Annotated in this window: 153 protein-coding genes, 3 tRNA genes and 1 riboswitch; of the genes, 64 read left to right on the top strand and 92 right to left on the bottom strand. The window is 49.5% G+C overall.

Features of this window, described 5'->3' with window-relative positions:
- From ACFQNF_RS15535 to ACFQNF_RS15480, 12 genes are all read right to left on the bottom strand, one after another.
- A partial coding sequence (locus tag ACFQNF_RS15535) for a hypothetical protein (protein WP_380188837.1) occupies positions 1–217 on the bottom strand: 217 nt, incomplete at its 3' end.
- Between the two features lie 2 nt (positions 218–219).
- A complete protein-coding gene (locus tag ACFQNF_RS15530) occupies positions 220–951 on the bottom strand; it encodes a DUF3304 domain-containing protein (RefSeq protein ID WP_380188836.1) in 732 nt (243 codons plus the stop codon).
- Entirely contained in the window at positions 948–1,127 is a 180-nt protein-coding gene (locus ACFQNF_RS15525) for a hypothetical protein (RefSeq protein ID WP_380188835.1), read from the bottom strand. Before ACFQNF_RS15525 ends, ACFQNF_RS15530 begins: the two co-directional genes overlap by 4 nt.
- A 10-nt stretch (positions 1,128–1,137) precedes the next feature.
- Entirely contained in the window at positions 1,138–1,548 is a 411-nt protein-coding gene (locus ACFQNF_RS15520; protein WP_380188834.1) for a hypothetical protein, read from the bottom strand.
- Positions 1,549–1,550: 2 nt separating this feature from the next.
- Positions 1,551–2,270 carry a DUF3304 domain-containing protein gene (locus tag ACFQNF_RS15515; RefSeq protein ID WP_380188833.1) on the bottom strand — a complete coding sequence of 240 codons (720 nt, stop codon included), beginning with the start codon at positions 2,268–2,270 and terminating at the stop codon, positions 1,551–1,553.
- 420 nt (positions 2,271–2,690) lie between these two features.
- The gene (locus ACFQNF_RS15510) at positions 2,691–3,464 is read right to left on the bottom strand and encodes a DUF4123 domain-containing protein (protein ID WP_380188832.1); all 774 of its coding nucleotides are present in this window, start codon (positions 3,462–3,464) and stop codon (positions 2,691–2,693) included.
- Positions 3,461–6,106: a type VI secretion system tip protein TssI/VgrG gene (gene tssI, locus ACFQNF_RS15505; RefSeq protein ID WP_380188831.1), complete on the bottom strand. Its 2,646-nt coding sequence runs from the start codon at positions 6,104–6,106 to the stop codon at positions 3,461–3,463. The genes ACFQNF_RS15510 and tssI overlap by 4 nt, the downstream gene beginning before the upstream one ends.
- A gap of 127 nt (positions 6,107–6,233) precedes the next feature.
- Positions 6,234–7,322 carry a type VI secretion system protein TssA gene (gene tssA, locus ACFQNF_RS15500; RefSeq protein WP_380188830.1) on the bottom strand — a complete coding sequence of 363 codons (1,089 nt, stop codon included), beginning with the start codon at positions 7,320–7,322 and terminating at the stop codon, positions 6,234–6,236.
- Positions 7,319–11,119 (bottom strand): type VI secretion system protein, encoded by a 3,801-nt coding sequence (locus tag ACFQNF_RS15495; protein ID WP_380188829.1) that lies wholly within the window; start codon positions 11,117–11,119, stop codon positions 7,319–7,321. Before ACFQNF_RS15495 ends, tssA begins: the two co-directional genes overlap by 4 nt.
- 3 nt (positions 11,120–11,122) lie before the next feature.
- Positions 11,123–11,842 carry a DotU/TssL family secretion system protein gene (locus ACFQNF_RS15490; protein WP_380188828.1) on the bottom strand — a complete coding sequence of 240 codons (720 nt, stop codon included), beginning with the start codon at positions 11,840–11,842 and terminating at the stop codon, positions 11,123–11,125.
- Entirely contained in the window at positions 11,835–13,196 is a 1,362-nt protein-coding gene (gene tssK, locus ACFQNF_RS15485; protein WP_380188827.1) for a type VI secretion system baseplate subunit TssK, read from the bottom strand. Before tssK ends, ACFQNF_RS15490 begins: the two co-directional genes overlap by 8 nt.
- Before the next feature lie 474 nt (positions 13,197–13,670).
- Positions 13,671–14,060, bottom strand: a complete 390-nt coding sequence (locus ACFQNF_RS15480) for a hypothetical protein (RefSeq protein WP_380188826.1) — start codon at positions 14,058–14,060, stop codon at positions 13,671–13,673.
- A gap of 300 nt (positions 14,061–14,360) precedes the next feature.
- On the opposite strand from ACFQNF_RS15480, the gene tssB reads away from it, so the two are divergent.
- The 8 genes from tssB (at position 14,361) to ACFQNF_RS15440 (ending at position 24,879) form a co-directional block, all read left to right on the top strand.
- A complete protein-coding gene (gene tssB / locus ACFQNF_RS15475) occupies positions 14,361–14,927 on the top strand; it encodes a type VI secretion system contractile sheath small subunit (RefSeq protein ID WP_380188825.1) in 567 nt (188 codons plus the stop codon).
- Between the two features lie 16 nt (positions 14,928–14,943).
- Complete coding sequence (gene tssC, locus ACFQNF_RS15470) at positions 14,944–16,422, top strand: type VI secretion system contractile sheath large subunit (protein WP_046352863.1); 1,479 nt, start codon at positions 14,944–14,946, stop codon at positions 16,420–16,422.
- Between the two features lie 212 nt (positions 16,423–16,634).
- Positions 16,635–17,135, top strand: coding sequence for an Hcp family type VI secretion system effector (locus tag ACFQNF_RS15465; protein ID WP_046352862.1), 501 nt, complete (start codon positions 16,635–16,637; stop codon positions 17,133–17,135).
- 220 nt (positions 17,136–17,355) lie between these two features.
- Positions 17,356–17,802 (top strand): type VI secretion system baseplate subunit TssE, encoded by a 447-nt coding sequence (gene tssE / locus ACFQNF_RS15460; protein WP_380188824.1) that lies wholly within the window; start codon positions 17,356–17,358, stop codon positions 17,800–17,802.
- Between the two features lie 346 nt (positions 17,803–18,148).
- Positions 18,149–19,936 (top strand): type VI secretion system baseplate subunit TssF, encoded by a 1,788-nt coding sequence (gene tssF, locus ACFQNF_RS15455; protein WP_380188823.1) that lies wholly within the window; start codon positions 18,149–18,151, stop codon positions 19,934–19,936.
- A 566-nt stretch (positions 19,937–20,502) separates the two neighbouring features.
- Complete coding sequence (tssG, locus tag ACFQNF_RS15450; protein ID WP_380188822.1) at positions 20,503–21,597, top strand: type VI secretion system baseplate subunit TssG; 1,095 nt, start codon at positions 20,503–20,505, stop codon at positions 21,595–21,597.
- Positions 21,594–24,158, top strand: coding sequence for a type VI secretion system ATPase TssH (tssH, locus tag ACFQNF_RS15445; protein ID WP_380188821.1), 2,565 nt, complete (start codon positions 21,594–21,596; stop codon positions 24,156–24,158). The genes tssG and tssH overlap by 4 nt, the downstream gene beginning before the upstream one ends.
- Before the next feature lie 34 nt (positions 24,159–24,192).
- Positions 24,193–24,879 (top strand): hypothetical protein, encoded by a 687-nt coding sequence (locus ACFQNF_RS15440; protein ID WP_380188820.1) that lies wholly within the window; start codon positions 24,193–24,195, stop codon positions 24,877–24,879.
- A gap of 165 nt (positions 24,880–25,044) precedes the next feature.
- On the opposite strand, the gene ACFQNF_RS15435 is transcribed toward ACFQNF_RS15440, so the two are convergent.
- Positions 25,045–26,637, bottom strand: a complete 1,593-nt coding sequence (locus tag ACFQNF_RS15435; RefSeq protein WP_380188819.1) for an FAD-binding oxidoreductase — start codon at positions 26,635–26,637, stop codon at positions 25,045–25,047.
- Positions 26,638–27,087: 450 nt separating this feature from the next.
- Here ACFQNF_RS15435 and ACFQNF_RS15430 point away from each other — a divergent pair, with 450 nt between their 5' ends.
- From ACFQNF_RS15430 to ACFQNF_RS15415, 4 genes are all read left to right on the top strand, one after another.
- Positions 27,088–27,549, top strand: a complete 462-nt coding sequence (locus ACFQNF_RS15430; protein WP_380188818.1) for a transposase — start codon at positions 27,088–27,090, stop codon at positions 27,547–27,549.
- The gene (locus tag ACFQNF_RS15425) at positions 27,516–27,941 is read left to right on the top strand and encodes a hypothetical protein (protein WP_380188817.1); all 426 of its coding nucleotides are present in this window, start codon (positions 27,516–27,518) and stop codon (positions 27,939–27,941) included. Before ACFQNF_RS15430 ends, ACFQNF_RS15425 begins: the two co-directional genes overlap by 34 nt.
- Before the next feature lie 33 nt (positions 27,942–27,974).
- The gene (locus ACFQNF_RS15420; protein ID WP_380188816.1) at positions 27,975–29,981 is read left to right on the top strand and encodes a type VI secretion system Vgr family protein; all 2,007 of its coding nucleotides are present in this window, start codon (positions 27,975–27,977) and stop codon (positions 29,979–29,981) included.
- A gap of 254 nt (positions 29,982–30,235) precedes the next feature.
- Positions 30,236–30,754: a toxin-antitoxin system YwqK family antitoxin gene (locus ACFQNF_RS15415; RefSeq protein ID WP_380188815.1), complete on the top strand. Its 519-nt coding sequence runs from the start codon at positions 30,236–30,238 to the stop codon at positions 30,752–30,754.
- A gap of 245 nt (positions 30,755–30,999) precedes the next feature.
- On the opposite strand, the gene ACFQNF_RS15410 is transcribed toward ACFQNF_RS15415, so the two are convergent.
- The 4 genes from ACFQNF_RS15410 to ACFQNF_RS15395 all read right to left on the bottom strand — a co-directional run bounded on the left by ACFQNF_RS15410 (position 31,000) and on the right by ACFQNF_RS15395 (position 33,903).
- On the bottom strand, positions 31,000–31,269 hold the full coding sequence (locus ACFQNF_RS15410; RefSeq protein WP_380188814.1) for a hypothetical protein: 270 nt from the start codon (positions 31,267–31,269) through the stop codon (positions 31,000–31,002).
- Between the two features lie 95 nt (positions 31,270–31,364).
- On the bottom strand, positions 31,365–31,760 hold the full coding sequence (locus ACFQNF_RS15405; protein ID WP_380188813.1) for a DUF4280 domain-containing protein: 396 nt from the start codon (positions 31,758–31,760) through the stop codon (positions 31,365–31,367).
- 192 nt (positions 31,761–31,952) lie between these two features.
- Positions 31,953–33,035 carry a 4-hydroxyphenylpyruvate dioxygenase gene (gene hppD, locus ACFQNF_RS15400; protein ID WP_380188812.1) on the bottom strand — a complete coding sequence of 361 codons (1,083 nt, stop codon included), beginning with the start codon at positions 33,033–33,035 and terminating at the stop codon, positions 31,953–31,955.
- 82 nt (positions 33,036–33,117) lie between these two features.
- Positions 33,118–33,903 carry a phenylalanine 4-monooxygenase gene (locus ACFQNF_RS15395; RefSeq protein WP_380188811.1) on the bottom strand — a complete coding sequence of 262 codons (786 nt, stop codon included), beginning with the start codon at positions 33,901–33,903 and terminating at the stop codon, positions 33,118–33,120.
- 156 nt (positions 33,904–34,059) lie between these two features.
- Here ACFQNF_RS15395 and ACFQNF_RS15390 point away from each other — a divergent pair, with 156 nt between their 5' ends.
- The 5 genes from ACFQNF_RS15390 to ACFQNF_RS15370 all read left to right on the top strand — a co-directional run bounded on the left by ACFQNF_RS15390 (position 34,060) and on the right by ACFQNF_RS15370 (position 43,211).
- Positions 34,060–34,533, top strand: a complete 474-nt coding sequence (locus ACFQNF_RS15390; RefSeq protein ID WP_046352850.1) for an Lrp/AsnC family transcriptional regulator — start codon at positions 34,060–34,062, stop codon at positions 34,531–34,533.
- Between the two features lie 219 nt (positions 34,534–34,752).
- Positions 34,753–35,178 (top strand): NfeD family protein, encoded by a 426-nt coding sequence (locus ACFQNF_RS15385; protein ID WP_380188810.1) that lies wholly within the window; start codon positions 34,753–34,755, stop codon positions 35,176–35,178.
- Positions 35,178–36,128 carry an SPFH domain-containing protein gene (locus tag ACFQNF_RS15380; RefSeq protein ID WP_380188809.1) on the top strand — a complete coding sequence of 317 codons (951 nt, stop codon included), beginning with the start codon at positions 35,178–35,180 and terminating at the stop codon, positions 36,126–36,128. Before ACFQNF_RS15385 ends, ACFQNF_RS15380 begins: the two co-directional genes overlap by 1 nt.
- A gap of 22 nt (positions 36,129–36,150) precedes the next feature.
- Positions 36,151–37,083: an exopolyphosphatase gene (locus ACFQNF_RS15375; protein WP_380188808.1), complete on the top strand. Its 933-nt coding sequence runs from the start codon at positions 36,151–36,153 to the stop codon at positions 37,081–37,083.
- 212 nt (positions 37,084–37,295) lie between these two features.
- Entirely contained in the window at positions 37,296–43,211 is a 5,916-nt protein-coding gene (locus ACFQNF_RS15370) for an AAA family ATPase (RefSeq protein WP_380188807.1), read from the top strand.
- Between the two features lie 145 nt (positions 43,212–43,356).
- On the opposite strand, the gene nudB is transcribed toward ACFQNF_RS15370, so the two are convergent.
- The 8 genes from nudB to ACFQNF_RS15330 all read right to left on the bottom strand — a co-directional run bounded on the left by nudB (position 43,357) and on the right by ACFQNF_RS15330 (position 51,281).
- Positions 43,357–43,821: a dihydroneopterin triphosphate diphosphatase gene (gene nudB, locus ACFQNF_RS15365; protein ID WP_380188806.1), complete on the bottom strand. Its 465-nt coding sequence runs from the start codon at positions 43,819–43,821 to the stop codon at positions 43,357–43,359.
- Positions 43,822–44,251: 430 nt separating this feature from the next.
- Positions 44,252–46,156, bottom strand: coding sequence for a phospholipase effector Tle1 domain-containing protein (locus tag ACFQNF_RS15360; RefSeq protein WP_380188805.1), 1,905 nt, complete (start codon positions 46,154–46,156; stop codon positions 44,252–44,254).
- Positions 46,157–46,166: 10 nt separating this feature from the next.
- Positions 46,167–46,613 carry a DUF3304 domain-containing protein gene (locus tag ACFQNF_RS15355; RefSeq protein ID WP_380188804.1) on the bottom strand — a complete coding sequence of 149 codons (447 nt, stop codon included), beginning with the start codon at positions 46,611–46,613 and terminating at the stop codon, positions 46,167–46,169.
- 114 nt (positions 46,614–46,727) lie between these two features.
- Positions 46,728–46,910 carry a hypothetical protein gene (locus ACFQNF_RS15350; protein ID WP_380188803.1) on the bottom strand — a complete coding sequence of 61 codons (183 nt, stop codon included), beginning with the start codon at positions 46,908–46,910 and terminating at the stop codon, positions 46,728–46,730.
- Between the two features lie 17 nt (positions 46,911–46,927).
- Positions 46,928–47,173 carry a DUF3304 domain-containing protein gene (locus ACFQNF_RS15345; RefSeq protein ID WP_380188802.1) on the bottom strand — a complete coding sequence of 82 codons (246 nt, stop codon included), beginning with the start codon at positions 47,171–47,173 and terminating at the stop codon, positions 46,928–46,930.
- A gap of 113 nt (positions 47,174–47,286) precedes the next feature.
- Positions 47,287–47,733: a DUF3304 domain-containing protein gene (locus ACFQNF_RS15340; RefSeq protein ID WP_380188801.1), complete on the bottom strand. Its 447-nt coding sequence runs from the start codon at positions 47,731–47,733 to the stop codon at positions 47,287–47,289.
- An 87-nt stretch (positions 47,734–47,820) separates the two neighbouring features.
- Positions 47,821–48,642, bottom strand: a complete 822-nt coding sequence (locus ACFQNF_RS15335; protein ID WP_380188800.1) for a DUF4123 domain-containing protein — start codon at positions 48,640–48,642, stop codon at positions 47,821–47,823.
- A complete protein-coding gene (locus tag ACFQNF_RS15330) occupies positions 48,639–51,281 on the bottom strand; it encodes a type VI secretion system Vgr family protein (protein ID WP_380188799.1) in 2,643 nt (880 codons plus the stop codon). The genes ACFQNF_RS15335 and ACFQNF_RS15330 overlap by 4 nt, the downstream gene beginning before the upstream one ends.
- Positions 51,282–51,528: 247 nt before the next feature.
- On the opposite strand from ACFQNF_RS15330, the gene ACFQNF_RS15325 reads away from it, so the two are divergent.
- From ACFQNF_RS15325 to ACFQNF_RS15315, 3 genes are all read left to right on the top strand, one after another.
- Positions 51,529–52,737 carry an aminotransferase class V-fold PLP-dependent enzyme gene (locus ACFQNF_RS15325; RefSeq protein ID WP_380188798.1) on the top strand — a complete coding sequence of 403 codons (1,209 nt, stop codon included), beginning with the start codon at positions 51,529–51,531 and terminating at the stop codon, positions 52,735–52,737.
- 321 nt (positions 52,738–53,058) lie between these two features.
- Positions 53,059–53,463, top strand: coding sequence for a SufE family protein (locus ACFQNF_RS15320; protein ID WP_380188797.1), 405 nt, complete (start codon positions 53,059–53,061; stop codon positions 53,461–53,463).
- Between the two features lie 53 nt (positions 53,464–53,516).
- The gene (locus ACFQNF_RS15315; protein WP_380188796.1) at positions 53,517–54,266 is read left to right on the top strand and encodes a basic amino acid ABC transporter substrate-binding protein; all 750 of its coding nucleotides are present in this window, start codon (positions 53,517–53,519) and stop codon (positions 54,264–54,266) included.
- Positions 54,267–54,403: 137 nt separating this feature from the next.
- On the opposite strand, the gene ACFQNF_RS15310 is transcribed toward ACFQNF_RS15315, so the two are convergent.
- Positions 54,404–56,089: an ABC1 kinase family protein gene (locus tag ACFQNF_RS15310; protein ID WP_380188795.1), complete on the bottom strand. Its 1,686-nt coding sequence runs from the start codon at positions 56,087–56,089 to the stop codon at positions 54,404–54,406.
- A 454-nt stretch (positions 56,090–56,543) separates the two neighbouring features.
- Between ACFQNF_RS15310 and ACFQNF_RS15305 the strand changes: the two genes are divergently transcribed.
- On the top strand, positions 56,544–57,443 hold the full coding sequence (locus ACFQNF_RS15305) for a C40 family peptidase (RefSeq protein ID WP_380188794.1): 900 nt from the start codon (positions 56,544–56,546) through the stop codon (positions 57,441–57,443).
- Between the two features lie 247 nt (positions 57,444–57,690).
- A complete protein-coding gene (locus tag ACFQNF_RS15300; protein ID WP_380188793.1) occupies positions 57,691–58,026 on the top strand; it encodes a hypothetical protein in 336 nt (111 codons plus the stop codon).
- Positions 58,027–58,155: 129 nt separating this feature from the next.
- Here ACFQNF_RS15300 and ACFQNF_RS15295 read toward each other — a convergent pair whose 3' ends face one another.
- The gene (locus ACFQNF_RS15295) at positions 58,156–58,569 is read right to left on the bottom strand and encodes a hypothetical protein (protein WP_380188792.1); all 414 of its coding nucleotides are present in this window, start codon (positions 58,567–58,569) and stop codon (positions 58,156–58,158) included.
- A gap of 325 nt (positions 58,570–58,894) precedes the next feature.
- Here ACFQNF_RS15295 and ACFQNF_RS15290 point away from each other — a divergent pair, with 325 nt between their 5' ends.
- From ACFQNF_RS15290 to ACFQNF_RS15220, 15 genes are all read left to right on the top strand, one after another.
- Positions 58,895–59,035, top strand: coding sequence for an NUDIX domain-containing protein (locus tag ACFQNF_RS15290; protein ID WP_380188960.1), 141 nt, complete (start codon positions 58,895–58,897; stop codon positions 59,033–59,035).
- Positions 59,016–59,219 (top strand): hypothetical protein, encoded by a 204-nt coding sequence (locus ACFQNF_RS15285; protein ID WP_380188791.1) that lies wholly within the window; start codon positions 59,016–59,018, stop codon positions 59,217–59,219. The genes ACFQNF_RS15290 and ACFQNF_RS15285 overlap by 20 nt, the downstream gene beginning before the upstream one ends.
- A 233-nt stretch (positions 59,220–59,452) precedes the next feature.
- On the top strand, positions 59,453–60,229 hold the full coding sequence (locus tag ACFQNF_RS15280; RefSeq protein ID WP_380188790.1) for an EAL domain-containing protein: 777 nt from the start codon (positions 59,453–59,455) through the stop codon (positions 60,227–60,229).
- 213 nt (positions 60,230–60,442) lie between these two features.
- Complete coding sequence (locus ACFQNF_RS15275) at positions 60,443–60,595, top strand: hypothetical protein (RefSeq protein WP_380188789.1); 153 nt, start codon at positions 60,443–60,445, stop codon at positions 60,593–60,595.
- 104 nt (positions 60,596–60,699) lie between these two features.
- Complete coding sequence (locus ACFQNF_RS15270) at positions 60,700–61,092, top strand: NUDIX hydrolase (RefSeq protein WP_380188788.1); 393 nt, start codon at positions 60,700–60,702, stop codon at positions 61,090–61,092.
- A 57-nt stretch (positions 61,093–61,149) separates the two neighbouring features.
- Positions 61,150–62,319 (top strand): acyltransferase family protein, encoded by a 1,170-nt coding sequence (locus tag ACFQNF_RS15265; RefSeq protein WP_380188787.1) that lies wholly within the window; start codon positions 61,150–61,152, stop codon positions 62,317–62,319.
- Positions 62,320–62,496: 177 nt separating this feature from the next.
- Complete coding sequence (locus tag ACFQNF_RS15260) at positions 62,497–63,894, top strand: sensor histidine kinase (RefSeq protein ID WP_380188786.1); 1,398 nt, start codon at positions 62,497–62,499, stop codon at positions 63,892–63,894.
- Positions 63,891–64,073 (top strand): hypothetical protein, encoded by a 183-nt coding sequence (locus ACFQNF_RS15255; protein ID WP_380188785.1) that lies wholly within the window; start codon positions 63,891–63,893, stop codon positions 64,071–64,073. The genes ACFQNF_RS15260 and ACFQNF_RS15255 overlap by 4 nt, the downstream gene beginning before the upstream one ends.
- Before the next feature lie 17 nt (positions 64,074–64,090).
- A complete protein-coding gene (locus ACFQNF_RS15250; RefSeq protein WP_380188784.1) occupies positions 64,091–64,594 on the top strand; it encodes a hypothetical protein in 504 nt (167 codons plus the stop codon).
- A complete protein-coding gene (locus tag ACFQNF_RS15245; protein WP_380188783.1) occupies positions 64,591–65,940 on the top strand; it encodes a sigma 54-interacting transcriptional regulator in 1,350 nt (449 codons plus the stop codon). Before ACFQNF_RS15250 ends, ACFQNF_RS15245 begins: the two co-directional genes overlap by 4 nt.
- Before the next feature lie 1,014 nt (positions 65,941–66,954).
- Complete coding sequence (locus ACFQNF_RS15240; protein ID WP_380188782.1) at positions 66,955–67,413, top strand: hypothetical protein; 459 nt, start codon at positions 66,955–66,957, stop codon at positions 67,411–67,413.
- Between the two features lie 442 nt (positions 67,414–67,855).
- Complete coding sequence (locus ACFQNF_RS15235) at positions 67,856–68,113, top strand: hypothetical protein (protein ID WP_380188781.1); 258 nt, start codon at positions 67,856–67,858, stop codon at positions 68,111–68,113.
- A 278-nt stretch (positions 68,114–68,391) separates the two neighbouring features.
- Positions 68,392–68,763, top strand: a complete 372-nt coding sequence (locus ACFQNF_RS15230; protein WP_380188780.1) for a lysozyme inhibitor LprI family protein — start codon at positions 68,392–68,394, stop codon at positions 68,761–68,763.
- Between the two features lie 197 nt (positions 68,764–68,960).
- Entirely contained in the window at positions 68,961–72,062 is a 3,102-nt protein-coding gene (locus ACFQNF_RS15225) for a response regulator (protein ID WP_380188779.1), read from the top strand.
- A gap of 398 nt (positions 72,063–72,460) precedes the next feature.
- Positions 72,461–72,859: a ribosomal maturation YjgA family protein gene (locus tag ACFQNF_RS15220; protein ID WP_380188778.1), complete on the top strand. Its 399-nt coding sequence runs from the start codon at positions 72,461–72,463 to the stop codon at positions 72,857–72,859.
- Between the two features lie 6 nt (positions 72,860–72,865).
- Here the strand turns inward: ACFQNF_RS15220 and ACFQNF_RS15215 are convergent, their stop codons facing one another.
- Complete coding sequence (locus tag ACFQNF_RS15215) at positions 72,866–75,547, bottom strand: hypothetical protein (protein WP_380188777.1); 2,682 nt, start codon at positions 75,545–75,547, stop codon at positions 72,866–72,868.
- A 609-nt stretch (positions 75,548–76,156) separates the two neighbouring features.
- On the opposite strand from ACFQNF_RS15215, the gene ACFQNF_RS15210 reads away from it, so the two are divergent.
- On the top strand, positions 76,157–76,714 hold the full coding sequence (locus ACFQNF_RS15210; RefSeq protein WP_380188776.1) for a hypothetical protein: 558 nt from the start codon (positions 76,157–76,159) through the stop codon (positions 76,712–76,714).
- Positions 76,715–77,001: 287 nt separating this feature from the next.
- Here the strand turns inward: ACFQNF_RS15210 and ACFQNF_RS15205 are convergent, their stop codons facing one another.
- From ACFQNF_RS15205 to ACFQNF_RS15170, 8 genes are all read right to left on the bottom strand, one after another.
- Positions 77,002–77,796 carry a substrate-binding periplasmic protein gene (locus ACFQNF_RS15205; protein ID WP_380188775.1) on the bottom strand — a complete coding sequence of 265 codons (795 nt, stop codon included), beginning with the start codon at positions 77,794–77,796 and terminating at the stop codon, positions 77,002–77,004.
- 189 nt (positions 77,797–77,985) lie between these two features.
- Entirely contained in the window at positions 77,986–78,876 is an 891-nt protein-coding gene (malG, locus tag ACFQNF_RS15200) for a maltose ABC transporter permease MalG (RefSeq protein ID WP_380188774.1), read from the bottom strand.
- Positions 78,876–80,399, bottom strand: coding sequence for a maltose ABC transporter permease MalF (gene malF, locus ACFQNF_RS15195; RefSeq protein WP_380188773.1), 1,524 nt, complete (start codon positions 80,397–80,399; stop codon positions 78,876–78,878). Before malF ends, malG begins: the two co-directional genes overlap by 1 nt.
- A gap of 336 nt (positions 80,400–80,735) precedes the next feature.
- The gene (gene malE / locus ACFQNF_RS15190) at positions 80,736–81,935 is read right to left on the bottom strand and encodes a maltose/maltodextrin ABC transporter substrate-binding protein MalE (protein WP_380188772.1); all 1,200 of its coding nucleotides are present in this window, start codon (positions 81,933–81,935) and stop codon (positions 80,736–80,738) included.
- Positions 81,936–82,023: 88 nt separating this feature from the next.
- Positions 82,024–83,133, bottom strand: coding sequence for an ABC transporter ATP-binding protein (locus ACFQNF_RS15185; RefSeq protein ID WP_380188771.1), 1,110 nt, complete (start codon positions 83,131–83,133; stop codon positions 82,024–82,026).
- Positions 83,134–83,136: 3 nt separating this feature from the next.
- On the bottom strand, positions 83,137–84,753 hold the full coding sequence (locus ACFQNF_RS15180; RefSeq protein ID WP_380188770.1) for an alpha-glucosidase: 1,617 nt from the start codon (positions 84,751–84,753) through the stop codon (positions 83,137–83,139).
- Between the two features lie 413 nt (positions 84,754–85,166).
- Positions 85,167–86,465, bottom strand: a complete 1,299-nt coding sequence (locus ACFQNF_RS15175; protein WP_380188769.1) for a maltoporin — start codon at positions 86,463–86,465, stop codon at positions 85,167–85,169.
- Between the two features lie 684 nt (positions 86,466–87,149).
- Positions 87,150–88,163 carry a substrate-binding domain-containing protein gene (locus ACFQNF_RS15170; RefSeq protein WP_380188768.1) on the bottom strand — a complete coding sequence of 338 codons (1,014 nt, stop codon included), beginning with the start codon at positions 88,161–88,163 and terminating at the stop codon, positions 87,150–87,152.
- A gap of 139 nt (positions 88,164–88,302) precedes the next feature.
- A riboswitch (yybP-ykoY riboswitch) is annotated at positions 88,303–88,419 on the top strand.
- Positions 88,420–88,511: 92 nt separating this feature from the next.
- Here ACFQNF_RS15170 and ACFQNF_RS15165 point away from each other — a divergent pair.
- Complete coding sequence (locus ACFQNF_RS15165; protein ID WP_380188767.1) at positions 88,512–88,769, top strand: hypothetical protein; 258 nt, start codon at positions 88,512–88,514, stop codon at positions 88,767–88,769.
- A 26-nt stretch (positions 88,770–88,795) separates the two neighbouring features.
- Here ACFQNF_RS15165 and ACFQNF_RS15160 read toward each other — a convergent pair whose 3' ends face one another.
- Positions 88,796–89,245, bottom strand: coding sequence for a hypothetical protein (locus ACFQNF_RS15160; RefSeq protein ID WP_380188766.1), 450 nt, complete (start codon positions 89,243–89,245; stop codon positions 88,796–88,798).
- Between the two features lie 770 nt (positions 89,246–90,015).
- Between ACFQNF_RS15160 and ACFQNF_RS15155 the strand changes: the two genes are divergently transcribed.
- On the top strand, positions 90,016–90,507 hold the full coding sequence (locus tag ACFQNF_RS15155; RefSeq protein WP_380188765.1) for a hypothetical protein: 492 nt from the start codon (positions 90,016–90,018) through the stop codon (positions 90,505–90,507).
- A gap of 99 nt (positions 90,508–90,606) precedes the next feature.
- Here ACFQNF_RS15155 and ACFQNF_RS15150 read toward each other — a convergent pair whose 3' ends face one another.
- The 5 genes from ACFQNF_RS15150 to ACFQNF_RS15130 form a co-directional block, all read right to left on the bottom strand.
- Entirely contained in the window at positions 90,607–91,449 is an 843-nt protein-coding gene (locus ACFQNF_RS15150) for a bifunctional transcriptional activator/DNA repair enzyme AdaA (protein WP_380188764.1), read from the bottom strand.
- Between the two features lie 22 nt (positions 91,450–91,471).
- Complete coding sequence (locus ACFQNF_RS15145; protein WP_380188763.1) at positions 91,472–92,236, bottom strand: SDR family oxidoreductase; 765 nt, start codon at positions 92,234–92,236, stop codon at positions 91,472–91,474.
- Positions 92,237–92,586: 350 nt separating this feature from the next.
- Complete coding sequence (locus ACFQNF_RS15140; RefSeq protein WP_380188762.1) at positions 92,587–93,807, bottom strand: uracil-xanthine permease family protein; 1,221 nt, start codon at positions 93,805–93,807, stop codon at positions 92,587–92,589.
- Between the two features lie 174 nt (positions 93,808–93,981).
- Positions 93,982–94,611, bottom strand: a complete 630-nt coding sequence (gene upp, locus ACFQNF_RS15135; protein ID WP_380188959.1) for a uracil phosphoribosyltransferase — start codon at positions 94,609–94,611, stop codon at positions 93,982–93,984.
- A 363-nt stretch (positions 94,612–94,974) separates the two neighbouring features.
- A complete protein-coding gene (locus ACFQNF_RS15130) occupies positions 94,975–95,058 on the bottom strand; it encodes a DMT family protein (RefSeq protein ID WP_380188958.1) in 84 nt (27 codons plus the stop codon).
- A 100-nt stretch (positions 95,059–95,158) separates the two neighbouring features.
- On the opposite strand from ACFQNF_RS15130, the gene ACFQNF_RS15125 reads away from it, so the two are divergent.
- Positions 95,159–96,217, top strand: a complete 1,059-nt coding sequence (locus ACFQNF_RS15125) for a L,D-transpeptidase Cds6 family protein (protein WP_380188761.1) — start codon at positions 95,159–95,161, stop codon at positions 96,215–96,217.
- A 6-nt stretch (positions 96,218–96,223) separates the two neighbouring features.
- On the top strand, positions 96,224–97,492 hold the full coding sequence (locus ACFQNF_RS15120; protein WP_380188760.1) for a L,D-transpeptidase family protein: 1,269 nt from the start codon (positions 96,224–96,226) through the stop codon (positions 97,490–97,492).
- Here the strand turns inward: ACFQNF_RS15120 and tilS are convergent.
- The 3 genes from tilS to fliW form a co-directional block, all read right to left on the bottom strand.
- Positions 97,489–98,799, bottom strand: a complete 1,311-nt coding sequence (gene tilS / locus ACFQNF_RS15115; protein WP_380188759.1) for a tRNA lysidine(34) synthetase TilS — start codon at positions 98,797–98,799, stop codon at positions 97,489–97,491. The two genes, ACFQNF_RS15120 and tilS, sit on opposite strands and share 4 nt — an antisense overlap.
- 140 nt (positions 98,800–98,939) lie before the next feature.
- Positions 98,940–99,908, bottom strand: coding sequence for an acetyl-CoA carboxylase carboxyltransferase subunit alpha (locus ACFQNF_RS15110; protein WP_380188758.1), 969 nt, complete (start codon positions 99,906–99,908; stop codon positions 98,940–98,942).
- A 139-nt stretch (positions 99,909–100,047) separates the two neighbouring features.
- Entirely contained in the window at positions 100,048–100,464 is a 417-nt protein-coding gene (fliW, locus tag ACFQNF_RS15105) for a flagellar assembly protein FliW (protein WP_380188757.1), read from the bottom strand.
- Positions 100,465–101,107: 643 nt separating this feature from the next.
- Here fliW and ACFQNF_RS15100 point away from each other — a divergent pair.
- The gene (locus tag ACFQNF_RS15100) at positions 101,108–101,899 is read left to right on the top strand and encodes a transporter substrate-binding domain-containing protein (protein WP_380188756.1); all 792 of its coding nucleotides are present in this window, start codon (positions 101,108–101,110) and stop codon (positions 101,897–101,899) included.
- A gap of 340 nt (positions 101,900–102,239) precedes the next feature.
- On the opposite strand, the gene ACFQNF_RS15095 is transcribed toward ACFQNF_RS15100, so the two are convergent.
- From ACFQNF_RS15095 to ACFQNF_RS15085, 3 genes are read right to left on the bottom strand one after another with little or no spacing between them, the layout of a single operon-like run.
- The gene (locus ACFQNF_RS15095; protein WP_380188755.1) at positions 102,240–102,608 is read right to left on the bottom strand and encodes an alpha/beta hydrolase; all 369 of its coding nucleotides are present in this window, start codon (positions 102,606–102,608) and stop codon (positions 102,240–102,242) included.
- Positions 102,584–102,790: a hypothetical protein gene (locus ACFQNF_RS15090; RefSeq protein ID WP_380188754.1), complete on the bottom strand. Its 207-nt coding sequence runs from the start codon at positions 102,788–102,790 to the stop codon at positions 102,584–102,586. Before ACFQNF_RS15090 ends, ACFQNF_RS15095 begins: the two co-directional genes overlap by 25 nt.
- Positions 102,791–102,807: 17 nt before the next feature.
- Positions 102,808–103,038 (bottom strand): hypothetical protein, encoded by a 231-nt coding sequence (locus tag ACFQNF_RS15085; protein ID WP_380188753.1) that lies wholly within the window; start codon positions 103,036–103,038, stop codon positions 102,808–102,810.
- Between the two features lie 224 nt (positions 103,039–103,262).
- Between ACFQNF_RS15085 and ACFQNF_RS15080 the strand changes: the two genes are divergently transcribed.
- Positions 103,263–103,616, top strand: a complete 354-nt coding sequence (locus ACFQNF_RS15080) for a helix-turn-helix domain-containing protein (protein WP_380188752.1) — start codon at positions 103,263–103,265, stop codon at positions 103,614–103,616.
- A 452-nt stretch (positions 103,617–104,068) separates the two neighbouring features.
- On the opposite strand, the gene ACFQNF_RS15075 is transcribed toward ACFQNF_RS15080, so the two are convergent.
- The 3 genes from ACFQNF_RS15075 to ACFQNF_RS15065 form a co-directional block, all read right to left on the bottom strand.
- Positions 104,069–104,971: a hypothetical protein gene (locus tag ACFQNF_RS15075; protein WP_380188751.1), complete on the bottom strand. Its 903-nt coding sequence runs from the start codon at positions 104,969–104,971 to the stop codon at positions 104,069–104,071.
- Positions 104,972–105,163: 192 nt separating this feature from the next.
- On the bottom strand, positions 105,164–105,589 hold the full coding sequence (locus tag ACFQNF_RS15070) for a PRC-barrel domain-containing protein (RefSeq protein ID WP_380188750.1): 426 nt from the start codon (positions 105,587–105,589) through the stop codon (positions 105,164–105,166).
- Positions 105,590–105,989: 400 nt separating this feature from the next.
- The gene (locus tag ACFQNF_RS15065) at positions 105,990–107,999 is read right to left on the bottom strand and encodes a M13 family metallopeptidase (protein WP_380188749.1); all 2,010 of its coding nucleotides are present in this window, start codon (positions 107,997–107,999) and stop codon (positions 105,990–105,992) included.
- A gap of 251 nt (positions 108,000–108,250) precedes the next feature.
- On the opposite strand from ACFQNF_RS15065, the gene flgM reads away from it, so the two are divergent.
- Positions 108,251–108,535: a flagellar biosynthesis anti-sigma factor FlgM gene (flgM, locus tag ACFQNF_RS15060; RefSeq protein ID WP_380188748.1), complete on the top strand. Its 285-nt coding sequence runs from the start codon at positions 108,251–108,253 to the stop codon at positions 108,533–108,535.
- Complete coding sequence (locus ACFQNF_RS15055) at positions 108,536–109,000, top strand: flagella synthesis protein FlgN (protein WP_380188747.1); 465 nt, start codon at positions 108,536–108,538, stop codon at positions 108,998–109,000. It abuts the gene before it with no gap.
- Here ACFQNF_RS15055 and ACFQNF_RS15050 read toward each other — a convergent pair.
- From ACFQNF_RS15050 to leuC, 6 genes are all read right to left on the bottom strand, one after another.
- Entirely contained in the window at positions 108,997–109,497 is a 501-nt protein-coding gene (locus ACFQNF_RS15050) for a C40 family peptidase (protein ID WP_380188746.1), read from the bottom strand. The two genes, ACFQNF_RS15055 and ACFQNF_RS15050, sit on opposite strands and share 4 nt — an antisense overlap.
- Positions 109,498–109,517: 20 nt before the next feature.
- A complete protein-coding gene (locus tag ACFQNF_RS15045) occupies positions 109,518–110,039 on the bottom strand; it encodes a GNAT family N-acetyltransferase (protein ID WP_380188745.1) in 522 nt (173 codons plus the stop codon).
- A gap of 97 nt (positions 110,040–110,136) precedes the next feature.
- On the bottom strand, positions 110,137–110,871 hold the full coding sequence (nagB, locus tag ACFQNF_RS15040; RefSeq protein ID WP_380188744.1) for a glucosamine-6-phosphate deaminase: 735 nt from the start codon (positions 110,869–110,871) through the stop codon (positions 110,137–110,139).
- Between the two features lie 94 nt (positions 110,872–110,965).
- The gene (leuD, locus tag ACFQNF_RS15035) at positions 110,966–111,604 is read right to left on the bottom strand and encodes a 3-isopropylmalate dehydratase small subunit (protein ID WP_380188743.1); all 639 of its coding nucleotides are present in this window, start codon (positions 111,602–111,604) and stop codon (positions 110,966–110,968) included.
- Complete coding sequence (locus tag ACFQNF_RS15030; RefSeq protein WP_380188742.1) at positions 111,601–111,729, bottom strand: entericidin A/B family lipoprotein; 129 nt, start codon at positions 111,727–111,729, stop codon at positions 111,601–111,603. The genes leuD and ACFQNF_RS15030 overlap by 4 nt, the downstream gene beginning before the upstream one ends.
- 10 nt (positions 111,730–111,739) lie before the next feature.
- On the bottom strand, positions 111,740–113,146 hold the full coding sequence (gene leuC, locus ACFQNF_RS15025) for a 3-isopropylmalate dehydratase large subunit (protein WP_380188741.1): 1,407 nt from the start codon (positions 113,144–113,146) through the stop codon (positions 111,740–111,742).
- A gap of 127 nt (positions 113,147–113,273) precedes the next feature.
- Between leuC and ACFQNF_RS15020 the strand changes: the two genes are divergently transcribed.
- Both ACFQNF_RS15020 and ACFQNF_RS15015 read left to right on the top strand, forming a co-directional pair.
- Complete coding sequence (locus ACFQNF_RS15020) at positions 113,274–113,705, top strand: ribonuclease domain-containing protein (RefSeq protein ID WP_380188740.1); 432 nt, start codon at positions 113,274–113,276, stop codon at positions 113,703–113,705.
- Positions 113,696–113,977, top strand: a complete 282-nt coding sequence (locus tag ACFQNF_RS15015; RefSeq protein WP_380188739.1) for a barstar family protein — start codon at positions 113,696–113,698, stop codon at positions 113,975–113,977. The genes ACFQNF_RS15020 and ACFQNF_RS15015 overlap by 10 nt, the downstream gene beginning before the upstream one ends.
- Before the next feature lie 229 nt (positions 113,978–114,206).
- On the opposite strand, the gene ACFQNF_RS15010 is transcribed toward ACFQNF_RS15015, so the two are convergent.
- From ACFQNF_RS15010 to ACFQNF_RS14970, 9 genes are all read right to left on the bottom strand, one after another.
- Positions 114,207–118,091 carry a translocation/assembly module TamB domain-containing protein gene (locus ACFQNF_RS15010; protein ID WP_380188738.1) on the bottom strand — a complete coding sequence of 1,295 codons (3,885 nt, stop codon included), beginning with the start codon at positions 118,089–118,091 and terminating at the stop codon, positions 114,207–114,209.
- Between the two features lies 1 nt (position 118,092).
- Positions 118,093–119,889 (bottom strand): autotransporter assembly complex protein TamA, encoded by a 1,797-nt coding sequence (locus ACFQNF_RS15005; protein WP_380188737.1) that lies wholly within the window; start codon positions 119,887–119,889, stop codon positions 118,093–118,095.
- Positions 119,890–120,647: 758 nt separating this feature from the next.
- A complete protein-coding gene (locus ACFQNF_RS15000) occupies positions 120,648–121,211 on the bottom strand; it encodes a chalcone isomerase family protein (protein ID WP_380188736.1) in 564 nt (187 codons plus the stop codon).
- A gap of 73 nt (positions 121,212–121,284) precedes the next feature.
- Positions 121,285–122,490 (bottom strand): acetyl-CoA C-acyltransferase, encoded by a 1,206-nt coding sequence (locus ACFQNF_RS14995; RefSeq protein ID WP_380188735.1) that lies wholly within the window; start codon positions 122,488–122,490, stop codon positions 121,285–121,287.
- A gap of 222 nt (positions 122,491–122,712) precedes the next feature.
- On the bottom strand, positions 122,713–125,082 hold the full coding sequence (locus ACFQNF_RS14990) for a 3-hydroxyacyl-CoA dehydrogenase/enoyl-CoA hydratase family protein (protein ID WP_380188734.1): 2,370 nt from the start codon (positions 125,080–125,082) through the stop codon (positions 122,713–122,715).
- Positions 125,083–125,166: 84 nt separating this feature from the next.
- Complete coding sequence (locus ACFQNF_RS14985; protein ID WP_380188733.1) at positions 125,167–126,471, bottom strand: OmpP1/FadL family transporter; 1,305 nt, start codon at positions 126,469–126,471, stop codon at positions 125,167–125,169.
- A 231-nt stretch (positions 126,472–126,702) separates the two neighbouring features.
- Positions 126,703–129,237, bottom strand: a complete 2,535-nt coding sequence (locus tag ACFQNF_RS14980; protein WP_380188732.1) for an acyl-CoA dehydrogenase — start codon at positions 129,235–129,237, stop codon at positions 126,703–126,705.
- 13 nt (positions 129,238–129,250) lie between these two features.
- Complete coding sequence (locus ACFQNF_RS14975) at positions 129,251–129,898, bottom strand: TetR/AcrR family transcriptional regulator (protein ID WP_046352783.1); 648 nt, start codon at positions 129,896–129,898, stop codon at positions 129,251–129,253.
- A 150-nt stretch (positions 129,899–130,048) separates the two neighbouring features.
- The gene (locus ACFQNF_RS14970; RefSeq protein WP_380188957.1) at positions 130,049–130,459 is read right to left on the bottom strand and encodes a YchJ family protein; all 411 of its coding nucleotides are present in this window, start codon (positions 130,457–130,459) and stop codon (positions 130,049–130,051) included.
- A 96-nt stretch (positions 130,460–130,555) separates the two neighbouring features.
- On the opposite strand from ACFQNF_RS14970, the gene ACFQNF_RS14965 reads away from it, so the two are divergent.
- Positions 130,556–131,221, top strand: coding sequence for an HAD family hydrolase (locus ACFQNF_RS14965; protein ID WP_380188731.1), 666 nt, complete (start codon positions 130,556–130,558; stop codon positions 131,219–131,221).
- 83 nt (positions 131,222–131,304) lie between these two features.
- Here the strand turns inward: ACFQNF_RS14965 and ACFQNF_RS14960 are convergent, their stop codons facing one another.
- Entirely contained in the window at positions 131,305–132,267 is a 963-nt protein-coding gene (locus ACFQNF_RS14960; RefSeq protein ID WP_380188730.1) for a D-2-hydroxyacid dehydrogenase, read from the bottom strand.
- 33 nt (positions 132,268–132,300) lie between these two features.
- On the opposite strand from ACFQNF_RS14960, the gene ACFQNF_RS14955 reads away from it, so the two are divergent.
- The gene (locus ACFQNF_RS14955) at positions 132,301–132,852 is read left to right on the top strand and encodes a DJ-1 family glyoxalase III (RefSeq protein ID WP_380188729.1); all 552 of its coding nucleotides are present in this window, start codon (positions 132,301–132,303) and stop codon (positions 132,850–132,852) included.
- Positions 132,853–132,909: 57 nt separating this feature from the next.
- Here ACFQNF_RS14955 and ACFQNF_RS14950 read toward each other — a convergent pair whose 3' ends face one another.
- From ACFQNF_RS14950 to ACFQNF_RS14930, 5 genes are all read right to left on the bottom strand, one after another.
- Positions 132,910–133,725, bottom strand: coding sequence for a CheR family methyltransferase (locus ACFQNF_RS14950; protein WP_380188728.1), 816 nt, complete (start codon positions 133,723–133,725; stop codon positions 132,910–132,912).
- 61 nt (positions 133,726–133,786) lie between these two features.
- Complete coding sequence (gene ubiD, locus ACFQNF_RS14945; RefSeq protein WP_380188727.1) at positions 133,787–135,310, bottom strand: 4-hydroxy-3-polyprenylbenzoate decarboxylase; 1,524 nt, start codon at positions 135,308–135,310, stop codon at positions 133,787–133,789.
- Positions 135,311–135,335: 25 nt separating this feature from the next.
- Positions 135,336–136,232: a D-hexose-6-phosphate mutarotase gene (locus ACFQNF_RS14940; RefSeq protein ID WP_380188726.1), complete on the bottom strand. Its 897-nt coding sequence runs from the start codon at positions 136,230–136,232 to the stop codon at positions 135,336–135,338.
- Between the two features lie 42 nt (positions 136,233–136,274).
- Entirely contained in the window at positions 136,275–136,694 is a 420-nt protein-coding gene (locus ACFQNF_RS14935; protein ID WP_380188725.1) for a MaoC family dehydratase, read from the bottom strand.
- Between the two features lie 238 nt (positions 136,695–136,932).
- Positions 136,933–137,802 carry a dienelactone hydrolase family protein gene (locus ACFQNF_RS14930; protein WP_380188724.1) on the bottom strand — a complete coding sequence of 290 codons (870 nt, stop codon included), beginning with the start codon at positions 137,800–137,802 and terminating at the stop codon, positions 136,933–136,935.
- A gap of 368 nt (positions 137,803–138,170) precedes the next feature.
- Between ACFQNF_RS14930 and ACFQNF_RS14925 the strand changes: the two genes are divergently transcribed.
- Positions 138,171–138,995 carry an enoyl-CoA hydratase/isomerase family protein gene (locus ACFQNF_RS14925; protein WP_380188723.1) on the top strand — a complete coding sequence of 275 codons (825 nt, stop codon included), beginning with the start codon at positions 138,171–138,173 and terminating at the stop codon, positions 138,993–138,995.
- On the opposite strand, the gene ACFQNF_RS14920 is transcribed toward ACFQNF_RS14925, so the two are convergent.
- The 10 genes from ACFQNF_RS14920 to ACFQNF_RS14875 form a co-directional block, all read right to left on the bottom strand.
- Positions 138,952–139,125 carry a hypothetical protein gene (locus ACFQNF_RS14920; RefSeq protein ID WP_380188722.1) on the bottom strand — a complete coding sequence of 58 codons (174 nt, stop codon included), beginning with the start codon at positions 139,123–139,125 and terminating at the stop codon, positions 138,952–138,954. The genes ACFQNF_RS14925 and ACFQNF_RS14920 overlap by 44 nt on opposite strands.
- Before the next feature lie 142 nt (positions 139,126–139,267).
- Positions 139,268–141,100 (bottom strand): SurA N-terminal domain-containing protein, encoded by a 1,833-nt coding sequence (locus ACFQNF_RS14915; RefSeq protein ID WP_380188721.1) that lies wholly within the window; start codon positions 141,098–141,100, stop codon positions 139,268–139,270.
- 128 nt (positions 141,101–141,228) lie between these two features.
- Positions 141,229–141,305: transfer RNA gene (locus ACFQNF_RS14910), tRNA-Asp, on the bottom strand.
- 29 nt (positions 141,306–141,334) lie between these two features.
- Positions 141,335–141,410: transfer RNA gene (locus ACFQNF_RS14905), tRNA-Val, on the bottom strand.
- A 147-nt stretch (positions 141,411–141,557) separates the two neighbouring features.
- Positions 141,558–141,830, bottom strand: coding sequence for an HU family DNA-binding protein (locus tag ACFQNF_RS14900; protein WP_046352775.1), 273 nt, complete (start codon positions 141,828–141,830; stop codon positions 141,558–141,560).
- 84 nt (positions 141,831–141,914) lie between these two features.
- Positions 141,915–144,329, bottom strand: coding sequence for an endopeptidase La (lon, locus tag ACFQNF_RS14895; protein WP_380188720.1), 2,415 nt, complete (start codon positions 144,327–144,329; stop codon positions 141,915–141,917).
- Between the two features lie 166 nt (positions 144,330–144,495).
- A complete protein-coding gene (gene clpX / locus ACFQNF_RS14890; RefSeq protein ID WP_046352773.1) occupies positions 144,496–145,749 on the bottom strand; it encodes an ATP-dependent Clp protease ATP-binding subunit ClpX in 1,254 nt (417 codons plus the stop codon).
- Positions 145,750–145,877: 128 nt separating this feature from the next.
- Positions 145,878–146,510 (bottom strand): ATP-dependent Clp endopeptidase proteolytic subunit ClpP, encoded by a 633-nt coding sequence (gene clpP, locus ACFQNF_RS14885; RefSeq protein WP_046352772.1) that lies wholly within the window; start codon positions 146,508–146,510, stop codon positions 145,878–145,880.
- Between the two features lie 84 nt (positions 146,511–146,594).
- Complete coding sequence (gene tig / locus ACFQNF_RS14880; protein ID WP_380188719.1) at positions 146,595–147,902, bottom strand: trigger factor; 1,308 nt, start codon at positions 147,900–147,902, stop codon at positions 146,595–146,597.
- 490 nt (positions 147,903–148,392) lie between these two features.
- Positions 148,393–148,477 (bottom strand) — tRNA-Leu (locus ACFQNF_RS14875).
- A gap of 236 nt (positions 148,478–148,713) precedes the next feature.
- Here ACFQNF_RS14875 and gspL point away from each other — a divergent pair.
- The 6 genes from gspL (at position 148,714) to ACFQNF_RS14845 (ending at position 153,690) form a co-directional block, all read left to right on the top strand.
- A complete protein-coding gene (gene gspL, locus ACFQNF_RS14870; RefSeq protein ID WP_380188718.1) occupies positions 148,714–149,772 on the top strand; it encodes a type II secretion system protein GspL in 1,059 nt (352 codons plus the stop codon).
- A gap of 11 nt (positions 149,773–149,783) precedes the next feature.
- Complete coding sequence (gene gspM, locus ACFQNF_RS14865) at positions 149,784–150,251, top strand: type II secretion system protein GspM (protein WP_380188717.1); 468 nt, start codon at positions 149,784–149,786, stop codon at positions 150,249–150,251.
- On the top strand, positions 150,248–150,967 hold the full coding sequence (gspN, locus tag ACFQNF_RS14860) for a type II secretion system protein N (RefSeq protein WP_380188716.1): 720 nt from the start codon (positions 150,248–150,250) through the stop codon (positions 150,965–150,967). Before gspM ends, gspN begins: the two co-directional genes overlap by 4 nt.
- Before the next feature lie 63 nt (positions 150,968–151,030).
- The gene (locus tag ACFQNF_RS14855) at positions 151,031–151,369 is read left to right on the top strand and encodes a P-II family nitrogen regulator (protein WP_046352769.1); all 339 of its coding nucleotides are present in this window, start codon (positions 151,031–151,033) and stop codon (positions 151,367–151,369) included.
- Positions 151,370–151,645: 276 nt separating this feature from the next.
- The gene (locus ACFQNF_RS14850; RefSeq protein WP_380188715.1) at positions 151,646–152,320 is read left to right on the top strand and encodes a hypothetical protein; all 675 of its coding nucleotides are present in this window, start codon (positions 151,646–151,648) and stop codon (positions 152,318–152,320) included.
- Between the two features lie 113 nt (positions 152,321–152,433).
- The gene (locus tag ACFQNF_RS14845; RefSeq protein ID WP_380188714.1) at positions 152,434–153,690 is read left to right on the top strand and encodes a hypothetical protein; all 1,257 of its coding nucleotides are present in this window, start codon (positions 152,434–152,436) and stop codon (positions 153,688–153,690) included.
- Positions 153,691–154,227: 537 nt separating this feature from the next.
- Here the strand turns inward: ACFQNF_RS14845 and ACFQNF_RS14840 are convergent.
- The 6 genes from ACFQNF_RS14840 to ACFQNF_RS14815 form a co-directional block, all read right to left on the bottom strand.
- A complete protein-coding gene (locus tag ACFQNF_RS14840) occupies positions 154,228–155,769 on the bottom strand; it encodes a M28 family metallopeptidase (protein WP_380188713.1) in 1,542 nt (513 codons plus the stop codon).
- 82 nt (positions 155,770–155,851) lie between these two features.
- A complete protein-coding gene (locus tag ACFQNF_RS14835) occupies positions 155,852–157,660 on the bottom strand; it encodes a M4 family metallopeptidase (protein ID WP_380188712.1) in 1,809 nt (602 codons plus the stop codon).
- 555 nt (positions 157,661–158,215) lie between these two features.
- The gene (locus ACFQNF_RS14830; RefSeq protein ID WP_380188711.1) at positions 158,216–159,448 is read right to left on the bottom strand and encodes a glycosyl hydrolase family 18 protein; all 1,233 of its coding nucleotides are present in this window, start codon (positions 159,446–159,448) and stop codon (positions 158,216–158,218) included.
- An 80-nt stretch (positions 159,449–159,528) separates the two neighbouring features.
- A complete protein-coding gene (tadA, locus tag ACFQNF_RS14825; RefSeq protein WP_197433068.1) occupies positions 159,529–160,008 on the bottom strand; it encodes a tRNA adenosine(34) deaminase TadA in 480 nt (159 codons plus the stop codon).
- Between the two features lie 194 nt (positions 160,009–160,202).
- A complete protein-coding gene (gene recN, locus ACFQNF_RS14820; protein WP_380188710.1) occupies positions 160,203–161,858 on the bottom strand; it encodes a DNA repair protein RecN in 1,656 nt (551 codons plus the stop codon).
- A 269-nt stretch (positions 161,859–162,127) separates the two neighbouring features.
- Positions 162,128–163,003 (bottom strand): NAD kinase, encoded by an 876-nt coding sequence (locus ACFQNF_RS14815; protein ID WP_380188709.1) that lies wholly within the window; start codon positions 163,001–163,003, stop codon positions 162,128–162,130.
- A 345-nt stretch (positions 163,004–163,348) separates the two neighbouring features.
- Between ACFQNF_RS14815 and hrcA the strand changes: the two genes are divergently transcribed.
- From hrcA to ACFQNF_RS14790, 5 genes are all read left to right on the top strand, one after another.
- Positions 163,349–164,362 carry a heat-inducible transcriptional repressor HrcA gene (gene hrcA, locus ACFQNF_RS14810; RefSeq protein WP_380188708.1) on the top strand — a complete coding sequence of 338 codons (1,014 nt, stop codon included), beginning with the start codon at positions 163,349–163,351 and terminating at the stop codon, positions 164,360–164,362.
- Between the two features lie 205 nt (positions 164,363–164,567).
- Positions 164,568–165,617 (top strand): lytic murein transglycosylase B, encoded by a 1,050-nt coding sequence (mltB, locus tag ACFQNF_RS14805; protein WP_380188707.1) that lies wholly within the window; start codon positions 164,568–164,570, stop codon positions 165,615–165,617.
- A 374-nt stretch (positions 165,618–165,991) separates the two neighbouring features.
- Positions 165,992–169,657 (top strand): DUF2339 domain-containing protein, encoded by a 3,666-nt coding sequence (locus ACFQNF_RS14800; RefSeq protein ID WP_380188706.1) that lies wholly within the window; start codon positions 165,992–165,994, stop codon positions 169,655–169,657.
- Positions 169,648–170,973, top strand: coding sequence for a DUF3999 domain-containing protein (locus tag ACFQNF_RS14795; protein ID WP_380188705.1), 1,326 nt, complete (start codon positions 169,648–169,650; stop codon positions 170,971–170,973). Before ACFQNF_RS14800 ends, ACFQNF_RS14795 begins: the two co-directional genes overlap by 10 nt.
- A 3-nt stretch (positions 170,974–170,976) precedes the next feature.
- A complete protein-coding gene (locus ACFQNF_RS14790) occupies positions 170,977–171,717 on the top strand; it encodes a class I SAM-dependent methyltransferase (protein ID WP_380188704.1) in 741 nt (246 codons plus the stop codon).
- Here the strand turns inward: ACFQNF_RS14790 and ACFQNF_RS14785 are convergent.
- From ACFQNF_RS14785 to ACFQNF_RS14770, 4 genes are all read right to left on the bottom strand, one after another.
- Positions 171,683–173,794 (bottom strand): lamin tail domain-containing protein, encoded by a 2,112-nt coding sequence (locus tag ACFQNF_RS14785; protein ID WP_380188703.1) that lies wholly within the window; start codon positions 173,792–173,794, stop codon positions 171,683–171,685. The two genes, ACFQNF_RS14790 and ACFQNF_RS14785, sit on opposite strands and share 35 nt — an antisense overlap.
- 369 nt (positions 173,795–174,163) lie before the next feature.
- Entirely contained in the window at positions 174,164–175,852 is a 1,689-nt protein-coding gene (gene recJ / locus ACFQNF_RS14780) for a single-stranded-DNA-specific exonuclease RecJ (protein ID WP_380188702.1), read from the bottom strand.
- 355 nt (positions 175,853–176,207) lie between these two features.
- Entirely contained in the window at positions 176,208–177,206 is a 999-nt protein-coding gene (locus tag ACFQNF_RS14775) for a hypothetical protein (RefSeq protein WP_380188701.1), read from the bottom strand.
- A gap of 323 nt (positions 177,207–177,529) precedes the next feature.
- A complete protein-coding gene (locus ACFQNF_RS14770; protein WP_046352755.1) occupies positions 177,530–178,378 on the bottom strand; it encodes a PA4780 family RIO1-like protein kinase in 849 nt (282 codons plus the stop codon).
- Between the two features lie 231 nt (positions 178,379–178,609).
- On the opposite strand from ACFQNF_RS14770, the gene ACFQNF_RS14765 reads away from it, so the two are divergent.
- Positions 178,610–179,092 (top strand): NanQ anomerase/TabA/YiaL family protein, encoded by a 483-nt coding sequence (locus tag ACFQNF_RS14765; protein WP_380188700.1) that lies wholly within the window; start codon positions 178,610–178,612, stop codon positions 179,090–179,092.
- A 443-nt stretch (positions 179,093–179,535) separates the two neighbouring features.
- Positions 179,536–181,542: retention module-containing protein (locus tag ACFQNF_RS14760; RefSeq protein ID WP_380188699.1), on the top strand; the 2,007-nt coding region annotated here is incomplete at its 3' end.

Genomic DNA, 181,542 nt, shown 5'->3' with positions numbered 1-181,542 from the left:
CATAAACCTCATATAGGCGAGCAATATTGCTATGGCTAAAATTTTCAGTTGAGTAATATTTATTATTATTTGTGCCATCAAAAAAGAAGCCGAGGAAGATGTCTTGATCGCAGGAGGTACAAGCGTAATCACCGGAGTTTTTGTCTCGCTCTATCTGCTCCGATTTTGCAAAGGAAAGCGGCTCAGCTCTGCAAAGTTCAGTAAATCTCGCTACCATAATTATTCTTCCTGATAATTTATTTCACACATCGCTTTATTTATCTTCATTTCTTTCAAACAATAATCACGCATCTCCACACAATCTTGAGCGGTCCAGTTTGAAGTATTTTCAGGATCACTAGCCGTTCTAATTTTATTAGATTGACATGACGCTCGAAATTCAGCCGCAATTTGTTCCTTCGACCCCAGCCGATACTTCGGCAAATGCTTCCGACACTCTTTCTCCGACAATCTTGCCACACAAGCCGTTAACGCCCCCGCTTTCTCCCTTCCCGCCCAATTGGCATGCCCCGGCTCTACCGGCGAGGCGATTAGCTCCACTTCATGATTGGGATAAAACAACACATAGAGATCACCAGGTGCGCTGTAACGCGGAAGCTCCAGCGTGCGCTCTTGCCTAATCGGCGAAATTTCCTTGGCGCTTCCCTCCTCCCAAGACAAATGATATTTCAAGCCAGGCCGCCATTTTTTAGGCAGCAAAGTGCAACAATTCTTAGCGCCAGGCCCCTCTAACAAACCAACAATCGCACCTCCAACGGCATTATTACTCGCGTCCTTCAAGGTGTATTGCACATCGAGATCATGCTGATAATTCACCGCATCCACCGACACAGTCACGCTATTCGCGTCAACACGCTTCCCCACCGCTTCAGACTCTGCGGGGCGGCAAGCGCTCAGTGCAAGAAGAATCACCCAGTAGCCGAAATGCGCTTTTACCTTAATTAATTTCATTGTTTTGCTCTTATAAAATACGGCGAACCAAGAATGGCCTCATGCAAATGATTAGTAAGCTGCAACAAAGCCCAATCAACCCTGACTTCACCGAATAGTGCAGCGACTTCACCGCCCTTATTGGAAAGAAGATCAACTGAATATTCAGCGACCTTGGCATACGCAGCAGAGAGCATGGAGCTTTTCTCAGCAGACGAAGTGATATCGCCTAGGCGTGCCCACGCCAGGAATATAGGTTTTTCGATAAAAACACCGCTCACCCTGCGGAACCGCCTTAGGCCAGTCTTTATCTTCATCCTTCTTAATGTCCTTTAGCTTTTGCGCTTTAAGCTCTGGCCTGCTGATTTCCAATTTATCTGCGCTTGGAAAGCCTGCATAAACCTCATATAGGCGAGCAATATTGCTATGGCTAAAATTTTCAGTTGAGTAATATTTATTATTATTTGTGCCATCAAAAAAGAAGCCGAGGAAGATATCTTGGTCGCAATCGAGACAAGAAAGATCACCGAGGTTTTTTGATGCAACTTGGTATTCCACACCCTCTAATTTAATAGGATTAGGTCTATTAATAAGCGATTCAGCAAATCGTACCGACATTATTAATCCTTATAAGTAGGTTTACACATCGCTTTATCAGAAACGGCCCATTTCTCATAACATTCCTTTTGCATTTCTTCACAAGCTTGGCGATTTATAGCTTCATTGGAAGATTGAATAATTGCATCTTCTTGACATGTATCCCGCATCCCAGCAGCAACAGCATCGGGAGATCTAGGCCGATACTTCGGCAAATGCTTCCGACACTCTTTCTCCGACAATCTCGCCACACAAGCCGTTAACGCCCCCGCTTTCTCCCTTCCCGCCCAATTGGCATGCCCCGGCTCTACCGGCGAGGCGATTAGCTCCACTTCATGATTAGGATAAAACAGCACATAAAGATCGCCAGGTGCGCTGTAACGCGGAAGCTCCAGCGTGCGCTCTTGCCTAATCGGCGAGATTTCCTTGGCGCCCCCCTCCTCCCAAGACAAATGATATTTCAAGCCAGGCCGCCATTTTTTGGGCAGCAAAGTGCAACAATTCTTAGCGCCAGGCCCCTCTAACAAACCAACAATCGCGCCTCCAACGGCATTATTACTGGCATCTTTTAAGGTGTATTGCACATCGAGATCATGCTGATAATTCACTGCATCCACCGACACCGTCACGCTATTTGCGTCAACACGCTTCCCCACCGCTTCAGACTCTGCGGGGCGGCAAGCGCTCAGCGCAAGAAGAATCACCCAGTAGCCGAGATGGGTTTTTGCTTGAATTAATTTCATTTTTTAACTCGACCTATACGTAGTTCGGCATAAGTGATCAGACATTTTTAAATGCAAACGCATGATTGAACAGTGCAAGATGTTATGCCAAAGGACTTATATCCAGCACTCACTTAGCAAAACGCTGCTTAATTCAATTCCCTCATTCCCGCGCAGACAGAAATCTATCCTTCGCACTGGATCCCCGACAAAAACATTCGGGAATGACGCGTCAATCAGCGTTTCCTTAGTGCTAGCAGCCTGTCGGACTTAGCATCAGTCGGCTGCAAAATCACCTGATTGGCCCATATTTCACCCAATAATTGATAGATAACTCCTTATTGGCGCTGCAAATCCGGCAAAATCTGGTCTCAACCATGCAATTTTTCGCTGCGACCGCCTAAGTCCGACAGGCTGCTAGGGTTTGCAAAAAAATACCATTTAAGCAGAGGTGATCTCAATAAATTTCTCAATACAATAAGCCCGCAGCTCGGCAAAATCAGTCATGCCTGCCGTATGGGCTTCACTGCAAAGCTGTTTTACCAGCGTATATATTTGTGATTCGCTCATAATCAATTCGGCAGTTAGCCCCAGTTTTCTTAATTGCTGAATAATCTGATCAGGCTGAGAAACATCAAGCATCAGGGTGAATTGCTGCTCTGTAATACAAAGAGGAGAATCATTAGGCTTTAATTGATCGCACCCCTTTAATTCAACCATCTCCGCCGCGCGATTAAAATAAATTCCAGAATAAAAAGCGCCCATAAATTGCGCCCTCTGCTCATCCTGCATGGCATCTAGCAAATTAGGCAAGATACGTGTATCTGCATAGCGCAGCATATAGCTGAGTTTTTCCGGCAGAATAGTTACATCGGTATAACTTGCAAAATGGCCATACATCACCTCAGGCTCTAAAGCGCTTAGCCAAAAACTCAGCATCGGCTGCTCGTTTGTTGCTTTCAATAACACATCCATTTGATTTTCAATATGGGCTATATCCTCAAAATGACACAGGATGGGCGATATATCGATATCTACCCCTTCATCTTGATACAAAGAAACCCATCTGATTTTATTTCTCAGTTTTTTTATTAATCGTGGATCAAAGCTGTGATCAATTAATGCATAAACATAAAATGTTTCAGACTCCAAAGATGAAAGCCAAGCCTGAATATTTGCTTTAGTTTCTGCTGGATAAGCATCAATATTTTTCATAATCGAGTCGCAAAAGGGCTACCTGCAGCATTTGCTTTTTGCAGGCAGGATTTACAAATTGTATTAGGAAAAGCAGGCAAAATCGGGTTCATTTTCGCTGGCCCACTCACATCATGATTCGCGCCCTTAATGCTCACTTTCCCTGGGCAATGAATCTCGATATTGCCGCCTTTTAGCCGGATATAGCCGCCACCTGCCGTGACTAAAATTTCATCTTTAGCCGAAACACTGAGCAGCCCTTTGCAAGCCGTCACTTTTAGGTCTTTATCGCCGGTAATTTCAATATCGTCGCTTTGTGCTTGCAGCTGGATTTTGCCTTTGGCTGCGATGATTTTCAGCGCAATTTGGTCTTTTACCCCCGCTACAAATAAGCTGATATGTTGGCCGACGTTGTGTATCCAGCGGCGGCCGGAGGTTTGATTTGTGTCTCTTTGGGCGACTAGATCAAGGTTTGTGCCTGCGGTCATCGTTTGGCTTTGCGGGCTGGTGATCGCTACGCCATCCTCGCCGTGTAGCAGGATGATTTTTTGCTGGCCTGCTTGATCTTTGGATTTGCTCTTGCCGTTTTTGTCGGCATTACTTCCCGCTTCAAAGCTTTTGCTGGCGTGAACAAGGTGGTGCAGATGGCCGGTAGTGGCTTTATCGCCTGCGCTATTGTCTGGCTTGACGGTTTTATCGCCATCGCCGGTTTCGATGGTGTCGGCGAGTTGATTGGTCGCCGTTTCGCCTAGGCTTTGCGCCAACGCAAAGGCAGATTCGAGCTGGCTTTGCGCGGGTGTGTGGTCGAGTTGTTTGCCAGATGCGCCGTTTTTGGCTTCGGTGCTGATCAGCAGGCCATTAGCGCGGATTGCGCCTTGTTTGTCGGTGTGCAGCTCGAAACCTTCGCCGCGTGGCTCGCCTTTGCCTTCGCTTCTTGGATGAATTAAGTAACCAAGGTTGAGCTGGGTTTTACCGTGCTCACTGGATAATTTAGTGCGCACTTCGCCTTTGGTGTCGTCAAACAGCAGCTCACCATATTGGCCGCCCTCAAACTCTTTAGTCTTGACACCAGAGAGCGTTTTATTGGCGGGCAAAGCACCTGCGCCGCTAAAATTTGGCACTGAATGGTTACCGTTATAAACAGTGCCGGTGACAATCGGGCGGTCGATATCTCCCTCTATAAAGCTTACAGTCACCTCCATCCCCACCCTAGGGATAAATTGATGACCGAAACCTGCGCCCGCCGATGGATAGGCGACGCGAACCCAGCAGGACGACTTATCGTCTAGGTTTGCGCCGAATTCGGGATGTTCTGCGGCACGCTGCCAGTGCAGCTGCAGCTTAATTCGCCCTAGCTCGTCGGTATGGACTTCTGATCCAGCAGGGCCGACTACGGTGGCCGTTTGCACGCCTCGGCTTTTGGGCTTGCTGTGTTCTGAATGAGCAAAATTAGGCGCAATCGGCTGGCCGCGTCTTTGGGCGGTGAAGTCAGCCTGATAGGGTTTGGCGGCGTCAGCAACCAGTAGGCTAGGCGCAACTAGGCCAAGTTGCTGGGTTAAATCCGCTGGAAAATTATTATTGGCCGTGAATTTCAGCTCGGTTACGACGAATTCTCTTTGTTCGGCGGCATCATATTCGTGGGCGGGGTGATCTTCTAGGCGAAACCACTGCCCTGCTTGCAAACTGCGCAAAGTGCCGGAGCCGGTGAAAGATTTCTTTTGCGCGTCCAACGCTTGCTGACGAAGCCTTGCGTAGTGGCTTAGGTCCTCAGCATCACTGGCGTAATAGAGCGCTTGCGGATCGTAATCTTCAAAGCTAGCTTGTAGCTGTTGCCCACCGTCGCCTTGGTCGATATAACTTTCATCAAAGCTTTGGTTTGTCATGGTGGTTTTGTAATCAAAGCTCGCCAAAGAGACCGAGCTACTGCCTACTTGACGCTGGCTATTCCACTCGGTGAGTGCATCACTCTCTTCAACCGCCTCAGCTCGGTGAAAGCGAACCAATGATTCTTGTGCCTCTGGAATCGCAAAGGCGTCGTCAAAGATCAGCAATTGGACCTGTGGATTATCTCCAGCCAGATGCTCAAACCGCCATGCCAAGCCTTCTTCCGCCAATAGTCGTGTGATGAAGTCGAAGTCTGATTCTCGGTACTGCATGCAGTAGGATCGCGGTGCGTGCGTGCCAGATAGCTTGAAATCCAGCGTTTGCACCGATGCAAATACAGGGTTTTTGGCCTGATGCTCGGCCATTACCTGCTTCACAATATCAACGATGGATAAATCCTGAAAAACGCGAGAAGTGCGGCGGTATCTGAGCAGCGCAAAAGGTGGCTCTACGGTGATGGAATATTTAGCAAAGCCACCATCCGAGCCTAGTAATTGCGCTTGGGAAATGACACCACAACGGGCTATCTCTCCGCCATTGGCATCAGCCACCGATAAAACAACCGGCAAACCAAGCAAGGATTTAAGCTCAAGCGCAGCGTCGGGAGATAAGCAATCGACTTGATAGCGGTAAGCTTGGTTAATCCCCTCGCTGCCTTCAACTCGTTGCGGCAACAACTGCTCGCCCCATGCCCCGCCGGTCCCAAGTTGCAGGGAAACAAGCCGCTGGTTTTGTGAAAAAGCAGCAGCAAATGAGGCAAGAAGCTGATCAGTGCGCATGGGCTTTTTCTCAATAACAATTAATCAAGCATCATAACAGACGCCTTGCCACTCTATTTAAAAATTACAATAGACTGATATTTTTAAGTAATAATCATACATTATACGTAAGTAAATACACTTACACTCAAGGCAACACCCCCAGCAAGGACCAGAGTCTTCTGGCTTCTGCATCACTCGAAATCAACTCGGCCAGTAAATCTCTGAGCGGCTTATTGCCCCACTCCACGCTGCGATAGATCAGATAGGGCACGGGGCTGTGGGGCTCGGTTCGGGCAAGGTAATCAGCAATCAGCTGCAACTGCCGATAGGCTTCTTCGCGGCTGGCGGGCTGTAAAAACGGCAGTGGCTCAGGCTTTTTTTCTACCGAGCTAGGCAGCACAATATCGGGGACAATTTGCAGGGGCTGTGGATGCATAGCTAGCCAATCCTTCAGAATAATTTCAAGCTCCTGCATCAGCAGAAACAAGGGCTGAAAAGTGGGCGCATCGTTGCCCATTTTCTGATCGCAAGTTTGCGATAATTCCATTATTTGCGTCAGGCCATGAATAATAAAGCCGTGAGCGCTGCGTAAGATATTAACGTCCACAGCACGAATAGCATCATTCACTTTTTGCGTGGTTTTTTTGGCGGCTTCAAGCAAAGGAAGCGCTGATTTACTGGTGGCTTTCCCCTGATCCAATCCTAAATGCTTTTGCCACACTCGCCAATCCGCCAGGGTAAAGCCATCCAGATCGCTACGCTGATCCAGCACCGGCAAGGGCATACGAGATAAAAGCAAGGTGCTATAAGCATGCACGCCCCAAGCTAGCGGCCCTGTGCGATAGCTCATATCGCCATCTTGCGGCAAAGGATGCACCGTATCCCAGTAACGCTGGCACAGCCCCAAGAGCAGGCTAATCGCCGCGCTTAAGCCTTCAACCCCGCGTCGGTGCATCCAGGCCTCACCCAGCCAAACGGCCACCGTTAGATCTTTGCTACGGCTTTGTAAAATCTGCCGGCCTAGTTTTTCAACCGTAGACCAATCGCCGCGCTTCACCTCGGCCTGCCAAATACCGGTAGGCAGGCTGGTATCGTCTTCCCTTTTGGCTTCGCGCAGCAAATCGTATTCCGCTTCGTAGCGGATTGAGATACCGCAAGGCGCATCCTGCGAAATAGGCTGCAGCAGCGATTCCAGGCTACCTTGTAAACCGCCGGGCTTAATTTCTACGTTCATGGAGCCCCCAATAACTTATCAGAATCAGGCAGGACAATCTGTCTGAAAGGTGAAGCTGGTGCTTTCAGCGGCAAGGCATTCAGCAGCTGAACCGGCAACAAGGCTTTGGCTCCTACCGCGCTAATGCCAAAACGGGCAAACATTTGCGCCCTAGGCTTATCTTTAGCCTGCCCCCCGATTGGCAAGCTAAATAATAAGGCGGGATAGCTGTATTCCTCCTGCAAAACCATGCCGGGCGGCGCGCGGTGGTTACGCAAAAATCGCAGCAAAGACCACGAACCTGTATAACGCCACTCGGCACCTTGCTCGAATACCATTAAGGCTGGCTGACTGATTTCTTCCAGCGGTCGCTGCGCAGAATCTGCCGCCCAGCGCAGAGAAAAATTCAAAGGCTGCCCAACCAGCCAACGCAATTTGCCGCGCTCGCCCTGCGGATAACGCTGGCGCTGCGTACCCACGGTCAGCCCCCACTCAATCACCTGATCTGCCCCCTGCTCTTTATCTTTATCACTACGCCATTGCACATCCAGATCAAGACCTGCAGGCTGCGGCTGCTCTACCGTGCCCCGCAACAAAATCGGCCCAAGCAATTCACGGGTATATTGCAAGCCTTGTAGATAGAGCTTTGCGGCTTCCTTATGCACCGAATCGCTCTCATCCAGCCCCGCCTCAGCAGCAGGCAAGTGGGTATCAATTAAACGCAGCAAAGTCGTTACCCGCTCGATCTCTGCATCGGGCGCATTAGCATTGGCCGCAAAGGGGAAGCGCCCGGCTACATACAGATTAAAATAGGCTGATAACTGCTGCCAGGCATAGGCGCTGCTTTGGCTACGTAGCCCGCTACAGCGATCATTAGCCATTTGCACTAGGCGCTGGGCACGCTCTGCAAACAAGCTTGATCCGGCGGGCAACTCCAGCTGCTGCAAAACGCTATGGCAGCTACTGACGTCCATCTCATTTAAATCTTTGCTAATGATCTGAGTCAGAAATGCAGGCCCGCTGTCCGGTGCTTTTTCCTTAAATTTTTTCAGCTCCGCCGCCACCACCCGCCAACGGGCAAATGCTTGTAAATCTTTGCTACCCATGCTTTTCTGATGTGCATTCAGCCAATCCAATACGCTTTCTTGTTTGGCAGAAAGTGCACTGATTTGCTCAAGCTGCCGCTTCAGATATTGCTGTAACTCCAGTGAATTATTGACTTTAAATGCTTTAAAGCTTGCATTTTTCTTACCATCCCACCAAGAAAATGTCGCTTGTTTAGGCTGATAAGGTGCCATCTCCACCTGCTGTGAATCAGCCTGACGCAGCACAGCCAGTGCGCGCTCGTTCATTTCTCTCACAAACTCATTGGCTAGATCTGTTCGGCCCAAATCAAGCAAAGCGGCCTTTATTTCTGGCGCAGCACGAATTAAACCATCAACACTATCAACCGCATTTCTTTGCCCAAGATCATCAACAGCATGCCCGCCCATCATAAACCACATGGCATTTGCCGCGCTTTTACTAGCAAAACTACTTAAACCAAGCCGATAGGCATCGGGCACTTTGGCCAAGGTTTGCGTCTGATAGCGCTGCCTTTCCTGATAAATAGACAAAGCCTCTACCAGCCTTGCCTCGCTCATTTCCTTTAAACTGCCCGCCACCGCCTGTGTACCTGCCGTGTGTGCTTTCACCACAAAACTCTGCTGTAACAAGTAGGTAATCGCCGCTTGCAATTGCAACACGTCTTCTTTTAGGCCCACCTCCCCACGTGCGGTCAGCGATGATTCGCGGTTTGACCAGCGCTCCTTAAATGCTTTACGCAGCATGGCCGAGTGCGCCTCTATTTTTTGCACCAGCTCTTTGCCAATAAAACGACTTGTCCTTGCCTGATTAAGCATATCACTGTAGCCGGGCACCAGATCCTGCCCGGAGGCACTACTCCAAGCTACATTGGTCGCAGCAATCAGTTGCCTAAGTAAACTGATTTGCTCATTTAAATGTTTCAGCTCTGCATAGTTGTTCCGCTCCCCTCCCTGTAAAGCGCTTAGTTCTTGTTGCACGCTATCGGCCGTTTCAATAAAAGTGGCGTCGGCATACAGGCGGTTTAACCAGCCCTGCATCAACTCCAAAAAGTGCTGCTGCGCTTCTTGAGTGGCTTCTTCCAATTTAAGCGGTCTCCCCATCCACAAGGCATACTGGCTTAAAATCACCTCTAGGCGGTTACGCAGTGGCAAGCGCTCCGGGCGAAAATCGCTGTCCCATAAGCGATTAGACAGCTCGCTTAACTGAGCCAGCGCATCTGCCCCCCCGCGTAAAGCCCGGTGATACGAAGCCATATTCTGCTCCAGCGCTTTGGCCTGCTGCACCAAGCGTTGCGCGCTTAAATAGCGCGGCCATGTTTCCGGGCTAGCTGCTTCATCGCGGCTCTTTTTCTCTATGCTCTCGCCTTCGAGCTGCATCGTCTTTAAATCAGCCTGCAGTTGCCCATACACAGGTAAAAACCATTCGGTTTGTAAAAACCCCGCTACCTTTTCTGCCAATGACTGATCAAAATTTGACAATAAAGACCCAGGAAAAACTGCATTTTCAAAATCCAAGCGAGGCACCGCAAACAATGCGCGCCACAGGGCAACAGCAGACTGCCCGCCCAGATCGCTCTCGGTTTGCGATGACTCATTGCCTAAGGCGCTCAGCGCCCGATTTAAAACAATGGCGTCTTGCCGCGCCTGCTGCCAAACCCAGACCATCGCCAGCAACCACAATGAGCAAAAGATCACGGCAATCAGGCGGGCCAGACGATACCAGCGCTGCCGTAGCGCCAAAATCCGCACAATAGGCTGCGCCAGGCCACGCTCTGCTGCAATACGCTGGCGTAAAAGACGGGCAGCAAACACCGGTGTATCAGGCAAGGGCTCTGGCTGCGGTGCAAAAACATCGGTTTCACTCTGCGGATGAGCGTAGCTGGCCACAAAATACACACCGCGCAAGACAGGCGCATCGCCCATGGCATTCGTTTGAAAAGCAGCCTCACCCAAAGTGTGCAAAGGCAAGCGCAACACATCCAGCTGCCTTGGCAGCAAATACAAACTATCGCTTACGCCCCCGTTTAAAGTGGCGATCTCAGCAATACAATCACTTAGCTGCCTTTGTATCTGGCCGATAGCACTATCAAGATGATCCCGCTGATAAGCCGCACTTAAAGGTAATACCGACGACCAGCCCAGCACGCCTTCCTGCGCCTGATCGGGCAGCGATTCAATCAGCTCATTCACACCATTTAAATCTTGTAAGCCCGTAATCAACCAATACACAGGTAACGTTTGCCCCAGCCTTTGCTGTGCATCCTGAAACTGCTTGCATTGCGCTACATCCAGTACGGCATCCTTACGAAGTAAACGCTCGGCAGAAACCGCCCAAATCACCGCATCAATCGGCCTTTGCCCCCGCACGCGAAGCAAAGAAGCCAATAAGCGCCGCCATGTTGATAAAACCGCCAAAGCGCCTTCTGCCTGCTGATACATATCATGCGGCGGCAGCAGCACAACGGCATCGCTGCTATAGCAAAAACGCCCAAACCAAGCGGCTTTTTCTGCTGTTTTTAATTGCCAAGCGCGGCATAAAGACTCGCTATTTTTTTGGTCATCCCCCAAAAGCAGCAGCCAAGGCACTTGATAGCGCCCTTCTATGCTGCATTCTTTCTCCATTTGCCGCACCGATTCAATAAAGCTTCGGCCTAGGCGATCAGCCTTATTCCGCCACAGCCACAGCAAGACCAACACCACAATAACAATCAGCAAAATCATCAGCAGCTTCACGGCTTAGCCTCGCAACTGCGGATGTGCAATATTGATATGGGTATAAATATCGCGCCAGAACAGCTGGCTAATCCCCAACATCACGATCAAAAGCAAGGCCAGTATCAGCAGCAACCTAAAACTATCTGGCAACATTTTTCGCTCTGTCAGCTGCAAGGGCTGGGCCACACTATCGCCCTCCAGTACTTTACCCAGCAGCTGCACATCTGGCTCGCGCTGATAAACCTGCGCAAATAAGGCGGTACACCACGCTTCAAACCGGCCAGGGTCCCGGCGCAAGCGCCCTCGAAAACCCAGTACCAGCGTCATAAGATAAACAGCGGCTAAATCGCGCTCACCTGCGTCTTGCCTTGTCATCAGCCGCGAGATTTCATCGGGCAGCGTTTCACCTGCGGTGCGGGTATTAAATAAGCGAAACTCCAAGGGTGTTATCTGCCAACCCGCCTGCCCGCTCCAATCGGCAAACAGCAAAACTTCATCGAGCAACGCAACAAAAGCGTATTGCACCGCCTGTGCCTGCACCGCATTGGCCGCACCTGCCTGTGTCATCACCGTTCGATAGACACGGCGCGCTAATACGCTGCCTTCTTCGGTAACACGTAGCAATAAAGTGTCAGCAGGCTCTGCGCTGCTTAATAAGCCTGGCGCAAGCAGCAGCCAGTCTTCCCATACCTGACAGAACGCCTGCTTAAGTGGCAGCGGATAACGGGAATATTCAGTCATGATTTGCCTCGCTCAGCGTTGGAATATCATCGCTGGCTTCTGGAACAAAAAGGACAATTTCTAAAGGCTCGGCAGCCATAGAGGATGACAGCACGGCAATGCAAAGCAGCTCGTCAGGCTTAAACCACTCGCCAAACTCATACAAAGTAAACAAGCGGGTATCTTCGCCCACGCTATAACTGGCCTGCTCCTGCCGATCAAGAGGACGGTGTAAAATGCCGCGCATTCTTTGCTTTTGCAGGGTTTCCAGCTGCGATACAGAAGCAATCACACTTCGATCCAACCAAAGACGCGCCGCGTCTTCTGGCAGGCCATCGGGCATTTGCACACCAATAATCCACTGATGGCTATGTTGCAGTGGCGCAGGGGGTTGAATCACAAAGCCAGAGCCGCTGGTTTCAAATACACAGCGCCGGTAACCGGCCTTAATCCTTGCTACCGACTTAGATAAAAAGTCGATGATTTCATCAAAACACGCCAGCAATTCCTCGTAATTAAAGGCACGAAACGAAGGCACACCCGCCAAAGGATTAAGCGCGCACGCCAGGCCAGCGATGCCGCTTAAAATCAAGTACAGGCTTAAAGGATGAGCTACCCGGCTATCCAGAGCGCTCTGCAACTCGGGCAATCTTGCCCATAGCGCGGCCAGTTGGCGATCTAATCTGGCCATATCGCCCTCATTATTCGCCTGCTGTGCCTGCCTTAAACGGCCGGAAAGAAAAGCACATTTTTCCCGCATTTCCGTGCAGATTGTGGCGATGCGCTTACCCAGCAAAGATTCTGGCAACACTCTGGCCTGAGGCGGGAAATATTCTTTTTTAGCAAAACCACCCGCGCCTTCTTCAACCCGCAGCAGGGGCAAGCTCACACCATCAGCGCGATGTTGCTCATCCAAAATAGCCAGATTAGGCCGCCAGAGCGTTAAGGTAGCGGGCGATTCCTTACTGACTAAATCTGGAATATCATCGCTCTCCAGCGAAACATACCGCCGCCCGCTGCTATCTAAAGCGCCCGCCCTATACAAGGGCGGCACAAGCAAATAAAGGGTGCTGATATGCTGCGGGGCAGCGGCAAGTAGCGGTTTAAAATCAAGTTCTAGTGGTGGATGAACTCCGGGCTTGATGCAAAGCCACAGACCATCAGGCAAGATGGCCTCCAGCGCCAGCACGCGTAATGTGCCGCTAATTAAAGCCGTTTCATCGATTTCCACATTCAGCACACCCCAGTAATAAGGCTGTGCCATTGCGGCATACTGCGCAGCCAGTATTTCGGCGCGCAAAGACTGCTGCTGAAAGTGCTGTGGCAAGAGCTGCATGCCCTCAGACCAGCAAATAGCTTCCGGAATGTGCGCCACGTGATCCCCTGAATGGTGATTTGTTTTTTTATCTTAAGCAGAAGGTCATTCCTAGGGGGTGCTTACCCCCGTACTCATTAACCATTGCTCGCGGGTTTCACCCGCCCTACGCAATTTGCACGATATAAGCTCTACTTAAATTGATATGTATCCCGCGAAATAAACAGTGATCTAAACCCAAGCAACTAAATATAAAACTGACTTCCTGCTTAATGCCGTTCGCTTAAGGCTTTTGACCTTAGCCTCCCCCTTTGTAAAAGGGGGATTGAGGGGGATTTGACTCAGCGACAAGAGTCGTCCGAACAGTGCAGAAATCCCCCCTAGCCCCCTTCGACGAAGGAGAGAAGCAAGGTTGTGGCTTAAGTGAACGGCATTAGACTCACTACCCCTTATTTTTCTCCGTGAAACTCCGTGTTCTCTGTGCCCTTTGTGGTTCAAGGTTTGGGTTTTTCTGCACATAACAAATCAAACGCCTCACTCCCCACTCACCCAGCGCACGTCCTGGCTGTCTAAATACAAAATTACATTTTTCTGCTGATCCAGCCTAAGCCGGTGCATGCCGGGTGAGCTGTAGCCTGCGTAAACTAGCACCACCGATCCTCGCTGCCCCTTTAAAGGCGCATCGGTGATATCTAATCGCTGTCCTGGCACAAGCTCTCTGCTCCAGACGTAAAGCGCCAGTGGAAAATCACGCTGGAGTTGGGCGCGTTGTTCAAACCATTGTGAAGCGGGCAGGATAAGCAGTTTTTTTAGCAGTTCCTCATCATCCACCGCCACCAAATCAATCGGGATAGGCGTGTCCTCATTGGCTAAGCTGGCCACAGAAAACGACACGCTGCTTAGCTTAATGCTGGGCTTAAACATCGAGCAGCCCCCCACCGCCAGGCATAAGGCCAGCACCCGCATAACAGCAAAGAGTTTAAGTGAACCCTGCACAGCGCCCGTCCAATAGCTTACAAAAACTTGTATTAATTATTTCTTATTATAGAAATAACTTTCTTAAAACTTCCAACTAAATGTTTGCATTTACAAGAATCGTCTTCTAGATTCAACAAACCAAGCGATAAATTAAGCCGCCAGCTTTAGTGTTCCTTCTATGTAAGAAATTACGCCCTTCCAAGGTGGAACCTTCTCAACCCGGCAGCTTACAACTATGAGGCCGTCATGACAGAAAGCACCCAACACAAACTGGATCGCGTTCGCCCTCCCCGCGTACAAATCACTTACGACGTAGAGATTGGCAATGCGATTGAGAAAAAAGAACTTCCGCTGGTGGTCGGCATTCTGTCTGACCTCTCCGGTCAGCCCAAGGCACCGCTGCCTAAATTAAGCGAGCGACGCTTTATCAATATTGATAGAGATAACTTTATTGAAGTGCTCGAATCCATCAGCCCAAGGCTGGCCATTCAGGTGGATAACACCATTGCTGGGGATGGCAGCAAGCTCAATATCGAGCTGAATTTTTATGAGCCAAAAAGCCTAGACGATAAAAATGCAGCCGCCAAATCAACCGACTTCAATCATTTCGACCCAATCAGCATCGTGAATAAAGTAGCGCCGCTGAAAAAGCTGTTTGAGGCCCGTCAACGCCTGAGGGATCTCTTGGGCAAGCTTGATGGCAATGATGATTTGGATAAATTATTGCAAGACGTGGTTGCCAATACCGAGGGGCTGAAAGAAATTCAATCTGCCCTACCTGCTACCCCAGAGCCTGCCCCTGCAGCCGCTTAATTGACGGAGAATCACCATGCCAGAAACACAGCCAGCAGCAGCGGCAGGCGGAGCAACTGCCACGCTCAGCCTGCTCGACAGTATTATCAAAGACGGAAAAATGGCGCTGGATGAAAGCCAGAAAAGCCATGCCACCGATTTGCTAGGCGAATTTGCCACGCAAGTGCTCGATGGCGTCATGAAAATTGATAAAGATACGGTGGCGATGATTAACCAGCGTATTAAAGACATCGACGAGCTGATCAGCACCCAGCTGAATCAAATCATGCATCACAAAGATGTGCAGGAGCTGGAAGCCTCTTGGCGCGGCCTGCATTATTTAGTGATGAACACCGAAACCGGCACGCGTCTTAAGCTGCGCCTGATGAATGTATCGCGCAAAGATCTGCAAACCGATCTGGAAAAAGCGGTTGAATTTGACCAGAGCGCTTTATTTAAACAGATTTACGAAGAAGAATACGGCACCTTTGGTGGCCACCCTTTCAGCGTATTGGTGGGCGACTATAAATTTGGCCGTCATCCGCAAGATATCGCGCTCTTAGAAAAACTATCTAATGTGGCCGCTGCCGCACACGCGCCCTTTATCGCTGCAGCCAATCCTAAGCTCTTTGATATGAGCAGCTTTGCCGAGCTGGGCCTGCCGCGCGATCTGGCTAAATTATTTGAAAGTAGCGAGCTGATTAAATGGCAAAGCTTTAGGGCCAGCGAAGATTCCCGCTATGTGTCACTCGTCTTGCCGCATGTATTGCTGCGCCTGCCTTACGGCCCGGACACCCTGCCCACCGAAGGCATGAATTATGTGGAAGACGTAGACGGCACCGACGCCAGCAAATATCTATGGGGCAATGCCTCATGGGCGCTGGCACAACGCATCACTAATGCATTTTCACTCTATGGCTGGTGCGCGGCGATTCGTGGCGTAGAAGGCGGCGGCGCAGTAGCGGGCCTGCCATCGCATACTTTTTCTACCGCATCGGGTGATAAAACACTGAAATGCCCAACCGAAGTGCCAATTACCGACCGGCGCGAAAAAGAGCTGAACGATCTGGGCTTTATTGCACTTTGCCACAAAAAGAACACCGATCTGGCTGTGTTCTTTGGCGGGCAAACCACCAACAAACCCAAGACCTACAACACCCCGCAAGCCAATGCCAACGCCAATATCTCCGGCATGTTGCCCTATGTGTTAGCCGCATCCCGCTTTGCCCATTACATCAAAGTGATCATGCGGGACAAAATCGGCAGCTTTATGACGCGAGACAATGTTCAAAGCTATCTGAACAACTGGATCGCCGATTACGTGCTGATCAACGACAACGCCCCGCAAGAAATCAAAGCGCAATACCCGCTGCGAGAAGCCCGTGTTGACGTGACCGAAGTAGCAGGCAAGCCTGGCTCCTACCGCGCCACCGTCTTTTTACGCCCGCACTTTCAACTGGAAGAGCTCACCGCATCCATCCGACTGGTAGCAGAACTGCCACCGCCTGCGGCTTGAGGTGTTTGTAGGGTGAGCGTGCCCGTTTTGCTTTTCGTAGGGCGGGTGAAACCCGCCGTTTTCCTTATATTTCATGCCAGAGTCCGGCGGGTTTCACCCGCCCTACGAGGCTCATTCGATACGCATAGGCCACTGTGCCCACGGCAAGCTAAACCACGGCGGGTTCCACCCAAGCCGTCAATCAACACCACCATCACAGGGAGCTTTAAACAATGGATGCCATTATTCTCGACTTGGGTGCGGACATTAAGGGCGAGTGCATGCTCGAGGGCTATGTCGACAAAATTGAAGTGATGTCGTACAGCCACAATGTAGCCATGCAAGTCACCAATGACGTCAGCAACTCTGAACGCACCTCGGGCAAACCGCATATTGGCGAATTTACCACCACTAAATTTGTGGATGCCTCCACCCCGCTACTCAATCAATACTGCTGCGCGGGTAAAGACATCCCCGAAGTCAAAATCACCATTGGCCGCAATGCCTCGGACGATAGCGGCAAAATTGTGGCCTTTATTGTTTACACCCTCACCAATGCGCTGATTTCCAATGTCAGCGTAAGCGGTGGCACAGGCGGCAAACCGGTTGAAACGCTTTCTTTAAACTTCACCAAAATCAAGTGGGAACTCACCACGCAAAAAGACAGCGGCGATAAAGAAGGCACGGCAGCAAGCACTTGGGACTTGACCTCTAATAAGCTGATTAAAGGTTAAGAATTAGGTTCGTGTTCACTTCCCGCTACGAAATGTCGTCATTCCCGCGTGTCTTTGGCGGGAATCCAGCTGCGCGGCTGGATCCCCGATAAAAACGCTCGGGGATGACGATGTTCCTTATTGGGATTTATTTCATCCTAAGCATAAATATCCACATATTGTAAGGATGGCTTTAAGCGTGACTGCAAGCTGCATTCGCGCTTAAAGCCCTAATTGGCCTATGCAAACCAAACCATTTCGAGTGCCTTTGTTTGAGCGTCTGCAAGACGACGCGCCACAAAGCGCAGAAACCACCCCGCACCGCCAGTATGGCAAAGCGGCGGTAATGGCATCGATATGCCATGAGCTTTCCCGAATCCTGAATACCCGCCGTGAAAGCGCGCCCAGACTAAGCGAACACAGCATTATCGACTACGGCATCGCCGACTGGAGCGGCTTTAAAACCGGCTTTGATGCAGACCGCCGCCAGTTTATCCGCGATATCAAACAAGCCATCAGCGTGTTTGAACCACGGCTAAAAGACGTACAGATCGAAATATTCAGCACCGATGGCCGAAGCGCCGCCCTCAGCATCTGCGCCGAATTACGCGGCACACAAAATGAGCGGGCGGTGCTGTGTATTAAGCAAACAGAAGATGGGATCAGTGTTGAAGAAGTAGACGCATAAGGCGCGCATCGCGAGCCGTAGGGCGTATTCGAAGCGCAGCGCAATACGCCTACATAAGCTTGATGGACTTGTTCCCCCCTTTGAAAAAGGGGGGCTAGGGGGGATTTGAAATTGCATGACTTTACAAAAAGGCAGCCGCTCATTCAAAGGCAAATCCCCCTCAATCCCCCTTTTACAAAGGGGGAAGCTACTGCACTGAAGTGCCGCCTAAAGTTGTGTTGATACTTATGCATATACGGCGTACTGCGCTTCGCTTCGAGTACGCCCTACATATGGCGCTTCGAAATACGCCCTACATATGGCGTTTCGAGTGCGCCCTACATTACGACGAAGCATTGAGGTTTAAATGAGCGATTCAATTGACGCTGTTTTGCTTGATTACTACCAACGTGAGCTGACTTGGTTGCGCCACGCCGGGGCGGATTTTGCTGAGCGGTTTCCTAAGATTGCCCATCGCTTGGAGCTGTCCGAATACGAATGCCCAGATCCACATATCGAGCGCCTGCTCGAAGGTTTCGCTTTTTTAAATGCCCGCCTGCAACGCCAGTTAGATGATGATTTTTCGCAGCTGAGCAGCGCATTATTAGAAGAGCTCTACCCCTACGCCATCCGCCCCATGCCGTCCTGCGCCATCGCCTGCTTTCAGGCTGATGCCAGCAAAGGCAATGTCAATAGCGGGCTTGAAATCAAGCGCGGCACGTCGCTGTTTGTAAACCACCAGCGAAGCGAGCAGGAAACCGACAGTATTTACTTTAGAACCACCGCCCCGCTCACTGTCTGGCCTTTGCAAATTGATGAAGCCATCTTGCTGGATGCCGAAGAAACCCAAAAACTCACCGGCCTTGCCAAGGCGCAATCGGCGCTGAAAATCCGTATTCATTGCAATGCGGCTGAAGGCTGGCCAGCACTTACACTTAACACGTTAAAAGTGCATTTGGCTGGCTCGCCGCTGACTGCCGCAGCACTTTACGATTTGCTCGGCGCGCGCAGCATGGCCGTGTTTAGCTTACTAAAAAACAAAATCGCCCTCATCAAAGGCTTACCAGAAGCCTGCGGCTTTAATGAAGATGAAGCGCTTTTACCCAGCGAAAGCGGCGCACTTGCCAGCCACCGCATGCTGCTTGAATACTTTAGCTGCCCGGCCAAGTTTGCATTTTTTGAGCTGCCGATCAGCGTTCCTGCCGCCACTGAGCAAGATTTAGAAATCATTATCGCGTTTAACACCGCCCCAGCCAGCCGCCTTAGCCTGCAAGCCAGTGATTTGGCCTTGGGCTGCGTGCCGGTGATTAATCTATTCCCCCGCACTTCCGAGCCTTTACGCCCCAACGGTAAAACGCGTGAATACCGCATCGTGGCCGATAGCCACAGAGAGCACGCCACCGAGATCTATGCCATCGGCCAAGTACGCGCCAGCAAAGCCTACGGCGCGCAAATTGTGCCACGCTATTTTGGCCTAAACCATACTGACGCCAACGGCTGCTTCTGGCACGCCAGACGCGTAGACGGCACAGGCCAGCGGCGCGGTAGCGACATGCTACTCACTTGGGTGAACGCGAATTTCCTAGCTACCGATCCGCCCGCCCCCACGCTGAGTGCCGAGCTACTTTGCACGAATCGATTTTTAGCCGAATCGCTGGCAGCAGGCACGACGCTAGCCTTTGAGCAGCCCGGCCCTGTCGCCAAAGTGCGCCTAATGGCCGCGCCCACCCCGCAGCTGCCTTACGCCAGCGCCGCACAATGGCGCTTGGTTTCGCAGCTTTCACTCAATCACTTGTCCTTAATCGAAGGCCCGCAAGCCCTTGCCGCGCTACGCGAAATATTAAACCTCTACAACGTCGGCCACAGCGCCGCCACCCAACAGCAAATAGCCGGAATTCGCAGCATCCACACCCAGCGCACGGTGGATCGAGTCGGCCAAGAAGCATGGCGCGGCTGGCGCAACGGGCTGGAAGTCAGGCTGGAACTAGACGCCAGCCAGTTTGCAGGCAGCAGCCGAGTCTTATTCTCCGGCGTACTCGCCCAATTCTTCGCCCAATACGCCAGCGTAAACCGCTTTATCCGCACCGTATTGGTAGAAAAAGACCGAGAAATAAAAACATGGCAACCACTGATTGGGGATCCCTTGATTCTGTGAATTTATATGGAAAAACCCAAGTCTTGAACCACAGAGAACACAGAGAACACGGAGAAAAACGGAGTTAAAAGCAAACCTTATATTTTAGGTTTGCTTTGAGTTTGAATGTAATCAACGAAAAAACGCAAAAAACGCGCTCTCTGCACGGGGCTTTTAATCCTCCCCTTGAAACACGCCGAAGCGAGGAACAAGCGGGCGGGGTTTCGGCGAGGACTGTTTGAGCGAAGCGAGTTCCGCAGTCGCCGCTCGATTGTCCGCAGATGAGGGGCCTTCGTGTTTCGTGGGGTCGCCTTCTTTTGGTTCTTTTCTTGGCGAAGCAAGAAAAGAACGCCCCCGCGGTGGCTACCGCTCCAAAACACTGTGCCGAAGGCACTAAAAAGGTTTTTTAAGATTTTTTGATTTTAATTAGCGAACACGAAACATCCGAGAAAGACCAAAAACGGCGGTTTGCACCCGCCCTACGATGATTCAAAACTTGCACGTGCGCGGCCATCCGATGAGAAACATCTAACTGGATGCGCACCCCATAAACCATGAGCTACGCCGCATGCAAAGCAGAAACCAACATGCCCGCTAACACCCTCATCAACGAGCTCTTCGCTGCGCCCTATCGCTTTGAGTTTGCTCAAGCGCTGGCGCTGCTGGAGAAATGCTACCCGCGCAAAACGCCGCTAGGTACGGGGCTGGATCCTCGTCAGGAAACGGTGCGTTTAAGCGGGCCGCTCTACCCACTGTTTTACCCCAGTACACTGGCCACACTGAGCAAGACAAACCATAGACTCAGCTTCAGGGCCAGCCATAAAACCTTCAAACTCACCCTCAGCAGCAAGCCTGTAAAGCGGCGCTCGCACGCCAGCCAGCTTGAATTACAAGCCTGCCACTTTGGCCTGGGCGGCCCCGATGGCCCGCTGCCTTATGCTTATCAGGAATGGCTGCAAGGGCGGCGCTTACAAAAAGATCATGCTCCAGCGGCTTTTTTAGATTTATTTCATCAGCGTATCCTTGGCCAGCTGTATCGGGTGCAAGGCAAGCACCATATTGCCGCGCCTTTTACCGCGCCGGATCGCAGCGCCGTGCAGCCGCTGCTGCGCGCACTGGCTGGCATCCTGCCTAAAGCCTTGCATCATCGCCAGGATATTAGCGATCAGGCCTTACTGGCGCGCGTGCCCATTCTTGCTAATCGCCGCCGCTCGGTAGAAGGGTTTCAAGCACTTGCCGCCAGCTACTGGGGTGACACGCTGACGATCAGGCAATTTGATGGCGCATGGAGCAATCTGCCCGCATCGCACCTTAGCCTGCTAGGAGCAAAAAATAATACGCTGGGGCAAAACGCCGTGGCGGGGAAGAGGATTTGGGATGAGCACGCAGGCATTACGCTCACCATTGGCCCGCTGTCTTTAGACAAATATCTGGCCTATCTACCCACCGGCACGCTTTACGGCAAGCTAATGGCGCTGGCAGCGTTTTATTTTGGGCCAGAGATGCGCTGCAGGCTGGTGTTAAAACTATCCCCCGATGCCAAAACCGCCAGCGACGGCCCTCATTCCACCCCGCTATCCAAAACCGCCACGCCCTTTTTACTCGGCCAAACCACATGGCTGGGTGGATCGGCCCTTATTGCTCGGCAATGCCAGATTGCCCCTAAAACGGCGGCCCTATGAGCCTAGATTTAAGCGCCCTGATTGCCCTGCTGAATACGCCCTGCCGCGAAGCACTGGAACGCGCCGCCCAGCGCTGCCTTGTGCAAACACATTTTTATATCGAGATAGAACACCTACTGCTGGAGCTGATCGACATTGAAGCAGGCGATCTAGCCGCCATCTTGCCGCGCTGCGGCATTAGCCGCGATGCGCTCAGTGCCGAAATCAACACCGCGCTAGAGCGCTTTAAACGCGGCAACACCCGCACCCCGGCCTTTGCCACGCACACCGTTAAGCTATTAGAAAGCGCCGTGGTCTATGCCACCGTCAGCCACAATCAGCGGGTGCGCTCCGGCATGCTGCTGCTGGCTATTTTAGAGAACGAAGAACTACGCAGCCTGCTGCTCAATGGCGTCTCTTCCTTACTCAGCATTAACCGCGATACGCTGCGCAGCGAGCTAAGCAACTGGAGCGCCGCCTCCTGCGAAGCGCCGCCATCTCTTGCCAAAGAAGTGGGTCACGCTGCCGCTCCAAACCCAAACAACACCCCTAATACACCAGAAAACAGCGTACTCAACCAGTACACGCAAGATCTTTGCGCCGATGCGCGCGCGGGCAAAATTGATCCGATTGTGGGACGCGATGGCGAAATCCGTCAGGCGATTGATATTCTGCTGCGGCGCAGGCAAAACAACCCCATTTTGGTGGGCGCACCCGGCGTGGGTAAAACCGCTGTGGTGGAAGGACTGGCGCTCAGAATCGCCGCAGGCGAAGTACCGCCTGCGCTTAAAAACGTAGCGCTTTTGGTACTAGATTTAGGGCTATTGCAAGCGGGGGCAAGCCTTAAGGGCGAATTTGAGCAGCGTTTAAAAAGCGTGATCGAAGCGGTAAAAAGCTCGGCTACGCCAATTATTTTGTTTATCGACGAGGCGCACACCCTGATCGGGGCAGGCGCTGCCGAAGGGCAAAATGACGCAGCCAACCTGCTCAAACCCGCGCTGGCCCGTGGCGAGCTACGCACCATCGCCGCCACCACATGGCTGGAATACAAAAAATACTTTGAAAAAGACCCTGCCTTGGCAAGGCGCTTTCAACTGGTGCAAGTAGAGGAGCCCGACGAAGCCACCGCCATTGAAATGCTGCGCGGCGTGGCAGCCGAGCTGGAGCAGCACCACGGCGTATATGTGCTGGACGCCGCCATTTGTGACGCGGTAAAACTATCACACCGCTATATCACTGGCCGCCAATTGCCAGACAAAGCCATCAGCGTGCTCGATACCGCCTGCGCCCGTGTGGCGCTGGCCCAGCACGATGTGCCACCGCAGCTGGAAAGCGCCCGCCACCGGCAAAACGCCATAAACGACGAGCTAAACCGCCTTGAGCGCGAGCAACTCACCGGCGCGCCGCACCAGGAGCGCATCGCCGGCTTGCAGGCCGAGCATGGCCAGCTTAAAGCGCAGATTCAGGAATTAGAAAACCGCTGGCAAGAAGAAAAAGCCGCCGTGGTGGAGCTGCTCAGCGCCCACGCCGCCTTAATCAAATTATCCAAGCAACAGCCGCGCAGCAGCGATGAAGAAGAGCTATTTATCGACCTGCCCGCCACCATCAAACGCCTTGAAAGCGGGCTGGATACCATACGCCAAGACGACACCATGGTGCCCGCCCATGTGGATTCGCGCACCGTCGCCGCCGTGATTGCGGGCTGGACCGGCATTCCGGTTGGCAAAATGCTGGCAGACGAAGCTTACGCCATCCGCACATTAGCTAAACGCATGGGGCAAAGAATCGTCGGCCAGCAAAGCGCACTGGATACCATCGCCAGCCGCATCCAAGCCTACCGCGCTGGCCTGACCGACCCAGCCAAACCAGTTGGTGTGTTTCTACTTCCTGGCCCCACCGGCGTTGGCAAAACCGAAACCGCCTACGCACTGGCCGACGCGCTCTACGGCGGCGAGCGTAATCTGGTGACCATTAATTTGTCTGAATATCAGGAAGCGCACACCGTGAGCCAGCTCAAGGGCGCACCGCCCGGCTATGTGGGCTACGGCAGCGGCGGCGTGCTCACCGAAGCGGTGCGGCGCAAACCTTACTGCGTGGTGCTGCTGGACGAAATCGAAAAAGCCCATCCCGATGTACTGGAGGCGTTTTACAACGTATTTGATAAAGGCATGATGGAAGACGGCAGCGGCCTTGTTGTCGATTTTAAAAACACTGTCATCCTCGCCACCAGCAATGTAGGGGCCGAGCTGATTATCGACACGCCCCCGCAGGCTTTCGCCACCGCCCAATTCGCCGACGATCTGCGCCACACCCTGCTGCAATCCTTCCGCCCCGCCTTTTTAGCCCGCATGACCGTCGTGCCCTACCGCGCATTAGACGACGCCATTCTCTGCGAAATAATAAAAACCAAATTAGAAAAATTAAAAAAACGCTATATGGATGCGACGGGTAAAACTTTTGAATTTGAAAGCGGGATTGTGGCGGCGGTATTAGCCCGATGTCGGGGAGCGGGGGCGAGGGATGTAGATAATGTGTTGATGGGAGAAGTGGTGGGGAAATTGGCGGAGTGGGTGGTGGGGTAGACTGGCTATTAAATTTAATTTATGGAGAGCGATTATGAAAAAAATATTGAATGAAAATTCGTGGGTATCTATTTTGGTTCAAGGTGCCAACAGTAATGGGGATAGTACTGGAAGTGGATGGTATGGTTGTAGTGGGCATGCTCTTCTTGCAATTAATAAGTATGGGGGGGGGGATCCTGTGGAGTATGAGGTTTTCCATTTGGTCGGCAATCGAAACTCATCAAGCGGTAGTGGGCATGTAATTTGCAATACCGCTTCAATTGAAAGGTATCGTTGCGACAACAACGGAAAAGCTTCTTCTTGTGGAGGGGCATCGCCAAGAGATTCAAATGCTCATTATTCATTTACAGAAAAGCGAAATTGCTTTAAGGATTACGCAAGATGGTATGATAAGGAGGTAAATAAGCGATTGGATATCATTGAGTCTGAAAGAATAACCATAAGTGAAGGGGCAGCTGCTAGATTGATAGATATGTGTCTGTATCAATGCGAGTGGCCACATTCGGATGTGCTGGGGCATGGATCTGGAGTAGGTAGCTTTTCTCTAATTGGTGGGCAGGTGAAGATGGGGACGAATTGTATCTCGTGGGCTTATCATATGTTGAGACGGATCGGAGTAACTTTTGATTGGAAATTATATGGAATGTCATTCGTGTCCCCGCGAAAAGCAATTGAAAGCGGAGGGCGTCTTCAATATGACGGTCTAGGATATTTTTTGTAAAAAAAGACCTCGGGGTCAGGTCTTACATTTGACATTTCTTCGTAACTTCTCAATAACCCGTGGCAAGAATAATTGGGGCCAGAGCAAGATACAAATTTTCATGCTCTGACCCCGGTTATTTACTCAATGTTTTGTCCGGAGTTACAAAGTAGCACTACCCCATATTTATTTCACCGGAATCGACTGCGCGTGGTGGAAGAAATTTTGTGGGTCCCATTGTTGCTTCACTTGCACCAGATTGCGCTGGCCTTTGCGGAAGTTGTCGAGGAAATACAGCTCTAGCGCCTGATTCACATCGCCTTGGGTATGGGTGCCCAAGTCGGAGTCCGGGTAATTGTAATAGCAGCCATCCACAACCCCGCGCGGGTCATTGGCCGGATTGGGCGTGCCACCATATTCGGCATACACCGCTTGGTAAAAGCCATTAATCCAATCTAAATGCAGCTGCTCCTGCTCCCGATACTGCGCTAAATGGCTCTGGCCCGGGAAGGCGGCATTATTCCAATATGTTTGGTATTGCAGCTTCATGATCGAGCTGCGTTGCGGCACTGCTGTTGCGCTGCTGCCCAACTCGTTGATCGCGCCGCCGTAACTATCGACTTGCAATAGACTTTGCGCCAGGTCGTTTTCTTTCATGCCAGCGGGGGTGTAATTAAGCCAGTGGTAAATCGCGGCCACTTGCTCCTCTGGAAAGGCCGCTTTCATATAGGCCGATTTGTACTTGCCAAATTGATTTGGCCCTGAGCCATTCAGGGTTTGTAGTGCTTCCAGATAGGTTAAATGCTGGGCGTCTGCGCTGGCGGGGCGCACCGACATCCAACCGGGATGGCCACCCATAGGCTGGCGAATTACGGTGGTGGGGGCGATACGGTCAAAGCGTTGCTGCACCTGCTGGATGCGGGCTTGGGCATGCTGACAATGCTGATGAAAAGTGGAGCCCGCGGGTGAAGCAATTTGCAGCAACAAGCCAATTTGCTTGGCCGACACATGGTTTAATTTGAGTAAGCTGAAATCGTTCAGCGGCATGGTTGCGACAAAGTCAGCATATTCGGCCAGCAGCCGGGCGAAGTTTGCCTCGGTCATTTGGTCCCAGTCCCAGGCCACAGTCCAGATCGTGGCATGCTCTGGTGCATCGGGCAGAGTGGCAAAGTAATAACGCACAATCACCCCAAAATTACCGCAGCCCGCGCCTTGCAAGGCCCAGAATAAATCACGCTCGGCTTGGTTGCTGCTTTGATTGGAAACATGGCGCAATTGCGCCCGGCCATGCGCGGCATCCCAGGTGACAATATCGACGGCGCTGAGATGGTCAACGGTTAGGCCATGCAAACGCGACAGCAGGCCATAGCCGCCCCCGGTAATATGTCCACCTGCCCCCACCGAATAGCAAGAGCCAGCAGGCAAGGTTTTGCCAAAACCATTGAGCAGCGTACGGTACACGCTCCAGTTTTCACATCCGGCATCGATATAAAAAGAATTGCGTTCGGCATCAAACCCCAGTTGATTCAAGGCGGACATGTCAATTACGGCCTTGGTGCTGTCGTTGTAAACAAAATTTTCATAGCAATGGCGGCCCGATGTCACTTTCACATCGCGCCCATATTCGCTTAACGCAGCCCCCACACAATCGGCCACCTGCTCATATTGAGTCGGCACATAAACGGCTTGCAAGCTTGGTGCAAACCAACGCCGGTCAAAACCTTGCTGATCACTCAAAATTAACGGTTGATTACGGCCACGAGTCGGTGCTTGCGTCATGATGTCACTCCTATTCGGGTTGAATTTATATTCAAGTTGTCGATTTGTAAGCTAAAGAACTCAATCCCGCTCGCTGTTAATGTGGCGCCCAAGAAGTGTGCCGGAATTGCTTGCGGATCAAATTCATGTCGTCAGTCGGTCGGTCGGTAACGCAGGCCAAGCAGAGCCTTGTCGGGCTAAAAGCTCGACTTTTGAAAGAGTGATAGACCCAAGCTTGTGTTGCCGTGTATGGGAAGGAGTTAATTACAAAAACACGAGATTAATATAACAATATCAATAAGAATTATTAATATAAGATTACCCATTAATTTCTACAAGAGAAAAATATTCAACGTTGCCAGTTGGCTATGCCGACAAGGCTGAAAAAAACCTCGGGGTCAGGTCTTACATTTGACATTCCCCCTCCCGCATCTATTCTTATTACTAAGTTAGATAGGCAAGGAGAACGGAATGTCGCGGCCTTTGCGGGTGGAGTTTGCCGGGGCGCTGTATCACGTTACGGCACGCGGTAATGCGCGTGCCGCTATTTATTTGACGGATGAAGACAGGATTGAGTTTCTTACACTGCTTGCCGACACCGTTGCACGGCATAATTGGTATTGCCATGCCTATTGCCTGATGGACAATCATTATCATTTATTGATTGAAACGACTCGCCCCACTCTGTCGAAAGGCATGAAATTTTTAAACGGGACGTATACCCAATCATTTAACCGCACACACAAACGGGTGGGCCATCTCTTTCAAGGGCGATACAAGGCCATCCTGGTGCAAAAAGACACTTATCTATTAGAGCTTGCGCGCTACATTGTGTTGAATCCCGTGAGGGCAAGAATGGTCACGAGCCAGAACAATGGCCGTGGAGCAGCTATCGGGCGATGGTGGGTGCAGCGCTTGCGCCTGAGTGCTTAAGCACCGATTGGGTATTGGGTGGATTTGCCCAAACGAGACAAGCCGCCCAGCTAGGCTATATCCGCTTTATTCAAGCAGGAAAAGGTCAGCCTTCCCCTTGGGAACAACTCAAAAACCAGATTTTTCTTGGCGACGATGCATTCGTCGAAGAGATGCAGTGCAAGATTGATCCAGAGCAGTCGCTGCTGGATATACCAAAAAAACAAAAACTAGCACCCATTAAACCTTTGCAATGGTTCGAAGAGCACTACCCAAGCCGAGCCGAAAGCATGGCTGCGGCGTACTTGAGCGGGCATTACACGCTTACACAAGTTGGCGCGCATTTTGGCGTAAGTTACGCTACAGTCAGCCGTGCCGTAAAAAGCAAAGTGAGTGTCAAATGTAAGACCTGACCCCTTCCAAGCTTTTCAGTTAACAGGATGCCCATGACCCGCCCCACCGACACCGCCACTTCCATCTCCCTCGCCGCCTCTGCCCTTGCGGATCTTTACCCCGATGGTGTGTTAGGGGATGAGGGTTTGAATCAGCTTGGTTCACTTACGCTGGCGGGCTACAGCGGCACAACGCTGACAATGGATGCGGCGATTGCCACGCATATTACGGCCACCCTGCGCCACGATACTAAAACGCGGCCGCTGGATTTCTTGTGCGCGGAGATTCGGCAATTGCCAGGCGACGCGACGGTGGATAAATACAGCCTAACGCTGCGCCCTTGGCTGTGGTGGCTAACGCTGGCGAGTAATAACCGCGTGTTTCAGGCCAAAAGCGTGCCGGATATAGTAAAAGCGGTGTTTGCCGTACATGGCTTTAGCGATTATTCGCTGAAACTTGATGCCACTTATGATCCGCGCGAATACTGCGTGCAATATGGCGAGAGCGATTTTGATTTTGTTTCCCGCCTGATGGAAGACGAAGGCATTTTTTGGTTTTTTACCCATGAAGACGGCAAGCACACGCTGGTGCTGGCCGATAGCAACGATGCCTTCCCCGCCTGCCCAAACGCCAGCACCATTGCCTGGCTGGGGCAGGATATGGGCGCAAGGGAGTTGCACGGCATCCGCAGTGGCGAGCTGTGTCAGCAGGCGGTTTCTACCGCTTACAACACCAGCGATTACGAATTCACCACCGCCAGCACTTCGCTTTACTCGCAAACCAAGGCGGTGGATGGCGCGCGCTCGGTGTACGAGCATCCGGGTGGCTATACCGCCAAAGCCAAAGGGGACGCGCTGGGCAAAATTCGCGTGGCCGGTTTACGCAGCCAAGAGACGCGCTTTATTGGCGAGAGCGATTGCCGATGGCTGATCCCCGGCCACACTTTTACGTTAAGCGGCCATGATAATGCGTCGGCCAATATTGAATGGGTGGTCACCGCCGTCACACACGACGCCAGCCATGCCCATTATCGGAATCGCTTTAGCGCCATCCCCAAAGCAACGCCCTACCATCCGCCAAGGCTCACCCCCAAGCCGCGCATGCATACGCAAACTGCCTTGGTGGTGGGCAAATCAGGGGAAGAAATCTGGACCGACGAATATGGCCGCATCAAGATTCAATTCCCATGGGATCAGGACGGCAAAAAAGACGAAACCAGCTCCTGCTGGGTGCGGGTCATGCAGGCATGGAGCGGCAAAGCCTTTGGCGCGCAATTTATTCCCCGCATCGGTCAGGAAGTGGTGGTGACCTTTATTGATGGCGATCCAGATAAGCCACTCGTCACCGGCTGCGTCTACAACGGCGACAACAGCCTGCCCTACGCCCTGCCCGCCAATCAGACGCAATCGGGCATCAAAACCAATTCATCCAAGGGCGGTGGTGGCTTTAATGAGCTGCGTTTTGAGGATAAAAAAGACGCCGAAGAAGTGTTTCTGCAAGCGCAAAAAGACCTTAAAACCAACATCCTCAACGACGCCACCCACACCATCGGCCACGATGAAATCCGTACCGTTAAAAACGACCGCACCCGCACCGTGCAGGAAGGCAACGACGCCACTACCATCGACAAAGGCAATCGCACGCTAACGGTAAGCACAGGCGACGAAACCACCGACATCAAAGGTAAACGCAGCGTGAAAGCAGGCGGCGATGAAACGCGTGAAGTGGGCGGCAATCTGGAGCAAAAAGTCACAGGCAATTACACCATCACTGTTGACGGTGATCTCAGCATTAAAGTCAGCGGCACCATCAACATAGAAAGCAGCGGCGCCTACACCGCCAAAAGCGGCGCAGCCCTCACCAATCAGGCAGCCACATCACTCACCAACAAAGCCGGCACGGCACTAACCAATCAGGCAGGCACATCGCTGGATAACAAAGCCGGCACCACCCTCACCAACGACGGCGGTGTTAGTCTGATGAACAAAGGCGGTGCAGAACAAACCGTCGACGGTGGCGGCATGCTGACCATTAAGGGCGGGCTGGTGAAGATTAATTGATGCTTTCTGGTGAGTTAAAAATAAAACCCAAATCTTGAACCACAGAGAACACGGTTTTATAGGGTGTACAACGACGCAGTCGTTGCGCACCAAAAAACGGTGCGCAAGAAAAACGACTTGCACACCCTATGAAAATCAGCTTTTTTGCTAAGTTTTGTCTTTAGTGATGCCTATTGTGGGCACAAGGACGTGCCCACCCTACTGAGGTTTTGTAGGGCGGGTGAAACCCGCCGTTGCTCAAACATGGAGATCACATGCCCCAACCCTTTGAACTAGAACGCGGTAGCAGCAAGCTGAGTGGCGCAATGAATGAAGGCGCGCTGGATGGGCCGTTTAAGGTGCTGGATGCAAAAAAACCCCTCGCATCCATGCAGTATAAAAAGGGCGAGCTGCACGGGCCGATGCTGATGATGCACCCCAATGGCAAGATTTCGGCACAGCTTCATTTTCAAAAAGGCTTCTTGCACGGCCCAGCCAAATTTTTCTCGTCACAAGGCGCTTTGCAGCGTGAATGCGGCTACCAGCAGGGGCAATTGCAAGGCGTATGTAAAAATTATTTTAATAATGGCAAAGTCGCACAACTGGAGCACTACCAAACAGGGCTGCTACACGGTGAGCAGCTGCGCTTTCACCCCAATGGGCAAATTGCCGAGCGTCAGCATTTTAAAAACGGGCTAAGCGACGAAGAAGTTCAGCAGTTTGCAAGCGACGGCAAACTGCTTGGGGAAGATGGCAAGCCCATATCTAAAATAAAAACATGGCTAAAAACATAGGGTACGGTTTACTCGAATCCTAGCTGCTTTCGCTTGTGTATTCTTAGGGCGGAGCAATACGCGGGTTGCACCCGCCCTACGATGATTTAATGCTTGTAGTTTCTAGGATGTACAACGACGTACGGAGCGCATAGAGCGGTGCGCAAGAAAAACGCCTTGCACACCCTACATAAAACCAAACTTTGCTTTGCGCTTACCTTGATAAGATTGAGCTATATCCACCGATGATTTAAACAGGCAAAAAACTAAAATAGCTTTTTAAGCAAGCGATAATAGCCAACAGGCGCGGCCGATTGGCGGCCTGTGCTGCGTGTTGCACTGCATTGAATCAGCCACTGGCTATTGGCAGCTAGCAGCTGCTGATTAATGCCATCAATCACCGCACTGGGGTTGATGACCTTGGCCTTGCTGATTAGCTCAACGCTGGTGCATTGGCGCTGTTTTTGCAGCAAAGCACAGACACGCTGCTCGTCTGGATTGAGATTAAGCTGACTAAATGGATTTGTTGTAGGCATAAAGTAAGTAAGGCTTTTTTGGGCTGGCTATTGTGGCATGGCAATGCAGAGATGCACAGCCATCGGGTCAAAGCAGTTAATCCATACACGCCCCATCAAGGCACCAAATCCTGCATTTGCCCCGCCATCGCAATTTTAATGACCCCACCCCAAGTACACATCAAAGTACCGCTCGCACTAAGCGCAGGCATAGGCCCGACCAAGACCGTTGGCGCGCCGCCGGGTATCCACGGTGCAACGGTCATCGGGATACAAGGCATAGGCGTCAACACGCCCAAAGCCGCGGCCGTGGCGGCGATCACAGTAGGGTTGGCCATGCTCATGCAAGTGCCAAAAGGGGCGACATTCACAATGGGAATGTAATCCATCAAATTAGCCGCAGGCATGCCCCCCACCATCACCTGATTAAGGGGCAACACAATCAAAGTGCCGGGCGCTGCGCCAAAGCTGCATTGCAAAGAGGCACCGCTGCAAACCTGTGGGCTACCCATTTTTTCTCCTTACATGCAAATATTTGCAATACCTGTAGGGAGGGTGAAACCCGCGTATTTTTCAGCATTGCTCGCGGCTTGCTCCCGCCCTACACTTCCTTATTATCGGCAAATGAAAGCAAAAGTCAGATTTAAAAATAAAAAACCGCCACAAACGATCGCGTGTGGCGGTTTTTAATACATGCAAAAAACTTACTCTGCGCTTAATACACCACGACGAACCTGATCATCTTCAATCGATTCAAACAGCGCTTTAAAGTTGCCTTCGCCAAAACCTTCATTGCCTTTACGTTGAATAATTTCAAAGAAAATCGGCCCGATCACAGTTTCGGTAAAGATTTGCAGCAAAATGCCGCCGCCTTCAGTTGGCGCGCCGTCAATCAAAATACGGTTTTTGCGCAGACGCTCTAAATCTTCACCATGGCCTGGCAAGCGCGCATCAGTGCGATCGAAATAGCTATCTGGCGTATCTAGGAAACGTGTGCCACTGGCTTTTAATGCTTCTACTGTGGCGAAAATATCGTTACTGGCCATCGCGATATGTTGAATGCCTTCACCTTGGTACTGGCGCAGAAATTCTTCAATCTGGCTTTTATCATCAGACGATTCGTTAATAGGAATACGGATTTTGCCGCAAGGGCTGGTCATGGCGCGGGAAACGAGGCCAGTCAGCTTGCCTTCGATATCGAAATAGCGAATCTCGCGGAAATTAGCGATGTTTTCATAAAAGCCCGACCAGACATCCATATTGCCGCGCATTACATTATGAGTAAGATGATCAACCTCGTATAAGCCAACACCCGCTGGATATTGATCCACGCCTTCGAGCGGCACGAAATCAACATCATAGATATTCTGGTCTTTGCCATAGCGATCAACAAAATACAGCGCCGAGCCGCCAATCCCTTCCACCGCAGGAATATTGAGTTCCATAAAGCCAATCGGGCGGTTATAAGGCTTAGCGCCATGTGCAATCGCATATTGATACGCACGATCTGCATCTGCTACGCGCCAAGCCATCGCACAAGCGGACGGGCCATGAATGGCGGCAAATTGACTAGCAGGTTGTGTTGGCTCGCCATTGACGATGAAATTAATTTCACCTTGGCGGAATAAGCTGGCGTTTTTGCTTCTGTGTCGCGCAATTTCCACAAAACCCAATGATATAAACAAGGCCTTCAGATTATCTAATGCTTCCTGAGTATTGCCTGTGTATTCAACAAACTCAAAACCATTGGTTTCAAGTGGGTTAATGCTTGGTTTTTCCATTTTCATCTATCTCTCCATAGGTGAAACCCGAATATAAAAATGCCGTGATTCTATTTATAAAATATCACCACGGCATCGCCATATCGGGTTAATTTAGACCGTGCTTAGCGGTCCATTTTGAAAAATCGTTTTCCAATGCATCAAAGCTTTCAATTACAAATAAATCTTCCTGCATATGCCAGATGTCATATGCGGTTTCTGCCACTTTTTCTATATCAAAAGCGCGTTTACGTGTTTGATCAGACAAACTAAACATCACTTCCTGTGGGGACGATGCAATACCCGCACCAAAGATATGCAGGCCATTGGCCTCTTGAATTAAACCAAATTCAACCGTGTACCAATAAAGGCGCGGCAACCACACTTTAGCGGGGTGATCCAACTCAAAAGCGCGCACACCGGCCTTGCCAAATGCTTCAAAGAAAGCAGCAAAACGAGGGTGAACCAAGAGTGGCGCATGCCCCAATAAATCGTGAAACATATCAGGCGCAGGGGTATAGCCAATTTCATCCGGCTTACGAATAAAATCGGTCGAGGGAAAAATACGCTGGGCTAATAATTTAAAAAAATCTTCATCCGGCACAATGCCCGATACACGGGTGAGTTTCCAACCAGAGAGCGCTTCTATTTTGTCGCTGATTTCCACCAGGCTTGGAATACGGTCACAGGGAAATCCCACTTTCTCAATGCCCTCTAAAAAAGCATGGCAAAGGCGGCCCGGCAAAACCGCTTGTTGATTAGCAATCAGGGTGGCCCATGTTTGATGCTCAACGTCGGTGTATTGCGGAATTGGGTAAGAATGGATGTCTAACACGGCGTCCGGCACGGACAATTGCATATCAGCACGTAGGGTTGCTGCTTCATCGGTATACACAAGACTTCTCCTAAATGGTATTTTTCACAGCAACTGCTCTACACTAGCTTTTCATTTTACAAAAAGTGGCGAGCAATTTTGTTTCTAAAATGCCAATAAAATAAATATTTATGCAATTTAACACCAATTAAACATAAAAGAAGGGGAGATAACACCATGGAACTAGATAGGACTGATATTAAAATTCTTAACGAGCTTCAGTTACATGGCCGATTAAGCAATGTGGAGCTGGCAGAAATCATCGCTTTATCCCCATCTCCCTGCTTGCGACGGCTCAAACAGCTCGAAGATAGTGGCGTTATTCGCAAATATGTTGCACTTTTGGATCCACTTTTAATTGGCCTTGGTTTACAGGCTTTTATCCGTGTTTCGCTGGAAAAACGCGGGCATAGTCATCTACAGGAGTTTGCCTCTGCCATCCAAGAGTGGCCTGAAGTGGTCAACTGTTATGCCATGACCGGCGAGATGGATTATTTGCTGCAGGTGTATTTTGAAGACATGACGCACTTTTCTAAATTTGTGATGGGGCAGCTACTGCAACACCCCGGCATTGCCGATATCAAATCAAGCTTTGTGTTAAAAGAATTTAAAAACACCACCAACCTGCCTTTAAGCCATCTGAATCCATAAGACATGGGGCGTGTTGGGTAGGGAGCTGTTCCACCCCTACTCAGCACGCCCCATTCACTCCCTCATTACTTACAGCAAAAACAAAACACAAACGTCATCAAAAGCTTACATACTGTCTGTTTTCCATCAATAAGCTGATGGAAGTCTTCCTTGCTGCTTGCCAGAGCCTAGGTATTTCGGCTATACCAAAGCAGATATTCATATCAAAAGATACCTCGTATGAGTTTACAAACCCTCTGGCTGATTGCTGCATTGCTGCTTGCCGGGTTAGAAATGCTGACAGGCACTTTTTACTTACTGGCTGTGGCAATCGGTTTAGCCAGTGCCGCTTTAGCCGCATGGCTGGGCTTTAGCTTTACTGTGCAAGCCCTTAGCGCTGGCCTGATCGGCCTTGTGGCTGTCGCCATTTTGCGGCGCTGGCAGCGCCAGCACACCAGCGCCCCTGCTGAGATCAGCAGTGATATTGGCCAGCATGTCGAGATCGTGGCATGGCAGGGCGAACGACGCGCCCGGGTTCGCTACCGCGGCACATTATGGGATGCGGAGCTGGCTACCGACTCTGAAACCGGCCAAAACGATTACCTGATTATTGCCACCCAAGGCAACTCGCTTATTCTTAACCACTCACCACTAAGGCACTCCTAATGGAATTCGGATTTCCCCTTTTTTTCTTAGTTATCGCTGTTATTTTTATCGCCAAAACATTCAAAGTGGTGCCGCAGCAGCACGCCCTGATTATTGAACGCCTTGGTAAATTTCACGCCGTATTGCAACCGGGGTTGAGCTTTATTGTGCCCTTTATCGATCGCGTTGCTTACAACCTATCGCTTAAAGAAATTCCGCTCGATGTGCCATCGCAAATTTGTATTACAAAGGACAATACCCAGCTGCAAGTCGACGGCCTTTTGTATTATCAGGTTACCGATCCCAAGCTGGCTTCTTATGGCACCTCGGATTACGTGATGGCAATTATGCAATTAGCGCAAACCACGCTGCGATCTGTGATCGGCAAGTTAGAGCTCGACAAAACCTTTGAAGAGCGGGACGACATCAATGCTGCGGTTGTGAATGCGCTTGATGAAGCAGCACGCAGCTGGGGCGTAAAAGTATTGCGCTACGAAATCAAAGACCTCACCCCGCCTAAAGAAATTTTGCACTCTATGCAGCAGCAAATTACTGCCGAGCGCGAAAAGCGTGGCCGTATTGCGCAATCTGAAGGGGTAAAGCAAGAACAAATCAACTTAGCCACCGGCCAGCGCGAAGCCTCTATCCAGCGCTCCGAAGGCGAGCGCCAGGCAGCCATTAATGCTTCTGAAGGTGAAAAACAAGCTGCCATTAATCAGGCAGAAGGTGAAGCCGAAGCACTACGCTTAGTTGCCCGTGCCACAGCCGAAGCCATTCATATGGTGGCACAAACCATTAAACAACCAGGCGGCTTAGAAGCGGTTAATTTAAAAGTAGCCGAGCAATATGTGGCGGCCTTTGCCAATATTGCTAAAGAAGGCAATACCATGCTGCTGCCCGCCAATGCCAGCGATGTGGCGGGCATGGTTGCTACCGCAATGTCCGTGATTAAACCCCCAGTACAGCCTTAATTTACCGAAGGAAAATAGCGCCATGTCAGAACCCAAATACCGCCTCGTCACCCGCAGTGATTTCGATGGTTTAGTCTGCGCGGTGCTATTAACCGAGCTTGATATGATTGACGATATTTTATTCGTACATCCTAAAGATATGCAGGATGGGAAAATCGCCATTACCGCCAACGACATCACCACCAATTTGCCTTATGTGGCAGATGCTTACCTCTCTTTTGATCATCATCTGTCCGAAACGATTCGTACCGTGGGTGAAAAAACCAATCATATTATCGACCCCAAAGCGCCTTCTGCCGCCCGTGTGGTCTATGACTATTACGGCGGCAAAAGTGCCTTCCCTAAAATCAGCGAGGAGATGATGATTGCGGTAGATAAAGCCGATTCGGCCGAATTTACCCGTGAAGAAATCCTCACCCCCAGAGATTGGGTGCTGCTTAATTACTTAATGGATTCACGTACAGGCTTGGGGCGCTTTAAGAATTTCCGAATTTCCAATTACCAGCTGATGATGGATTTAATTAAATACTGTGGCAACCATGGCATTGACGACATCCTTGGCCTGCCTGATATTCAAGAGCGTATCGAAGTTTATTTTGAGCACGCTCCGCAAGCCAAAGAGCAGCTGATTAACTGCAGCCGTATTTACGATAATTTGGTTGTCCTTGATTTACGCAATGAAGAAACGATTTATGCCACCAATCGTTTTATGATTTATGCGCTCTATCCCCAATGCAATATCTCGATTCATATGCTGTGGGGTTTGCACCAGCAAAATACCGTTTATGCCACTGGCAAATCAATTATTAACCGCAGTTCGCAAACGAACATTGGTGAGCTGATGCTGGAATACGGCGGCGGCGGCCACGAAAATGCAGGCACTTGCCAAGTAGCAAACGAAGACGCCAACCGTGTGCTGCGAGAGCTGGTACTTAAAATTACAGCGGACGGCTGATTTGTAGGATTACTGCGTGAGTACGCACCATGTACTCACGCAGCACGGCGTTTTATCCATGCGTTTCCCTCATAACGTTTTTGGTGCAAATCAAGACCACATTCAATGAATAGGCCTACTGTAGTGCGGAACGTGGCTCCACGCATTTGCTGCCTTTCCAAAGTCCGCCCCCGCCCTCACCCAAGACCCCGCTTTTCCCCAAGGGAGCCAGTGTGGATATTCCCGGCTACAGTCTAAAAAACACACTTTATCAAGATGTGGCAGGAAGCATGGTCCGTGCTGTTCATGCAGATGGCAACGCCTGCATTTTACGCATCGCCTCACTCCCCCGCGCCAGCATCACTTTAAAGAGCGAGCGAGATTTACTCGAGCAAATCCAAACCAAACACACACCCAAGGTGCTCGATTTATTTAAGCATGGTGCGTCTATGGTGCTAGTGCTGAGTGATTGCCCCGGCCGCACTTTAGAAGATTTAATGAGCGAAACCGGCCACACAACCGGCACCACGCTGCAACTTGCCATCACACTGGCCAGAAAACTACAGCGCACCACCGCCATTGCCCAAGCACTGGCCTCCCTACATGCCAGCGGCAAACCGCATGGCAGGCTCTGGCCCGATCACATCATTATTGCGCCAGACCATACCATCCGTTTTGTGGGCATGGCGGACGGTGGCGAAGCCGATCCACAAAAACACCGTGCAGCGTATTTCTCGCCAGAACAAACTGGGCGCCTGCGCTCAGATGTTAACCCACGCAGTGATTTTTATACCTTGGGCGTCATTTGCTACCGGATGTTTACAGGGCAGTTGCCCTTTAATAGCAACGACACGCTTTCTTTAATCCACGCCCACCTCGCAAAAATCCCCACCCCGCCCAACGAGATATCTGACACCCCGCCAGCGCTCTCCGCCATTATTATGAAGCTACTGGAGAAAATCCCAGAGAAGCGTTACCACACCGCGGTAGGGCTGGCCCACGATTTGCAGCGCTGCACCGAGCGGCTTTCAAACGGCTTAACCAGCCCTTTTCAGCTGGGGGAGGACGATGAGCCCGGCGTGCTTCACCCGTCGAACACTCTTTACGGCCGGGATCATCAGCGATTAAGCCTGCTGAATGCCTTTTCGCGCAGCCAGACTCAGGCGGCTGAAGTGGTGCTTATTTCCGGCTATTCGGGAATAGGAAAAAGCTCGCTGGTGCAATCGCTAAGACCCGATATTATTATGGCGGGTGGCTTTTTTATTGAAGGAAAATTCGATCAGTACCAACGCAGCATTCCCTATGCCGCCCTTTCCACCGCCTTTGATAAGCTGATCCGGCAGTGGCTGGCAGAGCCTAATACCGAACACTGGAAAAACAGGGTTCTCGCCGCCGTAGGTAGCAATGCACAAATTCTGATTGATGCAATCCCTGCCTTGCAATGGCTGATTGGCCCGCAAGCCCCGGTTGCAGAGCTTGGCCCTGCTGAGCTGCGCCATCGCTACAACAAAACACTGGTCGACTTTATTCAGGGTATTTGCCATCAGCAATCACCCCTAGTGTTATTTCTGGACGACTTACAATGGGCCGATCCTGCCAGCCTTGATTTAATGGGCCAGCTACTGACCAATACCCACAATAAGCACTTACTGCTGATTGGTGCCTACCGAAACACTGAAGTCCTCTCAGGCCACCCCCTGCTGCTCGCCCAAGCCGAATGGCATACCCAGAATGTGCGCAGCACCTTGCTTGAGCTGGCCCCGCTTACACCAGCCCAAGTCAACGATTTTCTCATCGATGCGCTGCATACAGGGGAACACACCTTTGCACTGGCCAACCTGATCCATAAAAAAACCGGCGGTAATCCTTTTTTTATTGGCAAGCTATTACGCACGCTGGTAGACGAAGCCTTTATTTATTGGGATAGAGAGACGCGTGCCTGGGTATGGAGCGTCGCCCGCCTTGCCACCCATAATGTGGCAGAAAACGTTGTCGATCTGGTGATCGAGCAATTGCACCGCCTACCTGCTCATGTACAAGAATTAGCCAGCGCAGCTTCCTGCTTTGGCAATTTATGCAGCCTGCCAGATTTAGCCGCCATTACCGGCCTTAGCCAGGCCAAAACACATGAAAGCTTGCAAGTATTGCGCCAAACAGAGCTGATGACCGAAATCCCCAGTGAAGCAGGCAAGCCCAAACAAATTCGTTTTATGCACGACAGAGTGCAGCAAGCCGCCTATTCGCTACTCAGCGAAAGAGAGCAACAAGCTACGCACATCCGCATTGCACAGCACTTGGTCAAGGCCAATAACGGCGCACATTTTCAAGAACAGCTTTTTACCATTGCCCAGCAATTTAGCGCGGGCTTAAATGTTTTTCTTAAAGCGGCAGACCCTGAGCAAAACCGCTATCTAGCAGATATATTTTTGCAAGCCGCCAGCAAAGCCTTTGCTTCTGCCGCCCACAGCAGCGCCAGACTCTTTGCAAACAATGCACAGCTGCTGCTGAGCGAAGAGCACTACTGGGAAAACGATTACCCGCTACTCTTGCGCCTTCACTACATACAGGCAGAAGCGGCTTTTCTTTCTGGTGATTTAGCCACCTCTGAAGCCATCATCCATGCAGCCAGACCCCGGCTACGCACTGTGCTGGAAAAAGCCGCGTTTCAAAACCTGCTGATCACCGGTAAAACGCTTTCTGCCGATTACCTTGGCGCAATCGAAGCGGGCCGGGAAGCACTAGAATTATTAGGCTTGGCTTGGCCTAACGATCCGGAAGCAGCGTTTCAAGAAATACTGGCTCAGATTGAAGAAAAAATGCAGAATCGCCAGCCTATAGAGCTGCTGCAATTACCGCTACTGAGCGACCCAACCCAGCAGCTCATTCAAAAAACCCTGCTCAATCTCGACACCTCCACCTCTTTTGGCCACCCGCGCTACTATCCCTTTATTATTTCCCGCATGGTACTGACCGCGCTGGAGCACGGCAATTCAATCGAGATTTGCAAGGGCTACGGCACATTTGGTGTATTGCTGGGCAGCCTGTTTGGGCAACGCCAGCGCGGCTTTGAATTCGCCAGTCTGGGATACCAGCTCATCACCCCTTTGGACGCAATGGCGCTCAAATGTAAAACCGGCTGGCCCTATGCGGTAGGCTGCCTGCCCTGGGTTAAACCGCTACATGATTCATTGCCACTGATTCAAGACAGTATTAATGCAGGGCTAATGACCGGAGATCAGCAATTTACTGGCTATTTATATTGTGCAGATGTACTGCATCGCTATATCAGCGGCTTGCCGCTCTCTAAATTAAGCGAGCGCATCGAACAAACTTTGCAATCATCACTCGCCAATAAAAACCAGTGGGCGATTGACACCCTCAATGCCTTACGCTTTTCTGTTGCGGCCTTTACTGCAGAAACATGGGATGGCACCACGTCCAATGAAGCGCAATTTGTTCAGGAGTGCGAACAAAACGACAGCCGCTCATCGCTGTGCTTTTATCATATTTACCGCGCCCAGCGCATGCTGTTTGCAGGCCATTATGAAGAAGTGATTTTGCATGCTCGCCAGGGGCTGGCACTGTGCCGCTACATCATGGGCTTTATCGCCAATTTTGATGCGCACTGGTGCTTAGCCATGGGGCTGGCGAACCGAGCACCATCAGAAAGCCAAAAAATAGAAATACAAAACCATCGTGAGCAGCTGGCCGCATGGAGCAACGATTGCCCTGATAATTTCTCACATAAATTGCTCTTACTCGACGCACAAATTGCCCTGCTGCAAGGCCAACACGAAGCCGCGCTTTTATGCTGCCACCAATCCATTACCGCCGCACGCAGCCAGGGCTTTACTCAGGATCTTGCGCTGGCAGAAATCCATACCTGTAAATTATGGGTTGAACACGGCTACCCGGTTTACGCCACCCACCACCTTAAAAATGCCATTTCAAATTTGCAGCACTGGGGCGCCATCGGACTTGCCAAAACACTGCGCCATGAATTTAGCTCGGTATGGCAACTGATCCCCCCTGAAGAAGACGTTTTTCATGGCCGCGCGCTCTCTTCGGCAGGCGTACTCAAGGCCTCGCAAGCTATCGCCAGCGAGCTGGCTCTTGATCCGCTACTGGTACGCCTAACCGAGCTAATGATTGAAAGCGCGGGTGCCACAATGGGTGCGCTGATTCTGGCGGAAGACGGACAGCCCAGGCTAAAAACGGTAGGCATTATCGAAAACGATGCCATCACCGTGCGGCCCAGAAACAGCCTCAGCCTGCCGGTTGCCGCATCGATTTTGCAATATGTCTGGCGCACTTTAGAAACCGTGGCCCTTGATGACGCGGGACTGGATGAGCGCTTTCAACGCGATTCTTATGTGCACAATACGCGGGTTAAATCGGTACTGTGTGGCCCCATCATCAAGCAAGGCGTGCTGCTTGGTGTTTACTATCTGGAAAACCCGCTCTCGGCAGGCGCATTCACCACAGCAAGGCAAGAAGTCATCCATGCCCTATCCACCCAAGCGGCTATTTCAATGGAAAACGCACGCCTCTACGACGAGCTGGAAAGCCGTGTAGAGATTCGCACCCAAGAATTAAGCGCTGTCAACCAGCACCTGGAAAACGAGCTAGCAGAAAGAAACCGCATCGAAAAAGCACTCAGAGAAAGTGAATCACGCTTTCGCGCCATTGTAGAGAGCATGCTGACGGGCTATATGAAAACCGAACTAGCCAGCGGCAAAATTCTCGCCATAAACTCGGCCATGCTCGAAATTATCGGCGTAAACGGCACAGAAGCCTTGCTGGGAGAATGCGCCCACCGCTTTTTTGAGAGCGCACAAGAACATAAGCACCTGCAAGAAATGATTCTGAAGCATGAAAGAGTCAGCCGCTACGCCATCAAAATTCGCAATAAAAGCGGCAAAATACTGGATGTACTCACCACCAGCCGTCTGCTGTACAACGCAGAGGGCGAGCCCAGCCATATTGAAGCCACCATGATGGATATCACCGAACTCAATCATGCCAAAGAAGCGGCAGAAGCCGCCACCAAAGCAAAGAGTGCTTTTCTGGCCAATATGTCGCATGAAATTCGCACACCGCTTAACGCCATCCACGGCATTGCCCATTTGCTGAAACACACCGCCTTAAATGAAAAACAAAATGATTATTTACAAAAACTCACTCAATCGACCAATACACTCATTGCCCTGATTGACGATATTCTTGATTTTTCTAAAATTGAAGCCGATCGGCTCGATTTAGAACAAGAAGTGTTTTCCTGCCGCAGTATTGTGGATCAGGTGGCTTCTATTCTTAAATTCAGAGCCGAAGAAAAAGGGCTCAGCTTACTGCTTAGCCTGCCTGAGCATTTTGCCGAATGGCGCAAAGGGGATGCGCTTCGTTTAACCCAGATTCTAATTAATTTATTAGGCAATGCCATTAAATTTACCCAGCAGGGCTGGGTGCATTTAGAGCTTAGCTGCCCCACCGAAACACGGATGCTGTTTACCATTACAGATCAGGGAATCGGCATGACAGACGCACAGATAAACCGGCTGTTTCAGCCTTTTATTCAGGCAGATAATTCAACAACGAGGCAATTTGGCGGTACAGGGCTAGGGCTGTCTATCAGTAAAAAACTAGTCAAGCTGATGGGGGGCGATATTACAGTAAGCAGCCAGCCCGGCAGAGGAAGTCAGTTTAGTTTTTATGTGGAATTAGCCCTTGCTGAGGAGGTGCTGGATACGCCAAGCGAAAGCATAGAGCAGGCAGAAAGCTTTGAAGGCAAGCATGTTCTGGTGGTGGACGACGTGGCCATCAATCGCCTTGTTGCCCGCGAGCTGCTATCGCTGCTTAAAATCAGCTGCGATGAGGCCAATAATGGCGAAGAAGCACTCGCCAAGCTAAGCAGCCATCACTACGACTTAGTATTTATGGATTTGCAAATGCCCATTATGGATGGCTTAGAAGCCACCCGGCAAATGCGGGCAAGGGGCGATCAAACCCCGGTGATTGCCTTAACTGCCGATGCGCTGGAATCGCATAAAAAAACCTGTGCCGAAGTTGGCATGGACGACCACCTCGCCAAACCAATCATCCCTCTGCAGCTCAACACCCTGCTCAAAAAATGGCTCCTCAACAAGCCCTGAACCCCTCAAAAAAACCCAAATCTTGAAACACGGAGTACACAGAGAACACGGAGTTTCACGGAGAAAACCTTACTCTTGTTTTTCTCCGTGGCCCTCTGCGTCCTCCTTTTCCTCCGTGGTTTGAGATTTGGGTTTTATATTGAAGCTAGTGCGCGCAGCGCTCTGGCAGGCTGCGGATGGCATCGGCATTGGATGGCGAAAACACCATTTCGGCAGCTTGCGACCAGCTTACCCATTTAAAGCGGCGATGCTCGCCTTCGGCAAGCGTAACTTCCAAAGCGATGGGGACTTCTAAGCTAAAAACATGCTCAGTATTGTGAGTGGTGCCGGGGGCATAACGGTGACGCCAGATCTCGAAAATTTCGAAATCGTGACTTTGCTGCCAATTGCGTAATGAATACATACAGGCATCGATGCCGGTTTCCTCAAAAACTTCGCGCCGCGCCGTTTGTTCCAGCGATTCATCGCCTTCCCGGCTGCCTGTTACCGATTGCCATGCCTCATTAAAATCAGTCCGCTCCATAAGCAGCACCTGTAAATCAGGCGTGTGAATCACAATCAGCGCAGATACCGCTTGCTTGTATAGCTTCGATGCAGTTTGAGTAGTCATGACAAAGTAAAAAGTCCGTTGAGAAGCAAAGCTTAAACCATGCAAGCGCCCACTCACAACTTCATCGAGTAAAAAGCGTTAAATAAAGGGTCATCAGTTCATTACTACAAGCACCTCGATAGATGCATCATTCCCCCACACAAGGAATGGCACTTCAATGCGCAGTCCTCAATCGATTCAAATTCCAAAATTCACTGGTGCGCATGGCAGACCAGCGGGCGGGGTAAATGATGAGATCAATTCGTAATATTAAAACATTCAAAATAAAAAAAAGATAAACTACCTGATATAGCTCAATTACTAACTTTGTAGAGCGAGAGGAAGCCATATTTAATACGGGTTAAACATTGGCCCCCCCAAAAAATATTCATAACGAGCTATGCTGTTACGGCACACCAGCAACAGGGTCTGCTGACCCTTGCCGAGGCATTTAGCGGTTAATTTTATTTGCTGCTTCTGCAACCAGCTTTAAATGACTTAGCTCAAAAAAATCCTTTTCTAGATTTTCTTCAATAGGAGTCATAATGCGGTGGTTTAAATAATGCCTGCTGTAAACAAAATCATCCCAAGCCCGCTCTAACGGGCTATCTGCCATTGAATCATGAATATATTTTTCGAATAATTTTTTTGATTCGCCCAGATTACTGGCCCGATTGTTTTGCCACATTGCCCATAATTTTTTTGACTCCTCATCAAGGCCCCCAGGCTCTAGTGCTGAACGTGCGCTTCTGCGGGCCATGCTATCAATCTCATTTTTCAGCATCTGATAACGTGCGTTTTCTAAATTAGTGCCTTTGCCTGCTTTAAATGATTCATACCAGCTTTTTAACCATGCTGTATGCATCGCAATATGCCCGGCCAATTCTGCTTTTATATCGGCAGGCAATTGCTTTTTTGTATGTGTTTGCAAAGAGAGCTGAGCGCAAGCCAAACCGGTATCGCTATACCCCTGCCGCAAAGATTTAATTACCAGGGCTGACGTAACCGTTTCTGTTGTTGAAGCCAGCTCACTTGCTTTAGCCCAGTACTGATACACCAGATCGGAAACCGCACCATCTAAGCGAATTGAACTATACAAAGCAGGTGCTGTTTTTTCTATTTTCTCTAAAGTCATCACCGGCACGCCATTACGCCATGCCCGGTTTAGCATCCACTGCAGGGGCATTCGCGCTAATTCCGGGCTTAAACCCTGCTCTTTATCTGCATAGCCACCAATCACATCCCCCTGATCCCCAGGGAATAATCGCTCCTCTAACCTGCCGCCAGGTGCTCTGGCCCCACCAATAATCGATAATGGCTTATAAAGCCTGTATTCATGTGCAGCGGCATAATGCACCACTTTTTCAAAAGACTTAGGAAGCTTCAAGTCATCTTTTACTGAATTCGCTATAGGCAAAAAGCCTGTTAAAAAATTATCGTCAAACCGCGCACTGACACAATCCAATAAACCCATAAAACGAAAGTGCACCCGAATGCCATCATATTTACCCCCCTCGCATATTTCATCTACCAAATGGTTGGCAAAAGCCAATGCCAAAGCCCCGCCAAAATCAGCGCCAAAAATAGCCACATTAATATGTTTAATCGTGCCTAATGTTTGCCCAATAGTAACATTGTTTTTGAAATCATATTCAGCCTGCTCCAGCCTAGTATCTACGCCGGTATTAAACAGGGCGGACACCCATTTCGCATCCCGCACAAAACCAATATGCTCAATAGAATGAGATGCAGCCATTTTGCCAAGCTCACCACGCACCATCTTGTGGATTTGTAAAGGATTGTGAATCAAATCATTTGCGTAATTTAGCCAATCGCGTGTTACACGCCGTATAAATTGCGCCCGATGATTGGGCTTCCATACAATATCCCACCAAGGCTTATAAGGATCTAAAGCCGCACGCCCCCCCTGTTTACCCAAAGCTTTAACCCTATCCCACCAGCCTGGCCTATTCTGAACAACCTCTTTGCCCGCCTTATACAAAAAAGGCACCGTCGCCATAACAGCCTCTTTAAGCTTCTCCTTTACCGCATCAATAACACCTTCTTCTGCCTCTTTTTTAATTTTGGCAGCTTCCATTTTGAGCAATACTTTTCGCTCTGGCTCAAAACGTGCACCTAAGCCCGAGTAATAGTTAGAGAAAATACCTTTTACTGGAATATCTAATGAAGTACGCCATAGTTTGCCCATATTAGAAATAGCAGCGCCATCATCATCTTTATGATGGGCAAAGGCATCAAAATAAAATGACAGCCATAAAGTCTGATCACACGCTGGGCAAAGATCTCTTGCTTCGGCTTTAATGCGCTCGGCCTTATCTGTTTTTGCATTACTCATACCAATACCCTTATTTTAGCCGTGGTAAATCAAGCAGCTTTAGCTCAACATGATGATCAGGATAAATATGCACCTGAAAATAGCGCGAACTACGTGATTCCGCCTTGGGCATAGACAGAATCACTTCATGGCTTTCTGGTATCACCCCCGCATCCATTTCAGCCACAGATTTCCAATCAAAAACCCATTTCACTTTAACTTCTGACCCACCAACCGAGGCTCCGCAAGAAAACTTCCCACCCCCTCCATAAGCGTTATCATCAGGCTTTGAGGGAAGATTGCCCCCCCCATTCCCATTGACATAAAATTCCGCAATGCCTTTGTGCGTATAATTAAACCCCTGAAAACAAACGCCATAGCTTTCTTCTTGTAAAAATGAGCTCCAAATCCACCATGCCGCCAGTGAAAGCACCACTAAGATGGATATAGGGCTAATTCTTTTTAAATTTTTTTTCATAGAAACAGATCCTAAAATTTATTATTAGTTTTTAATTGTAAAAAACAAAAAAACCATTACAAAACCAAAAAACACTCTTTTGCTTCGAACTTCATATTATTCATACCAATACCCTTATTTTATCCGTGGTAAATCAAGCAGCTTTAGCTCAATATGATGATCAGGATAAATATGCACCTGAAAGTAGCGCGAACTACGTGATTCTGCCTTGGGCATAGGCAGAGTCACTTCATGGGTTTCTGGCGGCACACCTGCATCAATCTCAGCCACAGATTTTCTATTAAATAACCATTTCACTTTAACTTCTGGCCCACTTACCGACGCGCCACAAGAGAACTTCCCGCCCCCCCAAAAGCATTATCCTCGGGCTTTTTAGAAATATTCCCCCCGCCCATACCATTGACGTAATACTCTGAAATAATCTTGTCGGTATAATTAAACCCCTGAAAACAAACGCCGTAGCTTTCTTCTTGAAAAAATGAGCTCCAAATCCACCATGCCACCAGTGAAAGCACCACCAAGATGGATATAGGGCTTATTCTTTTTATATTTTTTTTCATAGAAACAGATCCTAAAATTTATCATTAGTTTTTAATTGTAAAAAACAAAAACTCATTACAAAACCAAAAAATACTATTTTGCTTCGGACTTCATATTACTCATACCAACACCCTTATTTTAGCCGTGGCAAATCGAGCAGCTTTAGCTCAACATGATGATCAGGATAAATATGCACCTGAAAATAGCGCGAACTACGCGATTCCGCCTTGGGCATAGGCAGCGTCACTACATGGGTTTCTGGCGGCACGCCTGCATCCATTTCAGCCACAGATTTCCAGTTAAACACCCACTTTATTTTTACTTCTGATCCACTAACCGACGCGCCACAAGAAAACTTCCCACCGCCTCCAAATGCATCATCATCAGGCTTCGAAGAAATATTACCCCCTCCCATACCATTGACGTAATACTCTGAAATAATCTTGTCGGTATAATTAAATCCTTGAAAACAAACGCCATAGCTTTCTTCTTGAAAAAATGAACTCCAAATCCACCATGCCGCCAGTGAAAGCACCACCAAGATGGAGATAGGGCTAATTCTTTTTAGATTTTTTTTCATTGTCTATTTAATTATATTTTTTACGTTTTCTAACAAAATAAATCCTCACTACACCTAGCGCTTTTCAGCATGAAAGTGCATCAATTGTTAGCCAAAAATATCAATTAAATCTATCTTTTTATTTTTTACGCTTAATAAATTACTTTCTGTACCTTCACTAAAAATCTGCTCATCCGGCCAATCTAAGGTCATTGCACAAAATATATACTGCTGATCTGGCTTATTTAACCCTGCTTGCTCCATCATTAGCACAGAGCGATTTACACGCTGATACAGCTCAAAATTTGCATAATTCATATCTACATATTCATTAGCCATTAGCTGTGCGATCAACCAATGAGGGCGATTTGTCTTTTCTAATTGATCCAACTGGCTTTTTATAAGCGTAATAGAACCCCTGTTTTTCACAATAGATGGCGCTGCATCAATACACCACAATGTCCCATCCGGGTGAATAGATAACCATTGCTGAACAGGAGCAGTAACAGCGCGCCATTGATGAGCAGTCAACACTGTTTTTAATTGAAGCAATACACATGCATCATAAAATCTGCATAGACCACTGCGGCGTTCCGGTAAATGAATATGACTTAAAGCACGCCAATAAGAGTGAATTTGACTAATTGGCCAATCACTATAAAACCATGTAATGCTATGTGGGTACTGAATACTTAGCTCTAGGGTGAGATCAAGCATCTTATCGGAAGCATTAAATAACCATGCGGTTAAATCCGGATGCTCTCCCTCTGGGCTGTCATCCAGCAAATTATGCCAAGACGATACAAACCCCGCCCAAACAGCCTGTTCTTTCAAAGGGATTTGTGATGCATCCAGCAAGGCAAACCACTTGCCCTGCACGCGCTGATCCGTAGAGATTTGTTCCCGAATTTGATTTACATACTGGCTCATGCCCGTTCTCCAATCGCTTGATGAGTTAAACCCATCTCCCGCATACACTGCCTGCAAACCGGTGGATTAAAAGCAGGCAAGCGCACATTCATACTCGCCGGCCCGCTTATCTCATGGTTCGCGCCTTTAATACTCACTTCCCCCGGGCAATGAATCTCGATATTGCCGCCTTTGATGCGGATGTATGCGCCGCCGGCGGTCATCAGGATTTCGTCTTTAGCAACGACATGAATGCTTTCTTTGCAGGCTGTGATTTTGACATTTTTGTCGGCGGTGATTTCAATATCATCGCTCTGTGCTTGCAGCTGGATTTTACCTTTGGCAGCGATCAGTTTTAGCGCGACTTGGTCTTTTACCCCCGCTACAAACAGGCTGATGTGCTGGCCTACGTTGTGTATCCAACGGCGGCCAGAGGTTTGGTTTGTGTCTCTTTGCGCAACTAGATCAAGATTTGTGCCTGCGGTAATCGTTTGGCTTTGCGGGCTGGTGATGGCGATGCCGTCCTCTCCGTACAGCAAGATGATTTTTTGTTGCCCTGCTTGGTCTTGGGATTTTGTTTTACCGTCTTTGTCGGTATTGCTGCCCGCTTCAAGGCTTTTGCTGGCGTGCACGTGGTGGTAAAGATGACCGGTGCTGGCTTTGCTGCCTGCGCTATTGTCGGCCTCAACGGTTTTGCCCTCGTCGCCGGTTTCGATGGTGTCGGCGAGTTGGTTGGTGGCGGTTTCGCCAAGGCTTTGTGCTAATGCAAGGGCCGATTCCAGCTGGCTTTGGGCTGGGCTGTGGTCGAGCTGTTTGCCGCTTGCGCCGCTTTTGGCTTCGGTGCTGATCAAGAGGCCATTGGCGCGGATTGCGCCTTGATTATCTGTGCGCAGCTCAAAGCCTTCACCGCGTGGCTCACCTTTACCATCCGTGCGCGGGTGAATCAGATAGCCAAGGTTAAGCTGGGTTTTGCCATGCTCGCTGGATAATTTAGTGCGCACTTCACCCTTAGTATCATCAAACAGCAGCTCACCATATTGGCCGCCTTCATGCTCTTTGGTTTTGATGCCTGACAGCGTTTTATTGGCGGGCAATGCGCCTGCACCGCTAAAATTTGGCACAGAATGGCTGCCGTTATAGACAACACCAGTGACGATGGGGCGGTCGATATCACCCTCTAGAAAACAAATCGTCACCTCCTGCCCAATGCGCGGGATAAACTGATGCCCAAAGCCTGCACCGGCTGATGGATAGGCGACGCGAACCCAGCAGGACGACTTGTCATCGAGATTTGCGCCAAACTCTGGGTGTTCAGCCGTGCGTTGCCAGTGCCATTGTATTTTTATGCGGCCTTGCTCATCGGTGTGAACTTCTGATCCGGCAGGGCCAACTACCGTGGCGGTTTGCAAGCCGCGGCTTTTGGGTTTGCTGTGTTCTGAATGAGCAAAGCGCGGGGTTATCGGCTGGCCGCGTCTTTGGGCGGTGAAGTCGGCGTGATAGGGTTTGGCGGCGTCAGTAGCCAGTAGGCTAGGCGCAACTAGGCCAAGTTGCCGGGTTAAATCCGCTGGAAAATTATTATTAGCCGTGAATTTTAGCTCGGTTACGGCGAATTCTCTTTGTTCGGCGGCATCGTATTCATGGGCGGGGTGATCTTCTAGGCGGAACCACTGTCCTGCTTGCAAGCTGCGCAAAGTGCCGGAGCCGGTGAAAGATTTCTTTTGCGCATCCAACGCTTGCTGACGCAGCCTTGCATAGCGGCTTAGGCCCTCATTGTCGCTAGCGTAATACAAGGACTGAGGGTCATAATCTTCAAAGCTGACTTGCAGCTGTTGCCCACCGTCGCCTTGATCGATATAACTTTCATCAAAGCTTTGGTTCGTCGTGGTGGTTTTGTAATCAAAGCTGGCAAGCGATACCGAGCTGCTACCCACTTGCCGCTGGCTATGCCACTCGGTGAGCGCATCACTCTCTTCCGCAGCGTCAGCACGGTGAAAGCGTACCAATGATTCTTGCGCCTCTGGAATTGCAAACGCGTCATCAAAGATCAGCAGCTGAACCTGTGGATTATCGCTAGCCAGATGAACCCAATTCCAGCCCAATCCTTCCTCCGCCAATAATCGTGTAATAAAGTCGAAATCTGATTCTCTGTACTGCACACAGTACGATCGGGGCGAGTGCGTGCCGGATAGCTTGAAATCCAGCGTTTGCACGGCAGCAAAGACGGGGTTTTTAGCTTGGTGCTCGGCCAACACTTGCTTGACGATATCCGGCACGGATAATTCTTGGAAGATGCGTGAGGTGCGGCGGTATCTGAGTAAGGCAAACGGGGGTTCCACCGTCAGCGCGTATTTGGCAAAGCCACCGTCTGAGCCGAGTAATTGCGCTTGCGAGATGACACCACAGCGGGCTATCTCGCTGCCGTTAGCATCAGCTATAGATAGAACAACGGGCAGGCCAAGCAAGGATTTAAGCTCAAGCGCAGCGTCGGGAGATAAGCAATCGACCTGATAGCTGTAAGCTTGGTTAAGCCCCTCCTTACCCACCACTCGCTGCGGCAGTAGCTGCTCGCCCCATGCCCCGCCGGTCCCAAGTTGCAGGGAAATAAGACGCTGATACTGATTAAAAGCAGCTGCGAATGAGGCGAGTAGATCAAAGGTCATAATAAACCAAGGGCTTACAGAAAGATCTTTATCTTACACGAAGCCGTACATTGCCTGCGCTGGGTTTGCGTAAATAATACAGCGTAATTATGACCAAAATCAGCACTCGTAAGGTATACCAATTACATCACGCCTTGGTGCTAAGGTCTTTCCGCATAGATCAGTCTTAAGGGTGCTTAGAATTCTTTCCCATGAGAAAAAACCCTGATCGCGCTACAATCGCGGCCTGTATCGATTTTGAGCCACTATGTTTGATGCCCTCGCCCTTCGCGCCCAGTTTCCTTTATTAATACGTGCTCCCGAGTTGATTTATCTCGACAACGCCGCCACCACGCAAAAGCCCTTGGTGGTGTTGGATGCTGAGCGCCATTTTTATGAAACGGCTAATGCCAATGTACACCGTGGCTCGCACCGCCTCGCCGTGGCGGCCACCGATGCTTTTGAAGGGGCAAGATCTAGCGTAGCGCGCTTTATTAATGCGGCATCCAGCAATGAAATCGTTTTTACGCGCGGAGCAACCGAAGCCATCAATTTAGTCGCCCAAAGCTGGGGGGGAGCCAATCTACACGCGGGCGACGAGATTTTACTGAGCACCCTAGAGCACCACGCCAATATCGTGCCTTGGCAAATGCTGGCAACACGTTGCGGCGCAATCATCAAGCCGGTGCGCTTACTAAGCGACGGCAGCTTGGATATTGAGCACTTTCATTCCCTGCTTTCAACTAAAACCAAGCTGGTTGGCCTTGCGCATATTTCTAACGCCATCGGCAGCGAGCTGCCCATCGCAGATTTAATCGCAGCGGCGCATCGTGTGGGCGCCAAAGTATTAATCGACGGCGCGCAAGCTGTGGCGCATAAAGTCATCGACGTTCAGGCACTTGACGCCGATTTTTATGTGTTCTCCAGCCATAAAGTGTATGGCCCGACCGGCATTGGTGCGCTATGGGCCAGAGCCGACATCCTAGCCGACATGCCGCCATGGCAAGGTGGCGGCGAAATGATAGAGCGCGTTTCTTTTGAGGTCACCAGCTACGCCCCAGCCCCGGCCCGCTTTGAAGCAGGCACGCCTGCAATTGCCCAAAGCGTTGGCTTTGCTGCCGCTCTAGATTGGTTGTCTGCCCAAGATCGCTCTGCCATTGCCCAGCATGAAGACGCTTTGCGCCTGCAATTGGAGCAGGGCCTCCGCCAGATCGACGGCCTACGCATTATCGGCAACGCTGCACAAAAAGGCCCCGTCGTCTCGATCGCTTTTAGCGACGCCCATCCTTACGATGTGGCTCAATTTTTAGACGCCAGAAACATCGCCGTGCGCGTAGGCAGCCACTGCGCTCAGCCGCTACTCAACAGCCTAGGGTTAAAAGGCACCTTACGGGCATCCTTTGCCGCTTACAACACCAGCGCCGATGTAGAAGCACTCTTAGCGGGCCTAAGCGAAACATTAGAGTTATTGGCTTAATACCCAATCCTGTCAACTTAAGCTTTGTTCTTAAGATGAATCGGTATTTCGTAGGGTGTACAACGACGAAGTCGTTGCGCACCAAGAGCGGTGCGCAAGAAAAACAACTTGCACACCCTACGGAAAACCAAACTTTGTCTTGTTTTTGACCTTAAGTTGATAGGATTGGGGTGAAACCCGCCGAGCTTTACGATGGAATACGAAAACGGCGGGTTTCACCCGCCCTACGATGATTCAATACTTGCAAGCGCGTTTTTATAGCCAACACCTCGCTATTGCCTTAAAACCTACCCCAAGCATCAAGCTATCCGGAAAATCACCATGAATAAAGAAGAAATAGAAATCAAACTAGCCAGCGCTCATGGCTGGGAAGGTAAAAATCGCTTACTGGTGCAACTCGCACGCGATTTAGCCCCCCTGCCACACGATGAATTAAATGAAACAAACCGCGTCGTCGGCTGTGAAAGCACGGCATGGTTAAAAATCAGCTGGGAAGGTGAATATATCCAATTGGCAGCCGACAGCGAATCACGCATTGTAAAAGGGCTACTCGTTTTATTGATGGCCGCCTATCAAGGTAAAACAAGACCAGAGATCAGCGGCTTTGATTGTGAAGCTTGGCTTATCTCGCTAGGGCTAACCCGCTTCCTATCTGCTTCGCGTGGCAATGGGGTAAAGGCCATAATTGGTAAAATTCACAACACAATTATTACTGACGCGCATTGACGTTACTTGTCAGCAAAGTATCCTGTTACACCTCGAACACGAAGGAAGATTTAATGAAAAACTTACGTCAGCTAGTTGCCGCTTTCATCACCAGCAGCGTGATGGCAGTACCCGCATTTGCCGCAGAACGTGTACTGACCGTAGGTTCAGACGCTACCTTCGCTCCTTTCGAAATCTTGAATAAAAAACAAGAAGTAGAAGGCTTTGATGCCGATTTGATCCACGCCGTTGCCAGCAAGGCAGGCATCCAGATCAAGCTAATCAACACCCCTTGGGAAGGCCTGTTTGCAGGTTTAAACAATGGCGAGCGTGATATCGTCATCGCGGCGGTGACCATCACCCCAGAGCGCCAGAAATCAATGGACTTCACTGCCCCTTACTTTGAAGCCAAGCAACTCATCGTGGTATCGGCCAAAAGCCCGATCGGCAAATTAAGCGATCTTAAAACCAAAAAAATGGCCGTACAAAACGGCACCACTGGCGATATCGTGGCACAAAAGCATTTTGGCAAAGGCAACACCAATATTCGCCGCTTTGAAACCATCGTACTGGCGCTGCAAGAATTAAAAGCAGGCGGCGTGGATGCCGTGATTGGCGACAATAGCGTGGTTAAAAACTACCTGATCAACAATCCAAACTCAGGCTTTAAGCTGATTGACGACACCAGCTTTGATAAAGAGTTCTACGGTATTGCCGTTAAGAAAGGCAATGCAGCCCTGCTTGCCAAGCTTAATAAAGGCCTCGCCGATGTAAAAGCAGACGGCTCTTACCAAAAGATTTACGGCAAGTACTTCGGCAAATAATTAGCCCGATTGCTGCATAAAAAAATCGCCTTTCGAGGCGATTTTTTATTGGGCTAATTTCGTAGGGCGGGTGAAACCGCCGTTTTTCGGCGCATTTCATGCCAAAATCTGGCGGGTTTCACCCGCCCTACAGAACACTAAATCTCTTCCTTCCCCGATATCCAAATCGACAACACCAGCCAAATTGTATTGAGCACCGCCAGCACAAAACCAATAAAGCCTAGCAAGGGCAAACCAAAAATGGTCGGACCGGCATTAACGGTCATGACAATGGACGAGCCAATAATCAGCGCGCCGGTGACAATCCCCATGGTTAAGCGATTTGCGCTGCGGGTAATTTGCAAGCCAAAGTGATCTAGCCGTTTTAAATCCAGATCAATGCGCAAATTACCTCGCCGCGCCTGCTTAATCAGTTTGCCAATATCCCGGGGCAGGCCACTGAGTAACTGCACCGCTTCAAACACGCCCTCTTTGCTTTTTTTGATTAAGGCCCGTGGATGAAAGCGCGCCAGAATCACTTCTTTTACAAAGGGCGTTAAATGCGTAACCATTTGGAAGTCTGGATCAAGCTGCCTGCCTAATCCTTCCAGAGTAATCAAGGCTTTAAACAATAGGGTTAAATCGGATGGCAGGGTAATTTGATGCTCGCGCATCATTTGCACCACATCATTAAGTAAATTACCAAAGCGAATATCTTTTAAGGCGAGGTTTTCGTAATCAAACATAAAACCAGCAATATCAGAGGTGAGTTTTTCCTCATCCACCACCGTATCCCCCGTCCACTCCAGCAATACATTTAAAATGCCATGCTCATCACGCTGCGCTAATGCGGCTAATAAATCGACAATTTGATCGCGGCGCGGATGAGGCAAGCGCCCCACCATGCCAAAATCCAGAAAGGCAATTTGATTATCTGGCAAATACTTTACATTGCCCGGGTGCGGGTCGGCATGAAAATAGCCATCAATCAGCACCATTTTAAGCACAGCATCCGCACCACGCGACGCCAGAATACAGCGATCCAGCCCTGCAATATCCACACCCAATAAATCATTACCCGCCACACCGGCAATATAGCTTTGCACATTCAGGCTTTCTGATGTCCATTCCCAATATACTTTAGGAATGACGATATCTAGATGGGTTTTAAAGTTTTGTGCAAAGCGCTCTGAGTTTCTGGCCTCGGTCGAGAAATTTAATTCACGGCGTAAAGATTTAGAAAACTCTTCAGCAATTTTAACCGGCTGATAGCGGCGGGATTCAGGAAATTCAAATTCCATTAATGAGGCAATATGCCTCAGGATACGTAAATCGGCTTCAATTTTAGGAATAATACCGGGGCGGCGAATTTTTAATACCACCTCGCTGCCATCTAATAATTTAGCCCGATGCACTTGCGCAATCGAGGCTGCGCCTACCGGATGCGGATCAAGCTCAAGGAATATCTCGGCAGGGTCTCTACCCAGCAAGGCAGTTAATTCAGGCAGAATGATCGCAAAATCAACCGGGGCCACATTACTTTGCAGCTTTTCGAATTCGGCAATCCATTCTGGCGGAAACATATCCACCCTTGTGGCCAGCACCTGCCCTAGCTTGACAAAGGCAGGCCCAAGCTCTTCCAAAGCACGGCGCACCCGCACTGGAGAATCGAGCACCTCTGCCTCATGATTGCCCGGCAAATGCAGCAAATCGCTAGCGCGCTCCAGCCCTTTTGATAGGCCAAGCCTTTGCACTAAGTTTCCCAAACCATGCCGCACCAGTACAGCCACAATTTCACGCACCCGTGGCAGATCGCGCATCACGGTAAAGGTTTCTTTCAGCATTTATTTATCCGTAAAAAAATGAATTTTACTTATTGTGAACAGCTTGGTTTAAACCCACAGCAAGCTCGCTCCAAACTCAATATGCTGCTAACTGTTTTTATCATAAATGTGCTTTTCAGTGGGTTTACTTTCACAAAAAATAACACCGAATCAATCATTGCCTACAGATAGATGACTATGGCGTTAATCCACCATCCTGCTTTTAAATATTCACATACGCAATTCGCGCACAAGTATTCCAATTTTCCTACCCGAATGAACATGTTAATATTGGCAGCTGCTTACAGCAGGTCGAATTGAAGTCTTATCCAAGATACCCAACCCTGACGCCCTTATTTTATTTAAGCGCCGTCACTTTGGGTGATTTTAAGAAAGTACTTCTTCATCCGCTGCTAACCCCCTGACAACCCCAAGCAGGCCAATGCCTGCTCTATTTAGAGCCATCATCCCCCACATGAAATGGATTAGATTAATCAGCACATTATTCGTGGGCATTTGTGCACTTCCGGCCTATGCCGATGAACTGCCCCAAATCGAGATCGACCCTCCTGTTGAGCAAGCTGCTCCGGCAACGACCATCACCAACACCAACACCTCACGGCCCCGTAAAGCCAAATCAGATACAAAACCCGATTATGCCCCCGCCCAGGACATGCTTTTACAAGCCATGAGCCTGATTGGCGTGAAATACAAATGGGGTGGTGCCACGCCCGAAGCAGGCCTTGATTGCAGCGGCTTTGTTCGCTATGTATTTCAAAACTCGATGAATATTGCCCTGCCCCACAATGCGCTGGGCATGGCGCAATCAGGGGCAAGCATCAGCAAGGATGAGCTTAAACCGGGCGACCTAGTGTTTTTTAACACGCTGGGACGTACGTTTTCCCATGTTGGCATTTATATGGGCGACAACCGCTTTATTCATTCGCCCCGCGCCGGTAAAAGCGTTGAAATCACCAACTTTAACCAAAGCTACTGGACTTCACGCTTTAACGGCGCTCGCCGCTACGATGGCACAGGTGGCGCCCCCGTCAATATGGCGGCGCTATTAGCCAGCGTTCCAAAAAATGCTGCTGGCACGTCCAAAGGAAATGCTGCACTAAGCAGCAAGCCTGTATGCAGAACAGTAAAACGCAAAGGCAAAAAACAGCAGATCTGTGAAGTGCCCAGAGCAGCAAGAGAAAGCAGCAGCCCTAAAGCGGCTAAGGGCACAAGCTATAAAAAGAGCAGCAAAACAGCAAGCAAGGTTAGCAAAACCACCAAGGGCAAAAGTGCGTCAGGCAAATCAAGTAAAGCAGCACCCAAAGCCAAACGCAGCGCGCCATCCAGCACCAAGAAAAAACCAAGTAATAAGTAATTTGCCCGCCATCATCCACACCGCCGCCAGCGGTGTGGATGATGGCGTCTGAATTAAGCGCCCCAGCCAGCTTTCTTTCACATACAAGCGGCCCACGAAATAACGGCGCACTTACCCCATACCATAACCTTGATCTTTATCTTACGACTGTTAGTAGCACGTTGCTCTTCACCGAACATGCAAGCCAGTGACGACTTTTAAAACAGGCTTACCGCTAAATAAGCGAGTCATCTTATAATGACTAGCTATGAAAATAATTGCCGCCTCCCTTTTGCTTGCTACAAGCTTCACTGCATGCTCAGAACACCAACCCAACAAGCCCAATCCCAGCACTCCCCCAGCCGCTAAAGCAAGTAAAATATCTGCCCACCAAGCTAAAAAGATCATGGCACGTGGCGAAAGTTGCCTGCATTTTTCGCGTGAATTCGCAGGCGATCAATCGGCAAGAGATAGAGAACTGAACCAAAAAATGGATAAGTTAAAGTGCGACACCATCATCAGCGAGCTGGAAACGCTTCAGCAGCATCTACCCAAAAATTCTCCTCTTAAAGCAAAGGTTCAAGCGCTATTGCTGGAATATTAAAGCCAGAGAGAGGATGTTAAATATCCCCCAAAAAAATACATCACCTCTGTGATAATACAAAAAGCCCCTACCGATCAAATCGGCAGGGGCTTTTATCGTAGATGGATTTGATCCACCCAAGCTAAAACTTTATACAGCAGATGCTGCTGAAGCAGGCTTTTTCACTGGCGCTTTGTGCACGGCAGAGGCAGCAGAAGCGTGTTTTTTAGTCTGAGCCTTGCGTGCCTTGTGCACTGCAGATGCATGAGCATTCGCTGGGGCGTCGTGCGCGGCTGATGCCGCTGATGCCGCATGCTTTGCTTGTGCCTTTTGTACAGCAGACGCGTGTGCTTTTACAGGGGACTTTTGTACCGCAGATGCAGCGGATGCCGCGCTATGCTTTTTAGTAGCGGATTTTTTACCTACATGCTTGCTTGCCGAAGCATTAATCTTACTAGAGTGTGTTTCTACCTTAATAGGGGTAGAGGCAGATTCTGCTGCCACAGCAAAAGCAGTAGTCGCAACAAATACAGTAGCAGCAAGCGTTGTCAGCAGTTTGTTCATGATCTTTGTCCTAAAATCGCCCGGTAGTGAGCGTGTAAATTCAGTATCTACCTGTTCAGATCAGAATTCGATATGGGTTTAGTAGCGATCTGTAACGAACTGTCTGCAAAATGCAGGAAGCATACAACAAATACATAAATGATCTAGCCCAGCCATTTCTGACATTAAATTAAAACAGCACGTCATTTCAATAAAAGCATAATGTTAAATATTGCCTTCAAAACGAGATACATGCAGCACGCACCATGAAGCCATTGCTATGCGCATGTTTAGTGAGTGTGCAAAATTAAAAACGCCTCTTAGTCAGAGTTCGCAATAATCAGCACTGGTATTACCGGGCGGAAAAATTGAACCAAGCGAATCGCCTGAACACGCGCTCTGCCGGGAGTTGGCCGAGGAATTAGGCATTGCTGTGCTGCCAGCCAACACTCACTACTTAATATACCGTGCTGACCCCCACTTATGAGCAGGCAGGCGATGTTGAGCCGATTTGCTATTGCGCAAGATGGCAAGGCATACCGCGTGCCTTAGGCCAGATCAGTGAAGTGACATGGCTGCCTCTGCAAAATACTGATCTATTTGCGCCTGCGGTACACGTGCTTTGCCGTGATTTTCTTAATGGAGAACGCCTGCATACACAAGCCACCTGAATAGCCACACAGTATTGGCTGCTTTTAAACGAAAGATTAATGACATATATAAAACAAGTTATCCCATGCAATTCGAATAAATCATGACTAAACTATTTATAAAAGCTACAAGTAGGCTTACAAAAAACGCAAACTCATCTGCGAGGCAGAGTGACATCTAGCCTTCTGCATAAGCAATAAAGCAGCAATAGCCTTGTTCTGCTTAAGATGATTCATACTCAGAGGTGAGCAAGATGACAACACAGTTTTCCACCCCCTTTCACCCATCCAGCTGCAAAGACTGCCGAGACGCCAAGCATCTGGGCTTTGATTTCACCATGGCTTTCCAGCCCATTATTGATATTGATAGTGGCGCACCTTACGCGTTTGAAGCCTTAGTAAGGGGTGTCGATGGCCAGGGTGCAGAATTTATTCTTGAGCAAGTCAATGCAGAAAACCGCTATCGCTTTGATCAGACATGCCGGATTAAAGCCATTGAGCTGGCCGTGGCCTACGGCATGGTTGAAATTCCAGATTGCAAATTAAGTATTAACTTTCTGCCCAATGCAGTTTATCGGCCAGAAACCTGCATCAGAGCCACGCTGGAAGCCAGTGATCAATTTAAATTCCCTGCTGATCGCCTCATGTTTGAAGTAACAGAAGGCGAACGCGTCAGCGATACCCAGCATCTTAAAAATATTTTTGCCGAATACCGTAAACAAGGCTTCACCACCGCAATTGATGATTTTGGCTCTGGCTACTCGGGCTTAAATTTGCTGGCCACCTTTCAGCCCCATGTTATTAAATTAGATATGGAATTAACCCGCGATATTGATAGCAGCAACGCCAAACAAGCCATTGTGGCTGGGGTATTACTCACCGCCACACGGCTGGGCATTGATATTATTGCCGAGGGAATAGAAACTCCTGCCGAATTAAACATGCTAAGGGATTTTGGCGTACGCTATTTTCAAGGCTTTTTATTTGCCAAACCCGCAACGGGCCACTTGCCGCTGGCCATACCCATTTAAAAACCAAAGAGAAGCCATGCCTGCAACAGCGCGCCGTACCTTCCTCAAAACCAGCTTACTTGCGGGCTTTACATGCCATTTTAAAGCCCGTGGCGCGCAGCCTCCGGGAGATTTAACCGCAGCGCTGGATTTATAAAAAATCACAAATCCACTCGCGAAGTAGGAGCGACTTTAACCGCTCAGCAATGATTCAATTGCTCATCACTGCGGATAATGCAAAAAGCCCCTGTCGAGCAAATCAACAGGGGCTTTTTGCATGGATTCAATCCATCTAAGCTCAAACCTTATAAAGCAGATGCCGCTGAAGCAGGTTTTTCACTGGTGCTTTTTGCGCAGCAGAAGCAACCGATGCGGCGTGCTTTTTAGCCTATACTCACCCGCCCCTTACTGACTCAAGCCCATATCAAAGCACCATCACCACGAAGGCATAATGTAAGATGCGAATCTTATGACAGATTACAGGGCAGACCATGAAACCACTGCAATGCGCATGTTTGGTCGATGTACAAGACCAGAAACTACTGCTAGTTAGAGTTCGCCAGAATCAGCACTGGTATCTGCCCGGAGGCAAAGTAGAGCAAGGGGAATCAGCGGATCAGGCTCTAAGCCGAGAGTTGGCAGAGGAATTAGGCATTGCCATCCAAAATACCCACTATCTATATACCGTGATTGCACCCGCCTATGGGCAGGCAGGCGATGTTGAGCTCATTTGCTACAGTGCAAAATGGCAAGGCGTGCCGCGCGCCATGGGCGAGATCAGCGAAGTGGCATGGCTCCCTTTGCAAAACATCGATCAATTCGCCCCTGCGGTACAAGTGCTGTGCCATGATTTTCTTGCCAGTGAGCCAAGCCCCCCAAGGTAAAAACCGCCACATCCTGCCATGCAATTCACTTTATGGTTTATGCGAAGGCCGCAAACGATGCAGCAAGCAAATCCTCCCCCTAAACGATTCTATTCACTTGATGCACTCAGGGGCATCGCCGCACTCTGTGTGGTGTTTTGGCACTGGCAGCATTTCTTTTTTGCTGGCACCACTGCGGGGAAATTTGATCTTGAACGGCTTCCTTTTTCTGATGGCTTATCGCTGCTTTATACTCAGGGATGGCTGGCGGTTGATTTATTTTTCAGTCTTTCTGGCTTTATTTTTTATTGGCTCTATTCCAAAAAAATTGCCCAAGGTGAGATCTCTTCAGGCCAATTTTCCTTATTGCGATTTTCCAGGCTTTACCCCCTGCATCTTGCCAGCTTATTGATGGTGGCCATCGGCCAGCTATGGGTCAGCCATGCGCGAGGGGAATACTTTGTTTATCCCTATAATGATGTCAAACATTTTCTGCTTAATCTGTTGTTTACTTCTTCTTGGGGATTTGAGCAGGGCTACTCATTTAATGCCCCAATATGGTCTGTTTCTGTAGAAGTTCTTTTATATATTATTTTCTTTAGCTGCTGCCGCCTCTTGCCTGTTAGAGCGCTTATTTTAGCTGCGATATCCATCATCGGCTTTCAGCTTATTCAAGACTATTACCAGCCCATAGGCCGGGGCCTTGGCTCGTTCTTTTTAGGCGGCCTTATTTTTATTGCTTACCAAACCGTGCTCAAATCAAAGCACTCCGTATTGCTGAGTAAATTAGTAATTTTCATCATGCTTTTTGCATGGGCCATTACTATCACTGCCCTGCTAAAAAAAATAGACTTCAATTCACTCACTATTTTTTATTTTCCCTTGCCGCATATGATGCTGGAGCTGATCTATTCATGGCCCGTGGTGGTGCTTTTTCCGCTCAGTATTTTATCGCTGGCGCTGCTTGAAACGCAGCACGGCCCATTGGCTAAGCGCATCGCGTTTTTAGGTGATATTTCGTATTCATCCTATTTACTGCATTTTCCGCTACAACTTTTATTTTCTATGCTACTGACTTATTTTTCATACGATCAAGCTATTTATTATTCGCCCTGGCTTATGCTGCTATTCTTCGCCCTACTGATAACAATTAGCTTTATTAGCTTTAGATATTTTGAAATGCCCGCCCAAAAACGATTACGACAACTCAATATAGCGGGGTCAAACGTGGCAAAAAGCCCTATATAGCTCGGCCTTAAGCCTGCGTCCTTCCATAAAAGTAGCGTAAAAGTATTGAATAAAAATAGGCATGGCCCTTTTCAGACCCCTCCCTTTCGTCTTTCACCAACTTATTACTTTGATTTAGCCGCCAATAGCACGCAGGATTAGCTCTTCGTTTAAATAAAGGATTAAACCCTCAGGACCATGCTACGCCATCTTTCATTTCGCACGCTGCTGATTATTGGCTTTGCCTTAGTCGCCCTTACGCCTTCAGCCGCCTTGGTGCAACTGCGTTATGGCCTAGCAGGGCTAACCATTCAGGCACAGCAGCAGCAAGAGCAGGCGAGCGCTTGGTCTAATGCTTCGCAACAAACCCAAGAGCAAGCGCTGCATTTAGAGCGGGCTAGCCGGCAGCTGCTGATCTTGCCAGAAACCACGTTTTTCAATGCCGCACGCAGTGCTAAAGCCAAACTAGAAGCCGCCCAGCAAACCTTTAAGCACGAGCCACTCCTAAAAGGAAGTAGCGAGGGCATCCATCAGCTATTGGCACAGACTCTTCCCAACACTCGCCTACACAAAGCGCAAGTGAATCGCTTATTTAGCCAGCTCAATCAGCAGCTTAAATATCAAGATCAGCTCATCGAGCAGCAGTTGGCTAAGCAGCGCCGGCAATGGCTGGAAGATGTCCACAGTAAGCAAAAACAAGTGGATATGCTGGCCATTTTGTCGCCGATTGCCGCACTCAGCATGGCCATTATTATGGCAGTGATGTTTAGCTGGCCTATTGCGCGATTAAAACTAAAAATCACCGAGCTTGCGCAAGGCCAACGTGGACAAGACTGGCAATTATCTGGCCCTGCCGATTTACAAGGATTGGCCAAATCGCTGGCCGAATTAGATTTACGTCTGGTACAGCTGGAGGCGCAAAAAGCGCAATTTTTTCGCCATGTATCACACGAACTTAAAACCCCGCTGGCGGTAATTCATGAAGCCTCATCACTGCTACAAGAAGAAGTGCTCGGCAGCTTAAATACCCAACAAAAAGAAATCAGCGCCATGGTGCAAAGCAATGTGCATACCCTGCGCCAACGCGTGGATGCGCTATTAGCACACGATGCGGGACGCTGGCTTTCAGCTGAGCTGGTCATTGCGCCTTTGGCGCTTGAGATGTTTCTAGAGCAACGCTTACAACAATGGCGCATTTTACTCAGCAAGAAATTCCTGACTATCCATCAATCCGGCCCTGCCACGCAAAGCTATGCCGATCACGCCAAGCTGGGGATTATTCTGGATAACTTGCTTCTCAATGCCATCCGCTTTAGCCCGCCCCATGGCGAAATCAATATCCGCTTTGGGCAAACGGGCCAGCAAAGCTGGCTGGAAATTCAAGATCAGGGCCCGGGCGTAGACAGCCAGGATTCAGAATATATTTTTGAGCCGTTTCACTGTGGCCCAGCGCCCGAAGGCGAACCTGCAGGCTCTGGCATCGGCCTGACAATGGCCAGAAGTTTTGCCCAGCTTATGCATGGCGATGTTGAGCTGATACCCAGCCCGGCAGGCGCATGTTTCCGTCTGCACTGGCAGCTACAAGGTCATTCATGAAGCCGCTTATTTATCGCTTTTCCTTAAAAAGCCTCATGCTATACCTCATCGGCCTTACCCCCAGCCCTTACCCTCTCACGAGCTTGGTGCTGATCGCGGCCAAACGTTTTGCTCAGCTTATGCACGGCGATATTGAACTGATATCCAGCCCGGCAAACGCATATTTTCGTCTGCACTAGCAGCGACAAGGTCACCCATGAAAGACATACTTTGCACCATACCCCTAAAACAACTCTGCCTATTACTGTGCAGCATCAGCCTAGCCGCCTGCGCTACCCTGCCACCGCCTGTTGTTGCTGCAGCTGCGCCTGCGCCTGAACCAGAAACCAAACCAGTCGTTATTGCGCCGGTATGCCGCATTGAAAGTGCTTTGGCACAATTAAACAACACCATTTCGGGCAATTGCCCCAGCGATAAGCTGCTGATACTGGCGCAGCAAATGATGAGCAATCATACCGACCTGAACCGCCTTCAGGCTCAGCTGGAAGCACTGCAAAACACGCTGAACGATCCGGCCAGCCAGGGCATGGCCAAACTATTATCCAACCAGCTTGCCGAGCGAAAACGGCTGACCAGCTTGCTGGATAAGCAAACGATCGCCGCCAAAGAGCAGCAAAAGCGCGCCAATGATCTGGCCGCCAAGCTAGACGCTTTAAAAGAAATGGAAAAAGACATGCTGGAAAGGAGCAAAAAACCATGAGTAGCAAAATCTTACTGGTTGACGATGATCCGGATCTCTTACGCTTGGTTTCTATCCGCCTGATTGCCGCAGGCTATGAAGTAGAAGCCGCCAGCAGTGCTGAAGCCGCTCTTAATGCGCTCGCCGTGCAACGTGCCGATTTGCTGCTTAGCGATTGGAAGCTGCCCGGCATGGATGGCATGGCGCTATTTGAAGAAGTGCGCCGTCGCTACCCCGCCCTGCCGGTCATTATGCTCACCGCCCACGGCACTGTGCCAGACGCCATTGATGCCATCAGCCACGGTATGTTTGCCTATCTAATTAAGCCTTTTGATGGCAAAGCCCTGCTAGATAAAGTTAGCCAAGCTTTGGTCTTAGCCAGCCCCCCCAGCAATAGCAGCGATAACGACACCTGGCGAGCAGGGTTTATCAGCAACAGCCCCGTGATGGACGAGCTACTGGCCGAAGCGCGGCTGGTGGCCGTTACCGATGCCAGTGTGCTGATTCGCGGCGAAAGCGGTACGGGTAAAGAAGTGCTGGCCCAAGCCATACACCGCGCCAGCCTGCGCGCCAAGCGCCCCTTTATTGCCGTAAATTGCGGTGCAATCCCTGAAAACCTGCTGGAAAGCGAGCTTTTCGGCCATGAAAAAGGCGCGTTTACCGGTGCCAGCCAAAAACAAAATGGTTTATTTTTAGAGGCCGATGGCGGAACGATTTTCCTCGATGAAATTGGTGATATGCCGCTGCCACTGCAAGTTAAATTGCTGCGAGTGCTGCAAGAGCGCGAAGTGCGCCCGGTTGGTGCGGGCCGCGCCGTGCCGGTAAATGTGCGCGTGCTATCGGCTACGCACCGCGATTTGCAATCCTTGCTACAGGACGGCTCGTTTAGAGAAGATTTGTTTTATCGCCTGAATGTGGTGTCTTTAGCGCTGCCATCGCTCACCGAGCGGCGAGAAGATATTCCGCTACTGGCCCGGCATTTTTTAGCGCAGGTAGTGGAGCGCTATGCCAAGACCGATTGCCACTTTGCCGCTGATGCGCTCAGCTTTTTAAGCACTGCCAACTGGCCAGGCAATATTCGTCAACTCTCTAATCTGGTTGAGCAATGCTGCGTGCTCGCCACCGGCCCCATCATCACGCTGGCCCAGGTGCAAAAAGCAATGGCCAGCGAATCGGCCGCCATCTTGCCGCTCGCCGAAGCCAAACGCCTCTTTGAGCGCGATTATCTGGAACGCCTGCTGCGCCTGACTGGCGGCAATGTCAGCGACGCCGCACGTATCGCCGATCGCAACCGCACCGAATTCTACCGCCTACTACAAAAACACGACCTTGCCCCCGCCGCTTTTAAAGCAGATATCAGCGGCTAGCCGTCTGCCGGGCTAAGCGGTCTTAGCGAAAAATAGCCTGATCAAGACCAGATTATTACGGGATTTGCAGCGTAGATCAGGCGCCATCCCCCCATTGTTAAGTGAAAAACTTACGCACCCTATACAACATTTACCCTGTGTAAAAGGCTGTGTCTGCGTTAACAGTTGAAAACTGAAATCAAGGTTTTTTATTAGCAAACAGCAGAAAATGCAATAAATACGCTCTTTGCACGGGGCTTAAATCCCCCTTGAAGCACGCCGAGCGAGGAACAAGCGGGTGGGGTTTCTTTGATACCTGTCTGAGCGAAGCGAATTCCGCAGCCGCCACTCGATTGTCCGCAGCGAAGGGGTTTCGTGCTTTTGGGGTTGCGGCTTGGCTTCGTTTCTTGGCCGCGCAAGAAAGGAAGGTCCAGCGGGACGCCCGCACCAAAATCAACGTGCCGAAGGCACTAAAAAGGTCTTTTTGTTTTTTTGCTTAGTGGCAATGCCGCTTCATAGCAAAAGCGGTGCGCAAGAAAAACGACTTGCACACCCTATAAAATAGTAAGTATCCACTCAACTATGTTTCAACATTTAACGCAGACAGAGCCTTTAACAAAGGGAGAAGCTGCAGCTGAAGCACCGCCTAATTTGTGTAGATACTTATGCCCGCGGTGGCTACCGCTCCAAAACCCATGTGCCGAAGGCACTAAAAAGATCTTTTTGTATTTTGCTTAGCGCACATGGGGTTTCACCCGCCCCGCAATAGATGCAAAGCCTGCTGCCACAAGCCCTGAAGCCGCTCTCCTCCGTTCGTCGTTTTTTAGCAACAGCCTTTCTACATACAAATCAAGCACTTACAAAAACACCCCTAATACTGTCGTGAAACAGCGACAGATACAAATTCTCCCCAGTCAACACAAAAAAACTAAGTCATTGAATATAAACGGATTTTAAAGCTGGCACGGTGTTTGCTACAGGTAGTACATCGAACGAGAAATCGTTTATCCGATTACCCACGCAAGGAAACACACCATGAAAAAGAATCTACTGATCGCCACCCTTTTTGCAACTTGCGCTGCAACTGCAGCTTGGGCTAGCTCCACAGATGCTTCTGCTCCTGCAAGTTTACGTGCTGATGCCAATGATGCTTCCGTCCCTAGTCGTGTTGTAGCCAATGTAACTGATGCTTCCGAACCAGCAGGTTTGCGTGCTGATGCCAATGATGCTTCTGTTCCTGCCAGTGTTGTAGCTGAAGCCACTGATGCTTCTGCACCAAGCAGCCTACGTGCAGATGCTAATGATGCATCCGTACCGACCAGCATCGTAGCCGATGCAACTGATGCTTCTGTACCGAGCAGCCTGCGTGCTGATGCCAATGACGCCTCTGTACCAAGCAGCATTGTTGCCACAGCAACAGATGCCTCTGCCCCTGCTGGCTTAGTAGCCGATGCCTCGGATGCTTCTGCTCCGGCAAGTGCAAAGATCGTTTAAGCACTCTTCAGCGAAATATAAGCTGCGAAAAAACCACGACGAAAGTCGTGGTTTTTTTACGTCTTTTTCAAAGATCAAACCAGATAAAGCCGCCTAATTGCTGCCTTTCTGCGCATCAATTGGCCAGCAGCTCACCCAATACCCGCTTTAAAACCAGGCTTTTTATCTTACGCATCCATCTGCAAACCCCAAGCTCACGAGCACAACCACTAAAACACTGATCGTCGCCAAGTAGCAACGCCATTTATATATAAAAATCAACACCTTATAAAAAACAGCCATTTTGTGTCGTGCAATAGAGACAGCAAATTATCCGACGCCAGCCAAAAAAATAACTAAGTAATTGAATATAAAGAGATTTATTTTCTGGCACAGCACTTGCTACAGTAAGTATATCAACGAGAAATCGTTTATATCTTTACCACACAAAAGGAAGTACACCATGAAAAAGTATCTACTAATTGCATCCATGATTGCCAGTTTCGCGGCTACTGCTGCTTGGGCAGATATTTCCAAATGGGTGGATAACTCAGATATCCCTAAGGTTGCAGAAATGCATGCCGATGCGCGCAGCACCACACCGCCGGATATGATGACCGACACGCCAAGAAAACCCAATCAGGCAGACGATGCTTCAGCCCCCACTAGCACCGATCCTATCCCTTCATCCCCACTAGATGATGATGGTTTCGGTGATTAAGCCGCAGCGAAAAACAAAAAGCCACGATTTAGATCGTGGCTTTTTTATGGGTAACACATTGAGCGGCTACTGGCCCCACTTAAACACACGCAGCGACTCTCCACCCTTGATTAAATAGCCAGAATTAGCCTGCCAAGGTGTTGCCATATAAACAACACCAGACTTATTTTATTTACTCATCATTATCATTTGCACCAAGGCATGATTAAATGCAGTTCTTGCATTTGCTAACCCCATTCAAAATCAGACATTATTTATTTCGAACAAGGAAACACAATATGAAAAAATTGCTCATCGCACTGCTGCTCGGAACATCAGGCCTAAGCTATGCAAACTCTGCTTGCGATGTACCAAAAAATGATTTTGACGGCCTCTATTGCCTGAATAAGGTTTATCAAGAAGCAGATAAAGAACTCAATGAGAATTTTAATAAATTAAAAGCAAAACTCGACAACAATGGCAAAAGCAGCCTAAAACAAGGCCAATTAGGCTGGATGAAAGAGCGCAATAATAATTGCTCCAAAAAAGAAAACAGTGGCTTTTACGTCAATCTAGATTGCGCCGCCAGCACCACCATCCAACGCTCACAATTCCTGCAAGACCGAATTCGCGAATGTGCTAGCTCGGGTTGCCAAAATAGCAAACTGTAATCGGCACTCATAGCGCATAAGCCGCCTTATCCATAGCGATGTACACGGGGGGAAATCCGGTCTGGGCCAGATCATTCATCCAGCAAAATCCCCTCTCTTTTTGTTCATACAAAATCTTACATAAACCACCTGCATTATCTTTCTGATAATTAATAATTCACTGACTAAACTACACAATCTCCCCCCAGCTTGAGCTTATGCTCCCTGTCAAACATTATGCCTACTGGCTTATTCCACTTTATATATTAAGTGGCTGGCTAGGCTTGGCGCTGGCGATTCCACCTGGCTATGCAACGGCTATTTTTCCGCCAGCAGGGATAGCGCTTGCGGCCTGCTTATTATTGGGGAGTAAGGCAATTCTCCCTATCTGGCTGGGTGCCTTTCTTTTAAACAATATCCTAGCGTGGGCCAACGGACATTGGTCGATCAGTAACACGCAGCTGGCGGCGATGATTGCCAGCGCCTCATCCCTACAAGCCTTAGCTGGCATGGCGCTGGTGCAGCGCTGTTTTAAAGAAAAACTTCAGCTGGATGAGCCAAGCAATCTACTCACATTGTTTTTACTCGGCGGACTAGCCTACTGCATTGCCGCAACGCTAGCGATAGCCAGCCTAAGCTATATGGGCATCGTACAGCCCGCCGATTTAGCCTACACCGCGTTTACTTGGTGGGTGGGGGATATATTAGGAGTGATTATTTTTGCGCCCCTCGTGCTGATTTGGTTTAATCCCGCCTACAACCGCCAAAGCATGCTCAGGTCGATTTTGCTACCGATGGTTATTGTGCTGACCCTCTTAGTGGCTTTGTTTTTTCAAGTAAGTAGCTGGCAAAACCAACGGATTCGAGCGCAATTTGTTGAGCGTGCCACAAGAGAAAGTGAGCAGTTGCGCGAACACTTAAATAATTATCACGTTATCTTGCAAGCAACAGCGCGCTTTATTGTCAGTAGCCCAAAGATGACACCAGAGCAGTTCTCTCGTTTTTCCTCCTCCTTTATTGAAGCCGAGCCTGCCTTGCAGCGCTTAGAATGGGTGCCCATTTTAAGCCACGATCAGCTATCCACCTTTACCCAAGAACAGCGCGTTTATCAGCCTCATTTTGCTATTTTTGAGCGCAATGCAGCAGGTCAACGTGCCCCTTTAAACCATCGTAAAAGCTATGCGCCCGTTAGCTTTATTGAGCCGCTCTTAGGCTTGAAAGATCGAATTGGCTTTGATTTGATGTCCAGCCCCGAATACGCCAGCTTACTCAAGCAAACCGCAGCGCGCGGCGAAATGACCGCATCGGCTCGGCTACCGCTGATTATGGGCAAAAGTAACCGCGTTTTTCTTGTGCAGCCCGTCTATGCAATCGATGCGAAACCCGGTACACCACAAAAGCAGCGCCAGCCGCCATCGGGCTATGTCCTCGCCGAAATGGCCATTGATAAAGTGCTACGCACGCCGGAAGGACGAACAAGCCTATGTTTATTTGATGAGAATAAGGGCCAATCACAGCAACTTGATTTTCAACCCCATTGCACAGGCATATTGCAACACGAAGTGCATTACCCAATCGGTGGACGGCAATGGCGAATGGTGTTTACCGCCAATAATGATTACCTCGTTGCACAGCGTAATTGGGCAGCTTGGATGATGTTAGTTGGTGGCTTGCTGATGGTGGCCTTATTTGAGGTTTTCTTACTCACCATGGTTGGGCGTAAATCGCGGATTGAAGCGCTGGTGGCTCAGCGCACCACCGAGCTGGCGCTAGCAACGGCAGCGGCAGAAGCTGCGACTCGGGCCAAAGGCCAATTTTTAGCCACCATGAGTCATGAAATCCGCACCCCCATGAATGCAATTATTGGCCTCTCTTGGCTAGTACAACAAACCGAATTAACAGAAACCCAGCATGATTATCTCCGCCATATCGAAAGTGCGGGGCAATCACTACTCGGGGTGATCAATGATATTCTGGATTATTCAAAAATTGAAGCCGGCAAGCTGACCCTAGAGCGCGCTACTTTTGATTTAGCCTATGTGCTCAATGGCTTGGGCTGTGTAGCGGGCATGGCGGCATGCAATAAACCCATCAAACTCTGGTTTACACTAGCGCCCAATGTGCCACGTGAATTAATCGGCGATTCGCTACGCCTGTCACAGATCTTAATTAATTTATGCAATAACGCGATTAAATTCACCGAAACCGGCTCGGTACAGCTCTCCATTAGCGTTGCATCCTTGGAAACCAATTCTTGCAGCTTGCAATTTGCCGTCAGCGACACGGGTGTGGGTATGAGTGAAGAGCAGGTGGGCAAATTATTCCAATCTTTCAGCCAAGCCGATACTTCAACCACGCGCAAGTACGGTGGATCAGGCCTAGGGCTTGCCATCAGTCAACGCCTAGTCAATATAATGGGGGGGCACATTACCGCCACCAGCTCGCCGGGCAAGGGCAGCTGTTTTACCTTTACCGTGCCGCTTGATTTGCACACCGAAAAAATGCTCTCTTGGCACTGCGTACCGCCTCTATTACAGAACCTAAGTGTACTCATGCTAGATGAGCAAGATGACGAACCAAGCGGCATGCAAGCGATGCTAAAAGACTTGGGCTGGAGAGTCCAATACTGTACCGACCTTGAGGTACTACCCAGCCTGTTGGCAAAAGAGAAAATCGATGTGCTATTACTGGGCGCTGAGCTATCACAAAAACGAGTGGAATACACCCTAGCCCAAATCACGCCGCAGGAGAATCACCCCCTTGTTTTACGCACCAGTAATTATGGCTATCTACAGCGAGACCAAGCCGAGCTTGAGGCGGGCGTGTCATCGGTATTACATCAGCCTGTACTGCCTACCCATATCCTTGATGCAGTTCTGGCCTTATTGGTCAAAAAGAACGAAGGCCTTGCTCCCCTTGATGAACCAGAATTACTGCCTTTAAAAGGAATGCACTTGCTGGTGGTTGATGATAGCCCGCTTAATTTACGCGTTGCCGAAGGCATCTTACTAAAACATGGCGCAGATGTAGATACGGTAGAAAGTGGCGAAGCGGCCCTTGTAAAATTAGCCGAGGAGCCCACCTATGCGGCGATCTTAATGGATATTCAAATGCCGGGCATGGATGGCTATATGACCACCCAAGAGATGCGTAAGCAATACAGCAGCGATCAGCTCCCCATCATCGCTATGACCGCCAATGTTCAGGAAGAAGACCGCCAGCAAGCCTTTGCCAGCGGCATGACCGACTTCCTTGCCAAACCCGTACAAGTCACTGCCATACTGGCAGCTTTGCTTAAAATTAAAAGTAGAACGAATTAGCAAAGGGAGTTAAGCATCAAAACCCAAATCTTGAACCACGGAGGCCACAGAGAACACGGAGTTTCACGGAGAAAAACTGGAGGCTAGATATTCATTTCTCGCTACGAAATATCGTCATTCCCGCGTGACTTTGGCGGGAATCCAGCTGCGCTGCTAGATCCCCGATAAAAACATTCGGGGATAACGGTTTTATTTGATACGCCATTTAGAGATTATTTCGAGCATTACCCTAAAGAAGACATCCTATTTTTTGTAGGGGCGGCTTTAGCCGCGAAAGCGCTGCTAAGTCCTTTTATATAAACAATCCTGTTGGCATTTATTTTATTGCGTCCACCTAAAACGGACAAAATCTTGAATTTAACTGATAATTCCCTCCCACTATCGATTCATGCTCGCTTATGAAACCAATATCTGTTCGCTCTTTCTATTACATTATTGCGCTGATTATTTTTTTAATCGAAATCACCATCGCCCGTGGGCTGTTTGGCTATGGCTTTATCCGTGGCAGCGTGGGTGATATTCTGGTGATTGCCTTGATTTATGCGCTGTTTCGCGCCTGCAACACACCTCCTTTGCGCAGCGCCCTATTCTCTATCGCTGCGGGCTTTGTGGTTGAAGGGCTGCAATATATTCATCTGGTGGATTTACTTGGTTTACAAAAAGGCAGTGTGCTTTATATCGTGATTGGCAATACTTTTAGCCCGCATGATTTACTGATGTATATCATCGGCGGCGTATTAGCTTGGGGGTTAGATCAGGCTATTTTTAGAATTAAATCACCGATTCAACATCGCTAAATCATCCTAAGCCAAAGCCAATTGCAATAAATGACTGGTTGGTTCTGGCTGCCCGCCATGGCTTAAATTATGTGCCAAGCAAATCTCAATTAGATTGGGCGCAATCGCGCGGGAATAGACTTTTTGCCCTTCGCTGCATTGCGGAAAATCGATGCGCTTATAACGCAAATCAGGATCGCTCCTATCCATGCGCTGATCAATGCGCGCGCGCGGCGAGTGGGTGTAGGCCAAATTAAACACCCCATCCATAGGCCGCCCCACCTCATGCCACTGACCATAAGCACCGTGCGCGGGCAGGCAGGGGTCGAACTCGCCATTGAGCAATTTTCCGACCGAGAATAAAAACGGCGCGTCGTCTTTAAGCAAGGATCGATTAATCACTTTTAGCGTCTCCCCTGGGCAAAGCCGCAGCAGGCCAAGCGCTACGCCCGTTTTGGCCGTGGGCCGCCATGGGTTGCTTGGGTCAGCCAATAAGGGCGGATGCACCGAGATTTCTAGCTGCTCAAACGCCATAATCGCGCCGATGGGCGAGCCTGTTAAACCAAACAACTCCATCACCCAAGGCGACCGACAAGCGTTACCTGCCAGCAACACATCCATAGCAGCGGGCATGCCGCCATGGCTTTTAAATGCGGCTTGCATGGCAGCAAAAAAGGCGATGGCGCCGCGCTCGATCCGCGCCCGCAAATAATCGCGCAGCTCGCTTTGCGGGATCTGAAACGCCACCTCCACTTTTAGCCCGTCCCGATTTAATAGCGGCATCTTGCAAATATCGCCCTCCTCTAGCCCTTCTAAATTGCCGGTTTCGCAAAACGAGCGCAAACGCCCCATCAGCACAATGCTATTGGTGAGCGCCGAGCGGGTTTTTTCTAGAAACATATCCGAGCCAGCAAAATCATCGGCATCTTGCGGCAATAGAAAAGCGATCTTATGCAATCGGCACTGCGGCAGATTGTGGCGAAAGGTGATGTAAGCTAAATTTTCTAGCAATTGCTCCCCGCCCAACATCCTGTCCCCCGACGCGCCAAAGTGCTCGATCACCTCTTCCCAGCCCGCTTCAGCCTCGTCTGCATCGGGTAGGCGGTAATAGCCAAAATCAAAATCGGTGGTGCCACCACCAAAATCAAACACCGCAAATGCCCGCCCCACACCCGCTGCGCTAGGAGAGAGCTGCAAGGCTTTTAGCGCGCAAGCGGCATAGGCAGCAGGCTCTGAGCCACGCTCTTCAACTCTGAATTGAGCGATATGCGGGCCGTAAACAAGGCTTTCTGGCAGGCTGCGCTGCAAGCCATGGCGAAATGCGCTAAGGATATTTTCCTTGGTGTCATGCGGAAAGCTCACTGGAAAAGTCATGTAATAGCGTAAAAATATCCCGCGTTGCCGCCAATTAATAAACATCCCCAAAAACCAAGCGTAAAGCTCAATCGGGTTGAAATCGGCGTAAACATCGTCCACTTTCTTGAATGGATAGTGCTTAAATGGCGGCAGGATACGCTCTTCCTGATGGATTTGATCGCTGATCAGGGTTGGAAACTCATCCAGCGCCCATTGCTTCATGCGGCTAAAAATACTGGCGATGCGCTTAGGATCGGTTTGGTTATCACGCAAATGATCACGGGCCTCGTGGGCGCAATGAACATCTCGCCAATCGACCAAGGGGCGGTACACCTCGGACGTCCACGCCGCCATCAATGCCTGCCAATCCATCACCTCCAGCACGGTGGGGTTTTCATAATCGCCAGCCTGCGGCTGCTCCCATAAATTGCTTTCACCGATGCGCAGCAGGCGATCATGAGCACCTTCTCTAAACGCCACCACCGTGCTACTGGTGCCAAAATCAATCGCCACATTGGCATCACGAATATCCAGTTCGGGGTTACGCGCCCGCATCTGTCCATCATTGGCCAAGGCAATTCTTCTGGCATGCTTGGCGTCTGACACCGGCCATAGCTCCCACAAGCCCTTGGCTGCGTCAGTAAAAGTGCTGCTATCGATGTCGGGTAGGCGGGTACTGATGTAATCTAATTTGCGCAATAAGCTAGGCCAATCGGTGGCATTGCTATCCACGGCGTGAAAGCCATCGTTTTCTGACGACGCTAAGGAGCGCCATCTTTTCCACGCAGTGAGCGCCGCATCAAACTTGCTCGATTTTGGAAAGCGCGCATTGTTGGTCCACGCCCCTAGCCACGTCCAGCCCAGCTCAAACAGCCCCTGCGGATAGCTGCCAGGCCAATCTGCGCAAAGGGTATCGTCCACCGCAATCATATTGGCCGCGCCATCTGGCCCCATAAATTCATCCGGCTGATCAAGGTATAAGCAGCCTTTGTCATACAGCCAGAGCGGGCAATCAAACCAAGCGTGTTCTTCGCAAAGCGGAAAGCCCGGCGCGTAGGCAATATCGATCAACTCGGTGCGAGTCGGCAATCGCCAATTAGCCAGCCCCGCCCATTCCAGCTGCCGCACTTTAGCGTGAGCGTGTGATGAATCCAGCTGCGGCCCTGGCTCGGTGATTTCTTGCCAGATCAAGCCCGTCTGCGGATTAAGAATCACCCCCTCGCCATCACGCCGATACATAAACCAGCCAATCCCCGACTGACTAAACGCATGCCAAGCCTCGCGCCGAGTTTGCAAATGGTGCAGATATAAAAGCTGACACGCTTTAGCGTGAGAAAAGTGCAACTGATCCATGCGTTCAATCCCAATCAGGCCATAGCATCTAGCCTAGGCAAAAATATGGATGAATGAAGAGATTTTTCTAAATTAAGCAGAAATAAAATAGCTATTATGGCTTCGCGTTTAGATCAGCGTTGCACATAGCAATATGCAATTGATCAATCTGCTCTGCTGTTTAAATCAATGAATATTCATTTGTAATCAGCAACAGATTAGTCCCTTACCAACTTAAGATCAAAAACAGACCAAAGCATGGTTTTATGCAGGGTGTGCAGCGAATGTATTGTTGTGCTCCCTGAAAAATGCCGGATCATCATAGAAAATTGAAACTGATCAGATTAATATCAGCCATCGCTGTAAGAATAGTATTTACCCTTGCCTTACATTTTTGTTTCATTTAATCTTGATTCAGTATTTGCTTATTACATTTACCTTAAAAGCACTACTCATTACTTTACCAACAAACAATAAATTAAAACCCGAATATCTTTTATATATCGCACTTTTATAAAAATTAAAACAAATACATTAAATAACGCAGGGCCAAGCAAGTACGCGCAATAAGCCACCCCTTTATCGATGATTTTCCTCCGTTTCAATTGCAATCATTTTGGAGTTATTCGCATGGCATTTACCCCCGCTCAATTTAATCGATTTAAAAACCACCCTAATTTGGATTGGTTGCGCCAGCACGCCGCCTCAAGCCGCGCCATTCATCAAAACACCATCAGATTGAAAATAGAGCAAGCGATTCGATCCGCCTATCCCGATCGGGCTACCGAAGACAATATCAGATGGGTTGCCACAGAAGTTGACACTCCGTGGGGTGAGACTTACCGTGCGCCGGTAGAATATTTGGGACGAGTTCACGCACAAGCCGTTGCAGAAATAGAAGGGAGCAACCCCCAAATGGCCCAAGCGGTACGCATGGTTTTTAACAATACCGCAGATGGCCGCACAGCCCCTGGCACCAGTGGCATTAACCATATCCATGTGGGCGGCAATGCCCAGCTTAATCTGCTATTTGATTCGACCAGCGCCACTATTCTGGGGATTGTTAACGGCCATATGGATAGCCAGATGAAAACTTCTTTGCGCGCAGAAGCCAGCAGGGTATCCAGTCGTAAAGGCGGTGCCACCGTTAATATGAAAGTATCAGGCAATACAGTCAGCCAAGCCTGATCAAGCCTCAAACTGGGTGAAGCCAGCATGGCTTCACCCGATCTGCACTCCCCCTTCTGCCATATGCAAATCATCGACTTACACTCAATCGATTGATTTGATGTACCAGCGCCTCCTCCTCAATTCATATCAAAATCTTCCATAAAACATCTAAAAAAACAAAGCAAACCGTCCTTTTTTCAAGCAGATCCGTCAACTAAAATGCAGCGCTATCTACTGACCTTCAGCGCAGCGCTGTAGAGCTGGACCGGCTTGTTTCGCAATTTAAACTGGAATAAACCTAGGGATCAGTAGCTATTCACATGGTAGCGAAGCTGAATTTGCTTTAAAGACCCGTCTTTCATCATGCCATCGAGCGCATGCTGAAAAGCCAGAAACACCGGCTCGCCCACGCTGACGCGGCTAAAAGCAAAATAGGCATCTTGAGTGCGCCACTCCTGTGGCAAAGGCGCAATTTCATTGGCTAGTTTTAAATCATAAAGCGCCGCCTGCGTCGCAAATAAATCGCCCAGTACTAGATCAACGCGGCCATGCTGAAGCTTACGTAAGTTAATCGCCATCGTTGGGGCAACATCCACCGCCACGCTAGGCGGAGGCGCGTTAAGCCACTGATCCAATTCCTCGCCATAGCTATCCCCACGGGAAACCCCAAGCGTCACCGGCCCAAGCTTGCTTAAATCAGCCAAAGTATTAAAAGACCAGCGCTCTTCTTTTTTCCGCGAAAAAAAATGCACGCTGCTTGGGCGATAAGCCCGTGAAAACAACATCACCCGCACACGCTCAGGCGTTTTTAGCACCTCCATCGCCAGATCAACTTTGCCAACAGCCAGCTCGTTCAAGGTACGCTTCCAAGGCATTTGAGCAAATCGCAAAGGACAATCCGCCCGCCTTGCCAGCTCTACCAACACCTCCACCGCCAAGCCCCGCATCTGGCCATGCTCATCTTTATAATGATAAGGCGGCCAGGTATCCCAACCCACCACCAAAGGCCGCAAGCAGGGGCTGGCCGCAAAGAGGCTGGTGCAAAGCACCAGCATGAGCGCGCACAACCAAGCGAACACTTTGCATTTGTAAATCATCATCCATCCTGTTTACAAAACGGGGGATCAATCACATCAAAGACTTAAACATCCATCTATAGCTACTTTAGAGTACACCGCGGGCAAAGCAATCAATCAAAAAAACGAGCCACCCAATGACTTAGGTGGCTCACAAAAACACGCCGCTCAGAGACAAACGCCCCAAGCATAAAAAATCGTGCGCTTACACAACTAACCCTTCACCCCGCCCGACGTCAGGCCGGATACCATCCAGCGCTGGGCGAATAAGAACAGCATACTGATGGGCAGGCCAGAAAGAATGGCGGCGGCGGCAAAATCGCCCCATAGGTAATTTTGGGTGTAGAGATAAAGCTTGGAGCCAACCGCCAGCGTCATTTTGTTTTGCTCATGCAGCAGCACGGATGCAACGGGGTATTCGATGATGCCGCTAATAAAGGCCAGCAAGAACACCACAAATAAAATCGGCACGGCCATCGGCAAGAGCACGTAGCGGAAAGATTGAAACGCGCTAGCGCCATCGACGCGGGCGGCCTCTTCGATCTCCACCGGGATGGTGTCGAAATAGCCCTTGATGGTCCAGATATGCAGGGCAATGCCACCGGCGTAAGCCAGCACTAAGCTGCCATGGGTGTCGATACCCAGCCACGGCACATAGTTGCCGATTTCATCAAAGATGGCGTAAATGGCGACCAAGGACAGCACCGCGGGGAACATTTGTAAGAGCAGCAAGGCATTCATGCCAAATACGCGGCCACGGAATTTAAGCCGGGCAAACGCATAAGCGCAGCTGGTAGACAGCAGCAAAATGACCCCTGCGCTGATAAAGGCCACTTTCACCGAGTTAAACAACCACAGCAACACGGGGAACTGCGGCTTAATCAGCACACCATCGCCATCCACATAGCTAAAGCCCAGCGCCAGCTTCCAGTGCTCCAGACTAATCGTGTCAGGAATCAGGCTGCCAGCCGCAAAATTACCCGGCCGCAGCGAGATAGAAATAATCATAAAAAACGGAAATAAAATTAGTAGCAAAAAGGCAATCAGCGCAAGATGCGCGCCCAGCACCCGCCATTTATGTGAACGATCCAGCACCATAGCCATTATCGTTTCTCCTCTTGATTAACGCGGGTCAGCTTTAAGTTAATCAGCGACAACACCGCCACCAACGCAAAAATCACTGTAGAAATGGCCGCAGCCAAACCAAAGTTCTGCCCCGAATCCTGAAACGCCAAACGATAAGTGTATGAAACCAAAATATCGGTAGTGCCTGCAGGTACTTTGCTATCAATAAAATCTGGCCTGCCATCGGTGAGCAAGCTGATCAGTACAAAGTTATTAAAGTTAAACGCGAATGAGGCAATCAAGAGCGGCATCATCGGTTTTAAAATCAGCGGTAGGGTGATTTTAAATAAATTAGTCAGTGGCCCCGCGCCGTTGATGGCCGAGGCTTCGTATAAATCGCTTGGAATCGATTTAATCAGCCCCGAGCACAGCAGCATAATGTAAGGGTAACCCAGCCAAGTATTTACAATGAGTATCATCGCCTTGGCATTAAACGGGTCTGAAAACCAAGCGGGCCGCAAGCCAAATAGGCCATTGAGTACCATGTTTATTTCACCAAAACTTTCGTTAAATAAACCACGGAACACCAGAATCGAAATAAACCCCGGCACGGCGTAAGGCAAAAACAGCAGCGTGCGATAAACCCCACGAAAACGCAGCGCTTCCCAATTCAGCACCACCGCCAATACCATGCCCACCACAAAGGTAAACACCACCGTCAGAAAAGCGAATAACACGGTCCAGCCAAGGATTTTAAACATTGGCCCTTGGAAATCGTCACTGGCAAAAATCCGTGTGAAATTACTAAAACCCACATTCACCTTAAAACCCGGAATCAGATTTTCACCTGCGGCTGTTTCATAAAAGCCAGTTTTAAAATTGGGCTTAATCAGGCTGCCATCTTGGGTATTAAGCAGTGTGCCGTCGGCGTTCTTTTGATATAAAAGCTGGGTGGGAGAAAACTGGCTGAGGCTGTTTAAACGCCAAGACTGTGCTTGATTGGGAAAAGTCAGGCGCAGCGCTTTTAACGCTGGCTGTTTGGCAATCACCGTTTTGATGGATTCTTTTTCGGGCAGGTTTTCAGTGCCCAGCGCTTGCAATTGCAGCTGTTGTGGCTTGTTGTCTTCTAACTTAACGGGTGGAGAAACCCAGCTCTGCCCTGCTTCATCGCTTAATTTAAGCCGGTATTGATCCCCAGCCTGATGCAGGGAAAACGCCATGCCAGCGCCATCGGCCGTGGTGGTTTCGCTCAGCATATAGGCCGTTACGCGATCAAAACTCAGCAGATTGGTCGAGCTGTAATTGGTAAAACCAATCCCTGCGGTATACACAGCAGGGAAAACAATAAACACCAGCACGGCCGCCACGCCCGGATAGAGATAGCGGTAAGCGTAAGCCTTGGGTGATAAAAACACCCAGCTGCTCGCGGCCATCACCACCAAACCACCCACGGCGCTCAGCGTATGGCCAGATTGATAAACCCCCAGCAGCAGCCACAAGCCAGCTAATAGCAGCACCCCACCCAACGAAACCAACAGCCAGCGCATATTCAATCCGCTCATTCTATTTTCCCTTAGTCGCATAAACCGGCTGCGCCCTTGCTATTAAATATTTCAAACATCGAAGCATCGTAGTACGGGTGAACCCCGCCGTTTTCTATCGTTTTTCTAGATGCTGTTGCATACCAAAATCTGGCGGGCTTCACCCGCCCTACAGGCACTTCATGCCGTCAGATTAACTACCGAGAGAGCAAAATCCCGAACCACAGAGAGCACAGAGTTTCACAGAGAAAATCCAAAGGCATGTCTTAGGTTTCCTCTGTGGAGCTCTGTGTCCTCCTCTGTGGTTCAAGGTTTAGCTTGTGCTATCAAGGCTAAGGAAAGGGTCTTGCTACTGTCCTACTTACTGCTAATCCGTGCCGCTGCAGCATCCAAGCCCTGCTTAGGGGTTTGGCGGCCTTGCGTTACGTTTTGCAATGCTGATTTTAATGAGGCCCAGAAGCGACCCATTTCCGGGATATTAGGCATAGGCTGGCCCGCTTTAGCCGATTCCATCGAAGCTTTAATCGCCGGATCAGATTTCAGCTCATTAAAGAAAGCTTTATTGGCGGGCACACCCAAAGGCACATCGGCATTAACCGTTTTAAGGCCTTGCACGGTGAGCATATGGTTTTCTAAAAACTCAACCGCCAGCTCTTTGTTCTTGGATGAGCGATTCAGCATGGCACCCAATACACCCACAAACGGCGCGCCAGGCTTGCCATTAATCGATGGGATAGGCGCCACGGCCCAGTTGATTTTGCTCTTTTTTAGATTATCCCAAGCCCAAGGGCCATTGATCATCATGGCGATTTTGCCCTGATTTACACCGGCTTCCATATCGGCATAAGTCGCGCTTTTTGGCATCACGCCGGTTTTAATCATTTTATTAATGGTCTCTAAGCCAGCAATCGCACCGGCATTGTTGACGCCCACATCTTTGGCATCGTAAGTGCCATCGCCCTTAGGCTTAAAGGCATAGGCACCACCGGCTGCCAGCAATGGCCAGCTAAAATAAGGCTCGCCGTAATCCCACAGAATGGCTTTTTTGCCCTGCGCGGCCAGTTTTTTATCCAGCGCCATCACATCATCAAAACTCTTAGGCGGCACAGGCACGAGGTCTTTGTTGTAAATCAGCGCCAGCGCTTCAATGGCGATTGGATAGCCCCATTGTTTACCATTTACGGTAAAGGCTTTCCATGCCAGCGGATCGATCTCGGCCTGCACTTTTTTAGATGGAGTAATTGGGCTAAGTAAGCCCGCTGTCATCCATTCACCCAAGCGATCATGCGGCCAGATCCAAATATCTGGGCCTTTGCCCGCAGCGGCCGCTTGCTGAAATTTAGAAGGTGCATCTTCGGGATGCTCCACCACCACCTCTACCCCAGTGGCCTTGGTAAACGCTGCACCCACCTGCTCGATGCCCTTATAACCCTTGTCACCATTCACCCAAATCACCAGCTTATCTGCAGCAAAAGCAGGCCCGGCAAAAGAAATCGCGACAGCTGCTGCGATGGTAGAAACTGCAAACTTGCCAAACTGGCGGCGTGTTGTATTCATAAACCCTCCAAAAAACCAAGCAAAGCCCTTGCCAGAGAAATACCCAGCGCAGGCAAAATAAAGCTGCAATTTTTAAAAAGCCAAATGATTATTCGGCCAGTGGGTGAAGACGGCGCATTGCGCTGCCATCTGCTTTAAACAAAAAACCGTGCTCCGGCTTAAAGTGCAGCACGCTGAGCTCGCCCGGTTTAGAGCTAAACAGCGCAGGCATACGGGCCACAAAGGTATCCCGCATACCGGGTACTTCTAAATACAACATCGATGCTTCGCCTAGTTGCTCCAGCGCCAGCGTCACACCGCTCAACGCATTACTGCCCGCTGCGGGTGAAATTTTTAAATGCTCAGGGCGCACGCCCAGTGTGACTTCGTCACCGATGTTTGCGCCTGCCGCATCCACCGTCACCGCAAGCTGGCTGCCATCTTCTAAGGCAACCGTCACGCCGCCTTCATCAATAACAGCAACCTTGGCGCTTAAAGTATTCATTTTTGGCGAGCCGATAAAGCCCGCTACAAACAGATTATCCGGCTGGTAGTACAGCTCGATCGGTGTACCAACCTGCTCCACTTGCCCGGCACGCAGCACCACAATCCGGTCGGCCAGCGTCATCGCTTCGGTCTGATCATGGGTGACATAAATCATGGTGCTACCCAGCTCGCGGTGCAAACGGGCGATTTCGATCCGCATTTGCACCCGCAGCGAGGCATCCAGATTAGACAGCGGCTCGTCAAACAAAAACACCTTAGGCTTTTGCACAATGGCGCGGCCAATCGCCACCCGTTGCCGCTGCCCGCCCGACATATCACGCGGCTTGCGGCGTAAAAGTGGCTCAATTTGCAAGACTTTAGCCACCCGCTCTACCAGCGGCGTGTACTCGGCTTTTTTCATGCCTGCCAGCTTTAGGCCAAAAGCGAGGTTTTCAAACACATCCATATGCGGGTACAGCGCGTAGCTCTGAAACACCATAGAAATGCCACGTTTTACCGGCGGCAACTCGTTCACACGCAGGCCATCGATACACATTTCGCCATCAGTAATGTCTTCCAAACCCGCAATAGTGCGCAGCAGGGTCGATTTACCGCAGCCCGATGGCCCAACAAACACGATAAATTCACCATCTTTGATTTCTAAATCGATGCCGTGCAGGGTGTATACCGAAGAAAACGCTTTTTTAATGCCTTTTAATGAAACAGTAGCCATACCTTACGCCTCTACGCGGGCAATCAACGCGCCCCAATGATCAAACTCAATCACGCCTGACTTAATACTTGCGCCACTCAGGCCCGCATCGGCCAGCAGCGTGAGCTTGTCTTTACACGGCAGCGATTGACGACTTTCAGATAAATTAAACACACACAACCAGCGCTCGCCATTCAGGCTGCGGCTAAAGGCCAGCAGCGGCTCAGGCGTATCCACAAACTGAATATCGCCCTGCCAAAGCACGGCTTGCGTCTTACGCCAGCTAATAAAATGGCGATAAAAGTTTAAGGTGGATTCAGGGTCATGCTCTTGCGTGCTGACGGCCAGCTGCTGGTGTGATTCAGGCACCGGTAACCAAGGTGCGCCCGTGCTAAAGCCTGCAGCCGCCACATCATGCTGCCAAGGCATCGGTGTGCGGCAGCCATCGCGGCCTTTAAATTCTGGCCACATGGCAATACCGTAAGGATCTTGCAATAGCTCGAACGGAATATCAGCCTCGGGCAGGCCCAGCTCGTCCCCCTGCCACAGGCAGGCCGAGCCTCTGAAACACAGCAGCATTGCCAGCATACTGCGCGAAAATCGTGGGTTCTGGCTGTTATTGCCCCAGCGGCTGAGCACGCGCATCACATCATGATTGCCGATCGACCAGCAGCCCCAGCCATCCCCAATGCGCTTTTCAAGGTCTTCAATTTGCTTGCGGATATACGCCGCGCTAAAGTCTTTAGTCAGCAAATTAAAGCTATACGCCATATTCAGCTTATCGCCGCCTGTGGTGTATTCCGCCATCACTTTCAGGCTATCGTCATCGCCTACTTCACCCACGCTCATTGCGCCGTATTCATCCAGCAGCAGACGTACGCGTTTTAGAAAGTCGATGTTTTCTGGCTGGGATTTATCATGCACATGCGCCTGAAAGCCGTAAGGATTATCCGGGCTAACCGTCTTAGTATCTTTACTTTTAGCGGGCGGATTATTACGCAGCTTGCGATCATGAAAATGGAAATTGCACGCATCAAAGCGAAAACCATCCACGCCACGCGCCAGCCAGAAACGAATCGCTTCTAAAATGGCGTCCTGCACGGCAGGGCAATGGAAATTTAAATCGGGCTGACTGCTTAAGAAATTATGCAAATAATACTGGCAACGGCGGGTATCCCAAGTCCAGGCCGGGCCACCAAACACAGATAACCAATTATTTGGCGCAGAGCCATCGGCCTTGGCATCGGCCCACACATACCAATCGGCTTTGTCGCCCGTGCGGCTTTGTCGGCTATCAGTAAACCAAGTGTTTTGATCTGAGGTGTGCGAGAGCACCTGATCGATCATCACTTTTAAGCCAAACTGATGCGCCTTGGCCAGCACGGCATCAAAATCGGCCAGCGTGCCAAACAGCGGATCAACCTGACAATAGTCGCTTACATCGTAGCCAAAATCTTTCATCGGCGATTTGAAAAACGGACTGATCCAGACCGCATCCACCCCCAGCGCGGCGATATAGGGCAATTTGCCGAGCAAGCCCTGCAAATCACCCACGCCATCGGCATTGGCATCTGCAAAGCTGCGTGGATAAACTTGATAGATGACAGCACCACGCCACCATTCACGATCGGTCTTGAGCATGACTCAATCCATTTAAAATTCTGGGCAAGGCCCGGAGGGGTTAAACACGCTAAAGCAGCCTAAATATCATCTAAACAACTTGGGCCAACTTAGCTCTTAGTTCATTTCCTGCCACAGCACACCCGTCATCCCAGAATGGTTTTATCTGGGATCCAGCAGAGTCACTGGATTCCCGGCAAAAGCACTCGGGAATGACGCTATGTGAGCTATTTCAGGAAGTTATTTCAAGACCGAGCATTTAGGCCTTGTCTAATATTAGACAGCGGTAAAAATCTATATTTTTAAATTGAAAAAACTCAAAGTAAATAGCCTGATTTATAAACGCTTTTCTCCGTGAAACTCCGTGTTCTCTGTGGCCTCCGTGTTTCAAGATTTGGGTTGTCTAATATCAGTTAAGACTGCAGCAGCTCAACTTACCACCATACTTCGGCCTGAGCGCCAAAGGTGAAGCCGCTTTTATCATTGCCAAACGAGCCATTGGCCGATAGCGGGTTGTTCACCGCTTTTAGGCCAGCCGCATCCTGCGCGGCTTGATCCCACTTGGCGTAAGTTGCAAAAAAGCGCAATTGCGGGCGGCTCCAGAAGCCTTTTTCTGGCTGCACCAAAAACGCTGCAGTGGTTTTTAAGAGATTACGTGCATCGCCCTCTTCTGGCTTAACACGGTCGTAACCCACTTCAATGGCCGCGCCAAGGTTATCGGTAAACATATAAGTCGGGCGCACGCCGAGCGACATCCAGGTCTGGCCCTTGCCTGTCGCAGCCGGATCAGTTTTTTGCCAGATGGCCGCCATCATGCCGGAGTAGCGGCTGTTTTCAGGTTGCCACATCAGCTGCTCAACCACGCGGTAGGCTTTATCGCCCGAATCGGCGTTTACATTTGGGTAGCCCGAAGCAAAGCTGGAGATATTGCCCTTGGCGTATTGCAGGGCGATCTTATTAAAGCCACCGAATACACCACTTTGAGTGTGCATTAGATTCAGCCCCAAGCCATCGGTGGCCTTGCCCTGATCTTTGTCGGCTTTATTGGCAAAGCGCAAATCAACGCCCACTGTCAGCTCACCATTGGGATTCACTTTAATGCCAGAGAGGCGGAAATCGTGGCCGGATACGCCGATCTTGCGATCCAGATTTTCGATACTGGTATCGGATGTGGTGACGGTATTCTGACGCCATGCGTAGGCAAATTTGGCGAACCCCACATCCACGTTTTCAATCCCAGCGCCGGGGCCGGAGTTGTCCCAGAAGTAAAAGTCATTGATATGCACATCTTGGCGAGCATAAAAACGCTTACCCGCCCACAGCTTGCTTTCCCCTAGGCCTACGCCTTCGGCCGTGACATACATTTCACGGAAAGCAAACTCGGCAGATTTGCCAGAATCACTTTCCCAATCCTGAAACTGCTTGGCAGCAATAGCCAGCCGCGATTCAATTCTAAAACGCGTGCCGGTTTCTTTTTTCTCAAACACATTACCGCCCACTGCAAACTCGGCATAAGTTTCGCACTCATTACCTAGGCGATACTTAGAGCCCGCACCATCAAGCTGAAAACAGGATTGCGATCCGCCACCCGTGGCATTCGAGCCTATGCCGCTGCGCGCATAGCCATGAAAATCGACCGGCATCGCGAACGCACTGGTCACCAAACCTAAGCCGCAAACAGCCAGCGCTAGCTGAGCCGGTGCAGAAATCTGATTTACTGATTTGAACTTCATCTCATCTCTTCCCTGAATAGGTACGGCTATGCCGCTAAAACGAATAAGCAACCTTGTAGTAAATCAATAAATCGCTACAAAACAGCAAATCATATTGCCAAGGCTGATCAAAAGCGCTTTCAATCCATTGTTTTATTTGTTTTAAACGGTTTGAAAGCGATAAAAACAACGCCAAACCTTATTTCCAAAGCGGTTTGGATTTGTTTTTTCGTAAGTTAATCCACGTCACTACATGATGTAAACTACATTGATAACCCTATTTACAATATTTAAACGTCATTAAAATGATTGTTTTTCATGCTTATTGCTAAGTAAAAAGACAATAAAAATGCCTGCTTCCTTACAAAGGAGGCAGGCACTCGACAAAACCGGGCTTATATTCAAAACCAACGACAAATAACGCGCAATTCACCAAAAAACCACATGCCTGTGGGGTGGGCACGATTTTGTGCCCACGCGATCATTTACAAGATATTAAACACCTGCAACACACCACCCGAATGGCCCCGCGTGGGCAAGATAAAACGCCTTGCCCACCCTACAAAAGATGCATTGCATGACTTTGCCACCCAAGATGGCTTTAAAATCATCGCCAGCAGGAATCCTTTGTTTTCTTAGTGTCCTGCCTTTTAGCTCGGTGAGCTCTGTGTCTACAGATCTTAGGTTTTAACAACAGCCGCCCAATTAAATCAAACAAGCCTGATCACTGGTGCCCGGCTGCAATAGGGTTGGCCAAAGCACTTGCAAGGACTCTGGGTCTTCCCCCCTCAGCCGCGCCAGCATCAGCGAAGCCAACGTAACGCCCGCTTCGCGTGGATCGGGCTGGCGGATGGCGGTAATGTTTTGCCCCATCGCCAGCTCTGGCGCTACGCCACCAAATACAATCAGCGAAATATCCGTGCCTGCCCTCAGCTCTGCTTGGCGCAATGCCGCCAGCACGCCCATCGCCGCTAGGTTATTATCCACAATCACCGCCGTAGGGCGCTGGCTAAGCTTTAGCAAGCGGTGCATCAGCGCCTCGCCCATTTGCGCAGTCAGCGCGCCTTCTTGCAATAAGCTGGATTCCACCGTCACCCCTGCTGCCTGCATCGCCGCTACAAAACCCTGCTTACGCTGCATGGCAAAATTAAGCGCTAAAGGAGCAGAAATCAGGGCGATGCGTTTGTGGCCCAAGGCCAGTAAGCGCTCAACTGCGGCGCGGGTGCCCGCATCATTGTCATAATCAAACCAGGGATAAGGCGTATCCATTTGCGAGCGGCCATGCGCTACAAAAGGGAAGTGACACGATTGCAAATAGCGCAATCGCTCATCAAATACGCAGGTACGCGCCACAATCAGCCCGTCAACCCTGTGCCCAGCGGTAATGCGCTGATAGGTTTGCAGCTCATTATGGGTATCTGCCGAAATCAGCATCAGATCGATACCTGCATCATTAAACTGATCAGTCATTCCGCCCACAATGGCGTGAAAAACCGGATCGTTTAAATCATTGGGTTGCAGCGGATAAATCATCCCCACGCAATCGGTGCGGCCCAGCGCCAGTTTTCTGGCGGTGCTATTGGGCTGATAACCATGCCGCTCTGCCGCTGCGGCCACTCGCAGCCGCGTTTTTTCGCTGACATCAGAAAAACCATTCAAAGCACGGCTCACCGTTGTGGGCGATAAATTCAGTAGCTGAGCCAATTCCCGCAAATTCATTATGTTTTCTGTAAGATTTTAAGCACTCAGCTTATACCATGCTGCTGCCTGATTACACCAGAATTCAAAGCGCTATAGATTATGACTAAGAGATTTAATCCATAGCCAGCCCACCCGCTCCACATCTGCCAGAATCGCCCCTCCTGTCATTGGGTAGTAGCTATCCTTCGCGCAAAGCGAGGGAGGTGGCGTCAACAAACTTGCGGCTTCTTGCTGCATGGCGTCATTGATCATCAGCCGGTATGGCAGATGATTCAGCGATACCTTTGGCCTCGATACGTTTGCCTGCCAGGCAAGCCGTGTCGTTGCGCCATTGGTTTAATTGCTTGCCCGGCATTGTGCTTTTGCATGTTACCCACTCTGTTCCTGTTCTACTTCTCGGCCATTGCCATCTATTTAGCCTGTGACTATTTCGTCAACGCCATTGAATGGTGTGCCCGGCATATGAAGCTGGGCGCGACTGCGGTGGGCTCGGTACTGGCGGCTTTTGGCACGGCACTTCCCGAAAGCGCGGCAACGGAGCTGCATTGGCTTTCTTTACGCAGGATTTGCGCTCTACTTAGGCTGGGCAATCTAAAACATGACAATACCCATCGATGCAGATGAACGCCGCATCGATGGGTAGAGAGAGATTAAAGCGAGATGTGTAAGTCAAAACGTGCGCCGTTAGAGAAAGCACAAGTACCTGCACCCAACTCTGCGCTGCTCATGCTGTAATCACACTTGGCATAGCCACCTTTATTACCTACGGCGTTTGCATTGCCTTTGGACGATCCCGGTGCACGGGTGGCTTCGCCAGCATAAGCTTCCTTGCCCGCGTTAAAAGCAAACTCGCCATGGCCTTTTTCCGGATTGCTGATTGTGCCGTTAATCCGGCCAATGGCCGCCGCGGCATCATTGGTAGGGTAAAGCCTTGCGGTATACACAGGGCGCGGCGCAACCACTTCTGCCATCGCAACAGGCATAGGCTGGCGCGGCGATGGGCCAGCACCTGCTGTAGCAGGCTGAATAGGTACCACATAACAAGCGGATAACATAGCAGCTACTGATGCCGCAACAAGCAGACCTTTCACTTTAAGCATAAAAATTCCTTTCTATTTTAACTAAGCAATCTTACTTTATTTGGCAGCAGTCTTTCAGCATGGTTTGGCGCTGTCAAGCTGGGTCAAACCAATAGGCTCACAAAACGGCAACACAATGTGTCATTAATAAATGGGTGCAACAACTTACATTTTTGAGAAAAACACAAGAGTGGCTTACCTCAGGCTACTCTGCCACCCTAGGCTTTATGCCCTTCTCAAGCCCGGCGCTCAAAGAAAATACAGTAGTTTATTCCTGACGAACTCCTTTCTTTTAAAAATTGAGGCCCAAATGTGCACTTGCCAGCCAAAAATAAAAGCATACAAAACAGCAATATTACCCATCGTTTGCCATACGCATAACAGCAACCATGAACCACCAAAGGCTTATCCCTGAATAAACGCTTCACTGGGCATCACGCTCTTTGCAATGACTAAAGCGCGATTAAACACCGCCATCCTTGCGCAAAGCAGCGCCTTGCTTGAGCAAACCTAGCCCGCTTGCTCAGTATAAAACCCTGCGGTTTCAACGAGCACCGCAACACGGCTAAGCGCTAAAGCTAAAATCCCTTTATCATCTGCCCTTCGGCGCTGTTGTAGCGCCGATGGCATTTATTAATGGGCAACTCAAAGAGCAATTCTTTCTATGCAAGGCCAATCGCAAACAAGATCGCTGCCGCAATTATTTTAAAATGCGAGGGGATATTTTGATGCGCAATGCCAGCTTGCACAGAAGTGATCGTCTTTAAAGATGCCCTAATCAGGATTACCCAATGAATCAAACGCATATCACCGAGTTCTTCGACCTGATCGCCGATGGCGGCCTGGAGCAAAACGACATTCTTGCAATGAGCGCCGAAGTGCTCAAAGCAGCCAACGACGCTGAAAGCTATCTGGCAAACGATAAAGAAAGCGCTTACCAAGCCCATTTTGCAATTCCACTCTGGGAATGGGTACTGATCGAGCAGCTTGAAGACGGCCTGCTCTTTCGCGCAAACAAAGCCGATGCACTCTACGCACAGATCGAAGAGGCTTTTGGCGAAGGCGAGCTAGAGCTAACCTCCGCAGCGCTCAAAGACCTCAGCAAGGCCGACGCTCTGCGCCTTATCCAGAAAGAGCTTGATCCTGCCTACACACTTGTCAACTTCAGCAAATCGCTGAATGACGATATGCAAGTACTACTGATGCGCAGCAACAAGCTGGATCGCTTTTTAGAACTATGCAAAACGCTAGAACTGGCTGCCGCACCAAGCTGCATCAACTAAGCTCGCAAAGCCATTTGCAGGCTCGGTTTATCTAAAACAAACCGAGCCCTGCTCATCAAAAAGTAAAAAACTCAAAAGCATCGCCCCAAACGCACCTGCCTATTCCGGCAAAAGCACTTCTTCTCTCGCCGACTCCCAAGCATGAATCGCGTGCTTACGCGTTTCTCCCCAGTAATAGCCCCCCAACTTACCGCTTTGCTGGATCACACGATGGCAGGGGATTAAAAATGCAACAGGATTTGAGCCAATAGCCGTACCCACCGCCCTCGCCGCATTAGGGCTACCAATCGCATTCGCCACTTGGGAATAACTCACCACGGTAGCTGGTGGAATCTGTAGCAAGGCTTTCCAAACACTGACCTGAAAATTTGTCCCCGCCACATGCAAAGAAATAGGCCGATCCGGTTTTTTTGCCCCGCCAAACATCCCATCTAAGACTTCAAGTGTGGCTTGCTGCTCTTCATGCACCACGGCATAAGGCCATTTTTTGCATAAATCAGCCAGATGCTCGTCCAGCGCCTCGCCCTGCAAGAAGGAAAACTTACAAATTCCTCGTGGCGTAATAGCAATAAATGCAGGACCAAATGGCGTGTTATGCACGGCATAGCCGATGGACAAACCCGCCCCTTCCTTTTTGTACTCTCCTGGCGTCACCGCCTCCAGATGCACAAAATGATCATAAAGGCGCGAGCCACTGCTTAAACCCAGCGTATCAGAGACCTCAAGCAGCGATTTGGATTCGCGCAATAATTGCTTGGCCCGCTCCAAAGTCAGCACTTGCAAAAACCGCTTTGGCGTTACCCCTGCCCAACGGCAAAATAAACGCTGAAAATGAAAAGGGCTTAAATGTAAGTGTGCTGCAATTTCATCCAAACTAGGCTGACTATGCACGCGAGTAGAAATAAAATAAATCGCTTTGGCAATGCGTTCATAGTCAGACATAAACATCTCCAGACGAAACAACTTAAGTACGATTAATCGAAAGCCCACCATCTACCAGTAGCGCCGAGCCGGTCGTAAAGCTAGATGCGTCAGAAGCAAGATAAAGCGCCGATTGCGCAATCTCATCGGGCAAAGCAAGCCGCTTCATAGCAAAAAGCCCCTGCACAAAAGCTAAGGCTTCTGGCGTGCTGGCAAAGGCACGGCCCATCGGGGTATCCGTGCCACCTGGCAAAAGCGCATTTACGCGTACGCCCTGAGCGCCGAATTCGGATGCCAGCGCTTGCGTCAAACCAATCAGCCCCGCCTTACTCGCCGCATAAGCCGCTAGCCCCGGGAAACCAACGGTATAACCCACAAATGAAGAAGTAAAAATCAAAGAACCGCCACCTCGCTTCAGCATGGCGGGGATTTGATGCTTAGCCCCAAGAAAAGCACTCGTCAGATTGGTGTCCGTCACCTCATGCCATACTGCAAGCGAGATATCAGGCGTCGCCTCCTCCTCCCCAATGATACCGGCATTATTAAACGCTACATCCAGCCCACCAAAATGGCCGACGGCTAATTCAACCAGCGCCTTAGCAAAAGCCTCATCCCGCACATCGCCAGCCAGTGCACGCGCCTGCCCACCCACCTGAGTAATCTCTTCAACCAGCTCATCCAACTTTGCCTGACGCCTTGCCGCAAGCACCACACTCGCGCCTTGGCTTGCGAATAACTTTGCGCTGGCGTAGCCAATACCCGAACTCGCCCCGGTAATCAGTGCAACTTTATTAGATAATGCAAGCATGATTTAAAACCTCTCTTTATTGGATCGCGTACCTACAAGCATTGTCTGAGCACGAATGCAGTGTGAAGGTTTAAACCCTAGGCAGCGACCCGAATCTTGCTCTGTTTAAAAGATTAAATGGCTGGATGACGGCCCCTGAAAAATGGCGCACAAAAATCCCCCAGCGCATTTTTAAATAGAATTTATTCAAAACGCTTGGGGGATTTAAAATGAAACGATAAGAAGTTGAATTACGGCAGATTTTAAGGTGATGAATTCACGAGTCACTAGCCCTTAGCAAAACGGCTTGTGAATCGCATTTCATTAGGAAAAATCTTTGCGGGCACACAGATGTGCCCGCCCTAGCGATACTATGCAGCAGCCTCTTGCTCAGCAGGCAGCAGTAAATTAATCATAATCGCCAATACACTCACCAAGCCCACGCCAGCTAAATTGAAATCACCGATCTTCAGCATTAAACCGCCAATCCCACACGTCAGCACCACCGAGACAATCACCAAATTACGCGGTGCCATCAGGTTTACTTTGGCATCGATCAGCGTTTTTAAGCCGATACTGGCAATCGTGCCAAAGAGCAGCACCATAATTCCGCCCATCACCGGCAAAGGAATCGATTGCAGCAAGGCATTAAATTTACCAAAGAAAGCCAAAATGACCGCCAGCACCGCCGCCCAAGTCATAATCACCGGATTAAAATTACGGGTGATCATCAGCGCGCCCGTGACTTCAGAATAAGTGGTAATCGGCGGGCCACCAATTAAGCCAGCAAAACACACACCAAAGCCATCCCCTGCCAGCGTGCGATGTAAGCCAGGTGTCTTGGTATAATCATCCCCTGTAACCTGCCCTACCGCCATTACCGCACCGATATGCTCGATGGTGGGTGCAATCGCAACCGGCAGCATAAACAATGCCGCAGCCCAATTCACTTCTGGTTTTACAAAGTGCGGCATAGCAAACCAAGGCGCAGCAGCAATGGCGGTAAAATCAATCACGCCCATAAAAGTCGCTGCTACATAGCCAACGACCACGCCAGATAAGATCGGCACGAGGCGCAGCATGCCACCGGCAAATACCGAAACAATAATCGTTGTGCCCAGAGAAATGGCGGCTAAAAACAAAGAGATATCATAAGCCACTAATTGCTTGCCACCGCCTTGCCCCATCGCCATACCGGAAGCGGCCACCGCCACAGAAAGGCCAATCACCATAATCACGGGGCCAATCACTACAGGCGGCAATAATTTATGAATAAAACCCATGCCGCGCCATTTAATCAGGCCCGCAATCACAAAATACATAAAGCCCGCCGCAAACAGACCAAACTGCGTGGCCGCTTGCCCCCATGTGTGCATGGCAAAAATAATCGGGCCGATAAAGGCAAAAGAAGAGCCAAGAAAAATAGGTACTTTACGCCCGGTAATCCACTGAAATACCAAAGTGCCGACGCCAGCGCCCAATAGCGCCATTGCAGGATTCAAACCCGTGAGCAAAGGCACTAAAACCAAAGCGCCAAACGCTACAAATAAAATCTGTGCCCCAGACACAAATTGCTTTAAAGCAAACCACATCCGCTTTTCTCCCCTAAGTATTTGATCAAACCTCCCCCAACAAGGCATGCCTTTGCTGCCAGTACGACGGCGAAAAGACATAACAATGCGGGAGAATCTTTGTGTAAGTGTTTTTGTATTAGATACAAAAATCCCCCTTCTTCGAGGGGGATGATTTAAAACTTAAAACTCGGATTACTTTGTTGTACCAAAAATCTTATCGCCCGCATCACCCAGGCCCGGAATAATATAGCCCTGCTCATTTAAATGGCTATCCAGCGAAGCGGTCACGATTTCTACATCTGGATGCGCATCGTTGACTAATTTCACACCCTCAGGCGCTGCCACCATTACAATCGCTTTAATATCCTTGCAACCATTACGCTTCAACATATCGATGGTAGCAACCAAAGAGCCACCTGTTGCCAGCATCGGATCAATAATCAGCGCAAGGCGATCTTCCAGATTACCTACAAATTTTTCAAAGTAAGGCTCTGGCTGAAGGGTTTCTTCATTACGCGCCAAACCCACCACGCTGATTTTGGCTGAGGGCACTAAATCCAGCACCCCATTGAGCATGCCAATCCCTGCACGCAAAATAGGCACGACGGTGAGCTTCTTCCCTTTGACTTGCTGCACTTCTACTGGGCCACACCATCCAGCAATCATGGTCGTCTCTAAAGGTAAATCACGCGTTGCTTCATAAGCCAATAAGCGCGCCAGCTCTTCTGTAAGCAAACGAAATTTATTAGTACTGACATTTTCTGCGCGCAATAGCGCCAGTTTATGTTGGACGAGTGGATGTTTTACGACGGTAATCTGCATGACGAAGCCCAAAAAAACTAAGATAAACATTTCAGTGTAGCGCTCCTTACATAAAAGCGCACCGGTGAAAATACTGCTTTTCCGAATCATGCCCGAAATTTTTCCGATTCGCTTTGCTATAAAACAAAATACAGCGGCGCAATGAGCACCCTCTAAACATAAAATAAACCGCATCTAATAAACACAAACCAGCCTAAAAAAAATCCAACTTAAATGGCTGACCCATCACCCGCATAGCAAAAGGAATAAAAAATGATTTCTTAAGTCATTTTTAACCGCAGCAAGGTGAATATGGCAAAGCCAATCCACCTGACAAGCCTTGGGGCAGAAACTCAAAGCAATACTTAACTCAGTAAAGCCACATCATAACGATGGCTTACTATGGGCAAACTTAAGATGTCCACACCACGCAAGCGTCATAAATGCATAAACTGCAATTAAAAGCAGAATAGATACACGCTAGCGGGTAGGTTCATTGCGACAAGGAGGCTTATTTTTTGTTAAACTCGCGCAGTTTAGCGCCTGACCAACTGTTTCGGATATATACATGACACTGCGTCGCATTGCCTTAGCCTTTGTACCTCTCTTTTTATCTGTCAGCGTTTATGCTGGGGATGCTGAAGATATTCAACAGCTGCTGAAATCCAAACAATTGCCACAGGCGCTTGATCGTGCGGATAAATTCTTAGCAAAATCGCCAAAAGATCCTTCCATTCGTTTTTTACGCGGGATTATTCTGACTGAAATGGGCAGAACAGAGGAAGGCATCAAGGCGTTTACCCAACTATCGGCAGACAATCCGCAGTTGCCTGAGCCTTACAATAATTTAGCCGTGCTTTACGCCCAGCAAAACCAGCTGGATAAAGCACGAGCCGCATTGCTCATGGCGATACAAACCAACCCGTCTTATGCAACCGCCCATGAAAATCTGGGTGACTTATACGCGCGCTTAGCCTCACAAGCATACGATAAAGCATTGCAATTAGATGGCAGCAGCCCGGCAGTACAAGGCAAGCTAAAAATGGTGGGCAGCCTGTTTGGCAACCCCGTTGCCGCAAAAACCAATACCGCCCCTGTAAAAACGGCGCAAGCCGCGCCGGGCACCAAATCCAGCACTATTGCAACGCCAGAGCCTAAGCCCGCTGCCACACCAAGCCCTACACCTGTAGCGATAGCTAAACCAACGGCAGCACCCGCGCCCGCTGCGAAGCCAAGTGCCGTACCAACGCCAGTACCAACGCCTAAGCCTGATGTGCGTGATGCAGAAAAGCAGCAAATTGCAAATGCAGTTGAAGGCTGGGCACAGGCCTGGAGTAAGCAAAATGTAAACGGCTATCTGGGCGCTTACAGCAATAGCTTCAAAACCCCTGGTGGACAAAAGTTTAGCGCTTGGAGTGAAGAGCGTCGCAAACGCATCAGCAGCCCTAAGTCAATCGACGTTAAAGTATCAGATATTAAAATTGATATCGGTGACGATGGCCAGGCCAAAGCACGGTTTCGTCAGTTTTACAAAGCTAGCCACTTATCAAGCACCACAGGTAAGACATTAATCCTGGAAAAATCGGGTAGCCGCTGGCTGATCCGAGAAGAGCGAGCGGGTTCATAATCACGTATGCGTAGTTTGTTTATCTGGGGCAAGCGTAGTGCTTGCCTGCTTGCTCTATTGATGCTTGCACCACCTGCCCGCCCTATTGTCTCCGATCCTGCCAAACCCCGCTTTTTGGAAGAAAAAGTGGGCATAGCAAGCAAAGGCTCGCCCGAACAAAGAATATTATCGGCCATTGATCACATCCGCAGCGGCAAGCTAGCCGACGCTCGCGCCACCGTAGATGCCCTACTCAAAGAACAACCCAATTACCGGCTGGCGCATTTATTATCAGGTGATCTTTACGCCATGCGCGCCATGCCGCTCAGCACCATCGGCGCAGGTGCAGGCAAAGTGCCTGCCGATCGACTAGATGACTTGCGTAAAGAAGCGCTGGCCCGTATTAACAACCGCCAGTCGCAAGCGTCACAAACGCGTTTTCCTTCCCATTTACTGGTTTTTGCACCTCAGCAGCCATACGCCATCCTCGTCGATGCGGAAGCGTCCCGTATTTACGTATTTAAAAATGTCGATGGTGTGCCCACTTATGTCACCGATCACTACGCAACCATTGGCAAGCTTGGCTCGGACAAATTCCGCGAAGGCGATCAGCGCACTCCCTTGGGTGTTTATTTTGTAAACAACCATTTATCAAGGCCCTACCTCGATAAAACCCGTGGCGCACAGGCCGATCTATACGGCGTAGGCGCATGGCCAATTTCATTCCCTAATGAAATTGATAAAAGCGAAGGCCGCACCGGCTCCGGCATCTGGCTGCATGGTGTGCCCGCCAATACCTATGCCCGCGCCCCTTGGGCATCCAACGGCTGCGTGGCGATGAGCAACGAAGAAATGCTGGATATCGCGCAGTATATTCAAGTAGGCCAAACGCCTGTGGTGATCGTTCCCAAGGCTGAGTGGGTTTCTAAAGTGGAATGGCAATCAAGACGGGATGCGGCGCTCAGCATGATGGATGGCTGGCGGGAAGACTGGGAATCACTCAAACCCCAGCCCTACCTCAGCCGCTACGCCAAACAATTTAAAAGTGATGATGGTCAGGATCTGGCACGCTGGAGCAGCCAGAAAACAGCCGTGAACGCAGGAAAAAGCTGGAGCAAAATTCGTCTGGATAATTTAAGTATTTACGCCAGCGGCGGCCCCTCCCCTCGCCTCACCACCAGCTTTAAGCAAGATTACCGCAGCAATAATTTAGATAACCAAATGAATAAACGTCAGTACTGGCAACAAGAAGACGGCATTTGGAAGATTATTTTTGAAGGCGCGGCAAACAGCTAATCAGACAACCAATGGGGAGCAAACGCCTGCTGCCCATTGCCCGCCCTGAACGCCTCATCGACCCCCAGCCCCGGCACGGCAGCAAGCGTACCATCCAGATACACCAGTGGTGCATTCAAACGCAGCCAGGGCGGCACAGCCGCTTCCTGATAAAGCTGCTTTAACGAGCGTCTTGGCCCATCTGCCCGCAAACGTAAGCTCTCCCCCCCCATGCGATTGCGTAGCTCCAGCCGCCCCAGCTGAAGGCGACTAAGCTCAATGCCAACAGCCGCCTCACGCCAAGCCAATACACCAGACGCTAGGCGCATCTCTGATTGCCAAGGCATCAGCACATCTGCAAACACAGCCTGCCTTGCCGCCGTAACATACAGCTTCTGCCGATAACGCCGAATAGCCCGATCACGCCACACCAGCGCAGGCTGCGCATCAATCGCTGCAAAGAGCGCAATCCGCATTAGTTCTTCAAAAGCACGGGCATCTAATTGCAGGCCCTGCTGTGTAAGCCAAAAACGCAGTGCATTCCGTAAGCGCAACAGAGACAGATCAACGCTTAAATCAAATACACCCTCTTTAACGCACAGTGCCAAATCGGCAGTTGCCAATTCTTGCAACAATTCATCCGCCTCGGCCGCATGCTCCGCCACTCGGGCCAAGGTAGCATTTGCACTGGGCCAAACGGCTCTTAAAGCAGGGAAGATTTCATTACGCAAGAAATTACGGTCGTAGCGGGAATCAAAATTACTTTCATCCTCCACCCACGCCAAACCTTGCTCTGCTGCGTAATCGGCAAGCTCAGCGCGCGAAATATCCAGCAAGGGCCGCAAAATACCCACCTGCTCATTTAAACGCCGATATTCAGGCATTGCCGCCAAACCGCGCAAACCACTGCCACGAAGCAGATTTAGCAGCACCGTTTCTGCCTGATCATCACGATGCTGAGCCAAAAGCAGCACATCACACGCTTGCCGGGCAAACACCTCGTAGCGCGCCGTCCGTGCCGCTCCTTCAACGCCTTGCTTCAGGTACGGCGCAAGCGAAACGCGCTCGACATTGCATTCCACACCGAGCAGCGCCGCGCTATCAACAGCAAATTGCGCCCATTCATCCGCATGAGCGGACAACCCATGATGCACATGAATCGCGTGCAGCATAAAAGGCCGGCGTTGCCTTAGGGCAGCCAGCAAATGCAATAACACCATGGAATCAAGACCGCCCGACAATCCCACGCACAGGGTGGAATGAGGCAAAAAGCGGGAGAGCTTTTGCTCTACCCGCTTTAGCAGCCTGTCAGACTTAAGCGATCGCAACGAGGGGAAGTCCGGTTTAAGACAGATTTCACGCATTTTAGAGGCGAATAACAAGTTATTTAACGAAAAAATACATGGAATATGGCCAAATCTGGCTTTCCCGCAGTAGATCAGTCTTAAGTCTGGCAGGCTGCTTTAAATCAGGAGATGGTTTCTTCCTTAAACTTGCCATAGCTCATCATTCGCTCGAAACGTGTATCGAGAAGCTCATCAATCGATTTAGATTGAAGGGTTTTTAAGGTATCACTCAGATTTTTTCTCATCGTAACCATCATCTGCTGATAATCACGATGCGCACCGCCCAAAGGCTCAGAAATCACCTTGTCGATGATGCCCAACGTTTTTAAGCGATTAGCAGTAATGCCCAGCGCTTCGGCCGCTTCAGGTGCTTTTTCTGCGGTTTTCCACAAAATAGACGCGCACCCTTCAGGAGTAATCACCGAGTAAGTCGCGTACTGCAACATCTGCACCACATCGCCAACTGCAATCGCCAAAGCCCCGCCTGAGCCGCCCTCGCCAATCACCGTGCAAATCACCGGTATCCGCAGCTTAGCCATCTCAAACAAATTACGGCCAATCGCCTCTGATTGCCCACGCTCTTCCGCCCCCACCCCAGGATAAGCGCCTGGCGTATCCACAAAGGTAATCAGCGGAATATTAAATTTTTCTGCCAGCTTCATCAGGCGCAAAGCCTTACGATAGCCTTCTGGGCGCGGCATACCAAAATTACGGTATTGCCGATCTTTGGTATCCCGGCCCTTTTGATGCCCGATCACCATCACCGACTGGCCGTTAAAACGGGCCAAGCCACCGATAATCGCCGCATCATCTGCATAGCTACGATCACCATGCAATTCTTCAAAATCGGTAAACAGCGCCTTAATATAATCCAAGGTGTAAGGGCGCTGCGGATGGCGGGCCACCTGTGAAATCTGCCATGTCCCTAATTTTGAATAAATCGATTTGGTTAACTCTTGGCTCTTTTTTTCGAGATGGCCAATCTCTACAGAAATATCAACGGCGGAATCGTCTTGAACGAAGCGCAATTCTTCGATCTTGTTCTCAAGCTCCGCGATGGGCTGCTCGAAATCGAGAAAGGTCGTTTTCATGCTGCTCTCCTGCTGCGCGCGACTAAAGCAACCTTAAAGCAGGCTGCCCGAAAAATTCGTGGATCATACAGCAAGCAGAGCGAGCACCCAAGATACTCACACTACCTAGCACCACTAAATTATCGTAAAAATTAAAAAATCAGCTTCGGAACACGATATCGGCCCGAATACCTGTCTTTTGCAAAGCCTTACGGCTCTTGATATTCAGCACCACAGGCGCTTGCGTATTGGCAGAAATATCCTTGCCCTCTTCAAACGGGCGAGAAAGCAAAAGCAACAAAACTGCGTCTTCTGCCTGCTCAAGCTCGATCAAAGCGCACTCTTCATCGCTAAGCGACACTTCATAAGATAAGCCCAAATGCTCTACCTGCACTAAACTAAAGCTTAAATCCGCATCATCAAGCGATTGCAACCAGCGCACACGCGGATTAGGCTGCTCTTCATGCAGCAATTTATAACGCGTGCAATCCTCAAAACCCGGCATCCCCCGCGGAAAAGTCAGCACGGTTTCCGGATCAATCTCAATCTCACCAAAACGCGTATTCAATGTTTGCATGATTTATGCCTAGGAAAAGTTAAAAAACAATAAAAACAAGATTCAAGCAAAAAAACCTAAGAATATATTTTGTAAGCTGGCGCAACTATAAGCCGCATCATACTTACACAGCCTTACCAAGCAACAAGCCACATATTATAGATTAAATTAATGCGTTATTTTTCTATTGCTCTTTGCAAGAAATAATATTGATAACTATCAAAATAGAATTGATCATACCAACCCAGCCTTCCTGCATTTTAAAGATGACCGCCCCACTTGCATTCCAATGGCATGTAAAAAATTTAACGTATTAAAACAGCGCTAACAATCAATGCCGCTATCGCCCTCCCAATCACCGTACATTGTTAACCCTATATAAATGGGTAAGCAAATGATTAATAAACATAATCATTCATATTCTTCATTAGACTTCGCAGCCACTTAAGCCATAAACAATCAAACGCTTGTCGCGAGAACAATATAAACCTTCATTTTTTCAGCAATTAAAGTATAAAATGAGCAATGTTCCAACAAATGAGCACGTCTTTTTCTGAGTGGAACATGGCCTTTATCCATAAAAAAGCCGTTTATTTGCAAGCCTGCCCACTCATCTTTTGAAAACTATCATCGCCGATTTAATCAATGGTGATCAAGGTTCTTTATGCTACGTATATTTATCGCAAGTTTATTAAGCGCTATCAGCCTGATGGCCCACGCTGATTTACTCGACACAATCAAGACGCGCGGCGTTTTAATTGTAGGCATTTTGCCTGACAACCCCCCTTTTGCAAGACGCAATGACAATCAAACCTTTTCTGGCTACGACATTGACTATGCATCACTGATCGCAAAAAAAATGGGCGTTACGCTTAAAGTGCAAGATTTAGATCCCGGCGAGCGAATCACAAGCTTAAAATCAGGCAAGGTTGATATCCTAGTTGCCGCGTTTACTAAAACACCTGAGCGAGAACGCGAAGTAAGCTGCAGCCTTGGTTATTTTGTTGCCGCGCAAAAAGCCTTAACACGCAAAGGCCGCTTTACCACATCTGAATCCCTTACAAATGCCCGCCTAGGTGCATCCAAAGGAACAACAGGCGAAAGCGTATCCCGCAAGCTTTACCCTAAGGCCAGCATGACGACCTTTGCCGATATCCCTGATGCTACACGCGCCCTCGAGCAAGGCAATATCGATGCGGTAATGAATGACGAGCCCACTTTGGCCGCAGCATTAAATAAAATGCCAAACAAATCACAATACGAAGTCTCAAATTACACCAACACCACCGAAATCCTGGCTGTCGCGACAAAATTAGGTGAAAAGCGGCTAATGAACCTCATTAACGAATCATTAGTCGAATCAGAACAAAACGGTGAAGCCGTACAAATCTTCAACCGCTGGTTTGGGCCGCACACAAACACCCCATTCCCACGCACCTTCCGCATTCAAAACTAAAGCAACGCTGATTAAATCGCCATCCCCGAATATTTTTTATCGGGGATGCGGTTAGCTATAAATAATGCATGAAGAGCCTGCCCCAATTGCTCGCTTTATATGAAAAGTACACTTAGCCATCTATGCCAGTCCATGGCCCCTGCAACTCACAGTAAGAATTTAGCCATAAGCTCGATAATCTCTGCATGGACACTCGCGCGCTTTGTGCCTTCTGGGGCATCACAAACCGCATCATCATGCTCTTCCTCCAAGAGACGTTTAGCTGCGGGTTTGCACTGAGCCAAAAAGGTGAAATGACTCGCCGGCGCAACAACCGCATAACGAGCACTGGACAAGCGCCCTAGCAGGTTTGAGCCATTAGGGCATCGACCGTTTTCCAACGATCTTTGTCCCCTAAGTTAATCAACAGAATCGGTCGCTTCATCGCTGCGGCGCTTTCATTACTTATGGCATAAGTCCAGCCGGGATCGATGGCAACAATCTTGCTGATGCGCTTATCGTAAACATCCGCAAGCTGAGCAAGATCCACGCCTCCCTTAGCCAAGAACGCACAATCCTGTGCCTGTTTGCCCATACGGGTGCAGTAGTCACGATACTTACTGTGATCGAAGCGAGTCCCCGCCAAACCCAGTGCCGTAGCCCCGCCCAATGAAAAACCGGCGACGCTAATATGCGCGGGGTCGATCAAGGCCGAAAAAGTCGAATCCACCAGCAAATAATCCAATGCGGCACTAGATCGGCAGCACGCTCATCCAGCAGCAATGACTGACGCGGGGATGAATCCCCCGACATACTGCCGGGGTGATTGACGGCCAGCACCAACACACCACGTTGCGCCAAAGCGCTAGCAAGCCAAGCCAATAAGCGCCGCCCTCCCTTAATCTGGATCACGCTGCAAGTCACGGCAATCAGACCTCTAGATATCCGGCTCGATGCTGTGCATCTACTCCCGCCAACGCTTGCAGGATGCTGCGTGCTCTTTGCTCCTCCAGCCATTGATCTTGTCGTGTCGGGTGCATTTTCACTCCACGGAATACTGCTATTGCATCGCCTACGTTTAGGCCTAGATGGGCTGCCGCTTGTGCCACTTCAAAACGAAGAATTGCCCAGCCGAATATGGAAAGCAGTGGCTTACGCACTTCTGCTCATGGCCGCAAGCGATCTTCTTATCGCCTTAGCTGCACACTATAAGGCACTCTGGATCAAACCATGGGTTATTAGCTCACTGTTTGGATTCGCTTTACTGAGCATAGGATTGCTAGGGATCGTGCCCAGAGTTGGGCACATTGAGCAGAGTACGGCGGGGCCAGCGATTGAAACAGCGGGTGCCGCAATAGAGTGCAGCGCCAGAGACGCCGGGTACATGGAAAAATTAGAACGACTCTTGGCACAGCACCCACTCTATCTTGAGCCAGGGCTTACTTTAGATCGCCTATCACGGCGACTAGGCATCCCATCCAAGCTCCTTTCTGCAGCCATTAACCACAGCAGTAATGAGAACGTGTCGCGCTATATCAACCGACACCGTATTCGTCATGCCTGCGAACGACTACAAGCAGGCGATAGCGTTGCGACCGCAATGCTTGCCAGTGGCTTCAACGCAAAATCTAACTTTAACCGCGAATTTAGGCGCATCACAGGCCAAGCGCCCAGCGAATGGCTTGCGCATGCCATGGATGAAACAGAGGGTTTAACTTTCGAAATGAAACCAACTTAAATCGGGCAGGCAAAAGGACAGAAAACTGGGGTCAGACCCTAACACCGTTCACTTAAGGCATTGGTTTTGCTTCCCCCTTAGAAAAAGGGGGATTGAGGGGGATTTGCATTGGGTTTTTTGCTTCTTTTAAGCCCAACATCAACTGCAAATCCCCCCAGCCCCCCTTTACAAAGGGGGAGCTCAAACAAAACCGCTTAAGTGAACGGCATTAGGGGTCAGACCCCAGTTTTTCCGTTCGGCTTTCCGTTTTTCCGGGCAAAAAGTGGCCATCAAAACGTTAGATACGCATGTAGCCTCTATATCGCCGCCGTCTTAGTTGTGCTTGTCATGGCGTGATCCTTTTTGAGGATCTTGCAAAAATGATTACATTAATATAGCAATTAAAATAATAATCGGAATGGGCACGCCAAGTATAAGAAGAAGGATTGAACGCATGGTTTTCTCCAGAAGGCTTACAGAAGTGGGCGCAAGATAGCGCGATCATGGTCACGAGCTCGCCCACCAAAGGTGGCCGAAAAGCTAGCGATAAATGCACCCAAGAGGAGTGCGACGAACATCCACAGGGCGGAATGCGCGGCGGCCTTGCGCGCCGTTTCGGCCATTGCCTTGCTCTTAGCTGTCGCCTCTGCAGATGCTTTGGCGGCACGCACATAGATTTCATCTACTCGACGCTCTGCATCGACTTGGCCAAGGCCAGAGCGCTTTGCAATCAATTGGCCCAGATAGGCGCGATCCTCAGAGCTGATCCCCCCTGACATCACGCCGCTCATCAGTAGAGCTCCAACCTCGGCGCGCAATGAATCAGGCACAGGCGCTGCGGCGTTTGAACGTAACATCACGCCCGCAAAGTATTCGCTTGAATAGAGTGATTGCCCCAGATCGGATCGGCCCATGCTTTGCGAATGGGTGGCGAGCGAGGGTGCGCTTACTCCGGCCTCAATAGCGCTACTCAAGACCGCACGTGCGCCGCCAGCGAGAACCGCGACGGTCACCAATGTTGCAAGTGCCCAAGCCAAGAGGCCATGTGCGGTATCACGAAAATGAACCTCATCGCGGTGTACACCGGCCCATTTCACACGCAAGCGACCTGCTATATACCCCCCGATGCCAGACGCCGCCAGTTGCATAAACATAAGCCAAGCGATCGTCGGCAAACCCATTGGGCTCGCACTATAGGAGTAAGGCGAGATGGATGACAAACCAAGACCAACACCTAAAATCAAGAGGATAAACGACAGCGCTGCGGCTACGGCGGCCCCTGCAAATACAGCCCCCCAAGCAACGCCAGAGGCCTGGCTATCGACCACAGTTGAATCGGCAAGGAGGCTATTTGGTGCGAGTGGCTGGGCGTCCATGATGCATCCTTTTTTTGACTATTTTATATACTAGGAAATCGTTCTAAATGGATCGATATCTAACAGCGAGGCAGCCGCACTACTTGCTCGGCCTCGGCCACGTCACTTGCCGATCCATCCTCGTTTCTAACTGTTTTTTGATTTAGATTACGGCCCCAAACAAGACCGCCCACATGACGTGGGCGATTTGCTTTAGTTACGATTCAGATATGAACCGGGCTCTGTTCCATAGTAAGCATGGATGCTCTGCTCCCATGTGGCATCAGCCATGTTCGGCCAATTGTCCTTGTCGAAACCTGGGGCTTTATCGAGTCGATCTTTATTCACGTTCAGAACAAAACGCTTGTTTACTGGATCGAGTTCCAGCGCACTCCATGGCACAGCAAAGAACTTCGTGCCCATGCCAAGAAGTCCGCCAAAAGACAGAACTGCATAGGCAATGCGACCGGAAGCCACATCAAGCATAATCTCTTTGATCTGCCCTAGATCCTCGTCTTGCTGATTGTATACATTGTTATCCACAAGAGTGTTAGCCCCCATAAGCGCAGGTCCGGGACCAGCGTTAGTGCCACTTTTGTCCTTGTACATGCCATAGACATCACGGTCTGTGTAATTCATGTTTATCTCCAGTCAAGAGTTCAATTCCTAATGTGACATCGGTATCGCGCAGTGCGATGGTGCCAATATCAAGTTAAGCCAACAGTAAACTGGGGTCTGTGCGGTGCCGCACTTAGAGTACGACTTGATGAAGGGGGCGCGTGCATATTGAAATGCAATCGGAACAAAAACCACGGCAAGTGCTATGGGCGAAATTGCCGCGTGTGATCACATCGCTCGTTCAGGTTTACGAAAGTGAAGATGCGTTTGTGAATACATTGAGGGCGTCGTGCAAGAGCCTGTAAATTATTCCGCGAAAATGCTATTGGAATTATTAACTAATCCGGCTATACGTAAAACCCAGAAAAAAAGGCGCTGAGATCACTCAACGCCCTATTTCAAGCCATTTTTTCCAGATACATTACCAGATACGAATTCGCTCTTTACTTGGCTTATACATCGTGTCGCCTTCTTTTACGTTAAAGGCTTTATAAAAAGCGTCGCTATTCACTGCTGCGCCATTGGCGCGGAATTGGCCGGGGCTGTGGGGGTCGGTGAGTAGTAATTGTAGGGTCATGGGTTCGCGCATTTTGCTGGCCCATACTTGGCTCCAGCCTAAAAAGAAACGCTGCTCGCCGCTATAGCCGTCAATTTTGGCGGAAGGCTTGCCTGCTAATGACAGTTGATATGCCTTATAGGCCACTGCCAATCCGGATAGATCGGCGATATTCTCACCTAAGGTTAATTTGCCGTTCACATGCTTACCAGGAATCGCCTCATAGGCGTCGTATTGGGCGACCAGTTTGCTGGTTAATGCTTTAAATGCTTTGCTGTCTTGCTTGCCCCACCAGTTTTTTAAATTACCATCGCCGTCGTACTGGCTACCTTGGTCATCAAAACCGTGTGAGATTTCGTGGCCGATTACGCCGCCAATTGCGCCGTAATTCACGGCATCATCTGCGGTTGGATCAAAGAATGGCGCTTGTAAAATAGCGGCAGGAAAAACAATTTCATTCATGCTGGGGTTGTAATAGGCATTAACGGTTTGAGGCGTCATGCCCCATTCTTTGCGATCAATCGGTTTACCTAATTTGGCTATTTCACGCGCACTGGTAAAACGTTGCGCGCGTTGTAAATTACCCAGCAAATCATCGGCTTTAATGTCTAGTGTTGAATAATCAATCCATTGCTCTGGATAGCCAATTTTCACGGTAAATTTAGATAATTTTTCCTGCGCTTTAAGCTTTGTTGCTGCACTCATCCAAGTTAAATCTTTAATCCCTGTGCGATAAGATGCCATTAGGTTTTTAACCATCACATCCATTTTGGCTTTAGCTTCTGGCGTAAAATGCTTGGCAATATAAAGCTCGCCCACTGCCTCGCCTAAGCTGCTATTGGTTGCAGCAATGGCTTTTTTCCAGCGGGGCTTTTGCTCTGGCACGCCAGACAAAGCCTTACCATGAAAATCAAATGCTAAATCCACATACGCTTTAGGTAGAGCATTGGCATATTGATCTAAAGTTTTAAATTTCAGCCATACTTTTAATGTTGCTAATGGTGTTTTGGCAATAATCTGGCTCATCGCTTTAATATAACTAGGCTGAGAAACCACAACTGATTCTGCCTTGCCTTGCACGCCCATCGCTTGCCAATATTCATCCCAAGCGAAATCAGGGGCAAGTGTTTTTAATTCGGCCAGTGTTTTTTTATTATAGGTTTTTTGCGGATCACGGTTTTCAACCTTGGTCCATTGCACTTGGGCTAGCTCAGTTTCAAAAGCCAGCAAAGCCGCAACATCAACTTGCGATTCACCCGATAATTTTAATAATCGCTCAAAATAAATCGCCAATGCTTCGCGTGCGGCCATAAATTTTGCATCTGATTTTAAATAGTAATCACGATCTGGCAGGCTCAACCCAGTTTGATACACATTGATAATATAAGCCGTTGAATTTTTTTCGTCTTGCCCTACATAAACACCAAAGGGTGCGTTCAAGCCCAACAGGCTAAGCTGGGCAAATTGCGCTGCGAGTTCTTTTTGATCTTTTAAATCTGCAATTGCCGCTAAAGTTGCTTGCAAAGGGGCTAAGCCGCGTTGCTCAACCAGTGCTTCATTCATATAGCTTTGATATAGATCGCCCACTTTTTTTACAGCAGAGCCCGGCGCACCATTTTGGCTAGCCGCCATTTCTACAATACTGCGAACTTGCGCTTCGGCCCGATCGCGCAAAATTAAAAATGCACCATGCGACGGCTTATCGCTGGGTATTTCGGTATTTTTTAGCCATGTGCCATTTACGGAATGATACAAATCATCTTGCACCCGAATACTTTGATCAAAACGCTCTGCATCCAGACCAGAACGAGAAGTGGCCTGCGCGCCAAAAGCCAGAGTTGCCGCAATAATCGATAAAGCGAATTGTTGTTTCATTCAAAAGCCCCGTAAATAAGTGTATCGCTCAATTTAAAATGACGATGCACGATAATGAGTTCAAGCAATCTGTGGCATATAATGCCTTAAGGCTGTCCGGGCGTGAAAGAAAAACCAAGTAAAACAATAAAAATGCATCAGAGACGCCTTATAAACAGTAGATATGCTAAAGTTTTTACGAATTACGTCGATACTTGGCATAATGACTGTAATAGCAAGTCACACTGGCCCGTGACGAAGGATGAAACACCATGAAAATCGACCAAAGCAAACCACTAAATACGGTACCAAGCCGTAGCAGTGAGCGCGCCCCAAACACCAGCTCCGCAAGTGCCGAGCGAACCAATACGGATAGCGTTACCATCAACCCGCTTGCCGCCAAGCTCAGCCAAATCGAACAAAGCTCAAAACCAAGTTTTGATGTCGAACGGGTTGAATCCCTCAAAAAAGCCATTAGCGAAGGCCGCTTTACTGTGCGCACCGATGCCATTGCTGGCAAGATTATTCAAAGCGCACAAGAACTCCTAGGTAAGTAAATGATCCTCACCGCGCCTTTAGATAACCTGCTTCATCAGGCAATAAGCAGCATGCAAACCCTGCTTGGCCTACTAAAAGAAGAGCAAAGTTATTTAATCTCCAATCAGCTGGATTCCCTGCTTGTACTTACCATCGATAAGCAAACAGCTGCTTTTGAAGCAGAGCAGGCGGGTTTAGCACTCAGCCAGTTTTTTGCAGAGCAAGACATCAACCCACAAAGTGATATTGATGCTTGGTTTACTGAGCAGCACCCCAAGGCCTTAGTGCAGTGGCACTTATTGCTGGAACACACCCGGCAGGCCGCGGCTTTTAATACAAGCAATGGCAAGCTGATCGAAACGCGTCAGCAGCTCATCAATACTTTTATGCAGCAAGTGCTTGATGCCAGTCAGAATAGCCCGCTCTACGCCCCCGATGGCAAGCTAACATCGCTGCCGCAAGGCCAAAGACGCGATCTGGCCTAGGGATTTTGCGCCAGTAAGCTACGCCCCCCTTCGAAGCGTTGCGCAAAGTAAGGGCTGGACATCGATTCCACCCTGATCTTTCCCTTTGACGAAGGCGCGTGAATAAAGCGCCCGTCACCCAAGTAAATCCCCATATGCGAAAACGAGCGGCCCAAGGTATTAAAAAACACCAGATCCCCTGCCTGTAGCTGCTCGGTCGCCACAGGGCGAGCTAGGCTGGCGATTTGCGCCGCATTATGCGGCAACACCGCACCTACTGCATTTTTGTAGACAAAACTCACCATACCGCTGCAATCCAAGCCTGCCTCAGGATTATTACCGCCAAATTGATAGCTCACATCCAAGAGGCCCAGCGCATACATGACGATCTCGCGGCCTGCGCCAGCGGCTTGAATATTGCTCAAGGATTTAGAAGTCGAATACGGCACTTTAGTGCGTGGTGGCGTGGAGCTGCACGCGCTTAAAACTAGAATACTCAGCAATAAAATCTTCTTCAATCTAAATCCTTTAACAAGCGTTAGCCATCTACTGGATTTGCTGGTGTAGCTAGAATTAATTGATAAAACGCTAAATCCAACCAACGGCCAAATTTAAATCCTGATTGCATAATCGTACCTGCGTGACTAAAACCCAATTGCTGATGCAGGGCAATACTTGCGGTATTGTCTGCATCAATTCCACCAATTAAGGTGTGATAGCCCTGCTCTTGGGCTTTTTCAATAAGGAGTAATAATAGTTTTTTACCCAAGCCCTGCCCGCGATGATCAGGGTGAATATAAATCGAATGCTCAATAGAATATTTATAGGCAGGCCGTACACGAAACGCGCCATAAGATGCAAAGCCTAATAAAACACCCGCCTCATTTTCAACGCCTAACACCGGCAAATGATTTGCTTCTTTATCTGCGAACCAATCTACCATACTGGCTAAAGGCCGCAAGCTATAATCATAAAGCGCCGTAGAGTTAACAATGGCCTCATTAAATATAAAGAGTATCTGCTCTGCGTGCAGTGCATAAGTACAAGAAACAATCCGCATTATTTACCCTTCGCTCTAATTATTGAATCAAAAAAAACACCTCGAAATCGCTCCCTCGGTGTTTTTATACATACAGCCTTAAAAAACGGCTTTTAGATCAGGAATGTGAGCGCTTGTAATCCACATCGCAATCAGTCAATACAATCACACGAGGATGTGTTTGCAAGAACGATGCAGGCACTTGAGTGGTAATCGGGCCATTTAAAGTGCGATCCAGAATCTCAGCTTTTTCTGCGCCTTTCACCACCAATAAAATAGACTTGGCATGCAAGATTGAACCCATGCCCATCGTTAATGCATGGGTGGGCACATCATCAATGCTATTAAAGAAGCGTTTATTGGCTTCACGGGTTTCTGGTTTTAAAGTCACTTTATGTGTAAAGCGGGATAAAGATTCATCCGGCTCATTAAAGCCAATATGCCCGTTATGGCCAATACCCAGAATCTGCATATCGACCAAACCTTTTTGATAAATCAGCTCATCATAACGACGACCTTCTTCATCCAAATCATCGGCATTACCATTAGGCACGTAAGTATTTTCCGGCTTAATGTCGATATGATTAAACAAATGGCTTTGCATAAAGCTACGATATGATTCCGGATGAGTAACAGGCAAACCTGCGTATTCATCCAGATTAAACGTAGTTACTTCTTTAAAACTCACCAAGCCCTGCTTAAAGCTCTTTACGATTTCCTGGTAAATGCCAACAGGGGTACTACCGGTAGCCATACCCAAAATAGCATTAGGCTTAGAACGCACAACAGAGAGTAGTAAGTCCGCACCAACACGGTTTAGCTCATTTTGGTCTTTGAATTTATGCAAAATCATGATTTTAGGTATTCCGAAATAAGTAAAACAACGTAGATACTATACGCGACTCAACAAACTTTGTTGATGCAAAGCACAACAGAAGTAAAAAAAATCAAGAAAACAACCAAGGCTGCTCAATACGGCGCTGAGCCTCAAAAGACTTAATCTCTTCGGCGTGATTCAAAGTCAAACCAATTTCATCCAGACCATTTAATAAGCAATGCTTGCGATGCCCTGTTATATCAAAACCAAAAGTCTGGCCTGATGGCGTAACAACCGTTTGTGCTACTAGATTAACAGTCAAGCGGTAGCCCTCTGCGGCTTCACTTTCTGCAAATAGCTGCTCAACTACGGCACTATCTAAAACAATGGGGAGCAGCCCGTTTTTGTAGCAGTTATTAAAGAAAATATCGGCAAAGCTTGGTGCAATCACAACGCGAAAGCCAAAATCATCAATCGCCCACGGTGCATGCTCGCGGCTAGAGCCACAACCAAAGTTGTCCCTTGCCAGCAACACTTCTGCACCTTGATAGCGCGGAAAATTCAGCACGAACTCAGGATTAGGCTGGCGCAGACTGTTATCCATGCCCGGCTCGCCGTGATCCAGATAACGCCATTCATCAAACAGATTCGGGCCAAAACCAGAGCGCTTGATCGATTTTAAAAACTGCTTAGGAATAATCGCATCGGTATCCACATTGGCGCGATCCAGCGGGCAAACCAAACCATTTAACTGCGTAAATGCTTTCATTTATTAGCCGCCTTTTCGATGGCTTCGCCACCTTTTTTAATATCTTTGCCCATGCCCGATACGGTGTTACACGCTGTCAGCCCAAGTATCAGAAACATCAATATCAGTGTTGTAATCCGCTTCATTATTTTTCCTTTAAGCCAGCTGGCGCACATCAACAAAATGACCTGCAATGGCCGCTGCTGCCGCCATTTCTGGGCTGAGCAAATGGGTGCGCCCGCCTTGGCCTTGGCGGCCTTCAAAATTACGATTGCTGGTAGAAGCACAGCGCTCGCCCGGCTCTAAACGATCCGCATTCATTGCCAAGCACATCGAGCAACCCGGCTCACGCCACTCGAAACCCGCCGCAACAAATATTTTATCCAAGCCTTCAGCTTCGGCCTGCGCTTTAACAAGGCCAGAGCCTGGCACCACCAGCACCAGCTTCACATTGGCCGCCTTGGTTTTACCCTTGGCAATGCCTGCTGCTGCGCGCAAATCTTCGATGCGGGAGTTGGTACAGGAGCCGATAAACACTTTATCGATCTGAATATCGGTCAGCGGTGTATTGGCGGTCAGGCCCATGTATTGCAAAGCGCGCTCGTAACTACCGCGCTTTACTAAATCTGTCTCGGCAGCAGGATCTGGCACAGCGCCGGAAATCCCCAAGACTTGCTCTGGCGAGGTTCCCCAAGTGAGCTGAGGCTCAATCTCAGCCGCGTCCAGCGTGACCAGCGCATCGAATACCGCGCCTTCATCAGACACCAGTGTTTTCCAATGCGCCACAGCGGCATCCCACTGGCTGGCATTCGGAGAATAAGGGCGACCTTTCAGGTATTCGATGGTTTTATGATCCACCGCGATCATGCCCGCACGTGCGCCCGCTTCAATCGCCATATTACAAAGCGTCATCCGCCCTTCGATAGAAAGCGAGCGGATCGCCTCACCACCAAACTCGATGGCATAGCCCGTGCCGCCTGCTGTGCCTACCTTGCCAATAATCGCCAGCGCCACATCTTTTGCCGTTACACCACGGCCCAAAACGCCATCCACACGGATCAACATGGCTTTAGATTTTTTGGCAACCAGCGTTTGGGTGGCCATCACATGCTCGACTTCAGAAGTGCCAATGCCATGCGCAAGGGCGGCAAAAGCGCCGTGTGTAGAGGTGTGACTATCGCCACAAACCACGGTCATGCCAGGTAAGGTCGCGCCATTTTCCGGGCCCACCACGTGCACAATACCTTGCTTCTGATCTTTAAACGGGTAATAAGCCAGTGCGCCGAATTCTTTGATATTGGCGTCCAGCGTTTCTACTTGCAGACGAGAAATCGGATCTTGAATACCCAAATCCCAGTGATCAGTCGGGGTATTATGATCGGCAGTCGAAACAATCGAAGACTTGCGCCATAGCGTTCTGCCCGCTAACTTCAAGCCTTCAAAGGCTTGCGGGCTGGTGACTTCATGCACCAAGTGACGATCAATATAAATAAGGCAGGTGCCATCGTCTTCGGTGCGAACAACGTGGGAATGCCAAAGTTTGTCATAAAGTGTCTGAGCCATGGCGATAGTCTAGAAAAGTCAGGACCCTCGAAACTAGCATAGAAGCCCTTTTGCCACAACCGCGTAAGCAAGACTTATGCCGATGTAGTTTAAATAAAATAGTTACATCCAAACCTGAGGAAGCCAAATGCACCGATCACTTCTCGCCCTGATGCTGCTCGCCAGCGGCTGGGCCCATGCCGCCTCTTGCCTGAGCGTGGTAGAAAACATCAACCGCCAGCTGCGCCCTGGCACAAATACCAGTGAGCTAACGGAAATCCTCAGCAGCCTGAATCAACAAAACCGCCTACCCGCTAAGTTTGTGACCAAACGCGAAGCACAAGCGGCAGGCTGGCGACCCGGCAGCAGCCTCTGGCAAAGCCTGCCGGGCAAATCAATTGGCGGTGATCGCTTTGGCAATCGCGAAAACCGCCTGCCACGGGGTCAGTATCAGGAAGCAGATTTAGATTACCAAGGCGGCAAACGTGGCGCGAAACGTATTGTTTTTAGCAAGAATGGCCCGCGTTTTATTACCGTAGATCACTATCAAACCTTTACCGAGGTGCCCTCATGTCAATAACTCAGAAAGTTGTACTTAAGCACATCCGTAAGCTCAGCGATGCCTACCAGCAATTAACAGCCCAGCTGGATTTTTCTAACGATCCGATTAACAACCTAGATGCGCTTTATGACGAACTAAGCGCAAGCTTGGAAGGTCCCATCCAAATTACCTGGGAAAACAGCGCAGAGGCTAAAGGCGCATTAGGAAAAGAAGATTACGCAGCACTACTGGCCGTCTTTGAAGACGCAGCGGCAGAGAGGGATGATTTAACGGTGATTATCAAGCCTTAAGCGATTCACGAGCGGGCAAACTACCTTAAACCTTAGCCGTCCGCTCGCTGCACACCTCAGTAATACCACTACAAAACCCAAAGCTTGAAACTTCAGCACCACAGAAAACACGGGCACTTAACAGAGAAAACCTATTTCTTGATGCTTTCTCTGCAGCACTCTGTGCTCTTCTATTTCTCTGTAATTTAAGGTTTGGCTTTTATGCGAAGGGAAAATCCCCCGCTACCCGTTAATCAAAAGAGAAGGTGTAATAGGCATCACCCGTGGTTTCGTCTGTACCGATTCGTGAAACCAAGGACCATCCTTTAGTGAGCTGCCAGGTGAATTTCACCGCATCGCGTAAGCCATTTATGCTTTTCTCTAGTGAAACGCGTACATTTTTGCTCAGCTGCTTGCCTACAGACACCACCTGGGTTGATGTGCCGTCTTTTTCTTTCTGGCTGCTAAAACCCACATCATCAAGGCCAACTTTGCCAAGGATTCCCTCGCTAAAGCTGGCGTTATCGCCTGACGTCAGTAGCGCATTAGCCACTTGCAGCATCAGCGCGCTATCAGATTTATCCATGCTATCCGAGCCATGCCCGAACAAGAGCCAGCTGAGTTTTTCACTATCAGGCCGGTTCGGTTCGGAATAAAGCCTTACCTGCGGCTTTAATGCCGTACCCGACACCTGCACCCCCGCCTCAACTTCCTGCCCGCGCCGCATCGCCAGCACATCTAAGCCCGGATTATCAATCGGCCCTTGAAAAGCCAGCACACCGCGCTCGATATCCAGCTTCTGGCCATAAGCACTATAGGTGCTGCGCGCATTGCCTTCGTTTTCTGCCACTTGCACCACACCATGTGCTGTAGGCGCTTGATTGGCTTGTGTACGCAAGCGCAGCAAACCCGCCAAACGCGCATCCAGACCATAGCCACGGAAGCGAAAGTTTTTCCCTAAATCGATATCCATTTGCAAGGACAACTTAGGCCCTGCATCAACCGGTGCTTTGCTCCGCCCTTTAATCACAACATCATCGGAGAGCTTGGGCACATCATTCGATTGAAAGCGAATATCGCCCTCATCCGCCTTAAGCTGGCCGCTGACGCTCATGGCTTTATCTCTGAGCGTGATATTGCCCTGCCCCGACATCACCACCAGCATATCGGCCTTACTGATTAAGGTGAGCTTATTTGCCGTGACTTGAGCGCTGGCACTCGGGCTAGGGCCAGCCAAATCAAATGTCCCCTTCGCATCCAAAGTACCTTGCCCGCCTTTAAACTGGAACTGCTGCAAATTAATCAGCCGCTTATCCAAGCTCACTCTGACTTTGCCTTCTTGCAAAGACAAACCCGTGGCCGCATCGCGCACCGACAAATCATCGCCATATACAAAACCAGTCCATTCATTGTTTTTAAGTAAGCCGGTGTGGCGCACTTCAAAACGGCCACTGCCTGCCAGCGTTAAATCTGGCCCAAGCAAGGGGCCCAACATCGCCAATTTAGGCAAATCACCTTTAATAAAGACATCTACCGGTGCGCGCTCTGCCAAACGCCAGTTCACGGCGTCTAGCAAAGCACTGCCATTGGCCTGCATCTGCCCGAAGCGCCCCGAGCTTAAATTGCCAGTAAAATTCAATATCGATTGCTTGGCATTCATTTGTAACTTTAAATCTTGCAGATCAAACTTTTGCGGCGCGGTGTTGTGCGTTACATATTTTAAATCACCCGATTGCCGGTGAATCTCCAGCTGCCCGTCTAAGCTACCCGCTGACTTCAAAGCCCAGCGTCCGCCCAGCATTAAATTACCGATCACTTCTTTTTGCCCCAGTAGCGTCAACCACTGGCCTACGGAAACTTGCTCTAGCTCGCCTGCCGTATCTAAACGGCCGTCTTGCCAGATCAACCTTTCGATATGCACCCGCGTGTCGCCCATCAGGAGACGCGCATCACCCATGCGGATCAAATTAGCCCCAGCTTCTAACGCCAGAGGTGCGGCTAAGTTGAGGGCAATCGGCTGATTCACTTGCAGGCTCTGCACTCTACCGCGCCAAACCCACAGCTCATTTAAGCCGCCTTCAAAGCGCGAGCTTACATCGATCAAACGCTCATCCTGCTGACCCTTTAGCAACAAGCTGGCACTATGCTTGGCCCGGCTACCATCCACTTTCAGGTTCAGGCTTTGTATTTGCACCCCTGCCGCCTTCGCATCGCTCACATCTGCACGGACATGCATCGGGCCTGTTAGATCGGATTGTAATTCAGCCTCTACAGCAGCCTGATTCACCGACACGCCAAATGGCGTTTGCAAGCCTGCCACAGCCAGCTGTGTGGCAATTTGCGGGCTCAGCATGGCACCTTTTAATTGTGCATCACCGCTAATTTTTCCGGCAAAGCCGGGGCCAAACTGCTGCAGCTGTGGCAACTTAATTTTAAGTTTAAGCTGATCATTGACAAGGCCCAGAGCGCCTTGGGCATCGATCCGATTCCCCCCCAGCGCCAACCACAGATCCGCATTAGAAACGCGCGTCTCTTCTATATTAAGCTGCCCCTTGCCGCTTAATACTTCGCCATTAAAGCGGCTATCACCTAGGCTGTAATCCACACTGGCTTTAATCGCAGGCTGCAAAGCTCCCGCTAGTTTAAATTGCCCGGTTATTGATCCCTTAGGGCTAGCCACAAACTCTGCCGGATTAATCCCGGCAAATTCACCGATCAGCTTGAAATCATTTTTTGCCACGCCCTTTGCATCCAGCAAGCCCAATTCGCCCCGCAAAGACACACTGCTATTTGCTCTGGATAAGCGAGCCTGGCGCAATGCGATACGGCGCTCATGCTTAGGATTTAACCAGCCCATATCCAGATCAAGCGCCACATTACGCTGTTTATCGGCCAGCTTGGCCAACACATCAGGAGCCAGCCACGGGCCTTTTAAGTGGATAGTGCCCCCCAAAGAGGCTGGCGGCTGGCGAGAGAAGAGCTTGGCAGGGTCGATTTTAGCCAAATCAAGCTGCAATTTAAGCTGGCCCTTATCCAGATGGCCCGCCCCTTTAATTTGCCCTTGCCCCAGCAAATCAAGCGACATCGCTTTAAGCGTGACTGTTTCTTTTAGATACCCTAATTTGCTGCTGATCTGGGTGAAGGGCAGCCCGCCCTGATCCACCATTAAGGGCATGGCGTTACGGATTTCTAAAGAGCCACTGGCGGCATTCTCACCCAACGGCACAACGGATAAAGATACATCAAGCAATGCTTTAGGCAGGCCTGGCATAAGCAACGCAGGATTAAGCTGCTGAAGCTTAATCTGGCCTTCACTCAGCAATTGATAGGTATAGGGCGCAAACACATCAAGCCGTGCATTAATCATGGCCTTAAGCTGATTACTTTTCACATCGCCTGTCAGGCGCAATTTACGCAGCTCGCCACTCAATTTGATTTGCGATTGCAAGGGCTGGTTTTCCGCCTTACCGCTTAGCTCTAGCTGGCCGGAAGTCACAAAGGGCAAAGTGCCCACTAACGCTAGGTTGCCTTTCAGAGTGGCATCAATTTGCGGCAGCTTCAGCTTTAGCTGATCCAAAGCAAGCTGATGGAAACGGCCATTACTCGCCAGCTTAAAGCGCAGCGATTCAATATCGGGTGAGCCTTTAATGCTTAGGCGATCAATCTGTGCCTGATCGATATGCAGACCAATGGGCAGCGTCATACTATCTGGCGGCGGCGATGGCGGCTTGTCTGGCGGGCTAGGTTTGATATCAACCTCTAAATGGCCGATCACCAGCTCATCAAGCGATAAATCACGCGCCAGCAGGCTGTATGGGCTCCACGCCAGACTCACTTTATCAATCGCAATTTTGACATCGGCGGTATCAACCACCAAGCCACGTAGTGCAAAATCTGACCATAAAGAGCCATCAATAGCGCGTAGCTTAGCCATACCACTCTGATTAACTTGCTTCACCAGCCAATCCCGACCCGTTTGTGAGTCAAAAAAAGCCAAAGAGAGGGTCAATAAAAACACCGGCACAAGCAGCAAGAGTAGCAATACACCAATCAAGCGGCGAAACAGAGAATACTTAGGACGCAAAGGAGGTGCAGCAGCAGGTATCTCGGGATTAGGCGCTGGGTTAGTTTGCATTTTAGAAGGTCACCCCCATCGAAAAATGCACCCGGAATTGTTTCTCTTCCACACCTCTTGCCACATCCAGACCAATCACGCCCACGGGGCTCACCCAACGCGCACCCAGCCCAACCCCAGTCGAGCCGCGCCAGTCTTTCCACTGATCTCCCACACCACCATGATCAACAAATACCGCACCCAACCAGTCTTTATAAACAGGTGTCTGAAATTCTAAAGAGCTCACTGCCATCACCCGGCCAGGTACGGTAGAGCCGCCTGCCGATAAGCCCAAGCTTTGATAATCATAACCACGCACCGAGGAAGAGCCCCCAGTACGGAACAACCAATCAGACGGCACATTAAAAGATTCTTTAGTAAAGGTATCCCCCAACTCTAAACGCCCCACCACCACACTTTTTTCCCCCACAGGCCAGAACTGCACGCCACGACCATAAATGCGCACAAAGCTTTCATCCGACAACAGGCCTTTAAGTGCCCCACCGCCCTCTAAAGTAATCACATTGCCCGAACGTGGGTTTCTGATACGGTCTACATCGCGGCGCACCCATTGATACTTGGCAGTTAAGGATTGCGGATCAGACACCGTGCCATCGTTTAACTCGCGGCGCTCCATTTGGTATTCAATTGCGATTAAGCGATCAATATTTTCATCGGTAATGCTTCTGGAAACCCCGGTTTTCCACGTGCTGGTAGCTAAGCCCTGAATATCTTCACGCACAAAGCTGCCATAAACCCGATGCACATAGCCTGAGGCAAAGCGGGGGAAAGTCACCCCGGCATTAAATGACTGCTCTTTTTGCTGCAAACGAAAACCAGTATCGAGCACCCACGCCCGATCCAGCAGATTTAAATAACGGTAATCAAATGAACCACGCACACCGGTATTAGTGCTAAACCCCAAACCAGTACTGATTTTGCTTAAAGGCGCTTCCTGCACGGTAACTTTTACCGGCGCAATATAAGGCGGATCAGCCGGCAGATCGACATCAACTAAAACAAGGGAAAAATGCGGCAGATTCTGCAGATAGGTTTGCAGCTCTAATAAATCATTACGGCGGTATTCAGCGCCTTCATGAAACTGAACATTATTGCGAACCAGCTTTTCAGGGTAACGCGATAAGCCGGTAATACTTAATGGCCCGTAGTAATAAGCAGGCCCGCTATCTATATCTATCGTTAAATCTACCGTGTGGTTTTCCGGGTCAACGCTCGCTTCGGCACGCAGCATCCTAGCGGCAGGATAGCGGCGATTCAAGAGTGTGCTGATCGCACGGCGCTTGCCATCATCCCAAGCTCTTTGGCGAAACACACTGCCTTCAGGCAAAGGCCATGTTTGCTCCTGCCTATCGATCAGGCGCTTCATCCGCGCCTCATCTGGAATAACACCACCAGTGTAATTGACGTCTACATTGCGAACCCGCGTGGGCTGCCCCGCATCCACATACAGAGAAACTAGAGCGGGTGTGGTTGATTCTCCCAGCTTGATTTTAACCGTGGGCGAAAAGTAACCCTCGGTCGATAACAAACCACTCACCGCTTCAGGTGCATTGTCGATCAGGCGCAAAAGCTGCTCTCTCGTCATCCTTTTTTCAGTTTCCATGCGCGATAAATCCAGATGCTTGTCGAGAAGATCGAACAAATCATCAGGCGCTTCAATCTCTAAAACATAGGGAAAATAGACGTTTTGTTCTGCATCGATAGCAGGCGGCTCATCCGCAAGAGCCAGCACAGGGAACGCCAAAACAAGGACGAAAAATGACCGAACAATCATGAGGGTGATTTTAAAAAGAGACAAGGCCGCTACTTTACCGCATGGGGGGCGCAGCAGACAAAAAAGAACCCGGTCTGTATACGCATCCGAAGATGCAAAACACAGAGCCGGGTAACAAGAAAGACCAGATGAAGAGTCAAAACATACTACACACACAACAACCTACTACTTACCACACTTACAAACAGCTAAACCGACAGATCAACGAGTTGCAATAAAACCTTGGGATTTCAACAGCAAGTTTTGAGCAGATTCGATGTTCTTAAAAATAATTTGCAAGGTACGCATTTGCATCTCCTTAAAAGTTTGGGCCAGAAGTCTGTTCCCAATCAAGCAATGGAGTAACTTTAACAAAACTACCGAGCACCCGCAAGTATTTTTGTAGTAAAACTACCTGTATATTTGCAAAAAAACAAACCAAAGACTACAAAAAATATAATTATCTTTATAAAATACAAAGAGATAGCATGTATTAAAAATAAAAATAAATAACATTACAATGTAATTTAACTACACACATATTGCGCCGTCACTACTCGATGTGGCGCTAACAAGGGAGCCCAAAAGAGAAGACTGGCGCGCGCAAGATCAAAAAAAGGGATCCTGCAAAATATCGCAACACCCCCTGATCGCTCTTCGGCATCAAGCGCAACAAACAAGCAACCCAATGGCAAACACATGCCAACAACATGCAGAAAATCGCCATGCAGCGGCTGTTTATTGCGCCACGGCAGTAGCGATCGCAAACAAAGTGGCCGTTAAAATCACCACTGTGATATAAATCACTTACCCAGCAAAGCAGACTTTAATGAATCGTTCACTGGCGCTTTACCCAGCCAGATTGACAACATCGCTGCAGCAAAATCATCGCCCGCAATCGTCGTATAGGTTTTACCGCGCACCGTAACGCGTGTTCCCTGCCCCGGAATAAAATCAAGCAAAATCACATCCCCTTTGGCTGCGGTCTTTACTTGTTTAAACACTTGCTCCAGCTCGGCAATTTTTGGCGCCAATATCACTAAAGCCGCCTCGCTTTGATTCGCTTTTAAGCTATCTACAAAGCCTTCATGCATGGTTGCGGCCGAAACTTCACGCAGCATGCGCAGCTCCATACGGCGAGGCGCTGCACCATTGACGACCGAGCTTGCATCTTGCGTTTTAACCGGCACATAAAGCGCGGCCAGATAGACATCAAAAAATACTTTTTTACGCACGCCTGCACCATTTAGCGCCAAAGACTGGCTGGCCAACTCGGCGCGATCCGCCAGATTCACCCCCGCCACTTCCAAAGCCATGCTGCTTTGTGCCGCCAGCACAAAAGATGCGGTCATCAGTAGTTTTTTCATTTTTTCATTTCCTTGAAAAAAAACCCACGGATTTGAATCCGTGGGCAAAAGCCTTGATCTGATAGGCAAGCACTTACAGCGATTGGATAATCCCTGCTGCGCCCATACCGGTACCGATACACATAGAAATCATGCCGTATTTACCAGCCATACCATGACGACGCATACCGTGCACGATGGTCGCCGCGCGAATCGCGCCGGTTGCACCCAGTGGATGGCCCAAAGCAATCGCGCCGCCCAGTGGATTAACTTTGCTCATGTCCAGATTAAGATCACGTGCCACGGCCAAGGCTTGCGCAGCAAAGGCTTCGTTCAGCTCAATCCAGCCCAAATCATCCAGCGTCAGGCCAGCTAACTTCAGTGCAGCTGGAATCGCTTCCTTCGGGCCAATTCCCATGATGTGCGCCGGTACACCTTTTACTGCAAAGGTCACATAACGCGCCAAAGGCACAAGGTTAAATTGTTTCAGAATACGCTCGGAAACCAGAATCACCGCGCCTGCACCATCGGACATTTGCGAGCTATTACCCGCGGTGACTGAGCCTTTAGCCGCGAATACGGTTTTAAGCTTAGCCAAGCCTTCCATCGTTGTACCCGCGCGCGGGCCTTCGTCGGTATCACAAATTTTGCTGGTGACTTCTACTTCGCCTGTTACCAGATTAGGTGTGCGCGCGAAGACTTCCAGCGGGCTAATTTCGTCTTTGAATTCGCCTGTGGCAATCGCATGCAGGGCACGGCGGTTTGATTCCACCGCAAATGCGTCTTGGTCTTCACGAGACACATTCCACTGCTCGGCTACTTTTTCTGCCGTCAGGCCCATACCAAAAGCAATACCGAGGTTTTCGTTTTTAGTGAAAATCTCAGGATTCAGGGAGATTTTATTTCCCATCATCGGCACTTGCGACATGCTTTCAGTACCCGCCGCAATCATCACATCGGCTTCGCCCAAACGGATTTTATCCGCCGCCATCGCAATGGCATTCACGCCTGAGGAGCAGAAACGATTGATGGTTACACCACCTACCGTATCTGGCAACCCCGCCAGTAGCACAGCCATACGAGCAATATTCATCCCCTGCTCGGCTTCTGGCATGGCGCAGCCAACAATCACGTCTTCGATCAGCTTAGGATCCAGCTGAGGCACTTGCGCCAGCGCACTTTTTAATACATGGGCCAGCAAATCATCCGGGCGAACATTGCGCAACATACCGCGCGGTGCTTTACCAACCGGGCTGCGAGTCGCAGCGACGATATAAGCTTCTTGAATCTGTCTGCTCATTTTGAGCTCCTAAAGTATTAGATCGCCACAACATCCAAACCTGAAAACCATAAACCATAAACCCTCAACACGGAGAACACGGAGGAAAAGGAGAAAACCAAGCAAAACCATCTATCTGTAAACAGATCTTAAGTGGAAACTATCATGCTTTTCTCCGTGAAACTCTGTGTTCTCTGTGTCCTCCGTGGTTCAAGATTTGGGTGTTGCAGCTTTAGATGTCAATTAGTTACGCAGCGGCTTGTTGTTTTCCAGCATATACATGATGCGCTCTTGCGTTTTGCCGGTTTTCAGCAGCTTCATAAAGCGTTCACGTTCCAGCTTCAAGATCCATTCTTCGTCCACCAGCGTGCCCGCATCTACATCACCACCGGTCATGATTTCGGCGATATGGCCGGCAATCAGGTAGTCGTGCTTAGAAATAAAGCCGCCTTCCAGCATATTGATCAGCTGGCCCTTGATGGTGGCAGCGCCTGCGCGGCCCGCTACAGCAAATGCTTTTGGCTTAACCGGTGCTTTGTAGCCTGATTCGCTCATGGCGCGTACTTGCGCTTTAGCCACGTAGAGCAATTCATTCGGGTTAAACACAATAATATCGGAGCTACGCAGATAGCCAATTTGCTGGCCTTCTTCTGCACTTGTACCCACTTTCGCCATCGCTACCGACAGGTAGTAATCTTTCAGTGCGCCAACGATATCGCCCTTCGCTTCTTGCGAGGCACGCAGTGCAAATTCTTTACAACCGCCACCTGCAGGCAAGAGACCCACGCCCACTTCAACCAATCCGATGTAGGTTTCAAGGCAAGCCACAACGCGTGAGCAGTGCATTAAGAATTCACAACCGCCACCAAAGGCATAGCCCTGAGCCGCGCCAACCACCGGCACTGCGGCATATTTGATGCGCATGCTGGCTTTTTGGAATTCGGCCACCATGTTTTCGATCGAAGCAAAGTCGCCAGTCATAAAGGCTGGGCCCATGCTCATCAAATCTGCACCTACCGAGAACGGTGCTTCTGGATGCCAAACCACCAAGCCAGCGTAGCGCTCTTCAGCGATCGTAACCGCTTGATTTACGCCAGCCAGAACATCTGGGCCGATGCAATGCGCCTTGGTTTTAAAGCTAAGCACAGCCACATCTTCACCCGGCTGAACCCAGAGGCGAACGCCGTCATTTTCAAAAATCGTTTCGCCATACACAGGCGCTGCATCACCGACCACGGTTGGTGGATAAAGCTGACGCTTATAAACCGGCAAGTTGGAGCGTTGTTTGAGTGCATTGTCTGCCGCACTGAAAGAGCCTGCTGGCGTATGCACTGCATCACGCGAAGCCACCCAAGCTGGCAGAGCCACATCGCTCATCGCTTGGCCTGCAGCTGAATCCGCAGCAATGGCCGCAGCAATCTCTTTCCAGCCAGCGGCTTGCCACTGCTCAAATGGGCCCTGATTCCAGCCGAAACCCCAGCGAATCGCAAAATCCACATCGCGTGCATTGTCTGCGATCGTATCGAGGTGATAGCTGATGTAATGCCATACATCGCGCATGCAGGCCCAGAGGAATTGCGCTTCTGGATGAGCCGATTCGCGCAATGCTTTAAAGCGTGCAGCCGGATCGGTAATTTTCAGCAGCGCTTTAACTTCATCGCTACCCTTCTGGCCGCCGGCAATATATTCGCCAGTGCTTGGATCAAGCATCAACACATCACGGCCTACTTTCTTGAATACGCCCGCCTTGGTTTTTTGGCCCAAAGCGCCGTTTTCAATCAGCTTTTGCATCCAAGCCGGAACGGTGAAGTATTTATGCCAAGGATCTGCGGCCAGTTGCTCGGTCATGGTTTTAACCACATGAGCAAAAGTATCAAGGCCAACCACGTCGGCAGTGCGGAAAGTCGCTGATTTCGGACGACCCAAGCGTGGGCCAGTCAGATCATCAACCACATCAAAACGGATGCCGAGGCGTTCGGCGTGATAAATCGTTGCCAGCATGGAGAACACACCAATGCGGTTGGCAACAAAGTTAGGGGTGTCTTTAGCGCGTACTACGCCCTTGCCCATGCGGGTAGCAAGGAAGCTTTCCAGCGCGTCCATCATCGCAGGATTAGTCTGGGAATCAGCAATCAACTCAACCAGATACATATAACGTGGCGGATTAAAGAAATGAATACCGCAGAAACGGCTGCGTAGCTCAGCAGGCACACCGCCCGCCAAGGAATTAATCGATAGCCCAGAAGTATTGGATGCCAAAATAGCATGTGGAGCTACGAAAGGAGCAATCTTGGCATATAGATCGAGTTTCCAATCAAGGCGTTCAGCAATGGCCTCAATAATTAAATCGCAATCTTTTAATTTTTCTAAATCAGAGCCATAATTAGCTGGCTCAATATGATCCGCACGCATAGCAGAGGCTAATGGCGACGGTTTCATTTTTTTAAGATTGGCAATTGCCTTTGTTGCAATGCCATTTGCATCGCCTTCTTTGGCAGGCAAATCAAATAAAACGGTTTTAATTCCCGCATTGGCAAGATGGGCAGCAATTTGCGCTCCCATTACGCCCGCGCCGAGAACGGCAACCTGACGGATATGCACGGTATTGGCCATGTTTAGCCTCGCTAAAAGGAAAGGAAGAGCGGCGAGAGCCGCCCAGAGTCACTAGGCCCTCCCCGAAGGGAGGGATAAAAACGATTAGAAGCGGTAATTCAATTGCGCGCCAAATACATTGGCATACGCAGAAACATTTGCATTCGTTGTTACAGCATTGCTGCTATCAATATTCGCCATGCTTGAATCTTTAAACTTCACATAGGTATAAGCTACATCCACTGACATATTTTTATCAATGGCGTAATTAAACCCAGTAGAGAACCAATAACGATCGCTATCTGGCAAGTTAGCAATACGATATTTCGCCTGATCCGCCGGTGATTGATCGTAAGCCAGACCCACACGCAACTTCAAAGGATCGTTATATTGATAACTTAAACCTAAAGAGAAACGATCAGTATCGCGCCACTTTTGTTCAATATCCGCATTAAAACCTGCATCTGTTTTCAGAATTAAATCTTGAAATTTAGAATGCCAGGTGTGTGTCCAATCGCCCGTTAATGCGAATTGATTATTTAATTTTTTATAAAAGTTAATCGCAAATGAATCTGGTGTTTCTAAATCGACTGTACCATTTGAATTAAGCAGCTTTCCAGCCACCGAAATACTCGGAGGGAAAACAGACGGCACGGTAAACTTAGTATCACCTTGCAGGCTATGGCTTAGGCTAGAACGATAAGCCGCACCAAAGCGCAAACTATCATCCACTTTCCAGGTCACTCCCAGATTAAAGCCATAAGCCCAGTCGTCCCCCTCGTAATCCATCGATCCATCAAGGGCCGGAGTAGGATTGCCACCTACGGTTAGCTTGCCTAGATCAATCATTTTCTTAAAGCGCGCTTTCATATATTGGGCGGTAACACCTGCGCCCACAGAAAACTGCTCATTGATTTTGTACGCAACAGAAGGATTGAGTGCTAGCGTCATTAATTCAAGATCGGTACCGTTGTAACGGCCGATCCATTTTTCATCAAAATTGGTTTTATCGCCAAACGGCACAAACATGGCCAAGCCGACAAACAGTTGATCGTTTACTTGATGGGTAATATAGCTTTGCGGAACAAACACAGGGCCTGTAGGTGAACCGCCATCATTCCCGGTAACAGGCTTACCGCGGCTATTACTCGCATTCAGATTAGACAAGCTAATACGCGGATCTACTACAATCAAAGCACCCGATATATTGGTGCCGCGCAAATTGGTCATACCCGCAGGGTTATAAAACAATACAGAAGCGTCTTCTGCCTCGGCAGCATTTGAATTAGCAACACCTTGCGAGCTCACACTTTGCACACCAAAATGGTAACCCGAAGCAAGCACATTACCAGTCAAAAATAAGCTTGCCACACCTAAAGTACGAATTGCCATACGAATAGTTCCAGACATCGTCTATCTCCTACTGTGGCCAGTGGCCTGTGGTTTAGTCCTAAGCAGTTTATCTGCAACAAACCCCAAGTACTCTTTGGTACTTTCGCTAAAAGTAAGCTAGCCCCTGCTTATTTTTTGCTTTTAGGGCCGTTTTAATTTAGGTCTTTAAATGAATGCAAGCTTATTTTTATTCAAACAACTGTTTTGGCGCATTAGGGATTTCATCCAAGGATGAAATCCCCCTGCTTTTTATGACACTGGTGGTGTTTCTGTTGCTATTTTTACACTTTCTTGACTAGTGGCTTTAGCGACTACTGCTTTTGGCTCACTGATAATGTCGCGGTGAATTGCATTATCGTCAGAGAACGTGAGCGTGGCGTCAAAATCATCCACCATAATCACTTCACGGCGTAAGCGACGTGCCCGCTCTACGGCAGCAAATTCAGCAGCAGAAATCAAACCTGCACTTTGTGCCTCAACCAAACGCTCAGCTGCTGTAATGCTCTTTAAAGTGCCTTTACGGTGCGCATTACGCAGCTTGCCTTCCAGCGCTTCAGTTTCAATCACGGCTTTCAGCGCATGCTCTAACACACCAACAGGATCACTTTCATCTTTAGAGCGGTACATATATTGCGTCAGACGATCGCGTGCTACCGATGGCTCCATCAATAGGCGGGCAATTTGTGTGCCATCGCTATCTGTTGCTGCTTTTAAGCTCAAACCAAACGGGAACACCAGAACACGCATCAAGAACGCCAGCAGACGGCTTGGGTGGTTGGCCATAAAGCCATCCATTGCCACCTGGCAATCGTAAAGCGCCGAATCAACCGCCCAAGCCACAAGTGGCAAGTCTTCTTTAGGCGCGCCATCGTCATTAAATTTCTTCAGCGCAGCCGTCGCAATATAAAGACCCGACAACATATCACCCAAACGAGCCGATAGTTTTTCACGGAACTTCAAGCTGCCGCCCAGTGAAGCCATCCCCATATCTGCCAGGAATGCAAAAGCAGAAGAGAAACGAACTACATTGCGATAACGCTGAGCCATTGCGCCAGATTTTGGCGAGCCAACTAATTTAGCGCCCGTTAAACCCATCACAAAAGCACGTACTGCATTCGATACGGCAAAGCCAATATGGCCAATCACGGCGGTATCAAAAGCGCCTAAATCTTTACTCATTGCAGCGCGTAATTCAGTCAGTACAAAAGGATGGCAACGAATTGCGCCCTGACCAAAGATAATCATGCTGCGCGTCAGAATATTCGCGCCTTCAACGGTAATCGCAACCGGGATTGCACCATAAGCACCCGCCAGATAGTTACGAGGCCCGGTACATACTGCTTTACCACCGTGCACATCCATCGCATCGTTAATCACCTTACGCATACGCTCGGTGTTGTGATATTTCAAGATGCCTGACAAGACGGATGGTTTTTCGCCCATATCGAGGCCAGCTAATGCCAAGCGCTGTGCGGCATCCATCTGGTAAGTCATCCCACCGATACGGCCCAGTGCTTCGTCCACACCTTCAAAGCGGCCAATCGACAAACCAAACTGATTACGAATCCGTGAGTAAGCACCTGTGGTGTAAGACGACACCATACCCGAGGCAACCGACATCGCAGGCAGAGAAATACAACGACCTACCGACAAACACTCAACCAGCATGCGCCAGCCTTGACCCACATAATCTTTACCACCAATGACCCAATCTAATGGAATAAAGACATCCTTACCCCAGTTTGGACCATTTTGGAACACAGCCGTGCCGGGATAATGACGACGACCAATATGTACGCCTTCGTGCTCGGTAGGAATTAGCGCGCAAGTAATACCGATATCTTCTTTTTCGCTCAATAAATGCTCAGGATCGTAAAGCTTGAACGCCATGCCAAGTACGGTAGCGATCGGGCCTAGCGTGATATAACGCTTTTCCCAAGTCAGGCGAACACCCAGTACATTTTCATGATGAACACCGGAACGTGGGTCGGTATAGCTACCACGACAAACCTTACCAAAGTCCGGAATACCACCCGCATCAGAACCGGCATCAGGGCTGGTCAGTGCAAAGCAAGGAATATCAATCCCTTTAGCTAAACGTGGCAGGTAGTAATTTTTTTGCTCGTCCGTACCATAGTGCTGCAACAGCTCGCCGGGGCCGAGTGAGTTTGGCACCATGACCGACACAGCTGCCGAACCAGAACGGGTTGCAATCTTAGTTACAACGCGGGCATGCGCGGTATTGCTGAATTCTTTACCGCCATACTTCTTCTTGATGATCATGCCCAAGAAGCCTTGGTCTTTAATAAATTGCCAAGCTTCAGGCGGCAGATCTTTATGCTGGGTAGAGATTTTCCAATCATCCAGCATCGCGCAAAGCTGCTCGGTCGGACCATCCAAGAAAGCTTGTTCTTCAGCCGTTAAGGTGGCTTGAGGAATGGCGTGCAGACGATCGAAATCAGGCTTACCCGAGAACAAATCGCGATCCCACCATACCGTGCCGGCATCAACCGCTTCTTGCTCGGTTTGCGACATTGCGGGGGTGATTTTGCGGAACACACCAAAAATCGGGCCAGTTACCAGCACTTTGCGTAATGGTTTTACATTGGCAACAGCCAAAACCACCAGCGTCACAATTGCCGTCGCCGGGTGCCAGCCTAGCAATTGCACGCCCGCCCCAATACCAGCCAGTAAGAGAAGCGATGAAAGCCATAGGGGTGCACGGCAATAAGCCAACGCAGCCACAACAACAATGGCAAGGAGCAGACACATTAAGATAGTCATGGAAGTCTCCGGGTTATTTGGCTGCTGGTGCATTCAGCCCAGCAGAAATAAAAGGCATCAATTGACGAACCACCAATGCCGGATCACGGGCATTGACGAGTGAGCTTTCGGTAAAGAGGCGTAAAACATTATTACCCGCGAATGCATTAAACATAGCACTGGATAAAAAGTGGAAACGCCATTGCACATCTAATTCAGACAAATGTGGCAAAGCACGTCCTAATGCCACTAAATAACGCCGGGTTAATTCACCATAACGCTGTGGCATTGTTGCTTTTAATTCCGGATGCGGCTCAACAAAAGTACGAGCTAGCAAACGAACAAACAACAAACCACCGTATTCTGGATTTCTACCCATTTCTAAAGAAGCCATCACAAATGCTTCGGCAACTTGATCTGCAGTTGGATTAGGAATATGACTTTCCAATTCCTCAAGTTTGCCTAATAGCAATCTTGCAAATGGCTCTGCCCTGCGTTCAAATACCGCACGAAATAAACCATCTTTAGAGTGGTAGTAATAATTAACCGCCGCAATATTGACTCGGGCCGATTGCGTAATCATGCGCATGGACGTGGCATCAAAGCCGTGTTCAACAAAAAGAGGCTCGGCTGCATCCAAAATGCGGTTTGCTGTGTCTTGCGCCTTGACCGATTCGACCACTTTAAGACTCCTGCTGGGTGTAGTTGATTTAGAACAATTTCAAACGACCGTTTGAAATTATAAGAAGTTGAGATTATTGTCAAGCCAAGACGTAAAAATAGCGGAAAACCCCTAGGTTTCCCGCCTATCAATGCAACACAATTCTTCCTTTTAGCTTTCTAGCATATCGCCATCGATGTAATACCAACGGCCTTCCTCAAAAACGAAACGACTTCTTTCATGTAATTTCCAAGCTTTACCACCCACTTTATAGCGCGCAATAAACTCAACTTCAGCATGTGATGCTTGCGTTTGAGCGTCTTTAATTTTCAAACCCAACCAGCGCACAGGCTCTTCATCGCCAAGCGTCGCTGGCCGAGTAGATGAATGCCAAGTCGCCAATAAGTAAGCGTGCAAATTCAATACAAAAGCACTATAGCGTGAGCGCATCAATTGTTCTGCCGTTTCTGTAGCGGCGCCCTCATGAAAAGGCGCACAGCATTTTGTATAAACCCGGCCACTTTCACAGGGGCAATTCGTTTCTTTCAACTTTACAACTCCCACATAAAGCACTTGGCGCATCATACTCATTACTTTCAAATGTCGCCGTAATAATGCACAGGGCCGCAAGCCACACTCTGGCGTAAAATGAAGCCCTTTTCTGCAAAGGGCCACCGCATGTATCTGATATCCAAACCGCTAGCCGCCCTGTTTGATATGGACGGCCTGATGCTCGATACCGAAAGCATAGGTATTGAATGCTGGACCAGCGCCGCTGCCACACTCGGCGTTGAAATGCCACGTGCTGTGCTGATTGGCATGATTGGCATGCACTCCAGCAAAACAGATGTTTATCTGCTTGAGCACCTTGGCAGCCATGCCCCGATTGCAGAATTACGCGCCGCCTGCCATGCACTCTATATGGAGCGCACCCAGGAACCGATTGCCCATCGTCCCGGCCTGAGCGATATCCTCGATTGGCTGGAAGCGCAGCATATCCCCAAGGCAGTCTGCACCTCAACACGCCGCAGCATTGCCGAGCATCATTTACGCGCAGCGGGTCTGTGGTCTCGATTTGAATTTGCCATTTGTGGCGATGAAGTCACTCACCCTAAACCTGCACCTGAAATCTATCAAAAAGCCGCAGCCGCATTTAACTTGCCTCCGGCCTCATGCATCGTGCTTGAGGATTCTGACTTTGGTGTGCAAGCCGCTCATCAAGCGGGCTGCAAAGTCATTATGATTCCCGATTTGCGCCCGCCATCGGCACACTCTGTGGCACTCAAAATCCCCATTCTTGGCTCGCTCACCGAAGCGAGAAACTTACTGACCCAAGCAGCCTAAGTGAGCGTTTAAAACACGGCGAGATGGCGAATGAACTTAATTTATTTTGCCAAAGCCGTGTTTTTGAATGAGTTGCACTTTAATTACACCACAACATTCTTAGCTTCTCCCGCTAAAAACGCATCAACATTGTGAATCAACTGATCTGCCAATTGCTGCATGGTAAATTGCCCTGCCCATGCAATATGCGGTGTGATAATCAAATTGGGCAGGCTGATATCCAATAAAGCATTGCCATTTCTTGGCGGCTCCGTGATTAAAACATCCAGCCCTGCCCCGCCTAATTGCCCTACCTGCAAAGCATGCAGTAACGCCACTTCATCTACCAAACCACCTCTTGCCGTATTAATCAGCACCGCATCGTTTTTCATTAAGGCTAATTCTGCCTGCCCAATCAGATTACTGGTTTGCGCATTAAACGGGCAATGCAAGCTCAGCACATCGGCACGGGAAAGCGCCTCATTAAAATCGACAAAGCCCTGACGCACTTCCTTGGCGTGTTTTCGTTCAGCAAAGAGCACCTCCATACCTAAAGCACGAGCCAAGCTCGCCATCGCCTGCCCCAAAGCGCCTGAACCGATTAAAGTCAGCGTGCTGCCTGCTAAATCGTGAATCGGCGCAGAAAAATGACAAAAGCTTTTTGCCTGCTGCCATTGACCGGCCTCAACATCCGCACGGTAAGCCAATAGCTGCCGCCGTAAAGCCAGCATCAACATCAGCGCATGTTCAGGCACCCCGGCTAAAGCATAATCACGAATATTACAAACGCGAATCCCGCGCGCTTTGCAAGCTGCCAAATCAATCTGGTTATAACCGGTTGCAGCAACGGCAATCATTTTTAAATTTGGGCAAGCCGCAATGGTTGCTGCCGTAATCGGCACTTTATTGCTGATAGCAATATCAGCGAGCATCAGACGATCTACCACCTCGCTCACGGCGGTATTGGCATATTCCTGCCATTGATGCGCGGCTTGTAAGGGGAGTAAAGTAAGCGGTAAAGAGTCTCTATCTAAAAACACAATCCGTGGCAGAATCTCTTGCAACATATATCGCTCTCAATAAATTTAAAAGGTAGCAAAATGAATCAAGTTGATCTCTTTCTGGCACCCGGCTTTGAAGAAATAGAATTGATCACGGTCGCCGATATTTTACGTCGTGCGGATATTAGCACCCGGCTTATTTCAATTGATAGCCAGCTGGCTGTAACAGGGGCACATCAAATCACGATCCAAGCGGATCTAACTATGGATGCCGCCGATCATAATGCTCACCTATTAGTTCTACCCGGCGGCGGGCCCGGTACGCAAGCGATGCTGGCCAGCACAGCGCTGCATTCCCGTTTGCAACAGCACCTTGCAAAGGGCAAACCCATAGCCGCCATTTGCGCAGCACCCATGGTGCTGGCCAAAGCGAATCTACTCAGGGGAATCAATGCAATCTGCTATCCCGGCTGCGAAGCAGCCTTACTTGAGGCGGGCGCAAATATCGTGATGGAAGACGTAGTGATCGACGGCCTAATCACAACCTCACGCGGCCCCGGCACAGCAGCCGCATTTGCTTTCGAGCTGGTGCGCCAAATCAAAAGCGAGACTCTATCGCAACAGCTCAGTAAAGAAATGCTATTTGCCTAAATCATCCATCAAAAAAGCCCGCACTCAGTATGCGGGCCTTCCCTTTAATACATCGATTCAAACTAATTCATACACCGTTTTACCGCGCAATTTAAACAATTGCGCTGCGTGATAAAGATTTTCAGAATGGCCAACCACCAATAAACCTGAAGATTTCATTTGCGGCGCAAAGCGCTCTAAAATCTTGAGCTGCGTGGGTTTATCAAAATAAATCATCACATTGCGGCAAAAAACCACATCAAACGGGCCACGAATTGCCCATGTGGCTTCAACTAAATTAAGCCGCTTAAATGTGATCATATCGCGCAGCTCTTGCTTGGCCTGATAGCGCCCATCGGGCAGCTTATCAAAGAAACGCTTCACCCTTTGCGGCCCCATGCGCTCAACTTCTTCCCCGACATAAATACCTTGTCGCCCTGTTTCCAGCACATTGGTGTCTAAATCAGTGGCCGTGACTTTAACCGGCGGGCGCATGCTATCGAATGCTTCGCAGGCTGTCATAGCAATACTGTAAGGCTCCTCCCCTGTACTTGAGGCCGATGACCAAACATGCAGCGCACCCGCACTACGATGGGCCAATAAATGCTCAGCCAGAATCGGAAAATGATGTGCTTCACGAAAAAACGAGGTGAGATTCGTCGTGAGCGAATTGGTAAACAATTCAAACTCTTTGCTATTGCCTTTTTCGAGCAGCTGTAAATAATCATTAAATGACTGCAAGCCCAAAGCGCGTAAACGCTTAGCTAAGCGGCCATAAACCATATCTTGTTTAGCTGGAGAAAGCGCAATGCCCGCGTAGTTGTAAATTAACTTACGCACCTTTTCAAAGTCTTGCTCTGTAAATTGAAATTCGCGAGAAGGCGTTGGCAACATGGTGATCCTTTAATCAATTTCTTAAAAACAATGGGGCGTTATAAAGCCTGATCTAAACGTGTTATAGCCCCAAATCAGACCAAATAGCATCCACACGTGCTTTTACTGCATCATCCATCTTGATGGTTGTGCCCCACTCTCGGCTTGTTTCACCTGGCCATTTATTGGTGGCATCCAGTCCCATCTTGCCGCCTAAGCCGCTAATCGGTGAGGCAAAATCCAGATAATCAATCGGCGTGCTTTCTACTAGGGTGGTATCCCTTACCGGATCCATACGGGTGGTAATGGCCCAGATGACTTCTTTCCAATCACGAATATCAATATCGTCGTCCACCACCACAATAAATTTGGTGTACATAAACTGACGCAAAAATGACCACACACCAAACATCACTCGTTTAGCATGGCCCGGATAAGATTTTTTGATGGAAACAATCGCCATCCGATAGCTGCAGCCTTCTGGTGGCAAATAGAAATCAGTAATTTCACTAAATTGCTTTTGCAAAATAGGCACAAAGACTTCATTTAAAGCCACGCCCAGCACCGCAGGCTCGTCTGGCGGCTTGCCGGTATAGGTGCTGTGGTAAATCGGATCTTTACGCGTGGTAATACGCTCCAGCGTAAACACTGGAAACCAGTCTTTTTCGTTGTAATAGCCGGTATGGTCGCCATACGGACCTTCCAGCGCATACAGATAGCCACCCACTTCTTTAAGAGGAATACCGGCTTCACTTATCCCCGTAAAACCTTTTTCCGCGGGCTGAATGTGTCCTTCGAGAATAATCTCGGCCCGGGCAGGCACTTGCAAATCAGAGCCCAAGCACTTTACCAGCTCGGTTTTTGAGCCGCGCAGCAAGCCTGCAAATTGATATTCAGACAAAGTATCGGGAACAGGAGTGACTGCGCCAAGAATAGTCGCTGGATCGCAACCCAGAACCACAGCAATCGGAAAAGGCTGGCCCGGGTTTTGCAACGCGTGCTCTCTAAAATCTAAAGCGCCGCCACGATGCGCCAGCCAACGCATAATCACCTGATTGCGGCTAATCACCTGCTGGCGATAAATACCTAAATTCTGACGCTTTTTATTTGGACCACGCGTCACCACCAAACCCCAAGTAATCAGCGGGGCGGCGTCTTCTGGCCAGCAGTGTTGAATTGGAATACGTGCTAAATCGACCGCCTCGCCTTCCCAAACGACTTCTTGGCAGGGGCCATTTTTGACTTCTTTAGGTGCCATATTCAAGATTTGCTTGAGCAGCGGCAATTTATCCCAAGCATCCCGTAGGCCTTTAGGCGGCTCTGGCTCTTTTAAATAAGCCAGCGTCTTGCCAATTTCACGCAGCGCGCTAATCTCAGCCGCACCCATGCCATTGGCAACTCTGGTTGGCGTGCCAAATAGATTAGCCAGCACCGGCATGCTATGCCCGGGCACGTTCTCGAATAAAATCGCTGGCCCTGCTGCGCGCAAAGTGCGGTCACAAATTTCGGTCATTTCAAGGTAGGGCGAGACAGGTACTTTTACCCGTTTTAACTCGCCGCGTTTTTCTAACTGCTCAATAAAATCACGTAAATCTCGATATTGCATAGGTAAAACTCGGCAAAGATAACGATTACTCGGACAAACTCATGGTGGCGCGGTAAACGCCGCCTGCAGCAATCGATACCGCATGATCAAGCACATCGCCGCGCTCGACACAAACAAAGCCGGTGTGATTGCCCTGGCCCACATCGGCCATCTTGGCCGCGTCTTCCCATGGGTTCCAGACAATCGTGCAGTGCGTATCGCTGCTCACTTTAATTTGCCCCGCACTATGCTTAATCACTTGCTCGGCAGGCACATCTAAATAAACGCGGTCTGTGAGTGCTTGCATCTGTAAATCGCCCGCTTGCAAATGACGAGGATGCCCTTCTAACAGGCTATCAACATAGGTGCAGCCGTCTAAGCCATGAATCAACGTCTCATTCACATCAGGCACGGCCAGATAGCTATGGAAAGCCTGCGAAAATACTGCCGCGGTGTCGCTGCAATTTTCCACCACCAGCTGCAAGCTTAATTCGCGCCCTACCGTGACTTCCAAGCGAAACACAAAAGCGTGTGGCCACAATGCAAGGCTTGCTGCTGAATCACTGAGCTCAAGCACCACTTTAATCGCGGCATCGCTCAGTATTTCTACTTCGCACACATCCCAATTAGAAGTACGGGCAAAGCCATGCGCAGGTAAGCCATCAGGATGGCGACCAAACCAAGGCATACACAACGGGATACCACCACGAATCGCCTTGCCCGCAGCAAATACGGCTTTCGGCGACAACCACAATAGCTCACGCCCGCCCGCAGGAATAAAAGACAATAAATGCGCACCCTGCAATGCGATCGTCGCCGAGCCTAATTCGCTTTGAATTTGCAACAAAGGCAAACCCGGCTCATCGCCGCCATATAAATCAACAGACGAGCAAAAGCTCATTTCAGGGATAGTCGCCAGCAAGGTGGCCAAATTTGCTTGCATAGATAAACTCCTTAGACATCTCAACGATTGATCTGCCTTTATTTATACCGGACGACGAGGCACCCACACCAAGGCATCACCATCAATCACTTTTTCGCCCTTCACCCAACATTCTGTGAGCAAACGAACGCGTTGTTTTTCCTGATTTACTTCAATCACCGTCACTAAAGCTGTCACGGTATCACCAATTTTAACTGGCTTTAAAAACTTTAAATTTTGCCCCATATAAATGGCACCAGGGCCGGGCAAGCGGGTTCCGATCACCGTAGAAATAAGGCTGGCGCTCAGCATGCCGTGTGCAATACGGCCACCAAAGCGGGTGGTTGCCGCAAATTCTTCATCAATATGCATGGGGTTATTATCGCCAGAGAGCCCAGCGAACAAGACAATATCAGCCTCTGTCAGCGTTTTGCGATATTCAGCGCTTAAATCCGACTGCAAATCTTCAATGTAATAGCTCATTTAAAACCCTCATCATTGATTGTGTATTTAGTGATTTAATTCTGAGCGTTATGCCATTCGTTTATTTTTTAATAAACAATGTAATGGCACTGCCCAAGGAAGAGATCGACAACAACAAATTAGAAATAAACAAGAAAAATGCACCTTACCACTCTGGCAACAAAAGGTAATCATCGTTTTACACGAACTCATGAATCACTTTCTAGTTCATGACATATAAACACTGGATTTCCAATCATTAGGAGCCGGAATTTTTGCTTTGCACCACACCACCCTGACGTGCAGCAGGCGACACAACAGGCATACGATTTAAATCAAGCCAAGGCGAAAGCCATTTAAAAGTACGCCGGTACGCATCAGAACTTGCCTCGGGATTAAACGCAATTGACACGCTGAAAGCCCCCATCGTCACTCGTTTTACGTCATCCGTTTTTAAACCGAAATTATCAAAATCATGAAACGCATCCGGATAGGTAATTAAACGAAAAGTAGGCTGGTCGGCCCGGGCAACTAAAACACGGCAAGGCTCCGCAGGCGTCCACTCATCTTCCTCCCCTACCAAAAGCAGGAGCGGTGCGGTGACTTGATACTTATCCCGCAATAAATAAGAGCTGCAAGACGGGAAAAAACCAACCGCAGCCCGCACAGAAGGCTGCTTTTGGCCTAGCAAGGCCAATACAGCGCTAGCGCCATGCGACCAGCCGATCACGCCCAAGCGATCACCATCAATTTCTTTACGGGTTTTTAGCCATTCCAGCGCATGACGAGCGTCTTCCGCCCGCATTCTTGGGCTTATTGTGCGTTTACTCAGCGGCACGCTGCAAATTTCCTGCAAATCCCGGGCAGCAAAGCTATCGAGCATCAGCACACCGTAACCTTTTTCCTGCAAAAGACTCGCCATACGATCCGGGCGCGGATTAATGCCCGTCGCTTGCAGGCCATTGCAACCATGTAACAATAAAACAGCCGCAGCAGGGCCTGCCTCAGGAAAAGGCGGAGGCAAGTACTTTGCAGACAAAATGATCTCTGCACCGGGAATCAGCACGCGCTCAGCCCTCACAGGCAAAGCAAGCACACTAAGCAGGCAAAACCAGAAAGTAATTCGCATCGCATCTAATTAAATCAAATGGAAAAAACAATACGTTTTATTTTTGCCCTGCATCATCACAAGCAAATATAAAACACCCTGCAACACCGACTGACTCAAGCATCAGCTTTTAATTCACCATCAAAATTACTTTATCTAACATCGGCACACCACAATATTACAAGAAACTTTCTTAATGCAAAGCAATGATGAAGTCAAGGATTTTCCTGCCATCCATCAGTTCAGAATGGCGCGCACTCTAACACAAGGCACTGTGCTTTACTAAACTGACTCGCCAATCTAATCGTACGCCCTTGTTGTAATACAGCGCCTCGTTTTTATTTCCCCAAGCCTCCCCAGATCAATGCAAGCCTCATAAAGGTGCAAATATGAGCGATACAATCGACATTAACTTTAGCCACGGAATCGCCACAATTACACTTAGCAGGCCCGAGATTTGCAATGCCTTTGATGACATGCTCATTGCGGAGCTCACCGCCACCCTCACTGCATTTGGCCAAAACCCGAATTTACGCGTTGTGGTACTCAGTGCAGAGGGCAGCACATTCAGCGCAGGCGCAGATTTAAGCTGGATGCATCACGCCACCCAATTTGATCAACACCGTAATTTTGAGGATGCCTTGAAGCTCGCTAGGCTAATGCAAACCCTAGAACGCCTTCCCGTACCCACAATTGCGCGGATTCAAGGCCCCGCATTAGGCGGGGGGGTAGGATTAATTGCCTGCTGTGATTTGGCGGTGGCCAGCCATGAAGCGTGGTTTAGAATCAATGAAGTGCGCCTTGGCTTAATTCCTGCCGTCATCGGGCCTTATATCATTAGCAAAATTGGCATTAGCGCAGCAAGACGCTATATGCTGACTGCAGAGCGCTTTGATTGCCATACTGCGCTTCAACTGGGGCTATTGCATGAAGTAAAAACAGACGAGCTTGCGATGGATCAGCAAGTACAAACATGGATAAACGAATTACTACAAAATAGTCCGCATGCTCTGACTGCAGCAAAAAGACTCATTACCTCGGTGGTACATCGCCCTATCGACGATGCCATGATCTCTGATACCGCCCACCGCATCGCCCATATCAGAACACACGAAGAAGCACGTGAAGGCGTCGCCGCCTACCTAGGCAAACGCCCCCCTTCATGGCACATCAGCCGGGCGGCAAAACTAAATGGCGACGAGGCTGGCGGCTAACATTTTCGGACTCTGCAACCGTTAGAAGTTGCAAGCTAGGCAAAGGATGAATAAATTCATCCTTGATCACGAGGATATCCACGTTTTCCAGCTCTGCGCTTCCGTCTTCCATATTGAATACGGTCATCATGGCAATATCTCCTCGGGGCTAAAACAAGAATCTAACGCTCTTGCTTATTCTTAATATCGGCATATCAGTAAGAAAATTCAATCCGTATGTAAAAAAAATGGCAAGGCACAAGACCCTGCCATTTTACTACAGCCTGAAAGCATTACTCTAAATTGCTTGCCTTCAGCTTGTAATCCACTTTAATTTGCGATTTCAATGCTTGCAAATAGCTAGCCAATTCAACCTGGCCATACATTTGCACCATACTTTCACTCATCTGGCGGCGCAAACCTGCATCCAGTGCAGGCGCTGGCGTTGCCTGAACCACTTTAAACAGAGCAAAACCCTGGCCTTTTACCTCTGCACCTGCATAAGCAGGGAGTTTATCCGCAGATACACGGAAGATATCCTTTACCTGAGCTTCTGGCACAGCAGATTGCCCCATCCGCAACATCGCTTGCGGAGCAGGCCAAGTCAGCGTATCTGCCCCACCCTTTTTCAGCTCAGCCAGTTTTTTAGTGCCTTCATCAACAGCTAGTTTAAGTGCCTTTTCTTGCTTTAACTTTGCAATAATCCCGGCACTCACTGCCTCCAGCTTTTGCGCTTGCGCAGGCTTTGCTTCAATCACGCGCACCGACACCAGCGTACCTGGCGCCACTTCAATGGCTTCTGAATTATGTTTCTTTTTTAGCACATCATCGCTAAAGGCGGCTTCCCGCAGCTTCTCGTTATTGAGCAGCTCATCCTTAGCTGCCGCGCGGGTGATCCAGTCGCTTTGCTTTACAAGCAGCTTAAACGCCTCTGCAGCAGGTTTTAAACTACTTGCCTCCTGATAAACCAGATCATTAAACTTTTCAGCTTTTGACTGGAAGCTCTGGCTTACTTTCTCAAGCTTTAGTTTTTGCTCAACACCAGGCTGCACTTCTGCAAATGTTTTACTGCGAACATCATCAAGACGAATAATATGCAAGCCAAAATCACTGGCAACCACAGCGCTGATTTCGCCCTTTTTAAGCTTAAAGGCAGCTTCATCAAAAGGCTTCACCATCGCACCGCGCGCAAAGAAGCCTAAATCACCGCCATTAGCCGCCGAGCCGGGGTCTTGCGACTCTTTCTTCGCTAGCTCAGCAAAGCGGACAGGATTGGCTTTAAGCTCCAGCAAAATAGCATCTGCTTTTGCTTGGGCTGCTTTTTTCGCCTCAGGCTTAGCGTCTTTTGCCAAAGTAATCAAAATGTGGCTGGCTTTACGCTCTTCGCCTGTTAGCTCAGCTTTGTGCGCGTCAAAATACTTTTGCACATCGTCCGGGCTCACAGAAATAGCCTTTGCTAATTCCTGTTGCGAAAAAACAAGATATTCTAAACGAGCCATTTCTGGCGACTTAAATTCTGCCTGATGGCTATCGTAATATTTTTTGACTTCTGCATCAGATACGGTCACTTGGGACATAAAAGCAGCAGGCGAAATTTGCAACATCGCCACTTCTCTTTTTTCGCCCAATAGCTTGGCCATATATTCGGTGACCGCAGTGGATTGAATCCCGCTCGAAAATCCCGCCAACACATGGCTACTGGATAAATCATCGCGCACGCGCTGCTGAAAAGTCAGCGGCGTCATTTGCTGTGCAGCAAGCAGGTCCTGATAACGCTTTGGGCTAAATTTACCGTTTTCCTGGAAATCGGGAATGGCCGCGATCGCATCACGAATCTGATCATCAGACACTTTAAGATGCAATAGACTAGCTTGCTCTAACAACAGCTGCTTTTTAACCAGCTGCTCAAGCACCATCGGTTTCATTTCGTTAGGGATAGCACGATTACCAATGGCTTCGGCGAGCTCGCGAGGCGTAATCCGTGTTTGGCCCACTTTCGCCAAATACGATTCGCCATCCTCCATCGCACTGTAGCCAGTAAGGCCAACGCCAACAACAAGCCCCAGAGACACCAGGCCAAGTACCACCTGAACGGCGGTTTTGTTCTTTTCAACAAAGGAAAACATGAGACAGTCAACTCCGCAAGTGATTCGCGGCATATGATGCCAGATTGACGCCTGCCTGTCTTGCTAAGCAGGGCATAGATAAATAAAAAGCCAAACATTTCTGTTTGGCTTTTTATTTTAATCTTTATTGGCGGAGCGGACGGGACTCGAACCCGCGACCCCCGGCGTGACAGGCCGGTATTCTAACCAACTGAACTACCACTCCACAATGCGACCACATCTTCGTACAGAGAGTGGTGGGTGATGACGGGGTCGAACCGCCGACATTCTGCGTGTAAGGCAGACGCTCTACCAACTGAGCTAATCACCCTTTTCCATTCACATCAAAACAAAGCAATCATACTGGATGAGCTGCACATGCTTTTATGCGTTAGGCTAAAGCCCTTTTGTTAAAGGGCTTATTTCCTAAGGAACACTTTACTGCACTAAAAAACATTCAGTCAGCAAAGTAAGTCGATTATTGTACTGCATCTTTCAGTGATTTACCAGCCCTAAATTTAGGCTGTTTCGCTGCTGCAATCGCAATAGTCTCACCAGTACGTGGATTACGGCCACTGCGCTCAGCACGCTCAGACACATAGAAAGAGCCAAAGCCGACCAGCGTTACTTCGTCGCCGCCCTTCAGTGCATTGGTAACGGCTTCTACTGTTGCATCCAGAGCTTTACCTGCATCAGCCTTGGAGAGACCAGCGGATTCTGCGATGGCGTTGATGAGTTCCGATTTATTCACTTACGTCCCCTTACAATTCTGATTGGATTGATACGATTAACTATTGACTACAGCTTTATAGCAAGCCACAAAATCTTGTGTCAACTAATGTTTTGTAAGCTGTCCGGTCACTTCCACCCCTGCTTGCGGCAGAACGGGCTCCACACTCACAACTTCTTCCGGCAAAATCTCCGGCAAACGCTCTAAGGCAAACCCCAACACCTGGTCGATCCACTTAACTGGGTGAATGGTAAGTCCGCGCTTCACATTGTCAGGGATCTCGGCAAGATCCTTAACATTGCCCTCAGGAATTAACACCTGCTTAATGCCCCCACGGTGAGCAGCAAGCAGTTTCTCCTTTAAACCACCAATTGGCAATACTTCGCCACGTAGCGTGATCTCTCCGGTCATTGCAACATCACAGCGAACCGGAATACCCGACAATACCGACACCATTGCCGTGGCAATACCAATCCCTGCAGATGGACCATCTTTTGGCGTAGCCCCTTCAGGAAAGTGAATGTGCATATCAATTTTCTGATAGAAATCCGGGTCAATCCCCAATGCTTTAGCGCGGCTACGCACGACCGATAAAGCAGCTTGGATGGATTCTTGCATCACATCACCCAGCTTACCGGTTTGAATCATTTTGCCCTTACCTGGGAATTTTACCGCTTCGATGGTGAGCAATTCGCCCCCCACTTCAGTCCAGGCAAGACCTGTTACCTGCCCAACTTGATTCGTTTGCTCGGCCACTCCGTAGTCAAAACGATGTACACCAAGATACTTTTCCAAGTTTTTCGGGGTAACAGTAATCTTTTTATCGCTTGGTTTCATCAAAAGACTCTTCACTACCTTACGGCAGATGCGAGCAATTTCCCGATCCAAGCTACGCACACCGGCCTCACGTGTGTAGTAACGCACCACATCACGCACAGCTGTGTCGGAGATCACCAACTCACCCTCTTGTACGCCATTAGCCTTAACTTGCTTTGGCACTAAGTACTTTAGGGCAATATTTACTTTTTCGTCTTCGGTATAGCCCGACAAACGAATAACTTCCATCCGATCCAGCAAAGCAGGAGGAATATTTAATGAATTTGCGGTGGCAACAAACATCACATCCGACAAATCAAAATCAACTTCCAGATAATGGTCGCTAAATGCGTGGTTTTGTTCCGGATCCAACACTTCCAACAAGGCAGAAGAAGGGTCGCCACGGAAATCTGCGCCCATCTTATCGACTTCATCAAGTAAAAATAGCGGATTTTTCACGCCAATTTTAGTCATCGACTGCAAAATCTTGCCCGGCATTGAGCCGATATAGGTGCGGCGATGCCCACGAATCTCGGACTCGTCACGCACGCCACCCAAGGCCATGCGTACAAACTTGCGATTGGTTGCGCGTGCAATCGACTCGCCCAAGGAGGTCTTACCCACGCCCGGCGGCCCTACAAGGCACAGAATCGGCGCTTTAAGCTTTTCAACACGGCTTTGTACTGCGAGGTACTCAACAATGCGCTCTTTCACCTTTTCTAGCCCGTAATGATCGGTATCGAGCACCAATTCAGCAGCAGGTAATTCTTTGCTGATTTTGGTTTTCTTTTTCCACGGCAAATCGAGCAGGGTATCGATGTAATTACGCACCACGGTCGCTTCTGCTGACATAGGCGACATCATGCGTAATTTTTTAAGCTCGGATTCTGCTTTATCGCGCGCTTCTTTACTCATGCCGGCGTTCTTGATTTTTTTATCAAGCTCGTCGATATCGGCGTTTTCGTCTAATTCGCCCAGCTCTTTCTGAATCGCCTTAACCTGCTCGTTCAGATAATACTCACGCTGGCTTTTCTCCATCTGGCGCTTCACGCGCCCACGAATACGCTTTTCAACCTGCAAAATATCCAGCTCGGATTCCAGCTGTTTTAATAGCTGCTCCATCCGGCGACGCAGATCAAACATCTCGAGGATGGATTGCTTTTGCTCAAGCTTTAAAGGCAGATGCGCAGCAATCGTATCAGCCAGACGATGAGCATCTTCAATCCCAGCGAGGGAAGTCAGAATTTCTGGTGGAATTTTTTTATTGAGCTTAACGAACTGATCAAATTGAGTCAGCAAGGCGCGGCGCATGGCTTCTACTTCATGCCCCTGCTCACCACTTGCATCAACCGGATGAGCGATGGCGCTATAAAAGCCCGCCTCTTCATCAATATCAGTCACCTCGGCACGCTGACCGCCCTCTACCAGCACTTTTACCGTGCCATCGGGCAGTTTCAGCATCTGCAAGATGCTGGCAATCGTTCCTACAGGATAAATGTCAGCCAAGCCTGGCTCATCTTTCTGGGCGTTTTTTTGCGCAACCAGCAGGATATGGCGGCCATCTTCCATCGCGGCTTCTAGCGCGCGAATCGACTTTGGGCGACCCACAAATAGCGGGATAACCATATGCGGAAACACCACCACATCTCGTAGCGGTAGCAGCGGCAAATGGACATCGTCAGCAAACGCAACAGTTTGGGACATCAACAAGGGTCCTCAATAATGGATTTATCCCCCAGATCATGGGGGTGCGGGCAAGGAAATACAATGCCCTGGAACAAAAACTGACCTGAATATTTCAAATACCACAGGGGCATATGAAATATTCAAAATTAAACAGGCACTTGCACACGGCAAGTGCCTTCCCTCTTTAAACTGCAGCCGCTGGATCTGCGTACACAATCGTTGGTGCTGTTGCGTTCTTGATCACCGCCTCATCCACCACTACGCGCTCCACTCCCTTCAAGGAAGGCAGCTCGTACATGATATCCAAGAGTGATGATTCAACAATCGAGCGCAAACCACGCGCACCGATCTTACGCTCCATCGCCTTATGTGCAATCGAAGCCAAAGCTTCTTTACCGACTTCCAGCTCAACGCCTTCCAAGGAGAACAACTTCTGATATTGCTTGATCAGCGCATTCTTTGGCTCGGTCAAGATAGACACTAGCGCCGCTTCATCCAACTCTTCCAGCGTTGCGGTAACCGGCAAGCGGCCAACAAATTCTGGGATCAGACCAAAGCGAATCAAGTCATCCGGCTCAACCGTGTGCAGCATTTTGCCGACACTGGTATTTTCGTCTTTGCTCATGACTTCGGCACCAAAGCCAATACCACTTTTCACTGAGCGATTACGAATAATCTTGTCTAGGCCTTCAAATGCACCACCACAAATAAATAAAATATTCGTGGTATCAACCTGTGGCATATCTTGATTTGGATGCTTACGCCCGCCTTGAGGCGGCACCGAGGCAACCGTGCCCTCTACCAGCTTCAAGAGCGCCTGCTGCACGCCTTCACCGGACACATCACGGGTAATAGAAGGGTTTTCAGATTTGCGGGCAATTTTATCGATTTCATCGATATAGATAATGCCGCGCTGGGCTTTCTCTACATCGTAATCACACTGAGCCAATAGCTTGGCAATAATGTGCTCAACGTCTTCACCCACATAGCCGGCTTCAGTCAGCGTAGTGGCGTCCGCAATCACAAACGGCACATCGAGAAGCTTAGCCATGGTTTGCGCAAGCAAAGTCTTGCCTGAGCCTGTTGGCCCAATCAAGAGGATATTAGACTTGGCTAATTCCACATCATTATCGCTCGACTTATTGCTAGTCAAGCGCTTGTAATGATTGTAAACCGCAACGGCTAAAATCTTTTTAGCACGCTCTTGCCCGATCACATAGGAATCCAGCGTGGTCCGAATTTCCATCGGCGTAGGCACACGCTTACCATCTGTAACTTGCTCAGCCTCGCCAATCACCGCTGCCGCTTCGTCTTTCAGCACATCACGGCAAAGCTCAATGCATTCGTTGCAGATAAAAACTTGTGGCCCAGCAATCAGCTTAACCACTTCGTGCTGGCTTTTACCGCAAAAAGAACAATAAAGGAGTTTTTCTGACATCGCCTAACCTACACCCCAAAAAAAACGGGCCATTGCAGCCTGTCTTATTTAAAACCACCAACCCGACAGGCCACTAGAATAAAAAACCGCCAGGCACGCTGGCGGCATTGTCACAACTCAGTACAAGCTTACTTGCCCGCTACCGTGCTACGAGATTGCAATACTTCATCAATCAGACCGTAATCTTTTGATTCTGCAGCACTCATAAAGTTATCACGATCAGTATCATGCTCAACCGTTTCGATGCTTTGGCCAGTATGCTTGGCCAGCATTTCATTCAGGGAGCGTTTAGTTTTGATCAATTCACGGGCATGAATTTCAACATCAGACGCTTGCCCTGATAAACCACCAATCAATGGCTGGTGAATCATAATGCGTGAATTAGGCAAGGCAAAACGCTTACCCTTAGCACCGCTAGATAATAAGAATGCGCCCATACTGGCAGCCATCCCTACGCACATTGTCGATACATCAGGCTTGATAAAATTCATTGTGTCGTAAATCGCCAGACCAGCCGTTACCGAGCCACCTGGGGAATTGATATACAGATGAATATCTTTATCTGGATTTTCGGATTCCAAAAACAACATCTGCGCAACAATCAGATTTGCGCTTTGATCGTTTACTGGGCCGACCAAGAAAATAACACGCTCTTTTAAGAGGCGCGAGTAGATATCATAAGAACGCTCGCCACGACCGCTTTGCTCAACGACCATTGGGATATACCCAAGGTTTTGCGGATCAAATTCTTGTCTCGACATCTTTTTCTCTCAGAAATTTAGGGTCATTCAAACGATAAAGTGCCACCTTAATGACACTTTATCGTAGCACCTAACTGAGAATGATTAGCCTTGTTGGCCCATCAGTTCTTCAAAGGACATGCCTTTTTCAGTTACTTGTGCCTTAGCTAATACAAACTCAACCACATTGTCTTCCAATGCCATTGATTCCGGACCCGCCAAACGCTCACGATCTTCAAAGTACCAAGCTACAACTTCGCTTGGATCTTCGTAATTCTGCGCCAAGTCTTCAACAACGGCCTTCACTTGTTCTAGCTTAGCCTCTAAAGCATTGCCTTTCACCAGTTCAGCTAAAGCCAAACCAAGGTGAACACGGCGCTGTGCTTGCGCTTCGAACATTTCCGGCGAGAACGGAACATACTTTGGGTCGATACCGCGTGCTTTCAAGTCTGCTAATGCACCTTCAGCCAAACGACCGATTTCTAATTGCACTAAAGCCTTAGGCAAATCAACTGGCGCAGCAGCGATCAGCGCAGTCATGACGTTTTCTTTAGCGCGTGCTTTCAGACGGAAGCGTACTTCGCGTTCTAGATTGCCACGTACTTCAGCGCGCATTTTCTCTACATCGCCATCGACAATACCGAGGCTTTTTGCGAATTCTGCATCGACTTCTGGCAAGATTGCAGCAGCAACATTTTTAACTGTGATTTCGAATACTGCAGTTTTGCCTGCAACATCGGCACCATGGTAATCAGCAGGAAATTCAACGCTAACCGATTTGGTTTCGTCTTCTTTCATGCCAATCACACCGGCTTCGAAACCTGGCAACATTTGACCCTTGCCCAGCAAGAAAGCGTGGTTTTCAGCAGAGCCGCCGTCAAACAATACGCCGTCGATTGCGCCTTTGAAGTCAACAATCACGCGATCGCCATCAGCTGCTTCGCGCTCTACGCGCTCAAAGCGAGTACGCTGGCGGCGCAGGATATCAACCGTTTTTTCTACTTCAGCATCAGATAAATCCAATACTGGTTTTTCAATTTGAGCAGCAGCTAAATCGCCGATCACCACTTCTGGGTACACTTCAAAGGTCGCCGAGAATTGGAAATCGCCTGTTTCTTCCGCCGCATCTTTTGGCTCGAAACGTGGATAGCCCGCTACGCGCAGCTTTTGCTCTTGCACAGCCTGACCAAAACTCACTTCAACTGTTTCACCCAACACTTCTTCTTGGATGCGGAAGCCGTAGTTTTGCGCAACGATCTTCATCGGTGCTTTGCCCGGACGGAAACCAGCAATTTTTGCTGTTTTTGCAACGTGCTTTAAGCGTGCGTTAACTTGTTCGGTAATTTCTTCCCGAGGCACGGAAATAGACAGGCGACGCTCGAGTTGATTCAGGGTTTCTAGTTGTACTTGCATTTCAAACCATTCCTATGGGGGATCAACGCGCGTACACGCATCTTAATAAATAGGGGATAAAGCCAGCTCATCAGCAGCAATACGCAAGATCCGTAGGATCTTCAAGTGCCCAACCTGCCCCTAAAAGAGCAAGCAGACGCCTAGCGCCCAGTGTGACTTACCAACAAAGTCGGTAAGTTTAGCGCACAACAGGGCGCAAATCCAAACAGAATTATTAACCAGCCGCAAGACTACCCCAAACACAACCCCAATCAGGCTTTAAGCCAGCAAAAAACTGAGCATGATTGATCGCGGGCAGATTGGAATTGAGCAGAAGGCAAGGCTAGTTTTTTTAGAGCTGAAAGGCACGATTAAAAACAAGAACAGGAAGATTTCTTGCTATCTTGCTACGAATTATTTTGAGCTGCACACCAGCAACCCAAAACACACAAAAATTACGCGCATGAAAAAAGCCGCAAGAGCATCACTCTTGCGGCTTTTTCAGAATATTTGGTGGGGGATAAGAGACTCGAACTCTTACACCTTACGGCGCTGGAACCTAAATCCAGTGCGTCTACCAATTCCGCCAACCCCCCACTTCTCTTCGCTGCGTTTGCTTGTGCACCGAAGGAAGACCCGCATTCTATGTGAGGAACTCAGCCTTGCCAAGTGTTTTTTCAAAAATATTTCAAAAAACTTTTTCAAAGACCATCAAGAGCACGATTATGTTTAATATATCAGTAAGATAATCGCAATCTACCACAGCCCATAAAAAGTTTATGTCATACTCCGCACAGCTTTTCACCCCTTACACTCTAACGTCACTCTGCCCGTGAACGATCATATACATACACTCCTACGCATTCTTCCTGCTTGTGATCTTGCAACGACAGAAGTCCGCTGGTTTACCGAGCAGGCATCCGGCTCGGCAACACTTAGCGCACTCCCTCGTGCACAGCGCATCGAGCTTATTGTCCCTGCGGCACTTTCCAATATCTATATCGCCGCGCTGCCCAAGCAATCTTTAGCACGGCGCTACAAGCTCTTGCCCCATCTTTTAGAGGATCGCCTACTTAGCCCGGCAGCCACTCTGCACTTCGGCCTTAAAGATCAGAGCAATAAAATTATTGCTGTAGAGAGAAAATGGCTGGAGCGCTGCCTTAGCCTGCTCGCCGAACACCAGATCACCCCGAGTGCAGCATGGAGTCTTTACGACTTTTTGCCCGAAGGTACACACTGGTGCATCGCCCTTGATCAGCAAGCCTGCCTTGTACGCACCCCTGAAGGGCAATACAGCCAGTTTGAAGATGCAAGTATTTTAGATGGGCTGATTGGCGACGCGCCGCGTGAAGATTTGATCCTCGCAGATTTAATCCAGCACACAGAGCCCGGCACTAATTTGCTACAAGGTGATTTTGCGCAACGCAGCCAATGGCAATTTGACTGGAAAACACTGCAAACACCTGCACTATCATTAAGTGCAATTTTTGCAGTAGTTTTACTCGGGCAGATCGGTGACTGGTGGCAATTACGCAGCACCAAGCTGGCTTTGCAGCGTGAAATGCGCCAAACCTATGCTGCAGCCTTTCCGGGCGAGCCGGTGTTCGACCCCATATTACAATTACAAAGCAAGCTGCGCGAAGGCGGCGGGCTCAGCAGCAATGGCGCAGGCGACAGCCTGGATCTGCTCCTGCAAGTGGCCAATATTGCAGGAAGCGGCCTGCAATTAGAACAGCTGGAATACGCCAATGGCTCGCTCAGTCTAGAATTGCCCGACTCTCAAGCCAGCAGTCTGCAAACCCAGCTAAAAGGAGCAGGCCTGTCTGCAGAAACACAAGCCGCCACAACAGGACGGATGAAAATACTCATCCGCGCCCAAGCCGTAAAATGAGCCACACAAGCATGAATAAATTAAAAGAATTTTGGCAACAAAGAAACCCGCGCGAGCGCCTCTATTTAAGCGTATGCGGCAGCTTTGCGGCTTTTGCCATCCTCTACGCAGGCATTTGGCAGCCCATCAGCACATCACGCGCGCAATTGGGCAAGCAAGTACCGCAAATGCAATTGCAGCTAACCGAGCTACAAAGGCAATTAGCACAGCTTAAATCCAGCCCGGCAGGCCCAAGCCGCAACGGTGATTTACGTGCGGCAGTGCAAGCTAGTCTGGATGCTAAAAGTGCCACTGCGGATATCCAAGTGCTTTCTGCCGATAAACTACAAATTAAAATCGCCCAAATCCGCTTTGCCGATGCCCTACCCCTGCTTGCCGCCCTGCGTAGCGAAACCGGCTCGCGCATCAGCAGCTTGCAAGTCAGCGGCCCGGCACACAACGGCTTAGTACAATTAAGCGCAATCGTGGAGCGCCAATGAAGCAATATCTTTATCGCCGCAGTAAATTCCTTATCCCTCTTTTGCTGCTGTTTTTAATTTTGCAATTTCCCGCTTCATTTGCTTTGAAGTTTGTCCCCCCTCCTATCCAGCTTGGCGGAGTGAGCGGCACCATCTGGTCAGGGCGGCTTACCCCGCTGGGCATCAACGGCCAGCAGTTGCTAGATGAAGTCCGCTGGCAGTGGCAACCGGTCAAATTATTCAAGGGGCAATTAGTCTGGCAACTTGATACCCGCTACGGCAGCCAGGCAGGCAGCGCACGCTTGGCTCTTGGCTTGGGCGGCTCCCGGTTTGAAGCGATTAAGCTCACCCTACCCGCCGCGCCTTTATTTGCCTTAGACAAGAAGCTCGCTCCTTTTCAGCTAGGTGGCCAGCTTGAGCTTGAGGCAGACAAAATTGCGGCTCAGCAATCAAGCGAAATCAAGCTAGCCTGGCAAAATGCCAGCTCACTGGTAACGCCCCAAGCCAATCCTTTTGGCAGCTACTTAATCAAATTGCAGCCCAATTTAGACTGGGCTATCGCTCCGCAAGGCGGCGGCGCTTTAGCCATTAACGGCCAAGGCAAGATTGACCCAAAACGCGGCCCGCAAGGCGCTTTACTGCTTAAACCAGCCAGCGGCAAAGAAAGCCTATTTGCCCCTTTACTAGATCGCATGCCGTTAAACGGCGATCAGCGTGAACTCAAGCTTGGCAGCTAAGCCGCCCGCTCTATACTCCAGCAAATCGCCTGCAGCGATTTACTTATTGGCAAGGAAAAAACAATGAAAAAAATCGAAGCAATCATCAAACCTTTCAAGCTCGACGAAGTGCGCGAAGCCTTATCAGAGCTCGGTATTTCCGGCCTGACAGTCACAGAAGTAAAAGGCTTTGGCCGCCAGAAAGGCCATACCGAGCTATACCGTGGCGCAGAATATGTAGTCGATTTTCTGCCCAAGGCCAAGATCGAAGTAGTACTTGAAGACAGCAAAGTAGAAACCGCTATCGAAGCCATTATCAAAGCGGCGAACACCGGCAAAATTGGCGACGGCAAAATCTTTGTCACCCCCGTTGAATACGTTGTGCGAATTCGCACGGGCGAGATTAACGAGCAAGCGATTTAATAATCCCAGCACGAAACGAGGCATCGCTCGCCAATTGATTCTTCAGGAACAATACAAGGGGTGCTCTGTTAAATATAAAAATGCGACTTGAAAGGTCGCATTTTTATTGGGCAAAAACGGTGTATCAAAATAATCTTTAACACAAAATCACACAAAAAGACCAATTTAACCTGCTTTGCAAACCACTGTAAATTTTATCTGATACAAAATGTAAGACCTAACCCCATTATTTTTCTTTGTTTATTGCTTTCAATTTATATTTACCGTGAGTTTTTTATGATCGTAAAAAGAATAAAATCCTACGTCGTGGCATCACTGGTCATTGTGCTGCTAAATGGTTGTGCACTAGTGAGCATAGCTGGAATTGGCATCCGTATTGCAGTCGAAGATGCCAATCAGCAATACAAATGGGAGCAGGAGAAATATTGGCTCGATTTTTATGGGCGTCAGTCGATCGAAGTAAACTGCTGGGCGCATCCGGGAGTCGACCCAAAGGCAAATATAAGTTTTGAATTCAAAAGCCGCGCGGATATCTTTGGAGTGGAGGCTCTACACTGTAATGGCATAGGCAAGAGTACAATCTTGCCACTCTGGCGACCGCAGTATGAATTTACTTTGGCACGAAATACTTATCAACTAGACTTAACCAACCCAGACCAAAGTAAATGGGTTGATGAGACATTAAAATCCATAAGCTTCACCCAGAGTTATCAGAACGCCCAGCGGCTCGATATTCATATCTACCCAAACAATGAAACAAGGATGTTGTTTATTACCGGCTACCCCAACCATATGCGCTGGATTGCTGGCGAAAACACTGGGAAAAAAAGTAAAATTCCTAGCTTTAGCCCAAATTACCCCTATCCACTAAATGAAACTGCACCTCCGCAAGTTGATATAGGCTTATTCTTTAACGAAGCAGAAGATCTGCCAGTACAAAACAACAAGTAAGAGTCACGGAAAATCTATAGGTCAGGCCTTGCATTTGACATAAAGCAATCAATTTAATTTGCTTTGTAAACCACTGTAAATTTTGTCTAATATAAAATGTAAGACCTGACCCCATGCTTCATTTGCACACCCAATATGGTGGTTTTTATGCCGCTTTAGAGGGGCTACATATTGTTAGGCAGCAACCAAACATGATCGATAGCATGAATGAAATTCAAAAAGCGCTCCTCTCAGAGTGTGCCAGCCGGTGGTTTAAGAATCCTGCCGGAATAACCGCATCCGATTTAGCAAGGGAATTTGGAATTTCCAACGAAGAGGCCTGCAAAGAAGTTGAGCTTTTGTGCGAAGCAGGTTACGGGAAGATGAATCGCGACGCAGAGTTCACAGAACTATCTTTAGACACGGGAAATCCACAAGCCGATTTTACTTTTACCCCACTTAAGACACACGTCTTCTTCCCGTCCAAGCAAGTTCTTGCTGACGCCTTTTATGAGTCGGAACTCCCAAGACAAAAATTGCCGGAGTACGTCATCAGGCTTCACCTTGGTGCGCATCAGTGCGGCCTGGTCTTCTTCGACGAAGAAGTGCTCTCCAGATACTTTGAACACCCAGAGTTTTACGAAATTAAAGACTCTCTCGCAGGTGGTTCCATCTCGACGAACTCCGAAGCAGGTGAGGATCGACATCTATACGTCAGGTACGGCAAGTGCAGGCTCAAAACAGGCCACATTGCCATAAGCGCAATTCACAAAGACCTTGCGCACATGGGAGCTTCAGAACAGCGCTACTGGCATGCTCACGAAATCATCGACCCAGCAATAGATGCCGAGGATGACAACTTCCGGCGGTTTCTTGACCGCACTTATGAGGGCGCATGGGTTGAGTACCCTGACCCAATTCGCAACCTTTTGGCTGAAGTAGTTGGCGTAAATTTAGACCTAAGTCCTCTGTCGCTTTTCACACGTACAGAGAACGTCCATCTTCGAATGCCGGTTGAGCAAACATATAAGTCCTACTGCGACTGCGCAAGTGAACTGTACAAAGTTGTTGGACCCGATGCACTGTCACAACCCACGTTAAAAGCCTTGCTACAAGAGCGCTTTGGGCATACACAAGAAGACTTCATCCATCCAGAGTCTAAGCGGGCACTAAGCAGCTTGCAGCTTCTTGGTTTGCTCGAGTCCAAGCTCGGCGTTCCTGACGCTATTAACAGGCCGCTGAAAGAGGTCGCCAAGCTTCGTATCGAAGCTGACCACAAAATACTAGCTCCGCAAGCGCCAAATCGCTCGTACTCTAACGACTTCTCAAACCTCTGCGTCGAACTTAAGAATGGTATCGTCGAAATACGCGCAGCCTTGGCTCGCTCATAGTCGCCGCCTAACTGGGCGTTCAACGCGGACGCCCACACAGGCCATGCCTTCGGCATTCTCATAATCTATGGGGTCAGGTCTTGCATTTGACATTAAGCAACCAATTTAATCACCTTTTCAAACCTCAAAAATAACTGGGGTCAAAGTAAAGTTAAATCCGCTTTCTTCGGCTCTAAAAGCATTAAGAATAGTAGAATTTAATTTTGTTCTGACCCCAGTTATTACTGACCCCAGTTATTAGAAACTACTAATCAAAAGCAGTGGATGATTGATTATCTAAAAAAAAGTCTAAAGGGTCAGGTCTTACATTTGACATTAATTAATTTAACCGGCCTTGCAAATCACTATGAATTTTATCTAATGCAAAATGTAAAGCCTGACCCCATTACTTTTTGGGTGATCAAATACCTTCTTTGAGGCTACTTAACACTCATTTAAATAATTTTCTTACAGCCTAATCGAAGTTAAATTCGAAAATTACAAAAAAATAAAGCCGTGCAAATAAACTGCACGGCTTTATGACCAGAATAGCTAGGGTTATTGCGGCCGGTACGTTACTTTCATGGTGTAATCCGCTGCTGAATAGCCGTTAAGCAGCAGGTAGACGTCGCCATTTGCTGACAGGCTTAGTTCGCACTTTTCTGTGCTATTTGGGCCGTCTGATTTGCAATCAAAAGTGCTGGTCGTTGGGGCGCTGCCTTTTTTAAGGTATAGATCTGCATCGCCCGTGCCGCTTAACGCCACGCTGATGTTGCCACCTGCGCCAACTTTAAACGGGCCAAAACTTTGTTTTTGCCCTAAAGTCAGTTTGCCGGAAAAGTTTTCTACTTTATCGGCAGGGCCGGGGGTAACTGGGCCATCGCTTCCCAATTCCACCATAAAGGCCAGCGCCATTTTAGAGAATTTCAGGGCATGCTGAGCCTGATTGCCGCTGCTGGCATAGGTGTCATTGGCGGTATGGATTTTAGGGTTGGCCTGATTGAATGCGGATTCAAAAGGCATAGAGGCAAAATAACCCTGCCCACTCCACGATGCATGATCCGAGCAGGCATAGCCGCATTTATCGTAGCCAATTTTAATCGCTGGCAAATAGGATGTAAGCAGATTAGCTACAAACTGGTTTTGCGCGTTATCGGTGTAATCAGTGTAAAGGTAGATGTCTTTATCCGAGCCTTTGTAGTTGGTCATATCCAGCTGCATCACCCCCACTACATTGGCATTGGCGGCTTTAAAACTTTTGGCAATTTCTTGCGAGCCGCGCAGGCCCACTTCTTCTGCGGCATAGCCCATTAATTTAAGCGTGCGCCGCGGCTTGTAGCCGCCTGCCACCATCACCCGCAATACCTCGGTCATGCTGGCAATACCGGATGCATCATCATCGGCCCCCGGTGCCAGCATGCTTTCGCCCGAGCCGTGGTTGCTGATTGAATCAAGATGGCCGCCCAATACCACGACCTCCCCTGAATTATCTGTGCCTTTAATCGTTAAGATCACCGATTTTTGCGCCCAGGCTGCATGGGTAAATTGCTCAACCGTAATATCACTGCGCCCTGCTGCCACTTGTTGCCAGCGCGTTTTGATCCAGTTAGAGGCATTCACGCCTGATGTGGAGGTGTAATAGCGATTGGTAAAGGCAGATAAATCCACAATCGTTTGCGCAATATTGCTGTCTTGCATTTGTGGCAGCAATGCATTCACCACGCTTTGATTATCCAGCGTATACGAAGGCCTTACCGCGGCCAGCAGCGAGACAGTCGGCTGCAGTGCCTGACGCCCGGCCGCTTCGCTGGCGTGGAACATAAAACCACCGCAACGCTTTAGCTCGTGGTGCACGGCCTCTGACAAGCCGAGCAATTGGCGCTCGTCCACCTCAACCAAATGCACGCGCTCCATGGCCAGCAGACCCTCTTGTGGCAGGATGCTTTTGCTCTCCTTGGCAATGGTTTTAGGGGCTAACTTTTGCAGCTGTAAATAAGCGGCGTCGCCTAAAGTAATCCAGACTTTTTTAGGGGCTGCTTCAACAGCAGACGTGGCAATCATGCTGCTGCATAGCAATGCAGCCAGAATTTTATAATTCATGTGTGAAATCCTTGGTAATTAGATTATAAATCCCAAAAAAAAAGCCCCACTCACATTCGGAGCGGGGCTGAGATCAACTTAATTACTGATGATTTGCAACCAGCGTTGCACCACTAAACGCGGTATACGCTTTTAGCAGCAGATGGTAAGTACCTGCTTTTGGTGCTGCGATTGTGATGGTTTCGGTATTGGTGGTGCCATCAGATTTAGCGTCATAAACCGAAGTGGTTGGCGCTACACCAAATTTAGCGTAGATATCAGCATCCCCTGTGCCACCCGATGTTTTAAAGGTGAGGTTTTTAGCACCGGTAGGGATCACAATGGTGTAAGCCACTGTTGCGTTTGTTGCTAGGCTCAGGCCTGTAACTGGCACACCTCTAACGAGTACTTTACCTGGAAGTGGTGGCTTAACAATGCAGCTTACGCCCACAGCTTCAAAAGCAGCAGTCACATCAGCAACGACATAACCACGGCTCAATGCTGCTTTTTCCACACCGCAAGCGCCTTGATCAAAGGTGCTATTGGCTGTCCAGTGCAAGCGGTTCGCATCCACCATCACTTCAAAGGCTTTACGGGTATTCCAGCCTGCTTTAGTAGACAGCAAGTAGAAGGCTTTGTTGTATACGCCGCTGGTCAAGTGAACATCGATGCTATCGTTATATTTGCTGGCATGCGCAATAGAGCGACCATCTTTCGTTGGATCGTCCATATAGCGTAAAGCCCCGTTGGCTTTAAAGATTTCCGCGCCTACCTGAAAGTCATTATTAGACTTCATATAGTATTCAGCGGCTTCACCTGCCATATCAGAGAACGCTTCGTTCATCCCGCCCGACATCTTGGAGTAAACCAGCCCTGAGTTTTGCTCGGTAAAGCCGTGGCTTACTTCGTGAGCGGATACATCCAAGGACACCAGCGGATAGAAAGTGCTTGCTCCATCACCAAAATGCATGGCCGAGCCGTCCCAGAATGCATTTTCATAGTTGTTGCCATAGTGCACTTTCATGTAAAGCGTTTGAGTAATCGGGCGCAGAGCAAACCAGTCTTTGTACATATTAAAAACCACATTGCCGAAGTAATGCGCGTCATTTAGCGGCGAGAATGCGCCGTTAGCTGCCTTATACGTATTGCGTGGGCAAGTAAACTGATAAGGCGCAGTGCCTGATGTACCGTTTTTCAAATCAACCGTAATCACATTGCCGCTATTCATTTTGCAATCGTCGGTCACGACCAGCGGGCCATATTTAATGCCGTATTCATACTGCCCTGTTTTTGTATTGCCACCGGGGCCGGTTGCGTCTTTATGTGCCATCCCTTCCCAACGATCCAGCACCACACCGGTATTGGCATCAAGAATAAAATGCGGGCGGCTTGGTTTTTTGCTATTGCTCGCCACAAAAGACACCACATAAATCAGCTGTGCCACATTATTTGCGCCCAGCGTGACGTAGAGTTTGGCCTGATCATTCTCAGTTTTAAACGCACGAGCCTGTGTTTTTGCCAACTCTAAAATCTGCGCTTGCGAATAAGTAGGCTTAGCGCTTGGCAAATCATTAGTTAAATCACGCAGCATGGCACCAGATAACTGAGCCTGACCTGCATTGCGGCTTTCAACAATGCCTTCACCCCATACCGGCACACCCTGGTGAAACTGTTGATAGCGAGTAACAACTTTGCCATCAGCGTAAGTCTGGCTACGCGCAGTTTGCAACTCATCGGCCTTTAAACCCAACAAGCCATGCACACCATCGTTAGTGAGCGAACGTGTTGTCAGCCCGGCTGATGGCACATAGTTTTCCAGATCCACACGTTCAGCGGCCATGGCATTGAAAGCTCCACCCAATAAAACGACCATCAGCAGAGGACGTGCTACATGATTTAATGCTTGCTTCATTATTTGCGACCCTTTTTAAGTTTAGCGGGGTATACCCCAATGAACGCCGGTATCTGCCGAGGATAAATGACAGGCACAGACAAGCTAATTAGCAGTGCTTAACTGCGTAATAGCAATTCGGATTAATTCAACGCTGGATAAATGCGCCCCATAGATTTATAAATTACAAGCCGCTTATTTAAGCTGCGACTTTGTTATTAAACATTAGAAAAAAGTTTGACTAACATCAAGAACTTTTTTTAATTTGATGTTTTTTTTTAAAACCCTTATTAATTTCGTATAGATGACGCAATAAAATGCCAGACCTTTCAAAAAAAATATGATTCACTCTGGCTTAAACACTAGGGAATACACCAACAAAGAACAACTTATAAAAACCAGCTATCACTATCCAATACCATTTAAAACAACTAGCAAATTGTGCTAATAAATTATTTAAATATCACAGCCAGTTATTAGCAACAAAGTTGCAAATAGGGTCACAAAAAAACAATCTAAAACAGCAATGAGCAGAAATAAAAAAGGCCACTCGAAAGTGGCCTTTTTTATTTACGATTACATTAGCGATTGATTAATCACTCGGGGTAACTCACTATCCATATCATGGCCATACTCCCAAACCATAATACCGCCAAGTTGCTTACTCTTAATATACTGCGCTTTGTATTTCAGGCTTTCCTGATCTTCGTAAGTCACCATCAGATCACCATCAAATAGCCAGGGCGCTTTGGCAACCGGATCCCAATACCGCGTCGCACCCTTGGCTTTTAAAGCCTTGATATCTTGCCAAGTAATGCCATCATCATAAGCGCCTTTTTTATAAGCATTAAACAAGCCATTATTGGTGCTGGCTACACCTTGCCATGCGCGCCCATAGAAAGCACTACCCATTAGCAGTTTCTCTGGTTTAACACCGGCATTCAAATATAAATTCATCGCCTGATCAGCGCTCCAGCCACCGCCTTCAGGGTCTGCTTTATTTTGATATAGATTAGTATGGTGGCTGGTTTTTTTACTCCAGGACCCGGCAAAGTCATAAGCCATGACTTTCATATAATCGACCGATTTAGCCACACGAATCACATCAATGTTTTGTAAAAACCAAGCTGCCGCAGGCACGGCTACCGATAATTGATATTGCTTACCCGTTTTTGCACCATATTGATTTAAAGCGGCTCTGGTTTCTTCTAAAAGCTTGGGATAGTTTTCTTTATCGCTTGGATCTTTTGCAATTGGCAACCAATCTGGGCCAACGGGGTATTCCCAATCGTAATCAATTCCTGCTAGTTTATGCTCATCAATTAACTTAATAACGTTCGCAATAAACTGCTTGCGGGTTTCTGGTGTTCTGGCCATTTGTGAAAAACCATCAGCACCCCAGCCACCAATCGACACATTCACTTTTAAATGTGGGTATTGGCTTTGCAATTTAGCCACCTCATCCCACATATTTGCAAATGGGGCGATGGTGGCGGTTTTATCTGAATTAGGCTGCGGCTCTAAATCTTTAATATAAACTTCGGTGCCATTACGAATTAAACCAAAGCTTAGGTTTAAAGTGGTGAGCTGATTACCTTGAATATCACTGGCCCGCCAGCGGTGGCCCATATCCATATCTTTAGGTGTAGAGCCAATTGGCCAGGTGCGGATATAAGCCACAACCTGCTTATCATGTGATTTAACAGTTGGAATAGCAGGCGCTACAGAAACAGCTGTATTTTTTGAAGGCGTTGAAGCACATGCGCCAAGTAGTGAAGCTGCGGCGAAGGCGATTAGTATTTTTTTCATCCCCACATCCCGATCAAGAGTGAGGGGCCAGTTTACGACTTTATTTACTTTAACGTAAATATTTCACAAATTAGTGAAATTTATACGACAGTTTTCTTCCTGTCTTTTTCAGCCTGCCGCCTTTCACGAAAAAAAGCTTTCAATAAATTGGACGATTCCTCACTCATTACGCCTTGCACCAGCTGCGTTTGATGATTCAAACGGCAATCAGCAAAGGGATTAATGACGCTGCCCGCAGCGCCCGTTTTAGGATCTGTCGCGGCATAAACCACCCGGGCAATCCGCGCATGCATAATCGCCCCGGCGCACATAATGCAAGGCTCTAGCGTGACATACAACTCGCACTCGGGCAGGCGATAGTTGCCCAAATGGCGCGCCGCCTGCCTGATCGCCATCATTTCAGCATGGGCACTCGGATCATGACGCAAAATAGGCTGATTGCAACCACGGCCAATAATCTCGCCCCGATACACCACAATCGCCCCAACCGGCACCTCGCCCAGCTCTTTCGCCCGCTCAGCCTCAATCAAGGCCTGCTGCATAAAATCTAAATCATTCATAAACATACAACTTAATCAAAAAAGTTCTGTAGACACAGAGAACACAGAGGTAAAAAGCAGCACATGGAGAAAAACCATGAGAAATCACACTGCAATAAACGTGCTTATTAATAAACATAGTTAGGTCGGTGTTTTTTTCTCTGTGTGCTCTGTGTTCTCCCTGCGCTCTGTGTCTACAGATTTTTTGTGATTTTTTAAGCCACACCCAGCATTTCTGCCGCGTGTTGGCGTGTGGTACCGGTGATTTCCACGCCGCCCAGCATACGGGCGATTTCTTCGATGCGCTCTTCCACACTCAGCATACGAATAGTGCTTAACACGCCTGATTTCGATTGTGTTTTACTTACTTGCAACTGCTGAAAACCGCAGGCGGCGACTTGGGGTAAGTGGGTAATACACAACACCTGCCGCGCCGCGCCTAGGTCCGCCAGCATGCGGCCAACGATCTCGGCCACTCGGCCACCGATACCCACATCCACCTCGTCAAAAATCAGCGTAGGCACATTGGCAACTTGGCTGGTAATCACTTGCAAGGCGAGGCTGATACGGGATAGCTCGCCGCCCGACGCCACCTTGGCCATCGCTCTTGCCGGGGTCGTAGGATGATTCGCCACCATAAACTCTACTGTTTCCAAACCAAAACTAGCGGGGGCTTCATGTGCGTGCAAGGCAATTTCAAAGCGGCTACCAACCAAGGCCAGCAGTTGCAATTCTTTAGTCACCATTTTAGAGAGCTTATCTGCGGCGGCCTTACGGCTGGCGGATAGTTGCTTGGCCGCTTTGCGGTAATCTGCTTCTAATTTTTGAGCACGACGGCGCACAGCATCTAGCCCAGCACTGCCGCCCAATTCGGCAAGGCGATGCTGCCAGGCGGCTAGTTTTTCTGGCAGCTCAGCAGGCTCTACCCGATATTTACGCGCCATACGAAAGATGGCATCTAAGCGGCTTTCTACATCAGCGAGGCGCGCAGGATCTAGCTCTAGGTGATCGCTATAACGGCGCAGCGCGTACACGGCCTCGCTCATTTGCGCTTCGGCACTGGCCAATAACTCCAGCGTTTCTGAGATACCCGCATCAAAATCCGCCAAGGCAGACAACCGCCCCGCCACCGATCCTAGCCACGACTGGCAGTTTTCATCGCCATCGGCCAGCATCAGCAAGCCACTTTGCACGCCTTCGATCAGGCTGGCAGCGTGGTGCAAGCGCTTATGCTCGGCTTGCAGCTCTGGCCATTCTGCTGCGGTAAATTGCAAAGCAGATACTTCATCCACCTGCCATTGCAAGCGTTCTCTCTCGGCATCAAAAGCTTCGGCGTTATTCTCGGCAATCGCCAACTCATCAACGACGTTTTTCCAATCTTTAAATAAGCCCGCTACTTCTTTTGCAAGGCCCGTGCTTTCTGCGTAGCCATCGACCAACTCTCGCTGCACTTCAGAGCGCAGCAGGGATTGCGGCGCATGCTGGCCATGGATATCCACCAGCTGCTCGCCCAGCGATTTAAGCTGCGTCAGCGTTGCCGCAATGCCATTAATCCACGCACGGGATTTGCCATTGCTATCAATGCTACGACGAATCAGTAATTCTTCTGGCTCGTCCCCCAGCAAAGCTTCTTCTTCCAGCCAGGCACGCGCATTTTTAGGCGGAGCAAACCGTGCTTGCAAATCGGCTTTTTCGGCACCATGACGCACCACAGCGCTTTCTGCCCGCCCACCCAGCAGCAAACCCAGCGCGTCAATCACGATAGATTTACCAGCCCCCGTTTCACCCGTTAAGGTGGTGAGGCCCGAGCGAAAGTCGAGAGACAGCTCTTGCACGATGACAAAGGATTTAAGCGAGATAGAAAGCAGCATGGCGCTTTTTTACACCTTGGTTACGGTTGCCACAGAGATTATAAAAATCAGTGAAATGGTTAAAAGCTAAAGATCTGTAGACACAGAGATAAAGAGAGAACACTAAGAACACAGAGAAAAACATGACGTTTTCAATAAGTGCTTCAGGCTGAGTGATTGATCATAACCTTGCACTACATATTAACTGTTCATCACAAGATTCGCCGCAAACACATACTTATCTCGTTTTTCTCTGTGTCTACAGAACTAAGCCTTGTGAGCCACTACAATTACAAACGCTCGCCCCAGCGTAGTTTTTCGCGCAGTGTGTCGTAGTAGTGATAACTATTTGGGTGCAATATTCTTAAGGTATTGCGATAGCGGCTAATCAATACACGATCTTTTTCTTGTAAATCACAGTGCGACTGATTGTCGTAATACACCCGTGCATCTTGAGCACGGGTCAGCAAAAATTCCACCGCACAGGTATCGTTCACCACAATCGGGCGATTCGATAGCGATTGCGGGCAAATCGGTACCAGTGCAATTGCGGGCAGGCTAGGATGCAAAATCGGCCCACCGGATGCCAGAGCGTAAGCCGTAGAGCCGGTTGGCGTTGAAACAATCAAGCCGTCCGAACGCTGACTATATACAAAGCGGCCATCAATGAAGATTTCAAATTCGATCATGGCGCCGGTATTACCCCGGCTAAATACCACATCATTAAACGCTAAGGCGTTGTCAATTTCATGACCATCACGCACTACGGTGGTTTCAAGCAGGATGCGCTCTTCGGGGATAAACTCACCGTGCAGCATGGCGATCACTAGCTCGTCCATTTCATCAACTGAGATATCAGTCATAAAGCCTAGGCGGCCTTGGTTAATCCCCAGCAGCGGAATGCGATAGGGCGCAAGCAAACGCGCCACGCCCAGCATGGTGCCATCCCCGCCCAGCACAATGACTAAATCCGCCACTTTGCCGATATTATCGCGGCTTACATCCTGATGCTCGGTAATGCCGTGCTCTTCTGCGGTGGCCTGATCGAGTAAAACTTTAACGCCAGCAGCGGTTAACAGCGTGGCAAGACGGCGTATAGGCTCGTCCAGATTAGGCGTGCCAGCACGCCCTACAACAGCGACGGTTTTGAACAGTAGACTATGCATAAGCTCATTAGACCCGATTTTTTAATAAATAACACCCGTAGTCAGTTATGTTATTGCATTCTTGGGGCCTGCGCCTAGCCGGAAGATTCCCTTCTGGCTCCAAACGCTCTCCGTACTGGCCAAGCCTGACTTAAACAGAGGCAATACACAGCGTGCTACACAGATACATTGCGAAAGGTAAATAAGGCGGCTCCAAGCAAGCAGCAGTGAAATAACCGGCAGTGCTGATCTACTTTAAAACCTAAGAAACTGCCCGGCATTTTTGAAAGCAGGGGCTTGCCCACAAGCGAAACTCCTTGTAAAACGAAGTAAGATTCGCAACTTGGTCCACCACCACCGCCCTATATGCTGAACGATCGTTCTCAAATTCTACTTAAAACCCTCGTCGAGCGCTACATTGCTGACGGCCAGCCTGTTGGCTCAAAAGCTTTACAGCATTTCTCAGGGCTAGATATCAGCTCCGCAACAATCAGAAATACCATGGTTGATCTGGAAGCGCTGGGCTTTGTAGCCAGCCCGCATACCTCTGCGGGCCGCATCCCCACCGCCTTGGGCTACCGTCTATTTGTTGACTCTTTGCTTACCGTGCAAACTTTAGATCAACTCACTCTGACGGGGCTGGCGGAACAATTACCGATAGACAGCCCGCAACGCAGCGTAGCCGCCGCTTCGCAAATTTTATCGCAGCTCACCCAGTTTGCCGGTGTTGTGCAAAGCCCAAGGCGGCATGAGCTTTTGCTCAAGCAAATCGAATTTATGCAATTATCCGAGCGCCGTGTGTTGCTGATCCTAGTGACCAGCGATGGCGATGTGCAAAACCGTATTTTGCAAACTGAACGACTATTTAGCAGCAAAGAGCTTAACGAAGCTGCTCACTTTTTAAATGAATATTGCTCAGGCAAAACACTGGCGGCATTAAGCCATATTGTGCAAAACGAATTAGTCAGATTAAAAAGCGATATTGTCAGCCTGATGAATGCCGCCGTCGTGCTGGGGGCTGAATTAGCAAACCATAACGATTCTATGGTGATTGCGGGCGAGCACCAGCTACTTGGCTTTGGTGATTTATCATCCAATGTGGCCAGAATGCGCCAGCTATTTGCGCTATTTGAGCAAAAAACGGCGCTGCTACAATTGCTGGATTTAGGTAATCACGCTGATGGTGTAAAGATTTATATCGGCGGTGAATCCGGCCTGGCACCGCTGGACGACTGCTCAGTAATCACAGCGCCTTATCGCGTAAATGGCGAAATTGTTGGCACACTGGGGGTGATTGGGCCTACCCGAATGGATTATGAAAGAGTAATTCCTATTGTTGACATCACCGCCCAGCTATTGTCTTCGGCACTTTCTCAATAAACTCCTCTTTAAATGACAAGGGCTCACTTCCCTAGCGCTGCCAGCGATACAAAGACACAATCGGCTCAAGGGATGTGTTTTTTATGAGCCACAAGCCATATTCACTCTGAAATTGCTCAACGCGATCTACCCAGCACAACATCTTCTCTCATGATTGCATAGCCTTTCATGGATAATACAAACCACCATTAGAAAAGCGAAGACCATGCGTAAACTTCTCCCCCTGTTATTAGTCAGCCTGATGGGCATGGCGCACGCCGACGAAGCCTTAGTTGCCCGCGAAGATGTACAGGCTTATATCAAGGCCACCGCTGCAGCGCATCAGTTTAGCGAAGAAGAGCTGGTGCAGACGCTCAGCCGCGCCACGCATAAAAGCAATGTGCTGGATATCTTGGATCGCCCTTCCACCGCACGTCCTTGGTATACATTTCGCGTTAATTTTGTAAACCCGGCTCGCAGTTTGGCAGGGGCCAAATTCTGGCGTGAGCACGCCATTGCCATCAAAGAAATCAGCGAGCGCTATGGGGTAGAGCCGGAAGTGATCGTGGCTATTTTGGGGGCGGAAACCAATTACGGTAAAAACACCGGCAGCTTTTATATTCTGGATGTGCTGAGCACCATCGCCTTTGATTACCCACGCCGCGCCGAATTCTTTCAAAAAGAACTAACCGAATTCTTATTATTAGCCCGCGAAGAGAACGAAGACCCGATGAGCTTTAAAGGCTCTTACGCAGGTGCAATGGGCTGGCCGCAGTTTATGCCCTCATCGTTTCGCCAATATGCCGTGGATTACGATCAAAACGGCCATCGTGATATCTGGGCCCACCCTAACGATGCCATTGCCAGTGTGGCTAATTATTTAAAAGCACACGGCTGGGAAAAAGGCCAGGCAGCCTATGCTGCCGTCAATATTAATGCCGATATGAGCGATGTATTTGCCGATAAATTCAATCTGCATTACACCGTGGGCGAATTAATGCAAAAAGGCGTGGTGCCGCTTAATGAGCTGGATACCCAGCAAAAAGCGGTTTTATTTGCACTAGAAACCGAGCCTGGCTTTACCAGCCACTATCTAGGCTTTAATAATTTTTATGTCATCACCCGTTACAACAAAAGCACACTTTATGCGACAGCGGTATTGCAGCTTTCTGAAAACATTTTAAAAAGTTATCAGGAAGGCGAGGATTTAAAACCAGCTAAAACCCCTGCCAAGCCCGTTGTTAAGCCAGTCAAAAAACCAGGTGCTTGGCGTTAAATTGAAGGAAGGGCATATCTTATTCCCCCTAAGTATCACGTTAATCCAAGGTCATCAGTCGCATCTTTTGTAGGGCGGGTGAAACCCGCCAGACTTTGGCATAAAACGCCACGAAAAACGGCGGGTTTCACCCCAGTCCTATCAACATAAGAAAAGCACTTCGGAGTGGTGCTCCCGTAGGTTGGGTTAGCGGGGTTATTCGCCGAGTTTGGGCGGATAATCCCGCGTAACCCAACGTTTAGGCGGAAAAGAAGGTTGGGTTACGCGATAAAGCCGCTAACCCAATCTACGAATTCCTCTTAAGTTGACAGGATTAGGTTTCACCCTCCCTACAATAGACAGAACACCAAACAGCCCCCTACTCAAAGGCCAATATGAAAGCAAGCATCATTATCTTGATTGCAATGATTTGGGGAGGGCTGCAATTTGGTGTAGGCGGTGCCTTGGGCGCGGGGCTGCTGGCGTTTATTGGCTATCTTTATCTCAGCAAAAAATCCACACCACCCACACAAGATAGTGGCGATGCAACCGTGGAAGCGGCTAATTTATATACCCCGCCCACGTCACTCATCCCTCAAGCCAACACAGGTCAAAGTCTGGAGCAAAGAGTCGCTCAGCTAGAACAATCTCTCGCGACCTTGCAAGAGGAGATGCGCTTATTGAGAGGTGGTGCCAGCGCTGCGCCAGACGTCGAAAAAATCATCCTCTCCCCTTTACCCTCAGCGCCTGAGCCTATTTTCGAGGCAGCTACCGTCTTTACGCCCGCCGACACGCCAGCAAGCATCCGCGAGATAGAGCAAGCCCCCGTATTTGCAGAAGTGATTACACCGCCGGAACTCAATACTGAGCCTGAGCCTGAGCCCGAACCCAAAATCCCTTATGAACCAGCAGCACCCAGCTGGCTGGATACCCAGCTCAGGAAGGCGTACAACGCAGCCAAAGACTGGCTCATGGGCGGCAATACCGTGGTGCGGGTCGGGATACTGATCCTCTTTTTTGGCGTGGCATTTTTGCTTAAATTTGCCGCCGACAACAGCATGCTGCCGGTAGAGTTTCGCTTTGCAAGCACGGCCATCGGCGCAATTGTGCTGCTGGTGATTGGTTGGCGATTGCGTGACCAGCGCCGCGAATATGCTTTGATTATGCAAGGTGGCGGCGTGGGCGTGCTGTATCTCACCGCCTTTACCGCACTAAAATTCAAGGTAATTCCGGCCGAATTTGCTTTTCCATTTTTAGTGTTGGTCGGCGTGTTCTCGGCCATTTTAGCCATCAAACAAAACGCCAGATCGCTGGCGGTGATGGGCATTACCGGTGGCTTTTTAGCGCCAATTCTGACTTCCACCGGTCAGGGCAACCATATCGCCCTGTTTAGCTATTTTGCCCTGCTTAATGCCGGTATTTTTGCGATGGCTTGGTATAAAACATGGCGGCCGCTTAATTTACTGGGCTTTGTGTTTACCTTTGGGATTGCCACCAGTTGGGGCGCGCTTAAATACCAGCCTGAGCTACTCGCCAGCACCGAGCCCTTCTTAATTTTATTTTTCCTGTTTTATGTGGGCATTGCCCTGCTCTACGCCCTGCGCCAGCAAGTGGCGCTGAAAAGCTATGTCGATGGCACGCTCATTTTTGGCACGCCGCTGGCCGCCTTTGGCCTGCAAGCCGCGCTGGTACAGGGCATTGAATTTGCACTCGCAGGCAGCGCCGTGGTGCTTTCTGCTTTCTATCTAGCGATTGCACAGTTTTTAAGGACAAAAAAACGCGAAGAGCTACATTTGCTGTTTGAAGCGCTGCTTGCGCTGGGCGTGTTGTTTGCCACGCTGGCCATCCCGCTGGCCTTTGATGCCCGCACCACCGCCGCCAGTTGGGCCGTTGAAGCCGCCGCCATTATTTGGGTGAGCTTACGTCAGCAACGTTTACGCTCGCTCTGCTGCGCCTTAGCTTTGCAAGTCATCGCAGGCATTGCCTTCTTTAATCATGTTGGCCCCTTAGCCGACAATGCCTTAGCCATTCTGAACAGCGGCTATATCGGCGGCCTGATGCTGGCGCTATCGGGATTTTTCAGTGGCTACTTAATGCAAAAAGAAGCGGCTCTGGCGTGGTTTAAGCCCGGCAAAACCATTTCAGTCATTCTCGCCGCTTGGGGATTACTGTGGTGGACGGGCGCAGGCCTCAATGAAATCTGGCAATTTATTATCCACACAGAGCAGTTCTCAGCCATTACCCTGTTTGCAGGCTTTAGCGCACTGCTCGCCAGCCTGGCTTGCAAAAAATGGCAATGGCCACTCTTGTGCCTGCCCGCTCTGGTGCTGTTTCCTGTGCTGGCGCTGATCAGCATGCCGGTACTGGCGACGCACCTTCACCCGCTGGCGGGCTGGGGCTTGCTGGCTTGGCCGCTTACCCTGCCGCTAGCGCTTTATTTATTGTGGCGGCATGAAGACGAAGATCAACAAACGCTGCCCATCCTGCACGCCGTCGGTATTTGGCTGACAAGCATTTTAGTTGCCGCCGAATTAGCATGGTTGATTAGCCAAGCCGTGCCAGAAGGCGTATGGCGTACCACCGCATGGCCGATCATTTGCGCCGCCGTGCTCTGGCTGCTAGCCAGCTACGGCAGCAAAATACGCTGGCCGATTAGCCGCTATCCACAAACCTATTTTATTGCGGGCGCGGCACCGCTGGCCGCTGGCTTAGTGCTGTGGGCGCTGTTTGCGCTAGGCAGCGATGGCAATCCTGATCCGCTGCCTTATCTACCGCTACTTAACCCGCTCGATATTGCATTGGGATTAGGCGTGGTCGCGCTCTTGGCTTGGAAGCGCCATTTGCTGAGCTTACAGCTACTTGATTTATCCAAGCTGACAGCCCCCATTCTGCTCGCCATTGGCTTTCTCTGGCTTAACGCCATACTGCTCAGGGTATTTCACCATTGGGGAGATGAGATTTACAGCCTGATGACGTTGATTGATTCACTCAGGATACAGGCTGTATTTGCGCTGTTCTGGAGCGGTGCATCCGTAATCGCCACCCTCATGCTAGAACGCTTTGCCAAAGAAGAGTCCTACGGCTCAATAGCCACACGCCACGCCTTGCACGGCATATTGCTGGTGCTTTGGGCATGGCTATTGGCGGCTAACTTTAGCGATGGCAGCTTGCTCAATGTTCGCTATCTGCCGCTGCTTAATTTACTGGAGCTGGCGCAACTGGCGGTGCTTGGCGCGCTGTATCTGGCTTGGCGTGATTTCAAATCAACATCCGCCGATGTCGAGCTACCCAACTGGCTGGCTTACGCCGCCCTCGCCACCTTATTTATCTGGTTTAACGGGGCCTTACTGCGTGGCCTGCATCACCTGCTGGCCTTTCCGTTCTCCATCTTGGAAGCGCTGCATTCCAGCAGTTTGCAACAGATACTGATACTGGCTTGGGGGCTGTTTTCATTGGCAGCGCTGCAATTTGCCAAGCGGGACAGCATGCTGCGCCTACTGGCCATTGCCTGCGCGCCGGTGATGTTGGTGATGTGGCTATGGACTTTCTACGCCAACCTCAGCGAGGCAGGCAGCCGCTGGCCGCTGATCAATCCACTCGATTTAATTCAGATCGGCATCTTTGCCCTACTCGGCCTATGGCTCTACCGCGTGGACAAGCTGCGCGGCGGCCTGCCGATGCAATGGCTCAAGATCGGCACGGGAGCCACGCTGTTTGTCTGGCTAAATGGCGTTTTGCTGCGCACCTTGCATCACTGGGGCGATGTGCCCTATCAGCTTGGGCCACTTTTGCAATCGACGCTGGTGCAAGCTTCGCTTTCAATATTTTGGACCGTGTTGGCCTTTGGCTTAATGCTCTATGCCACCCGCAAAACCGACAGATCACTCTGGTTTAGCGGAGCGGCGCTGCTGGTTGTCGTGGTTGGCAAGCTGTTTATGCTCGATCTATCCAGAATCAGCGGCATCGAGCGCATCATCAGCTTTATTGGCGTAGGCGTCTTACTGCTTATCATTGGCTATTTATCGCCGCTGCCGCCCAAGAAGGAAGAACCATGCGATTAATCTGCCTGCTGATCTTATGCATCAGCCCCTTGGCTTTGGCAAAAAAACCGACACCCGTGCCGCTGCCATCGCCGCTGACACCGGCTGTTTTTAGCCATCAGCAAGCGCTGGTGCTTAGCACCTCGTCACCTTTTTACCGGCTTGATGTGCCTTTAAGCGTGTATCAATTTAGCCAGCGAGCCGATTTAGGCGATCTGCGGGTATTTAACGCCGCAGGCGAGCTGGTGCCCTATGCGCTGGAAACAAGGCCAGCGCCACAGCAAAATCAGCTCAGCCAGACTGCTGTGCGCTTTTTTCCTTACAGCAGCAAGGCCAGCGATGAGCGGCGTGATGTTTCTATTCAGATCCGCAGCGACGGACAGCTGAGCGCGCAGAGTCATACGTTCAGCAAGCAGCAAGAGAGCAGCTATATTGTTGACGCCTCACAAATCAAAGGGCAGCTTGAATCACTGATTCTGAGCTGGCAGGAAAGCAACTACCAAGGCCAGATCAGGCTAGCGGCCAGTGACAATTTGCAACAATGGCAGGCGCTGGGCAACTCCGAAATTATCCAGCTGGATTATCAGGGGCAAACGCTCAGCCAACCCAAAGTAGACTTGGGGAGCATCCGCGCCAAATACCTTCGCATTAGCAGCGATACACCGCTCACGCTTAAAGAAGTGCGCTTGCAATCATCAATTGAGCAAACCATGCCCGCAAAAAGAGCATGGCTAGCGCCTGTCACCGCCCAGCTCAGCCAAGGCGAGTATCTGTTTGATCTTGGCGTACATGCGCCCATCGACCGGCTGGAGCTGGCCTTGCCGCAGCTCAACACGGTAGTGCAAGCATCGCTAGCAAGCCGCGCCACCCCTGCCGAGCCTTGGCAGAACGCGCAAAGCGGCGTGCTCTATCGCCTGCAGGGCAAAACAGCTGAGGCCCGCAGCCCCGCGCTATCCATCTCCCCAAATAACCATCGCTACTGGCGCTTAAACGTCAATCAAAATAGCGGCGGACTAGGCCAAGGCCTGCCGCAGCTGAAAGCAGGCTGGATACCCCAGCAAATTGCCTTCGTCGCCCGAGGGCAAGCGCCATTTGTGTTGGCTTTTGGCCAAGCACGGGTAAGCAGTGCGGCGATCAATTCGGCGGATTTAATCATCGGTAAAGCGGTGGCATCAGCTACAGCAGGTGTGTTGCTCAACAAAACCGCCAGTGCTGCATCAGCCACCGCCAGCGCACCCTCATCCGCCCGCAGCTACGGGCTATGGGCGGCGCTGGTTTTGGCGGTGGGCGTGTTGGGAGGAATGGCTTGGAAACTCATACGACCAGCACAGGGCTAAACCATGTCTGACCACTTTTCTAAAGTTGCAACACACTATTTCGCAAGCAGGCCGCATTACCCCGAAGCGCTTTTTGAGTGGCTAGCCAGCCAATGCCCAGAGCGGCAACAGGCATGGGATTGCGGTGCGGGAAGTGGTCAGGCGTCAACGGCGCTTGCTTTACACTTTGATTCGGTATTAGCCAGTGATATCAGCCAGGCGCAGCTTGATTTGCTCCCCGATAATCCAAAAATTATCACCCTTTGCACTACTGCAGCAGACAGCCAGTTGCCCGCCAATAGCGTGGATCTTATTTGCATCGCCCAAGCACTGCACTGGTTTGATTTAGATGCTTTTTATTTAGAAGCTAAGCGAGTTTTAAAAAAGAAGGGGCGGATTGCGGCTTGGTGCTATGGCACACCCGTCATAGACCATCCGCAAATTAATCATTTATTCCAAACGTTTTATCAGAGCGGCGTTGGCGCATATTGGCCGCCAGAAAGAAAACACGTTGAAAATGGCTATGCTGACCTTCCCTTCCCCTTTACCCGACGAGCCAACCCAAGCTTTGAGCTCAAGGAGAAATGGCAGCTTGAGCAATTAATTGCCTATGTACAAAGCTGGTCAGCCACCGCTTGTTTTATTGAAGAAAAAGGCTTTAACCCCGTTGAGGCACTTAAGGATGCGCTAGCCGAGCACTGGCAAACTGAGCACACCATCAGCTGGCCCATTACCTTGCTGATGGGCGCGAATGCCCCTCTGTAGCTTTAAGGCTGCGGATCAAGCGGATCAGCGCTGTGGGTGGAGGCAGCTCTGGCGCTGTAGCTTGCCTATCCTGGCTTAGCACATGCGGTAATGATACAAGCCGTCTGGATAAGAAACTTGCACCGCTATTGCCAGTGCTTTGCCGGGCAAACGGCAAATTAAGATTAGCCCAGTCGTTAAAATCACTTAATACAGAAAGGCTTGAATCCTGATTAATATCCCGCGAATAAGCCGCTGTATTCTGGCTGCCATTTGTATTCCAATCGGCATAAAACCCGGCATTATTCCCTCTGCCTATCAAGGCAGATTCAATTAAGGCATTTTCATTTAAATTTACACTGCTGCCATCCGAGAAATCCATACGATAATCTGTGCCGCAAGGGCTGGCATCCAGGCTACAAATACCGCCCCAGCTAAAGCCCAGCGCATTATTGTTAAGGTAATAGCGTTGCACCGCACCCGCAGCCTTGGGATCTGTGCCAAGGCCCGGCAATTGGTAGAGGTAATTCATCACGCTATAGTAATTAGGCTTGTAGTTATCCGCTTGATTGCCGCCATGCTCTAAACCAAAATTATGGCCTAATTCATGCATGATGGTGCTGGCCTGATAATTCAACAATAAGTTTGTATTACTTCCCGATCCGCTTGATAAACCCCAATTACCTAATGTAACCAATAAATCATTGCCATTGATTTCAGCCAAACCTGAAGAGCCTGCCGAGCCATCCAGCTCTTGCGAGTTTGCCATTAACAGATAATGAAATATCGTTTTGCGCCGGATATCCAAACTCGCTGATTTATAGCTATATAAAGAGGCGCAGCCTGTTTTGCTATCGAAGCTAATACATTTCGCATAAGTCACGGTATTGGCGCCACCTGCCAAACCACCGCCCAAATGAAATAAAGCCGGATTAAACGTAGCGGCGTAAAGGCTGCCGGTATCAAAATGAATGCTAAAGCCTCTGGCAGTAAAAACATCCACCACTTTTTGCAGCGCCTCTTTACGCGGGGTAATGCCGGCATCGCTGGACGCCATATGATCGACTTGCACAAAAATATCACGCTGGCTCGTTCTGGCCCCCATCGCGAATAAATCCAAGCCCGCAAACGTGCCACCCGTTACTTCTGCGCTATCGGGAATGCCATCGCTATCACCATCCACCGCTGTGGCGGGCACATCGTTAGGCCCGCCGGGCGTGGCAAAAGGAATCTGCACCCAATCTACGGCGCTCTTGCTATTGGCCTGTAGCGGAAAAGGCCGCACTAAAGACTTACCATAATCTTGCGATGTAGCAGGCAAGGCAGCCACATTTGCCCCTACCCATGCAGTACTGCTTAAAGGCGCGTGGCTGCTATTGCCAAAGCGAACAAAATCTAAAGTAGCCCCGGCAAACGTGAGCTCCACCGCGCCATTGGCCCCCCAAAAAGGCATGGCCTCGCCGTTTTTGATATACGCCGCCTGGCTGTTATCGATTACGCTATCGTCGATTTTTGCGATCACTACATAATAAGCACCCGCTGCCAGCGTGACCGCAGGCAGGCTAAAGCTGACTGGCGCGCTGGAAATGGTAAATGGCGATGAGCGAAGACCAGAGCGGCTACGCAAACTGACGCCACTGAGTGACACTGCGCTGCTCCCTGGATTATGAATTTCTATCCACGCACCCGTGTTGGTTGAATCATTGGTGGAAACTTCGCTGATTAATAAACCTGCATTGGCGGCAGTAACAGGCGCTGGTGTAGGAACGGGGCTAGGCTGAGGGCTGGGGACTGGGCTAGGCGCCAGAGTAGGAGTAAGCGTAGGGCTAGGGCTGGAGCTAGGCAAAAAAGTAGGCACAGCACTGGGCTGAGGCGAAGCGGTAGGCAAAAAAGTAGGCACAGCACTGGGCTGAGGCGAAGCGGTAGGCGTCGCCGTAGGTGGGGTAGTTGGCGTTGCAGTGGGTATGGGAGTCGTCGTCACGGTCGAGCTAGCAGGTGTCGGTGCAACGCTATCCCCCGAGCCGCCTCCTCCGCCCTCGCCACAGGCTGTTAAGCTGATCGATGCCAACAATAGATAATACGGCACAGTTGCTTTCATTCAGCCAGCCCCTTACTCCAACCCAAACGCGTCACAGCAAAGCTGCGCCCCCTCTTTACCATAGCAAACAGACGATTGCTCGGCAGGGAATCATTGGCGGATCAGAATGAATGAGTGAGCATGAAGACTGGCGTTATGCGCATCAAATCAATTTTTTGTCATAGAGTAAATCGGCAATGATAGGGAGTACAACGACGCAGTCGGAGCGCAAAGAGCGGTGCGCAAGAAAAACGACTTGCACACCCTTATAAAAATCATCTTTGTTACACCTTTTCTTAACTTGATGCCCATCGTGTTTAAAAAATGGTTTTCTCCGTGAAACTCCTTGTTCTCTGCGATCTCTGTGTTTCAAGATTTGGGTTCTGGCCGCTATTCACCTACATGCTCAATTTGCAGCTGCACCACACGGTTGCCGCGAAATTCGTTTACGCCGATGCGGTACACAGCCATGATTTTGAGCGGTAGCGGATCGGCATGGCCAAAGCGCATGGCATCCAGTACCAAGCCATGCGGATTAGCAAGTTTGAGTTTTAAGTGCCGCTCGCCCACCAAGCGCTGCTCGACTACGGTGAATTCGCCGTGGAACATCGGCGCGGGAAAGCCTTGGCCCCATACTTGCGTATCCAGCGTTTCGGCCACGTCTAGTGCAAAAGATTCGGTGGCTAACTCGCCATCGGTTTCAATTTTTCGCTCCAGCGTGTCTGCATCCATCAGCTCATGGCACACCGCCTCGAACGCGGCTTTAAAACGTGCAAAATCTGCTTGGCGCAGGCTTAAACCTGCGGCCATGGCGTGACCGCCAAATTTCAGGATTAAATCGGGGTGGCGCTTGGATACCAAATCCAGCGCATCGCGCAGATGCAGGCCGGGGATGGAACGGCCCGAGCCTTTGATTTCATCATCGTTGCCATCGGCAAACACAATGGTTGGGCGGTGAAAACGATCTTTCATTCTGGAAGCAATAATCCCCACCACGCCCTGATGCCAATCGCCTTGATAGAGGCTAATGCTATAAGCGTCTTCCACGTTTATGCCTGCCAAAATGGCTTCGGCCTCGGCGCGCATGCCCACTTCAATCTCGCGCCGCTCGCGGTTCATGCCATCCAGCTCTTTAGCCAGTGGCGTGGCGGCGGCTTCTGAATCGGCCAAGAGGCAAGCGATTCCTAGACTCATATCATCCAAACGCCCTGCCGCATTCAGCCTTGGCCCCAAGGTAAAGCCCAGATCAAAACAAGATGCTTTGTAAGGCAAGCGCCCCGCCGCAGTAAACAAGGCCAAAACACCGGCACTGGCCCGCCCTGCCCGCATGCGCTTTAAGCCCTGCTCAACCAGAATACGGTTATTGCCGTCAAGGCGAACCACATCGGCCACAGTGCCCAGCGCTACCAAGTCAAGCAGCGTCGCCAGATTAGGCTCTTTGATGCCTGCAAAAACCTGCCGCTCGCGCAGCTCGGCCCGCAGCGCCATCAGCACATAAAACATCACCCCCACACCGGCCAGATTTTTACTCGCAAAAGTACAGCCCGGCTGATTAGGATTCACGATCAGCGTGGCGGGCAGCTCGTCCCCAGGCAAGTGGTGATCGGTAATCAGCACATCAATGCCGCGCGCCTGCGCTGCGGCCACACCGGCCACGCTGGCGATGCCGTTATCTACCGTTAAGATTAAATCAGGCGATTTTTGCGCCGCCAGCTCGACGATTTCTGGCGTCAGGCCATAGCCATACTCAAAGCGATTCGGCACAACAAAATCGACCACCGCGCCCAGCATCGCCAAGCCGCGCATCCCCACCGCGCAAGCCGTTGCGCCATCGGCATCGTAATCGGCCACGATCAAAATCCGTTCTTTAGCGGCAATCGCATCCGCAAGGCGCTTGCCCGCAGCAATAATATTTTTTAAGCCATGAAAAGGCAGCAGGTGTGCCAACTCGTGCTCTAGCTCGGATCGGTTGGCAATACCGCGAGCCGCATACAAACGCGCCTCAAGTGGCGACAAGCCTTGCTCGCAAAGCAGAGATTCGGCAGCGGATGGGACAGTACGGGGGGAAATGGTGGTCATGGCTGACTCAAAGTGACGGATATAAAAACTTCTAAAACTAACTTCTGTGGACACAGAGAACACAGAGTTTAAAGGCAGAACAGGGAGAAAAACCAAGGGTATCCCTCAACCAATCCTATTTACTTAAACGGAATTCGTAGCTTGGGTTAGCAGCTTTATCGCGTAACCCAACCTACGAAAACATCATGCCTCACTGATTTTGCTTAAGTAAATAGGTTTGCCTCCCTCCAATAGGGAACTAATCCTTTAAAATCTTTTAAGACTCAAATTAAAACCTGAAAAGGTTAAACACTTACGATTTTCTCTATGTGCCCTGTGTTTTTCATGGGCTCTGTGCCTACAGATCTTTTTCGCCCTACGCAAAAGCCCAAGGTAATTTTGGCTTTTGCCAGATCTTCCAGCGTAGGGAGCGGTCTGTTTGCAGGGCGAGGCCTAGCTCTGGAAAGGTGATCGCTAGCGATTTACGCTTACCAGATTTTAAATCAGCCAAGAGCGGTGCAAACCAGTCTTTTTCTAATGCCAGCCAGCCTTCTCGCCAATCGTAGGCATTGCCGTAGCAGGCCCCTAGGCGTAGATAATCGAGCATCACCAGTGCATCACCGGCGGGCAGTGCGGCGACGTTGGCAGGAAGGGGCTGCACATCTGAGCCGCCTATTTGCATCAGGCCACGCAGCAGCAAATTATCTGCATAAACAGGCAGCTCAGGCACAACGGGGGTATCGGCAACGGGATAATGGGAGCCGCCCCACAGCCATAGACTATTGATGGTTTGTGCGTCGCTACGCTGATCGTTCACAGCATGGGTATAGAGATACATCTGAATTTCATTAAGCACACGATGCCACTTCAGCGCGTCCGCGCCCTGAGGCAAAAGTGTATTGATATCGCGGCCAATGGCGGCATCGAGTGGCGTCCACATAAGCTGTGGATCTGCGGGTAAGCGTACATACCAGCGCGTTGGCGAAGCGGCCACAAACAGCATGCCGTCGTCCTTAAATACGCTATTTAAGCCTGCCACCAGTGCATCGGCCTCAGCCTGGCTGATTTGAAAATGATGCGCATCAAACAGCAGCAGACCATCTCGCTCAATTTTAAGATGCACCGGGTCGGCCCTTAGCCAAAAGCCCCCTTGGGCCGCGGGCTGATCTAAGCCCAGTGTTAAAGCCGCCGCAGGTAAGCTCTCCATGCCAAACAACCCTGCCAGCCATGCCTCTACCGTCTGCTTATGCGCAGGCAAGCACTCGCCACGGCCGCACAGTAGCGCCGTTGCGGGCAAATCCAGACCGGTGGTAATAAAGCGGCACTGATCCAAATCGGGCCAGTCGGCATAAGAAATAACAAGATGAAGTGACATAGAGGGAATTTTACAGGTGGGTTTGCTTAGGCGTAAAAACGAGGTGTTAGTTCAATTGCTAATGTAATGTAGGGTGGGCACATTTTATGCCCACGCGTGCGGCACGATAGTGCTTATGCCCTTAGACATCAAGTTAAGCGATCTCATGGAGTGAATCGGCATTTTATAGGGTGTACAACGACGCAGTCGTTGTACACCAAGAAACGGTGCGCAAGAAAAACGACTTGCACACCCTATGAAGATCGCTTTTTTGCCCTGTTTTTGTCTTAACTTGGCGCATCAAGGGCAAGGCAGACACCCACAATCCATTTACAAACTGCTTATCAGTCTTCTTCTAATTGAAAGCGACGGCGGTTGAGTTCTTCTTCTTTCACGCTATCGATTTCACGCATCAGGCCACGTACATCGGCTTTTTTCTCGCTACGGCGGGCGCGGCCAGTCAGCACAACATCAGGGTGCAGCTCGCCTTTTTCGTAATGGCTCCAGATCTCAAAGGCGTAATCGGTATTCAGCAGCTCTGGGGCAAACTGGCCAAAGTAAGTGGCCAAATTACCCACATCGCGCTCCAGCATGCTAAACGCACTGTTATTGCCTGCCGCATCCACAGCCTGTGGCAAATCAATAATCACTGGGCCATCTGCATCGACCAAAATATTGTATTCGGATAAGTCGCCATGAATCACGCCAGCGCAAAGCATCAAGACCACTTGTTTAATCAGCATGGCGTGATAAGCCAAAGCCACTGTATGGCTCAGCACAACATCATTTAAACGTGGGGCAGCGTGGCCTGCAGCGTCGGTAACCAGCTCCATCAGGAGCACGCCTTCAAAGCAGTTGTATGGGGTAGGCACGCGCACGCCTGCCGCGGCTAAGCGGTGCAAGGCGTCTACTTCAGCGGTTTGCCAGACTTCTTCAGCCATTTTTCGGCCATAACGGCTGCCTTTTTCCATGGCACGGGCATCGCGCGAACCTCGAACCTTACGCCCTTCTTGGTAGGCCGCGTTTTGCTTAAAGCTACGCTGATTCGCTTCTTTGTAAACCTTGGCGCAGCGAACGTCGTCGCCACAGCGCACTACGTAAACCACGGCTTCTTTGCCACTCATCAGCTGGCGGAGTACTTCATCAACAAGTCCATTCTGAACAAGCGGTTCTAATCTTTTCGGGGTTTTCATTTTCCAAAGTCCGGTATAAGCAAACAGCAGTGTGCCTTATGCCATAAATTCGCTTTTAGCGCAAAGATCGGAGCTAAAAAGGTTTTCCTTTGCGGCAGATATCCAACACATTTCTGACGCCAAGCATGCAAAACAAAAAAGCTTTCACTCTTTCAACCCCAAGCAGCAGAACGCCAATTGAGCCTGCCCAAACAGATATACTGTAAACAATTACCCGTTCAGAGATTCACTATGTATTTAGGCCATTTGCATCACCACAACCTGCCCCTGCCCGCCGCCATAGAAACCGCGCTGGATTATCTACGCAGCACCGATTTTTCTAAAATGGAAATCGGCCGCTACCCCATTGATGGCGAACAGATGTTTGCCCTGGTACAAACGCCCATCACCCAGGCATGGGAAAGCGGCAAACCAGAGTTTCACGCCCGCTATATTGATATTCAGTATTTATTAGAAGGCGAAGAATTGATTGGCTACGCGATTGCCAATGACACGCTCACCAAAACACATGATCAGCTGGCGGAAAGAGATATCGCCTTTATTGCTCCGATCAGCGACGAATCTAGGCTGTATTTAAAACCGGGCATGTTCGCTATTTTTTACCCCGGCGAGCTGCATAAGCCATGTCGGGCAGTGAGTGAGCCGATGCAGATCAAAAAAGTGGTCATTAAGATTGCTAAAAATGAACTCAGCTCATTAACCGCTACTACTTAGACCGTTTTTAGGGTACGGCATGTCTATTCAAAAATACGTAATTAAAAGGGTATAAAAGCGTTTTGTGCGTAAGCATCAAAAACAACAGTTTTGCCGCGCAAAACGCCTGAGTACTGTGATACGCATCACTGGACTAAAACCACTAACACACATGCCAGTGAAAGCGCGCAACTTAGCAAGGCGCGGCAAAACAGCACGGTAAGCTTACTTAGCTTATCAATATTTCGCACAAGAAAGCCAGCAACTACGCCCTTAAGCCGCCATCATAAACAACCCAAATCAGGCACTACAAAACAAGGATATGCCTCAATTACGGCATAGCGCTTGCATAAAACATCATGAACAATCCAAAAACAAAAAACTTACTGTACTTCAGTACAGTATAAGAATTTACTAAACTTCGATACCCTGAAAATATCTCATCAATTTCTGGTTAATACCTCATGGCCGAACAGATCAATACCACCAAGCCGCACGCTACAATCGTTCAAATCGATGGCAAAGCTTATTTACGCGACGCCAGTGGGAACATTGTTCCGCTCAAAGAGGGCCAGAAACTTGATGAACAGCAGATTTTAGTCACCGCAGCAGACGGCCACGTCCAACTGCAGCTCCCCAATGGCGAGCTCGTCGATATTGGCCCGGCCCGCACAGTACAAATAGACGCAGAGCTACTCGGCGTATCGCCGGTAGATACTGCCAGCGCCGCAATCAAAGCACTGGAAGCCTCTGCCGCAAACATTGCAAGCGCACTTGCAGACGGGCGGGATCTTTCTACTGAGCTGGAAGCCACCGCAGCGGGCCTCAGTGGCGCTGCCGCGGGTGAAGGCCACTCCTTTGTACAATTACTGCGTATTGCCGAAGGCGTTGACCCGCTGGCATTTAACTTTGCAGCGGGCCAGCAAGCCACAACCGATCTGCCGTTAAACCAAGGTGCAGCACAAGTAACGCCAGCTCAGGAAAGTATTCAGGCAATCAATGATGCAGTCACCCTTGATGAAGACAGTGAAAGCCGCATTAATGTACTAGGCAATGATGTAGGTAGCGGCCTAACCGTCAGCACCGCTACGGCCACTAACGGCAGCATTGTCATTAACCCAGATGGCACGCTCACCTACAAGCCTAACGCCAATTTTAACGGCACAGATCAAATCACCTACACCATTATCAACACCAACGGTAGCAGCAGCACCGCAACTGTTGTGGTAACGGTTAACCCGGTTAATGATGCACCCGTTGGTACAAATCAAACCATTACAACGCCTGAAGACACCCCGATTACCGGCAAGCTGGTTGCAACAGATAAAGATGGTGACCCGCTCACCTTTGTTGCCAAAGATCAGCCTACGCACGGCACCGTAACCGTTAAGCCAGACGGTAGCTACGAATACACTCCTGCACCTGATTACAACGGCAAAGACAGCTTTACCGTCACGGTAAGCGATGGCAAAGGCGGCACCGCCATTATCACCGTTGATGTGGGCATCACCCCTACTGACGACCCTGCAAATATCAGTGGCAACGACCAAGGCACTGTGCAGGAAGACGGTGTACTTATTGCTAACGGCAAGCTAACCGTCTCGGATAAAGATGCTGGCCAGTCAGAAATAAAACCACAAACGGTTACCAACGAATACGGCACTTTCAGCATCGCAAAAGATGGCACATGGTCGTTTACGCTAGATAACGCAGCAAATGCAGTTCAGAGCCTAAGCGACAAAGACAGCCTTAATAAAACATATATTGTTGAATCACTCGATGGCACCAAGCACAACGTAGTCATCACCATTAATGGTAAAGATGATGCCGCGATCATCACCCCAAGCAAACCGGGTGATGATGCAGGCCAAGTTAAGGAAGACACTGTCCTTGCCACTGGCGGAACCTTGCGAGTGAATGATAAAGACGCAGGTCAATCCAGCTTCCAAGCCCAAACAGATACGAACGGCACTTACGGTAAGTTCAGTATTGGCACAGATGGCAAATGGACTTATGCACTGAACAACGCTGCAGCCAATGTTCAGGCTTTGGCTGAAGGCGAAACCAAGACTGAAACCTTCACCGTTAAGTCTGCCGATGGCACGACTTCAAGCGTTGTTGTGACCGTTGTCGGTACGAATGATGCAGCCGTCATCACCCCAAGCAAGCAAGGTGACGATGAGGGGCTGGTTAAGGAAGATACGCTTCTGACCGCTAAAGGCACTTTATTAGTCAGCGATAAGGATGCAGGCCAATCTAGCTTCCAAGCGCAAACGGACACAAGCGGCACTTACGGTAAGTTCAGCATTGGCACAGACGGCAAGTGGACTTACACGCTGAACAATAACGATCCTATCGTTCAAGCCCTGAAAGACGGTGATGTAAAAACTGAAATCTTCACCGTTAAATCGGCGGATGGTACAACAAGCACGGTTACCGTTACTGTCAACGGCACTAACGAATCCGCCACG

The sequence above is a fragment of the Iodobacter arcticus genome (genome assembly GCF_042664895.1).
GTDB classification, from domain to species: Bacteria; Pseudomonadota; Gammaproteobacteria; order Burkholderiales; family Chitinibacteraceae; genus Iodobacter; species Iodobacter arcticus.
Note: the sequence above shows the minus strand (reverse complement) of the source record. Positions and strands in the feature narration are given on the sequence as shown.

Coding starts and splice junctions, on each gene's coding strand:
- ACFQNF_RS15530 (WP_380188836.1), bottom strand. CDS start 951: ATGAAATTAATTAAGGTAAAAGCGCATTTCGGCTACTGGGTGATTCTT.
- ACFQNF_RS15525 (WP_380188835.1), bottom strand. CDS start 1,127: ATGCTCTCTGCTGCGTATGCCAAGGTCGCTGAATATTCAGTTGATCTT.
- ACFQNF_RS15520 (WP_380188834.1), bottom strand. CDS start 1,548: ATGTCGGTACGATTTGCTGAATCGCTTATTAATAGACCTAATCCTATT.
- ACFQNF_RS15515 (WP_380188833.1), bottom strand. CDS start 2,270: ATGAAATTAATTCAAGCAAAAACCCATCTCGGCTACTGGGTGATTCTT.
- ACFQNF_RS15510 (WP_380188832.1), bottom strand. CDS start 3,464: ATGAAAAATATTGATGCTTATCCAGCAGAAACTAAAGCAAATATTCAG.
- tssI (WP_380188831.1), bottom strand. CDS start 6,106: ATGCGCACTGATCAGCTTCTTGCCTCATTTGCTGCTGCTTTTTCACAA.
- tssA (WP_380188830.1), bottom strand. CDS start 7,322: ATGAACGTAGAAATTAAGCCCGGCGGTTTACAAGGTAGCCTGGAATCG.
- ACFQNF_RS15490 (WP_380188828.1), bottom strand. CDS start 11,842: ATGACTGAATATTCCCGTTATCCGCTGCCACTTAAGCAGGCGTTCTGT.
- ACFQNF_RS15480 (WP_380188826.1), bottom strand. CDS start 14,060: ATGTTTAAGCCCAGCATTAAGCTAAGCAGCGTGTCGTTTTCTGTGGCC.
- tssB (WP_380188825.1), top strand. CDS start 14,361: ATGACAGAAAGCACCCAACACAAACTGGATCGCGTTCGCCCTCCCCGC.
- tssC (WP_046352863.1), top strand. CDS start 14,944: ATGCCAGAAACACAGCCAGCAGCAGCGGCAGGCGGAGCAACTGCCACG.
- ACFQNF_RS15465 (WP_046352862.1), top strand. CDS start 16,635: ATGGATGCCATTATTCTCGACTTGGGTGCGGACATTAAGGGCGAGTGC.
- tssE (WP_380188824.1), top strand. CDS start 17,356: ATGCAAACCAAACCATTTCGAGTGCCTTTGTTTGAGCGTCTGCAAGAC.
- tssF (WP_380188823.1), top strand. CDS start 18,149: ATGAGCGATTCAATTGACGCTGTTTTGCTTGATTACTACCAACGTGAG.
- tssG (WP_380188822.1), top strand. CDS start 20,503: ATGCCCGCTAACACCCTCATCAACGAGCTCTTCGCTGCGCCCTATCGC.
- tssH (WP_380188821.1), top strand. CDS start 21,594: ATGAGCCTAGATTTAAGCGCCCTGATTGCCCTGCTGAATACGCCCTGC.
- ACFQNF_RS15440 (WP_380188820.1), top strand. CDS start 24,193: ATGAAAAAAATATTGAATGAAAATTCGTGGGTATCTATTTTGGTTCAA.
- ACFQNF_RS15435 (WP_380188819.1), bottom strand. CDS start 26,637: ATGACGCAAGCACCGACTCGTGGCCGTAATCAACCGTTAATTTTGAGT.
- ACFQNF_RS15430 (WP_380188818.1), top strand. CDS start 27,088: ATGTCGCGGCCTTTGCGGGTGGAGTTTGCCGGGGCGCTGTATCACGTT.
- ACFQNF_RS15425 (WP_380188817.1), top strand. CDS start 27,516: ATGGTGGGTGCAGCGCTTGCGCCTGAGTGCTTAAGCACCGATTGGGTA.
- ACFQNF_RS15420 (WP_380188816.1), top strand. CDS start 27,975: ATGACCCGCCCCACCGACACCGCCACTTCCATCTCCCTCGCCGCCTCT.
- ACFQNF_RS15415 (WP_380188815.1), top strand. CDS start 30,236: ATGCCCCAACCCTTTGAACTAGAACGCGGTAGCAGCAAGCTGAGTGGC.
- ACFQNF_RS15410 (WP_380188814.1), bottom strand. CDS start 31,269: ATGCCTACAACAAATCCATTTAGTCAGCTTAATCTCAATCCAGACGAG.
- ACFQNF_RS15405 (WP_380188813.1), bottom strand. CDS start 31,760: ATGGGTAGCCCACAGGTTTGCAGCGGTGCCTCTTTGCAATGCAGCTTT.
- hppD (WP_380188812.1), bottom strand. CDS start 33,035: ATGAAAATGGAAAAACCAAGCATTAACCCACTTGAAACCAATGGTTTT.
- ACFQNF_RS15390 (WP_046352850.1), top strand. CDS start 34,060: ATGGAACTAGATAGGACTGATATTAAAATTCTTAACGAGCTTCAGTTA.
- ACFQNF_RS15385 (WP_380188810.1), top strand. CDS start 34,753: ATGAGTTTACAAACCCTCTGGCTGATTGCTGCATTGCTGCTTGCCGGG.
- ACFQNF_RS15380 (WP_380188809.1), top strand. CDS start 35,178: ATGGAATTCGGATTTCCCCTTTTTTTCTTAGTTATCGCTGTTATTTTT.
- ACFQNF_RS15375 (WP_380188808.1), top strand. CDS start 36,151: ATGTCAGAACCCAAATACCGCCTCGTCACCCGCAGTGATTTCGATGGT.
- nudB (WP_380188806.1), bottom strand. CDS start 43,821: ATGACTACTCAAACTGCATCGAAGCTATACAAGCAAGCGGTATCTGCG.
- ACFQNF_RS15360 (WP_380188805.1), bottom strand. CDS start 46,156: ATGAGTAATGCAAAAACAGATAAGGCCGAGCGCATTAAAGCCGAAGCA.
- ACFQNF_RS15355 (WP_380188804.1), bottom strand. CDS start 46,613: ATGAAAAAAAATTTAAAAAGAATTAGCCCTATATCCATCTTAGTGGTG.
- ACFQNF_RS15345 (WP_380188802.1), bottom strand. CDS start 47,173: ATGAAAAAAAATATAAAAAGAATAAGCCCTATATCCATCTTGGTGGTG.
- ACFQNF_RS15340 (WP_380188801.1), bottom strand. CDS start 47,733: ATGAAAAAAAATCTAAAAAGAATTAGCCCTATCTCCATCTTGGTGGTG.
- ACFQNF_RS15335 (WP_380188800.1), bottom strand. CDS start 48,642: ATGAGCCAGTATGTAAATCAAATTCGGGAACAAATCTCTACGGATCAG.
- ACFQNF_RS15330 (WP_380188799.1), bottom strand. CDS start 51,281: ATGACCTTTGATCTACTCGCCTCATTCGCAGCTGCTTTTAATCAGTAT.
- ACFQNF_RS15325 (WP_380188798.1), top strand. CDS start 51,529: ATGTTTGATGCCCTCGCCCTTCGCGCCCAGTTTCCTTTATTAATACGT.
- ACFQNF_RS15320 (WP_380188797.1), top strand. CDS start 53,059: ATGAATAAAGAAGAAATAGAAATCAAACTAGCCAGCGCTCATGGCTGG.
- ACFQNF_RS15315 (WP_380188796.1), top strand. CDS start 53,517: ATGAAAAACTTACGTCAGCTAGTTGCCGCTTTCATCACCAGCAGCGTG.
- ACFQNF_RS15310 (WP_380188795.1), bottom strand. CDS start 56,089: ATGCTGAAAGAAACCTTTACCGTGATGCGCGATCTGCCACGGGTGCGT.
- ACFQNF_RS15305 (WP_380188794.1), top strand. CDS start 56,544: ATGAAATGGATTAGATTAATCAGCACATTATTCGTGGGCATTTGTGCA.
- ACFQNF_RS15300 (WP_380188793.1), top strand. CDS start 57,691: ATGAAAATAATTGCCGCCTCCCTTTTGCTTGCTACAAGCTTCACTGCA.
- ACFQNF_RS15295 (WP_380188792.1), bottom strand. CDS start 58,569: ATGAACAAACTGCTGACAACGCTTGCTGCTACTGTATTTGTTGCGACT.
- ACFQNF_RS15280 (WP_380188790.1), top strand. CDS start 59,453: ATGACAACACAGTTTTCCACCCCCTTTCACCCATCCAGCTGCAAAGAC.
- ACFQNF_RS15275 (WP_380188789.1), top strand. CDS start 60,443: ATGCAAAAAGCCCCTGTCGAGCAAATCAACAGGGGCTTTTTGCATGGA.
- ACFQNF_RS15270 (WP_380188788.1), top strand. CDS start 60,700: ATGAAACCACTGCAATGCGCATGTTTGGTCGATGTACAAGACCAGAAA.
- ACFQNF_RS15265 (WP_380188787.1), top strand. CDS start 61,150: ATGCAGCAAGCAAATCCTCCCCCTAAACGATTCTATTCACTTGATGCA.
- ACFQNF_RS15260 (WP_380188786.1), top strand. CDS start 62,497: ATGCTACGCCATCTTTCATTTCGCACGCTGCTGATTATTGGCTTTGCC.
- ACFQNF_RS15255 (WP_380188785.1), top strand. CDS start 63,891: ATGAAGCCGCTTATTTATCGCTTTTCCTTAAAAAGCCTCATGCTATAC.
- ACFQNF_RS15250 (WP_380188784.1), top strand. CDS start 64,091: ATGAAAGACATACTTTGCACCATACCCCTAAAACAACTCTGCCTATTA.
- ACFQNF_RS15245 (WP_380188783.1), top strand. CDS start 64,591: ATGAGTAGCAAAATCTTACTGGTTGACGATGATCCGGATCTCTTACGC.
- ACFQNF_RS15240 (WP_380188782.1), top strand. CDS start 66,955: ATGAAAAAGAATCTACTGATCGCCACCCTTTTTGCAACTTGCGCTGCA.
- ACFQNF_RS15235 (WP_380188781.1), top strand. CDS start 67,856: ATGAAAAAGTATCTACTAATTGCATCCATGATTGCCAGTTTCGCGGCT.
- ACFQNF_RS15230 (WP_380188780.1), top strand. CDS start 68,392: ATGAAAAAATTGCTCATCGCACTGCTGCTCGGAACATCAGGCCTAAGC.
- ACFQNF_RS15225 (WP_380188779.1), top strand. CDS start 68,961: ATGCTCCCTGTCAAACATTATGCCTACTGGCTTATTCCACTTTATATA.
- ACFQNF_RS15220 (WP_380188778.1), top strand. CDS start 72,461: ATGAAACCAATATCTGTTCGCTCTTTCTATTACATTATTGCGCTGATT.
- ACFQNF_RS15215 (WP_380188777.1), bottom strand. CDS start 75,547: ATGGATCAGTTGCACTTTTCTCACGCTAAAGCGTGTCAGCTTTTATAT.
- ACFQNF_RS15210 (WP_380188776.1), top strand. CDS start 76,157: ATGGCATTTACCCCCGCTCAATTTAATCGATTTAAAAACCACCCTAAT.
- ACFQNF_RS15205 (WP_380188775.1), bottom strand. CDS start 77,796: ATGATGATTTACAAATGCAAAGTGTTCGCTTGGTTGTGCGCGCTCATG.
- malG (WP_380188774.1), bottom strand. CDS start 78,876: ATGGCTATGGTGCTGGATCGTTCACATAAATGGCGGGTGCTGGGCGCG.
- malF (WP_380188773.1), bottom strand. CDS start 80,399: ATGAGCGGATTGAATATGCGCTGGCTGTTGGTTTCGTTGGGTGGGGTG.
- malE (WP_380188772.1), bottom strand. CDS start 81,935: ATGAATACAACACGCCGCCAGTTTGGCAAGTTTGCAGTTTCTACCATC.
- ACFQNF_RS15185 (WP_380188771.1), bottom strand. CDS start 83,133: ATGGCTACTGTTTCATTAAAAGGCATTAAAAAAGCGTTTTCTTCGGTA.
- ACFQNF_RS15180 (WP_380188770.1), bottom strand. CDS start 84,753: ATGCTCAAGACCGATCGTGAATGGTGGCGTGGTGCTGTCATCTATCAA.
- ACFQNF_RS15175 (WP_380188769.1), bottom strand. CDS start 86,465: ATGAAGTTCAAATCAGTAAATCAGATTTCTGCACCGGCTCAGCTAGCG.
- ACFQNF_RS15170 (WP_380188768.1), bottom strand. CDS start 88,163: ATGAATTTGCGGGAATTGGCTCAGCTACTGAATTTATCGCCCACAACG.
- ACFQNF_RS15165 (WP_380188767.1), top strand. CDS start 88,512: ATGTTACCCACTCTGTTCCTGTTCTACTTCTCGGCCATTGCCATCTAT.
- ACFQNF_RS15160 (WP_380188766.1), bottom strand. CDS start 89,245: ATGCTTAAAGTGAAAGGTCTGCTTGTTGCGGCATCAGTAGCTGCTATG.
- ACFQNF_RS15155 (WP_380188765.1), top strand. CDS start 90,016: ATGAATCAAACGCATATCACCGAGTTCTTCGACCTGATCGCCGATGGC.
- ACFQNF_RS15150 (WP_380188764.1), bottom strand. CDS start 91,449: ATGTCTGACTATGAACGCATTGCCAAAGCGATTTATTTTATTTCTACT.
- ACFQNF_RS15145 (WP_380188763.1), bottom strand. CDS start 92,236: ATGCTTGCATTATCTAATAAAGTTGCACTGATTACCGGGGCGAGTTCG.
- ACFQNF_RS15140 (WP_380188762.1), bottom strand. CDS start 93,807: ATGTGGTTTGCTTTAAAGCAATTTGTGTCTGGGGCACAGATTTTATTT.
- upp (WP_380188959.1), bottom strand. CDS start 94,611: ATGCAGATTACCGTCGTAAAACATCCACTCGTCCAACATAAACTGGCG.
- ACFQNF_RS15125 (WP_380188761.1), top strand. CDS start 95,159: ATGACACTGCGTCGCATTGCCTTAGCCTTTGTACCTCTCTTTTTATCT.
- ACFQNF_RS15120 (WP_380188760.1), top strand. CDS start 96,224: ATGCGTAGTTTGTTTATCTGGGGCAAGCGTAGTGCTTGCCTGCTTGCT.
- ACFQNF_RS15110 (WP_380188758.1), bottom strand. CDS start 99,908: ATGAAAACGACCTTTCTCGATTTCGAGCAGCCCATCGCGGAGCTTGAG.
- fliW (WP_380188757.1), bottom strand. CDS start 100,464: ATGCAAACATTGAATACGCGTTTTGGTGAGATTGAGATTGATCCGGAA.
- ACFQNF_RS15100 (WP_380188756.1), top strand. CDS start 101,108: ATGCTACGTATATTTATCGCAAGTTTATTAAGCGCTATCAGCCTGATG.
- ACFQNF_RS15080 (WP_380188752.1), top strand. CDS start 103,263: ATGGAAAAATTAGAACGACTCTTGGCACAGCACCCACTCTATCTTGAG.
- ACFQNF_RS15075 (WP_380188751.1), bottom strand. CDS start 104,971: ATGGACGCCCAGCCACTCGCACCAAATAGCCTCCTTGCCGATTCAACT.
- ACFQNF_RS15070 (WP_380188750.1), bottom strand. CDS start 105,589: ATGAATTACACAGACCGTGATGTCTATGGCATGTACAAGGACAAAAGT.
- ACFQNF_RS15065 (WP_380188749.1), bottom strand. CDS start 107,999: ATGAAACAACAATTCGCTTTATCGATTATTGCGGCAACTCTGGCTTTT.
- flgM (WP_380188748.1), top strand. CDS start 108,251: ATGAAAATCGACCAAAGCAAACCACTAAATACGGTACCAAGCCGTAGC.
- ACFQNF_RS15055 (WP_380188747.1), top strand. CDS start 108,536: ATGATCCTCACCGCGCCTTTAGATAACCTGCTTCATCAGGCAATAAGC.
- ACFQNF_RS15045 (WP_380188745.1), bottom strand. CDS start 110,039: ATGCGGATTGTTTCTTGTACTTATGCACTGCACGCAGAGCAGATACTC.
- nagB (WP_380188744.1), bottom strand. CDS start 110,871: ATGATTTTGCATAAATTCAAAGACCAAAATGAGCTAAACCGTGTTGGT.
- leuD (WP_380188743.1), bottom strand. CDS start 111,604: ATGAAAGCATTTACGCAGTTAAATGGTTTGGTTTGCCCGCTGGATCGC.
- ACFQNF_RS15030 (WP_380188742.1), bottom strand. CDS start 111,729: ATGAAGCGGATTACAACACTGATATTGATGTTTCTGATACTTGGGCTG.
- leuC (WP_380188741.1), bottom strand. CDS start 113,146: ATGGCTCAGACACTTTATGACAAACTTTGGCATTCCCACGTTGTTCGC.
- ACFQNF_RS15020 (WP_380188740.1), top strand. CDS start 113,274: ATGCACCGATCACTTCTCGCCCTGATGCTGCTCGCCAGCGGCTGGGCC.
- ACFQNF_RS15015 (WP_380188739.1), top strand. CDS start 113,696: ATGTCAATAACTCAGAAAGTTGTACTTAAGCACATCCGTAAGCTCAGC.
- ACFQNF_RS15010 (WP_380188738.1), bottom strand. CDS start 118,091: ATGCAAACTAACCCAGCGCCTAATCCCGAGATACCTGCTGCTGCACCT.
- ACFQNF_RS15000 (WP_380188736.1), bottom strand. CDS start 121,211: ATGAAAAAACTACTGATGACCGCATCTTTTGTGCTGGCGGCACAAAGC.
- ACFQNF_RS14995 (WP_380188735.1), bottom strand. CDS start 122,490: ATGAGCAGACAGATTCAAGAAGCTTATATCGTCGCTGCGACTCGCAGC.
- ACFQNF_RS14990 (WP_380188734.1), bottom strand. CDS start 125,082: ATGGCCAATACCGTGCATATCCGTCAGGTTGCCGTTCTCGGCGCGGGC.
- ACFQNF_RS14985 (WP_380188733.1), bottom strand. CDS start 126,471: ATGTCTGGAACTATTCGTATGGCAATTCGTACTTTAGGTGTGGCAAGC.
- ACFQNF_RS14980 (WP_380188732.1), bottom strand. CDS start 129,237: ATGACTATCTTAATGTGTCTGCTCCTTGCCATTGTTGTTGTGGCTGCG.
- ACFQNF_RS14970 (WP_380188957.1), bottom strand. CDS start 130,459: ATGCGCCAAGTGCTTTATGTGGGAGTTGTAAAGTTGAAAGAAACGAAT.
- ACFQNF_RS14965 (WP_380188731.1), top strand. CDS start 130,556: ATGTATCTGATATCCAAACCGCTAGCCGCCCTGTTTGATATGGACGGC.
- ACFQNF_RS14960 (WP_380188730.1), bottom strand. CDS start 132,267: ATGTTGCAAGAGATTCTGCCACGGATTGTGTTTTTAGATAGAGACTCT.
- ACFQNF_RS14955 (WP_380188729.1), top strand. CDS start 132,301: ATGAATCAAGTTGATCTCTTTCTGGCACCCGGCTTTGAAGAAATAGAA.
- ACFQNF_RS14950 (WP_380188728.1), bottom strand. CDS start 133,725: ATGTTGCCAACGCCTTCTCGCGAATTTCAATTTACAGAGCAAGACTTT.
- ubiD (WP_380188727.1), bottom strand. CDS start 135,310: ATGCAATATCGAGATTTACGTGATTTTATTGAGCAGTTAGAAAAACGC.
- ACFQNF_RS14940 (WP_380188726.1), bottom strand. CDS start 136,232: ATGCAAGCAAATTTGGCCACCTTGCTGGCGACTATCCCTGAAATGAGC.
- ACFQNF_RS14935 (WP_380188725.1), bottom strand. CDS start 136,694: ATGAGCTATTACATTGAAGATTTGCAGTCGGATTTAAGCGCTGAATAT.
- ACFQNF_RS14930 (WP_380188724.1), bottom strand. CDS start 137,802: ATGCGAATTACTTTCTGGTTTTGCCTGCTTAGTGTGCTTGCTTTGCCT.
- ACFQNF_RS14925 (WP_380188723.1), top strand. CDS start 138,171: ATGAGCGATACAATCGACATTAACTTTAGCCACGGAATCGCCACAATT.
- ACFQNF_RS14920 (WP_380188722.1), bottom strand. CDS start 139,125: ATGATGACCGTATTCAATATGGAAGACGGAAGCGCAGAGCTGGAAAAC.
- ACFQNF_RS14915 (WP_380188721.1), bottom strand. CDS start 141,100: ATGTTTTCCTTTGTTGAAAAGAACAAAACCGCCGTTCAGGTGGTACTT.
- lon (WP_380188720.1), bottom strand. CDS start 144,329: ATGTCCCAAACTGTTGCGTTTGCTGACGATGTCCATTTGCCGCTGCTA.
- clpX (WP_046352773.1), bottom strand. CDS start 145,749: ATGTCAGAAAAACTCCTTTATTGTTCTTTTTGCGGTAAAAGCCAGCAC.
- clpP (WP_046352772.1), bottom strand. CDS start 146,510: ATGTCGAGACAAGAATTTGATCCGCAAAACCTTGGGTATATCCCAATG.
- tig (WP_380188719.1), bottom strand. CDS start 147,902: ATGCAAGTACAACTAGAAACCCTGAATCAACTCGAGCGTCGCCTGTCT.
- gspM (WP_380188717.1), top strand. CDS start 149,784: ATGAATAAATTAAAAGAATTTTGGCAACAAAGAAACCCGCGCGAGCGC.
- gspN (WP_380188716.1), top strand. CDS start 150,248: ATGAAGCAATATCTTTATCGCCGCAGTAAATTCCTTATCCCTCTTTTG.
- ACFQNF_RS14855 (WP_046352769.1), top strand. CDS start 151,031: ATGAAAAAAATCGAAGCAATCATCAAACCTTTCAAGCTCGACGAAGTG.
- ACFQNF_RS14850 (WP_380188715.1), top strand. CDS start 151,646: ATGATCGTAAAAAGAATAAAATCCTACGTCGTGGCATCACTGGTCATT.
- ACFQNF_RS14845 (WP_380188714.1), top strand. CDS start 152,434: ATGCTTCATTTGCACACCCAATATGGTGGTTTTTATGCCGCTTTAGAG.
- ACFQNF_RS14840 (WP_380188713.1), bottom strand. CDS start 155,769: ATGAATTATAAAATTCTGGCTGCATTGCTATGCAGCAGCATGATTGCC.
- ACFQNF_RS14835 (WP_380188712.1), bottom strand. CDS start 157,660: ATGAAGCAAGCATTAAATCATGTAGCACGTCCTCTGCTGATGGTCGTT.
- ACFQNF_RS14830 (WP_380188711.1), bottom strand. CDS start 159,448: ATGAAAAAAATACTAATCGCCTTCGCCGCAGCTTCACTACTTGGCGCA.
- tadA (WP_197433068.1), bottom strand. CDS start 160,008: ATGAATGATTTAGATTTTATGCAGCAGGCCTTGATTGAGGCTGAGCGG.
- recN (WP_380188710.1), bottom strand. CDS start 161,858: ATGCTGCTTTCTATCTCGCTTAAATCCTTTGTCATCGTGCAAGAGCTG.
- ACFQNF_RS14815 (WP_380188709.1), bottom strand. CDS start 163,003: ATGCATAGTCTACTGTTCAAAACCGTCGCTGTTGTAGGGCGTGCTGGC.
- hrcA (WP_380188708.1), top strand. CDS start 163,349: ATGCTGAACGATCGTTCTCAAATTCTACTTAAAACCCTCGTCGAGCGC.
- mltB (WP_380188707.1), top strand. CDS start 164,568: ATGCGTAAACTTCTCCCCCTGTTATTAGTCAGCCTGATGGGCATGGCG.
- ACFQNF_RS14800 (WP_380188706.1), top strand. CDS start 165,992: ATGAAAGCAAGCATCATTATCTTGATTGCAATGATTTGGGGAGGGCTG.
- ACFQNF_RS14795 (WP_380188705.1), top strand. CDS start 169,648: ATGCGATTAATCTGCCTGCTGATCTTATGCATCAGCCCCTTGGCTTTG.
- ACFQNF_RS14790 (WP_380188704.1), top strand. CDS start 170,977: ATGTCTGACCACTTTTCTAAAGTTGCAACACACTATTTCGCAAGCAGG.
- ACFQNF_RS14785 (WP_380188703.1), bottom strand. CDS start 173,794: ATGAAAGCAACTGTGCCGTATTATCTATTGTTGGCATCGATCAGCTTA.
- recJ (WP_380188702.1), bottom strand. CDS start 175,852: ATGACCACCATTTCCCCCCGTACTGTCCCATCCGCTGCCGAATCTCTG.
- ACFQNF_RS14775 (WP_380188701.1), bottom strand. CDS start 177,206: ATGTCACTTCATCTTGTTATTTCTTATGCCGACTGGCCCGATTTGGAT.
- ACFQNF_RS14770 (WP_046352755.1), bottom strand. CDS start 178,378: ATGAAAACCCCGAAAAGATTAGAACCGCTTGTTCAGAATGGACTTGTT.
- ACFQNF_RS14765 (WP_380188700.1), top strand. CDS start 178,610: ATGTATTTAGGCCATTTGCATCACCACAACCTGCCCCTGCCCGCCGCC.